Annotated in this window: 183 protein-coding genes and 1 pseudogene (2 of these 184 only partly in view); 76 read left to right on the top strand and 108 right to left on the bottom strand. The window is 64.6% G+C overall.

Annotated elements, in window-relative coordinates; all coding sequences use genetic code 11:
• Together EL249_RS02815 and EL249_RS02810 are read left to right on the top strand one after the other, a co-directional pair.
• Window positions 1-874: the 3' portion of a hypothetical protein gene (locus tag EL249_RS02815; protein WP_126348062.1), read on the top strand. It extends 86 nt beyond the left edge of the window; only the last 874 of its 960 coding nucleotides appear in the window; the start codon falls outside the window, past its left edge; the stop codon is at window positions 872-874.
• A 23-nt stretch (window positions 875-897) separates the two neighbouring features.
• A complete protein-coding gene (locus EL249_RS02810; RefSeq protein WP_005674476.1) occupies window positions 898-1,959 on the top strand; it encodes an NAD(P)-dependent alcohol dehydrogenase in 1,062 nt (353 codons plus the stop codon).
• Between the two features lie 4 nt (window positions 1,960-1,963).
• On the opposite strand, the gene EL249_RS02805 is transcribed toward EL249_RS02810, so the two are convergent.
• Window positions 1,964-2,152 carry a hypothetical protein gene (locus tag EL249_RS02805; RefSeq protein WP_197721598.1) on the bottom strand — a complete coding sequence of 63 codons (189 nt, stop codon included), beginning with the start codon at window positions 2,150-2,152 and terminating at the stop codon, window positions 1,964-1,966.
• 54 nt (window positions 2,153-2,206) lie between these two features.
• On the opposite strand from EL249_RS02805, the gene EL249_RS02800 reads away from it, so the two are divergent.
• Both EL249_RS02800 and EL249_RS02795 read left to right on the top strand, forming a co-directional pair.
• The gene (locus EL249_RS02800; protein WP_040531898.1) at window positions 2,207-2,443 is read left to right on the top strand and encodes an AbrB/MazE/SpoVT family DNA-binding domain-containing protein; all 237 of its coding nucleotides are present in this window, start codon (window positions 2,207-2,209) and stop codon (window positions 2,441-2,443) included.
• Window positions 2,444-2,448: 5 nt separating this feature from the next.
• Window positions 2,449-2,847, top strand: a complete 399-nt coding sequence (locus EL249_RS02795; protein WP_197721597.1) for a type II toxin-antitoxin system VapC family toxin — start codon at window positions 2,449-2,451, stop codon at window positions 2,845-2,847.
• A gap of 68 nt (window positions 2,848-2,915) precedes the next feature.
• Here the strand turns inward: EL249_RS02795 and EL249_RS02790 are convergent, their stop codons facing one another.
• Window positions 2,916-3,917: a zinc ribbon domain-containing protein gene (locus EL249_RS02790; RefSeq protein WP_232002031.1), complete on the bottom strand. Its 1,002-nt coding sequence runs from the start codon at window positions 3,915-3,917 to the stop codon at window positions 2,916-2,918.
• A 409-nt stretch (window positions 3,918-4,326) separates the two neighbouring features.
• A complete protein-coding gene (locus EL249_RS02785; RefSeq protein WP_083799546.1) occupies window positions 4,327-4,551 on the bottom strand; it encodes a helix-turn-helix domain-containing protein in 225 nt (74 codons plus the stop codon).
• Between the two features lie 87 nt (window positions 4,552-4,638).
• Here EL249_RS02785 and EL249_RS02780 point away from each other — a divergent pair, with 87 nt between their 5' ends.
• From EL249_RS02780 to nrdD, 3 genes are all read left to right on the top strand, one after another.
• Window positions 4,639-5,373 carry a type II toxin-antitoxin system HipA family toxin gene (locus EL249_RS02780; protein ID WP_005674481.1) on the top strand — a complete coding sequence of 245 codons (735 nt, stop codon included), beginning with the start codon at window positions 4,639-4,641 and terminating at the stop codon, window positions 5,371-5,373.
• 269 nt (window positions 5,374-5,642) lie between these two features.
• Window positions 5,643-6,170 carry an anaerobic ribonucleoside-triphosphate reductase activating protein gene (nrdG, locus tag EL249_RS02775; RefSeq protein ID WP_005674482.1) on the top strand — a complete coding sequence of 176 codons (528 nt, stop codon included), beginning with the start codon at window positions 5,643-5,645 and terminating at the stop codon, window positions 6,168-6,170.
• 118 nt (window positions 6,171-6,288) lie between these two features.
• Window positions 6,289-8,070, top strand: a complete 1,782-nt coding sequence (gene nrdD, locus EL249_RS02770; RefSeq protein WP_005674483.1) for an anaerobic ribonucleoside-triphosphate reductase — start codon at window positions 6,289-6,291, stop codon at window positions 8,068-8,070.
• A gap of 157 nt (window positions 8,071-8,227) precedes the next feature.
• On the opposite strand, the gene EL249_RS02765 is transcribed toward nrdD, so the two are convergent.
• The 9 genes from EL249_RS02765 to EL249_RS02725 form a co-directional block, all read right to left on the bottom strand.
• Complete coding sequence (locus tag EL249_RS02765) at window positions 8,228-9,511, bottom strand: TFIIB-type zinc ribbon-containing protein (protein ID WP_197721644.1); 1,284 nt, start codon at window positions 9,509-9,511, stop codon at window positions 8,228-8,230.
• On the bottom strand, window positions 9,504-10,712 hold the full coding sequence (locus EL249_RS02760) for an SPFH and helix-turn-helix domain-containing protein (RefSeq protein WP_005674486.1): 1,209 nt from the start codon (window positions 10,710-10,712) through the stop codon (window positions 9,504-9,506). The genes EL249_RS02765 and EL249_RS02760 overlap by 8 nt, the downstream gene beginning before the upstream one ends.
• A gap of 289 nt (window positions 10,713-11,001) precedes the next feature.
• Window positions 11,002-12,669, bottom strand: coding sequence for a DUF945 family protein (locus EL249_RS02755; protein WP_169311695.1), 1,668 nt, complete (start codon window positions 12,667-12,669; stop codon window positions 11,002-11,004).
• A 111-nt stretch (window positions 12,670-12,780) separates the two neighbouring features.
• The gene (locus EL249_RS02750) at window positions 12,781-14,187 is read right to left on the bottom strand and encodes a DUF945 family protein (RefSeq protein WP_005674488.1); all 1,407 of its coding nucleotides are present in this window, start codon (window positions 14,185-14,187) and stop codon (window positions 12,781-12,783) included.
• A 234-nt stretch (window positions 14,188-14,421) separates the two neighbouring features.
• Window positions 14,422-15,531 carry an MBL fold metallo-hydrolase gene (locus EL249_RS02745; protein WP_005674489.1) on the bottom strand — a complete coding sequence of 370 codons (1,110 nt, stop codon included), beginning with the start codon at window positions 15,529-15,531 and terminating at the stop codon, window positions 14,422-14,424.
• Between the two features lie 77 nt (window positions 15,532-15,608).
• Entirely contained in the window at window positions 15,609-16,466 is an 858-nt protein-coding gene (locus EL249_RS02740) for a helix-turn-helix transcriptional regulator (RefSeq protein ID WP_050781943.1), read from the bottom strand.
• A 72-nt stretch (window positions 16,467-16,538) separates the two neighbouring features.
• On the bottom strand, window positions 16,539-17,072 hold the full coding sequence (locus EL249_RS02735) for a DUF2726 domain-containing protein (protein WP_005674491.1): 534 nt from the start codon (window positions 17,070-17,072) through the stop codon (window positions 16,539-16,541).
• 11 nt (window positions 17,073-17,083) lie between these two features.
• Window positions 17,084-18,427, bottom strand: coding sequence for a metabolite/H+ symporter (locus EL249_RS02730; protein WP_005674492.1), 1,344 nt, complete (start codon window positions 18,425-18,427; stop codon window positions 17,084-17,086).
• Between the two features lie 149 nt (window positions 18,428-18,576).
• Window positions 18,577-19,971 carry a hypothetical protein gene (locus EL249_RS02725; protein WP_050781945.1) on the bottom strand — a complete coding sequence of 465 codons (1,395 nt, stop codon included), beginning with the start codon at window positions 19,969-19,971 and terminating at the stop codon, window positions 18,577-18,579.
• A 511-nt stretch (window positions 19,972-20,482) separates the two neighbouring features.
• Between EL249_RS02725 and EL249_RS02720 the strand changes: the two genes are divergently transcribed.
• The 3 genes from EL249_RS02720 to EL249_RS02710 all read left to right on the top strand — a co-directional run bounded on the left by EL249_RS02720 (window position 20,483) and on the right by EL249_RS02710 (window position 23,626).
• Window positions 20,483-21,667, top strand: coding sequence for an STY4528 family pathogenicity island replication protein (locus EL249_RS02720; RefSeq protein WP_050781947.1), 1,185 nt, complete (start codon window positions 20,483-20,485; stop codon window positions 21,665-21,667).
• A gap of 72 nt (window positions 21,668-21,739) precedes the next feature.
• Window positions 21,740-22,024, top strand: a complete 285-nt coding sequence (locus EL249_RS02715; protein WP_005674495.1) for a HigA family addiction module antitoxin — start codon at window positions 21,740-21,742, stop codon at window positions 22,022-22,024.
• A gap of 738 nt (window positions 22,025-22,762) precedes the next feature.
• Window positions 22,763-23,626, top strand: a complete 864-nt coding sequence (locus tag EL249_RS02710; RefSeq protein ID WP_005674500.1) for a phage integrase N-terminal domain-containing protein — start codon at window positions 22,763-22,765, stop codon at window positions 23,624-23,626.
• A 119-nt stretch (window positions 23,627-23,745) separates the two neighbouring features.
• On the opposite strand, the gene EL249_RS02705 is transcribed toward EL249_RS02710, so the two are convergent.
• The 15 genes from EL249_RS02705 to rpmH form a co-directional block, all read right to left on the bottom strand.
• Entirely contained in the window at window positions 23,746-25,422 is a 1,677-nt protein-coding gene (locus EL249_RS02705; RefSeq protein WP_005674502.1) for an RNA-binding domain-containing protein, read from the bottom strand.
• Between the two features lie 23 nt (window positions 25,423-25,445).
• Window positions 25,446-28,595 (bottom strand): type I restriction endonuclease subunit R, encoded by a 3,150-nt coding sequence (locus EL249_RS02700; RefSeq protein ID WP_040530109.1) that lies wholly within the window; start codon window positions 28,593-28,595, stop codon window positions 25,446-25,448.
• 23 nt (window positions 28,596-28,618) lie between these two features.
• A complete protein-coding gene (locus EL249_RS02695) occupies window positions 28,619-29,779 on the bottom strand; it encodes an SIR2 family protein (protein WP_005674505.1) in 1,161 nt (386 codons plus the stop codon).
• On the bottom strand, window positions 29,779-31,083 hold the full coding sequence (locus EL249_RS02690; RefSeq protein ID WP_232002030.1) for a restriction endonuclease subunit S: 1,305 nt from the start codon (window positions 31,081-31,083) through the stop codon (window positions 29,779-29,781). The genes EL249_RS02695 and EL249_RS02690 overlap by 1 nt, the downstream gene beginning before the upstream one ends.
• A gap of 28 nt (window positions 31,084-31,111) precedes the next feature.
• Window positions 31,112-32,827, bottom strand: a complete 1,716-nt coding sequence (locus EL249_RS02685) for a class I SAM-dependent DNA methyltransferase (protein WP_005674507.1) — start codon at window positions 32,825-32,827, stop codon at window positions 31,112-31,114.
• 41 nt (window positions 32,828-32,868) lie between these two features.
• Window positions 32,869-35,499 (bottom strand): S8 family peptidase, encoded by a 2,631-nt coding sequence (locus tag EL249_RS02680; protein WP_005674508.1) that lies wholly within the window; start codon window positions 35,497-35,499, stop codon window positions 32,869-32,871.
• 17 nt (window positions 35,500-35,516) lie between these two features.
• Window positions 35,517-36,530, bottom strand: coding sequence for an AAA family ATPase (locus EL249_RS02675; protein ID WP_040530111.1), 1,014 nt, complete (start codon window positions 36,528-36,530; stop codon window positions 35,517-35,519).
• A 94-nt stretch (window positions 36,531-36,624) separates the two neighbouring features.
• Window positions 36,625-37,617 carry a restriction endonuclease gene (locus EL249_RS02670; RefSeq protein WP_005674510.1) on the bottom strand — a complete coding sequence of 331 codons (993 nt, stop codon included), beginning with the start codon at window positions 37,615-37,617 and terminating at the stop codon, window positions 36,625-36,627.
• A 26-nt stretch (window positions 37,618-37,643) separates the two neighbouring features.
• On the bottom strand, window positions 37,644-37,961 hold the full coding sequence (locus EL249_RS02665) for an HVO_A0114 family putative DNA-binding protein (protein WP_035269521.1): 318 nt from the start codon (window positions 37,959-37,961) through the stop codon (window positions 37,644-37,646).
• A gap of 178 nt (window positions 37,962-38,139) precedes the next feature.
• Complete coding sequence (locus tag EL249_RS02660) at window positions 38,140-39,402, bottom strand: tyrosine-type recombinase/integrase (RefSeq protein ID WP_232002029.1); 1,263 nt, start codon at window positions 39,400-39,402, stop codon at window positions 38,140-38,142.
• The gene (mnmE, locus tag EL249_RS02655) at window positions 39,341-40,897 is read right to left on the bottom strand and encodes a tRNA uridine-5-carboxymethylaminomethyl(34) synthesis GTPase MnmE (RefSeq protein WP_005674513.1); all 1,557 of its coding nucleotides are present in this window, start codon (window positions 40,895-40,897) and stop codon (window positions 39,341-39,343) included. The genes EL249_RS02660 and mnmE overlap by 62 nt, the downstream gene beginning before the upstream one ends.
• Window positions 40,898-40,964: 67 nt before the next feature.
• Complete coding sequence (gene yidC / locus EL249_RS02650; protein WP_005674514.1) at window positions 40,965-42,650, bottom strand: membrane protein insertase YidC; 1,686 nt, start codon at window positions 42,648-42,650, stop codon at window positions 40,965-40,967.
• A 116-nt stretch (window positions 42,651-42,766) separates the two neighbouring features.
• Window positions 42,767-43,084 (bottom strand): membrane protein insertion efficiency factor YidD, encoded by a 318-nt coding sequence (yidD, locus tag EL249_RS02645; protein WP_005674515.1) that lies wholly within the window; start codon window positions 43,082-43,084, stop codon window positions 42,767-42,769.
• Window positions 43,081-43,518: a hypothetical protein gene (locus EL249_RS02640; protein ID WP_040530115.1), complete on the bottom strand. Its 438-nt coding sequence runs from the start codon at window positions 43,516-43,518 to the stop codon at window positions 43,081-43,083. Before EL249_RS02640 ends, yidD begins: the two co-directional genes overlap by 4 nt.
• Before the next feature lie 315 nt (window positions 43,519-43,833).
• Entirely contained in the window at window positions 43,834-43,968 is a 135-nt protein-coding gene (rpmH, locus tag EL249_RS02635) for a 50S ribosomal protein L34 (RefSeq protein ID WP_005674518.1), read from the bottom strand.
• 489 nt (window positions 43,969-44,457) lie between these two features.
• Here rpmH and dnaA point away from each other — a divergent pair, with 489 nt between their 5' ends.
• The 6 genes from dnaA (at window position 44,458) to fdhD (ending at window position 52,922) form a co-directional block, all read left to right on the top strand.
• A complete protein-coding gene (dnaA, locus tag EL249_RS02630) occupies window positions 44,458-46,236 on the top strand; it encodes a chromosomal replication initiator protein DnaA (RefSeq protein WP_005674520.1) in 1,779 nt (592 codons plus the stop codon).
• 667 nt (window positions 46,237-46,903) lie between these two features.
• Entirely contained in the window at window positions 46,904-48,058 is a 1,155-nt protein-coding gene (gene dnaN / locus EL249_RS02625; RefSeq protein WP_005674521.1) for a DNA polymerase III subunit beta, read from the top strand.
• Between the two features lie 244 nt (window positions 48,059-48,302).
• Window positions 48,303-50,831, top strand: a complete 2,529-nt coding sequence (gyrB, locus tag EL249_RS02620) for a DNA topoisomerase (ATP-hydrolyzing) subunit B (RefSeq protein WP_040531918.1) — start codon at window positions 48,303-48,305, stop codon at window positions 50,829-50,831.
• 42 nt (window positions 50,832-50,873) lie between these two features.
• Window positions 50,874-51,416 (top strand): YaeQ family protein, encoded by a 543-nt coding sequence (locus EL249_RS02615; protein WP_005674523.1) that lies wholly within the window; start codon window positions 50,874-50,876, stop codon window positions 51,414-51,416.
• A gap of 199 nt (window positions 51,417-51,615) precedes the next feature.
• Window positions 51,616-52,062 (top strand): azurin, encoded by a 447-nt coding sequence (azu, locus tag EL249_RS02610; RefSeq protein WP_005674524.1) that lies wholly within the window; start codon window positions 51,616-51,618, stop codon window positions 52,060-52,062.
• On the top strand, window positions 52,062-52,922 hold the full coding sequence (gene fdhD, locus EL249_RS02605) for a formate dehydrogenase accessory sulfurtransferase FdhD (RefSeq protein ID WP_005674525.1): 861 nt from the start codon (window positions 52,062-52,064) through the stop codon (window positions 52,920-52,922). The genes azu and fdhD overlap by 1 nt, the downstream gene beginning before the upstream one ends.
• A 36-nt stretch (window positions 52,923-52,958) precedes the next feature.
• Here the strand turns inward: fdhD and EL249_RS02600 are convergent, their stop codons facing one another.
• Window positions 52,959-53,153, bottom strand: a complete 195-nt coding sequence (locus EL249_RS02600) for a YqaE/Pmp3 family membrane protein (RefSeq protein WP_005674526.1) — start codon at window positions 53,151-53,153, stop codon at window positions 52,959-52,961.
• Window positions 53,154-53,368: 215 nt separating this feature from the next.
• On the opposite strand from EL249_RS02600, the gene EL249_RS02595 reads away from it, so the two are divergent.
• Window positions 53,369-54,799 carry an alanine/glycine:cation symporter family protein gene (locus EL249_RS02595; protein ID WP_005674527.1) on the top strand — a complete coding sequence of 477 codons (1,431 nt, stop codon included), beginning with the start codon at window positions 53,369-53,371 and terminating at the stop codon, window positions 54,797-54,799.
• Window positions 54,799-56,463, top strand: coding sequence for a class I SAM-dependent methyltransferase (locus EL249_RS02585; RefSeq protein ID WP_005674529.1), 1,665 nt, complete (start codon window positions 54,799-54,801; stop codon window positions 56,461-56,463). The genes EL249_RS02595 and EL249_RS02585 overlap by 1 nt, the downstream gene beginning before the upstream one ends.
• A gap of 6 nt (window positions 56,464-56,469) precedes the next feature.
• On the opposite strand, the gene EL249_RS02580 is transcribed toward EL249_RS02585, so the two are convergent.
• The 8 genes from EL249_RS02580 to EL249_RS02545 form a co-directional block, all read right to left on the bottom strand.
• Window positions 56,470-60,015, bottom strand: coding sequence for an ATP-binding protein (locus EL249_RS02580; protein WP_005674531.1), 3,546 nt, complete (start codon window positions 60,013-60,015; stop codon window positions 56,470-56,472).
• 16 nt (window positions 60,016-60,031) lie between these two features.
• On the bottom strand, window positions 60,032-61,330 hold the full coding sequence (locus EL249_RS02575) for a metallophosphoesterase family protein (RefSeq protein WP_005674533.1): 1,299 nt from the start codon (window positions 61,328-61,330) through the stop codon (window positions 60,032-60,034).
• Window positions 61,331-62,662 (bottom strand): argininosuccinate synthase, encoded by a 1,332-nt coding sequence (gene argG / locus EL249_RS02570; protein WP_005674534.1) that lies wholly within the window; start codon window positions 62,660-62,662, stop codon window positions 61,331-61,333.
• A 226-nt stretch (window positions 62,663-62,888) separates the two neighbouring features.
• Window positions 62,889-64,718 (bottom strand): carbohydrate-binding domain-containing protein, encoded by a 1,830-nt coding sequence (locus EL249_RS02565; protein WP_083799551.1) that lies wholly within the window; start codon window positions 64,716-64,718, stop codon window positions 62,889-62,891.
• A gap of 195 nt (window positions 64,719-64,913) precedes the next feature.
• On the bottom strand, window positions 64,914-65,594 hold the full coding sequence (locus tag EL249_RS02560; RefSeq protein ID WP_005674536.1) for a gamma-glutamylcyclotransferase: 681 nt from the start codon (window positions 65,592-65,594) through the stop codon (window positions 64,914-64,916).
• Window positions 65,591-68,356: a DNA topoisomerase III gene (locus EL249_RS02555; protein ID WP_005674537.1), complete on the bottom strand. Its 2,766-nt coding sequence runs from the start codon at window positions 68,354-68,356 to the stop codon at window positions 65,591-65,593. Before EL249_RS02555 ends, EL249_RS02560 begins: the two co-directional genes overlap by 4 nt.
• Before the next feature lie 71 nt (window positions 68,357-68,427).
• Window positions 68,428-69,702, bottom strand: coding sequence for a DNA-processing protein DprA (dprA, locus tag EL249_RS02550; protein WP_005674538.1), 1,275 nt, complete (start codon window positions 69,700-69,702; stop codon window positions 68,428-68,430).
• Between the two features lie 261 nt (window positions 69,703-69,963).
• Window positions 69,964-71,082, bottom strand: coding sequence for a LysM peptidoglycan-binding domain-containing protein (locus EL249_RS02545; protein WP_169311696.1), 1,119 nt, complete (start codon window positions 71,080-71,082; stop codon window positions 69,964-69,966).
• A gap of 143 nt (window positions 71,083-71,225) precedes the next feature.
• On the opposite strand from EL249_RS02545, the gene def reads away from it, so the two are divergent.
• The 10 genes from def to EL249_RS02495 all read left to right on the top strand — a co-directional run bounded on the left by def (window position 71,226) and on the right by EL249_RS02495 (window position 81,682).
• Window positions 71,226-71,738, top strand: coding sequence for a peptide deformylase (gene def, locus EL249_RS02540; protein ID WP_005674540.1), 513 nt, complete (start codon window positions 71,226-71,228; stop codon window positions 71,736-71,738).
• Window positions 71,739-71,842: 104 nt separating this feature from the next.
• Window positions 71,843-72,868 carry a methionyl-tRNA formyltransferase gene (gene fmt, locus EL249_RS02535; RefSeq protein WP_197721618.1) on the top strand — a complete coding sequence of 342 codons (1,026 nt, stop codon included), beginning with the start codon at window positions 71,843-71,845 and terminating at the stop codon, window positions 72,866-72,868.
• A gap of 332 nt (window positions 72,869-73,200) precedes the next feature.
• Complete coding sequence (htpX, locus tag EL249_RS02530; protein WP_005674542.1) at window positions 73,201-74,058, top strand: zinc metalloprotease HtpX; 858 nt, start codon at window positions 73,201-73,203, stop codon at window positions 74,056-74,058.
• A gap of 19 nt (window positions 74,059-74,077) precedes the next feature.
• Entirely contained in the window at window positions 74,078-75,553 is a 1,476-nt protein-coding gene (locus EL249_RS02525) for a transcription antitermination factor NusB (RefSeq protein ID WP_005674543.1), read from the top strand.
• Window positions 75,550-76,137, top strand: a complete 588-nt coding sequence (locus EL249_RS02520) for a DUF4390 domain-containing protein (RefSeq protein WP_005674544.1) — start codon at window positions 75,550-75,552, stop codon at window positions 76,135-76,137. The genes EL249_RS02525 and EL249_RS02520 overlap by 4 nt, the downstream gene beginning before the upstream one ends.
• The gene (locus EL249_RS02515; RefSeq protein WP_005674545.1) at window positions 76,086-78,425 is read left to right on the top strand and encodes a sensor histidine kinase; all 2,340 of its coding nucleotides are present in this window, start codon (window positions 76,086-76,088) and stop codon (window positions 78,423-78,425) included. Before EL249_RS02520 ends, EL249_RS02515 begins: the two co-directional genes overlap by 52 nt.
• Window positions 78,426-78,520: 95 nt before the next feature.
• Complete coding sequence (locus EL249_RS02510) at window positions 78,521-79,318, top strand: response regulator (protein ID WP_005674546.1); 798 nt, start codon at window positions 78,521-78,523, stop codon at window positions 79,316-79,318.
• 354 nt (window positions 79,319-79,672) lie between these two features.
• Window positions 79,673-79,969 (top strand): hypothetical protein, encoded by a 297-nt coding sequence (locus tag EL249_RS02505; protein ID WP_005674547.1) that lies wholly within the window; start codon window positions 79,673-79,675, stop codon window positions 79,967-79,969.
• 175 nt (window positions 79,970-80,144) lie between these two features.
• Entirely contained in the window at window positions 80,145-81,119 is a 975-nt protein-coding gene (locus EL249_RS02500; protein WP_005674548.1) for a hypothetical protein, read from the top strand.
• A 311-nt stretch (window positions 81,120-81,430) separates the two neighbouring features.
• The gene (locus EL249_RS02495) at window positions 81,431-81,682 is read left to right on the top strand and encodes a BTH_I0359 family protein (protein ID WP_005674549.1); all 252 of its coding nucleotides are present in this window, start codon (window positions 81,431-81,433) and stop codon (window positions 81,680-81,682) included.
• A gap of 132 nt (window positions 81,683-81,814) precedes the next feature.
• Here EL249_RS02495 and EL249_RS02490 read toward each other — a convergent pair whose 3' ends face one another.
• Window positions 81,815-83,209, bottom strand: coding sequence for a lyase family protein (locus EL249_RS02490; RefSeq protein WP_005674551.1), 1,395 nt, complete (start codon window positions 83,207-83,209; stop codon window positions 81,815-81,817).
• Between the two features lie 127 nt (window positions 83,210-83,336).
• Here EL249_RS02490 and EL249_RS02485 point away from each other — a divergent pair, with 127 nt between their 5' ends.
• Entirely contained in the window at window positions 83,337-84,752 is a 1,416-nt protein-coding gene (locus EL249_RS02485) for a sodium:proton antiporter (protein ID WP_005674552.1), read from the top strand.
• Window positions 84,753-84,945: 193 nt separating this feature from the next.
• Window positions 84,946-85,419: a hypothetical protein gene (locus EL249_RS02480; RefSeq protein ID WP_005674553.1), complete on the top strand. Its 474-nt coding sequence runs from the start codon at window positions 84,946-84,948 to the stop codon at window positions 85,417-85,419.
• Here EL249_RS02480 and EL249_RS02475 read toward each other — a convergent pair.
• From EL249_RS02475 to EL249_RS02455, 5 genes are all read right to left on the bottom strand, one after another.
• A complete protein-coding gene (locus EL249_RS02475; RefSeq protein WP_005674554.1) occupies window positions 85,406-86,416 on the bottom strand; it encodes a 2-keto-4-pentenoate hydratase in 1,011 nt (336 codons plus the stop codon). The genes EL249_RS02480 and EL249_RS02475 overlap by 14 nt on opposite strands.
• A gap of 260 nt (window positions 86,417-86,676) precedes the next feature.
• On the bottom strand, window positions 86,677-87,711 hold the full coding sequence (locus EL249_RS02470; RefSeq protein WP_169311697.1) for a DUF3299 domain-containing protein: 1,035 nt from the start codon (window positions 87,709-87,711) through the stop codon (window positions 86,677-86,679).
• A 220-nt stretch (window positions 87,712-87,931) separates the two neighbouring features.
• On the bottom strand, window positions 87,932-89,224 hold the full coding sequence (locus tag EL249_RS02465; protein WP_005674556.1) for an ABC transporter permease: 1,293 nt from the start codon (window positions 89,222-89,224) through the stop codon (window positions 87,932-87,934).
• 1 nt (window position 89,225) lies between these two features.
• On the bottom strand, window positions 89,226-89,960 hold the full coding sequence (locus EL249_RS02460; protein ID WP_005674557.1) for an ATP-binding cassette domain-containing protein: 735 nt from the start codon (window positions 89,958-89,960) through the stop codon (window positions 89,226-89,228).
• 108 nt (window positions 89,961-90,068) lie between these two features.
• On the bottom strand, window positions 90,069-90,833 hold the full coding sequence (locus EL249_RS02455) for a ZrgA family zinc uptake protein (protein ID WP_005674558.1): 765 nt from the start codon (window positions 90,831-90,833) through the stop codon (window positions 90,069-90,071).
• A gap of 403 nt (window positions 90,834-91,236) precedes the next feature.
• On the opposite strand from EL249_RS02455, the gene EL249_RS02450 reads away from it, so the two are divergent.
• From EL249_RS02450 to EL249_RS02440, 3 genes are read left to right on the top strand one after another with little or no spacing between them, the layout of a single operon-like run.
• Window positions 91,237-92,034 (top strand): metal ABC transporter ATP-binding protein, encoded by a 798-nt coding sequence (locus tag EL249_RS02450; protein WP_005674560.1) that lies wholly within the window; start codon window positions 91,237-91,239, stop codon window positions 92,032-92,034.
• Window positions 92,027-92,902, top strand: coding sequence for a metal ABC transporter permease (locus tag EL249_RS02445; RefSeq protein WP_005674561.1), 876 nt, complete (start codon window positions 92,027-92,029; stop codon window positions 92,900-92,902). The genes EL249_RS02450 and EL249_RS02445 overlap by 8 nt, the downstream gene beginning before the upstream one ends.
• Complete coding sequence (locus EL249_RS02440) at window positions 92,899-94,041, top strand: metal ABC transporter solute-binding protein, Zn/Mn family (RefSeq protein ID WP_005674562.1); 1,143 nt, start codon at window positions 92,899-92,901, stop codon at window positions 94,039-94,041. Before EL249_RS02445 ends, EL249_RS02440 begins: the two co-directional genes overlap by 4 nt.
• Before the next feature lie 143 nt (window positions 94,042-94,184).
• Here the strand turns inward: EL249_RS02440 and EL249_RS13705 are convergent, their stop codons facing one another.
• The 3 genes from EL249_RS13705 to EL249_RS02425 are packed head-to-tail and all read right to left on the bottom strand — an operon-like array spanning window position 94,185 to window position 96,291.
• Window positions 94,185-95,138 carry a uroporphyrinogen-III C-methyltransferase gene (locus tag EL249_RS13705; protein WP_005674563.1) on the bottom strand — a complete coding sequence of 318 codons (954 nt, stop codon included), beginning with the start codon at window positions 95,136-95,138 and terminating at the stop codon, window positions 94,185-94,187.
• Entirely contained in the window at window positions 95,138-95,554 is a 417-nt protein-coding gene (locus tag EL249_RS02430) for a rhodanese-like domain-containing protein (RefSeq protein WP_005674565.1), read from the bottom strand. Before EL249_RS02430 ends, EL249_RS13705 begins: the two co-directional genes overlap by 1 nt.
• 38 nt (window positions 95,555-95,592) lie before the next feature.
• Window positions 95,593-96,291, bottom strand: coding sequence for a fumarylacetoacetate hydrolase family protein (locus tag EL249_RS02425; RefSeq protein ID WP_005674566.1), 699 nt, complete (start codon window positions 96,289-96,291; stop codon window positions 95,593-95,595).
• A 285-nt stretch (window positions 96,292-96,576) separates the two neighbouring features.
• On the opposite strand from EL249_RS02425, the gene metH reads away from it, so the two are divergent.
• Complete coding sequence (gene metH / locus EL249_RS02420; protein ID WP_005674567.1) at window positions 96,577-100,359, top strand: methionine synthase; 3,783 nt, start codon at window positions 96,577-96,579, stop codon at window positions 100,357-100,359.
• A 63-nt stretch (window positions 100,360-100,422) separates the two neighbouring features.
• Here metH and EL249_RS02415 read toward each other — a convergent pair whose 3' ends face one another.
• Window positions 100,423-101,331, bottom strand: a complete 909-nt coding sequence (locus tag EL249_RS02415) for an EamA family transporter (RefSeq protein WP_050781955.1) — start codon at window positions 101,329-101,331, stop codon at window positions 100,423-100,425.
• Window positions 101,332-101,484: 153 nt separating this feature from the next.
• Between EL249_RS02415 and EL249_RS02410 the strand changes: the two genes are divergently transcribed.
• Window positions 101,485-102,039 carry a MarR family winged helix-turn-helix transcriptional regulator gene (locus EL249_RS02410; protein WP_126348056.1) on the top strand — a complete coding sequence of 185 codons (555 nt, stop codon included), beginning with the start codon at window positions 101,485-101,487 and terminating at the stop codon, window positions 102,037-102,039.
• A gap of 449 nt (window positions 102,040-102,488) precedes the next feature.
• On the opposite strand, the pseudogene EL249_RS13830 reads toward EL249_RS02410, so the two are convergent.
• Both EL249_RS13830 and EL249_RS02405 read right to left on the bottom strand, forming a co-directional pair.
• Window positions 102,489-102,687, bottom strand: a pseudogene (locus tag EL249_RS13830) (transposase); the annotation flags it as partial.
• Window positions 102,688-102,904: 217 nt separating this feature from the next.
• Window positions 102,905-103,495, bottom strand: a complete 591-nt coding sequence (locus EL249_RS02405; RefSeq protein WP_005674572.1) for an NAD(P)H-dependent oxidoreductase — start codon at window positions 103,493-103,495, stop codon at window positions 102,905-102,907.
• Window positions 103,496-103,597: 102 nt separating this feature from the next.
• Between EL249_RS02405 and EL249_RS02400 the strand changes: the two genes are divergently transcribed.
• On the top strand, window positions 103,598-104,497 hold the full coding sequence (locus tag EL249_RS02400) for a LysR family transcriptional regulator (protein ID WP_005674573.1): 900 nt from the start codon (window positions 103,598-103,600) through the stop codon (window positions 104,495-104,497).
• Between the two features lie 680 nt (window positions 104,498-105,177).
• On the opposite strand, the gene EL249_RS02390 is transcribed toward EL249_RS02400, so the two are convergent.
• The 6 genes from EL249_RS02390 to EL249_RS02365 all read right to left on the bottom strand — a co-directional run bounded on the left by EL249_RS02390 (window position 105,178) and on the right by EL249_RS02365 (window position 114,438).
• Entirely contained in the window at window positions 105,178-107,442 is a 2,265-nt protein-coding gene (locus tag EL249_RS02390; protein WP_126348055.1) for a hypothetical protein, read from the bottom strand.
• Between the two features lie 535 nt (window positions 107,443-107,977).
• Window positions 107,978-109,390: a D-arabinitol 4-dehydrogenase gene (gene dalD, locus EL249_RS02385; protein ID WP_005674577.1), complete on the bottom strand. Its 1,413-nt coding sequence runs from the start codon at window positions 109,388-109,390 to the stop codon at window positions 107,978-107,980.
• A 135-nt stretch (window positions 109,391-109,525) separates the two neighbouring features.
• The gene (locus EL249_RS02380) at window positions 109,526-109,798 is read right to left on the bottom strand and encodes a hypothetical protein (protein ID WP_005674578.1); all 273 of its coding nucleotides are present in this window, start codon (window positions 109,796-109,798) and stop codon (window positions 109,526-109,528) included.
• Between the two features lie 2 nt (window positions 109,799-109,800).
• On the bottom strand, window positions 109,801-111,252 hold the full coding sequence (locus EL249_RS02375; RefSeq protein ID WP_005674579.1) for a YeiH family protein: 1,452 nt from the start codon (window positions 111,250-111,252) through the stop codon (window positions 109,801-109,803).
• A gap of 117 nt (window positions 111,253-111,369) precedes the next feature.
• Complete coding sequence (locus tag EL249_RS02370) at window positions 111,370-112,689, bottom strand: MFS transporter (RefSeq protein WP_005674580.1); 1,320 nt, start codon at window positions 112,687-112,689, stop codon at window positions 111,370-111,372.
• A 105-nt stretch (window positions 112,690-112,794) separates the two neighbouring features.
• On the bottom strand, window positions 112,795-114,438 hold the full coding sequence (locus EL249_RS02365) for a lactate permease LctP family transporter (RefSeq protein ID WP_005674581.1): 1,644 nt from the start codon (window positions 114,436-114,438) through the stop codon (window positions 112,795-112,797).
• A gap of 363 nt (window positions 114,439-114,801) precedes the next feature.
• Between EL249_RS02365 and EL249_RS02360 the strand changes: the two genes are divergently transcribed.
• Window positions 114,802-115,617 carry a TlpA disulfide reductase family protein gene (locus tag EL249_RS02360; RefSeq protein WP_005674582.1) on the top strand — a complete coding sequence of 272 codons (816 nt, stop codon included), beginning with the start codon at window positions 114,802-114,804 and terminating at the stop codon, window positions 115,615-115,617.
• Between the two features lie 126 nt (window positions 115,618-115,743).
• Here the strand turns inward: EL249_RS02360 and tcyL are convergent, their stop codons facing one another.
• The 3 genes from tcyL to selD are packed head-to-tail and all read right to left on the bottom strand — an operon-like array spanning window position 115,744 to window position 118,333.
• A complete protein-coding gene (gene tcyL / locus EL249_RS02355) occupies window positions 115,744-116,418 on the bottom strand; it encodes a cystine ABC transporter permease (RefSeq protein WP_005674585.1) in 675 nt (224 codons plus the stop codon).
• A 13-nt stretch (window positions 116,419-116,431) separates the two neighbouring features.
• Window positions 116,432-117,244 carry a cystine ABC transporter substrate-binding protein gene (tcyJ, locus tag EL249_RS02350; RefSeq protein WP_005674586.1) on the bottom strand — a complete coding sequence of 271 codons (813 nt, stop codon included), beginning with the start codon at window positions 117,242-117,244 and terminating at the stop codon, window positions 116,432-116,434.
• Window positions 117,245-117,274: 30 nt separating this feature from the next.
• Window positions 117,275-118,333 (bottom strand): selenide, water dikinase SelD, encoded by a 1,059-nt coding sequence (selD, locus tag EL249_RS02345; protein WP_005674587.1) that lies wholly within the window; start codon window positions 118,331-118,333, stop codon window positions 117,275-117,277.
• 229 nt (window positions 118,334-118,562) lie between these two features.
• Here selD and EL249_RS02340 point away from each other — a divergent pair, with 229 nt between their 5' ends.
• Window positions 118,563-119,792: a peptidase associated/transthyretin-like domain-containing protein gene (locus EL249_RS02340; RefSeq protein WP_126348054.1), complete on the top strand. Its 1,230-nt coding sequence runs from the start codon at window positions 118,563-118,565 to the stop codon at window positions 119,790-119,792.
• Here the strand turns inward: EL249_RS02340 and EL249_RS02335 are convergent.
• The gene (locus EL249_RS02335; protein ID WP_040530137.1) at window positions 119,721-120,632 is read right to left on the bottom strand and encodes a bestrophin family protein; all 912 of its coding nucleotides are present in this window, start codon (window positions 120,630-120,632) and stop codon (window positions 119,721-119,723) included. The two genes, EL249_RS02340 and EL249_RS02335, sit on opposite strands and share 72 nt — an antisense overlap.
• 372 nt (window positions 120,633-121,004) lie before the next feature.
• On the opposite strand from EL249_RS02335, the gene EL249_RS13100 reads away from it, so the two are divergent.
• Window positions 121,005-121,460, top strand: a complete 456-nt coding sequence (locus EL249_RS13100) for a DUF302 domain-containing protein (protein WP_050781957.1) — start codon at window positions 121,005-121,007, stop codon at window positions 121,458-121,460.
• A gap of 225 nt (window positions 121,461-121,685) precedes the next feature.
• Here EL249_RS13100 and EL249_RS02325 read toward each other — a convergent pair whose 3' ends face one another.
• The 6 genes from EL249_RS02325 to EL249_RS02300 all read right to left on the bottom strand — a co-directional run bounded on the left by EL249_RS02325 (window position 121,686) and on the right by EL249_RS02300 (window position 130,251).
• Window positions 121,686-122,687, bottom strand: a complete 1,002-nt coding sequence (locus EL249_RS02325) for a calcium/sodium antiporter (RefSeq protein ID WP_005674591.1) — start codon at window positions 122,685-122,687, stop codon at window positions 121,686-121,688.
• Window positions 122,684-124,018 (bottom strand): MFS transporter, encoded by a 1,335-nt coding sequence (locus EL249_RS02320; protein ID WP_005674592.1) that lies wholly within the window; start codon window positions 124,016-124,018, stop codon window positions 122,684-122,686. Before EL249_RS02320 ends, EL249_RS02325 begins: the two co-directional genes overlap by 4 nt.
• A 270-nt stretch (window positions 124,019-124,288) precedes the next feature.
• Window positions 124,289-126,073 carry a PTS fructose transporter subunit IIC gene (locus EL249_RS02315; protein WP_005674593.1) on the bottom strand — a complete coding sequence of 595 codons (1,785 nt, stop codon included), beginning with the start codon at window positions 126,071-126,073 and terminating at the stop codon, window positions 124,289-124,291.
• A 32-nt stretch (window positions 126,074-126,105) separates the two neighbouring features.
• On the bottom strand, window positions 126,106-127,083 hold the full coding sequence (gene pfkB / locus EL249_RS02310; protein ID WP_005674594.1) for a 1-phosphofructokinase: 978 nt from the start codon (window positions 127,081-127,083) through the stop codon (window positions 126,106-126,108).
• Window positions 127,080-129,665 (bottom strand): phosphoenolpyruvate--protein phosphotransferase, encoded by a 2,586-nt coding sequence (ptsP, locus tag EL249_RS02305; protein ID WP_005674595.1) that lies wholly within the window; start codon window positions 129,663-129,665, stop codon window positions 127,080-127,082. Before ptsP (EL249_RS02305) ends, pfkB begins: the two co-directional genes overlap by 4 nt.
• 160 nt (window positions 129,666-129,825) lie before the next feature.
• Entirely contained in the window at window positions 129,826-130,251 is a 426-nt protein-coding gene (locus EL249_RS02300; protein ID WP_005674597.1) for a universal stress protein, read from the bottom strand.
• A gap of 613 nt (window positions 130,252-130,864) precedes the next feature.
• Between EL249_RS02300 and EL249_RS02295 the strand changes: the two genes are divergently transcribed.
• Entirely contained in the window at window positions 130,865-131,551 is a 687-nt protein-coding gene (locus EL249_RS02295) for a 3'-5' exonuclease (protein WP_005674598.1), read from the top strand.
• Here the strand turns inward: EL249_RS02295 and EL249_RS02290 are convergent.
• The 3 genes from EL249_RS02290 to EL249_RS02280 all read right to left on the bottom strand — a co-directional run bounded on the left by EL249_RS02290 (window position 131,466) and on the right by EL249_RS02280 (window position 133,656).
• Entirely contained in the window at window positions 131,466-131,789 is a 324-nt protein-coding gene (locus tag EL249_RS02290) for a DUF1840 domain-containing protein (protein WP_005674599.1), read from the bottom strand. The two genes, EL249_RS02295 and EL249_RS02290, sit on opposite strands and share 86 nt — an antisense overlap.
• Before the next feature lie 71 nt (window positions 131,790-131,860).
• Window positions 131,861-133,402: a YifB family Mg chelatase-like AAA ATPase gene (locus EL249_RS02285; protein WP_005674601.1), complete on the bottom strand. Its 1,542-nt coding sequence runs from the start codon at window positions 133,400-133,402 to the stop codon at window positions 131,861-131,863.
• Entirely contained in the window at window positions 133,402-133,656 is a 255-nt protein-coding gene (locus EL249_RS02280; protein ID WP_005674603.1) for an accessory factor UbiK family protein, read from the bottom strand. The genes EL249_RS02285 and EL249_RS02280 overlap by 1 nt, the downstream gene beginning before the upstream one ends.
• 250 nt (window positions 133,657-133,906) lie before the next feature.
• On the opposite strand from EL249_RS02280, the gene gshB reads away from it, so the two are divergent.
• From gshB to EL249_RS02245, 7 genes are all read left to right on the top strand, one after another.
• Window positions 133,907-134,872: a glutathione synthase gene (gshB, locus tag EL249_RS02275; RefSeq protein WP_005674604.1), complete on the top strand. Its 966-nt coding sequence runs from the start codon at window positions 133,907-133,909 to the stop codon at window positions 134,870-134,872.
• Window positions 134,873-134,884: 12 nt separating this feature from the next.
• Window positions 134,885-135,415, top strand: coding sequence for a PTS sugar transporter subunit IIA (locus EL249_RS02270; protein ID WP_005674605.1), 531 nt, complete (start codon window positions 134,885-134,887; stop codon window positions 135,413-135,415).
• A complete protein-coding gene (locus EL249_RS02265) occupies window positions 135,412-135,693 on the top strand; it encodes an HPr family phosphocarrier protein (protein ID WP_005674606.1) in 282 nt (93 codons plus the stop codon). The genes EL249_RS02270 and EL249_RS02265 overlap by 4 nt, the downstream gene beginning before the upstream one ends.
• The gene (gene ptsP / locus EL249_RS02260) at window positions 135,690-137,456 is read left to right on the top strand and encodes a phosphoenolpyruvate--protein phosphotransferase (RefSeq protein WP_005674607.1); all 1,767 of its coding nucleotides are present in this window, start codon (window positions 135,690-135,692) and stop codon (window positions 137,454-137,456) included. Before EL249_RS02265 ends, ptsP (EL249_RS02260) begins: the two co-directional genes overlap by 4 nt.
• Complete coding sequence (gene metX, locus EL249_RS02255; protein WP_005674608.1) at window positions 137,453-138,577, top strand: homoserine O-succinyltransferase MetX; 1,125 nt, start codon at window positions 137,453-137,455, stop codon at window positions 138,575-138,577. Before ptsP (EL249_RS02260) ends, metX begins: the two co-directional genes overlap by 4 nt.
• A complete protein-coding gene (metW, locus tag EL249_RS02250; RefSeq protein ID WP_005674609.1) occupies window positions 138,577-139,185 on the top strand; it encodes a methionine biosynthesis protein MetW in 609 nt (202 codons plus the stop codon). Before metX ends, metW begins: the two co-directional genes overlap by 1 nt.
• Window positions 139,186-139,654: 469 nt before the next feature.
• The gene (locus tag EL249_RS02245; protein WP_126348053.1) at window positions 139,655-140,083 is read left to right on the top strand and encodes a hypothetical protein; all 429 of its coding nucleotides are present in this window, start codon (window positions 139,655-139,657) and stop codon (window positions 140,081-140,083) included.
• Between the two features lie 138 nt (window positions 140,084-140,221).
• On the opposite strand, the gene EL249_RS02240 is transcribed toward EL249_RS02245, so the two are convergent.
• Entirely contained in the window at window positions 140,222-140,497 is a 276-nt protein-coding gene (locus EL249_RS02240) for a hypothetical protein (RefSeq protein WP_040530139.1), read from the bottom strand.
• A 481-nt stretch (window positions 140,498-140,978) separates the two neighbouring features.
• On the opposite strand from EL249_RS02240, the gene EL249_RS02235 reads away from it, so the two are divergent.
• From EL249_RS02235 to EL249_RS02225, 3 genes are all read left to right on the top strand, one after another.
• The gene (locus EL249_RS02235; RefSeq protein WP_005674613.1) at window positions 140,979-142,205 is read left to right on the top strand and encodes an NAD(P)/FAD-dependent oxidoreductase; all 1,227 of its coding nucleotides are present in this window, start codon (window positions 140,979-140,981) and stop codon (window positions 142,203-142,205) included.
• A gap of 7 nt (window positions 142,206-142,212) precedes the next feature.
• The gene (gene recQ / locus EL249_RS02230) at window positions 142,213-144,036 is read left to right on the top strand and encodes a DNA helicase RecQ (RefSeq protein WP_005674614.1); all 1,824 of its coding nucleotides are present in this window, start codon (window positions 142,213-142,215) and stop codon (window positions 144,034-144,036) included.
• A 125-nt stretch (window positions 144,037-144,161) separates the two neighbouring features.
• Entirely contained in the window at window positions 144,162-144,749 is a 588-nt protein-coding gene (locus EL249_RS02225) for a flavin reductase family protein (protein WP_005674615.1), read from the top strand.
• On the opposite strand, the gene EL249_RS02220 is transcribed toward EL249_RS02225, so the two are convergent.
• Together EL249_RS02220 and EL249_RS02215 are read right to left on the bottom strand one after the other, a co-directional pair.
• Entirely contained in the window at window positions 144,701-145,258 is a 558-nt protein-coding gene (locus tag EL249_RS02220) for a hypothetical protein (protein ID WP_005674616.1), read from the bottom strand. The genes EL249_RS02225 and EL249_RS02220 overlap by 49 nt on opposite strands.
• 9 nt (window positions 145,259-145,267) lie before the next feature.
• Window positions 145,268-147,697: an EAL domain-containing protein gene (locus tag EL249_RS02215; RefSeq protein ID WP_005674617.1), complete on the bottom strand. Its 2,430-nt coding sequence runs from the start codon at window positions 147,695-147,697 to the stop codon at window positions 145,268-145,270.
• A 305-nt stretch (window positions 147,698-148,002) separates the two neighbouring features.
• Between EL249_RS02215 and EL249_RS02210 the strand changes: the two genes are divergently transcribed.
• The 3 genes from EL249_RS02210 (at window position 148,003) to arsC (ending at window position 149,979) form a co-directional block, all read left to right on the top strand.
• On the top strand, window positions 148,003-148,455 hold the full coding sequence (locus tag EL249_RS02210) for a cupin domain-containing protein (RefSeq protein WP_005674618.1): 453 nt from the start codon (window positions 148,003-148,005) through the stop codon (window positions 148,453-148,455).
• 103 nt (window positions 148,456-148,558) lie between these two features.
• Window positions 148,559-149,464 carry an archaetidylserine decarboxylase gene (gene asd / locus EL249_RS02205; RefSeq protein WP_005674619.1) on the top strand — a complete coding sequence of 302 codons (906 nt, stop codon included), beginning with the start codon at window positions 148,559-148,561 and terminating at the stop codon, window positions 149,462-149,464.
• A 161-nt stretch (window positions 149,465-149,625) separates the two neighbouring features.
• On the top strand, window positions 149,626-149,979 hold the full coding sequence (arsC, locus tag EL249_RS02200; protein ID WP_040530141.1) for an arsenate reductase (glutaredoxin): 354 nt from the start codon (window positions 149,626-149,628) through the stop codon (window positions 149,977-149,979).
• Between the two features lie 116 nt (window positions 149,980-150,095).
• On the opposite strand, the gene EL249_RS02195 is transcribed toward arsC, so the two are convergent.
• From EL249_RS02195 to EL249_RS02180, 4 genes are read right to left on the bottom strand one after another with little or no spacing between them, the layout of a single operon-like run.
• Window positions 150,096-150,776: a 7-cyano-7-deazaguanine/7-aminomethyl-7-deazaguanine transporter gene (locus EL249_RS02195; RefSeq protein ID WP_005674622.1), complete on the bottom strand. Its 681-nt coding sequence runs from the start codon at window positions 150,774-150,776 to the stop codon at window positions 150,096-150,098.
• A 2-nt stretch (window positions 150,777-150,778) separates the two neighbouring features.
• Complete coding sequence (gene queF / locus EL249_RS02190) at window positions 150,779-151,249, bottom strand: preQ(1) synthase (protein WP_005674623.1); 471 nt, start codon at window positions 151,247-151,249, stop codon at window positions 150,779-150,781.
• 22 nt (window positions 151,250-151,271) lie between these two features.
• A complete protein-coding gene (locus EL249_RS02185) occupies window positions 151,272-151,637 on the bottom strand; it encodes a type II toxin-antitoxin system RelE/ParE family toxin (RefSeq protein WP_005674624.1) in 366 nt (121 codons plus the stop codon).
• Window positions 151,634-151,942: a type II toxin-antitoxin system ParD family antitoxin gene (locus tag EL249_RS02180; protein WP_040530147.1), complete on the bottom strand. Its 309-nt coding sequence runs from the start codon at window positions 151,940-151,942 to the stop codon at window positions 151,634-151,636. The genes EL249_RS02185 and EL249_RS02180 overlap by 4 nt, the downstream gene beginning before the upstream one ends.
• A gap of 186 nt (window positions 151,943-152,128) precedes the next feature.
• On the opposite strand from EL249_RS02180, the gene EL249_RS02175 reads away from it, so the two are divergent.
• Window positions 152,129-153,736: a peptide chain release factor 3 gene (locus EL249_RS02175; RefSeq protein ID WP_040530149.1), complete on the top strand. Its 1,608-nt coding sequence runs from the start codon at window positions 152,129-152,131 to the stop codon at window positions 153,734-153,736.
• Between the two features lie 263 nt (window positions 153,737-153,999).
• The gene (locus EL249_RS02170) at window positions 154,000-154,875 is read left to right on the top strand and encodes a GRP family sugar transporter (protein ID WP_005674626.1); all 876 of its coding nucleotides are present in this window, start codon (window positions 154,000-154,002) and stop codon (window positions 154,873-154,875) included.
• Here EL249_RS02170 and EL249_RS02165 read toward each other — a convergent pair.
• Both EL249_RS02165 and trxA read right to left on the bottom strand, forming a co-directional pair.
• On the bottom strand, window positions 154,853-155,749 hold the full coding sequence (locus EL249_RS02165) for a DMT family transporter (RefSeq protein ID WP_005674627.1): 897 nt from the start codon (window positions 155,747-155,749) through the stop codon (window positions 154,853-154,855). The genes EL249_RS02170 and EL249_RS02165 overlap by 23 nt on opposite strands.
• Before the next feature lie 44 nt (window positions 155,750-155,793).
• Entirely contained in the window at window positions 155,794-156,165 is a 372-nt protein-coding gene (gene trxA / locus EL249_RS02160) for a thioredoxin (RefSeq protein ID WP_005674628.1), read from the bottom strand.
• Between the two features lie 520 nt (window positions 156,166-156,685).
• Between trxA and EL249_RS02155 the strand changes: the two genes are divergently transcribed.
• Window positions 156,686-157,114: a hypothetical protein gene (locus EL249_RS02155; RefSeq protein WP_169311700.1), complete on the top strand. Its 429-nt coding sequence runs from the start codon at window positions 156,686-156,688 to the stop codon at window positions 157,112-157,114.
• A 144-nt stretch (window positions 157,115-157,258) separates the two neighbouring features.
• Entirely contained in the window at window positions 157,259-158,092 is an 834-nt protein-coding gene (locus tag EL249_RS02150) for a MipA/OmpV family protein (RefSeq protein WP_005674630.1), read from the top strand.
• 15 nt (window positions 158,093-158,107) lie between these two features.
• Here EL249_RS02150 and EL249_RS13095 read toward each other — a convergent pair whose 3' ends face one another.
• From EL249_RS13095 to EL249_RS02135, 3 genes are all read right to left on the bottom strand, one after another.
• Window positions 158,108-159,502 (bottom strand): hypothetical protein, encoded by a 1,395-nt coding sequence (locus tag EL249_RS13095; protein ID WP_040530153.1) that lies wholly within the window; start codon window positions 159,500-159,502, stop codon window positions 158,108-158,110.
• A gap of 384 nt (window positions 159,503-159,886) precedes the next feature.
• Complete coding sequence (locus tag EL249_RS02140; protein ID WP_005674633.1) at window positions 159,887-161,746, bottom strand: diguanylate cyclase; 1,860 nt, start codon at window positions 161,744-161,746, stop codon at window positions 159,887-159,889.
• Window positions 161,747-162,228: 482 nt separating this feature from the next.
• Window positions 162,229-163,251 carry an NAD-dependent epimerase/dehydratase family protein gene (locus tag EL249_RS02135; protein ID WP_005674634.1) on the bottom strand — a complete coding sequence of 341 codons (1,023 nt, stop codon included), beginning with the start codon at window positions 163,249-163,251 and terminating at the stop codon, window positions 162,229-162,231.
• A 267-nt stretch (window positions 163,252-163,518) separates the two neighbouring features.
• On the opposite strand from EL249_RS02135, the gene EL249_RS02130 reads away from it, so the two are divergent.
• The 6 genes from EL249_RS02130 (at window position 163,519) to EL249_RS02105 (ending at window position 170,461) form a co-directional block, all read left to right on the top strand.
• A complete protein-coding gene (locus EL249_RS02130; protein ID WP_005674635.1) occupies window positions 163,519-164,601 on the top strand; it encodes a hypothetical protein in 1,083 nt (360 codons plus the stop codon).
• Window positions 164,602-164,674: 73 nt separating this feature from the next.
• Window positions 164,675-166,015 (top strand): TIGR03013 family XrtA/PEP-CTERM system glycosyltransferase, encoded by a 1,341-nt coding sequence (locus EL249_RS02125; protein WP_005674636.1) that lies wholly within the window; start codon window positions 164,675-164,677, stop codon window positions 166,013-166,015.
• A gap of 21 nt (window positions 166,016-166,036) precedes the next feature.
• On the top strand, window positions 166,037-167,317 hold the full coding sequence (locus EL249_RS02120; RefSeq protein WP_040530157.1) for a nucleotide sugar dehydrogenase: 1,281 nt from the start codon (window positions 166,037-166,039) through the stop codon (window positions 167,315-167,317).
• A gap of 291 nt (window positions 167,318-167,608) precedes the next feature.
• On the top strand, window positions 167,609-168,451 hold the full coding sequence (locus EL249_RS02115; protein WP_126348050.1) for an alpha/beta hydrolase family protein: 843 nt from the start codon (window positions 167,609-167,611) through the stop codon (window positions 168,449-168,451).
• A complete protein-coding gene (locus EL249_RS02110; RefSeq protein ID WP_005674639.1) occupies window positions 168,444-169,331 on the top strand; it encodes an alpha/beta fold hydrolase in 888 nt (295 codons plus the stop codon). Before EL249_RS02115 ends, EL249_RS02110 begins: the two co-directional genes overlap by 8 nt.
• Window positions 169,332-169,474: 143 nt before the next feature.
• Entirely contained in the window at window positions 169,475-170,461 is a 987-nt protein-coding gene (locus EL249_RS02105) for a YdcF family protein (RefSeq protein WP_040530160.1), read from the top strand.
• A gap of 1 nt (window position 170,462) precedes the next feature.
• On the opposite strand, the gene EL249_RS02100 is transcribed toward EL249_RS02105, so the two are convergent.
• From EL249_RS02100 to EL249_RS02025, 16 genes are all read right to left on the bottom strand, one after another.
• The gene (locus EL249_RS02100; protein ID WP_126348049.1) at window positions 170,463-172,535 is read right to left on the bottom strand and encodes a hypothetical protein; all 2,073 of its coding nucleotides are present in this window, start codon (window positions 172,533-172,535) and stop codon (window positions 170,463-170,465) included.
• A 262-nt stretch (window positions 172,536-172,797) separates the two neighbouring features.
• Window positions 172,798-174,474 carry a TolB-like translocation protein gene (locus tag EL249_RS02095; protein ID WP_126348048.1) on the bottom strand — a complete coding sequence of 559 codons (1,677 nt, stop codon included), beginning with the start codon at window positions 174,472-174,474 and terminating at the stop codon, window positions 172,798-172,800.
• Window positions 174,475-174,672: 198 nt separating this feature from the next.
• Entirely contained in the window at window positions 174,673-177,363 is a 2,691-nt protein-coding gene (locus tag EL249_RS02090; protein WP_005674646.1) for a hypothetical protein, read from the bottom strand.
• 442 nt (window positions 177,364-177,805) lie between these two features.
• Window positions 177,806-179,206 carry an O-antigen ligase family protein gene (locus EL249_RS02085; RefSeq protein ID WP_005674647.1) on the bottom strand — a complete coding sequence of 467 codons (1,401 nt, stop codon included), beginning with the start codon at window positions 179,204-179,206 and terminating at the stop codon, window positions 177,806-177,808.
• Window positions 179,203-180,237 carry a polysaccharide deacetylase gene (locus EL249_RS02080; protein WP_005674648.1) on the bottom strand — a complete coding sequence of 345 codons (1,035 nt, stop codon included), beginning with the start codon at window positions 180,235-180,237 and terminating at the stop codon, window positions 179,203-179,205. Before EL249_RS02080 ends, EL249_RS02085 begins: the two co-directional genes overlap by 4 nt.
• Entirely contained in the window at window positions 180,237-182,135 is a 1,899-nt protein-coding gene (gene asnB / locus EL249_RS02075; protein WP_005674649.1) for an asparagine synthase (glutamine-hydrolyzing), read from the bottom strand. Before asnB ends, EL249_RS02080 begins: the two co-directional genes overlap by 1 nt.
• Before the next feature lie 3 nt (window positions 182,136-182,138).
• Complete coding sequence (locus EL249_RS02070) at window positions 182,139-183,368, bottom strand: glycosyltransferase family 4 protein (RefSeq protein ID WP_169311701.1); 1,230 nt, start codon at window positions 183,366-183,368, stop codon at window positions 182,139-182,141.
• Entirely contained in the window at window positions 183,352-185,211 is a 1,860-nt protein-coding gene (locus EL249_RS02065; RefSeq protein WP_040530162.1) for an asparagine synthetase B family protein, read from the bottom strand. Before EL249_RS02065 ends, EL249_RS02070 begins: the two co-directional genes overlap by 17 nt.
• Window positions 185,195-187,588: a glycosyltransferase family 4 protein gene (locus tag EL249_RS02060; protein WP_170169591.1), complete on the bottom strand. Its 2,394-nt coding sequence runs from the start codon at window positions 187,586-187,588 to the stop codon at window positions 185,195-185,197. The genes EL249_RS02065 and EL249_RS02060 overlap by 17 nt, the downstream gene beginning before the upstream one ends.
• A 112-nt stretch (window positions 187,589-187,700) precedes the next feature.
• Window positions 187,701-188,855, bottom strand: a complete 1,155-nt coding sequence (locus EL249_RS02055; protein ID WP_005674658.1) for a glycosyltransferase family 2 protein — start codon at window positions 188,853-188,855, stop codon at window positions 187,701-187,703.
• A gap of 10 nt (window positions 188,856-188,865) precedes the next feature.
• Window positions 188,866-189,873, bottom strand: coding sequence for a polysaccharide deacetylase family protein (locus EL249_RS02050; RefSeq protein WP_005674659.1), 1,008 nt, complete (start codon window positions 189,871-189,873; stop codon window positions 188,866-188,868).
• Window positions 189,870-191,354 carry an oligosaccharide flippase family protein gene (locus EL249_RS02045; protein ID WP_005674660.1) on the bottom strand — a complete coding sequence of 495 codons (1,485 nt, stop codon included), beginning with the start codon at window positions 191,352-191,354 and terminating at the stop codon, window positions 189,870-189,872. Before EL249_RS02045 ends, EL249_RS02050 begins: the two co-directional genes overlap by 4 nt.
• Window positions 191,355-191,376: 22 nt before the next feature.
• Window positions 191,377-192,348, bottom strand: coding sequence for an ExeA family protein (locus tag EL249_RS02040; protein ID WP_005674661.1), 972 nt, complete (start codon window positions 192,346-192,348; stop codon window positions 191,377-191,379).
• A 2-nt stretch (window positions 192,349-192,350) separates the two neighbouring features.
• Window positions 192,351-193,523, bottom strand: a complete 1,173-nt coding sequence (locus tag EL249_RS02035) for a P-loop NTPase family protein (RefSeq protein ID WP_005674662.1) — start codon at window positions 193,521-193,523, stop codon at window positions 192,351-192,353.
• Window positions 193,520-195,115 carry an XrtA system polysaccharide chain length determinant gene (locus tag EL249_RS02030; protein ID WP_005674663.1) on the bottom strand — a complete coding sequence of 532 codons (1,596 nt, stop codon included), beginning with the start codon at window positions 195,113-195,115 and terminating at the stop codon, window positions 193,520-193,522. The genes EL249_RS02035 and EL249_RS02030 overlap by 4 nt, the downstream gene beginning before the upstream one ends.
• A gap of 96 nt (window positions 195,116-195,211) precedes the next feature.
• Window positions 195,212-195,820: an XrtA/PEP-CTERM system exopolysaccharide export protein gene (locus EL249_RS02025; RefSeq protein ID WP_005674665.1), complete on the bottom strand. Its 609-nt coding sequence runs from the start codon at window positions 195,818-195,820 to the stop codon at window positions 195,212-195,214.
• Window positions 195,821-196,526: 706 nt separating this feature from the next.
• Between EL249_RS02025 and coaA the strand changes: the two genes are divergently transcribed.
• Window positions 196,527-197,531 carry a type I pantothenate kinase gene (coaA, locus tag EL249_RS02020; RefSeq protein ID WP_005674668.1) on the top strand — a complete coding sequence of 335 codons (1,005 nt, stop codon included), beginning with the start codon at window positions 196,527-196,529 and terminating at the stop codon, window positions 197,529-197,531.
• 89 nt (window positions 197,532-197,620) lie between these two features.
• Here the strand turns inward: coaA and EL249_RS02015 are convergent, their stop codons facing one another.
• Together EL249_RS02015 and aceK are read right to left on the bottom strand one after the other, a co-directional pair.
• Window positions 197,621-198,820 carry an acetyl-CoA C-acyltransferase gene (locus tag EL249_RS02015; protein WP_005674669.1) on the bottom strand — a complete coding sequence of 400 codons (1,200 nt, stop codon included), beginning with the start codon at window positions 198,818-198,820 and terminating at the stop codon, window positions 197,621-197,623.
• Between the two features lie 39 nt (window positions 198,821-198,859).
• Window positions 198,860-200,680 (bottom strand): bifunctional isocitrate dehydrogenase kinase/phosphatase, encoded by a 1,821-nt coding sequence (gene aceK, locus EL249_RS02010; RefSeq protein WP_005674670.1) that lies wholly within the window; start codon window positions 200,678-200,680, stop codon window positions 198,860-198,862.
• 219 nt (window positions 200,681-200,899) lie between these two features.
• Here aceK and EL249_RS02005 point away from each other — a divergent pair, with 219 nt between their 5' ends.
• The 9 genes from EL249_RS02005 to acnB all read left to right on the top strand — a co-directional run bounded on the left by EL249_RS02005 (window position 200,900) and on the right by acnB (window position 214,240).
• Window positions 200,900-201,871, top strand: a complete 972-nt coding sequence (locus tag EL249_RS02005; RefSeq protein ID WP_005674673.1) for a hypothetical protein — start codon at window positions 200,900-200,902, stop codon at window positions 201,869-201,871.
• A 461-nt stretch (window positions 201,872-202,332) separates the two neighbouring features.
• A complete protein-coding gene (locus tag EL249_RS02000) occupies window positions 202,333-202,905 on the top strand; it encodes a DUF2946 family protein (RefSeq protein ID WP_005674675.1) in 573 nt (190 codons plus the stop codon).
• A gap of 176 nt (window positions 202,906-203,081) precedes the next feature.
• Window positions 203,082-204,140, top strand: a complete 1,059-nt coding sequence (locus tag EL249_RS01995) for an MbnP family copper-binding protein (protein ID WP_050781964.1) — start codon at window positions 203,082-203,084, stop codon at window positions 204,138-204,140.
• Window positions 204,141-204,276: 136 nt separating this feature from the next.
• Complete coding sequence (locus EL249_RS01990; RefSeq protein WP_005674678.1) at window positions 204,277-205,578, top strand: methanobactin export MATE transporter MbnM; 1,302 nt, start codon at window positions 204,277-204,279, stop codon at window positions 205,576-205,578.
• Window positions 205,579-205,600: 22 nt separating this feature from the next.
• Window positions 205,601-207,928 carry a TonB-dependent receptor gene (locus EL249_RS01985; RefSeq protein ID WP_005674679.1) on the top strand — a complete coding sequence of 776 codons (2,328 nt, stop codon included), beginning with the start codon at window positions 205,601-205,603 and terminating at the stop codon, window positions 207,926-207,928.
• A gap of 144 nt (window positions 207,929-208,072) precedes the next feature.
• Entirely contained in the window at window positions 208,073-209,530 is a 1,458-nt protein-coding gene (locus tag EL249_RS01980) for a hypothetical protein (RefSeq protein WP_126348046.1), read from the top strand.
• 161 nt (window positions 209,531-209,691) lie between these two features.
• On the top strand, window positions 209,692-210,051 hold the full coding sequence (locus EL249_RS01975; protein WP_005674683.1) for a cupin domain-containing protein: 360 nt from the start codon (window positions 209,692-209,694) through the stop codon (window positions 210,049-210,051).
• 196 nt (window positions 210,052-210,247) lie between these two features.
• Window positions 210,248-210,865, top strand: coding sequence for a DUF1269 domain-containing protein (locus EL249_RS01970; protein WP_005674684.1), 618 nt, complete (start codon window positions 210,248-210,250; stop codon window positions 210,863-210,865).
• Between the two features lie 765 nt (window positions 210,866-211,630).
• Window positions 211,631-214,240 (top strand): bifunctional aconitate hydratase 2/2-methylisocitrate dehydratase, encoded by a 2,610-nt coding sequence (acnB, locus tag EL249_RS01965; protein ID WP_005674686.1) that lies wholly within the window; start codon window positions 211,631-211,633, stop codon window positions 214,238-214,240.
• A 264-nt stretch (window positions 214,241-214,504) separates the two neighbouring features.
• On the opposite strand, the gene EL249_RS01960 is transcribed toward acnB, so the two are convergent.
• The 6 genes from EL249_RS01960 to EL249_RS01935 all read right to left on the bottom strand — a co-directional run bounded on the left by EL249_RS01960 (window position 214,505) and on the right by EL249_RS01935 (window position 222,259).
• Window positions 214,505-215,248, bottom strand: a complete 744-nt coding sequence (locus EL249_RS01960; RefSeq protein ID WP_197721595.1) for a hypothetical protein — start codon at window positions 215,246-215,248, stop codon at window positions 214,505-214,507.
• A gap of 243 nt (window positions 215,249-215,491) precedes the next feature.
• On the bottom strand, window positions 215,492-217,708 hold the full coding sequence (locus tag EL249_RS01955; RefSeq protein ID WP_005674688.1) for a TonB-dependent siderophore receptor: 2,217 nt from the start codon (window positions 217,706-217,708) through the stop codon (window positions 215,492-215,494).
• Window positions 217,709-218,258: 550 nt separating this feature from the next.
• Window positions 218,259-219,374, bottom strand: a complete 1,116-nt coding sequence (locus EL249_RS01950) for an ABC transporter substrate-binding protein (RefSeq protein ID WP_005674690.1) — start codon at window positions 219,372-219,374, stop codon at window positions 218,259-218,261.
• A gap of 268 nt (window positions 219,375-219,642) precedes the next feature.
• The gene (locus EL249_RS01945) at window positions 219,643-220,572 is read right to left on the bottom strand and encodes a TIGR01777 family oxidoreductase (RefSeq protein WP_005674691.1); all 930 of its coding nucleotides are present in this window, start codon (window positions 220,570-220,572) and stop codon (window positions 219,643-219,645) included.
• A gap of 187 nt (window positions 220,573-220,759) precedes the next feature.
• A complete protein-coding gene (locus tag EL249_RS01940; RefSeq protein WP_005674692.1) occupies window positions 220,760-221,224 on the bottom strand; it encodes a DUF2214 family protein in 465 nt (154 codons plus the stop codon).
• A gap of 228 nt (window positions 221,225-221,452) precedes the next feature.
• Window positions 221,453-222,259, bottom strand: coding sequence for a uracil-DNA glycosylase family protein (locus tag EL249_RS01935; protein ID WP_005674693.1), 807 nt, complete (start codon window positions 222,257-222,259; stop codon window positions 221,453-221,455).
• Window positions 222,260-222,481: 222 nt separating this feature from the next.
• On the opposite strand from EL249_RS01935, the gene EL249_RS01930 reads away from it, so the two are divergent.
• Window positions 222,482-223,474 (top strand): NAD(P)H-quinone oxidoreductase, encoded by a 993-nt coding sequence (locus EL249_RS01930; RefSeq protein ID WP_005674694.1) that lies wholly within the window; start codon window positions 222,482-222,484, stop codon window positions 223,472-223,474.
• Window positions 223,475-223,773: 299 nt separating this feature from the next.
• Here EL249_RS01930 and rodA read toward each other — a convergent pair whose 3' ends face one another.
• From rodA to EL249_RS01905, 5 genes are read right to left on the bottom strand one after another with little or no spacing between them, the layout of a single operon-like run.
• Window positions 223,774-224,910: a rod shape-determining protein RodA gene (gene rodA / locus EL249_RS01925; RefSeq protein WP_005674695.1), complete on the bottom strand. Its 1,137-nt coding sequence runs from the start codon at window positions 224,908-224,910 to the stop codon at window positions 223,774-223,776.
• The gene (mrdA, locus tag EL249_RS01920; protein WP_040530170.1) at window positions 224,907-226,769 is read right to left on the bottom strand and encodes a penicillin-binding protein 2; all 1,863 of its coding nucleotides are present in this window, start codon (window positions 226,767-226,769) and stop codon (window positions 224,907-224,909) included. Before mrdA ends, rodA begins: the two co-directional genes overlap by 4 nt.
• A gap of 18 nt (window positions 226,770-226,787) precedes the next feature.
• Window positions 226,788-227,597 carry a rod shape-determining protein MreD gene (gene mreD, locus EL249_RS01915; RefSeq protein WP_083799566.1) on the bottom strand — a complete coding sequence of 270 codons (810 nt, stop codon included), beginning with the start codon at window positions 227,595-227,597 and terminating at the stop codon, window positions 226,788-226,790.
• The gene (gene mreC, locus EL249_RS01910; RefSeq protein ID WP_005674698.1) at window positions 227,594-228,601 is read right to left on the bottom strand and encodes a rod shape-determining protein MreC; all 1,008 of its coding nucleotides are present in this window, start codon (window positions 228,599-228,601) and stop codon (window positions 227,594-227,596) included. The genes mreD and mreC overlap by 4 nt, the downstream gene beginning before the upstream one ends.
• Entirely contained in the window at window positions 228,598-229,641 is a 1,044-nt protein-coding gene (locus EL249_RS01905) for a rod shape-determining protein (RefSeq protein WP_005674699.1), read from the bottom strand. The genes mreC and EL249_RS01905 overlap by 4 nt, the downstream gene beginning before the upstream one ends.
• 235 nt (window positions 229,642-229,876) lie before the next feature.
• Here EL249_RS01905 and gatC point away from each other — a divergent pair, with 235 nt between their 5' ends.
• Both gatC and gatA read left to right on the top strand, forming a co-directional pair.
• A complete protein-coding gene (gatC, locus tag EL249_RS01900) occupies window positions 229,877-230,164 on the top strand; it encodes an Asp-tRNA(Asn)/Glu-tRNA(Gln) amidotransferase subunit GatC (RefSeq protein WP_005674701.1) in 288 nt (95 codons plus the stop codon).
• A gap of 2 nt (window positions 230,165-230,166) precedes the next feature.
• Window positions 230,167-230,686, top strand: partial view of an Asp-tRNA(Asn)/Glu-tRNA(Gln) amidotransferase subunit GatA gene (gene gatA, locus EL249_RS01895; RefSeq protein WP_005674702.1) — the 5' portion only. The gene runs 992 nt beyond the window's last position; the window shows 520 of its 1,512 coding nt (coding positions 1-520); it begins with the start codon at window positions 230,167-230,169; its stop codon lies beyond the right edge, outside the window.

Raw genomic sequence — 230,686 nt, 5'->3', positions numbered from 1 at the left:
GTTGGCGGCCAGCAGCGTCCTTGCCCAGAGCATCATCTCCACGACGGATGGCCAGACAGCAACAGAACCCCCGGGCAACACCACAACGACCGGACAACCCCTGTCCGATCAGGGCATCAGCGGCGAACTGATGCACACCCTGCTGGGGCTCTCCATGCCGAATGCCAACGGCAACGTCCCTCTGCCGGAAGTCTCTGACGCATACCCCGCCTACATGACCACCTGGAAACGTCAGGAAAATCCGGACCCCGCCTGGCCGGTTATCTCCGCCTTTCAGGGCCACCAGACGGACAATGGCCAAAACACCGACCGGACACCGGATGGCCATTTCCTGCTGGCACGCAGCAACTTCCAGTACACCCTCCAATCCGACCTGCGGGGCTTTAACCCCAACCTGCCCGAGGGCCGCATCCCGGCCGGCTTCATGGGCAGCTATGCCTCCGTGCCCATCCAGGTGAACGATACCGGCATCGTCCTCGGCAACATGATGCATGTCGAGCAGGACACCCCCCTCAGGGGACCCAGGGAATACGAGCTCGAAGCCGCATCCGCCCGGCCCATAGCCCGCACGGATACCGTGCCATTCGATGCCGCCATACAGACCTATTACAGCAGTGACGGTCGCTACGAACTCAGCGTCAGGAAAGGCGAAGAGCCCCGACAGGTCAAGCTCTGCTGGGAAAACAAGGTCGCTTACGTCGACCGCACAATCTGCCAGGTCTGGCATGTCCCCGTCACCTGGGCCTTCGGCAAGGCCCTGAATTTCGACCGCGTCGAGATACAGGACGAACGCAGATACTACTCCCCGGTCGATCCGAGCGAAGGCGGTACCATGTTCTGGGTGTCGGGACCACAGACGTGGGAACGACTGTAGCCAACCCCCAGGAGAGAACGTCCATGACCCAGCACGTCCACGGCTATGCCGCCCACGCAGCCGACAAGCCCCTGGTCCCCTTCCGCTTCGAGCGACGCGATCCCCGGCCGGACGATGTCGTCATCGACATCCTCTACTCCGGCGTCTGCCACAGTGACCTGCACACCGCCCGCAACGACTGGGGCGGCACCACCTACCCCGTCGTGCCGGGCCACGAGATCGTCGGCCGCGTGCGCAGCGTCGGCAAGGATGTCACCCGCTTCAAGCCGGGTGATCTGGTCGGTGTGGGCTGCATGGTGGATTCGTGCCGCCAGTGCGAGCCCTGCCACCATGACCTGGAGCAGTACTGCGAGAACCGCCCCACCTTCACCTACGACAGCAAGGACCGCCACGACGGCATGCCCACCTACGGCGGCTACTCCAACAGCATCACCGTGAGCGATGCCTTCGTGCTGCGCGTACCCGAAAACCTCGACACGAAGGGCGTGCCGCCCATCCTGTGCGCCGGCATCACCACGTGGTCGCCACTGCGTCACTGGAACGTGGGCAAGGGCAGCAAGGTCGCCGTGGTGGGCCTGGGTGGTCTGGGCCACATGGCCATCAAGCTGGCCAAGGCCCTGGGAGCCGAAGTCACCCTGTTCTCGCGCTCGCCCGGCAAGAGCGACGATGCCCGCCGCCTGGGCGCGCACCACGTCATCATCTCCACCGATGCAGAGCAGATGAAAGGGGCGGGCTACCAGTTCGACCTGATCATCGACACGGTGCCGTACACCCACGACATCCAGCCCTACATCCCCACGCTCAAGCTGGATGGCACGCTGGTCTTCGTCGGCCTTCTGGGCAACCTGGAATCCATGATCAACACCGTTCCGCTGATCATGGGGCGACGCGCTGTGGCCGGCTCCGTCATCGGCGGCATCAAGGAAACCCAGGAACTGCTGGATTTCTGCGGTGAGCACAACATCACCGCCGACGTGGAGATCATCGACATGGCCAGCATCAACGACGCCTACGAGCGCATGCTCAGGAGCGACGTGAAGTACCGCTTCGTCATCGATATGGCCACGCTGGACAAGGCGGCCTGACCCTTCATCGATCCAGCATCGACAGCCCTGCGAGCACGGCCAGCACCAGCAACACCGCCAGTGCAATCTTCACCCAGCTCCAGGGCTGTTCACCCGACACCTTGCCGGTGTAGCCATTCACCAGCACCTGAAAATTTCGGGCGCCATAGTCATGGCGCACCAGCCAGACAGCCTGGTCAGTGTGCATTGACATGCGGTTCAGCGATCTGCTAGTTTATACATCATCAACTTGATGTATATACACGCCATGCTGACCAAGGTATTCCAGAGCGGAAACAGCCAGGCCGTCCGGATTCCAGTCGACTTCCGCCTTGACGGAGACACGGTGGAAATCATGAGGGCAGAGAACGGCGACCTCATCCTGCGCCCTGTCATTGACAAGGGAGAAGCTTTCCTGGACCTGTTCTCCGGCTTCGATGAGTCTTTCATCCAGGCGCTCGAAGACAGGGACATGACGCCGCCTCAGGACCGGGATCCACTATGATCTACATGCTGGATACCAACATCATCATCTATCTGATGAAGAACCGGCCAGAGAGCGTAGCCAGGAAAATCTCCTCTCTTGCTCCCCACGACAGGATCGTGATGAGTTTCGTCACCTATGGAGAGCTGCTCCAAGGTGCAGAAGGCAGTCGTGACAGGAAGAAATCCCACGACAACATACGCAGGATCACCCAGCGGATCCAGATCCTGTATCCAGATGAGAATACCTGCATCCACTATGGCCATTGGGCCGAAACACTGAAAAGGCAAGGCAGACCCATTGGCAACAACGATCTCTGGATTGCCTGTCATGCCCTGAGCGCCGGCGCAACACTGGTCACCCATAACAGCCGGGAGTTCGCCAGGATCGAAGACCTGAATTGGCAGGATTGGGTCGAGCCATGAGCATTCTCCCTGCCCCGCAGATTTGAGCCTACCCCACCCAAACGGCTATCGGCCCGAACAAGTCAGGTTCAGCGATCCAGCATCGACAGCCCTGCGAGCACAGCCAGCACCAGCAGCACCGCCAGTGCAATCTTCACCCAGCTCCAGGGCTGTTCACCCGACACCTTGCCGGTGTAGCCATTCACCAGCACCTGAAAATTTCGGGCGCCATAGTCGTAGCGCACCAGCCAGACCGGCACCAGCACATGCTTGAAGGTGCAGTCGTCAAAACGCGTCTCCACCCGCAGATTGCGATGGGTATCACCCGGCACCTCGCGGCTGCACAACGCTTCCATGCTCAGCTGCATCTGCTGCCGTCCCTGCGTGGTGGCCTCGCGCAGATCCACCTGATAGTGCTCCACCGTCCAGCCCCGCACATAGTCCGGTGAATAGGCCTTCAGATCGGTCGTCGTCGGAAAGGGCTCGATGCGCTTCAGAAGCTTTCCATGGATGCCCACCGTGCCTGGAACCAGTTCGTCATCAAACCAATGTTCCAGTTCACCGAAGGATGGTGTCCATTGAACATGCTGCACGCGACGCGTCTCCAGCCGGCCATCGGTTCCACGCACCGTTTCGGTGGTGTAGTAATAGCGCCCCGATTCTGCCTGCCAGCGTGAATGCGCCCGGGCATCGAAGGTCCAGTACGGCAGATAGATGCCCTTCAGCGTGTCGGTTGCAGCAGCCCGCTTCAAGCGGTTCGGTGCAAACCAGCGGGACCGATACCAGGTGCGCAGCACATCACGCACCTGGCTTTCGCTGATGCGAAACGGCAGCAGGCTCTGCGGCGTGATCGCATCACGCATTTCCTCATGCGTCACGATGGCCGGCGACCCGCAGAAATCACAGCGATCGGCCACCTTGCCATTCACGAAGACCGAGATGGCATGACAGTTCTGGCACTTCACCTCGTGCCGCGCCGCCCCCCAGTTGCGAAGGTTGGCAGGATTGCGCAGCGCTGCTTCCAGGTCCTGCTCGTACAGCGCATGATGGTCCGGCACCCCGCGACCAAACAACGCCTCGGCTTCCTGCACCAGCGACCTGTCCTGGGCTGAATGCCCAAAAGCGCCAGCGGCAGAGACCACCTCAACCCCAGATCCGGGTCCGGGCATGGTAACCGCAACACCCTCCCGGCGATCCGCCGTTCTTTTCTCGGTCGACATACCCGCCGCGCCCACATTCCCCGCAGCTTCCGTCGCACCCACAGCACGCGCGCCATCACCAACAGGAGTGGAACTTCCTCCCACCCTGTCACCACTGGCATCGCCTGCCCTGTCATCCCTCTTTCCATCCACCCGGCCCTGTCCGGAAACCGTCGCCATCACGGTGCCGCAGTAGGGACACGCGAGGGCCTGGCGGGCAGCACTCCATTCCAGGTGTCCACCACATTCCGGACAGGGCCGACCGTCGGCCGTGCCCGCCGGGGATGCCGATTGCGATGCCTCAGCCACGCAGGAACTCGTCCAGGGCCGACCGTGCAATGCGATAGGCCGTGCCGATGCGCCGCGCCTTCAGCTCACCCGACTGGATGCTGGCCAGCACATCCTCCACCGACACGCTCAGCAGCTGCGCCGCCTGCTCGGGCGTAAGCACTTCCAGCGCCGCCACCGATGCTGGATGGCCGGCTGCGCCAGACAAGCTACCCGATGCGCCCTGCACAGGCGCCATGCCCTGTCCGGACACCACACCCGGAACCGACGCCGTGCCGCTGGTCGCCCTAGCATCGGCGATACCCGTAGCGTTACCCGGGGTGAGGTGCTGGCCCTGAAACTGGCAGAAAAGGCCGGTATTCCTGCAGCGCCCGCCCGCATCGTCCTGCTGGGCGAAACCCCCATTGCCGTCATTCGCCGCTTTGACCGGGGCGCAGACGACACACGCATTCCCTACCAGTCTGCCGCCACCTTGCTGCAGACCTCGCGAGAAGAAGACCGCAGCTACACCGAACTGGTCGATGCCATGCATACCCATGCAAAGAACCCTACTGCCGACATTCAGCAGCTGTGGCGCCGGATTCTCTTCAACCTGCTGATCACCAACGTCGACGACCATCTGCAGAATCATGGCTTTCTGCACGTCGACAACGGCCACTGGCGCCTTGCTCCCGCCTTCGACATCAATCCATTTCCAGACCGGGAACGTGAATCAAAAACCTGGCTTTCCGAAGAAGACGACCCCATCACCGACATCCACATGCTGATGGCCCGTGCTGCCTGGTTCTCCCTGAATGAGCAACAGGCGCGCCAGATTCTGGGAGAGGTCCATCAGGCCGTCAGGCAGTGGAAAAGGTTGCGCTCAGTCCCGAAGTCGGCCTCAGGACTGCTGAGCTGGGTGATTTTTCTGCAGCATTCGAGCACGAGCAGATGGAAGCCGCCGCCACACTGCTGGGCTGACCCTACCGCTGCTGTCCCGCCTGCTGCGTATCCAGCCGGGCCTCGACCGACATCCCCGGCGAGAGGCGGGCCAATTCCTTCTGGTCCGGATCGAAGGTGATCTTGACCGCGATGCGCTGGGCAATCTTCACGAAATTTCCGGTACCGCTATCGGCCTCACAGCAGCAGCACGAAGGGCAGCACCGAATACGCATGCACGAGTGATGAGGCTAAAGCTCCACCGCAGGCCTGCATGGCCCGTACGGTCGTGCTCACGGATCAATAGTTTATTGCTATCATGACAATGGCGTTTATTCTACAAATAAAACACTATATCTAGTGTTATATGTTCTACTCACCACTACTGGTCGTGTCGACACGTGGTGAGTCATGCAGCAGCTTCGTTTTTCGGTGGAACAGATCGTCTGGCAGGAAGTGCCCAACGAGGTATCGCTGGCCTTTCTGTTCTCGGGCTGCCCGCTGCGCTGCCAGGGCTGCCACAGTGCCGACAGCTGGAAGGCCGGACAGGGCACGGTACTGACCGAAAGCCATCTGGCCGGGCGCCTGCAGCGCTATCGCGGGCTGATCAGCTGCGTGCTGTTTATGGGGGGAGAGTGGGTGCCCGGCGAGCTTCGGCGCATGCTGGAAGTGGTCGTTCGCGCCGGCCTCAGGACCTGCCTCTATACGGGGCTGGAACGTGAGGAGCTGGAAGCCGTATCGGGAGACATCATCCCGTATCTCACCTACCTGAAAACGGGCCGCTGGCGTGCAGAACTGGGGGGACTGGAAAGCCCCCGGACCAACCAGCGCTTCACCGACCTGCGCACGCAGAAGAACCTGAACCACCTGTTCGTCCACGACGAGAAACCGGCCCCCAGACGCATTCCGATCCATGCCGTTTCTGCGCTCGCCGCATGACCTGCCTCCCGGCATGACCCGTCTCCCATGACGGATGCCCCCTTTCGTCATGCCTTTTCGTCATGCCTCACGGGCAGCTGCGATAGCCCCTGTCACCACGCCTTCTGGAGAAACAACCATGATCCGCCTCTCTCCTCCTCAGCTCAACGGCAAGCTCCAGTTCATCCAGGACTATATCCGCGCCCACAATGCGGCCGACGGCTCCCGCCTGGATGCCAATGCCAATGTGACGCAAAAGAACATCGCCACGATGGAAACCGAGCTGATGAAGGATTTCGTCGTGCAGATCAACCGCACGCTGGTGTCACGCAAGATTGCCGAGGTCTTCGACCAGGAGACGGCAGATGAATATCTGCGCCAGATCGAGGCGCATGAAATCTACGTGCACGATGAAACCAGCCTCAAGCCCTACTGCGTCTCCGTCACGCTGTATCCCTTTCTGCTGGACGGGCTGACACGGCTGGGCGGTGAGTCGAAGGCACCCCAGCATCTGGCCTCGTTCTGTGGCTCGTTCATCAATCTGGTGTTTGCCATCAGTGCGCAGTTTGCCGGTGCGGTGGCGACCGTGGAATTTCTGACCTATTTCGATCACTTTGCCCGCAAGGATTTCGGCGACGACTATCTGGAGACCCACGCAGACGAGATCGCCAACCACCTGCAGCAGGTGGTCTACAGCATCAACCAGCCCGCCGCAGCCCGCGGCTACCAGAGTGCCTTCTGGAACATCTCGATCTATGACCAGTATTATTTCGATGCCATGTTCGGGGATTTCGTCTTTCCGGACTTCGACCGGCCCAACTGGCCGAGCGTGGCACGTCTGCAAACCTTCTTCCTGAAGTGGTTCAATGAGGAGCGCAGCCGCGCTATCCTCACCTTCCCCGTGGTGACGGTGGCCATGCTGACCGAAAACGGCACCTGCCGTGACGGTGCGTTTGCCGATGCCATGGCTGGCGAGCTGGCCGAGGGCAATTCCTTCTTCGTGTATCTGTCGGACAACCCGGATTCACTGGCATCGTGCTGCCGGCTGCGCAACGCCATCGAAGATCGTACCTTCTCGTACACACTGGGCGCAGGCGGGGTGGCCACCGGGTCGATCAATGTCATCACGATCAACATGAACCGGCTGGAGCAGGACGGCCGCGACCTGGCCACCGAGGTGGAGAAGATCCACAAATACCAGTTTGCCTACCGCAAGCTGATGGAAGACTACCAGGCTGCCGGCATGCTGCCGGTGTACGACGCGGGCTTCATTTCGCTGGACAAGCAGTTTCTCACCATCGGCATCAACGGCATGGCCGAAGCGGCCGAGTCCTGCGGCATTCGCGTGGGCTACAACGAGGATTACATCGCATTCGTGCAGGACCGGCTGAAGACGATTTTCGAGGCCAACAAGGTCGCCAGCCGGCATTATGGCGTGAAGTTCAATACCGAGTTCGTGCCCGCCGAGAACCTGGGCGTGAAGAATGCGCGGTGGGACCGTGCCGATGGCTATCGTGTGAACCGCGACTGCTACAACTCGTATTTCTACGTGGTGGAAGATGAAGAAATCAACGCGCTGGACAAGTTCCTGCTGCACGGGCGTGAGCTGGTGGACTGGCTCGATGGGGGCTCGGCACTGCACCTGAACCTCGATGAAGCCCTGCCCCGCGCTGGCTACCGGTCACTGCTGGACATTGCAGCCCGTACCGGCTGCAATTATTTCTGCATCAATGTGCGCATCACCATCTGCAACGAGTGCGGCCACATCGACAAGCGTACCCTGCACGCCTGCAGCCACTGCGGCTCAGATGACATCGATTACGGTACGCGCGTCATCGGTTATCTGAAACGGGTCTCGGCCTTCAGCACCGGACGACGCAGGGAGCATGCGCTGCGGCATTATCACCGAAAGGCGGCGTGAGTCAGCTGGAGCAACGGGGGCCTGTCCTGCAGTAATCTGTCTTGCAGGCATCCGGGAATCCACGCGTTCCATGGCAGATGGATCGCCATACCGGTCCGTACAGAGGGAATGCCGCTTCTTCATGCGGACATACCGATAGACCCGAAAGCCACACGCCCTACCTTCCCTGAAACAGCGCCAGCGCGGCCAGCAGCAGCACGACGGCCAGCACGGCGAAGGCGATCTTCATCCAGCTGTACGGCCGCTCACCGGCCACCCGGCCGGTGTAGCCATTGACCACCACCTGAAACACCCGGTGGCCATAGGTATAGCGCACCAGCCACACCGGCACCAGCACGTGCTTGAAGGTGCAGCCGGTGAACTGCGTGTCCACCATCAGGTTGCGATAGGTGTTGCCCGGCACCATCCGGGCACACATCGCCTCCATTTCATGCTGCATCTGGCGGCGCCCCTGTGTGGTGGCCTCCCGCAGGTCCACCTGGTAGCGCTCCACCGTCCATCCCCGCACGAAATCGGGCGAATAGGCTTTCAGGTCGGTGGTGGTGGGAAAGGGTTCGATGCGCCGCAGCAGCTTCGGATGGATGCCCACGGTACCGGGCACCAGCTCGTCATCGAAGAAATGTTCCAGCTCACCCATGGCCGGCACCCAGCGCACATGCTGTACCTGCCGGGTCTCGATGCGGCCATCGGTGCCGCGCACCTGTTCGGTGGTGTAGTAATAATGGCCTGCTTCGGCCTGCCATCGGGAAAACGCCCGGGCATCGAAGGTCCAGTAGGGCAGGTAGATACCCTTGAGGGTATCGGTGGCAGCCGCCTTTTTCAGGCGGCTGGGTGCAAACCAGCGTTTGCCGTACCAGGCACGCAGGATGTCCCGCACCTGGGTGTGGTCATGTTTGAACGGCAGCACGCTCTGGGGCGTGATGGCGTCGCGCATCGCCTCGTGGCTCACGATGGCCGGTGACCCACAGAAGCTGCAGCGGTCGGCCACCTGGGCATTCACAAAAACGGAAATGGCCTGGCAGCTCTGGCATTTCAGTTCGAAGCGTTCTGCACCCCAGTTGCGCAGGTTGGCCGGATCCCGCAGGGCGGCCTCCAGATCCTGCTCCTGCAGGGCATGATGGTCTATGTCCGCCTTCGGTCCGAACAGTGTCTCGGCCTCGCGGGCCAGCGCCCTGTCGTCTGCCGCGTGGCCGGGCACACCGGCAACGAATTCCCCCTGGAAGGATCCGTCCAGTGCAGGGCCGCTGGCAACGGATCCATCCGGCTCATGGACATGTCCGGCCGTATCCCGTGCAGCCGGACCCGTGTCCGGCTGGTGTCCACGTGGCGCTCCCACCACCGTGCCGCAGTACGGGCAGGCCAGCGCCTGCTTGCGCGCACTCCACTCCAGATACCCGCCACATTCGGGGCAGGGCCGCTTGTCTGCCAACCCCTCAGCCACGCAGGAACTCGTCCAGCGCCGAACGCGCGATCCGCCAGGCAGAGCCTATTTTTCGGGCCTTCAGGTCTCCGGCCTGGATGCTGGCCATCACATCCTCCTCCGGCACGCTCAGCAGCGCTGCCGCCTGCCCGGGTGTCAGAACGGTCAGCCCGTCCAGACCGGCCGCCTCACCTGCCACGGCCGCGCCCGAAAGCGTACCTGGCGCATCACCACGCCCCGGAACGACGTTCGGCCCCTGTTCCTCCATGCGGGTTGTGCCCTGACCAGACGGCATGACTCCCGACATTCCCTGTCCGGCTCCGCCTGCTGCCTGCGTGCCAAATGCATGGGCAGGGGCCATACCCCCCTGCATCCCGCGCATCATCTCCTGCGCCATCGCAAAGCCCATGGCCATCTGTGCGGGCATGGCCGCAGCCGCACCGCCTTCGCCCCCCTGCCCCATCGACAGGCCCATCTGGTACTTCACATAGTCGTTGAGGTTGCCAATGGCACGCATGCTGCTCTGCTTGTCGATGGCCTGCTCGACCTCGGCCGGCACCGACACGTTTTCCAGAATGAAACTGGAAATCTCCAGACCGTACTTCTCGCGCACGGTCGGGTTGATGATGGGCAGGAGCGCCTCACCCATCTCGGCATAGCGGCCGGCCACGTCCAGCACTGGCACGTGGGCACGCGCCAGCGCATCGGTGAACACGCTCACGATGCGCGAACGCATCGTGTCCTGGAATTCGTCCAGTCGGAAATGCTGGTCGGTCCCCGCCACTTCCTTCAGGAACAGCGGCGCATCGACGATGCGGAAATCATAGGTGCCAAAGGCCCGCAGTCGCACCACACCAAAATCCGGGTCCCGCATCATCACCGGATTGGCCGTGCCCCACTTGTTTCCCGTGAAGAGTCGCGTGTTCAGGTAGTAGACATCACACTTGAACGGCGACTGGAAACCGTATTTCCAGCCCAAGATGGTGGACAGGATCGGAATGTTCTCGGTGGTGAGCGTGTACTTGCCGGGGCCGAACAGATCGGCAAACTGCCCGGCCGCCACGAACTGCACCAGCTGCGATTCGCGGACGATCAGCTGTGCACCGTTCTTGATCTCCTTGTCCTCATCCGGCCAGCGAAACGACAGCGTGTCACGCGAGTCGTCCGTCCATTCGATGACATCGATGAACTGGTTGCGGATGATGTTGAACAGTCGGTCCATGCTCGTTCCCCGTCATGGGCAGGCCGAAGATGCCTGCGCCGCCATCACTGCTCCGGACGGTCCGGTACCGTCCGGAAGTACACACACCACACAGCAGCCGCCCCGGGGCCTTGGCAGCCCGGGTGCCTTGCGGCCAGCAGGCATCATGCCAGCAGCCGGCCTGCCATGCAATGAACGAAACCGTACCCTGTTCCCGACCCGGTGCACCACGCACCGCACATCCGTCCTTCACGCATGCGGTACAGGGGCCTAGCAGCGCCCCCTGTACCCGGCCCGGAGCACAGACCGATCAGAACAGCTGTTCGCCGTTCACCACCAGATGCTGGTCGTCATAGTGGGCATCCACCTCCCACGTGTCACCCTGACGGCGCACAAAGGGCAGGCTCTCCAGACGACAGGTCAGATCACAGTCGACATCCTCGTCCTTTTCAACCGTATCCAGCTTCTGTTGTGCCAGCGTCACCCAGGCCTGCGGAAGCTGTACCTTGGCTCGCGCCTTCAGCGACCGCATCACCCCCATCAGCGCTGGTTCTTGGTCGTTGGCCGGCAGAGGCTTGAGCGTCACGCCAATATCGGCACGGGCCACCTTCCCTTCCAGGCTGCCGTCCAGCTGCAGGTCAATCGTGGGCGATCCGGATGCCAGCGACCGCATCAGCGCCTCGGCGTCCCGCTCATTGGGCATGCCGACCAGCTGGCGCCCTTCCAGCACGTCCTTCTGCTGCTTCTGGAACGTCATGGCCAGATCCTGGACCTTGCGCAGACTGCCGGCATCGATGTTGGAGAGCCGCGCCCGGTAGCCCAGGCTGTCGAAGGTCGTTCCCAGCACGGTCAGTTTTCCGCGCATCTCGACCTCGTCGGACAGCAGCCCGCCGGAAGACGTGACCCGTCCACCCCCCTTCCAGTCACGCATGTCCAGCAGGACCTTCTGGAGCGAAGTGCTTCCCTCGTGCGGCAGCGTCTTCGCCTCCAGCCTCTCCAGGCTCATTTCATAGGTGCCCGGTATCATCAGCCAGTCATCGGCATGGTTGCGGTGATAGGCATACTTGCCGGCCAGCGCCTTCACCTCCAAGTAAAGACCCTCCCGATCCTTCGACTCCGAAGCCATGGCATTGTCCAGACCGGTTCCTGCCACCTTCCCGGCCGGAATGTGAAACACCAGGCCGGGCCAGTCGATCTCGCCGGACATCTGCTTGCGATCGGCACTCAGGCGGAAGTCATAGGTGAAGGACTTCCACTCCAGCTTGCCTTCCTCAGGGGCCGGCGGCATCACCCTGCCTGCCGGCATCAGGAAGCGCCCATCCACATCACCCATCAGCCCGGCCACGATGCGCAGCTCTGGCGACTTCACCTCATCCAGGCCCTTGCGCTCCTCATCGGCCAGACCTTCCACATGGTCAAGCCGCGTCTCGATCACGGAAGCTGCCAGGCGGCCATCCACAAAGGGCCCATGACGGATGTCCTGCACCAGGTGGATCTTCAAGGGAGGACGCGGAGCTTCCTCCACCTTGGGCGGGCGGACTTCCTCTACCTTGGGCGGGCTGACATCGGCCACCACCTTGCGGGCCGTCACCTCGTCCGAATCATCCGGCTCCGAATCATCCTCGACATCCTCGTCCGGGATATCCTCGTCGTCGAACAGTCCCTTCAGCGAATACTCGTCACTGTCTTCGCTGTCGTCACCGTTGTCGCTGTCCTCGTCATCCGAAGCATCCACTTCGTCATCCGCCCCGGATGCCGGACTTCTGCGTTCGAATGTCAGTACGGCCATCGTCCGGGAATGGAAGAGGCCCTTCTCGACCTCCACCATCTCCACCGAATCCGCCCCAAGCAGCCGGGCGACCCGCTCGAATTCCGTCTGATATTTCTGCTGCGCCACGTGTCCCAGCAACCAGCTGCTGCCCACGTAGGCCACACCCAGCGCCATCACGCTGCCTGCCACCACCGTCATCCTGCTCATTGTCACCATCCCCGCAACTGTGCCCACGCACGTGCGGCATATGGTGCAAAAGCAACAGCCGGTATCGTACCGGCTGCTGCCCGACGGCTGGAAAGCAACGCCCGAAGGCGTTCAGAAGATCCGCTGCCCGTTCAGCATCAATTGGCCACCGGCAAACTGCACCTTGGTCTCCCAGGCGTCAGCCTGTTCACGGGCAATGCCCTGCTGACGCAGCTGGCAGTCCAGGTTGCAGCCGTTCACGCCCTTGCCGAAGGACTGCTCCAGACGGCGGTTCACCTCGGCCGTGATGGCCTTGGGCAGATACACGTTCACATCGGCCTTCAGCGACTGCAGCAGCTGCGGCCCCAGCGGAACGGAGGCGTTGCCTTGCAGCGGATTCAGCACCACCCTGGAATCCACATAGGCCGTCTTGCCTTGCAGCGTGCCATCCAGCCGCATGCCCAGCGCCGGCGAACTGGCGGCCAGCGTGGTCACCACCGGGCGCAGCCTGGCCTCGTCGGGCATGGCTTCAGCGGGGTCCGTCGCCTTGCCCATCTCCTGCACGATGTCCTGCAACGGCACCAGCACCGCTTCATCAATGTTCGAGATCGACGCCGTGTAGCCCAGCTTCTCCAGCGGCACGTCCATCACCACGGCCTTGCCGGCACCATTTTCCTCGCTGGCCAGCAGCTTGCCGGAGGACGTGATCCTGCCCTGGCTTTCCCAGCCGTTCACCGAGAACAGCGTGGAGGACTGCTTGCCGTCGTTCGAGACCGCCTTCAGCTGGAAATCGTTCAGGCGCATCGTGTAATGGCCGGGCACCATCAGCCAGTGGTCGGGGTTCGTGCCCGTCTGCTGGATATTGGCCGACAAGCCCGACATCACCAGGTTCATGCCCGGCTTGTCCGGACCGAAGGCGCCCGGCGTGACCGACCACGTCAGCTCAGGCCATTGCAGCTGGGCCAGCACCTGCAGACGGTCGCCGCTCACCATGTAGTCATAGGTCAGCTGCTTCCAGATCATCCGGTTGTCCGGCTCGCTGCCGGGCGGCACCATCTCGCCAGCAGGCAGCACGGCCTGACCGTCCATCGAGCCATCGAAGCCCACCAGCGTGCTGGCCGTCGGTGCACTGGCCTTGGCCAGCGCCTGCTTCAGACCTTCAGGAATACCTTCCACCTTGTCCAGCCGTGTCTCGATCCTGGCCGCAGCCAGCCGACCGCCCACGAAGGGACCGTGCTTGATGGTCTGCACCAGATGCAGGCGCAGCGTGATGTCCTCGCCCGAATCGTCCTGATCGTCGTCACCCATGCCCTGCGGCGGGCGGGGCAGCACCAGCGTGAGGATGTCGGTGGCCTGGGACTCGAAGATCCCGCGGGTGTAACTGACCCGCTTCACCTCGTCAAAGCCCATCCGCTTCACGATCTTGTCGAAATCCGTCTGGTAGTGCTTCTCGGCCTGCTGGCCCAGCCACCAGCTGCTGCCCACATAGGCCAGCGCCAGCACCACCACACCCCCTGTCACCGATACCGCCTTGCCCATCGCAATGCTCCTGAAACGAAGAGTCGAGTGGACGGATTATCGCGTCGGGAGCGTCGCGATAGGAAGGAAAATTGTCATGTCTTCCGACAGAGGGGAACTGGAGCCCCGGGAAGGCGACGACCGGGCCTTCCGGGGACGTGAAAGGCCCGGTTCTTCCCCCGAACGGCATCCTCTGCCGGTCAGACAGGTGTGGACACCCACCTGACCAGAGCAGACTTCCGGGGATGCACGCGCTCAGGGCAGCGGGCTGAACTCGCCCCGCACCCAGTGGTAGCTTTTCTTGCCGTAGGGCACCACATGGCCCAGGCCCGGGAACGGCAGGTGTGCACCGCCCACCCACCAGTCATGGCGGGCGGCCTCGGCAAACAGGCGCTTGCGCGATGCAATGGCAGCCGGCGCATTGCTGTCAAAGACGAGGTAGACCTGCGGCCTGGCAAACTGCACCGCATGGAAGTGAACGATATCGCCCCACAGCAGCAGACGATCATCCATCAGCCAGCCAACATGGCCCGGCGTATGGCCGTTCGCCGCCACCATCCGGACGCCCGGCAGGACTTCCGTCGGCTTGCCACCGGCATGGCTGCCCTTCACCCGTTGCATGCGCCCATCCTTCACGTAAGGGGCCAGCGCTGCAGAGGCCTCGAAGAAGGCCTTCTTGAACTCTTCAGGAAGCGTTTCCGCGTTCCTGGCGTTCAGCCAGTAGGCCGCCTCGGCGTCCGGAATCCATACCGTGGCCTTCGGATAGGCCTCGGTACCATCCGGCCGTAACAGACCACAGACGTGATCCGGATGCGCGTGGGTCAGCAGCACATCCGTCACCGTGGCGGGATCGATACCCGCACTCTTCAGCGCATCCGTCAGCTTTCCGGTGGTCTGCCCAAAACAGGTTCCCGCCCCGGTATCCACCAGCATGCGCCGGTCACCCCGCTCCACCAGGAACACATTGACGGCCGTCTGGATGCCGTCCCCCATCCGGGGGACATGAGCCTGTCGCAGCGCGGCTTCCAGGGACTTGGCGTCGATGCCCTTGGCGGTGCCGAAAGGCAGCGGCAGGAATCCGTCCAGCAACGCCGTCACGCGCAGGTTGCCGATTCGCTGCCGATAGACCCCCGGCACCTGCATGAAAGCGCCATCGGCCTGGTGCGCCGCCGAAGCAGCCGTCGCACCCTGTGCAGCGGTGCCTTCATGCTGTCCGGCCGGATTCGTCTCTGTCTGCGCGGACGGGACACCGGCAGCACGATCAGGCAGCTGCGCCGCCTCCCGGGCCTGCACCGACGTCAGGGCCATGCCGAACCATGCGGCCGCAACCGCCATGGCAATATTCCGATATCGGGATTTCATCATCACACCTCCTGTTTTCAAGGCAGATGAAGATATCTCCGTTGCCGGGACCGATTCGCTCAGGATTCCGCCCGAAACGCTCAGACGTCGTCGCGGCCCAGCTGCGAGGGCTCCAGACCGTAGCGCGCCCGGAATGCGCGAACGAAGCCATCCGGGGATCGATAGCCGACACGGGCCGCCACCGTCTTCAGCGGCAGCTGCGTTCCGTACAGCAGGTTCAAGGCAATGCCCATGCGCACATCAACCAGCAGCTCGCGCAGCGAGGTGTCCTCAGCCGCCAGATGACGACGCAGTGTGGCCCCCGACATGCCCAGCAGCGCTTCCATGTCGCGCGATTGCCAGTCCCTGTCCGGAGCATCCATGACGTGCCGACGTATCCGCTGCGCGAGGGTTTCTGCAGGCGGAAAGAGCAGACGCGTCATGCCCTGCCGCGCCAGCCCGACGACCAGCGATACCAGCGCCACCCGTGCGCCTGCATGGTCGTCCCGCAGCAGCGCCTCCGACCAGGCTGCCATCTCCCCGGAAAAATCCTTCACTGCCACACAGCGAAGCATGGGGCCGGCCGCAGAACCGGCAACCGGTGTTCCCCACAGCAGGCGTGCTGCGGCCAGCACCTCCTCGCACAGCGGCACCAGCAGCGTCAGATAGCGGCCCGTGACCGGATCCGGCCGGCTCACCACGTCCATCCGGGTGCCTGCACACATCACGTTCAGAAGCCCCGGTCGCAGCACCCATTCCCCATCGGGGCAGCGGACGTCCTTCTCCCCCTCCAGCGGGACAGCCAGCCCGGTTCGCAGGATGTCCACCGAACGGATCCCATGCTCCACCCGTGCCTTGACCATGATGCAGTCCGCCAGCGACTCACTCTCCATCAGGCGCAGGAATCGGTCCCGCAGCGCCCCATCCAGTTCCTGGATTCCATCCTTGTTCCTGTCCATGACCTTATTCTGCCTGCACGCAGCGTTTTTCAACATCGCCAGCACGCTGCAATGTCAACCTCCTGCCAGGGATCAGTCCAGCAGACCCTCGCGCCAGAAGTCCTCGCGGATCTCTTCGGGCTCGGGCTTGTCGCGGCTGTCGTAGCGGATGGTCAGGTAGCCGGCCATGCCCGTCATGCGGTCGCGTTCGGCATCCCGGTCGGCATCGTGCGTGCTGTCATCCAGCTCCACCAGCGCCACGATCCGATACTCGTCATCGACAATCGCAAAATCCACCACCTTCTGGGCAAAGCGACCACGGATGGACAGGAAGCGCCCCGGCTCGGCATCGTCTTCCTCGTCCATGTCCGGCTCCAGAATGGCACCCATCGACACCTGCACCATCACCCGGAACTCGGGCAGTGCATCTTCCAGCCGATGACAGAATTCCAGCTCGTTCTCGGTCAGCAGCGGCCGCGACCGCACCCGCCAGGGCTTCTCGGGCTTGGGCCGCCCCAGCAGCACCAGGCCCACCACGAACAGCGCCAGGGTTCCCAGCACCCAGTAGCCCTCATGTGCCAGCAGCCAGGCGTGTGCAGCCTGCCAGTTCAGGGAAGGGATCGGCATGGATCACCCGATCAGGCCACCGGGTCTTCCAACAGGCTCTCGTCCTTGGTCTCGTGGATGCTGATGAGGGCCAGCAGCGACAGCACGCCGTTGAACGCCAGGTAGGCACCGACACCGATCAGCCCGTAGTAGGCATTCAGCTCGATGGCGACGATGGTGGCCAGCGAGGCGCCGACGATGGCCGCCAGGTTGTAGGCCAGCGAAGAACCCGAGTAGCGCACCTTGGTGGGGAACAGTTCAGGCAACAGCGCCGCCATGGGACCGAAGGTGCAGCCCATCAGCACCATGCCCACCAGCACGAAGGCCAGCACCGAGGTGGGCGTGCCGTTCAGCAGAAACTGCGGCATGAGCAGGCCGAAGGCAATGATGGCCACCGTGACCCAGATGAGCCAGCGGCGCCGTCCGATGCGATCGGCCACGATGCCCGAGAGGCTGGTGAAGATGCCAAAGACCACGGCACCGATCATCAGGAAGCCCGTGAAGGTATTGGCCGGAATGCCCAGGCCCATCGGGTGGCCCGCCGCCGACATCACTGCCGGGCTCTTGGAGAAGACCTGCACGAAGGCCGTCATCACGTAGAACAGCACATAGGTGGCCGTCATGATGAAGGTGCCCTGCACGATGGGCTTCCAGTAGTGCAGCACCACTTCCTTCACCGGGGCGCTCACCTTCTGGTTGCGCTGCTCGGCCTCACGGAAGACATGGCTTTCATGCAGGGTCAGCCGCATGTAGAGGCCCACCGCCACCATCACGATGGAAGCAACGAAAGGAATGCGCCAGGCCCATTCAACCAATGCTTCGGGGCCGAATGAGGAACTGACGGCAAAGAAGGCACCGTTGGCCAGCAGCAGTCCCAGGGGTGCGCCCAATTGCGGGAAGGTGCCGAACCAGGCACGCTTTCCATCCGGGGCATTCTCGGTGGCCACCAGCGCGGCACCTCCCCATTCACCGCCCAGCCCCAGACCCTGTCCGATGCGGAAGATGCACAGCAGCAGCGGCGCCCAGAGGCCAATGCTCTGATAGTTGGGCAGCAGGCCGATGGCAACGGTGGAAAGCCCCATCAGCAGCAGAGACGCCACCAGCGTCTTCTTGCGGCCAATGCGGTCACCAAAGTGTCCGAACAGCGCCGAACCGATGGGACGCGCCAGGAAGGCCAGCGCTAGCGTGGACAGCGACAGCAGCACCGCCACATGTTCATCGCTCTTGTCGAAGAACTGGGTATTGAAGACCAGCACTGCGGCAGCAGCGTAGATGTAGTAGTCGTAGAACTCGATGGCGGTTCCCACCATCGAGGCAATGGCAACCTTGTAGGGATTGTTTCGGAGATGAGGAACTTCTTGATGACTGTCGTTCATGGTCTGTGCCTGGAGGAATCGCGCCGACTATAGCGAATTCGATATGGACAGTCCATCGCCGACATGCCCCTGCGTTATACCTGTTTTCAGTAGACCATCTCACTGCAGCCGCCAGGCTTCGCCCTTCATGTCCGTGCCATGCGGTTCCCTCAGAAGCCGTTCCCCGGCGGATGCCGGATGAGGCCACCCACCAGCGAAGCCATGTTCTCCTGCATGCGCATCTGTGCCGCTGCCTGCTGACGCAGCGATTTCAGCCAGGCCCGCACGCCCTGTTCGGTTGCCAGCCGGGCCTTCAGCGCATCCAGCTGCTGCAGCTGGTGCTTTACCCCGGCACGCACCTCCCGCAGGATCCGCGCAAGATCGCGGGGGCGGATGGCCTTCTGGAAGCGGTTGAGCGGATAGCGCGCCCGCAGCCACATCTCGCGCTGCTGCAGCTCATGCGCCAGGTCTTCACTCTGCTGCTTCAGCACACGGATGTAGCTCTGCAGCTGTTCTTCACTCAGGCTGGTCATGTCGCCCATGTCTGCCTGGGCCACTTCCCGTTGAAGCTCCAGCAGGTCCACCAGCCGATGGGCGTGGTAGGCCAGCGTGACCCGCTGCATCAGCGCCGTCTTGCGCGCCCGCTCGGCCGGATCCGTCTCCCGGTCCGGATGCAGCACACTGGCCAGATGCCGGAAGACGGTCTGCACCGCGTGGCTGGCCTGCTGCTGTGCCATTTCCTCGGCCTGACGTCGCTTCTCGGCAGCCGCCGCGCGGCGACGCGCGTTTCTCTGTGCAGCCTTGTCCGCCGGATCTGTGGGTGTCCGGCGATCCGGAACATGAGCTGTCGCGGACGCAAGGTCGTGGGGGCCCTTCATGGACAGGCGTGTGACGTCTGACTCGACGCCAGCCGATACCGACGGCGACAACCCGTCACCGGAAGACTCGACATCAAAGGATGGCCAGACCACCTCATCCGGCCAGCCATGCGGCTGGGCCGGATGGGTGACATCCTGGTCACCCGCTTCCCAGTCCTGCTCTTCCAGCTTGCGCAGCACCTGTTCCAGCAGCGCGCCCGGATCATTCAGGTCGATGTCCTCGTCCCCCAGATCCAGCCCCACCTCATCCAGCACCTGTGCCTTGAAATCGGCCTCTTCCTCGGCATGGATGGCCTGCAGCGACACCCCGCTGTAATGGTCGAACAGGGCTTCCAGCCGCTGGCACTCGTCCTCGTCCAGCACGCCTTCTGCCAGCACCGTCTCCACCATGTCGCACAGCTCGGATTCAAGCGTGGCCAGGTCCAGCTCGGACAGCGCCTGTCGCGCAGCCAGCGCATCCAGCCGGTCGATGACCTCCACCACGCCAGCCGCCTGCCGGGCCCGGAAGGGCGCAACATGCCGGGCCCACCCCCGCGCAAAGACCGCCTCCTTCGTCTCCCATGCCTGCAGCTCGGCACGCTGCCGGTCGATCTTCTTCAGCAGGCTGCTGAAGCGCTTCTGCGCCCGGGACAGCGCCGGGTCAGAAGGCAGATCAAGGGGGATGAACCTGTGCAGTGAAGAGGACATGGCGAAGGATCCGGCGCGATGAACCATCCGGCGATGCGTGCCGCCAATTTCACCACATCGGATGCGGTGATCTCGCCGATTCTCCGGTACGGATGGGGGTCAAGCGCGCGATCCAAGCATCACTTCCCGATGCAGAAGGGTTGATTGAACTATATCTTATTGATTAGAAATAATATTTTTTGATGTTCTGGGCGTGCTTGGACCTATTCTTGGACCCAAAGCCGATATGTGTCTCTTGATGGACGTGCATGGCGCTGCTTGGACGAACCGTGCTCTGCCTACGCTGATGAAGTGCGCTGGCCGACGCCTCTTGTTTTGCCATCAACGCCTACTGACTGCTGTTGGGCTATTTTCCTACCTTCTGTCGCAGAACGCCAAGAATGCTTCGATCTGCCCCAGCCCAAACAATACGGGTAGCGCGCAGTTCGGATTGTTTGCGGCGGCAGCGGTAATGCTGGGGTGAGATGGCGGCTCCTTTGGCCATGTGGCCGATACCGACAGGAGCCTTGCCATGTCACATCAACCTTCAGACATCATCACCCCGAAAGCCTTGTTGCTGGATGAGAGGCTGACGCCGCTGGAGCGCAATGCCTGGCTGACTTTCCGTGCGCTTGCCAGCAGCGACGGCACCGTGGTCATCAGCTACGACGCGCTACGCAAATACCTGCCCAGCGCACCGGGCAGCAAGCAGGCGGCCCTTGAAACCGTATCCAGGGCCGTGCTGTGCCTGCGGCTGTCCACATGGATTGCCCTGGTCGAATACCGCCGTAACCCCATGACCGGCTTCTCCATGGCCAGCCGTTATGCCGTGCGCAATCAACCTCTGACCTTCGTCGAAGCATGCCTGGAAGACGACGATTACCTGCCGTTGCTCGAACGGGCACTCAACCATACCAGCGCGACGATTCGCCAGTTGGCCCAATCCATCCTTGACGAGGCCATGCGTCAGCCTGATGCGCTGGATAGGTTGCCTGCTGCAATGAGGGAACGCATCGAACAACTGGGGGGCAATGACAATGACCATGATCCAGGTGGCCCAAGTGGGTCAACGCCACCCGATGGTCGTGGTTCCATCACGAACAGGTCTGTCGAAGCCGGGGATGGCATTCCGAAGTCCGCACCGGCACCCACTGCAACAGTACGTACTGTAGAAAAAGAAGTATTAAAAGAAGTACATACGTACTTGCCACAGTCCGAAGTGCAAGTATCCGGGCCAGCTTTGCCAATCCGCTTCCAGAAACTGCCGCAGGACCAGCAGCAAATCCTCATGGCGCGTCTCAGGGGCTTGGCGCTGGAACAACGCCAGGCCGTACTGGCGGAATGGGACGCGCGCTGCGCCTCGGGAGGTGTGCATAACGCCATTGCCTACCTGTACGGGCTGATCAAGAAGGCGGTGAACGGGATGTTCAAGTTGTGGGCAGCGCGCAAGCCTGCTCCGCAGCAAGCGCCTGAAAAAGCAGCCAGTGGATCGCAGGTCTCGATGCCTGTTGCCTCTGCATCTCCTGATGTCCCAGTTGTCAAACCGGCCTCTCGCGAGGTGGTGGAGCAGTCTTTGGCGCAGATTCGGCACATCCTGCAGACGCCCGCAAAATCGGTTGGACAGATCATTGAGAGCATGGCAGGCAGTGGTGTGTTGCCTACTCGGCTCAAGAGGGCGCACGTTGCAGTAATGCCAGGATCGTTTGGCGCAACGTAAGGTATGACCTTACACTGTAAGCTTGGTTAAACCGTATTGTCGCTGGTCTCTATCACAGGGAGGTACCACGCCATGCCCATGCACAATCCACCGCATCCCGGCGAGTCCCTGCGCGAGGATGTATTGCCCGCTATTGGCCTGAGCATCACCACCCTGGCCGAGCACCTGGGTTACTCCCGTGGCCAACTCTCCACTGTGTTGAATGGCCGTGCCGCCATTAGCGCTGATCTGGCCTATCGGCTGGAACTGGCGGGCTTGGGCAGTGCGAGCCAGTATCTGAAGGAGCAGATCGTCTACGACCTGTGGCAGGCTCGGCAGCGGCCACATCCGCCGATCGAACGTCTGCAGACACAGTGAAAGCGGTTGATGAGATTGCGTCAGCCTTTGGTAACAGAGGCTTGCTGCAGTGCCTACTCCGACTATGGGGCCGTCACTGCCGGCCGCAGTGACGGCCCGGCGAATTGCAGCAACAATACGGGTTGGCGCGGTACCGCATTGATTGCTGCGCACATGATGATGCCCCGGCACACTGGCCTTGCAATGACCTGCCGGTGGGTATGAACACCGGAACCTTGGCGCGGGGCAGTAAGCGTCACATAGAGCATCGCCATGCTTCCTATGCCGTTCCCATACGGTTGCCTCGATAGCGCAGGTTCTTGCAAGCGCTGATCCGGTTTGCCGGATGGAACCATCCCAGGCACACCCCAGGCTCGTTCGGTGTGCCGCCCTACCCACGGGCAGAGCCTTCCTCATCTTCGGCGTGGTTCATCCCGCCAATCCTTGTCGTCCAGTGCCAGTTGGCGCTTTGCCATACACGGCGTGCATTGCCGGTCGCCCCGACATGGCACGACATGCCTGTGCCTTTTTTCCATCAATCCACAGGAGATATTCATCCCAGCACATCGCGTCGTCGTCCCTTGCAACTCCTCCGCCTGGCCTTCCTGCAGGAAGCGCGGCGGATGCCTCATTCGAGGCCACAGGTGAACTGAGCACCTGGCCCTTGCCCCTTCGGGGATCTCGCCTTGGCGAGTTGGCACAAACACTGACCCCTGTATCTCAGCCCCAATAACCGACAACCGATGGAGGGACTCTCCGATGGACGACCTGACCTATACCCTGCGACAACTCTGCCTGCGCAACCGCGACGGCAGCCATGCCACCCAGGCCGACCGGCAGCGCTCGCTGGGCCTGGCCGCTCATCAATTGCGCGAAGCAGGCTTCCGCCAGATGCGTGCCACTTCGTTGAAGGGCAAGCATGTCGAAGCCCTGCTGCAACGCTGGCAAGCCGAAGGCCTGTCGACCGGCACGCTGAAGAACCGTATGGCGCATCTGCGCTGGTGGGCCGAGAAGGTTGGCAAGGCTGGCATCTTGCCGGCAGACAACACCAAGCTGGGCATTGCCGAACGGCGCTATGTGACCAATGAAAGCAGGGCCAAGGAACTGGGCGACAGGTTGGACAGGGTCACTGATCCTCATGTCCGCATGAGTCTGCGCTTGCAGGCTGCCTTCGGTTTGCGGCGGGAAGAGTCCATCAAGTTTCAACCCCGCTATGCCGACCGTGGCGACCATATCGCCATCAAGGGATCGTGGGCAAAAGGCGGGCGCGATCGGACGGTACCGATCACGATGCCGGAACAGCGTGCGGTGTTGAATGAGGCCTACCGGCTGGCCGGGTTTGGCTCGCTGATCCCAGCGCACAAGACTTACATCCAGCAGCGGCATGTCTACGACGGGCAGTGCAAGGCGGCTGGGTTGAGCAACATGCACGGGCTGCGGCATCGGTATGCGCAGATGCGCTATGAGGTGTTGACGGAGAGGAAGGCACTGGCGGCGGGTGGACCTGGTAAGGCTCAGCTCAATAGCAGCCAGCGATTGAGTGACCAACACGCCCGGCAGCAGATCAGCCGTGAACTTGGGCATGAAAGGTTGAAAGTGACGTCGATCTATTTGGGGAGCTGAGATTGAGTGGGGAACCAACACCACTTCCAAACTCTCCGCAAAGACTCAGTTTCTGGACCTTTTTAGAGAGATAAGTCATTGATTTATATGTTTTTAAGTGGATTTCTCTCTGCAGATCTCTAATTTCTCTTTGCAATGCTCTCTGTCAGCCGCCAGCAAGGAGCCGTGTCTGAGCCAGTGTTGACTATCACCCCATGGCGGCGCTGTCTGGTCAACAGGTTGCTGATTTTGTTGTACTTCTGCTTGTCATCCAGAGCGTCGCTCAACTTGTCCAGCAGCAATTTGTTGATCTCGGCACGGTTCGCCTGGCCAAACTTCTCAAGATAGTCGGTCAGCAATTTGGCGTAGAACTCGTCATCTTGTGCACGAGTGCGGATGTAATCGGCCTTGTTTGCTGTTGCCTCGGCCACGGAGGCTGATACGTGGAAGTTGGGTTTGCGCCCTTCGATCAACTTGCTACGCCGCAAACGTGCGGCGGCTTCGTCCGGGATAGGCAATTTTTTCTGCACACGATCCAGTGCCAGTACATCCGCCAGCGGCAGATCGGTGTTCTGGATCAGCAGGCGACTGTAAGCTGGATCCACAACGCTGCCATAGATCGTCAGCTTAACGGCAGCGGACTCACTTAGATCGTAGTCCGGCAATGGGAAATAGCGTCTTGCCTGGCCTGTATAGATCGAATGGATGCCGTAGCCCATGGTGTCGATCATATTCAGTTCGACCATTGCCTGGGCCAAGGCGGGATTACGGTATCGGCGTGGGGTTTTGTCACCCTGAATGTATTCGTCGGGCTGCCCCTCGAAGAAACTGCCTTCATTCTCGAATACCAGCTTGTCCGGCAACTCTGTCACCACCACGCGCCCATTGCGAGTGTAGTCCTGGTGAGCAAGGCAATTATGCAGAGCCTCCAGAACGATTTTCTGGTCGTATTTAGATACCTCTATAGGCAACAACTCGTCTTGCGGCAGCAATCGAAACTGAATGTTGCGAATACGTTGGTAGAGTCGCGTTGTGCTCAGCAGAAATGGTGGGCCGAAGTGTTCATAGGCTCGCTCCTGGCCTTCCAGCTTCCAGGTCAGTTGGGCCGGATAGGGGGAAAGACGGTAGGAAGATTCCGCCTTGCCGAGTAAAAGCAGTGCGGTACGAGTGATTTGGCTGTTCTGCGTGACGCGGGCACGGTCAAGAAAGGTTGCCAGTGGCCAGCCTTCCACTTCACCAGGCTGGAAGCGGTTTGCGTATTTCTGTGCAAAAGACTCACGCGCTTTGCGTATAGCAGCTTCATCCAGATCATCCAGCGTGGCACCGGGAACCACTTGGACCGTCCAATCTTGAGCAAGCGTTTGGCGGCGGATTTCATCTTGCTTATCCAGACCCAGTGAAACTAGGCTTTCGCCAGCGCGAGCATAGTAGTGGCCCTTCCAGGCAATCGGGATACCCTGCGGCGCAGCAGGAATCTCAAACATCAACACGCGGCCATCGGCGTGTGCCAGTTCATGGATTTCACGGAAGGTGATGCGGGGTTCCGCATTCTCTGCGATCTGCATTTTCAGCGAGTGCAGGCGCTCGGATTGCGGACGATAGTCCGTGCCGACCACGCGGTGCGTCTTGTTGTTCACGCCGAACACCAGCCAGCCACCATCGGTTCCGCGTAGATTGGCTTCGTTTGCCAGCGCGGAGAAGTACTTACCGATATCGTCGGTACTGTAGTTGTTATCAGCTTGTTTGAACTCTGCTACCTCGTTCTCCCACGTGGCGATCAGGCTGTCCAGTCGCTGGCTCAGGTCTGGTTGGGTCATCGTTTCTCCTCTGCCTACGCTAATCACTTCGACCAAGCGTTCGACAGTGATTCCGCTTGCTTCAGCACCAGTTCGATCGCGGCATCCTCACCCACTGGCGGGTACTTCCACTTCTTCAGCGTGCGCCGCACCAGAATCCGTAGTTTGGCGCGCACGCTCTCGCGCACCTGCCAATCAACCGTGGTGCTGTTACGCAGTTTCTCGGTGATCTCGACAGCGATCTTCTTCAAGGTATCGTCGCCTAACTCGCGCGCCGCGCTTTCGTTGTTGGCCAGTGCATCGTAGAAGGCGATCTCGTCCGGGCTCAGTCCCAGCGCCGCTTCGCGCTCCAGCGCTGCCTGGAAGTCCTTGGCCATCTGGATCAATTCCTCGATGACCTGCGCAGTCTCCACCGCCCGGTTGTGGTACTTACGCAGGGTTTCCAGCAGGCGGTCGCCGTACTTCTTCTCCTGTACTACGTTGTTGCGCGCCCGCGCCTTGATCTCGTCGCGCAGCAGCTTTTCCAGCAGTTCCACCGCCAGGTTGCGGCTCTTCATCTGCCGCACGTCTTCCAGGAACTCGTCCGACAACAAGCCGATGTTGGGCTTGTCCAGGCCCGCCAGGGCGAAGATGTCCGCCACGCCGTCCGCCACGATGGCATTGTCCAGGATCTGTTTGAGCGCGCTGTTCTTGTCGGCGTCGGAACGCTTGCGATCCACGGTAGTGAACTTGACGATGGCGGCTTTGACGGCAGCGAAGAAGGCAATTTCGGTGCGCAGGGCGGCGGCATTATCCAGCGTGCTGCACAGGGAAAACGCCTTGCTCACCGCCAGCATGGCGTCGAGGAAACGCTGTTTGCCGTCCTTCAGCCCCAGGATGTGGTTGGCCACCGGCACCAGCAGCTTCATCGCGTCGGTCTCGAAGCCGCTGTAATCGAAGCCGTGCATCAGCCCACGCACTATGTCCAGCTTCTCCAGCAGCACGGCCAGGGCCTCGGCTGCGTTGTGCGCCGGGTCGCCCTTGCCCTTGGATTCAGTGTAGGTCTTGAGCGCCGCTTTCAGCTCGTTGGCGATGCCGATGTAATCCACCACCAATCCACCGGGCTTGTTGCGAAACACCCGGTTGACGCGGGCAATGGCCTGCATCAGGTTGTGGCCCTTCATGGGCTTATCCACGTACATGGTGTGGCAGCAGGGCGCGTCGAAGCCAGTCAGCCACATGTCGCGCACGATCACCAGTTTCAACGGGTCTGCGGGGTCCTTGAAGCGCTTTTCCAGGCGTTTCTTCACCAGCTGGCTGTACAGGTGCGGCTGCAGCAAGGGCTTGTCCGCTGCCGAGCCGGTCATCACTACCTTGATTGCACCTTTTTCCGGGTCGGCGTCGTGCCAATCCGGACGCAAGGCAATGATGGCGTTATACAGCTCGGCGCAGATGTCGCGGCTCATGCAAACGATCATCGCCTTGCCTTCCAGCGTGGCGGTGCGTGTCTCGAAATGCTGCACCAGGTCGGCAGCAACCTGTTCCAGACGCGGCTGCGCGCCCACCAGCTTGGTCAGTGCGGCCCAATCGCTCTTAGTCTTCTCGCGGGCGGTGAGGTCTTCCTCGTCCTCGATGACCTCATCCACCTTGGCGTTCAGTGCGTCGATCTCGGCCTGGTTCACATCCAGCTTGGCCAAGCGGCTTTCGTAGTAGATCGGCACCGTGGCGCCATCATCCACCGCATCCTGGATGTCGTAAATGCTGACGTAATCACCGAACACTGCCCGCGTGTCCTTGTCTTCCAGGGCGATGGGTGTGCCGGTGAAGCCAATGAAGGTGGCGCTGGCCAGCGCGTCGCGCATGTGCTTGGCATAGCCAAACACATACTTGCCGGTCTTGGTGTCCAGCCGCCCATTCATGCCGTACTGGCTGCGGTGTGCCTCGTCGGAAATCACCACGATATTGCTGCGGCCCGATAGCAGCGGGTGCTGCCCCTCGTCCTCCAGCAACGCGAACTTCTGCACCGTGGTGAAGATGATGCCGCCCGCCTCACGCGAGGCCAGCATTTCGCGCAGTTCTTCGCGGCTACCGGCCTGCACTGGCGTTTGCCGGAGCAGGTCTTCGGCGGCGCAGAAGGTGCCGTATAGCTGCCCGTCCAGGTCGTTGCGGTCGGTTACTACCACCAGCGTGGGGTTCTTCATCTCCGGCTGCTGCAACAGCTTGCCCGCATAGCAGGCCATGGTGATGCTCTTGCCCGAGCCTTGCGTATGCCACACCACGCCGGCCTTTCGGCTACCGGGCTGCACTTCCTTGCCGTAGGTGGCACGCGGTTCCTGCACTTCCAGCATGCCTTTGTTCGGACTGCTAGCGGCGATCATCGTGGCCTTCACCGCCTCGCGCACCGCATGGAACTGGTGGTAACCGGCGATCTTCTTGATGATCTGGTCGGCGTCCTGCTCGAACAGCACGAAGTGGCGCACATAGTCGAGAAACAGTGCCGGCTCGAAGAAACCGCGTACCAGCGTTTCCAGCTCGAACTCCAGCAGCGGCCGGTCGTCCTCATTAGCAATCGACCGCCAGGGCTGCATGCGTTCCTGATTGGCCGTGAGCGATCCTAGCCGCGCCGTGAAGCCGTCGCTGACCACCACCGCCACATTGGTGTTGAATAGGTCGCTGATCTCATCCTTGTAGGTCTGGATCTGGTTAAATGCATCCCAGATGTCAGTCTGCTCGTTGGCCGGGTTCTTCAGCTCGATCACCGCCAACGGCAGGCCGTTGACGAAAGCCACCAAGTCCGGTCGGCGCGGTTGCTTGGTACCGGTCACGGTGAACTGACTGACTAGCAGGAAATCGTTGTTGCGCGGCTCGGCAAAGTCGATCAGGTTGACCAGATCGGTGCGCTTTTCCTCGCCTTCGGAAAACTCGACCGGGATACCGGACAGCAGCAATCGATGCACATGACGGTTGCGGGTGATCAGCAGGGGTTCGCTCGCCGTCAGCAGTTCATGCGCAGCCTGTTCCAGAGCAGCGGTAGGGATGCTCGGATTGATGCGGGCCAACGCAAGCAGCAGGCGCTCGCGCAGCACCACTTGGCGATAATCGGTGCGGGCGGGCTGCTCTCCATCTGGAGCGAGATCGAGGCCGGATTCAAAACGCCAGCCGATTGCTTGAAACCACTCCAAACATAATTCTTCGAGCTGCTGTTCATTTACCATGGGAAAACCTATGTTTGAGTGACTTATTCAAATGCTACTTGCCGGCGCGACACAGCAATAGCAAGTCTCAAAATTTGTTCCAACAGACTGTGATCGTGGCTTCCATCATCAGCTACAGATGTTGAATACCATATCGGCCGAATCTTCAATTGTAGTAATCGAGCTTCTTTTTGAGTGCGCTCTTGCGGTGTAGCAGGCTCATTGAGTAGGGCGAAGTGATCAGGTATTTCGAATGCAGCCTCATCAACGACTGATTTGAACAGATCAAGCGTCTTGTCTTGCTCCAAACTGCAACCTAGGAACAAGAAGGAATGGCTGATGAAAATCTGGCGCAGTGCCCGTGGCAATTGATTTTGGAATGACAGGGGCTCGCCGTAGGCAATCCGGTATTGCTCTTGTGTAAATACATATGTGTTGTCTTGGCGCGCATCGCCATGCAGCTTTAAGATGCAGCGCTCACCACGAAGTAAGCGCTGAACAAAAGCATTGCCAGGCTGCATTCCATACATGTATCCATCCAACGCCTGGCCACGCTGTTGGAAAAGATCTTCGATCATTGAGTCAAAGTTGGTCGTGACGATACAACCTTGGGCCAAATCAGGCAGTAAAAGAACTGGCCCTGCAATTGCGCCTGCCCGCTGACGGAATTCCGTTTTTATGAAGTGTTTCACCTGATCTGCTGCTGCTTCGTATAGCAGCTGTGCAGCTTGCAGATAATCATATTTCGCCATCAAAGGCTCGATATCTTGCACTTCAATACCATTGAGCTTTAGCGTTATTTTGCGCAGGGCCTCGCCCCACATTGGGTAGCCACACGCTTTCGAGATGCCAGCTCCTACAAAAGGAGAAATTCGCCCTAAGCGAACGGCGTCTACCAGATCGAGGAACACTGCCACTTGATCAGACTGCTTAATGAAGCGGATTGCAGCGTCATGCTGACTGATCTGACAAATACCTTCCCACTGGTCAAGTTCGTCCAGATAGGCATCCCTATCTGTCCAGTACAACACCTCGCTGATTGGGTAGACGTATTGATGCTCGGGATCTTTCAAGCTTGTGAATGCAATCGGCTCCGCTTCATCCAGCACCGCATTGAAATCTCCGTTGGATGAGTACGCCGCCTGCAAAGCTTCCTCGACCTTGTCCACGATTAGTTTGTTCTCACGGAGCTTATTAATATCCATCAGATGGCTCCAGTGGTATCGACAAGCCCAGGTATTTTATCGATAGCCAGCTCCCCTGAAAGCAGTTTGGGGAGGAGGCTATCGCGGAGTTCGGCCAACGATCGACTTGCAATTGTATTTGCTCGCATTGCCTTCCTCGTCTGACCAATCAGACCATCGAAAGCACTTAAAACCGATATGGACGGCTTAACCAACTCAAGTCGGTACACGTTTTCGCGATTCAATCCGGGAACCGCTGCATCGGTATTCATTTTGTCCAATCCAAGTGTTTGCATAGCATAGAAGCAATAAGTCATCGGCAACACCTTGGGTTTCACGTAGAACGTAGTGTCGATTGGAAAAAACGGCCCATCTTCCCAGTACAAACTACCCACAGTTCCTTTGCGGCCAACAATGATTGCACCGTGTGGTACCAGTGCTTCGTTGTGATAGCCGGTGACGCCGCCAGACCCGTAAACAGGAACAGAGCCCTGTTTACGGTCGGTTGATTTGAGAGCTTTGCCGTATGCCAATTCAATCAGATCACCAACGCGCTTTACTTCCCACCCATTCGGAATATTCCCCAGCTTCGACTCTTCCATAGCGTCTGGAAACAGTTCGGCGGTAGCGGCGAGTTCGTCGTGGTGCTCACGGGGCATCTGATCTAGTTCAGCGTCGGTCTTGCCGCTGATGGCGCGCATGGCGGCGCGTAGCGGGTCTTGGCCTTGCTCGATGGCGGCAATCTTGGCCTTGACCGGGTCGAAATCGACAAACCAGGATTTGAAGATGGCTTGCACCATGGCTTCGAGGGTTTGGTTGATGCAGCGGTTGAGGATTATCTTGTCAGTGAGGGAGAACCTGACGTTTGCGATTCTCTCCTGCTCCTCTTTGGAGGGCAGATCAACTTCTAATTTTAATAGTTCAACTTGGCGAATACCTTGAACCGTTGATCCTGATGCTCGTGCTGTAATCTGCCGCTGCCCCTCCGAGGAGGCCAGCCAAGCTGCTAGGTATTTTGGGTTAATCAGCCTTGGATTAGGCCGCAGTCCAAACACTCGCTGCCCGAGCACGTATTTCTTGTCATCTTGAATGTAGAAGACTTCACCCATTGGGGCTTCAGAGGTCAAAATGATATCGCCCTCTTGCACCTCCACTGTCATCCACTTTTTATACATCTCAGTAGATGCATACCGCATTGACTGTACATCAACCAAGCCATCCGTCTTGACGTGCTTTGCAGATAGAACAGGTATACCACTTAGGAAGAAGTCATCGAATCCCATCTTGTTTGGGGTCTTACCGCGATGATCAATGATCAGTTCCAAGAGTTCAGAGAGCGGAAGCTTTGTCGGATTAGATGGCATAACCCAGCCCCGCCAAATTCTTCTTGATCTCCGCTTCCAGCTTCGCACTCTCCACAAACTGCTCCGCCAGTTGTGCCGTCAGCCGCTGCATCTTCTCGGCAAAGGGTTCGCCGTCGTCTTCCTGCTCCGCTGCGCCTACGTAGCGGCCCGGCGTCAGCACATGCTCATGCTTGCGGATTTCGTCCAGCTTGGCGGAATGGCAGAAGCCGGGCACATCCTCGTACCCCTCGCCCTGCTGCCAGGCATGGAAGGTATCGGCGATCTTCTGGATGTCTTCCACCGTGAAGTCACGCAACACGCGGTCTTTCATGTAGCCCATCTGGCGGGCGTCGATGAACAGGAATTTGCCGCGCCGGTCGCGCTTCTTCTTGTCCAGCGCGAAGCCGTTCTGCTTATCGCGGGTCAGGAACCAGATGCAGGCCGGAATCTGGGTGTTAGTGAACAACTGGCCGGGCAGTGCGACCATGCATTCCACATAGTCGTCCTCGACCAGCCGCTTGCGGATTTCGCCCTCGTTGTTGGTGTTGGAACTCATGGAGCCGTTGGCCAGCAGCAGCGCCATGCTGCCGGTGGGCGCTAGGTGCCAGAGCATGTGCTGTAACCAGGCGAAGTTGGCGTTGCCCTGCGGCGGCGTGCCGGCGATCCAGCGGGGGTCGGCGGCCAGCTTTTCGTTCCACCATTCCTTCATGTTGAAGGGCGGGTTGGCCATGACGAAATCGGCGCGCAGGTCCGGGTGCAGGTCGTTGAGCAGGGTGTCGGCCGGGCCGCTGCCGAAGTTGAAGTCGATGCCGCGGATGGCCATGTTCATGGCGGCCAGCCGCCAGGTGGTGGGGTTGCTTTCCTGCCCGTAGACGCTGATCTGCCCGCTCTTGCCGTTGGTGGCCTTGCCGCCGTGTTGTTCGATGAACTCCTCGCTTTGCACGAAAAAGCCGCCGGAGCCCATAGCCGGGTCGTAGACGCGGCCCTTGAACGGCTGGAGCATTTCCACGATCAGGGTGACGATGCTTTTGGGTGTGTAGTACTGGCCGCCCTTCTTGCCTTCGGCCAGTGCGAACTGGCCGAGGAAGTATTCGTAGACGTGGCCGAGGATGTCCTTGGATTTCAGGTCCAGCGGCTGGCCCTTGTACTCCTTCGCACTGAAGTCGGTATCCGAGAAGTGGCTGATCAGGCCGGCCAACTTGCTGGAGTCGAGCTGGACGCGGGCGAAGTCCTTGTTGAGCACGTTCTTCAGGCGGGCGTTCTCGCGCTCGACGGCCTCCATAGCGTTGTCGATCAACCAGCCGACCGAGCGCATTTCCTCTGGCTCGTCCTTGCCCGGCTTGTTCCACGGTAGCGCGGCCTTGGGCGGCAGTTGCGCGCAATCGCGCAGGGTTTGCCAACGCGCTTCCAGAGGCACCCAGAACACGTTCTTCTCGGTGTAGTAGTCGCGCACTTCCAGCTCGGTGGCGATGTTGTCTTCGTACTCCAGGGTACCTGCGCCGCCGTATTCGTCCGGATCCATGTAGTAGTCATGATCCGGGTTGGTGAACTGCTCGCGCAGTTCGCGCTGCCGTTCTTCGAAGGCATCGGAGACGTACTTGAGGAAGATCAGCCCGAGCACGATGTGCTTGTACACGGCTGCATCAAGGTTGGAGCGCAACTTGTCGGCGGCGGTCCAGAGCTTTTTTTCCAGGTCGTTGAAGAATTGTTGTTCTATGGGTTTCATGTACAAATGCCTTGTTCTATATGTTTCATACCGTTATGCGATCATCGCCCCACGCCCGGTGCAATACGCACCGGCTGCTTGATACGGGCGCGGACTTGCTGGTAGATCGGAATGTCTTCCTTCGCTTCCAAAGTCACAGCGAGCCCGTAGGGAATGACAGCATCAAGGCGTGCAGTTGCGTCCTTTTTGCAGGTGACGCGAATGCGCAAGGTCTCACCATCCTCGAAGGCCTGGATCTGCTTCTTGCCTTCCAGCACTTCATGCTGCACGGTGCCACGCTCCACCTGATTGTGGTCACCGTCTTGACGATCCAGTTTAAGGATCTGACTGGACCAATTTCCCCCGCCGGGTTCTAGCGTCAGCTTGGCTTCTCGAAGATTGCGGTGGTCCGGATTGATTGGTGTCAGCCAAGCTAAGGTCACTACCAGCCGCCGCCAAATCTTTTGGGAAGAGAAGCCGGGAGGGATCGGAAAGGCATACTCATGCACCTCGTTTTCCCGTATCTCTCCACAGCCTAGGACGGTTGCTCGCTGGGCAGTGCAGGTCAGCACACGCTCGATATCCACGGCTCCATAGCCAAGGTAGCGCGTGATTACCTGCTTGAACTGACGAGAGTTGCGCGCGTCTTTCAACACTTGTTCGATGTGTTGCTTGCCAGCTTCGTCTTGCTTAGCGCCATGTACCAGTAGCGCCTTCATCAGCACCGACATCAACGTCTCGGGAATATCCTCCCCCTCCTCGTTGCGTAGTCTGTTCAGCATGTCGTACAGCCGCACCGCACCTCGTGTGGCCAGCGCCGTCGCATTGCTGGTGCCACGCCAGAAGGCTTCGTTGTTCAAAACGCCTTGCTTTCTGCTGTCCAGCGCAACTTTTTGACCTGGTCCGACGATGGAGTTGTCGACGCTGTACAGGGTAGATCTAGCTAGTACAGGGGCGTTGTAGAGTTGCCGCCCTCCGGGCATGAGGATGTCAGGTTTTATGGAGCGTTTAAAACCAAAACCCAGACGGGTGGCAGGACTGAACAGAGTTTGCGAAGGCAGCACATCGACACGCTGGCCAAATTGCGGATATGCATCTCCAGAATCATCGGCGTGAGCAGCGCCTACCGTAATGGCGTTCATCGCTTCTGCCGGCGAAAGCAGCCGCCGGGAGGTAAGGCTATTTGATATCGCTTTTACGGTGGCGCTTATCTTCTCTCCATCAGAAAGATCGGCGAACTGCTGCTGATTGAGTCCGATATCAATCTCGTCGCAGTAGTTGCCCGCGCTGACGCAGAACAGCACGCGGTGGCGGTAGGCCAACCAGTCGAGTAACCGTGCCCAAGGACTTGGCGTATGGATAAACTCCCGCGCTGTATCACCAATGGAAAGATTGATGACCTTGACTGTAGGCGCTTGCGCGGGGACGTCGCCAGAGCCTTCAAACATGCGCCGAACAGCTATATGGATGCGGTCTTCAAAGAAAACCTCATCCGGCATATGTTCATCATGTTCGCGTGTCTGATGGTCAGGCTGCATCACCGGGATGCAATACAGTTTGTGCGGTAGCGGTTCGGAATCGGGATTGCTGCGATCCCCATGAAGAATCAAGGAAGCCATGGCAGTGCCATGCTTGCGCTCGCCAGGTTGATAAGTGGACTCCAAGCCAAAGGTGTCATCAACCAGCAGTCGATCTTTCAGCGCTTCATGCAATTGCAAGGGAGCGCCATCAAGGAGCGCTGCGACAGGAGGAAGGTCACTGACACTTTCGGGGAACGCAGCCGGCTCTCCCTCGCCCTCCTCAGAAACCGCCAGGCTTTGCCCGGTAGGGCGGAAATACATGATGCCGGCGAATTTGAACAGTTCGATGTCGATATCAGCTCCATCTGCAGCTACTTGATGGAGCAGCGACTGAATGGCGTGAGCAGGCAATTCGGCCTTGACCGCATGGAATGCGATCTGAGGCATATCAAGGAACGCCGAAAGCGTTTGGCCTCCGAGGCCTTCAAGCAATGAACGAATTGCTGCTTCATTATTTCGACGCTTCTCAACCCTCTTGCGGTAGAAAAGCTCAATCTGAAATCTGACCTTCTCTTCGGGGTCAAGAGATTCAAGCAGGTCCTTCCAGCGGTCGATCATTCCTGTTTCGACCAATGTCTCCTCAATGCCCCAGCGCCTCAGCACGTTCAATTGCTCGAAAACGGCTTTCCACTTTGTTTTTCCGTGGGGCAGGCTTCTATTGGCTTTCCATTGCTCCCAAAGCGTGAGAATCTCTTGCAAGCCAGCCATGTTGCTCATGGCCAGAAACATGCGACCGCTCAGCGGCTTAACCACAGGTTGACCGGCAGCATCTCGCTCATGGAAGCCTTCATCCTCAGCCTCCAAGTCGTCGATTTCCGTCTCCCCTAGCCACTCTAAGCCAGCCGCTTCAACGGCTTGTCGGAAGTCGTCCAGACGTCCAACGATCTCGATGACTAGGACCATTTCAGGTTCGAGCCCAGCCAGAGCACCAGTCAGGCTGGCCTGATAGCGTGCGAAGTCTTCTTCCAGATGTTCGATCTGTCTTCCAATACGGGCTACCTGGGCACCATGGCCGGGCAAATTCTGTTTTCCCGGAGGAAAACCGTTGCCCTTTTCTGGCTGGAGAATTCGCTTTTCAGGAAAAACCAGTAATGGCAAGTACTCATCAGGCATATCCCCCTCCTTGTGCCTTATTCGTCTGATACTTCTTTATTGGCAGGTTTCAACCGCTTCTTCCATTGTTCCAACCTGGAAGAGACGATGGTTCTGGCGTCATCCACCTTCTGATCTAGTACCGCTCTGCGGACTACTCCCAAGCAGAACTCTTCCACCTCTGAAAAACTGAGGCCTAAAAGTCTTTTTGCGACAGTCTCATTGGCCAAGCCAAAGTTGACCTTGCTGCGTTCACTGATAAAGGCGACGAACGCGGTCAACTGTGCGCGTGTAGGAAGAGGGAGTTCCAGTCGAACCTGAAAGCGCCGCCAAACGGCCCTATCCAAAAGTTCTGGGTGATTGCTAGCAGCAACGACAACGACATAATCTGGAAGATCGTCGAGTTGAAGCAGCAAAGAGCTAACGACACGCTTTATCTCCCCCGTTTCATGAGTGTCACCTCGCTCTTTGCCCAATGTTTCGAACTCGTCAAAGAACAACACGCAGCGCCGTGTTCGAGCGTAGTCAAGCAAGGCTTTCAAGCGGATAGAAGTTTCGCCCAGGTAGCTGCCAATCAACGACTCATAGCGCACAACGATCAGCGGCACCATCAACTCAAATGCCAACGCTTCAGCAACCGATGTTTTACCGTTCCCTGGCGCCCCAGCTAGTAGGATTCGATGCCTTGGGCTTAAGCCGTGAGCATGCAGCAACTCAGCGCGATGCTGTTCTTCGACAACTTCTCGTAACTGCCCGCGAATACTATCGTTAAGCACCAAACTTTCCAGCGAACGCTCTGGTGTCAACTCGGCAATCAGATCTTTCTGCGCGATGCCCCCAGTTTGGGCTGGTCGCGTCGCTGCTGCAGAAGGCTGGAATAAGGTCGGCTGATGGGCTGGCGCTCGTAATGCCTTTTCCAGTCGGTCGGCTAGGATTCGGTGCCCCTTGCCACGTTCTTCTTGAATCAAGGCTTCGGTCGACTTCCGAAAAGAAGGTTGGTCGCCGCTACTGGCTGCTTTTACCAGGGCGACCAAGGTATCAGCTTGTGCCATATGTGTTCACCTTGATGAAGGATTTAGGTGGCATTGTCGTACTCCGAATGGGCGTTTGTTCAGGGGCTGTCAAGCACATGTCTGCGTTGATAATTCAAGCAGGCCAGTACAACCGCTTCAACGGCACGATTCGTTTGGTTTCAGCGTCGGTGGCGTCGTAATGCTCGATCAGGGCGCGCACCACATGATCCAGCGTCCACATGGCCAGCGGAATGGACGCCCGGTCCGCTTCGTACTGCGCGTCCTTAGTGAAGCCGCCGGTACTGACGTATAGCCCGCGATCGTCCTTGTGGCGGCCACCGAGAAAGCTACGAATCTCCTGACTGCCCATTTGGCCCTTGCGGTGCTTGACCTCCACGACGATGCGCGGGTGTTCGAAGCCAAAGCCGTCTGGCGAGGCGACGATGTCCTTTCCCCGATCTGCTCCCGGGGGCGAGACCTGGGTCTTGTAGCCCATGGCTCGCAGGATGCCGGCGACCAACTGCTGCATGTCGTCCCAGTCGAGTTCGTTGACCCGGTCCTTGATGCGCTCCAGCGCCTGGGACTCGATGTCGGCCAGTGGATCAGCGATGACTTCCTCGGCTTCATCTTCCACGGCTGGAGCTGGTTTACCCTTCAGCGCCGCCAGCACTTCGGCTGCCGCGCTGGACGGCACCTCGAACAGGGTCAGGGTCGAACCCAGGCTGTTCTTTGTGCTGGTGCCCAAGCTGTCGCGTGGCAATTCCTGCGTTTGCCACTGTACCTTGCGCGCCAGTGGCATGCCTTGTTCGGCCCACTCAGGGTGGTGTTCGGCTGGCCCCGTGACCTTGCCGATCGAGTACAAGCGATTGGCTGGCGAATAGGTGACGATCCAATCACCATCCTGAATGTCGTTGACGAAGCGCCAGACCTGGGATGCGCCCGACACCACCGTGCCTTGCTTTACCTGGGGCTCGGCGGATCGGTACAGGGCGATCAACTGCTTGCGGCCGACACCGGGTTTAGCGTGGGCTGCCAATTGGTTCCAGCCTACAGCCGCCACACCACGCTCTCGAAAGGCGTCATACAAGCTTCCGCCTTCGCCTCGCACCATCCACATCCGTGCCATTGCATTCCCTCTCTTATTCGTAGCCATCAATCCAGCACCACCAGAAACTCAGTCGCCAGCGCTGTCGGCTGAACATCCCGAACATTGCGCTGCAGCGAAACCAGTCCGTAATCCGACATCATCCGCAGGGTGCGCGACAGGTTCGGCACCTTGCGTCCGCTGAGTTCGGCCAGTTCGGTCAGGGACTTGGGTTGTTTGTCGTGGATCAGGCGCAGCAGGCGGCGGTTGTCGTCCGACAGCACCGCTGCCAGTGATGCCAGAGACGGAAACCAAATGCTGGGCGTTTCGCTTCCCTTTGGTGGCGAGCCTTCTGGCTGTCGGATACCCACAATGCAGCGCTTCATGATCGCAAATCCAATGACACGTTGATTCAAAATTGTATCAGTGTCTGATAATCATCGTCGATCCTAAATGCCTGCCACAAGGGAAAAGGCAAGGGCAAGGGCAAGGGCAAGGGAAGGGTAATCAAGGGTCAACGGCCCTACCCAAAAAGGGAAAAGGCCACCAGCGCCCCAGTCGGACTCACACCACCAAATTGGTCGACGGTGCCAACCCGTCGATGTAGTCCGCCCACGCCTGCAGCATTTCCCGTCGCTGCTCGGCGTATTCCGCCCGGTTGTAGACACCGCGCACGCCGCCGATGGTGTGGTTCAGCGCCTTTTCCACTACATCCGAAGGCCAGCCCTGCTCATGCAGCAGAGTTGAAGCAGTCCGCCGCAGGTCGTGAATGGTGAAGGCAGGGATCTCCTGTCCCTGCAATGACACCTTCAGCGCCTGGTTCAGTGCATTGTTGGCGAAAGGCTTGGCCAGGGTGCCACGGCCGGGCAATACCCAGTCGCTGCTGCTGGCCAGCGGCTTGAGCTCCTTGAACAGCGTCTGCGCCTGGGTGGACAGGTAAACGATGTGCAGCTTGCCGGTCTTGGAGTTTTCCACCGGGATGTGCCATTCGCCTTCGTTCACATGCACGTCCTTCCACTGCGCCAGCATCAGCTCGGACTTGCGCACCAGGGTCATCAGGATCAACTGGAAGGCGATCTTGAACTGGCGGCGAATGTTGGAGGTCTGCATGGCGCGCAGGAACAGCTTGATTTCGTCCGGCGTCAGCGCTCGGTCGCGGGCGGCGGCGCGGTAGACGTGCCGCATTGGCAGGGCCATGACCGGGTTGGCCTGGATCAGGCCGCAGGTCAGCGCGTAGTCGAACATGCGCTTGAGCAGGCCGCGTACCTGGCCGGCGGCGGCATCGAAGCCTTGTTCCTTCTTGCGCCAGATGACGTTGCGCACGTCCTCGGCGGTAATGTCCCGGACTGGCTTGCTGCCGATGTGCGGCAGGATGTCCTTTTCCAGGTAGCGCCGGGGCATGGTCACGTCCTTGCGGTCGCGTGATTGGATATCCTTGAAGAAGCGTTCGGCAAAGTCGACCACAGTGGTGTTTTCTGCCCCAGACACTTTCTCCTGCTGCTTTTTCTTTGCCGGCGACTCTCCCATCGCCACTTGGTGAGCCGCCTCATCCCATTTCAGGCGAGCGTTCTTCAGCGTCAGCGCGGGGTATTTGCCCAGCGTCAGCTTCTCGCGTTTGCCATCCAGCCGGTAGCGATAACGCCAGACGATGCTGCCACTCGGCAGCACTTCTACGTACAGCCCGCGATCATCGCTGACGATGTAAGAGGCATCCTTTGGTTTGAGCGCCTTGAGTGCGGTATCTGTGAGAGACATGGACCCCACCTCACTTCCCGATGCAGAACCGGCTGAAGATGACCCCCAGCAGGTCGTCGGCGGTGACGGCACCCGTGATGCGGCCCAGAGCCTGATGGGCCAGGCGCAGTTCTTCGGCAAAGAGGTCCAGCGCCTGGTCGCCCAGGGACACATGCTGGCGGGCGTTCTGAAGGTGGGACAGCGCTTCGGACAGCGCCTGCAGGTGGCGCTCGCGGGCGATGAAGACACCTTCCTGCCCGGGCTGGAAGCCAGCGATATCCAGAAGCTTGCGGCGGAAGGCTTCGATGCCCTGCCCTGTGCGGGCGGATAGGCGCAGTATCTCGGTGGCTGACGATTGCGCGTGAGGCGCCCCATCCGACATCCCGGACGCAAGCTGCCCTTCCCCCTCCACCAGGTCGATCTTGTTGATGACGGTCAGGCGTCGAGCGCTGGCGGGTACGCGAGCCTCAATGGCAGCCTCCAGGCGACTGATGTCGAGCGGAGCGCTCCCGGTCTGCCCCTGTCCGGATCGTTGTTCAGGTGAAGAACCCGTCCCGGCGTCCGGAATGATGGCCGGAACGGCTTTCTTCCCGTTGCCCTGTCCTGTCTCGCCAGGTGTCTGATTCTCGTCCTCCCGCGCCAGCTCGTCAGCCGCGCGCAGGTGAACGACGACATCGGCCTTCTCGATCTCGGCCCAGGTGCGCTGGATGCCGATCTTCTCGACGGGGTCGTCGGTGTCGCGCAGACCGGCGGTGTCGATGAGGTTGATGGGCACGCCTTCGATGCTGATCTGCTCGATGACGCGGTCACGGGTGGTGCCGGCGATGGGGGTGACGATGGCAACTTCGGCGCCAGCCAGGGCGTTGAGCAGGCTGGACTTGCCGACGTTGGGAGCGCCGGTGAGCACGACGTTCAGACCCTGGCGCAGGCGGGCGCCGCTCTGGGCGGTGTCGAAGAGGCGTCGCAGGGTGTCGTCAATGCGCGCCAGGCGCCCGGCAGCGTCGGCTTTCTGCAGGAAGTCGATTTCCTCTTCGGGAAAGTCGAGGGTGGCCTCGACCAGCATGCGCAGGGTGAGCAGCTGTTCGGCCAGGTCGTCGATCTGCCGCGAGAAGACGCCCTGAAGTGATCGGGTGGCGGATCGCGCGGCCTGCTCGGTGCTGGCTTCAATGAGGTCGGCGACGGCTTCGGCCTGCACGAGGTCGAGCTTGTCGTTCAGGAAGGCGCGTTCGGTGAATTCGCCGGGCTCAGCCAGGCGGATGCCGAAGGCAGCGCCTACCTGCAGCACGCGGCGCAGCAGGATCTGCTGGACGACGGGGCCGCCGTGGCCCTGCAGCTCCAGGATGTGTTCGCCGGTGTAGGAATGGGGGGCAGGGAACCAGAGCGCCAGGCCGTAGTCGATGGGCTGGGCATCGGCCGCCAGGAACGGACCATAGGCGGCCTTGCGGGCGACGAGGCGGCGCTCCGGGCCCAGGATGTCGGCGGCCAGGGCGGTGATGATGTCAGGCTCGGGCGCCGAGACGCGCACGACACCGATGGCGCCCTGGCCAGGGGCGGTGGCAATGGCGCAGATGGGGCGTTTGTCCTGCACGGCGTCTATCCAAAAAAAATGGCCTGAACAGGGGTCCAGGCCAAGGGGTGAAACATGGAGCGGTTGATCAGGCGGCCCGGCCGAAGATGGGCTTGCCTTCGATCTGGCGGGTGATGACCCACTGCTGGGCGATGGAGAAGATGTTGCTCACCACCCAGTACAGCACCAGGCCCGACGGGAAGAAGAAGAACATGACCGAGAAGATGAGCGGCATGAAGGTCATCATCTTGGCCTGCACGGGATCCGCCGGCTTGGGATTGAGGTGCGTCTGCAGGAACATCGTGCCCGCCATCAGGATGGGCAGGATGTAGAGCGGATCGGGGCTGGACAGGTCATGGATCCAGCCGATCCACGGGGCGTTGCGGATCTCGACCGAGGCCAGCAGCACCCAGTACAGGGCGATGAAGACGGGGATCTGCACCAGGATGGGCAGGCAGCCGCCCAGCGGGTTGATCTTCTCGGTCTTGTACAGCTCCATCATGGCCTGATTGAGGTTCATGCGGTCATCGCCATAGCGTTCACGGATGGCGTTGAGGCGCGGCTGAACCTTGCGCATCTTGGCCATGGAACGGTAGCTGGCGGCCTGCAGCGGGAAGAAGGCCAGCTTGACCAGGATGGTGAGCGCCACGATGGCCCAGCCCCAGTTGCCGACGATGCCGTGCAGGAAGGTCAGCAGCCAGAAGAGCGGCTTGGCAATGGCGGTGAGCCAGCCATAGTCGACGACCAGGTCCAGCCCCGGGGCGACCTTGGCCAGCACGTCCTGGTCCTGGGGACCGATGAACAGGGTCTCGGAAGCATCGACGCTCTGGCCGGCCGAGATCTGGCCCAGCTGCTCGTAGGCACCTGCCGAATACGTGCTGGGACCGACGCGGCGCGTGTAGTACTCGCGCGGCTGACCCTGCTTGGGCACCCAGGCCGAGACGAAGTAGTGCTGGATGATGCCGACCCAGCCATCGTTGGCGCGGCCGGAGTGCTTGGCCTTGCCTTTCTCGATGTCGTCGAAGGAGACTTTCTGGAACTTGTCGGCGTCGGTGTAGATGGCCGGACCGACGTAGGTCTTGTAGTAGCCGGACTGGCCCGGGGCCTCGTGGGTATCGCGGGTCAGCTGCAGGTACAGCGACGGCGACAGCGGCTGCTCGCCGATGTTGGTGACGCGGTTGTCGACCTTGATCTCGTAGGAGCCGGGGCTGAGCTGGTAGGTGCGCTCGATGCGCAGGCCACCGCCTTCGGCCGCCAGCACGACACCGGTGACCTGTCCGTCGGTCTCGATGGTGCGCACCACGGTCATGGGCGTGGTGTGGTTGGGTGCGTCCTTGACGCCCACCAGGCCGGTCTGGCCCACGAAGAAGCTGCCCTTGCGGTCGGACTGGATGACCAGGTTGCCGCTGTCGGGGTTACGGGTGTCGTGGATGTGCTTGAGCAGCTTGCTGCTGACGATCTGGCCACCAACGGTGTCGATGCCCAGCTCGATGACGTCGTTCTTCAGCGTGATGGTCTGACCGGCCTTGGCCTGCTCGGCCTGGTCGGCGGGCACGCTGGCCGGGGCGTCATTGCCTGCCTGGCTGGGGGCACCCGGAATGCTGGTGTCCGCACCGTCTTGTGGGGCGGACGCGGTGTTCTGCTGTGCCGTCTGGGCCTGCTGACTACCGCCGAACATGGCGGGCTGGCCGTTGTACTGCTGCCAGTTGTTCCAGAGGAACAATAGCGAGAGGATGAAAACTACCCAGAGAACGGTCTTGTGGCTCTGCTGCATCGTGGGGGACAGGTTCTGCTGTTGGATGAAGTGGCGCCAAGAATAACCGAGCTTGCGCCAGGATGCTGGCCTGATCTTGATCGAAACCGGGTCAGGACCAAAAAAAACGTGAATCGTCAGGAAGTTCGATGGCGTGCGGCCTTCGAATCACCGGGCGAGGAGGCAGGCAGGGGCACGGGATCCACCCCATGTCCGCCCCAGGGGTGACACCGGCACAGGCGCCTGAGCGTGAGCCAGCTGCCCCGTGCCACACCATGCAGCTGCAGGGCTTCGATGGCGTATTCCGAGCAGCTGGGCCAGTAGCGACAGCTGGGTGGAAAGACACTGCTGAATCCGCGCTGGTAGCCCTTCACCACGGCCGTGAGCGCCCGCACGAGCGGACGCCGGGCCACGGACGGCTGAGCATCGGCGTTGCCGGACGGCGAGGCGCTCATGAGACGATGCCCGACGAGGAAGCCGGCGGTACTGCCCCTGCCGCATCGGCCCGCATGGTGCGCCCGACGGGTCGGCGATTCAGACGCTCGGCCGCATCGGCAAGCAATCGGTCCAGTTCTGCGCGCAGTTGCCGCTTGATGACCGCAAAGCCCGGAGAATCCGGAACACCCGATCCGGCTGAGTCTGGCTTTCGCCGCGCCTGAGCACGCATCTGGGCTCGGGCATGCTGGCTCTTCGCAGCCAGCGCCCCCATGGGGTGCGCCTTCAGCCGAAGCCGCCAGCTGCGTCCGCAGTCCAGCAGCGCGACAGGGGCCACGCGCCAGGCTTCGCGAGCGACACGCTTGACAGTGTTGCGTCGGACGGCCGCGCGCACCAGGCGCTTGGGAACACTGATCTGGAGGCAATCCAGGGCATCGGATGCCGAGGGGGTCACGGGAGCGCCAGGCTGGGCAGCCCGGGATGATCTGTCACCCGGGTTGGCCGGCGAGGTCGATGCGCCACCAGACGGACGCGGCAGGACACCGGTCAGCTCGAAGAAGTGTCCGGAGACACGGACGGGAGGCGGACCGGATCGGCCACGAGGGCCTTTGCGCGCCTGCGGGGAAGCAGTCCCGGGCTCCCGGGACGGGCTTCCTGCGGATGCCGGGCCCGCGGGTGGCCGGCTTTGCGGAAGTGTCATGACAGGCCCTCTACCCCGAGCCAGAAAGGGTCGGGGCCGGGACTGATCAGCAAAGAACGTCGTGAGGAATCAGACGGCCAGGCGCTTGCGGCCCTTGGCACGGCGGGCGCGCAGCACGGCACGACCACCCCGGCTTTTCTGGCGAACCAGGAAGCCATGAGTTCTTTTACGACGGCAGACGGAGGGTTGATAGGTGCGCTTCATGATGGCTACCAAAAGGGCCGCGGCGGATCACGGGTTTGCGAAGGCCGCAGGCGATTTTCCAGAAACCCGCTATTGGATAGGCAAAACGAGGGGTTTGTCAATGATTTCTGCGCTTCGGGGTGCCCCTATTCGCGCCTGCAACCGCCTACGCTCCGTCTCGGAGGCCGGCAGGCGCAGGCACGCCGAGCGAGCGGGCGGCGCCGGGACGGGCACGATCGGGGTCCGGGGACAAGCTTGTGGATAGCTGCGGACAACCTGTGGATAAGTTAGAATGAACGCCCTTCTTCGAGCGGCCTCACTCAGGGGCAGGCAGCAGTTTCTGCGCGGCGCAATCACGTCGAACCTCAGATTCCCCTGTCGACACGAAGTGGGCAAGATTGCCTATCCTGCATGAAATTTCATGCAAGATTCATGAACTGATCCGATTTTCTCAAATTACAAGAAACAGCCGCTGGCCTTCCCCAGGCTGGCGCGGAGCCTTCGACCGCCATGCAGGAACAATGGGACGCGTGCAGTGCCGCCATCGCGGCGCGCATGCCCGAACAGGCCTACAAGACGTGGATAAAACCGCTTGCCTTCCTGGAATTCAGCGCTGACGACTGCCTGATCCGGCTGGGTGCCGCCACCCAGATCAAGGCAGACATCGTGCGCAATCAGTACCAGAACCTCATTCAGGAAGTGCTGCGCGACGTGATCGACCCAGCCATGCGGGTGGAGATCGGGGTCGCGCCGCGCGCGGCTTCGGCTGCGCCCGTGGCGGGGGCTGGGGCAGGAGCGGCCACGCACGCGGGGCCCTCTTCATTTGCCAGCGCGGGTCCCACTCACCCGGGCTCCATGTCGCATGGCGTTCAGCCCCCTGCCCCACACGGGGGCGGGCAAGGCAATGTTCCTGCAGGCATGGGCAACGTCGCTGCGGGCGCAGGAAGCTATCAGGGAGGCATGGCCAGCCCGCACGGCGCAGGCGCATTCCAGCCGCAGGCGCATGTCCCGCAGCAGACCCACGAGCGACCGGGTCATGGCCCCGGTTACGGCGGATCCCAGGGCTGGAGCGATGGCGGTGCCGAACACGCGGGCCACCCGGGCTTCGAGGCACGGCACGCCCTGGAAGCGCCGGACGTGCTGGATGACGGCACGGGCGACTATCTGGATGACGGGTCCGACCCCGAAGGTCCGGGCGACGATGGGAGCACCAACGCGCCGGCCCGCAGCTTCGGCGGGCTGGGCGGGCAGATGCCCAACGAGCGCTCGCGCCTGAATCCGGGGCTGACCTTTGCGGCCTTCGTGAACGGCAAGGCCAACGACCTGGCGCGGGCCGCCGCCCTGCAGGTGGCCGACCGGCCCGGCAGCGCCTACAACCCGCTCTTCATTCACGGCGGCGTGGGCCTGGGCAAGACCCACCTGATGCAGGCAGTGGGCAACGCCATCCAGCAACGTGAATCGCGGGCGATCATCCGCTACATCTCGTCGAACCAGTTCGTGCAGGACCTGATCCAGGCCATCCGGCGCAACGCCATCGACCGCTTCAAGCACTATTACCAGTCGCTGGACGTGCTGCTGATCGACGACATCCAGTTCCTGTCGGACAAGCAGCGCTCGCAGGAAGAGTTCTTCCATGTGTTCGAGACGATGACGATCAACCAGCGGCAGATCGTCATCACCTGCGACACCTACCCGAAGGAGCTCAAGGGCATCGATGACCGGCTGATCTCGCGTCTGAACTCGGGCCTGATCGTGGCCATCGAGCCGCCGGAGCTGGAAATGCGGGTGGCCATTTTGCAGCGCAAGGCCGAGCAGGCGCGAATCCGCCTGCCCGACGATGTGGCCTATTTCATCGCCAAGAACATTCGCCGCAACGTGCGGGAACTGGAAGGCGCCCTGCAGCGCGCCATTCATTATGCATCATTCAGATCTTCACCCCTGACGCTGGAACTGGTGAAGGAAGCGCTGAAAGACCTCATCTCCTTCAATCGTGGGCAGATCTCCATCGATTTCATCCAGAAGACGGTGGCCGAGTACTACAAGATCAAGCAGGCCGACATGTACTCGAAGCGCAAGCCGGCCAAGATCGCCCTGCCCCGTCAGATTGCCATGTACCTGGCCAAGGAGCTGACCCAGAAGAGCCTGCCGGAGATCGGCGATGCCTTCGGGGGCAAGGATCACACCACTGTTCTGTATGCTGTACGCAAAATTACAGAATTACGAGCCCATGACGAGGACCTGAACAAGCAGATCCACGTGCTGGACCAGACCCTGCGGGAGTACCTCTAGAAACATTCCAGACAGGTTGCGCACGCCGGTGCGCTTCTTCTTCAAAAGAGAAGATTCCTGGTCCACGCGATCAGGACCCGGCTTCTGGAATGCCCACCTCCACCCATCTCTGGGCATCCATCTTCTTTCCTCTGTCAGCCTCTCGCGGCGCTTCGGCGTCGAAGGGGACGACAGTCCGTAGACCCCCTTTCATGAAGGACCCTGAACCCGTCTGACGACGGGTTAACATCGCAACTCGTCGCCGATTGTGGATAACCGGAAGATATCCCCAGACCGTCCGACAAGCGCATCGGAAGCGGCAGTGGTAGAGTTATCCACAATGTTGGACACCGGATGTCCGGATTTCGAACCATCGAATGCCTTGAATTTAGGCAAACATGCCTAAATAGCAGGCAACGGACGCGGGTTGTGCACAACCGGTCAGCAAGCAGGTAAGCCCATGACCGGCAAAATGTGGACAAACCGGGGTTTCAGGCAGGAGGCCGGAAATGTCCACAATCCGACGACTCGGCAATCCCGCCGTCCCCACATCGTTTCTCATCGTGAAGATCCAGTCTACAAGCGCCTCGCCAAGGTTATCCACAGGGCATCGACGCCTCTAAACAACAACAACATTAAAAGATATAGATAGATCTTCAGAAACGGAAAGACATCAGGAAAAGACGCCATGCAGATCATTCATGCCCCCCGGGACGCCGTCCTGAAACCCTTGCAGACTGTGGCAGGCATCATCGAGAAACGGCACACCCAGCCCATCCTGGCCAATGTGCTGATTCGTCAGCAAGGTGAAGCCGTGACGTTCACCGGTACCGACATGGAGATCCAGGTTCGGACACAGGCCAGCATCGGTGCCGGATCCGGCACCACGGCCACGACCGTGTCGGCCAAGAAGCTGATCGACATCCTGCGGGCCCTGCCGGACACGGACGTCACCATCGAGCTCAATGGCAACAAGCTGAACCTGAAGACGACCCGTTCACGCTTTGCGTTGCAGACACTGCCGTCCGAAGACTTTCCGGTGATGAAGGCAGGAGCCACCGACCAGGCTGGCCCAGGATCGGGTTCGGCAGGAGACGGAAGCACGGCCGATCTTCGCGCCGATGTGACGCTGTCCCAGAAGAAGCTTCGTCACCTTCTGCAGATGGTCCACTTCGCCATGGCCCAGCAGGACATCCGCTTCTATCTGAATGGTCTGCTGCTGGTGCTGAGTCCGGCCGGAATGCGCGCCGTGGCCACGGAAGGGCACCGACTGGCCTTCTGCGAGGATGTAGAGGTCCATGCCGCCGGCCAGGCGGACGCGATCCTGCCGCGCAAGTCGGTGCTGGAGCTGCTGCGGCTGCTGGGTGACAGCGACGAGCCGGTGCGGATGGAAATCATCGGTACCCAGGTGCGGCTGCGCTTTGGCGACATCGAGTTCATCAGCAAGCTGCTGGAAGGCAAGTTCCCCGACTACCAGCGGGTGATCCCGAAGGGCTACCAGAAGGTCATCGAGCTGGAACGCGAGACCCTGGCTCAGGCGCTTCAGCGGGCCTCCATTCTCAGCAACGAAAAGTTCCGCGGGGTGCGGCTGGGCCTGGCGCCGGGCCGCCTGGGCATCCAGAGCAGCAACACCGAGCAGGAAGAAGCCTCGGAAGAGATTGATATCGACTATGGTGGCGCGCCTCTCGATATCGGTTTCAACGTCTCCTATCTGCTGGATGTGCTGGGCACACTGAAGACGGACCGGGTGACGATGGCCTTCGGTGACGCCACCTCCAGTGCACTGCTGACGCTGCCGGGTGACGAGAGCTTCCGCTACGTGCTGATGCCGATGCGGATCTGAGCGCCGGATCGCCCTGCCCGCCTCATGGGTTCGTCATGAGGCTTCGGAGGCTCGCCGCCCGCCGGATCCGATGCCTGCGGGTGCCTCCGGGGCAACGTCCCTGTCGTGTTTCGGACCTTGCCGGGCGGTTTCAGGCCGGAAAGGGGGCGCCGGCCTGTTATGCTGTCGAATTGGCCGCCGTGTGCCTGCGGTCTGCCTATGCCTTCATGGATGATTCATGTCTGACACGATGGATACCGATGCGATGAACCCGGAACAGTCTTCCGGGGGCAAGCCCCAGGGCGACGGGCCCGGGTACGACTCCTCCTCGATCCAGATCCTGGAGGGGCTGGAAGCGGTGCGAAAGCGCCCGGGCATGTACATCGGCGATACATCCGACGGCACCGGTCTGCATCACCTGGTGTTCGAGACGGTCGACAACTCGGTGGACGAGGCGCTGGCCGGCTACTGCGACGAGATCCTGGTGACGATTCACGCCGACGAGTCCATCTCGGTGCGTGACAACGGCCGGGGCATTCCCACCGACGTGAAGTGGGACGACAAGCACGATCCCAAGCGCAGTGCGGCCGAGATCGTGATGACCGAGCTGCACGCCGGCGGCAAGTTCGACCAGAACAGCTACAAGGTCTCGGGCGGTCTGCACGGGGTGGGGGTTTCGTGCGTCAACGCGCTGTCACGCTGGCTCAAGCTCACCATCAACCGCAACGGCAAGACGCATTTCATCGAGTTCGAGCGCGGGGTTCCCAAGGACCGCGTCATCGAGGAAAAGGACGGCGTGGCCATCTCGCCCATCAAGGTGCTGGGCGACACCACCCGGCGCGGCACCGAGGTGCACTTCCTGGCCGACGACACGATCTTCTCCAAGGTCGAGTACCACTACGAGACGCTCTCCAAGCGGCTGCGCGAGCTGTCGTTCCTCAACAATGGCGTGCGCATCCGCCTGCAGGACCTGCGCAACAACAAGGAAGAGGATTTCGCCTTTGCGGGCGGCGTCTCGGGCTTTGTCGAGTACATCAACCGCGCCAAGAACGTGCTGCACCCCAACATCTTCCACATCCGGGGCGAGAAGGACGGGGTGACGGTGGAGGCCGCGCTGCAGTGGAACGACGGCTACAACGAGCAGGTGCTGTGCTTCACCAACAACATCCCGCAGCGTGACGGCGGCACCCACCTCACTGGCCTGCGCGCGGCCATGACGCGGGTCATCAACAAGTACATCGAAGAGAACGAGATCGCCCGCAAGGCCAAGGTCGACACCTCGGGCGATGACATGCGCGAGGGCCTGACCTGCGTGCTGTCGGTGAAGGTGCCCGAGCCCAAGTTCTCGTCGCAGACCAAGGACAAGCTGGTCTCCAGCGAGGTGCGGGCGCCCGTCGAGGACGTGATCGCACGCGGGCTGGAAACCTACCTGCTGGAAAAGCCCAACGACGCCAAGATCATCTGCAGCAAGATCGTCGAGGCGGCGCGGGCCCGCGAGGCGGCCCGCAAGGCGCGCGACATGACGCGCCGCAAGGGCGTGCTGGACGGCATCGGCCTGCCTGGCAAGCTGGCCGACTGCCAGGAACGCGATCCTGCGAAGAGCGAACTCTTCATCGTGGAGGGTGACTCGGCCGGTGGTTCGGCCAAGCAGGGGCGCGACCGCAAGTTCCAGGCCATCCTGCCGCTGCGCGGCAAGGTGCTCAACGTCGAGAAGGCCCGCTTCGACAAGCTGCTGGCCTCCGAGCAGGTGGCCACGCTGATCACCGTGCTGGGCACGGGCATCGGCTCCGGTCTGGGGTCCGACGACTTCAAGATCGAGAAGCTGCGCTATCACCGCGTCATCATCATGACCGACGCGGACGTGGACGGCAGTCACATCCGCACGCTGCTGCTCACGTTCTTCTATCGCCAGATGCCCGAGCTGATCGAGCGCGGCTACATCTACATCGCCCAGCCGCCGCTCTACAAGATCAAGCAGGGGCGCGAGGAGCGCTACCTGAAGGACGACTTCGAGCTGGACCAGTACATGCTGAACCTGTCGATGGTGCAGGCGGCGCTGGTGCCGGCCCGCGATGCCGAGCCCATCACCGGCGATGCGCTGGCTGCCATTGCACGCAAGTACGTGATGGCCGATGCTGTCGTCGAGCGTCTGAGCCGGCTGATGGATCACGACACGCTGCACGAGCTGATGGACGGGCTGGCGCTGAACCTGGATTCGGCCGACGAGGCCCATGCCTCGGCCGAGCGCCTGCAGGCGGCGCTGCTGAAGAACGTCCACCAGATCAGCCGTTCGCTGGCGCCGGCTGTCGAAGTGACAGCCCACGCCGACGAGAGCGGCGAGAAGTGGCACCTGCGCATCATCCGCCACCTGCATGGCAACCAGAAGGTCTCAATCATCACGCAGGATTTCCTGAAGTCGTCCGACTACAAGGTGCTCAGCGACGTGGCCCAGACGCTGCGTGGCCTGGTGGGCGAGGGAGCCGAGGTGCGGCGTGGCGAGGGCGACAAGGTCCGCAGCCAGCCGGTGGGGAGCTTCCGCGAGGCCATGCGCTGGCTGCTGGCCGATGCCGAGAAGGGCGTCTCGCGCCAGCGCTACAAGGGGCTGGGCGAGATGAACGCCGAGCAGCTGTGGGAGACCACGATGGACGTGAACGCCCGGCGGCTGCTGAAGGTGCAGATCGAGGACGCCATTGCGGCCGACCAGATCTTCACCACGCTGATGGGCGACAACGTCGAACCGCGCCGCGTGTTCATCGAGGAAAACGCCCTGGGCGCGCAGAACATTGATGTCTGAGGCCCCATGGCACATGGCCGGCCCTGACGGGAAGGGGGCCGGATGGCACTGAAATCGACGATCTTCCGGCTGACGCTGAACGTCTCGGACATGGACCGTGGCTACTACGGCGAGCATTCGCTGACCGTGGCCCGGCATCCTTCCGAGAACGACGAGCGCATGATGGTGCGGGTGCTGGCCTTCGCACTCTTTGCAGCCGATGACCTGCGCTTCGGCCGGGGGCTCTCCGCCGAGGACGAGGCCGACCTGCATGCTGAGGCCCCGGATGGCACGATCCGTCTATGGATCGACGTGGGCCTGCCCGATGACCGGCTGGTGAAGAAGGCTGCCGCCAGGGCCGACCGGGTGGTGGTGCTGGCCTATGGGCGCACGGCCCAGGCCTGGTGGCAGAAGGCCCGCGAGACGCTGGAGCGTCTTGCCAACCTGCAGGTCATGGCCCTGGAACCCGAAGACAGCAAGGGGCTGGCCGATCTTGCGCAGCGCGGGGCAGCCCTGCAGTGCATCGTGCAGGATGGCCAGATCTGGCTGGGAGACGGCGACCGGATGCTGCAGCCGGCCTGCCATGTGTTGAAAGATGTGAACTGACCCCTGCAGCACCACAACCTGCTTGTCTTATTCCCTGAATGAGAGAGGTTAATGATTGGACTGGGAGTACACTGTGCTGTACATTGATGAACGTCTAATTTGACGGTCGTGACTTGATGTTCGTTCAGTTATGACCAAAGTCGTTCCGATAGACTGAAACAGTCATTTCCTTTGTTCAATCGTTAAGCAGGAGAAATCCATGTTCACCAAAGGTATTCTGGTTGCTGCACTGATGCTGGGCTCTGCTTCCGTCATGGCCAAGACGTGCGAAGCCGAGGTCGATGCCACCGACGCCATGACCTTCAGCACGAAGGAGATCAAGGTCGCCGGTGACTGCACCGAGCTGAAGCTGACGCTCAAGCACGTCGGCAAGATGCCTGTCTCCGCCATGGGCCACAACCTGGTCCTGACCAAGACGGAAGACTTCAAGGCCGTTGCCAAGGCTGGCGGCAAGACCACCGCTGCCGACAACTATGTTCCCAAGGATGACGCCCGCGTGCTGGCCCACACCAAGCTGATCGGCGGCGGCGAGTCCGACACCATCACCATCCCGATGGACAAGTTCGAGAAAGGCGGCGACTATACCTTCTTCTGCTCCTTCCCCGGTCACTGGAGCGTGATGAAGGGCAAACTGATTTTCGGTTGATGGACGATTCGACAGCTTCTCCATTCCAGGCCTGGCGTTCACTGGAAACGCACCCCGAGTTCGGAGCCGATTCCCTGGAGGCTCGGGTCTGGAAGGATCATCAACAGGAGAAGGTGTCGGACTGGATCGCCCGGGAGACTCCCGTCGCGCTGGTCTTCAACGGCATCTCGCATGCCGTCATGATGACCTCACCGGGCGATCTGGAAGATTTTGCCCTCGGTTTCGGTATCACCGAGGGCTTGCTGGCCTCCCCCGACGAACTGTACGGGGTGGACGTGAACGAGGTCCGGCAGGGGGTGGAAGTCCACCTCGAAGTGGCTTCGGCCTGCGCGTGGCGACTGCGTGAACGTCGCCGGAACATGGCCGGGCGCACCGGCTGCGGCCTGTGCGGCACCGACAGCCTGGGACAGGTTCGGCGGGATCCCCCGGCACCGGCCCATCCCGTCCGTCTCACATCGACCGCCGTGCTGCGGGCTGAATCCAGCCTGAAATCTGCCCAGATGCTGCAGAAGCTCACCGGCGCCACCCATGCGGCTGCCTGGTGCAACCTTGAAGGCGAAGTGCAGCTGCTGCGCGAGGATGTGGGCCGTCACAATGCCCTGGACAAGCTCATCGGCGCGATGATCCGCGCCAACATAGCCGTGGATCAGGGTTTCATCGCCATCACCAGCCGGGCCAGCTTCGAGATGGTTCAGAAGGCGGCCATGATCCGCGCCGGTGCCCTGGTGGCGGTTTCGGCCCCCACCTCATTGGCCATTCAGACCGCCCACGAATGTGGCGTGGCGTTGGCTGGCCTGGTACGTGACGGCCGGCGGATGGTGGCCTACACCTTTGCCGATCGGCTCGGCTTCGAGGACTGACCCAACGTCCGACCGGCATCCGGTCGGGATGCCGTTTCAGCGCCGATCACCCAGCGCTTCCTGGATCCTCTTTTCGGTCTTGTACTGGCTGAGCGCGTAGGTGGCCCAGATGGCGGCCGGAATCCAGCCGATCAGCGTGATCATCAGCAGCAGGCAGATGATGCCGGCGATGGGGCGACCGATCGTGAAGAACACGACGGGGGGCAGGAAGATGGCAAGCAGAAGGCGCATTCGGTTCTCTCCATGAGCGCGTGAACATTGGCAGGTGCGGGCCCTGCCTTCGGCTATCATCGCACGCTTGGAATATGCGACAGTGCCAGCGGCATGCAGGGGCCGATGAGCGGCCTTTTCTGGGGCACTGTCTGTCACGTAACGTCTATCGGCCTGCCCGCAGGGCAAGTGGCCAGGAGTGAAAACATGGGTGTTGTACGGCAGGAGACTCTGTCATGGATGTGATCGCCAACGCCATGACCAATGCGATTGATGCGATCAACACGGTCGTCTGGGGCTACATTCTGATCTACGGCCTGCTGGCGGTAGGCATCTATTTCTCGATCCGTCTGCGCTTTCTGCAGATCTTCCGTTTTCGGGAATTCATCCGTGCGGTGACCCGTACGCCCGAGAAGGACAGCCAGGGCATCACCCCCATCCAGGCGCTGACCACCAGCCTGGCCTCGCGGGTGGGGACCGGCAACATCGCCGGTGTGGCCGTGGCGGTCTACACCGGCGGCCCCGGGGCGCTCTTCTGGATGTGGATCGTGGCCCTGCTGGGCATGGCCACGGCCTACGCGGAAAGTGCGCTGGCACAGCTCTACAAGGTCAACGACCATCATGGTCTCTATCGCGGCGGCCCGGCCTTCTACATCAGCCGTGGCCTGAAGTCGCCGTGGGCGGGCGCCGTGTTCTCGGTGGCGCTGCTGGTGGTGTTCGGTCTGGTGTTCAACGCCGTGCAGGCCAACGCCATTTCCGAGTCGTTCAGTGAATCCTTCGGCCTGGATCGCACCCAGGTGGGCGTGGCGCTGGCCGTGCTCTCGGGCATCGTGATCTTCGGCGGCATCCGCAACATCGCGCGTGTGGCCGAGGTGGTGGTGCCGTTCATGGCGGTGGCCTATCTGGGCGTGGCCCTGTGGGTGCTGGTGGCCAATGTCGACAAGATCCCGGACGTGCTCGTTCTGATCGTGCGCAGCGCTTTCGGTCTGGATCAGGCGGCAGGCGGCCTGGTGGGCGGCATGACGGCTGCCATGCTCAACGGCGTCAAGCGTGGCCTGTATTCCAACGAGGCCGGCATGGGTTCCGCACCGAACATCGCGGCCGTGGCCATCCCCAGCCCGCACCATCCGTCCTCGCAGGGCTTCGTGCAGGCCCTGGGCGTGTTCATCGACACCATCCTGATCTGTACCGCCACTGGCGTGATGATCCTGATGTCCGATGCGCTGCAGCCGGGCTCGGGTGTCACCGGCACGGTGCTGACCCAGCATGCGCTGGCCTACCACATCGGTGATCACGGCAAGGACTTCGTGGCGCTGGCCGTGTTCTTCTTCGCCTTCACCTCCATCATCGGCAACTATTCCTACGCCGAGGGGGCGCTCACCTACCTGAACATCAACAACAAGCCGTGCCTGTTCATCCTGCGCACGCTGGTGCTGGTGTTCATTGTCTGGGGGGCGCGCGAGGCCATCACCACAGTGTTCGATGCAGCCGATGCGGTGATGGGCATCATGGCCATCATCAACCTGGTGGGCATCACGCTGCTGTCCGGCCTGGTGGTCAAGCTCACGCGCGACTACTTCGAGCAGGCCAAGCATGGGGATCCGCGCTTCCGGCTCAGCGACTATCCTGAGCTGAAGGGTCAGATCGAAGAAGAGATCTGGAAGTGATGCCCGATCCACGCGAGCGCTTCCTGACGCTGCTTCGGGAAGCCCTCGCGGCGCGCACGCTGAAGCGGCTGGTGCTGTCGCGTCCGGCTCGGCCCATGTTTCCGCCGGGCTTCACGGATGAAGGTCCGATGCTTCAGCGGTTGCGCATCCAGCCGGTACGGATGCGCGATGGCGTGAAGCTGGCCTTTGCCTGGCAGTACGACACGCGCGACCAGACCGACAACCTGTCGGTGGACGAGGCGCTGGTGCGGATCGATGCGCTGTTGGGCGACATGCGCACGGCGCTTCTGGAAACCCGCGAGCTGACGGCCGAGCTGGGCTTCAGCAAGCGCGGACGGCCGCTGTTCCGGATGAAGCGGGTGACGGAGAACCCGTCCTTGCAGGATCGTCGGCCGGCAGCGGATGATCTGCCGAACCCGAACCCGAACCCGAACCCGAACCCGAACCCGAACCCGAACCCGAACCCGAACCCGAACCCGAACCCGAACCCGAACCCGAAAGAGGGCGTGCAGGCATCGGCCGGTGGTGCGGCGTCCTGGCAGCCGGGCGTGGGGGCGCTCACGCAACTGCGCAGGGTGGGAAGCGGACAGGCGGCAGCCCGTGCCGCGGGCGATGCCTTCTCACGTGCCCATGACACCCTGCCGGATGAGGATGGCTGGGGCGACCTGGCTGATCACAACCGGCAGCGACGCTATCCGGTGGACATCGGCCGGCCCTATCTGGTGGACCTGGGCATCGTGGGCAGGACGGGCGCGCTGGTGCCGGCCATGGCCCGCAAGTGGCGGCAGATCAACAAGTTCGTCGAGATCGTGGCCCAGGCCTGGCAGCACAACACGCTGGCCAACCAGGTGGGGCGGGCAGGGCAGCCGCCGCTGCGCATCCGTGACTATGGTGCGGGCAAGGGTTATCTCACCTTTGCGCTGTACGACCATCTGACGCATGCGCTGGGCCTGCAGGTGGAAATGGTGGGCATTGAGCGCCGTGCCGACCTGGTGGCACTTTGCAACCGACTGGCCCAGCGTCATGGCCTGTCGGGACTGCGCTTCGAGAAGGGCGACATCCTGCAGGCCTGTGAAGTGGCACAGGTCGCATCGGCTGCGGGCGGTACTGTCATCACGGGCATTGCCGATGGGCGTGCTGCAGCGGGTGTTGCAGGTGTCGGGGCAGATGCCGAGCAGAGCAGGGATTCGGGCGCCACGGCGTCCGACGGGGCTGCGGTCGACATCGTCATTGCACTACATGCCTGCGACACGGCCACGGACGATGCGCTCTTTCAGGGCATTCGTCAGCAGGCCGCCATGCTGGTGTGTTCGCCCTGCTGCCACCGTGAGCTGCGGCCGCAGCTGAAGGCGCCTGCCCCGCTGGATGCGCTGCTGCGTCATGGCATCCATCTGGGCCAGGAAGCCGAGATGCTGACGGACGGACTGCGGGCGCTGCTGCTGGAGACTCAGGGCTATGAGGCGCAGGTGTTCGAGTTCATCAGCCCCGAACACACGGGCAAGAACAAGATGATTCTGGGCAACCGCACCGGCCGGGCGCGGGATGCCGATGCGGTACGCGCCGAGATCGAGGCGCTGAAACGCTTCTATGGCATCCGCACGCAGCGGCTGGATGGGCTGCTGGGCGGCGGGATGGGCGCGGCCGGGAATCCCGACGGAAACTGACGCTGCCTACAGTTCGATCACGTTCAGCCCATCACCCAGCACCTGGCGGGCCAGCGGCACCAAGTGGTCGTGGTGCGTGAGCAGGATCACCTGCATGCGGCGTGAGACCTCACCCAGCACCTGCAGGCCGGCTTCTGTCCGGCGGTCGTCGAAGTTGATGAAGAGGTCGTCCGCAATCAGCGGCATGCGGCTGCCCTGGCTGGCCTGCTGGTCCAGGGCCGCCAGCCGCAGCGCCAGGTAGAGCTGGTCGCGCGTGCCTTCGCTGAGGCCGGGTACCTCCACCGGCTTGTTGCCATCAGTGCGGATGCTCACCAGCCGGGGACTGTCATGGCTGTCGGCATCCACCAGCAGACGGCTGAACGAGCCCAGCGTGAGCGCCTGGAAGATCTCCGAGGCGCGGGCCAGCATGGGGCCCTGGCGGGTCTGGCGAAAGCGCTCCATGGACCATTGCAGCAGCCGTGCGGCGGTCTTCAGGCGCAGATAGCGCTCGGCAGCCTCGGCCATGCCGGCCGCGGCCTCCTGCTGCCGGGCAGCGGCCCGGGCGGCGGCATCGCTGCCGGTCAGGGCATCGAACGCGGCCTTGAGCTGGCCGTGCCGGGCGCCCAGGCGACTGATGTCCTCCACGACCTGTCCGGCTTCCGTGCCCAGGCGGTTCAGCTCGACCTGCAGCTGGTCCGGTTCGATGCTGGCCGCCTCGGTGCGCAGGCTCTCGAGGGGCTGACCGTCGCCGGCTTCCCGCAGGGCCGTTTCGATGCGCTGGATCTCGTGCTCGATCTGGCGCCGCTCTTCCGAGTGGGTAATGGCGGGCCCCAGCAGGGCCATGTCGTCGATGCCGGCGGCAACCCTCAGCGGCTGCAGCAGGGCATCGACCTGGATCTGCTGCTGCCGAGCGGCTTCCAGGGCCTGACGGTTGCGGGCCTGTTGTTGCTGCAACCGGTGGTGCTCGGCCTCGTCCTGGCGGGCGGCCTTCAGTCGGCCGGCCAGTGTCAGCGCCATGTCCTGGACAGACATGTCTGCCGGCGCATCGGGCATCAGCTGATCGGCCAGGGTGCGGGCATGGCGCATCCAGCTGTCCAGGGCGTTCTGCAGGGGTTCGATCTCATCGGCACGCAGGCTGTCCATCTGCGCCAGCAGCGTCTGGATGTCCTGCATCTGGGCCAGGCGGGTTTCCAGTTGGTCGACGGGCAAGGTGTCTTCATGGCCGGCTTCAGCCAACGCCGCCTGCCAGGCCTGCTGCCACTCCTGCCATTGGCTTTCCGCCTGGGTCAGTGCCGTCTGCAGCGGGACCAGTCGCCGCTGTGCGTCCTGAATCTGGGCTTCCAGGGTGCTGCGCTGACCGGCAATTCGCTGCGCCGTTTCCAGCCGTTCGCGGGCCTGGCGCAGGGCATCGTCCAGGCCGGTCGTGGCAGGCAGCGCCAGCCGGTCCGTCAGGGCCTGCCGCAGGGCTTCCACGCGCTGGAGCAGGGTCTTAAGCTGGTGTTCGGCAGTCTGGCGCCTGGCCAGCAACTCCAGGGCGTCCTGATGGCGCTTCAGCCAGGTCAGCGCGGCATCCAGGGGCAGGTCGGGCAGACCGCAGGCCGCCGCTTGGGCCTTCCAGTCGGCCTGCCGCCGTGCCATCCGCGTCTCGATGGCCTGAATGTCGGATTCGATGCCGGTGCATTCCAGTTTCAGCTTTTCCAGCTGGTTGGCATAGGACTGCCGGTCCGCTTCGTGCTGCGCCCGTTCCAGGCGGGCATCGGCCAGGGTGTCGGCTTCGTGCATCCGCGCCTCGAATGCACCAGCCCGGTCGGGCAGGTTGGCCGGATCGGCCTTGATGGCCTGCCAGTCGTCATCGCGCTGTTGGCGGACCTGAGCCACGTCCTCGCGCGAGACGGGCTGATGATGGCGCACCAGCTGCAGCAGCGCCTGTTCCTGCTGCTGGATGTCCTGGAACTTCTTCTGGAGCGCTTCCTGCCGCGCCTGCAGCGCACGGGCGTCATCATGCTGCTGCACCCGCAGGGCATCGACCTGGCTGGCCTCGGGCACCAGCATCGCCTGCAGCCGATCGATGGGCTGGCGCCACGGACCCATGCCGGCCAGGGTGGCTTCCAGCGCGGCGTCCAGCCGTTGCCGTTCACGGGTCAGGGCATCCGACTGGGCATCAGGATCTCCCAGCCGCCGGGCCTGTTCCAGCAGGTCGGAGAGTGCCGGATCAATGCCGTCTGATGCCAGTGACTGCAGGTGAGCCTGCCACTGGCTGAGGTTCTGCGCCTGAGCATCCCGCTCGTGCCGGGCCTTCTCCACGGCGTGCTGCAGCGCCTGGTGCCGACGAATCAGCTCGGCCGTCCGTTCCCGCCAGGCAGGGGGCAGCAGCCGGTGGGCCACGGCCGCTTCGTCCTCGGCCGGCCAGCCCAGCTCGGCGGCCAGTGCCTTGACCCTGGCCTGGAGCGTCTGCAGCTTTTCCTGATGACGTTGCAGCCGGGCGGGATGGTCGTGGCACTGCACGCGCGCTTCGTCCAGGCGGGTGATCTCGTCGGCACGGGCCAGAACCGGGGTGTCGAGGGTGATGGCGGCCAGTGCCTGGTCGAGCTCGTTCAATGCGGTTTGCAGGCGCGTCATCTCGGCCTGCACCAGCGCACCCTGCCGGCTGGCCTGCTCGAAGATCTGTCGGGCGTCTTCCGGCAGCAGGGGGGGCATGCCCGAAGCCTGTAGTGCCTCCTGTCGCTGACGGACTGCTTCCGCGTCACGCAGCAGAGGCTGCACACGTCGGATCCGTTCCAGTCGATGGATGTGCTGCTGGATCTCGGCATGCTTGCTGCGGGCTTCCTCCAGCTGGTGCTGGACGTCCATCAGTGCATCATGGCTTTCCTTCCAGTCCCGCGTGCGCAACTGGGCCTGGCCCAGCGTGCGCCGGGCGTCCTCGTAGGCGTCCTGCTGCTGGTAGAAGACGCGGTTGCCGGACTTGCGGGGAGCCCAGAGCGAGTCGGCTTCCTGCTGCAGGGTCTTGAGCGCATCGCCCAGATGCTCGATGCCGGCGGCAGCCTGAAACAGCATGCGGCCAATGTCGTCGGAAGCCTGCAGGATGCTCTCGCTGCCTTCCACCAGCGTGGCATGGTCCAGCGCGTACATGCGCCTGAACTCATCGGTCTGCAGGCTGCCCAGCCATTCGTGCAGGGTGCTGTCGGGCAGCGGTTCATCAGCCGGTGTGCGCAGCGTGTTCTTCTGACCCTTGCGGCGCTCGAAGTTCAGGGACCTGATCTGCTCGTCGGAGGATGCCTTTGTTTTCGTGCTGCCGGTGGCGGTGTCCTGACCGGATGAGGGTTCTTCGCGGGAGGCCGGGTTGTCCTCGATGATGCCGCCCAGGCGAAGGTCCTGCATCGGGTGCAGGAAGTCCATGCCGGTGCTGCGCATCGGAAAGCCGAACAGCCAGTCGGACAGCGCGCGGCGCATCGTTGACTTGCCCGCTTCGTTGGCGCCCACGACGAGATGGATGTCCTGAGGGGCATGGGGCAGCGCCAGGAGCCGATCAGTGAATTTGCCGTAGCGGAGCAGCCGCAGTTCACGGATGCGCATGGGATTCTCCGGCAGGTCAGCGGGGGGATGCGGACTGCACCCGTTCGATGCGATCCACCAGAAGCGGCAGGGCCTGCTGAATGCGTGCGGCCAGCTGTGACATGGGATCCTGACGCAGTTCCTTCAGCTCGGGCGACAGGCGGCGTACATCGTCCGGCAGCTTTTCCAGGATGGCCTGCCAGTCGCTGATGAGGTCGTTGATGAATTCCGGGTCGTCCTGGGCAGAAAGCACCAGGGATTCCAGGTCTGCCAGCGCATCCGGCAGCCCCTGGGATGTCGAGGTTGCGGCCTGTGGTGGGCGCGTGGCCACCTTCACCTTCTCGATCCAGATGCGCTCGGCATCCTGGGCCACGGCCTGGGCGATGATTTCCTGCCGAAGCTGTTCGTCCTGCGCCAGCAGGGTTTCATGGGCCGGCGTGGTTCCGGTGAAGACGACACGCACGGCCAGTGGCAGATGGGCAGGGGTCTCCGCCAGAAGGTTCTCCAGGGAACGGCCAGCTGCCTGGAGGGCGGACGCCATGTCGTCATCCTGACCGAGTTCTACATCCAGCTGCTGCCAGCGCAGCACGTCGACTTCCATCAGCTGGATGTCGGTGATCTCGTCGGCTTGCGCCGTGACCAGCAGGGCGCCGCGTGCGCCCTGCTCGCGGATGTGCCGCCCCTGGAGGTTGCCGGGAAAGGCGATGACGGTCTGGCCTGCCTGACGATGTTCGGGAAGGATGCTGCGCTCATGCACATGGCCCAGCGCCCAGTACTGATAGCCCTTGGCTTCCAGTTCGGAAACGGTACAGGGCGCATACGTGGCGTGCTCGGCATTGCCTTCCAGGGCGGTATGCAGCACACCGATGTTCAGCCAGCCAGGTACAGGTTCCGGATAATTCGGAACCATATTTTCCGTGGTTGCCTTCTGCTTGAAGCTTCGGCCGTGAATCGCCACCTTCAGTGATTCGATAGTGAACGTTTCCGCCTTGCGCGAGGAAAAGACATGCACGTTGTCGGGCAGCGTGAGGCTGCGTGTCATGTCGCTTTCGGCGTCGTGGTTGCCGTAAAGCAGATAGACGGGAATGCCGGCCTGTCGCAGCCTTCCCATCTGCCGGATGAAGAAGAGTCCGGTGTTGAAGTCCTTCCAGTCGCCGTCGTAGATGTCGCCGGCAATGACCATGAAGTCGACGGCTTCATCCAGGGCGATGTCCACCAGCTTCACGAAGGCATCGCGCGTGGCAGTGCGCAACTGCTCGGCTGGTGCATCGGAATACGCGGACAGCCCGCGAAGCGGGCTGTCCAGGTGCAGGTCGGCGGCGTGAATGAACTTCACTCAGTCCTTCTTCAGCTGCGGCAGTTCATGGCCGGCACCCGCGCTCAGCAGGCCGACGCGGCTGTAGTTGGCCAGCTTGTCGCGCGTGTCGGTGATGTCGAGGTTGCGCATGGTGAGCTGGCCGATGCGGTCAGCCGGCGAGAAGACCGATTCGCCTTTCTCCATGGTCAGCCGCTCGGGGTGATAGGTGAGGTTGGGCGATTCAGTGTTCAGCAGCGAGTAGTCGTTGCCGCGGCGCAGCTCCAGCGTGACCTCGCCGGTGATGGCGCGTGCCACCCAGCGCTGGGCGGTCTCGCGCAGCATGATGGCCTGAGGGTCGAACCAGCGGCCCTGGTACAGCAGACGACCCAGACGCAGGCCGTTGATGCGGTACTGCTCGATGGTGTCCTCGTTGTGGATGCCGGTGACCAGACGCTCGTAGGCGATGTGGAGCAGCGCCATGCCCGGGGCTTCGTAGATGCCGCGGCTCTTGGCCTCGATGATGCGGTTCTCGATCTGGTCGCTCATGCCCAGTCCGTGACGGCCACCGATGCGGTTGGCTTCCAGCATCAGCTCGACCGGGCTGTCGAAGGTCTGGCCGTTGAGGGCGACCGGCTGGCCTTCCTCGAAGCGGATGGTGACTTCCTCGGGGCGGATCACCACGTCCTCGCGCCAGAAGGGCACGCCCATGATGGGCTGGACGATGCGGATGCCGCTGTTCAGGTATTCCAGATCCTTGGCCTCGTGGGTGGCGCCCAGCAGGTTGGAGTCGGTGGAATAGGCCTTCTCGGCCGACATCTTGTAGTCGAAGCCCGAGGCGGCCATGAAGGCCGACATTTCGGCACGGCCGCCTAGTTCGTCGATGAACTGCTGGTCCAGCCAGGGCTTGTAGATCTTGAGCGACGGGTTGGTGAGCAGGCCGTAGCGGTAGAAGCGCTCGATGTCGTTGCCCTTGTAGGTGCTGCCGTCACCCCAGATGTTGACGTCGTCTTCCTTCATGGCGGCCACCAGCATGGTGCCGGTCACGGCACGGCCGATGGGCGTGGTGTTGAAGTAGGTGACACCGGCGGTGGAGATGTGGAAGGCGCCGCACTGCAGGGCGGCAATGCCTTCGGCCACCAGCTGGCTGCGGCAGTCCACCAGGCGGGCGGCTTCGGCGCCGTAGCGCAGTGCCTTGCGGGGGATCTCGTCGTAGTCGTTCTCGTCGGGCTGGCCCAGGTTGGCGGTGTAGGCGTAGGGAACGGCCCCTTTCTTGCGCATCCAGTGCAGTGCGGCGCTGGTGTCCAGGCCGCCCGAGAAGGCGATGCCGACCTTCTGGCCGATCGGCAGGCTTTGCAGAATGGTGTTGCCCATGCGAATGCGCGCTCCGAGAAATCTGTTGTGACGGAAGCCGACATTCTAGGAGCTTGGACGGGAGAACGCACGCCGGCACAAACCCTTCCCCGCACCCGCATGGGCTTCCGGTCCTGTCGGATGGCCCCGGTGATGCGTGAGCAGGCTGGCGGTTCAGCGTTGTCGGCAGTCCGGCTTCGAAACGGAAGGGGCCTGTCAGCGGGTGCTGTGCCCGGGAGGTGCTTTTTTAGTCGTCCGGTCCCTTTTCCGGGCTGAACCAGTCGAATTCGGCAGCCCCCAGAGGGGTGAGGATCCGGGTGATGGTGAAGGTCTCGGCCGGTGTGCCCCCCGTCAGCGTGGTGGGGTGCAGGGCCAGGCCATGGAAGTCCTCGCCGACCGGCCCGAGCGTGCCGCCGCGCACCACGGTGTAGGTGGCGCCCCGGGCCAGCGCCGGGGTGCTGGCAATCATGTAGCCGGAACGGAAGGGCAGGTCATAGGAAAAGACGACGTTGCCGGCCGCGTCGCGCAGTGTCCACGGACCGGCTTCCACGTAGGTGGGAATGGTGATGACGTTCTGCGTGCAGGCGCTGTCGGTGGGGGTGCTGCTGTACGCGCCGATGCCGACGAAGGTGCCTCCCGTGATGGCGAACTGGTTGGAGTCGCTGTCCAGCGCGCCTTCGGGACGGGGGGCGTGGCTGATGGCCACCAGGACGCCACCGGCGATGGTCAGGGTGCCGTTGGAGTCCACGGCATCGTCATGACTGCTGTAGGCATACGTGCGGCCGCCGCTCAGCTCCAGGTGCATGCCGGCACTGATGCTGTCGTCGGTGGTGATCACCTTCAGGTTCCCGCCGCGCACACGGAGGACGGACTTGGCTTCGATGCCCTCGGGTGAGAGGCTGTTTTCGCTTTCGTCGTCCGTGTCTCTGGCCGGGGTGCCGGTGGTGGTGATGTCGATCGTGCCGCCGTTGATGGTGATGCGCGGATCGGGATCGTCATTCGTGTCGGGGGTGCGCGCGTCCCTCCAGGGCTTCCAGCCGGTGGTGATGCCCTTGTCGTGGCTGCGGATGGTGATGTGTCCGTCGTTGACGGCCACGAAACCCAGCGGCTGCACGGCACTTTCCTTGCCACTGACCTTGATGCCCTTGCCCGCCGGCGCATCGATGGTCAGCCGGCCGCCATCCATGATGAAGGCCTGGGTGGGGCGCAACCCGTCGCGGGTGTCCACCTTGAGCGTCAGGTTGCCACTGCTCAGACGCAGGTGGCCGGCGGTGGTCAGTGCATGGTGTGCCGTGGCATTGATGCTCAGCGTACCGTCGCCCCGGATCACCAGCGGGCCGGTGGCCGACAGGGCCCCGCGGGGCTTGACGGGTTCTCCCTGGGCATCGGTGCGGCGCGTGCGGACCGGGGCATCGGCCAAGGAACTGTGGCCCTGCAACTCGATGAAGGCGGCGGCCGGCGACTGCAGGTGCAGTGCGGGGCCGTCGGTACTGGTCAGATGGGCATCGACCAGCACCAGCCGGTAGGCGTTGTCGCTGTTCAGGGTGATCGGGGTGCTGCCGCTACCGGTCAGGACATAGGCCAGATGGGCGTCGCCCGGGGTGGCCCGGATCGTCAGACCAGGGGAAGTGCGCGTGAGGGTGACGACCGGCCTGCCGTCCAGCAGGACGGTGGTGATGTCATTGGCACCTGCCTGGACGGTCAGCCGGGGCGAGGCGGTGCGGACGGACAGCGTGTCCAGGTCGATGGTCAGCGGCAGCCACCCGGCAGTGTCCATCCGGTCAGGGGCGTATGCACCGGTGCTCAGATCCCAGGCAGCCTGGGCGCCAGGGACGGTGGTGTCAGGATGCGTGCCCGACGGGTCACGAGACGGCTCATCGGACTTGCGGGGAGTCGCAGCGCCCTGGGAGGCGCGACCCGGTGTGCCCGGGGCCGCCGTGTCATGGGACGGGTGGCCCGCGTCACCGGGGGGCGAAGCGGTGCGGCCGGACTGACTGTCGCAACCGGTCAGGCACAGCAGGGCGCCCAGCAGGGTGAGGGTCGCCCAAGGGGTCTGTCGAGAACGGTGTCTGGTCATGGCCTGCCCATTCTATGGATCCCATCACTGACGGGCATCATACAGGCCAATGACCGGAACGGGTAATGGCGGCAGGACATGGAACGGCGCTTTCCTGTCTTGCCGGCGTGCGGCAGTGAACGCTTTGTGCGGGTGCCGCGTGCCTTTCGTCGCGGGTGGGCGACAGAAGTCCGGGCGCTTCAGGCGCCCGGTGGTTCAGGCGTCCAGTTCGGCGATCAGCGCGTCCAGGGCCGGATCCTGGATGCCCCATTCACGCAGGGCGGCCTGGGTGTTGAGGGCGTATTCACGATTGCTGCCCCGGCAGCCGGTGCATTCGCGCAGCCGGCGCAGCACTTCGCTGCGCGGACCGGGCAGGTAGCCGTGCAGGTCCTCCTGGCAGGCGATGAAGGTGAGTGCCTGCACCTGGCGACCGTCGGGCAGCGGGATGTCCACCACCAGCGGCCGATAGACCTCGCTGACCATCTCGCGCTGGTAGATGCGGTCCATGATGTCGGCTTCCTGGCCGCGGCGAACGCGGTAGACGATGCCTTCGCACGAGCCGCCGCAATCCAGGCCCAGCACCACGCCTGGGGCATCGGGCGTGCCCCGGTAGGTGTGCGAATTGATGCAGAAGGCGCGGTGATAGCCCTCGATGCGCACCTTGTGCCGTTCGTCGAAGTCGAACTCCGGGTTCCAGATCAGCGAGCCGTAGGCAAAGACCCATTCCATCCGCTGGTAGACGGCGGGCGTGGGCGGTGCGGTGTAGGCGCGCTGGCGGGTGGAGGCCGTTGCGGCGGCCTGGGCAGCACCCTGCAGGGCCGAGGTCACGACGGGTGACGGCGTGGCCTGCGGGGTGGCGTGACTGGAACGGGAAACGGGAGTGGCGACAGACATCATTCGCTGGGGTCGGCTGGGTGGTCTCCCGTATTGTCGGTCTTGGCGCTGGCAGCGGTCCGGCGGGTCCGACCAGCGGTCGAGGCAGCCTTGGCACCGGCCTTGGGTGTGGCGCTTTCGCCCTCGGCAGCGGCCGGATCGTCGGCGGCCGCCTTGGTGGTGCGCCGCGTTGTGCTTGCCTTGGCCGCACTGGTCTTGCGGACGGTGGTGCTGGCCTTGGTGGCCGTGCCGGATTTGGCAGCGGTCGCGCGGGTGGTGCGCTTCCTGTCTTCGGCGCCTTCTTCGCCGTCCTTGCCATCGGCCTTGGTGGTCTTGCCCTTGGCGTTGTCGAACTCGAAGCCGATCTTGCCGCTGGGCTCGCGCACCAGGAAGGCCTTGAACTTGCGACGGGTGCGGGACGAGACGAAGCCGGTCAGCAGGTCGGTGCGGCCGTCGGCCAGCAGTTTCTGCATCTGGGCAGGCTCGATGGGTTGCTGCAGGATCTCGCGGCCCGAGCGGAAGTCACAGGTCTTGTTGGGACCCACGGCGTGGCTGCAGACGTAGTGCATGCCGTGGATGTATACCGGGCTCTGGCACTTGGGGCAGGGGCCCAGCGATTCCTGGCCGCTGAAGTCGACGGGTTCGGACTGTTCGTCCTGGGCGTCGCTTTGGCCGAAGTCGAATTCCAGCTTGTTTTCCGGGGTGATCTTGAGGATGGCCGAGAAGGGCCGGCCCATCTTGCTGCGGAAACCCGTCAGCGGGCCGATGACCTTGTCCTGCAGCAGCGTCTCGACCTCGGGCAGTTCGAACTGGCGGCCACCGGGGATCTTGGTGATGGAGAAGTCGCACTGGCTGCAGGCAAAGCGCTTGTAGTTCTCCTTGATGACGCCACCGCAGGCCGGGCAGGGGGTCTGCAGTACGGCATAGTCGCCGGGCACCGTGTCGGCCTCGAAGTTGCGGGCCTTCTCCACGATGTCGCGGGTCATGGCGGCAATGTCCGACATGAAGACCTGGCGGTCCATGCGGCCCTTCTCGAGCTGGCTGAGCTTGTATTCCCAGTCGCCGGTGAGTTCCGGCATGCTGAGCGCGGCCACGCCCAGGCCGCGCAGCAGCGTGAGCAGCTGGAAGGCCTTGGCGGTGGGGATGAGTTCGCGCCCTTCACGCAGCAGGTAGCGTTCGGTGATCAGCCCCTCGATGATGGCGGCCCGGGTGGCTGGCGTGCCCAGACCCTTGCCGGCCATGGCCTCGCGCAGCTCGTCGTCGTCGACCAGCTTGCCGGCGCCTTCCATGGCCGAGAGCAGCGTGGCTTCGGTATAGCGCGCCGGCGGCCGGGTCTGATTGGCCTGCAGGGCGATCTCGTCGGTCTGCACCGTTTCGTTGGGTTCGACGGGCACCAGGTTGCCGGGGCCGTCGCCACCGCTGGCGTCACGACCGTAGATGGCCAGCCAGCCGGGGTTGACCAGCACGCGCCCTTCGGTCTTGAAGGGATGGCCGGCCACGGTGGTGATGCGGGTGGTGACCAGGTATTCGGCCGCCGGGTAGAACACGGCCATGAAGCGGCGCACCACCAGGTCGTAGACCTTCTGTTCGGCATCCGACAGGTTCTTGGGCGCCTGCAGCGTGGGGATGATGGCGAAGTGGTCGGAGATCTTGCTGTTGTCGAAGACCCGCTTGTTGGGCTTGACCCAGTCCTTTTCCAGGATGGTGCGGGCAAACTCGCCGTGCACGCCGGATTCGGAGAGCTGGCCCAGCGTCTGGCGCACCGTGCCCAGGTAGTCCTCGGGCAGCGCCCGCGAATCGGTACGCGGGTAGGTGAGCACCTTGTGCTTCTCGTACAGCGCCTGGGCCAGTGCCAGGGTGGTCTTGGCCGAGAAGCCGAAGCGGCCGTTGGCCTCGCGCTGCAGCGTGGTCAGGTCAAAGAGCGCGGGAGCGATCTGGGTGGAAGGCTTGGATTCCTCGGTGACGGTGCCGGGCTTGCCCTCGCAGGCAGCCACGATGGCCTCGGCGTCCTCGCGGGTCCAGAAGCGGTCGGCCTTGTGCTCGGGATCGTCGCTCTTCTTGAAGTTGCGGTCGAACCACTTGCCTTCGTACTGGCCGGCCTTGGCGCCGAAGGTGGCCTTGACCTCGAAGTAGTCGCGCGGCACGAAGCGGCGGATCTTTTCTTCGCGTTCAACCACCACGGCCAGCGTGGGGGTCTGCACCCGACCGACGGTGGTCAGGTAGAAGCCGCCATCGCGCGAGTTGAAGGCTGTCATGGCGCGGGTGCCGTTGATGCCCACCAGCCAGTCGGCCTCGGCGCGGCTGCGCGCCGCGTCGGCCAGGCCGTTGAGCTCGTCGCCCTGGCGCAGCTTGGCAAAGCCTTCGCGGATGGCGTTGGGCGTCATCGACTGCAGCCACAGCCGCTGCATGGGCTGCTTGGCCTTGGCGTACTGCACGATCAGCCGGAAGATCAGTTCGCCCTCGCGGCCCGCGTCACAGGCGTTGATCAGCGAGGTGACATCCTTGCGCTTGATCAGCTTGGTGAGCTGCTTGAGGCGGTCGTGCGTCTTCTCGATCGGTTTCAGATCGAAATGCGGCGGGATGACCGGAAGGTGAGTGAACGACCACTTCCCTCTCTTGACATCGTATTGCTCGGGGGCAGCGATCTCCACCAGGTGGCCCACCGCCGAGCTGAGCACGTAGTCGTCATTTTCGAAGTAGTCGCCGTGACGGACGAAACCCCCCAGCGCCCGCGCGATGTCGGCGGCGACGGAAGGTTTCTCGGCAATGATCAAAGCTTTACTCATGGCGGCGCCATAGTAAGAGGACGATTGCGGATCAGGCAAGTCGTGGATTTCCGGAAAGGGCGTTCCCGGTTTCAGTCCAGTCGTTGCCAGCGGCCGTCGACGTGGCGTCCAATGTAGCCGCCAAGCTCCAGCAGCTGGATGGTAATCAGGATGCGGTCGATCGGCCAGCCCAGCCGGCTGGCGAGCGCCTCGGCCGACATGGGGCTGGCAGCCAGGATGGTGAACAGGTCGCGGCTGTCGTCGTCGGGCGGTTCCGGCCGGGAGGGAGCCTGTTCGACCGCCCCGCTTTCCTGGTCGGCGATGATCGACTGCCATTCGCGTCGTCCGCTGGCGCGCCGGGCGGTGTGCTGGCGGGCGCGGATCCGGCCGCCCCGGATGGTCGGATCCTGGTCCGAAGCGTCCTGCCCGGGGCTGACCATGCCCAGGGCCTGCAGGATGTCGTCGACGGTTTCGATGAGGGTGGCGCCGTCCCGGATCAGGTGGTGGCAGCCGTGGGAGAGCGGGTTGTGGATGGAACCGGGCACGGCCATCACCTCGCGGCCCAGCTCGGCCGCCTGCCGCGCGGTGATCAGCGAGCCGCTGCGCAGGGCGGCTTCCACCACCAGGGTGCCGCGCGAGAGGGCAGCGATCATCCGGTTGCGGCGCGGGAAGTTGGCACGCACCGGAGCGCTGCCCAGGGGCTGCTCGCTCAGCACGAGTCCGCCCTGTTCCAGCACACGCCGGGCCAGGGGCAGGTGATGGGCCGGGTAGATGCGGTCGATGCCGGCTCCGGTCACGGCGATGGTGCTCGCCTGACCTGCTGGGGCACCCTCCAGGGCCCCCTGGTGGGCCGCGGCATCGATGCCTTCGGCCAGACCGCTGGTGACAACGATGCCGCGCCGAGCCAGGGCTTCGGCCAGGGCCTGGGCGTTGCGCAGTCCTTCGTGGCTGGCGCGTCGGCTGCCCACGATGGCCACGGCAGCGGGTTGCAGGGCGGCCAGCGAGCCGCGAGCGTAGACCAGCAGGGGCGCATCCGGCAGATCCAGCAGCGCAGCCGGGTAGCGGGGATCGTCCAGGGCCAGGATATGGCGGTCATCGCCCGCGTGCAGCCAGGCCAGGGCCGCCTGGATGTCCTGCTCGCGCACCGGGTCATCGGCCAGCAGGGTGCGGGCCGTTTCGTCACTGCGCACCAGGGCGCGTACCGTGGCGTAGGAGGCCTGAAGGATGGCTTCCGGCGGGCCCAGACGGCGCAGCAGCAGCTGGCCGGTGACGGCGCCGATGCCCGGCGTGTGGACCAGCCGTAGCCAGGCGGCCAGGGATTCGTCGTCGGGGGAGGGGGTCTGGGGAACGTCCGGCGGGGTGCTCATCGGGGTACGGGCAAAGGGCGGTCGGAGCCGTCGATATTGCCAAAGTCCCCGGGTATCCGCATCAGCCGGATGGATGATGCAGCCGCCTCGCTCCACTCCACAAAGGTGGGTATCCGAAATGGAAACGGCCGCCCGGGTTGCCCTGGGCGGCCGTTGTCACGAAGTTCGACTTTGACGGATCAGCGATGGCTGACGACGGTCGCCTGCTGGCAGCCGTTGGCTGTCATGGCGCAGGCGGGTCGTTGATCCGTGGGTCGAGCCTTACGGATTCGTCACGATGTCGTTGACCGAGATCGGGGCGCTGGCGTTGACCACCAGGCCGTAGGCGATGTTGTCGAAGGTGCGGAACACCAGCAGCTGGCCCACGTCCTCGTTGGGCAGGCGAACCATTTCCTTGCTCACGCGGTCCTTGACCATGCGACCGGCATGCTCGATCTTCAGCACGTGGCCGTTGGCCAGGCCGTTGCGGCTGCCCATGTTGATGGCGACCACGCTGTTGCGGCCCACCATGGTCACGCCCCGGTAGATCGAGACGATACGGCCGTCCAGGTTCTCGACTTCGGGCGAACGGGGCACGAAGTTCACGTCCTGGTCGACGCCGGCCGGCACCAGACGGTCACCGTCGGTGATCTCTTCCACCACCTTGGTGATGGCCAGCCGGGCCGGATCGCCATGACGCTGCAGTTCGGCCGTGCCCAGGAAGGTGGCCTCATAGGCCAGCGTCTTGCGGGTCACCGGGTCGACAAGCGGCTTGGCCGGGCGATAGATGTGCCAGGTACGGACGCCGCTGTCGGCCTTGATGCCACGAGCGTAGATGCGATCGGCATTGCCGACGTTCACCCGGCCTTCCTGCTCGGGGGCGACGATGTAGGGCGAATCACTCAGGCCCTTTTCATCGACGATCAGCGGACGGTTGATGAAGGCCTGGATGCTCGAGAGCGAGATGCTGGGGATGGCGGCCTTGTCGGTCATGGTGGCGCGCACGGTGGGCTCCAGCTTGCTGATGCCGTTGCCGTTGCGGCCTTGAGCACCGGCGCCGTCGGAGCCGCCATACACATTGCGGCCCAGACGCAGACGCGGCGTGTCGCCCGAACGATCCAGATATACAATGTCGCCCGGATAGATCAGGTGCGGGTTCTTGATCTCGGCCTTGTTAAGTTGCCAGATCTCCGGCCAGCGCCAGGGTTCCTTCAGAAAAAGTCCGGCAATGCCCCACAGCGTGTCACCCTTGACCACCACATGGCGGTCCGGGGCGTCGGCGGCCAGCTGGATCTCATCTTGGCGGGTCTGGGCGATGCCCTGCAGCGGCATCACGGCGCCCGTTGCAAGGGCAATGCTCAGGCTCAGGGTGCTCAGGGCCCGGGTGCTAAACTTTTTCATCGACATGGTCGGTCCTTGGAGTCGTCTACGCACGCCCCACCAGGCTGATGGCAACTGCGTGCCGACTTGACGTGCAAGAGAAATTCTTTCTGACAGCATCCTGCCCGGCAATACGCGGCAGGTTCAGTGGTGGATAGTGTCCGATGGCTGTGCTAGACATACTCAAGTATCCTGACGCCCGGTTGCATACGGTTGCCGAGCGGGTCCCGGTTGTGGACGATCGAATCCGCAAGCTGGTGGCCGACATGGCCGAGACCATGTACGCGGCGCCCGGCATCGGGCTGGCGGCCACGCAGGTCAACGTGCACGAGCGCGTGGTGGTCATCGATATCACCGAGACCCATGACCAGCTGCAGGTCTTCATCAACCCCGAGATCACCTGGTCCAGCGACACGCTGCAGAGCTACGAGGAAGGGTGCCTGTCCATCCCCGGCATCTACGACAAGGTCGAGCGCCCCGACGCCGTCACCGTCACGGCGCTGGGTCTGGATGGCAAGCCCTTCACGCTGGAGGCCGATGGCCTGCTGGCCGTGTGCATCCAGCACGAGATCGACCACCTGAACGGCAAGCTCTTCACCCAGCACCTGTCGCGGCTCAAGCAGAACCGCATCCGCCAGAAGGTGCTGAAGATGGAGCGCGAGCGCAGCGCCGCCTGATGAGCGCTCCATCCGATCACGGCCCGACTCCGTCATCGTCGGCTTCCGCATCCCCCGCTGCATCCACGGTTTCCGGCCAGCCTGCCATCCAGGCAGGACGGCCGCTGCGCGTCGTCTATGCCGGCACGCCTGTCTTTGCCGCCCAGGCGCTCGATGCCCTCATCGGGTCGCGCCACGAGGTGGTGGCCGTGCTCAGCCAGCCGGACCGACCGGCCGGTCGTGGTCAGAAACTGCTGCCTTCTGCCGTCAAGCAACGTGCATTGGCAGCCAATCTTCCGGTTCTTCAGCCCGAGTCGCTGCGCATCCGCCCCGCGGCAGCCGATGAGACCGAAGAGCGTCGGGTCCGGCGTGAGGCCGCCAATCAGGGGGCCGAAGAAGCCCTGGCGGCCTTGCGCGCCCTGCAGCCGGACGTGATGGTGGTGGCCGCGTATGGCCTGTTGCTGCCGCAGTCGGTGCTGGATCTGCCCCGGCTGGGTTGCCTGAACATCCATGCCTCGCTGCTGCCGCGCTGGCGCGGTGCGGCCCCCATCCAGCGGGCCATCGAGGCTGGTGACGCCGAGACCGGCATCTGCATCATGCAGATGGAAGCGGGGCTGGACACGGGTCCGGTGGGTGCACGTCACGTGGTGCCCATCCTCGAGACCGATACCGCCAGCACTCTGCACGACCGTCTGGCCGACGTTGGGGCCCAGGCCATTGTGGCGGCGCTGGACGAGCTGTCCGCGGGCCGCTTGGTCTTCGAGCCGCAGGCGCAGGCCGGTGTCACCTACGCCGCCAAGGTCGACAAGAAAGAGCTGGGCATCGACTGGGCGCGCTCCGCAGTGGAAGTGAGTCGTCACATACGTGCCTTCGATCCGCCTGGGGCCATCACCTGGCTGGAAGGGCATCGGGATGAGCCGCCGCTGCGGGTCTTTCAATCGCAGGTGCTGCGAAACGACGGGAACGCCACCGATGCACCCGGCACCATCGTTGCAGCCGGCCCGGACGGTGTGGACGTGGCCTGCGGTCAGGGCAGCATCGTGCGTCTTGCCGCCCTGCAGCGAGCCGGTGGCCGGCGCCAGCCGGCAGACGCCTTCCTGCGCGGTCATCCGCTGTCGCCCGGCGTGCGTTTCATCTCTGCCGGCGCCTGAGCCTCCCATTGGGGGCCCCGGCCGGACGAGGCCGGCGCGCTCCGGTCTTCAGGTTCGGGGCATGTACGGTGGACAGGCCGGCATGGCCGGTTTCATTTCCCCTTGAAAAACAACGCATTGCCCCCCATCTGAGGAAACGTCGGGCCCCTCGGGAGCGCGGGCTGCCTGCAACCTGACCCGATCTGCTCGGCAAGCGCCACGTTCATGCAGGCACGTCCAGGCCGGATTCGTCCGGGCTGCCAGGGCCTTGCGGCGGCCTCATCTGCTGCCCGACCCGTTCCTGACCTTCCCCTTTCCCTTTTTTCCTCCAACACACTCCGACTGGAAACACCATGTTCAACTGGATCAAGACAGCTGCCCTGATGGCTGCCATCACCGCCCTGTTCGGTGTCATCGGCGCTTCCATCGGTGGCAAGAACGGCATGATCATGGCGCTGGGCTTCGCGGTGGTCTCCAATTTCTTCGCCTACTGGTTCTCGGACAAGATGGTGCTGAAGATGTATCGCGCCCGTGAGGTCGATGCGTCGTCCGCGCCGCAGTTCTACCAGACTGTGCAGGAGCTGGCCCAGCGGGCCGGCCTGCCCATGCCGCGCGTCTACCTCATCGACGAGGATGCGCCCAACGCCTTCGCCACGGGCCGCAACCCGCAGAACGCCGCCGTGGCAGCCACCACGGGCCTGCTGCGCATGCTCAATGCCCGCGAGGTGCGTGGCGTGATGGCGCACGAGTTGGCCCACGTGAAGCACCGCGACATCCTCATTTCCACCATCTCGGCCACCATGGCAGGTGCCATCTCGGCACTGGCCAACTTCGCCATGTTCTTCGGCGGCCGTGACGAGGAGGGGCGCCCCACCAACCCCATCGCCTCGATTGCCATGGCCATCCTGGCGCCGCTGGCCGCCTCGCTCATCCAGATGGCCATCTCGCGGGCGCGTGAATTCGAGGCCGACCGGCTGGGCGCCGAGATCGCAGGCGATCCGCGTTCGCTGGCCTCGGCGCTGGAGAAGATCCAGCACTATGCGTCCGGCATTCCGTTGCATACTACGGAGGCACATCCCGAGACTGCACAGATGATGATCATGAATCCGCTGACCGGCGGCAGCCTAGCCAACCTGTTCTCCACGCACCCCAGTACCGAGGAAAGGGTGCGCCGCCTGCTGGCGATGAACCCGAACGGGCAGGCGGCCTGAGGCCGTGGCCACCGAATCGATGAGGAGACATGCCGGGTCGCCCAGACCGCAGCCCGGCTCCGACGAGAAACCGCACGAGGCCGAAAGCCGGCCCTGCGGCTCGGTACTGCGCGCCGCCCTGGCCGATGAGCTGGTGGCGGCTGCGGTGTCCCTGCGTGACATGCTGGCCGGTGCCCATCTGGACGAGAGCATCGACCACCACACGCGTGAACTGCCCAGCGCGTCTGCCAAGGCGGTGCGCAACATGGCCTATGACGCCACCCGCCAGCAGGGCCTGCTGGCCTGGCTGGGCGAGCGCTTCAACCGTCGCCAGCCCCCCCCGCTGCTGGCAGCCCTGCAGGCGCTGGGCATGGCCCAGCTCATCGATGCCCGCCGACCGGTGCCGGTCATCATCGATCAGACCGTCCGGGCCGTCGGCAAGCTGCCCGAAGGGGCGGCGCATCCGGGCGCGGCCGGTTTCATCAACGCCACGCTGCGTCGCTTTGCACGCGAGCGTGCCAGCCTGATGGCCGAGCCCTTGCCCGATGAGGCCCGCTTCAACCATCCTGGCTGGTGGGTGGCCAAGGTGCGCAAGCTCTGGCCCGATCGCTGGCAGGAGATCCTCACGGCATCGCTGTCGCGTGCACCGCTCAGCCTGCGGGCCAACCGTCGTCAGGGCGGGCAGCTCGCCGCGGCTGCGCGGCTTCAGGAAGCCGGCATCGGCTTTCGTCTGATGGGCCAGGACGGGCTGGTGCTGGACCAGGCCCTGCCGGTGGATCGCATCCCGGGCTTTGCCGAGGGCCTGATGAGCGTGCAGGACATCGGGGCCCAGTGTGCGGCCCAGCTGCTCGATCCTCAGCCCGGCGAGCGGATCCTGGATGCCTGTGCGGCCCCGGGCGGAAAGACGGCCCATCTGCTCGAGATGGCTGATTGCGAGGTCTGGGCGCTCGACATCGACCCTGATCGTGCATCCATAATTACGAATAATCTTCAGCGTGCCCGTGTACCGCTGCTGTCGCAGGATGCCACCGAGGCTCCTGTTGCGGCTACACCCGCCTCTGAACAGGCCGCTGGAGCCGTCTGGGGTGCCCATGTACTGGCAGCCGATGCCGGAGACCCCGAAAGTTGGTGGGATGGCCGGCCCTTCGACCGGATCCTGCTGGATGCCCCCTGCAGCGCCTCGGGTATCGTGCGGCGCCATCCCGACGTGCTCTGGCATCGCCAGCGTCGTGATATTGCGACATTTTCCGCCACGCAGGCGCGGCTCCTGGAGAAGCTTTGGCCGCTGCTGCGTCCCGGTGGTACATTGCTTTATGCAACATGCTCCATCTTTCCCGAGGAGGGAGAGAAGGTCGTTTCGGCATTTGCATCAAGACAGGCGGATTGCCGGTGGCAGCGCGAGGTCCGTGTGCCTGGCTGGGCCGACTGGCCCCAAGGCGGACAGCTGTTGCCCCGTAGCGATGAGCTGCATGAACATGATGGATTTTTCTACGCGCTGTTGAGCAAGCATCAGTGAATAGGCGTCGTGCTCTGGTGACGCTGGCAGGTGCGGCGTTGCTGTTGCAAGGCATGCCCGCCCTGGCCGGCGAATCGATGCAGGTGAAGACCCTTCAACTCGATCTTTCACCTGACGATGGTGCTGTGCTGCTCTCGGCACAGTTCGCCGTCGACCTCAGCGCGGCCCTGAAGGACGCCGTCTCGCGCGGTCTGCCCCTGCATTTCATCACCGAGTTCGAGATCTACAGGCCGCGCCTGTTCTGGTTCAACAAGAAGGCGGCCAGCGGCCACATGGAGTGGCGTCTTTCCTATTACGCACTCACGCGGCAATACCGGCTCAATTCCGCCAGCGGCAGCGAATCCTACGCCACGCTGGATGAAGCCATCACCCAGATGACCGCCCTGCGCGACTGGCCGGTCACCACCATCGACCGGCTCGATGCCGGTGAAGAATACATCGTGCGCGTCCGGATGCGGCTGGACACCGCCCAGCTGCCCAAGCCGTTCCAGATCACCGCGCTGACCGACTCGGACTGGAATCCCCAATCGGAATGGAAAGGCCTCAGCTTCGTCGTACCGACCCAACCGACACCCGCTCCGTAAGCCGGGTCCTGCGACTGGCGCTGGTGCTGTCGGTGGCCTTTGCCGCCGTCCTGCTCTCGCTGCTGGCCCTGGCCAGCATCAACAACAGTCTTTTCCAGCAGCACTACGGCCTTCTACTGTGGCTCAACATCGGCGTGGCCGTGGCCCTGGCCGTGCTCGCCATCGAGCTGGCCCGGCGGCTGATGCAGCGCTTCCGGCAGAGGCTGTTCGGAACCCGGCTGATGGCCCGGCTGGCGCTGGCCTTCGTGCTGATGACCGTCATTCCGGTCCTGCTCATCTATCTCATTGCCGTCCAGTTCCTGGAGCGCTCCATCGAATCGTGGTTCGACGTGCCCATGGAGCGGGCGCTGGAGTCGGGTCTGAGCCTGGGCCGAGCCACCCTGGATTCCATGCTGCTGGACGTGGTGGCCAAGGGACGGCTGGCCGCGTCCGATCTCAACGGCCTGTCATTGCGCCATCAGTCCGAGAGCCTGGACCGTGTGCGCGAGCGCTTCGGCATTTCCGAGGCCGTGATCCTCACGAGCGGCGGGCGCATCATCCAGAGCAGCGGTGGCCGTTACGCCGCCCTGGTGCCCGATCTGCCCTCGCCCACCGCACTGCGCCAGGCCCGCCTGGCCCATCACTACGCGGCCATCGAAGGCAATGAGCTGCGCGAGGACAACCCCGACCAGAACTACCAGGCGCTGCGCATGCGGGTGATGGTGCCCATCATCTCCTCCGATGTGCGCGAGGAGCTGCGTTTCCTGCAGTTCGTGCAGCCCGTGCCCATGGCGCTGGCCCAGAATGCCGAGGCCGTGCAGGGGGGCTTCCGTGACTATCAGGAACTGTCGCTGTCACGACGAGGACTCAAGCGCATCTTCCGCGTCACGCTCACCGTCACCGTCCTGCTCACCATCTTCTCGGCCATTGCCGCCGCCTTCCTGCTGGCGGGCTGGATGACGGGACCCTTGTCGATGCTGGAAGCTGGCACCCGTGCCGTGGCCGAAGGCGATTTCCGACCGTTGAAGGATTACGTGGGGCGTGACGAACTGGGCGCTCTCACGCAATCCTTCAACGCCATGATGCGTCAGCTGGAAGAGGCGCGCAGCCAAGTGGTGCGAACCCGGCTGGGTCTGGAACAGGCCAACGCCCGACTGGCCAGCGTGCTGGCCAACCTCAGCGCCGGCGTCATCGTCTTTGACCGGGGCTTTCGGGTCACCATGGTCAACCACGGTGCCGAGAAGATCCTGGGCATGGAAGTGGGCAAGGCACTGGGTCAGCAGCTGGGTGCCATGGGAAGCCTGGGCGAATTCGAGGCCGAGATCGCCCGTGCGTTCGGCGATGCGCTCGACACGGAAAGTGGTACCTGGCAGCGACAGATCGTGATCGGCGCCGAGCCGGAATCCGGTCAGGTGGCGCGCGTGAAGCAGGGCAAGACGCTGCTGGTGCGGGGCGCCCTGCTGCCGGAGGTCGACGGAGACCATGTGTTGGTCATTGACGACATCACGGATGTGGTGTCGGCACAACGTGCCATCGCCTGGGGTGAAGTGGCCCGACGGCTGGCTCACGAGATCAAGAACCCCCTCACGCCCATCCGGCTGGCGGCCGAGCGCCTGCAGCTGAAGCTGGAAGGGGTGCTCTCGGGGGCCGAGCAGGAGCTGCTCATTCGCAACACCCGCAACATCGTCACCCAGGTCAATGCACTGAAGGTCATGGTCGACGAATTCCGGGACTACGCCCGCCTGCCGGCTGCCAAGCTGGAGCCGCTGGACCTGAACGAGCTGCTTTCCGAAGTGCTGGGCTTCTACACCGATCTGGATCCCACCCTGCGGGTCATTGCCCGATTGAACCCTGATATTCCGCAGATCATGGGAGATGCGGGGCAATTGCGGCAGGTTATCCACAATCTGCTGAAGAACTCTGGCGAAGCCACTGAAAAGCAGGACGTCCGGATGATTGAGGTCAGCACCGACTTGATCCACAATGCAGCAGGCCAGTGCAGCGGTGTCCGGCTGGGCGTCAGGGACAACGGGCCCGGTTTTCCGCCGGAATTGCTGGCCCGCGTGTTCGAGCCCTACGTCAGCCAGAAGGCCAAGGGAACGGGACTCGGACTGGCCATCGTGAAAAAGATCGTTCAGGAACATGGTGGAACGATCGAAGTCGGCAACCACCACGACACCGGGTTGTTGCATAATACATACACGGAAGAATCCGCTGTCGCCAGCACGGAACAAGTTGTTTCAGGTGCTTACACGTATATTGCTTTTGCGAAATTAGTAAAAAAGGCAGACAATTTTAGAGGTGCATGATCAACAGGACATCGGTCGGCCGGTCTGTACGCCGCGACGGCGGGCAGGCTCCTGTAAGCTCTCTGCTGACAGATGTTGGATTTGCTGGAAAAGAAATGGCTGAGATTCTGGTAGTCGACGATGAGATGGGCATCCGCGAGTTGCTCTCCGAGATCCTTGGTGACGAAGGGCATGTCGTCACGCTGGCTGAAAACGCGCAGCGTGCACGCGAGGCCATGGCGGCCACCCGGATGGACCTGGTGCTGCTGGACATCTGGATGCCGGACACCGATGGCGTCAGCCTGCTGAAGGAATGGGTCGCATCGGGCCAGCTCACCATGCCGGTCATCATGATGTCCGGCCATGCCACCATCGAGACCGCCGTCGAGGCCACCCGCATCGGCGCCATGGACTTCCTGGAAAAGCCCATCGCACTGCAGAAGCTGCTCAAGGCCGTCGAACAGGGTCTGGCCAAGGGCCGCCAGGGCATGGTGCAGGGGCGCGCCACGCCGGCTGCACCCGTGCATCCCAGCTATCCGGGCACTATCACGCCCTCCAGCAACACGCCGCTGGCCATGCTGCAGGTGCCGGGCTCCCAGAACGTGCAGCAGGTCATGCCGCTCAGCTCGCCCACCGCGCAGTTCATCGCGGCACCCGTCTCCGGGCTGCCCAGCATGAACCTGCACCCCTCCATCATGGTGCGCGATCTGCCGCTGAATGTGCCGCTGCGCGAAGCCCGTGAGGCCTTCGAGCGCGCCTACTTCGAGCACCACCTGCACCGCGAGCATGGCAGCATGACCCGCGTGGCGGAGCGCACCGGACTGGAGCGAACCCACCTGTACCGCAAGCTCAAGCAGCTGGGCATCGACCTGTCCAAGGGCAACTACCGCCGGGGCGTTTCCCAGTCGGTCTGATGCTTGCCTGAAAAGGCGTGCTGCCCCGTGGACATCATCCCTGGGGTAGTCCGCCAGCACAGCGGAAGCGCCTGCTTCCAGAAAGAGTCCTGAGGCCTGCCTGCCGCCTGGGCGGGCCTCGCGAAGACCCCTCCATTGCCGGTCGTCCGACTGGTGTGTCCCCTCCTGTTTCGTGCGTTAGTTCCGCAGCGCAATGTCGGTTTGTTGGCATCCCCGTTGCATGGGTCCAGGCCGTCCTTCGCGGTGTGAACAGTGACACGGCAACCTGGACACACCCCTTCTACACTTCCGTCCATGGCACTGATGCAACCCCGGATTCAGCACTTCTGAATCCCAGTCGAGGAACGGCACATCATGATTCAAGGCGGATCGACGGACTGGACCACCAAGCTCGACGCACTCGTCAAGAGCCCGGTCACCGAGATCGAGGACCAGGAAATCTTCATCCAGACCATGAAGGGCGCCCTGGCGTTGTCGCGAAGCAATGTCGAGCTGCCGGATCGGCTGCGCATGTTGCTGTTCCTGGTCAATGGCCGCCGTCAGGTCAGTGAATATCGTGACCTGCTGCCGCGCTATCGGGGGCTGACCGACGCCTTCGACATCCTGCTGAAGAAAGGCCTGATCAAGCGCCGCAACGATCCGGGCTACTGATCCGCACGCGGGCGCCCCGCATCTTTGCCGGGCGCTCGCCTATCATCGGTCTTTCGTCCAGGGCCTTGTGCTCCGGCATGGTCCTGGACAGTCCTCCCGTTCCCCGGGTGGTTTTTCGACAGACCCGCACGCACCACTGGCAGCGACGCATTCGCTGCCAGTGTCGTTTCCAGGCATGGCAGAACCCGGCATTCCCCTTCGTCGCACCGTCACCCTGATCAGCGGACCCGATGCCGCTGCCCGTAGCGCCTGCATCGCGCAGCTTCGTGCCCAGCGTCGGGGCTTGAATCCCGCCGGTGAGGACGACAGCCTGTGGTTGCAGGCGGGCGAGGTGCCATCCACGCCGCTGGCCGTGCAGTCGCTGTCGCCGGCAGCTTGTGCGACCGGTGCGCCTGATCAGACGCTGACGGCAGGCTGCATCTGCTGCCTGGGCGGCCCGGTGTTTCGCACCACCCTGGTGCGGCTGCTGCGCCAGCCCGCCTGGAAGCACCTCTATCTGGAGGTTTCCCGCGAAGGCGAGCATCTGCTGCGCGTCGTGGATCAGCTGCGCCAGCCGCCGTTTGATCAGCACCTGCGGCTGGTGTCGTTGGTGCGGGCCACGGGCTCAGGCCTTCGCGCTGACGAAGGACAGGCCCTGACGCTGCCGGCGGCCGTGCTCAGCGGCAGCCATGACCCCGCCACGGGCTGGGCCAGTTCGACCTGGCTTAATGGCCGGTGGTACCACCATGACCCCATGGCGCTGGATGAACAGGGCCTGTCAAGGAGCGCTTCCGTCACGAGCGGTCCGGTTCTCCGGCTGGTCCGCCGCTGGCTGCCCGAGGTGGGTGTTCCTACCCGGCAGGAGGCCCAGGAGGCACTGCAGGCGCTGCTGGAAACGCCGGGCGTGCAGTGGATGCAGGCCGTGTTGCAGACGGGGCGCAGCGGCTATGACTGGCGGTTTGCCGCGGGGGAAGCAACGGCGGGAAGTGTGTCTCAAGGATCGACGGATCCGGCGGAAATCGCACATTCCACGCCAAACTTGAGCGCCGCTCTTCGGTCACGGGAAACCGTCTGGCGTCTGGACAACCGATTGTGGCTCGGATTGGCGCAAGGTACGGACTTGGCTCGGCTGCAGCGGGATATCGACACCCTGCAGGCGCTCTGGTCCTGATCCCTTGTCCTGACTTTCCCCGACGACGATCAGGTTTGCCTGCCTTCTTTGCGGGCAGGTTTTCAGGACCGGATCCCGGGGCCGACAGGGAGACGACAACGTCAGGGATTGGCCACACAGGCCCGTCCCGGGAGAACGGACGGCGCCTTCCCGGACCGGCCGCCGTTTCGGCCACATGACCCCTGTGATCGGGGTTGGGCCCACGTGCACGCCTACGCTCATCGGAGGCGGTGGAACGATCATCGGGGGCTGCTGTGGCAAAGTGCCGCCATGCCCAAAACTGGCTTCCGTCGTTTGGGGAAGTCAACACGATGAACATGATCTACAACAGCCCGAATTACTGCATCGTCGAGTTCAACGGCGAGCAGCCCGACCGGATCTGCCGTGGTTATGAAATCATGGACAAGGCGGCTCGGCGGGAAATCTTCATAGGCGGCCTGATGGCCGACAAGTTCCGGCAGGATGTCTCGATGCTGATCGCCGCCGAGCCCAGCATCGAGGAAGTCGACCATTTCCTGTCCGGGTTCGAGGGCATCATGCACCAGCCGCTGCTGATGCATTGAGCAAAGGACAGCGCGGCCAGGCGGTCTCCAGACCCGCGATGTCTGAATATTGCATTCAACATTCAGAATCATGTTCACGGACTTCCCGGGGTGCTTCCCGGATGTGGGGTCCGGAGCTGGGCGTATCGGTCTTCAGCGCCCTGAACGCCAGGCCTCCACGATCTGGCTGACCATCGTCCCCGTGGCGCCGGGATTGCCGGCGGGGTCGAACAGTCTTTCCAGGTCGCCCAGATTCATGACCGACGAGATGCGTGCGTCCCGTCCCAGGGCCTGGCGCAATGACAGGCCGTTCTTGTGGGCGCTCTCGAGCAGCTCCGCCATCAGCGTCTGGGCTTCATCCTTGCCCAGCCTGGGGGCCAGTGCCTGCACCAGCGTGGCCGGCAGGCTCTGTTCGTGCTGACGGGCAATGTTGGCCTCCATCACCTCGTGATCGATCTGCAGCCGGCCCAGAAGTTCCTCGGCGGCAGCCAGGCTGCTGGCGGCGGCGCCAAACAGCTGTTGAAGCGTGTGCCAGCTGGATTGCCACTGACTCATCCCACCTTCGTGCTCGATGTCCATGGCCCCCAGCACGATGGCTGCCAGGCCCGGGGCACGCTGGGCCGCCTCGCGCATCAGCTGCGTGGTCACAGGCGTCTGCGGGCGCCACAGCAGGGCGGCCGGCCCTTGCCGACCCGCCTCGTCGTCGTGCAGCTCGCCGATCTCGGCCTGCGTGAGCAGTGCGATGTCCTGCCCGATCTTGCCCAGCGTCCCGCACAGCATGGCCAGCTCGGTGCCCAGCCGCACGAAGCGGTCGCGCGTCGTGTGCCACGAGGCGGCCGGCATCATCAGGCCCAGGGCGTCAGCCAGTCGCTGCGCCACCGCCAGGCTGCGTTCGGTCTGTGGTCCTTGCGAGGAGAGCGTGCCATCCGGCCCGCCAAACTGCAGCACGGCCACATCCAGCAGCGCAGCACGCAGGTGGCGTCGGCTGCGCTGCAGGGGATCCAGCCATCCGGCCAGCTTCCACGCCAGGTAGATGGGCGAGGCTGGCTGCAGCCGATGCCGGCTCATCAGCAGGGTGTCCTGGTTCTCCTCGATGAGTCGCACGATGGCCGCGCCCACCCGCTCCAGCATGTCCTGCAGGCGCCGCCCGGCCTCCTTGCACTGCATGGCCAGTGCCGAGTCCATCAGGTCCTGGTGGCTGGCGCCATGGTTGAGGTGACGCACCGCATCCGGCGAGCGTGTGCCGATCGATTCGGACAGTGCCTTCAGAAAGGGGATGGCCAGCGTGCCGGCCACGCGGGCAGCCGGGTATAGCCGCGCCGGGTCGAAGCGCCCCTGGGCAATGTCGTGGCTGGCACCATCGCTGGCGGCCGGGTCACCCAGTTCGTGGCAGGCCATGCCGATGGCGCGGGCAGCCTCGTCGGGAATCATGCCCACCGAGGCCTGGGCCTGCGCCAGGCCGTTCTCGAAGCGGGCCATGGCCGCCAGCATGGCGGTGTCCGAAAACAGGGAATCGATCGAGGCGGGGGCGAAGATGCGTTCGAACATGGGATGACGGAAGGGCCGGGAGGGCCCATGCAAAATACCATTGCTGCCCACGTCGGCAAACCGACAGTGTTGGCTTATGCCAAAGCAAAGTGTATTGTGTACCTCAACCGGGGTATGACCTTCACGCATGAAATCCTCCAGAAACAGTCTGCTGCTGTTACTTCTCCTCCTGTCCGCCTCACCTGCCTGGGCCTCTTCCGAGACGCTCGATGGCGCCAGCCTGTCCCTGTACTGGGGCATCCCCTTTGCCGGCATCCTGCTGTCCATCGCCCTGATGCCGCTGATCTCGCCCCTGTTCTGGCACCATCACTACGGCAAGGTCGCTGCGGGCTGGGCCCTGGCGTTCCTGGTGCCGTTTGCCTTCATCCATGGTTTCGGCGCCGCCCTGCATGGGCTCGTGCATGCCGCCGTGGGTGAATACATCCCCTTCATCCTGCTGCTCACGGCCCTCTTTACCTGCGCGGGCGGCATCCACATCAGTGGCACATTGCGTGGCCGCCCCATCCTCAATACCGGATTGCTGGCGCTGGGCACGTCCATCGCCAGCTTCATGGGCACCACGGGTGCCTCCATGCTGCTCATCCGGCCACTCATTCGCGCCAACGACAATCGCCGCCACCAGGCCCACGTCATCGTCTTCTTCATCTTCCTGGTGTCCAACATCGGCGGCCTGCTCACCCCGCTGGGCGATCCTCCGCTCTTTCTGGGCTTCCTGCAGGGGGTCGAGTTCAGCTGGACCATGCGCTACCTGTTCTGGGACATGCTGCTGGTGTCGGTGCTGCTGCTGGCCATGTTCTTCCTGCTCGACAGCTGGATGTACCGCAAGGAAGGTGTGCTGCCTCGCGAATCCGTGTCGGATGCGCAACCCCTGGGGCTGCAGGGCTGGGCCAATGTCCTGTTGCTGGGCGTGGTGGTTGGGCTGGTCCTGATGAGCGGGCTCTGGAAACCCGGGATCTCGTTCGATGTCTATGGCGCCGAAGTCACGCTGCCCGGCCTGCTGCGTGACCTGGGGCTGCTGGCGGTCATCATCGTCTCGCTGCGCATTACCCCGGCTTCCATCCACGCCGACAACCAGTTCTCCTGGGCGCCCATGGAGGAAGTGGCCAAGCTGTTCGCCGGCATCTTCCTGACCATCATCCCGGTCATTGCCATGCTCCAGGCGGGTACCGAGGGGGCATTTGCCAGCGTCGTGCATGCCGTCAACAACGCCGATGGCGAGCCCATCCCCATCATGTATTTCTGGGCCACCGGGCTGCTCAGCTCCTTCCTGGACAACGCGCCCACCTACCTGGTGTTCTTCAACACCGCCGGCGGCAACCCGCAGGTGCTGATGAACGAGATGGCTCCGGTGCTGATGGCCGTCTCGGCCGGTGCCGTGTTCATGGGGGCCAACACCTACATCGGCAACGCGCCCAACCTGATGGTCAAGGCCATCGCCGAAGATCGCGGCATTCGCATGCCGAGCTTCTTCGCCTACCTGTTCTGGTCGCTCACCTTCCTGCTGCCCATCTTCCTGCTGGTCTCGCTCATCAGCTTCCGCTGACACGATCTTGACCGGTCCGAGAAAAGCGGCACATCCCGTCGCGCACGCGGGCGCTAGACTCGGCGCATGCCGCCTGCGCGACGGCGTGTGCCCTGGCTGAACGGCTCCCTGCACGAACGGGGCCGGGCCTCCTCGGCCACCCCGGTCCATTCCGGACACGTCCCGCGGCGGATCCTTTCACCGTGGTGAGACCATGATCAAACGTGTCCTGCTTCTTTCCTCGCTGATGCTTTCCGTGCCGACCTGGGCTGCCACGCAGCCGGCTGCCGAGAGCGCACCTGTGGCCAAGGCTTCCAGTGCGGCCATGACCGCCACGACGGTTCAAGGCGCGACTACCCTGAAAGAGAGCGATGGCAGGGACATCATCGCGCGTGATCCCAAGCCCGACACCGGCAATGCCGAGCACGACGCCCTGCTGGTCGAGCGTCGCCAGCAGCAGCGCATGGTGCTGCACCTGCGTGCCAAGCGTGATTCGGAACTGAATCGCCTGTCACTGGCCCGCCTGGCCGCCTCGCGCGGCGGGGACCCCACGTTCAACGAGAAGAAGAATCAGGCCATGCTCGAGCAGATGCGTGGCCTGCAGGCGGACTACGACCGCCAGCTGGACAAGGCGCAGGCGGATCTGGATGCCATCGATGTCCGCCTGGCGAAGTTCAGCGGAAATTGACGATGACCGACGGGTTGCCCGGCAGGCCTTCGTAGCTCATCCGGTAGCTCTTGCCGGCTTCGGGCGTGAAGCGCTTGCCGAAGGCACCCAGTGACAGGATGTCGCCAGGGCGCAGGCGGATGCCGGCCTTTTCCAGGTCCTGGATCTGCCACAGCACGGCATTGAGCGGGTTGCCCTGCAGGCTGCTGCCCTTGACGGCTTCCAGCTCGTTGCCATCCTTGTCCGTCAGTCGCACCGTCATCTCGGCCAGCTGGTCCACCATCTCCTGATCCACGTTGATGGGGATGGGGGTGCCCAGCACGCCGAAGCGGGCGTTGGCATTGACCACCGTGGCGTCTGCCGCGTTCATCTGAGCGTAGTCCTGATAGGCCAGATCAGGCAGCTCGATGAACGGGATGATGGCCGACAGGCTGGCCAGTACCTCGCGCGGGGTCTGCGCGTCATGGATGGCGGCGCTGCGCACCACCACCACCATGTCGGCTTCCATGCGCGGCTGGGTGGCGTAGCGGCTGGCCGACAGTGCCACGCCGTTAGGCAGCAGCATCCGTTCCAGCAGGTTGCCGCGCACCGCCACCATCTTCTGCTGACCATCCTCGCCGATCATGGGCATCTGCTCGGACTTGTAGCCGACGATGCGTCCCGCTGACGGGATGATGCCCTTCAGGAAGGTGCGGCTGGCGCATCGCGCCTGCTCCATCGACAGCGCCCGCGGCGGCAGTGGCAAGGGCTGGCGCTTCAGGTAGAGATAGGCATATTCGGTCAGCTTGCGTTCATCGGCACAGAAATTGCCGGCAATCCGCATCTGGGCCACCTGGGTCTGATACTCCACGGCCTCGCGCTCGGCCTCGGCCTTCTCGCGTTCGGCTGCCGGGCTTGGCACGCTCATGCCTGCGGTCTGAGGCGGCTGCTGGACAGGTTCCGACAGGCTGGCGCAACCGGAAAGCATCAGGGCCAGCACACCCGGGATCAGGCAGAAGGAACGGCGGGAGGCAGACATCGGTGTTCTCCGTTGAGGGGAAGGTTCTGGATGCACGCAGCCGGATGAATGCCCACAGGCGCGGGTCCACGCCCGCCTGGCCGACGTGAGCGGCCTGCCGGGTGCCTGCTGATCCGGAAAGATGCACTTCTACCCTGAATGTTATCGGGTGTGTGATACGGAGGGTTTCGGTAAAGGTTACGGCCGTATCAAAGCTGGTACACCTGAAAGGCGGACGACACCGTGTCCGGCCCGTGCGGGCGGTGTCGAACCCCGGCCTGTCACGGATGGGCAGGTGAAGGGGCCTCTTCCGGATCCTCGTAGGGGGCCACCGTCTTTGCCTGCATCTCGTAGCCTGCACTGCCGTAGGGCGTGTCGATCCGGGAAGGGCTCAGATCCCCCGTCACCGTGACCGGATCCATCATCTGGAAGCCCTTCAGCGGCTGAGCGGGCACTACATGGATGACCTGGTTGGAAGGGGGCGGCGGCACGTGGATGCAGGCCCCGAAGTAGGGCACCAGCAGGAATTCCTCGATGGTGCTGGAATCGCTGCTGTCCAGCGGCACGATGAAGCCCGAGATGACGATCTTCTCGTTCTGGATGGCCGGATTGAGCGGTGCGTTCTTCCAGGCCTTCTGCAGCTTGCGCAGGGCGGCAATGGCGCGCGGGTCGCTGTCGGACATGCCGTTGAAGTTCAGCGACTTGAAATCGCGCAGGGGCTCCCAGTCCTTGGGAATCAGCACCTCCCAGTCCATTGGCCGATAGCCCTGGGCATCGGCACCACTGCTGCTGGCCTGGCCCTGATCCTTCCCGTCCTGAGCACGTCTTTCGCCATCCGCTGCGGGCTGCTTCTGGCCCGAACCGTCTCCTGCCGTGGTGCTGCCGGCCCCTGCCTGGTTGCGGGCCCGCGCCTTGGGCAGCTCCTCGCCCAGCACGAAGCGCCCTTGGCCCTGACTGTTCTGGATGTCGGTGCTGGCCTGGCTATCCGTGCCGCCGACACCCGTGTTACCCCCGCCGCTGCCTGGGCGGATGGCATCACTGTTTCCGGTATTGGAATCGGTCGTTGCGCTGGCCGACGGAGGCGTGGTCGTACCTTCAGCCGGCTGGCCGTCTGCGGCCCAGGCGCCCAGGGGCGCAACCATGGCGGCCAGCAGCAGTGCAGTCAGAGCAGGCCTTAAGCCTGCAGGTTTTCGGCAGCCCAGGGGAGCGGCATTGCCGCTCACGTCACCCTGGTTGTCCGGCGCCATCCGGGGGCGGGTCATCGCCTGCCGTATGGTTGCCGGCGTGGTTGCAGGATGAATGATGGACTGGGACATCGAATCGGCAGGCAGGTGCATGGCAGGTGAGCAGGGCGGGACAAAGACGGTCCAACGCTCGGACCCGTCTGTCAGCATACATGACCTGGGCGCTTGGGCAGGAAACGCGAAGTGGCGGACTGCCTTTGAAGCGGACGGCCTTTGAAGAAGGGGGCCCTTGAAAAAGACAGCCCGGATCTGGTTCCCACCCGAGAGCGGCGGCGCGTGATTCGCGCCCCCTTCAGAGCCGGGGCGTCAGCCCGTCGGCCAGCGCCCGCTGGCTGGCACGCCAGGCGGGCCACAGTGCCGTGATGGGGCCTGCCACCGCAACCAGCGCCAGCAGCCACAGCTCGTCGGCGGCAAAGCGGGTCACGGGCCAGACGATGCCCCACTGGTTCAGCAGCAGCGGCGCGGCCAGCAGCGAACCCACGGTCAGCAGCACGTGGCCCAGCAGCGCGCCGCCCACCGTCAGCAGCATGCCTTCCTGCACCAGCAGGAACAGCAGGTCCAGCGGGCGGGCACCCACGGCACGCAGGATGGCCAGCTCGCGCTGACGCTGCTCCAGGCTGGCCAGCAGCGCGGTGACCAGGTTGCACAGGCTCAGCACCAGCACCAGCGCCGACAGCGCCGACAGCGTGCGGGTCACGATGTCCAGCAGCCGCCAGAGCTGATTCAGCGCCACGGCCGGCAGCACGGCCAGCAGCGCCTCGTCCTCGTCGGCATTGATGTCGCGCTGCAGGTTGAAGACGCCCGCGCGGGACTTCAGGCCCACCAGGGCCGCCGTGATGAATTCAGGCTTCAGGTCGAAGGCCTTCACCTTGTCGGCCGGGATGTTGATGCCCGGAATGGGTGCGCCCGCCTGCCAGTTCAGGTGGATGGCCGTCATGGCGTCCAGGCTGATGTGCAGCGTACGGTCCACCGGTGTGCCCGTGGGCGCCAGGATGCCGCTTACCTGGAAGGGCTTGTCGGCGTGCTCGATGCCGGGTGCGTCACCCGTGCCATGCGTGAGCGTCAGGCGATCTCCCAGCCGGTAGCCCAGCCTGCGGGCCACCTCGGCGCCCAGCACCACGTCGAAGATCTGCTCGAAGGGCTTGCCCTGGGCCAGTTGCAGGCGTTCGCGTGCCCCGTAGCGGAAATGCTCGAAATAGGCGGCATCGGTGCCCAGCACTGGAAAGCCGCGGTGCGAATCCCCCAGCGCGATGGGAATCGTCCAGGCCACCAGGCGGTTGCGGCGCACCCGCTCATAGGCCTCCCAGCTGATCTCGTGGGTGGGGTCGCCCAGCCGGAAGACCGCATACAGCATCAGCTGCAGCGGGCTCGTGCGTGCCCCCACGATCAGGTCGGTGCCTGAAACAGCGCGGGTGAAGCTGTCGTGGATGGCCTGCTGGCCACGCTGCACCGTCAGCAGCAGGCAGGTGGACAGCGCGATCGACACCAGGGTCAGCCAGAAATTGACGCGCCGGTTGCCGGCGCTGCGAAAGGCCAGCCGCACCAGCGTGCCCAGTCGTGCCAGCGTGAAGGAAAGCGCAGACATGTCAGGCCGCCTCCGCCGTGTTGATGTCGTCCATCTGCAGGATGCGCCCGAAATACGGCCGCAGCTGCTCGTCATGGCTCACGACCAGCAAGGTTGCGCCGCTGCTTTCCAGCTGCGCCATCAGCAGCGACAGCAGCCGGTTGCGGTTCTGACTGTCCAGGGCCGAGGTCGGTTCATCGGCGATCAGCAGCTCGGGGCTGCCGATCAGGGCGCGCGCCACGGCGGCCCGCTGCTGCTGGCCTACCGACAGCCCCGTCACCGGCCGCGACCAGGCCGATTCGGGCAGCTCCAGCGCGGCCAGCAGCTGACGTGCCGTCTGGCGCGGTTGCGATCCGGCCCGTTTGCGGCGGATGGCCGAGAAGTGGCAGGGCAGCAGCACGTTGTCTTCCAGGCTCAGGTACGGCACCAGGTTGAACTGCTGGAAGATGAACCCGATGTGGTCGGCCCGCAGCCGGTCGCGCTCGGCCGCGCCACAGTCCGACAGACTGTGGCCCAGCAATCGGACCTGGCCCCGGGTGGGCTGCAGCACCCCGCCCAGCAGGCCCAGCAGCGTGCTCTTGCCGCCGCCGCTGGGACCCAGCAGCAGCACGTGCTCGCCGGCATTCAGTGCCAGGCGGTGGATGTCCAGGCAGGCCGTGGCGCTGCCCGGCCAGGTAAAGCTCAGGTCTTCGGCCAGCAGCACGGGCGTGGCCGCATTCGGTGCAGAGGTATCGTGCATGTCCGTCGTGAAAGGCATGGCGCATGCGAAAGCCGATGATGGTAGCCGCGATGCCGACCGGCTGGCCCGGTCGGGCAGCCGGCGCGTTGTCCGGGCTGCCGCGTCCGGGGCTGGATCAGGCCGGAATCAGGACGCCTTCCAGCGGATCACCGCCTCGCCGGCTTCCAGTCGCTGTGCCTGCTGGCCCTGGTCGTTCACCACGGCCGCATCAATGTGCTTGAGGCGTGGCCAGCTGCCGAAGGCCGTGACTTTCAGCGTGTCGATGGCGGCCGGCTGCTTGCAAGTGAACGTGTAGGTCACGGCCAGGTCGGCATGGTGGCCATGTGCATGTTCGTCCTTGTCTGCAGCGTGGTCGTGATCGTGGTCATGGTCGTCGCCGTCATGCCCGCCGTCGTGGTCGTCATGGTCGCCGGCATCGTGGTCGTGATCGTCGTGGTCATCCACCTCGTCATCGTCATCCAGCAGCGTGGGCGCGTTGATGACCGGGGGCTGCTGCGCACACTGGGCTGCTGCCGGGACCTGCACCACGCTGGCAGCGTCCTGCAGCTGGTCCAGCAGGGCCTTGGCCTGTGCGCGCTGCTGGTCGTTGGCCGGCTCGGTCTCGAAGCCGATCAGGCTGTCCAGCGGCGAGCGGAAGCTCACCGTCAGCGTCTCGCCCTGCTGGCTGATGTCCAGCGTGCCCAGGCCGTGCTGGTGCACATGGCCCTGCTTGTGTCCATGATGGTGGTGATGGTCGTCGTCGTGCCCGGGCGCATGGTGCGCACCGGCCGAGGCTGCCGCCGTCAGCAGGGCGCCAGCCACGGCCAGCCGCAGCGCGTGGCGTCCGGAAACTCCCGGTCGTCCGGCCTGGGCGGCCCGAAGGGGAAGGGAATGTTCCGAAGCATGTTTCATCAGGATCTCCTCATGGGGAATTTGCCTCGCTAATGATAAGTCATTAGCATTAAGTCATGGATTCCGGCCACCCCCACGCATATCCTGCGTCGACGCCACCGGCTGCGTCCGCTGGCACGGCAGCCTACCCTGCCGCCTTATCTCAAAATACCACGTCCCTGCCACGGCTGTCGGCCGTCTGGTGGGGCATCGGTGCACGGCTGCTGCTGGCCGTGGCCCTCACGGTCCTGCTGTGGCTGGTCATCCGGTGGGCGCTGCAATGAACCGGACCGATACCTGCCAGGCCAGGTCAGATGCCGGGGCGCACGCGCCGGCCCATGGGGCGGCTGGCCATGCTTCCGGGGAACCCGGCCACGCTGCCACCCCGTGTGCGCGGCCGGATGCCGCCAGCGAGGCAGCACCCGTGCTGGTCTCCCTGCAGAACGTCACCGTCGGCTATGACCGGCACCCGGCCATCCACCACCTGCAGCTGCAGATCTCGGCCGGCGACATGCTGGCTGTGGTTGGCCCCAACGGTGCCGGCAAGAGCACCTTTCTCAAGCTGCTCATCGGCGAGCAGCTCTCGCTGGAAGGGCAGGTGACGCTGCCCGATCCCGACCGGGTGCGCGTGGCCTGTCTGCCGCAGATCAACCAGACCGACCGGCAGTTCCCCATCACCGTGCAGGACATGGTGGCTTCGGGCCTGTGGCACCAGTGCGGCGCCTTTGGTCGCCTGGGCCGCCAGGGCGCGGCACGGGTGGCCCAGGCCCTGGAGATGGTGGGTCTGCGCGGCTATGCCGGCCGCGTGATCAGCGCGCTCTCGGGCGGCGAATTCCAGCGGGTGCGCTTTGCGCAGCTCATCCTGCAGGATGCCCAGCTGGTCGTGCTTGACGAACCCTTCGTGGGTATCGATGTCACCACCCAGCAGGTGCTGCTGGACCTGCTGGCCCGCTGGCACGCGCAGGGCGTCACCATCGTCGCTGCGCTGCATGAGCAGGACATCGTCCGCCAGTGGTTCCCGCACACCCTGCTGCTGGCGCGCGAGATGATCGCCGTCGGTCCCACGGCCGAGGTGCTCACGCCAGAGAACTGGCAGCGTGCCGTCGATCGTTCGGTGGCAGCCCGCCAGCCCAGCACGCGCTGGTGCGAGGGGCCCACCGCCATCCCGGCCGCTGCATCGGCCGTTCACCGAGGGGCGGACAACGCCATGCCACGTGTCTGAGTTGTGGGACGGGCTCATCGGCCCCTTCATCGAATTCGGCTTCATGCGCCGCGCCCTGGCCGGCTGTCTGGCCCTGTCGCTGGGCGCTGCACCGGTGGGGGTCTTCCTCATGCTGCGTCGCATGAGTCTCACCGGCGACGCCATGGCGCACGCCATCCTGCCCGGGGCGGCCATCGCCTACCTCATCGCCGGCCTGTCGCTGCCCGCCATGACCCTGGGCGGCATCATCAGCGGCCTGCTGGTGGCGGCAGCCTCCACCCTCGTCGCCCGCAGTGGCCGACAGTCCGAGGACAGCAGTCTGGCGGCCTTCTATCTCATGTCCCTGTCGCTGGGTGTGGTCATCGTCTCCACCTACGGCAACCAGGTCGACCTGCTGCACGTCCTGTTCGGGTCCGTGCTGGCGCTCGATGACGACACCCTGCTGCTGATCGGCGTCATTGCCAGCGTGAGCCTGCTGGGCCTGGCCGTGCTCTACCGCCCGCTGGTCTTCGAGTGCGTCGATGCCAACCTGCTGCCCCGAAAGAGTCCCTGGGGCAGCATTGCGCACTTCGGTTTCATGGGCCTGCTGGTCATCAACCTGGTGGCGGGCTTCCACGCCCTGGGCACGCTGATGTCCATCGGCCTGCTGGTGCTGCCGGCGGCCGCAGCCCGCTTCTGGGCCCGCACCGTCAACGGCCTGCTGGTCCTGGCGGCTGGGCTCGCCTTGCTGGCCGGCGTCAGTGGCCTGCTGGTTTCCTATCACTACGAATGGCCTACCGGTCCCACCATCGTGCTGACCCTGGGCCTGATGTACTGCCTGTCATTGCTGCTGGCGCCCACCGGCGTGCTACGCAGGAAGAATCGCCCACGGAGACACTACGAAACATGAACACCCGCATCCCCTCCTTCCTTTCCCGCCCGGTGGCGCTGGCTGCAGCCGCCCTGGCCACGGCGCTGCTGGCCGCCGGCCCTGCCCAGGCGGCCCATGGCGTTGCCGCCACCGCCGGCCAGACGGATGCCGCCCCGTCCTCCCGGCCACTGCCCGTCGTCGCCAGCTTCAGCATCCTGGCTGACCTGGTGAAGCAGGTCGGGGGTGATCGCGTGGCTGTCGAGAGCCTGGTCAAGGCCGGCGGTGACACTCACGTCTTCCAGCCGGGGCCTGCCCAGGTGCGCCAGCTGTCCGGCGCCAGCCTGGTCGTTGTCAACGGCCTGGGTTTCGAGGGCTGGATGCCCCGCCTGATCGGTTCCAGTGGCTACAAGGGGCCGGTCGTCGAGGCCGCTCGGGGCCTGCAGGCCATGAAGGCCACGGACGATCACCACCACCATGGTGATGATGCCGACGAAGATGATCATGACCACGATGGCCCGCATGGCCACGACCACGATCATGACGGCCCGCACGGTCATGACCATGACGAGGACGGCCCCCATGGCCACAGCCATGCCGACCATGACCACGACGAAGCATCGCATGGCCATCATCACCATCACCATGGCGGCCTGGATCCCCACGCCTGGCAGGACGCACTGAACGTTCGTCACTATGTGGCCAATATCGCCGAAGGCCTGTGCCAGGCCGCGCCGGCCGACTGCGCGGGCTTCCGAGAGCGTGCCCGCGCCTACGATCAGAAACTGCTGGAGCTGGACCAGGAGATCCATAAGGCTGTCGATGCCACGCCGACCGACCGCCGCCGCGTGATGGTCTCGCATGCGGCCTTCGGCTACTACGGCCGTGCCTATCACATTACCTTCATGGCCCCCGTGGGCATCTCGACCGAAGAGGAGCCGTCTGCCGCCGTGGTGGCCAACCTCATCCGCCAGGCACGCCAGCAGAACGTGCAGGCCTTCTTCTTCGAGAACAACAGCGACCCGCGCCTGCTCAAGCGCATGGCCTCCGAACTGAAGAATGTCACCATCGGCGAGCTGTATGCCGATTCGCTGTCGCCGGCCAACGGCCCGGCCGCCGACTACCTGAGCATGATGCGATACAACACCCGCGCCATCACCCAGGCCCTGTCGAAGAAGTAAGCACCTGCTTTCGTGATCCGGCCCGAGCGGTCGGCATCACGTCTACAGACCGAACCCGGACCCCGCGTGCCACGCGGGTGTCCCGGTCAGTCAGAAAACCGTCAGCACACCCCCATTCGGGCCCGTCGGCCAGGGTCCCTCGCTCAGGGCGCTTCGGTCCGGCGCACGTCAGGGGGCACCACGCCTACCAGCAGCAGCGCCGGCTTGCCCTTCAGGGCCGCCGGTGGCGGCTGCAGCGAGCCCAGCACGCCCGGCACCATGGCCTGGTCGGGCAGTGACACATCCACCATCCACAGCGTGGGCGTCTCGGGCGGCATGCCCAGCGCCAGCAGCGTGTCGCGCACCTGGTCCGAAACCGTGGCCGCCATGTACAGCGTACCGCTGCCGGCCGCCACGATGGCCTCGGCCCAGCGACGCAGCTCCGGATCCGCCACGATCTCGGCTGCAGACAGGACCTTCCGGCGCGAGGGCGGCACCGGAGCAGCCGCCTGGTGCAGATCCACCGGGGGCGGCGTCACGGGCAGCGGCAGTGCTGCCGTATTGCGCTGATCCGATGCATGCACCTGGGGCGTGGCCAGCACCAGCGCCCGTCGCCGCCCGCGCTCGGTCATCGGCATCGCCAGCGCCGCATGCGCCGCCTGCGCCGAGCTGATGCCCGGGACCACCTCCACCGGCACCCCGGCTGCGTGCAGCACATCCAGCTCTTCCTGGGCCCGTGCGAAGATCAGCGGATCTCCCCCCTTCAGACGCACCGTCAGACCGCCGCGCTGCGCACAGTCCAGCAGGATCTGGTTGATGGACGACTGCCGCGCACTGGGATTGCCGGCACGCTTGCCCACCGCGATGATCCGGGCCCGCCTGGCCAGCGCCAGCACCTCCGGCTGCACCAGCGCATCATGCACCAGCCAGTCGGCCTCGCCGATCAGCCGTGCCGCCTTGCAGGTCAGAAGCTCCACATCGCCCGGCCCCGCGCCCACCAGCACCACCCGGCCCGGCCCCAGGCCGGATGTCCTGTCACCGGACAGGCCAGTGCCCGTGTTGACAGAAGGATTGGGTGCCTGCACCGTTCCCCGGGAGACCGGAACGCCGTCGGCCATCAGCTCTGCTCCCACGGCAGGCCGGCAAACCGCCAGCCTTCCACGTGGTTGCGCTGCCGCTTCTCGTCCAGTCGCCCCTCGAAACCCCCCACGATGTTCCACAGGTTGGTGAACCCCGCCTGCGCTCCGGCCGTGGCCGCTGCCACACTGCGCACACCGCTGCGGCACAGCAGCACCACCTTCTGGTCGGGTTTGGCCACCTGGGCCAGCTGCGCCAGAAAGTCGGGGTTCTGCCGCTGACCGTTGTCGATCAGCCAGGGCACCGGAATGGCCCCGGGTACCCGACCCACCCATTTGTGCTCTTCGGGCGTGCGCACATCCACCAGCAGCGCCTCGCCCGCCTGCACCAGCGCCCAGGCATCGGCCGGGGAAATGTCACCGGCGTAGGCACCGGCCTGGGGGTTGGAACTCGTCATGTCCTGCTCCTGAAAAATGTCTGGCTGTTTCCGGCCGGTCAGACCAGCTCGACCTGGATCCCGTCCAGACCGTCGATCGATCCCTGCAGATGGTTGCCGCGCACCACCGCCCCCACACCGGCCGGCGTGCCGGTGAACACGATGTCCCCGGCCACCAGCGACCAGTGCCGCGACAGGTGACTGATGATTTCGTTCACGTTCCAGATCATCTGATCCAGATCGCCCGACTGGCGCTCCTCGCCATCCACCGACAGCCGGATGCCGCCGTGCACCAGCGTGCCCACCTGTTCGCGCGGCATGATGGCCCCCACCGGCCCCGAGGCCTCGAAGCCCTTGGCGATCTCCCAGGGGCGACCCTTCGCCTTCAGCGCCGTCTGCAGGTCGCGCCGCGTCAGGTCCAGACCCACCGCATAGCCGTAGATGAGTTCCTCGGCCCGGGCCGGATCGACATTCGAGCCGCAACGGCCCAGGGCCACCACCAGCTCCACTTCGTGGTGCAGCGACTGCGTGCCCGAGGGGTAGGGCACCGGCAGCACTGTCCCGGCGGCCACCGGCACCACCGAACTGGCGGGCTTCATGAAGAAGAAGGGGTCCTCGCGACCGCTGGACCCCATCTCCACGGCATGCTGCGCATAGTTCTGCGCCACGCAGAACACCCGATTGACCGGAAACCGCTGTGCAACCCCGTGCACCGGCAGGCTCACGGTGCGGGCAGGTGCAAAGACATACGACGACATGAGGCTTTTCCGAATGATGTATTGAAAACGGCCCTCATTATCCCAGAGCCGGCCCCGTGGTTGTCATCCACGAATCATGCCTTCATATGAGGAAAGCACCGCAGCCGGGCACGGCAGATCCGTGCCATGCATCAGGCGGCCACATCCGCTGCGCCGGCCGCCCTCGTGGCCCATGTGGCCATTCGCCCCTAGAATGCTGGGTTGACTCCTCAAAGTACGTTCCAAGCCATGAGCCAAGAAAACGCCCCTGCCGCCTCTGCCCCTGCCCGCCGGAACACGCCCGCCATGGGCCCGGTCGAGACCCGGCTGCGCGAACTGCTCAAGGAACGCATCCTGATCCTGGACGGTGCCATGGGCACCATGATCCAGCAGTACAAGCTGGGCGAGGACGACTACCGCGGCGAGCGCTTCCGCGACCATGCCCACGACGTGAAGGGCAACAACGAGCTGCTCTCGCTCACCCGGCCCGACATCATCCAGGAAATCCACGAGAAGTACCTGGAGGCCGGTGCCGACCTCATCGAGACCAACACCTTCGGCGCCACGGCCGTTGCCCAGGCCGACTACCACCTGCCGGAACTAGCCTACGAGATGAACGTCGCCTCGGCACGGCTGGCCCGGGCCGCGGCCGACAAGTACAGCACGCCCGAACGTCCCCGCTTCGTGGCCGGCGCCCTGGGCCCCCAGCCCAAGACCGCCTCCATCTCGCCGGACGTGAACGACCCGGCCGCGCGCAACATCACCTTCGAGGAACTGCGTGCCGCCTACCTGGAACAGGCCCGTGGCCTGGCCGAAGGCGGAGCCGACGTGTTCCTGGTCGAGACCATCTTCGACACCCTCAACGCCAAGGCTGCGCTGTTCGCGCTGGATGAACTGGCCGAAGAGCGCAGCGCCCAGGGCCTGCCGCGCATCCCGGTCATGATCTCCGGCACCGTCACCGACGCCTCCGGCCGCATCCTGTCGGGCCAGACCGTCGAGGCCTTCTGGAACTCGGTGCGCCATGCCAAGCCGCTCACCATCGGGCTGAACTGCGCCCTGGGGGCGGCGCTCATGCGGCCCTACATCGAGGAGCTGGCCCGCAAGGCCGACACCTTCGTCTGTGTCTACCCCAACGCCGGCCTACCCAACCCCATGGCCGAGACGGGCTTCGACGAGACCCCCGACATCACCTCCGCCCTGCTGAAGGAATTCGCGCAGGCCAACCTCGTCAACATCGCCGGTGGCTGCTGCGGCACCACGCCTGCCCACATCCGCGCCATTGCCGAGGCCGTGCGTCCGCTCACCCCGCGCGTGCCGCCCGTCATCCCCGTCGCTACCCGCCTTTCCGGCCTGGAGCCCTTCAACATCGACGAGGACTCGCTCTTCGTCAACGTTGGCGAGCGCACCAACGTCACCGGTTCCAAGGCGTTTGCGCGGATGATCCTCAACGAGCAGTACGACGAGGCCCTGCAGGTCGCCCGCCAGCAGGTCGAGAACGGCGCGCAGATCATCGACGTCAACATGGATGAAGCCATGCTGGACGCGATGAAGGCCATGCCGCGCTTCCTGAACCTCATCGCCAGCGAACCCGACATCGCCCGCGTGCCCATCATGATCGACAGCTCCAAGTGGGAGGTCATCGAGGCCGGTCTGCGCTGTGTGCAGGGCAAGGCGGTGGTCAACTCCATCTCGCTGAAGGAAGGCGAAGAAAAGTTCCTGCACCAGGCTCGCCTGGTGCGCCGCTATGGTGCGGCCGCCGTCGTCATGGCCTTTGACGAACAGGGCCAGGCCGACACCTTCCAGCGCAAGATCGAGATCTGCAAGCGCGCCTACGACCTGCTGGTGAACGAAGTGGGCTTCCCGCCCGAAGACATCATCTTCGATCCCAACATCTTCGCGGTCGCCACCGGCATCGAGGAGCACGACGAATACGGCAACGACTTCATCCGTGCCTGCCAGTGGATCCACGACAACCTGCCGCATGCCCGCATCTCGGGTGGCGTCTCCAACGTCTCCTTCTCGTTCCGCGGCAACAATCCCGCGCGTGAGGCCATCCACACGGTCTTCCTCTATCACGCCATCAAGGCCGGCCTCACCATGGGTATCGTCAACGCCGGCATGATGGGCGTCTACGACGAAGTGCCGCTGGAACTGCGCAACCGCATCGAGGACGTGGTGCTCAATCGCAAGCCCGTCTTCCCCGATGACCTGCCCGTCGATGCCCCCGAGCGTGAACTGACCGCCACCGAGCGGCTCATCGAGATCGCCCAGACCCTGAAGGACGACGGCGGCAAGAAGGAAGCCGATCAGGCCTGGCGCAAGGGCAGCGTGCAGGAACGCATCACGCACGCCATGGTGCATGGCATCACCCAGTACATCGTCGAGGACACCGAAGAGATCCGCCAGGAAATCGCCGCGCGTGGCGGCCGCCCCATCGAGGTCATCGAAGGTCCGCTGATGGCCGGCATGAACGTCGTCGGTGACCTGTTCGGCGAAGGCAAGATGTTCCTGCCGCAGGTGGTCAAGTCCGCCCGCGTCATGAAACAGGCCGTGGCCCACCTGCTGCCCTTCATCGAGGCCGAGAAGGCTGCCTTGGCGGCAGCCGGTGGCGACGTGCGCTCGCGCGGCAAGATCGTCATCGCCACCGTCAAGGGGGACGTGCACGACATCGGCAAGAACATCGTCTCCGTCGTGCTCGAATGCAACAACTTCGAGGTCGTCAACATGGGCGTGATGGTGCCCTGCGCCCAGATCCTCGAAAAGGCCCGCGAGACCGGCGCCGACCTCATCGGCCTGTCCGGCCTCATCACCCCGTCGCTGGAAGAAATGGCCTTCGTGGCCGGCGAGATGGAGCGTGACGAATACTTTCGTTCGCGCAAGATTCCGCTGCTGATCGGTGGCGCCACCACGTCGCGCGTGCACACTGCCGTCAAGATTGCCCCCAACTATTCCGGTCCGGTCGTCTACGTGCCCGATGCATCACGTTCCGTGCCCGTGGCCCAGGCGCTCGTGTCCGAAGAGCAGCGCGAAGGCTTCCTGGCCGACCTGCACAGCGAATACGACCGCGTGCGCAACCTGCACGGCAAGAAGAAAGGCCCCAACTTCATTCCGCTGGCCGATGCCCGCGCCAACCGCGAGCAGACCGACTGGAGCACCTACGTGCCGCCCCGGCCCAAGTTCATTGGTCGCCGAACCTTCAAGAACCAGGATCTGTCCAAGCTGGCCGAATACATCGACTGGGGCCCGTTCTTCCAGACCTGGGACCTGGCCGGCAAGTTCCCGGACATTCTCGACGACGCCGTGGTGGGTGAAGAGGCTCGCAAGGTCTACGCCGACGGCAAGGCCATGTTGAAGAAGATCATCGACAACCGCTGGCTCACCGCCAACGGCGTCGTGATGTTCCTGCCGGCCAACACCATCAACGACGACGACATCGAGATCTACACCGACGACTCGCGCACCCAGGTGGCCATGACCTGGCGCAACCTGCGTCAGCAGAACGCCAAGCGTGAAGGCATCCCCAACAAGTCCCTGGCCGACTACATCGCGCCCAAGTTCATCGACGGCAAGCCCAGCGGCATTCAGGACTACATCGGCATGTTTGCCGTCACGGCCGGCATCGGTGCCGACAAGAAGGAAGCCGAATACATGGCGGCGCTGGACGACTACAACGCCATCGCCTTCAAGAGCATCGCCGACCGCCTGGCCGAAGCCTTTGCCGAAGCCCTGCACGAGCGCGTGCGCAAGGACCTGTGGGGCTATGCTTCTGACGAGAAGTTCACCAACGACGAACTCATCGCCGAAGCCTATACCGGCATCCGTCCGGCACCCGGCTATCCGTCCTGCCCCGAGCACACCATCAAGAAAGAGATGTTCGAGCTGATGGACTGCCAGGAGATCGGCATGCACGTCACCGAGGCACTTGCCATGTGGCCGGCCGCCAGCGTCTCGGGCTTCTACTTCTCGCACCCGCATTCCGAATACTTCGGCATCGGCAACATCGACGAGGACCAGCTGCAGGACTTCATCCGCCGCTCGGGCCGCGACGAGGCCGAGGTGCGCAGGGCACTGGCACCGCTGCTGGGCTGAGCGTTCAGGACGGGGCGGCCGTATTTGGCCCCGTCGTTCGTCAGATCTTCGTGACCACGGAAATCAGCTGTCGTGGCGGGACAGGGATGTCGAGGTTGTTCCTGTCCTGGGCATCATCGCCCGCTGCACGCCGATGATGGACAGCAGCACCAGCACGAAGCCGGCCAGGGCACGGCCGCCCAGCTGCTCGTTCAGGAACACCCAGCCCAGCACGAAGGCACACACGGGGCTGAGGGGACCGAGCGACGACACGATGGCGGGCGGAAGCCGGCTGATGCCCCGGAAATACAGCACGTAGGCCAGCACCGCGCCCACCAGGCACAGGTACAGATAACCGCCCACGTTGGCTGCCGTGAAGTGCTCGGGCCAGGGTTCCAGAACCAGCACCACCGGCAGCAGGCATAGCCCACCCAGCAGCAGCTGCCAGCCGGTGTAGGCCAGGACCGACAGCCCGTGCTGAAAGCGTGCCGAGAAGAAGATGCCCGTAGCCATGGAGGCCGATCCGGCCAGGGCAGCGATGATGCCCAGCGTGTCGAAATGTGCCTTCGGCGAATACACCAGCAGCACGATGCCCAGCACCCCCAGTGCGGCCGAGGCCCATGCCATGATCGGTGGCTGCTTTCTGCCCACCCACCACGTCAGCACCAGGACCATCAGCGTCTGCGTGGAATTGAGGATGGCAGCCAGCCCGCCCGGCAACCGATAGGCCGACACGAACAGCATGGCCTGAAATAAGGCGATGTTCAGGATGGACAGCATCAGCAGCCACCCCATGTCCCGCCAGCGTGGCCATTCCCGTGTCCAGGCCAGCAGCAGCAATCCGGCCGGAAGCACGCGCAGCAGCGCGGCGGTGAAGGGGCGCCCAGGGGGCAGGAATTCGGTCGTGACCAGATAGGTGCTGCCCCAGATGAGCGGGGCCAGCGCCGTGGCCAGGATCACCATGATCGGACTTCCCTGGTGTGTGTCGTTCATGGTGGGCACGTGCAGATGGATGCTGTCAAAGGATGAACGACATCCTATGCTGCAAATTATCTTGATGTCAAGGTAAATGGCTGACCGGATCGGGATTAGTGTCCGATGGTCGCTATACTTTTCCGCTGCTTAGCAATGTCCAGGCTTTTCCTCATGTCCAACGCCAAGGTACAAGGCCAGTTTCAGGCGCCGCTCGCAGATCCTGCCCCCGATGCCGTGGATCACATCGTTGCCCAATGGCAGCGGGAAATGCCCGGACTCGAATCCGACAACATGATCCTGTTTGGCCGCCTGAAGCGCTGCACGGCACTGCTGCAGGCTCGGCTGGACACCGTATTTGCCGAGCATGGGCTGAACGCGGCCTCATTTGACGTGCTGGCCACGCTACGCCGGGCCGGCAAGCCCTACTACCTCACGCCCACGGCATTGTTCGAGTCGCTGATGGTCACGTCCGGCACCATGACCAACCGCCTGCAGCGCCTGGAAGAAAAGGGCCTGATTCAGCGCCTGTCCAACCCGGAGGACGCCCGCAGCCAGCTGGTGCAACTCACGCCCCGGGGCAAGGCGCTGATCGAGAAGGCCGTGCTGCCCCATGTCGAAAACGAAGGCATGATCCTGGATCAGCTGCCGCCACGTACCCGGCAGCAGCTGGAAGATGGGCTGAAGGTGCTGATGAAGGTATTGGAGGCGCGTTCTTCACCGACATGAAAGTACCGTGGATGCCCATGGCTTGCGCCCCGCTGCTACGCCCTGCCGAAAACCTTCTCCAGATGCGCTCGGCAATCGGTTTTCAGGATGCCATCCTCGTCGATGGCCAGAATTTGCGTATGCGTCATTGATGAACGGCGCGTCCGATACCGAATATGGGCGCTTCATCGAACGCCAGCTCATTGCCGGTGTCCGATGGACTCCCTGGTGATGATCAGTCTGTCGTGCTGTCGTTGAGCGCCCGGCTGTGCCGTCAGACTTCGGACCATTGTTCGATCGGACGGACATTTGCAGGCCCCATTTGAATTCCGAGCATTCGCTTTGTTCCGTGATGTTATTGAGGCCATCATGATGCTTGGCCCGGCTTGTAGCGATCGGAGCCATCGCATCAAAGGTCACACTGGATTGAGATGTACTGTCAACCGTAGACAACAGGGCACTTTGAGCCGGATTGTCCTCCTGTGCGGTACCCTCCTCAATGTATTGTCCAAGCCACAGAAGCGCTTTTGCAGCTCATCCTGCCGAGCAGCGGTACTCCATCTACTCGTCCGACAGGTTGTACAGTCGCTTCAGAACCCGTATCTGCACCATCGTCTCCGTCAGGTACTGCGGCCGACCTCCTTTCGTGCTGTCTGGCCTCGGTACACTTTCGTCCATCCTGTCGGCTTACGTTGCGAAATCGTCTGGCGCTCGATCTCCTGAAGCAGATCTCCACAGCTCACATCCTCGTGCGCATTCTCCGGCCGCCTTTCCACGCCCTGGTAGCGCGCATCACCCAGAGCCATCTCTTCCTGTCTGTGCAAAGCAGCCTGAACCTCCTCTTCCAAGGTTTTCAGGCTGCTTTTCCATTATTCCCGCCCCGCGGCTACGCCTTGCCGAACACCTTCTCCAGGTGCGCGCGATAGTCGGACAGGTAGCGCTCGACCTGCGGATTCTTCACCACATCGTTGCAGGTGAACGTGGGCAGCCGCGTGGTGCCGAGGAACTCGTTGGCCTTGTGGAAATGGAAGTGCACGCCGTCCACTCCTGCGCCCTCAAAGAAGTCGCCTTCTCGGGTGAACGCCTCGATCGGCGCATTCCAGGTGGATGAAATCATGTGCTTCTTGCCGTGCAGCAGTCCACCCGTCCCGTAACCCACCGTCGGGTTGACACGGTGGCGACCATCGTTGGCAACCAGCTTGTTTTCGCCAACACCTTCGCTGAACACTTCGTCAACATATTTTTTCACCGTCCACGGCTCGCCCATCCACCATCCCGGCATCTGCCAGACAACCGCATCCATCCACAGCCATTTCTCCACCTCGGCAACGGTGTCGTAGCCCTGCTCAATCACGGTTTCCTTCATCGTGTGGCCGAGTGCCGTCAGCGTCTCTCGGGCGGTCTGGTGCAGTGTGTGGTTCAGACGGCCTTCGGTGAAACGGAAGGCCTGTCCGCCATCAATCAACAGAATGTTCATGCGGATTCCTCAGAAGTCGTGTTGAAAACACGCCATTGTCCGTTTATCCTTCATGCAGGAAAATGGCAATAATCGCAAAACACTTTTCCAGTATCAGCAACAATGAAGAGCCATTCCGATGAGCTGGCCGTATTCGTGCAGGTGGTGGAAAGCGGCAGTTTCAGCCGTGCGGCAGAAAGTCTGGGCCTGGCCAACTCCGTCGTCAGCCGCACCGTGAAACGGCTGGAAGAGAAACTTTCCACCAATCTGCTCAACCGCACCACACGCCAGCTTCGGCTTACCGAAGAAGGCAGCCGTTTCTTCAGGCGCGCTCGGCAGATACTGCACGACATCGATGCCGCAGAAGCAGAACTCCTCTCCTCGGGCGGTACACCGCAGGGCATTCTTCGGGTGGATTCCGCCACGCCCACGCTGCTGCATCGCATTGCCCCGCTCGTGCGCCCGTTTCGTGAGCGTTATCCGAAGGTGTCGTTGCAGCTCACCTCGTCCGAAGGCTATATCGACCTCATCGAACGGCGCGTGGATATTGCCATCCGCGCAGGCAGCCTGCACGATTCTGCGTTGCGCGCCCGACACCTGTTTGACAGTCGTCTGAAGCTTGTTGCTGCGCCCGACTATCTGGCCCGATACGGCACGCCGGAAAGCGTTGCCGATCTGTCGCGGCACGTCCTCATCGGCTTCTCCGAACCCAGAACCCTGAACAACTGGCCGTTTGCTGACAGCGGTCATGCCCCTTATGCTGCCGCGCCCCAGCTGTCTGCCAACAGCGGAGAAACCATCCGTCAGCTCTGTCTATCCGGCAATGGCATCGCCTGCCTGTCGGACTTCGTCGTGGCCAGTGACATCGCCGCCGGCGACCTGCATGAACTCCTGCCGGACCGTGCCCTGAACGAAGCCAAACCGTTTCATGCGGTCTATTACGGTGACACTACGGTCAGCCCGAAAATCCGGGCGTTTGTGGACTTTCTAGCAGAGCACTGGAGGCCCGGTCGTCAGGTCTGAAATGTCGCAGATACTGCGCCATCAACAGATCTGCCGGATACATCTCAATGTGTACACCCATGTCAATCTGGCTGGTACCTTGAGAACTCCCACCGTCTACCGCGTACGGCGTCAGCCTTGCTCCACAAGATCGGGGCTTTGCTTCACGCGCCGTACTCCTCCCGCAGTATCTCCGTCATCCAGTCGAACACGGCCAGTACGCGCGGTGAGGTGACGGTGCGCTGGGGCCGATCGGGCTGGATAGGAGCGGATCCGATAGATGGCCCAGCTCGATCCGGCGCTGCTCTCTTCCGGGATGTGGCGAGGCGGGTGATGGGGGTGACGCTGCTGCCTATCGCCAGGCCGGCGGTTCCGTCATGAAGACGCAGTCGCCGACTGTGGACAGCGCCCAGTACGATGTCTATCGGTCCGATCCGGATGTGAATGGCGCCGTGCCTATGCAAAAGAACACGTCGGCCCAGGCCGCCGCCTCCGCGCGGCCGAATGCTTACGATGACTGATCGGAGAATTCCAGTCTGTACCGCTGTCGTGTCGTGCGCATGGGTTACAGCCTGTTTGGTGAAGGCAGCGCTGCATGCCAAGTTGATGACGTGGGGGAGTGCAGCAAGGGGGCGACCCGGTGGGGGCCAGCGGCTAAAGGCCCGCCCCCATGACCGGCGTTTTTGCCGTATGTAAATCACTTACTTCGCGGCCGGATTGCTGCGCCAGGTGCGTGTCACCGGCTGGCCGTTGTCGCCGGGGCGCGTATCCGTCACATAGCTACTCACGCGTTCCAGGGCCTGGCCATGCTGCCATCCGGAAGGCACCACGAAAGTCGAGCAGATATCGCGGTTCAGGTCACGGGTACGGCTGGGCAGGGCTGCCGTCCAGCAGCGAGTCACCTGATTGGCCTCGGGACCGGGTTTCAGGGACATCTTCACGGTCAGCGGTTTGCCATCCTTCTGGCCCTGCCAGGTCATCAATGTCCCGAAGGGAACCAGCGAGTCATGGTGGAAGCCCTTCTGACCGTCAACCGAGGCCAGCAAGCCCTCGATGCTATTGCTGGGGCTGTGGTCGTTGGGGTTGTCCGCGGGCGGGACATAGATGTCTGTCTTCAGTTCGTTGGGCAGGAAGACCACCTGCTTGCCGCTTTGCGTGCCGGCGCGTAGCTTCAGCGACATCTCCAGGTGCTCGAATGAGGGTGTCGCGTTGTACCAGTTATTAATGCCTGCTTTCAGTTCGTGATAATAGGTTCCTTCTGCGGGGACATAGTTGTCGGGGGCGGGACGGGGGCCGAAATTATCGGCCTGGCTGTTCTCCCAGAGCTTGAGGCTGTCCGGATCAGGGGCCTTCTCGATGAAGGCGCCGGTGGGGCTGCTGGCAGCCTTCAGACGACCATTGTCATCATTGAAGCCGAAGTCCTCGTCTGGCAGGGAGTCGAAGGAGGCAGACAGCAGTGCACCACTGATGCCTCGTTCGTTCATCGGTACATCCGTGGTTCCGTCGACAATCCCTTCGGCGCGGTAGTTGGCGGTGCTCCAGGTGTCGGTGCTGCTGGATGTGCCGGAAATGACGCCATCGCCGTTGTATGCCGGCTCGCGTGTTTCATGAACCACCTGCTCGCCCAGCTTGACGAGCGCATCGCCGGATTTCCAGTTTGCCGGAATGCGCCACGCGCTGCGGATCTCCATGGATTCCGAACCGCCTGCCTTGAAGACATTCAGCGTCAGCAGGAAGGTGTTCGGCCCATCAAGAAGACTCATGTCCAGTTCGGCGACATACGCCCGGTCTTCGGTCTCCCATGTCTTGAAACTTCCGTCGCGGTAGATCCGCTTCTCTGCCGACAGCTGCGTGACGGAGTTGTCCGGTTGACCCCCAGGGCTCACGGCACGGAACACGAGGGGTTTCCCCTCGTTGAGACCCGCCTGCGTGAATCGCAGGATATTGCCGATTGTCAGTGCCTGGCCGGCGGCAGCCTGGTCACTGGACAGGCCCAGCTCCCAGGTCACAGCGTTGAAAGCGGCCTTGCCGGTCTGGCCAGGCTGGGCTTCAGCATGTGCACGATAGGTGTACGGCTGCTGGAATGCACTGTCGGTCGACGGCTGAATGCCCACATCCAGCTTCAGCAGGGGCTGCGGGGCCTCGCCGGCCAGTTTGGGTTTCGTGAGTTCAATGCCACCCTTTTCCGTCGGAATCAGCTCGCGGGTCGCATCCGTGGCAGGGGCCTGGTCCTTGGTGGCTGCATGGTCCAGCAGGGCTGCCAGGACCACGTCCGAGCGAATTTCTCGGTCGTCGACCAGTTCGCCCAGTGCAGCGGCGGGCGCCGCAGCAGGTGTTGCAGCAGGTGTTGCCGCGGGTGTTGCGGCAGGTGTTGCAGCCGGTGTTGCAGCGGCTGGCGCTGCGTCCTGGGTGGCTGCTGCCGTGTCGTTTGCCGGCGTTGGGGTGGTTCCTGGGGCAGCGGTTGTAGCGCCAGCGGCAGTCTCGGTTGCCGTGGTGCTGGCCGATGGTGTGTTGGCACCCGTGGTCTCTGTCGCGGAGGTTTGGGTGGACGGCGTGCCGGCAGCGGGGGTTCCGATTGCAGCGGCGTTGGTCGATGGCGTGGCGGCAGTCACGGCCCCTGCTTCGGAGGCGATCGTGGTGGGCGTGCTGTTCGTCGAGGGATCGGCCGCGGGGGCGGCGTTGCCGGCAGCGTCACTAGCTGGGCGGGTGTTCTCGCTGCTTGAGGTATTGCTTCCCGGGCTGCTGGAAAGAACAGCCGTGTCGGCTTTCTGTGTCAGCTGGGCAGGCTGTCCGGCATCACCCGATCCGCTGCCGCCGCAGGCAGCCAGGGACAGCATCATCAGCAGCGCCAGAGGGCGACCGGGGTGACGGCGTGCAGGCGACGTGATGGGCGTGTGGAAGCATTCGTGAGGCGTACCGGGAGAAGCAGAGCTGGGCGAAGATGGAAGGAATGTGCGTATGGACATGAGTGATCCTTGGCGGCTGTTAACGATATGGAGCCTGGCGGAAGGTCGCCAGCGCCGAAGGTCACTGTAGAGCGATGCGTCCGGGCACTTCGTAGAACACGGAAAGGCTTGATGTATTTATCGGACAACGTTTTCATTCAGGCATGTGTGTGCACGCATACGTTCCGTGTGCGCGCTTGCACGAATGGGCCTGAATGTATTTCACATGTTCGAGAACCTGCATGATGTCTGCCTGGAGGACGGCAGATTGTTGGTCATGCCTTGCAACGATGGTTGCAAAGAATTGCATCCGGACATCGGCACTCCCCACGAAATTGGGTAGTACGCACAGACTTGACAGTGCTGCATGCAGCCGGTTCCTGTTGTCTGGAGCCATCTGTGGAAGCCTGGATGACGGCGTGCCGATAAAAAAACCGGCTCCCGGGAAATGACCGGGGCCGGTTTCTTCAGGCTTGCAAATCAGCAGACTGTCGAAAAGAAGGCAGTCTGTCGGCTGCGCGCCATGCGGCACACCATGGTGCGTTCTGTCTGGGTATCAGCCTGGAATCACATCCTTCTGGACACGTGCCAATGCCTTGCGCACGGCAGCTTCCAGGCGGGCGTCGCCGGCCAGTTCCTGCCACAGCACGCGGTCGGCACACAGGGCCTTCACCGGGTCTTCAGCCTGCACGATGGCGTGCGCCGCCTTCGGGTCCATGCTCTGGTCGTGGTACTGGAAGGGCAGTTTCTCTGCATGCCAGCGCTTCAGGAACTCCAGGAAGAGGGCGGGCAGCACCGCCACCGAATCGATGCTCTCGTTGCGGGCCAGCCGGTCGCGGATGGTGGGCAGGATGAAGCCCGGGATCTTCGAGAAGCTGTCGGCGGTGACGCGCTGGTTGGTGTCACGGATGGCATCGTTGCCGAAGCGCTCCAGCACCATGTCGCGGTAGGCCGGCAGATCGACGGGATTCTCGGGGCCCGACAGGCAGGGAATCACGTCGTCGGTGGCGTAGTCGTAGGCCAGCTTGCGCACCACCGCATCACGGGCCCCTTCATGGATGTACGCGTGCCCGCGCAGTGTTCCGCCCCAGGCAATGCAGCTGTGGGTGGCATTGAGCAGACGGATCTTCGCTTCCTCGTAGGGATCAACGGAGGCAACCAGTTCGGCGCCTACCTTTTCCCAGGCAGGGCGGCCGGCAGCGAAATTGTCCTCGATGACCCATTGCAGATAGCTCTCGGAGCCCAGCGCGGCGTTGTCGTCGCGTCCGGTGGCGGCCTTGACGCGTGCCTTCAGCTCGGCCGGCGGACGTGGCGTGATGCGGTCGACCATGGCGTTGGGGAAGCGCACGTTGGCATCGATCCAGGTCAGGATGTCGGTGTCACCGATCTTCTGGGCGAAGTCCCGCAGGCCACCCCGCACCCGATCACCGTTGTGGCGCAGGTTGTCGCAGTTCTGCAGCGTGATGGGGCCGCCACCGGCCTGCTTGCGGGCGCGCAGCAGCGTGATGAGGGCGCCGTACAGCGTCTGGCCCGGTTCGCCTTTCTTCACGCGCTCCAGGTCGGCCTTCAGGTCGGGGAAGCTGGTGTCCAGATCGCCGTTTTCCAGCAGGTAGTAGCCGGCTTCGGTGACGGTGAAGGAGATGATGCGGGTGATCGGATCGGTGGCCAGTTCGGTGATGGTCTTCAGGCTGGCATCGTAGGGAATCACCTGGTCGATGGCCGTGATCCAGTGGTATTCCACCTTGCCGTGCGGATCGATGGTTTCCAGCGTGAAATTGCCGTCCTGGGCGGCCAGGGCCTCCAGCAGCGGGTTGGCGTCGGGACGGATGTTGGTGCCGGCCAGCTGCCAGCCGGTCTCGCCCTGATCCTTCAGGCGCTGCAGGTAGACCACTTGGTGGGCGCGGTGGAAGTTGCTGAGCCCCAGGTGCAGGATGCGGCCGATGATGGGTCGGGAGGTGGATGCGGTCATGATGCGGCTCCTCGTTCAAGGCGATGGAATCTCGGACAGCAGCGTGTCAGGCAGCGCGATGCGTCGCGCCAGTTTAACCATATGACACGAATGGAACGGCCTATACCTGAGCCGCCGTCAAGGCCAATCTCAGCGTTACAGGCAGCCCCAGGCGCGCTGGAATTCCATCCGGATCTGGAACTCGTGGTCGGCAAAGCCCAGCTCCTGCAGATGGTGCTTGATGTCCTGGGCGTCGATGTCGTGCGAGGTGGCGCGCCAGCGGGGCTTCTGGCTGGCCTTGCGGCCGGTCTGCTCGGTGTCGATGGCAAACCCCTGGGCCAGCAGCGCGGCCTGCAGCAGCAGGTCGCGGTGGCCCTCATGAGTGGCGCTGTTGACGGTGGTGCGCAGGTTGACGAGCGTGGTGTTCATGATCAGAGCGCGTTCCAGAAGTCGGCAAACACGTGGACCGACAGGAAGTAGCCCACCGGCACGTTGATGGCCACGCCCACGGCAAAGGCCAGGAAGGGCTTGATGCCGACGGCTGTCAGTTCCCGGAAACGCGTGGTCAGGCCGATGGCCAGGAAGGTGAGGGTGAAGAACCAGCCGCGCAGCGACTTGAGCGTACCCAGCACATCCTTGCTGTAGGCGGTGGCCTGGGCGCCGTCCAGCAGCGTGAGTGCTGCCGTGGTCAGCAGTGAGGCCACGAAGAATCCCAGAATGAATTTCGGGAAGCGCCGCCAGATCTCGCGACGGTCGATGCGCTCGGCGCTGTCGCGTGACTGACGTTCCCACACCGTGACCGACAGGATGGCCACCAGGAAGGCCCAGACGCCCACGAACATGTCACGGCCCACCACCTTCATCAGCGTGAAGGCCTGCACGGCCGATTCGTGGCCGATGGCTTCGGCGGCGGCAAAGCCGGCAGCATCGGCGAATTCCGAGGTGCCGATCCAGGCGCCGGCGATGCCGGGTTCAAGACCCAGCACACGGGCCGCCGAGGGCAGGATGAAGATCATGGCCACGGCCCAGACGATGACGAGCGAGATGGCTACCGAGACGTGCTGGGGACGGGCACGGCAGGCGCCGCCGATGGCAATGGCGCCGGAGACGCCGCAGATAGATCCGCCGGCCGCCAGGGTGGCACCGAAACGGCGATCCAGCCCGAAGAGTCGGGTCGCGGCGAAATAGATGCTGCCGAAGGTGATGAAGGAGACGATGAGCGCCTGGCTGATGGCGGCCGGGCCGGCCTGCAGGATGATCGTGAAGGGCAGGGTGGCACCCATCAGCACGATGCCGGTCTTGACGAAGTATTCGGTGCGCAATGCCTCGTGCAGCCAGGCGGGAAGACGAACGGTGTTGCCGATGGCCAGGCCGACGAAGAGAGCCACCAGCGGGCCTTCCAGCTGGGCAGCCTTGAACCAGGTGTTGCTGGCCAGCAGCGTGACCAGCACGGCCAGCCCATACAGCGCCAGCAGGCCCTTGCCGAATTTCGTGACGTTGTAGCCGATGCGGGCGGCGCCGATGGACAGCGGTACCAGCAGCAGCGCGTACAGGTAGATGAGCGAGGGCAGCGCCTTGCCGAGGGCGGCCAGACCTTCGCCGGGCGTGCGCCAGCTGCCGAACTTCACGGTGACGAGCCTGAGCGCACCGGATTCGCCGGCCAGCAGCGCCAGACTGGCCAGCGCCACCATGCCCAGGCCGATGAAGATGGCCCAGCCGTCTTCCTGACGGTACCAGGGCGGACGCGCTGCCGGCGGCTGCGTGTCGGCGGGTGCCGGGTTGCGCTGGATGGGCGTATATGATTCGCGACCGAATCGTGTCTGGCTGCCCCGGGATCCCGGGGCGTCGATGGCCAGCGAAGAGGACAGGGTATGGGGTTGCATGATGTTGTCCCTGGGGGTGCGATGGCAGGGACGTTACCGGCGCGCCGTACCGGTATCAATGTGCGTTTTTGTAGTTAGGCGCTGCCCTCATGCCGTCATGCGCGGCATGCATGAGCGTCAGTCGCTGATGTCTTCCAGCGAGCGGCCGCGGGTCTCTTCGCCCAGCACCAGAATGGTCACGACCACGGCCAGCAGCACGGCGGTGAACATGCCGAAGATGTGGGCGAAGCCGTTGGCGCCGCCCACCAGTGCGGCCACCGCCAGTGGTGCCACGATGCCGCCGATGCGGCCGATCGCGCCTGCCCAGCCGGAGCCGAAGGCCCGGAATCGAACCGGGTACAGCTCGGGGGTGTAGGTGTACAGCACGCCCCAGGCCCCCAGATTGAAGAAGGACATGAGGGACCCCCACAGCAGGATGGCGGTGGGGGTGGTGGCCTGGCCGAAGAACCAGGCGCATGCGGCGCAGGCGAACAGGAACGAGGCCAGCGTGGCCTTGCGGCCGATCCGTTCCACGAGCACGGCCGCCGAGAAATAGCCGGGCAGCTGGGCCAGGATCATCACCAGCATGTACTCGAAGGTCTTGACCACGGTGTGTCCCTGCTCCACCAGCAGCTTGGGCAGCCAGGTGAAGATGCCGTAGTACGAGAACACGATGCCGAACCAGATCAGCCACAGCATGAGGGTGCGGCGGGCAAAGGGCGGCTTCCAGAGCTGTCCGAAACGGATGGGCTCATGGGTGGCGGTGGCGGCCACGACAGCTTCTGCCACGACGGGCAGGCCGGCCTGGGCTTCAAGGCGCGAGACCAGGGCGTGGGCCTCGTCCACCCGGCCCCGGGCCAGCAGGTAGGGCACGGATTCAGGCAGCTTTTTCCAGACCCAGAGGGCGTAGAAGATGGGCAGCGCACCGATCCAGAATGCACTGTGCCAGCCGAAGTGCGGAATGAAGCCCCACGAGGCCAGCGCGGCGGCCAGCCAGCCCAGGCCCCAGAAACTTTCCAGCAGCACGATCAGCCGGCCGCGCACTGCGGGGGGCGCAAATTCGCTGACCAGCGAGACGGCCACCGGCAGCTGGCCACCCAGTCCGAAGCCCACCCAGAATCGGCAGAACAGCAGGACGGGCAGGCTGGGCGAAAGCGCGCACAGGCCGGTGGCGATACTGTAGAGCACCATGGTGCCCACGAAGACATTGCGGCGGCCGAAGCGGTCAGCGGCCCAGCCGCTGGCCACGGCGCCTAGCGCCATGCCCACGAAGGCGACACTGACGATCCACCCCGACTGTGCCGGCGTGAGCTGCCACTGCTGACTGAGCGTGGGCAGCACGAAGGACACGAGGCCCGTGTCCATGGCGTCGAACAGCCAGCCGACGCCGATGAGCCCCAGAAGCGTGTAGTGAAAGCGCCCCGTGGGCAGGCGATACAGGCGGGTGAGGATATCCATGGGGCGGTCGAGGATGAGGGATGATGCAGTCTGATAGAGGATACAGCGACTGCATCATCCCTCATGGCCTCGGGGGCGTGTCAGGCTCCCCGAGGCGTGGGAGGGTCATTTCTGGAAGAAATGCAGGGACCAGGGCAGCACATACGCCTGCAGCACCGTGAGCAGACCCACGAAGACGCAGAAGATGAGGCTGTGCTTGACCGTGAAGCGGAACAGGTTGGATTCCTTGCCTTCCAGACCCACCGAGGCGCAGGCGATGGCGATGGACTGCGGCGAGATCATCTTGCCGGTGACGCCACCCGTGGTGTTGGCCGCCACGGTGAGTTCAGGCGTGACGCCGATCTGGTGTGCCGTGCTGGCCTGCAGCGAGCCGAACAGGGCGTTGGCCGAGGTGTCGGAGCCGGTGAGGAAGACGCCGATCCAGCCCAGGAAGGGCGAGAAGAACGGGAAGGCCGCACCGGTTCCGGCCAGCACCAGGGCCAGCGTGGACGACAGGCCCGAGTAGTTGGCCACGAAGGCAAAGCCCAGCACCAGGCCGATGGAGAGGATGGACAGGCGCAGTTCGAGCAGCGTCTCGAAGAAGGTCTTGATGACGTGCGGGATGCGCATGTGCAGCAGGGCGGCCGAGATGAGGGCGGCCAGCAGGATGGAGGTGCCGACGGCGCCGAGCAGGTTCAGCTTGAATTCTGCGGCGTAGGCCGTGGGCTCGGCCACGATCGGGGCAGCCTTCATGACCAGGTTGTGCAGGCCGGGCCACTGGATCTTGATGGTGGCTGCGTCGAGCACGTTCTGCAGGCCCTTCAGCGTCCAGAGACTGACGCAGACGGTGAGGATGGCGAACGGCGACCAGGCCTTCAGGATCTGGCCGGTGGTGTATTCGGCCTCATGGCGCTTCGTGGGTTTCTTCATGCCGTCGAAGGTGAAGATCTCCTCGGGCTGCCACTTCTTCAGGAACAGTGACAGGCAGACCAGGCTGACCAGCGCGGAGGTGACATCGGGCAGTTCGGGGCCGATGAAGTTGGCGGTGAGGAACTGGGTGACGGCAAACGAGACGCCTGCCACCAGCACGGCGGGCCAGGTCTGGCGGATGCCGCGCATGCCGTCCATCATGGCCACCAGCCAGAAGGGTACGATGATGGAGAGGATGGGCAGCTGACGACCGGCCACCTGACCGATGTGGTAGGGATCCAGCCCGGAAACCTTGCCGGCCACCAGGATGGGGATACCCATGGCGCCAAAGGCCACCGGAGCGGTATTGGCGATGAGGCACAGACCGGCGGCGTAGAGCGGGTTGAAGCCCAGGCCCACCAGCAGCGAGGCGGTGATGGCCACCGGCGCGCCAAAGCCTGCGGCGCCTTCCAGGAAGGCACCAAATGAAAAACCGACCAGCAGCATCTGCAGGCGCTGGTCTTCCGTGATGGAGATGACCGATGCGCGGATGATGTTGAACTGGCCGGTCTTGACGGTGATCTTGTAGAGGAATACCGCCGTGATGATGATCCAGGCAATGGGCCATAGACCGTAGGCAAAGCCGTAGAGTGCCGAGGAGATGGCCATGCCGGTGGGCATGCCAAAGGCGAAGATGGCCACGCCCAGCGCGATGAGCAGGGTGCAGAGGCCTGCCACGTAGCCTTTCATCTTCAGGACGGTGAGCGCGACAAAGAAGAAGATGATGGGTAGCAGCGCCACGGCGGCCGTCAGCATCAGGCTATCGCCGACGACCGAATAGTTCTGGATCCACGTTTCCATTGAAGGAATATCTCCGGGGTACGGGGTTGTGCGGCGTGGCGGGTGGGGCCGGTTGGGCCGTTTCCCGGGCCTGCGCCGTCAATGGGGCTGGAGTCGGAAACCTGCTGTCGGGCAGCGCATCCGGGCACGGGGATGGCTGCTCAGGCTGTCGTTCTCCCTGATTGGGGTGTCGCTAATTTACAGAAGCGATGGCAGGCGAGCAATGAAACCCGTTCATTCCCGATTCATGAAATTCCTTTATGAATCAATGGGTAAGATATTCCGTTCTGATGTTCAGGGTTATCCCTAGTCAGAAATCCGGGGCCTGCAGGAGCCGGGGCACGATGACTTCATGGATGGATCGCGCTGCTTCATAATCGCAGCATGCCTGCTGCTCTGAATCTCGGTCCCCTTTCGTTGCCACTCTCGGTCCTGGTGCCGATGGTGGCGGTCTTTCTTGGTCTCTGGCTGGGCAACCGCCAGGTGAAGCGACAGGGCACGGCGCCGGTGGAGCCGTTCTTCTGGCGCATCGTGTTCTGGGCGCTGGCGGTGGCGCGGCTGGCCTATGTGCTGCGCCACCATGAGGCCTACCTGGAAGATCCGTGGACGGCGCTGGACGTGCGCGATGGCGGCTTCGACCCATGGGCCGGGCTGGTGTGGGCCTGGTTGCTGGCCTGGCGATATGGCTGGCGGGGTTCGGCACCGCGTCGGCCGCTGCTGGCGGCCATGGTGGGCATGACGGTGATCGGCGTGGCGGGGCTTCTGGCGTTGCAGAACGCGGCGACGCGGGTGCAGCCGTTGCCGGCATTGCAGCTGCAGACGCTGGATGGGCAGGCAGTGCCGCTGCAGCGCTTCGGCAATGGGCGCCCGGCCATCGTGAACCTGTGGGCCACGTGGTGTCCGCACTGCGTGCGGGAAATGCCGGTGCTGGCCGAGGCACAGCGGCAGTATCCGGACCTGGACATCGTGTTCCTGGACCAGGGCGAGGACGGTGCGCGGGTGAGCCGCTTCCTGCAGCGGCGCGGGCTTGTGCTGGACAACGTGCTGCTGGATGCGAAAGGCGAGGTGGGCCGGCATTTCGGGCTGCGGGCGCTGCCGGCCACGCTGTTCTACGGCCGTGACGGGAGCCTGCAGGACATCCGCATCGGGGCGCTGTCCAAGGCGACGCTGCAGGAGCGCATCGAGCGGCTTCGGCGCTGAAGGTCGCAGCTCTGAAAGCGATAGGCACGGGCGCCATGCGCGCGCAGAGTGCCTGCAGCCCAAGGGGCACGCGGGCTGCGTCGTCTGTGTCAGTACGTTCTGTCTTCGTTTCGGTGGCTGGCCGTGTCAGCCGCCCGATTCCGGTGCTTCCGAGCGATTGGTGTGGCGCTCCAGCCGGGCCTGCAGGGCAGACAGGATGCTGGCGATGGCCCAGTAGATGAGGGCGGCGCTGATGTACATCGCAAACACCTCGAAGGTGCGGGCCGTGATGAGCTGGGACTGACGCAGCAGTTCCGGCACCTGGATGGTGGCGGCCAGCGAGGTGTCCTTGACCAGAGCGATGAAGCTGTTGCCCAGCGGGGGCAGGGCCGTGCGGGCGGCCTGGGGCACGATGATGCGGCGCAGGGTATGGCGGCGATTCATGCCCAGGCTGGCGGCGGCCTCCCACTGGCCGGCATCGATCTGGGCGATGGCGGCGCGCAGCGTCTCGCAGGTGTAGGCGGCCGTGTTGAGCGAGAACCCGATGATGGCGGCAGGCAGGGGATCGAGCTGCAGGCCGATCTCGGGCAGGCCGTAGTAGATGATGAAGAGCTGCACCAGCAGCGGCGTGCCACGAAAGAACGAGACGTAGAAGCGTACAAGCCACTGGATGGGACGGCGCGCATACAGCCGACCCAGGGCCAGCAGGAATCCCAGCAGCAGGCCGAAGAACATCCCGCCCAGGCTGAGCAGCACGGTGAAGCGCGCGCCGCTCAGCAGATCGGGCAGGGATTCGAGGACGAGAGACAGGGTTTCGGACATGCCGGGGGGCGGGTCAGCGTGCGTTGGTCACGTCGGTGTCGAACCACTTGTTGGACAGCTTGGTCAGGGTGCCGTCGGCACGCAGCTTCTCCAGCGCCTGGTCGATGGCCTGGTGCAGGCTTTCATCGGACTTGCGGGTGGGAATACCGGAGGTCTGGCGCGAGAAGGCCGGGCCGCCCAGGGCAAAGCGGTTCTTGCTCTGCTTGACCTGGTAGAGCGCGGCCAGCCGGTCCACCAGCACGGCATCCAGGCGGCCCACGGCCAGGTCCTGGTTCTTGGTGGGGTCGTCTTCGTAGGTGCGCACTTCAGCCGATGGCACGGTGCGACGGGCCCATTCCTCGTAGCTGGTGCCCAGACCCACGCCCACTTTCTTGCCGGCCAGCGCATTGGGGGATTGCAGCGTGTCAGCATCCTTCGTGCGGGTGACAGCCTGGATGCCCGAGACGGTGTAGGGCTGGCTGAAGCGGTATTTCTTCTGGCGTGCGTCGGTGATGGTGACCTGGTTGATGATCACGTCGATGCGGCCAGAGTCCAGGGCGGCCAGCAGGCCGTCCCACTTGGTGGGCTGGAACTGCGCCTTCACGCCCAGGGTCTCGGCCAGAGCATTGCCCAGGTCGATCTCGAAGCCGACGAACTGGCCTTTCTCGTCCTGGTAGTTGAAGGGCGGATAGGTGCCCTCGATGCCGATGCGCAGCGTGCCGCGTTGCTGGACGGCGTTCAGGGCGTCGTCGGCCGCATGGGCGGGTGTGGCGGCCAGCAGCGCACTGCTGGCCAGCAGGGTGGCGCCGACCGAAAGCAGACGGCGGCGCAGGGAGTCGGGTTTCATGATGAGGCCTACGGAAGGGATGGGGGGAAATCAGCGTACCTGCACGCGGCCCGGGCCGGCTTCCAGGTGTCCGATGGCGGTGGCCTGCTCGAAACCAAAGCGGTTGAAGCACTTCAGCACGTCGTTGGCGGCTTCGGGGGCACAGGCCACCAGCAGTCCGCCGGCCGTCTGCGGGTCGGTCAGCAGGTCCTGCAGGAAGGGCGGTGCATCGGGGGTCATGTCGACATCGGCGCCATAGGAAGCCCAGTTGCGGCCCGATGCACCCGTGCGAATGCCGGCCGATGCAAGCTCGATGACATCCTTCAGGAACGGCACGGCACGTCCGTTGATGCGGGCCGTCAGCCCTGAACCCCGGGCCATTTCCAGCGTGTGGCCCAGCAGGCCGAAGCCGGTGACATCGGTCATGGCATGCACACCGGGCAGCCGCGCCAGCTCGGGGCCGGGCCGGTTGAGCCGCGTGGTGGCGTCGATCATCGTGGCATAGTCGCTTTCGTCGAGCTGGCCTTTCTTGAGGGCGGCCGAATAGATGCCCACGCCCAGCGGCTTGCCGAGAATGAGGACGTCGCCTGCCTGGGCACCGCTGTTGCGCTTGAGATCCTTCGGATCGACCGTGCCGATGGCCACCAGGCCGTAGATGGGTTCCACCGAGTCGATGGAGTGGCCGCCCGCCAGGGGCACGCCGGCGTCACGGCAGACTGACTGACCGCCTTCCAGGATGCGGGCGATGACATCGTGCGGCAGCACGTTGATGGGCATGCCGACGACGGCCAGCGCCATGATGGGCTGCCCCCCCATGGCGTAGACATCAGACAGTGCGTTGGTGGCCGCAATCCGTCCGAAGTCGTAGGGGTCATCGACAATGGGCATGAAGAAATCGGTGGTGGCCACGATGGCCTGGTGCTCGTTGATGCGGTAGACGGCGGCATCATCGGCGGTCTCGGTGCCAACCAGCAGGTTGGGGAACAGCTGGGGCGGCACGCTGCTTCTGGCCAGCAGGTCAGTCAGCACGCCCGGGGCGATCTTGCAGCCGCAGCCGCCGCCGTGCGAGAGAGAGGTGAGGCGCGGGGTGTCGGGGGTGGAAGCGGTCATGGCATGTGTCCTGGTTGACAGGGGATATGCTCATTCTATAGCGGGTGCCTGGCGGAGGCGCGGGCCCCATCCGGATGTTCATGCGGACGGTCTGTCGGATGGGCGGGCACGGCCGTGACAGCGCTCTCTATTCTGGGTGTCTCTGGACTGTCCAGGCCTTCCGATCTGGTCATCAGACAGTCGTGAATGGATGTACCCCCTCAACTCCCGGACCGGGAAACGCCCAATCATGAAAGATATCCCTCATGTGCGATGTGTCGTTGCGGTGATGCTGGCCGCACTCTCGATGGCAGCCCATGGGAGTGACAGCAGCCAGGGGGCTGGCGCCAGGGCAAAAGAAAGGATGCACGCCTCAGGGCAGGCTCAGGCCGGGAGCGGTTCCTCCCCTGCGTCCCCGATCGAGATTGTCGATTCCCAAGGCGAAGAGACGCCTGATGGGGATCTGGAGCGGGAGTTTCTCCCGTCCGGTTATGCCCGGGTCGTGCGTGTGGATCCGTCGGATCTGGGGATGTCGGATGAGGATGCGGATGTGAGCAGGATCCGGATTCTGGAAGGGCAGGATCTGGTCGAGGATCTGGTGGCGCAGGGCGGAGAGATCCGGTTCATCACACCGGCGGATCCGGGGCAGACCCGAACGATCCGGATGCGAGCTGATGTGCCGGGGGTCAGGAAGGAGCTGAAGATTGAACTGGCCAGTCCGAGATTTCTGGGGGTGGCTGACATTACCGAGTTTGATGAAGCGGAGGGCAGGCCGGAGTATGTACCCTTGCTGGTGAAGGGGCTGGGGGCTGACAACAGTATTGGTACTGGGGATCTCGTTTTTGAGGTACCCGGAAGTATCAAGATCCACCCCGTGGCGTCAAATGCGCTTCTGGATGTCGATGGCCGGGGCACGATTGCTCTGAGAGGGCTCTGGACACCCCTTGAATCTGGGAGGGGATTCGTCCTCAGCCATGAGGCTCTGAAAGACGTGATTCAACGTCTGCCGGAAGGAGACATCAATCTCTCTGTCACTATCAATGGTGCAGGGAAAGACAGCGCCTTCAGCAGGCAATGGGCCTTCGTGGCCCATGTTCCGGTAGCCAGGATGGAAGGCCGGGTCATCGACACGAAGACGAAGGAGCCGGTGCGTGACCTGGTGGGCAGGAAGGTGGGCATTACCGGCATGGGCACGAACGGCACCCGGACGGTTGCGGTGGTCGATGGTGAGGGGCGCTTCTCCACCGACGGACTGTCGGCCGGGAACTACGTGGTGGAGCTGCTGGATAGCCGCGTGACCGGATTCACGAAGGCGGCCTTCACGGTGAAGCGTGACGATAAGAGCGTGCAGGTGGAGCTGCCCTATGTGGCGTCCGTGTACGCGCTTGCGAAAGCGCGCAGGACACGCTCAGATCAGAATGCTGTCGACGACTTCCGGCCGGGGGGTGCGGGGCGGTTCGTGGATCATCTCCAGCAGTGATGTTTCGACCTGATGGGAAAGCGCCTGCAGGGGCAGGTCGTTGGGGTCGCGGCCGAAGGGGTTTTCCAGTTCGGCGCCCAGGGCTTCCAGGGCCAGGAAGGTGTAGGCGATGAAGCAGACGATGACCGGGGTCATCAGGCCGATGCCGTCGAGCAGGCCGAAGGGCAGCCAGAAGCAGTACAGGTAGGCGCAGCGGTGGATGATGACCGAGTAGGGAAAGGGCAGCGGGGTGTCGGCGATGCGTTCGCAGCCGGACAGGGCGGTGCTCAGTTCATGCAGGTTGCGTTCGAAGGCGGTGGCGATGGGTGGGGTGACCTCCCCGGCCTTCAGGCGTTCGCCCAGCCATTCGCTGGCCAGCAGCAGGGCCATGGCGGGCCGGTGTTCGGCCTGCAGCACACGTCGGCTGTCGGCTTCGTCCAGGAACAGGTGGATGTCGGTGCTGGGGTCGGTGCGGGCCAGCTGGTGCTTCAGCAGGTGGGCGAAGGCGCACAGATGCAGGATCATCGGCCGGGCAAGCGGCCGGTTGCTGGACAGGGTGAGTGTCTGGCGGCCGAGTGATCGGGTGGCGGCCAGGACCTGTCCCCACAGGGTGCGGGCTTCCCAGTAGCGGGCGTAGCTGGTGCTGTTGCGAAAGCCCAGGAAGATGGCCAGCGACACGCCGATGAGGGAGAAGGGCACGAAGTTGAGCGAGACCTTCCAGTCCAGGATCTGGCCATGCAGTGCCGTGACCAGCGTGGCAAACAGCGTGATGATGATGAGCTGTGGGCTGATGGTGGGCAGGATGGAGCCGCGCAGCACGAAGAGCATGCGCAGCCAATGAGGGCGGGAGCGGACGATCATGGCGCAGGGGCAGGTCGGAGCAGGTCCGTGCTGGAGTCGTGTTCGCCTGGGGCGGTGGTCGCGCAGCGCTGCGCGGCGCTTGCCGGGGGCGAAGGGGAGGATTCTACGTGCCGCCGACAGGTGGCTGGGGCGTGGGCTGACGGAAGGCGACGCTGGCCGGCTTTCCCGTATGATTGTGGGATCACGGGCAAGGTGTTTGTGGGGTCTGACCGGTTGCGTGACCGCGGCTGGACGGTTTCCTGGCCTTGCCATCGGAGCATTCTTGGCCATTCTTTCGGAGGAGCGTCGATGAGACGGATGAGAAAGGCATGGGGGTACCGGTCGGTGCTGGCCGGGTTGGCTGTGGGCCTGATGATGACGGGAGGATCTGTGATGGCGGCCGATGAGGCAACGCCGGCGGCGGGACAGGCTGCCGGGCAGGGCGGGGCGGCGGCGCCGGCCCAGGTGGATGGGCTTCTGACGATCCGGAGCCGGTATTCGGTGTCGGATTCGATCAAGCGGGTGCAGGAAGCACTGCTGGCCAAGGGCCTGACGGTGTTCACCGTCATTGATCACCAGAAGGCGGCGCAGCAGCATTCGCTGGAGATGCCGGCCGCCAGCGTGATCGTTTTTGGCAATCCCAAGGTGGGCACGCCGATGATGGTGAAGTCGCCGACGCTGGCGATCGACCTGCCGTCGAAGGTGCTGGTGTGGGAAGACAGCCAGGGCAACGTGTATGCGTCGATGAACACGGCGGCCTGGATGGCGCAGCGTCATCATCTGTCGCCCGAGGTTCTGGCCCCGCTGGCCGGGCTGGAGAAGCTGATCCCGGCCACGCTGGGACAGTGAGGGCGTGACCCGCGGCGCCCCGTGAGCGGCCCCTCATCAGGCAATCATGGGGCCATCATGGGGCCGAGCAGGCACCCGGAAAAGAAAACCGGATCCGGCACGAGGTGTGCGCGGATCCGGCTCTGGGTGTGGCCTGAGTCAGGGGCCTGCATGGGCCGGGGTCTGCGCCCCTGGCTGTTCCGTGGCGGCCGCGGTAGCCGGGCCTTGCTGAAGGCAGAGGGTGGACTAAGCTGCCCCCCGGATGAAGGTGCTCTCGATGAGCCAGGCCGTGTAGCCGATGTAGCCGGCCAGCAGCAGGCATCCTTCCAGCCGGTTGATGCGCCCCGGGCGGGACTTGCCGAAGTTGTAACCCAGGACGAACAGCGCCAGGGTCAACACGCACATGACCGGGATGTCACGGCTCAGCAGTTGGGTTTCAACGGACATGGGCTGGATGACGACTGCCAGGCCAACGACGCCCAGGGTGTTGAAGAGGTTGGAGCCGATGACGTTGCCCAGCGCCAGGTCGTCCTCGCCCTTGCGGGCAGCCGCCACGGACGAAGCCAGCTCGGGCAGCGAGGTGCCGACCGCCACGATGGTCAGGCCGATGATCAGGTCGCTGACGCCGAAGCCGTGGGCGATTTCCACCGCCCCCCAGACCAGCACGCGCGAGCTGATGACCAGAAGCGCCAGGTCGATGATCAGCCAGAAGAGGATGGGGCGGATGGGCGCAGCGGCCTCATCGTCGAGGGAGGGGGCGGTGGCGCCTTCCTCTGTGGCGGAGGCCGCCGGCGCGTGGGCCTTGTGCTCGGCACGCACGGTCCAGCCCACCAGCGCGGCCAGCAGGACCAGCAGCACGATGGCATCGACCCGGGTCAGCTGGCCATCCCACAGCTGCCAGACGGCCAGGCCGGTGACGAGCGTGAGCACGAGCAGTTCCTTGCGCAGGACCTGCTGCAGGACAGTGATGGGGCTGATGAGGGCGGTGATGCCCAGGATGAGGGCGATGTTGGTGATGTTGGAGCCGTAGGCATTTCCCAGGGCGATGCCCGGGTTGTTCTGGATGGCCGAGAGTGCCGAGACCATCAGTTCCGGGGCGGAGGTGCCGAAACCGACGACCAGCATGCCGATCAGCATCGGGGGCACCTTGAAGTAGCTGGCCGTACGGGCGGCCCCGTCGACGAACCGGTCTGCGCTCCAGACCAGCATGACGAGGCCGCAGAGGACGGCAAGAGTTGCCAGGATCATGCTTTGATGACCTGCTCTTCGCGCTTGGCCAGGATCAGGTAGCCGATGGCGGCAAAGACCGACAGACCCGCCACCACGACATAGGACCAGAACCAGCCGAAGTTGTCAGCCAGGATGGGCATGACCCAGTTGGCGCCCATGTTGCCGATGAGGTAGGCGGTGACACCCACGAAGCCGATGGCGGTACCGGCGACGTTGAGCGGCACGAAGTTGATGGTCAGGATGTTGACGATGAGCTGCGGCCCGTAGATGAGGGCCCCGAGAATGCCGCAGACCACCAGCATGAGTGCGTAGTTGGGCGCACCCGATGCCGTGATGGCTTCATAGGCGAAGACGACGCCAGCCATGATGAACAGGCCGATGGCACCGATGCGGGCCATCTTGTTGGGGTACTTGGCGGCCAGCCAGGCAAACAGCAGCGAGCCGGGGATGGCGACCCATTCCAGCGTGGAAATGGCCATCTGGGCATGGGCGTCTTCCATCTTGGCCACTTCGTGCAGGTAGATGGGCATCCAGTCCTCGACGCCGAAGCGGATGAAGTAGAGCGCCACGTTGACGGAGGCCACCAGCAGCAGCGCCGGGTTGCAGAACACGTATTTCCAGATGAGCTGCCAGTAGGTGAGGTTGGTCTTCTCTTCCTCGCTGGCGACGTTGGATTCACCGGCTTCGCCGTACATGGTGCGCAGCGAGTCAAGGCCTTCGGCTTCGGGCTTGTCGCCACCATGCCTCCAGCAGAAGACGGCCACGGCCAGCACCACCACGGCGGGCACGACAAAGGCGTACAGCACGTCGCCCGTCTTGGGCATGATCCAGCCCAGCGTGGTCATGAAGGCGATCATCATGGGCAGCATGGCTGAGCCCAGGTTCTGCGAGATGTTCCAGCCTGCGATGGCCGCCCCGCGTGTACGGTTGGGGAAGTAGTTGGCGATCATGTTCTGCGAGGCGGGGGCCAGTGCGCCCTGCACGACGCCGCACAGTACCAGCAGCACGGCCAAGGCCGCGATGGAGGTGTGATAGAAGCCGATGATGATGCAGATGACTGCACTGGCGGCCAGGCAGGTGGCGAAGAGCTTGCGCAGGCTCATCTTGTCGCCCAGGGCGCCCATGTAGAACTTGGCCAGGCCGTAGGAGACGGTCAGGCATGACAGCAGCATGGCGATGTCGTCCTTGTTCCAGTCATTGGCCACCATGATGGACTTGGACATGAGCTTGAAGTTGTTGCGCACCAGATAGGCGCAGACATAGCCCAGGAAGGCGACGATGAAGACCATCCGTTGCCGTTTCAGAAAGGCCGTGAACTTCTCGGGTGGTGTCTTGTATTCGGTTTCCATGCTGTCGTTCTTGAGGAGGGGATGGCGGCCATTCCGGGCCGGGCCGCAGGCGGTTTTCCTGGCAGGGCCATGGCCTGAGGCCCTGGAGTGGACGTATCCATCCAGGGGGGCGGGCCCGGGTCTGCCGGGGAGCGGTGGGCCCCTGCTGCCGAGCCCGTTGCTGCGCTTCCTTATTATCTACCGCCGACAAAAAAGGCCAACCCGTAAAGGGTTGGCCTGGGGTGGGGAACGTGGCGGGTGACGTCGCGTTCCCGGTTCGGCTTTGGCAGCTTACGCCGTTGCGGCCTGCGCCTGGGCAGCCATGGGTTTCTTGAGGATGCCCAGACCCAGGGCCGTGACGACGGCACCGGCGGCAATGGCCGCGCAGTACATCGGAACGTTGCTGATGGCGCCGGGGATCAGCATCACGAACACGCCACCGTGGGGGGCGGCCAGTTCGATGTGCATCAGGCCCACCAGGGCACCGGTGGTGGCTGCACCGATCATGCAGGCCGGGATGACGCGCAGCGGGTCGCGGGCCACGAAGGGGATGGCCCCTTCGGTGATGAAGGCCAGACCCAGCACGGCGGCCGCCTTGGAGGCATCACGCTCTTCGTTGCTGAAGCGGTTGCGGAAGATCCAGCAGGCCACGGCGATGCCCAGTGGGGGCACCATGCCGGCTGCCATGACGGCGGCCATCGGGATCTTGATGTTGCTGGCCAGCAGCGTGGTGCCGAAGACGTAGGCGGCCTTGTTGACCGGTCCGCCCAGGTCGAAGGCCATCATGGCCCCGAGGATGGCACCGAGCAGCGCGATGTCCTGACCCTGCATGCCCTGCAGCCAGTGGGTCAGCCCTTCCATGGCGGCGACCATGGGCTTGCCCAGCACGCTCAGCATCAGCACGCCAATGATGCCGGTCGACAGCAGCGGCAGGATCAGCACGGGCTTGAGGCTTTCCAGGGTGCGCGGCAGCTTGATGGCCTTGGCCAGGAACTGCGTGAGGTAGCCGGCCAGGAAGCCGGCCAGGATGCCACCAAGGAAGCCGGCGCCGATGGCCGAGGAGATCATGCCGCCCACCATGCCAGGCGCCAGACCTGGACGGTCGGCAATGGAGAACGAGATGTAGCCGGCCAGGATGGGCACCATCAGCGCGAAGGCGTACTTGGCGCCGACCTGGAACAGGTACCAGCCCAGCGTGCCTTCCAGTTTGGGGTCCGACGGAACGTCCAGACCGCCAATGGCAAAGGCCAGCGCGATGAGCAGACCACCCGCGACGACGAAGGGCAGCATGAACGAGACACCCGTCATCAGGTGCTTGTAGGGGCCGCTGCGGCCTCCGCTGCTGCCCGCCTTGGCCTCTTCCTTGGCGCCTGCAGCGGCTGCCTTGCCATCACCCCAGGGGGTGGCTTCGGCCCAGGCGGCATCGAACACCTTGCCGGCGTCATGAATGGCGGCCTTGGTGCTGGTGCTGTAGAGCCGTTTGCCCACAAAGCGGGACTTGTCGACCTGGGTGTCGGCGGCGATCACCACCAGGTCGGCGGCGGCGATCTCCTCGGGGGTGAGGGTGTTCTGCGCGCCGACCGAGCCACGGGTCTCGACCTTGATGGTGTAGCCTGCGGTTTCGGCGCCTTCTTCCAGGGCCTCGGCGGCCATGAAGGTGTGGGCCACGCCCGTGGGGCACGAGGTGATGGCCACGACCTTCATGCCGGCCGGGGGTTTGCCCCCCGGCGCAGCGGTCTTGGCGGCAGGAGCAGCCTTGGCGGCTCCGCCACTGCCGGCCAGGGCCTGGCCGAGCACGCCATCGGCGTCATCGAAGACGGCCTGCGGGGTGCTCTCGAAGATGCGCAGTGTCTTGGGAAGGCTGGACAGGTCGACGGGACCATCGGCCACGACAATGGCCACGTCGGCCTTGGCCAGCTCGTCGTTCGAGAAACTGCCCTGCTCACCCAGATGGCTGATGACCTTCAGGCCGAGCGTATGTCCGGCCCGGGCGGCGGCAGACTTCAGGGCTTCGCCGACGATGAAGCTGTGGGCGGGCCCGGATTGGCTGGCGGAAATCGCCAAGATGCTTGCCACGGGGACTCTCCTCTAGGGGGTTCTTGGGAAGATCAGCGCGGGGTGACGTTGATCTGCTTGACCAGTGCCTCGACCTGCTGCACCGGCGGCAGCCCGAATTCGATCTGCTGAATGCGGGCGGCGGCGCAGGCCATGCCGAAGACAGCCGCATCGGGGAAGGGGCTGCCCTGCAGCAACCGGGCAATGGTGCCGGCCACCAGGGTATCGCCAGCGCCGACGGTGGTTGCGACCTGGACCTTGGGCGGGGTGGCCAGCCAGCGGCCCTCGGGGCCGATGATCAGCGCGCCTTCGGCACCCATCGAGACCACGACGCGCTGCACGCCGCCGGCGCGCAGTTCTTCCGCTGCCTTGATCACTTCGTTGTTGTCGTGCTTGAGCGGGCGGCCGACCAGCTCTTCCAGCTCAGGCCGGTTGGGCTTGATCATGACCGGTCCGACGGTGGAGGAGACTTCCTTGGGCCAGCGCTTCAGGATCTCGCCCAGCTGGGAGCCAGCCACGTCGATGACGATGTTGACGCCCTTTTTCACGAGCAGCTTGGCCAGACGCAGCCAGATGTCGACCGTGATGCCGGGGGGCAGGCTGCCGCCGAATTCGCACCAGTCGCCGGGCCGGGCCAAGGCTTCGATGCGGTCGGCCAGGATCAGCTCGTCCTTGGCCTGTTCACCGGCGTCCAGGCGGATGCCGGGCAGGTTCACGTCGGTGGATTCACCGGCCTCGTTGTCGACGATCTTGACGTTTGTGCGCGTGTTTCCGGGTAGTCGCACCATGGCATCCTTGATGCCGTTACGCTCGAAGGCCTGGACGAACAGGCTGTCGTTGTCGGCGCCAAGCCAGCCGGTGGCGGTGGTGCGCACACCCAGCGAGGCCAGGATGATGGAGACGCCGATGCCCTTGCCGCCCGGCGTGCTGCTGTGGCCGGTGGCGCGATGCACTTCGCCCGGGATCAGTTTCGGGACGGGAATGGTCTGATCGATGGCCGGGTTCAGAGTGATGGTCAGGACTTGGGTCATGCTGCATCTCCTGCAGTGGGGGAAGAAGCGGATTTGAGGGCGGCACCCAGCGCGCGGACTTCCTGGACGGTCTCGGCCTCCAGGGCCTTGCGGGCCAGCGCCTGCAGATCGCTGAGCGACTGGCGACGCAGCAGGGCCTTGATGGTGCCCAGGTCGCTGGCGCTCATGCTCAGTTCATCGACACCCAGGCCGACCAGCAGCGCAGCGCCCAGCGGGTCGCCGGCCAGGCCGCCGCAGACGCCCACGTGGCGCTTGTACGGGCGGGCACCGGCCACGGTCTGGGCGATCAGGCGCAGCACGGCAGGGTGCAGCGCGTCGGCCAGGCTGGCCAGTTCGGGGTGCTGGCGGTCGATGGCCAGCGCGTACTGGGTCAGGTCATTGGTGCCGATCGAGAAGAAGTCGACGTACTTGGCGAACTGGTCGGCCATGACGGCCGCGGACGGTACCTCGATCATGATGCCCAGTGGCACGTTCGGGGCATCCAGTTCGGTGCGGATGGCCTCCATTCGCTCGCGCAGCAGCTGCACTTCCTCGATGCTGCTGATCATGGGGAACATGATCGACAGCGGGCCGTGCTTGGCGGCACGGTACAGGGCGCGCATCTGGGGTACTAGCAGTTCCTCGCGGCGCAGCTGCAGGCGGGCGCCACGAACGCCCAGGAAGGGGTTGTCCTCGTGCGGCAGTGCCAGGTGCGGCACCTGCTTGTCGCCGCCGATGTCGAGCGTGCGCACGATCAGCGGCCGGCCGGCCAGCACGTTCACCATGGAACGGTAGACCTCGTACTGCTCGTCCTCGTCCGGCACGTGGTCACGCTCCAGGAAGAGGAACTCGGTCCGCATCAGGCCCACGCCCTCGGCGCCTGATTCCAGCGCACGGCGTGCCTGGTCGGCCCGGTTGGCATTGGCGCCGATCTCGACGCGGTGGCCGTCGGTGGTGGTGGCCGGCTGCATCCGGGTCTTGGTTTCTTCGGCCTGAAGCTGACCCAGGCGTGCGATGCGCTGCTGGGCCTCGGCCAGGGCGGCTTCGGTGGGAGCCACGTACAGCTTGCCCCGGTAGCCGTCCAGGATGGCCTTGGTACCGCCCTGGGACAGGGCCGGCACCAGCACGCCGGGGCCGGCAGCGACGACGGCAGGCATGCCCAGCGCGCGGGCCAGGATGGCGGTGTGTGCGGTGGGGCCGCCCTTGGCGGTGCAGAAGCCCTTCACGCGGGAGGTGTCGATCTGGGCCGTGACGGACGGCGCCAGGTCGTCGGCCAGCAGGATGGCGTCATCGGGCAGGCCCTGGGCGAAGTTGCTACCCTCGTTGCCCTTGCCCAGCAGGTGGCGCAGCACGCGCAGGCCCACATCTTCCAGGTCGGCCGAACGGGCGGCCAGGGTGGCGTCCTGCAGCTTGCGCTGGGCTTGGATGCGGTTGGTCAGGCAGTTCTTCCAGGCCCAGGCGGCGCCGTGACCGTCGACGATGCAGCGGGTGACGTCACCCAGCCAGCTTGGGTCGCGCAGCAGTTCCAGGTGGGCCTTGAAGATGTTGGCCTGTTCGGCCTGGCCCTGGCGCTCGGCGTTGGAGATGAGCGTGGCCAGCTGGCGCTGGGCATTGGCCAGGGCATGGTCCAGGTCGGCGGCCGCCTTGGCCACGCCGTCCGCGTTGTCCTCGACTTCCAGTTCCTGCGATTCGGCCAGCACCAGGGTGCCGATGACCAGGCCGGGAGCGGCTGCAATGCCACTGAAGGTGTTGCGGGCCTCGGGCTCCCAGGTGCCCAGCTCGCGGCCCAGGCCCTGGGCCTGCGCCTGCTTGTCGGCAGCCAGCCGGGCCTGACGGGTCTCCTCGTCACCCAGCAGCTTGATGGTGCCCAGCAGGGCGCTGATGGCGTCCTGGGCGTCATCGCCCTGGGCCGAGATGCGCAGGCGGGCATTGTTGCCGGCACCCAGGCTCAGCAGCGAGGCCACACTACGGGCATCGGCCACGATGTCGCCGCAGCGCACACGTACCTGCGACTTGAAGCGGCGGATGCTCTCGACCCACTGGCCGGCCGGGCGGGCGTGCAGGCCGTTGGGATAGCCCAGGGTGATTTCCTTGCCGACGGGGAAGTCGGTCATGGCCGGGGCGCTGGGGGAAGAGGCCGGGGCCTCGCCGGTCAGCGCCTCGACGAGTTCGGCGGCGTGGGTGGTGGTGAAGAGCTTCTTCAGGCGGGCGTCGTCACGCATCAGGCGGGTGAGACGACGCAGCACCTTGATGTGCTCGTCGGAAGCAGCCGCAATGCCCACGACCAGGTTGACGATCTGGGGCTTGCCTTCGGCGTCCTTGCCCCACACGACGCCGTTGGGGACCTGCAGCACGGCCAGACCGGTGCGCTTGACCAGGTGCTTGTCGTCGATCATGCCGTGGGGAATGGCGACGCCCTGTCCCAGGAAGGTGGTGGCGGTCTGCTCACGCTTGAGCAGGCTGTCGGTGAAGCCGTCAGCGGCAAAGCCGGCCTGGATCAGCAGACTGCCTGCAGCCCGCACGGCGTCGTCGCGATTCTGGGGCGCAGCCGCCAGCTGGACTTCGACAGGAGTGTTTTCCGGGGATTGCGTTGTCGTGTTCATGAAGGTTCTTCCAGCCTGAAAAGGGTCCAGCCGGCCCGAACGACCCGGCAGCGATGTCGGTGTGGTCAGCGATACTGTCCTCGCCACGCTCCTGTCATGTCCGGCCAGCACCGCGAACGGGGGCCGGGCAACAGGGGCTGCCTGTGGTCTGGGCAGGATTTCATTTGATCAGGGTGACCGGGATGTCCACCAGGTGCAGCACACCGGTAGCCACGGAACCGAGCAGCAGGCCGCTGACACGATTCAGACCCCGGGTGCCCATCACGATCTGGTCGAACCCGGCCTTCTTCGCGTGGTCGGCGATGACCATGGGGGCATGGCCCCGCTCGAAGGAGGATTCGTAGGGGATGTTGGCCTCGGTCAGCAGTTTCTGGGCGGGCGCCAGCTGCTCCTGGGCCTGTTCCGCCATGAAGGCGTCGAGGTCGGTCTTGGTGAAGTAGGCGCGGGCGTGGCCGGAGAGGATTTCCGGCTGCACGTTGAGGAGCGAGACCTGGTGGTTGACACCGGCACGAATCTGTTCGATGACCCATTGCACCGCACGCAATGCGGTCTCGGAACCGTCGATCGGGATGAGTATTCTGGCCATGGTTGGTCGCCTCTTGTCGGATTGGGCAGCACACATGTCCCCCGAGCCCCAGCGGGGACCGTGACACGGATGTTAACCATCTTGAACTCCGATGTTACTCGTTTGGTGCCGGCTGCGGGGCAGGGGTGGAGAAGGGGATGTGGGTAAGCAGCAATGCTGCGATGCGTCATGTGGGCCTTGGTTAGAATGCCCGTTTTTGCGCGGAGCACGGCCGTGAGGCCAATGCTGGCGCGCCCTGGCGGGTGAAGGCGTGGCTGATATCGCCGCCGGGCGATGGATTCCGGGAGTTACAGATGAGGCTTGCCGACCAATGACCCGGCAGATTGCATGGCTTCTCCGGCCGCCGCCGGTGGCCAAACCGGCGAGTGTGTCACCTGAACAGGGGCTGCCGGAGCGTGTTCCGGGCGGGCGTGCGCCGCTGCAGGATGTGCTGCCGGAGTGGGAAGCCCCCCAGACCAGGCCGGTGCAGGGGTCTGTTCCTGCGCAGGACGTCAGGCCCGTGCCGAAGAACGACCCGGTGTCCAGGGGCGCACCGGTGACAGAGCATGCCCTGGGGCGTCTTCCCCGGGGCCGACGGGGGGCTGGACCGCATCCCCTGCCGTCGCCTGAGGCCGTGCGGGCGCTGCCTCCCTTCGAGCGTCTGCCCGACGAGGCCATCGTGATGGTGGGGCCGCAGCTGGCGCAGCAGGCGGCTGACGAGATCGGGGCGCTGTCGGTGGTGGGCTTCGATACCGAGTCGAAACCGGTGTTCGTGCGGGGGCAGACGCAGGATGGCCCGCACCTGGTGCAGTTTGCCTCGGCAGAGCGCGCGTGGCTGTTCCCGTTGCAGGATCCGGCCTGTGCCCAGGCGGTGGCCGGGCTGCTGGCGCGGCCTGAGCTGCTGAAGGTGGGTTTCGGCCTGGCCGGTGATCGGGCCCAGCTGCTGGCGCGCTTTGGCGTGGCCCCGCAGGGGCTTGTGGATCTGGACCAGACCTATCGGGCGCTGGGCTATCGGGCCTCGCTGGGCATCCGCATGGCCATGGCTGTCACCTTCGGACGGTATTTCGAGAAATCCAAGTCCATCGGCACCTCGGACTGGTCGCGGCAGCCGCTGTCGGCTGCCCAGTGCCGCTATGCCGCCCATGATGCCTGGGGTGCCTTCCGGATCTACGAGGCGTTGTGCGCGCAGGGCATCGACGTGGTGCCCCCGCCTGCCGTGGCCAAGGGCGGGGCGCTCAGACGCCCCAGGTCACGTCCACGTCCGCAGCCTTCGCCTCTCGCATCAGCTCGATCAGCGGATAGACGCGCTGACGCAGGCTGACGAAGCGCTCGCGGGCGTCTTCCTGAAGGTTCTGGTCATCGGCGTCCTGTGGCTGATCGGCGGGCGGTTGCTCGCGTTCGGCTGCCTGTTCCAGGGCGGCAATGGCTGCCGGGATCTGGGCCACGGTGATGATGCCGGTGGCGTCCGGGCTCTTGCCGATGATTTTCAGCACCTGTTCGGCGGCCTTGCCGATCATGGTGACACTGCCGGTGGCACGGCTGCGGAATTCGTACAGCATGTCGTCTCTCCTCTCGGGATGCACCGTCGCCCACGCCGGGAGGGGCGTCGGGCGAGCAGGGCTCACGTCGATTATGCCGGGTTTGCCTCGGCGCTGACCAAATGGTCCAGCGGTCGGCGCAGGGCCATGGCCTCGGCCAGGTGAGCTGGTGTGACGGTGGCGCTGTCGGCCAGGTCGGCCACGGTACGTGCCACCCGCAGCACGCGGTGCTGGCTGCGCCATGACCAGCCGAATCGGTCGGCCGCCTGGGTCAGCAGGGCGCGGGCATCGGGTTGCAGTGCCAGGCAGTCATCGAAACGCCCGACGGGCAGATGGCCATTGGTGCAGGCCTGTCGGGCCAGTTGCCGCTGGCGGGCGGACTGCACGCGCCGGGCCACGGTGGCGCTGTCTTCCGGGGCCGGGGCCTTGTTGGACACGTCGTTGGCCGGTTCTCGCATCATCTCGATGCCCAGGTCGAAGCGTTCCAGCAAGGGGCCGGAGAGTCGGGCCTGGTAGCGGCGGATCTGCGCAGGCGTGCAGCGGCAGGCGCGCGCCGGATCACCCAGGTTGCCGCAGGGGCAGGGATTCATGGTGGCCACCAGCAGGAAGCGCGCCGGGAAGGTCTCGCTGTAGGGGCCGCGGCTGAGCGTGATGCGCCCGGTTTCCAGCGGCTCGCGCAGCGATTCGATGACGGTGCGCCGGAATTCGGTCAGCTCGTCCATCATCAGCACGCCATGGTGGGCCAGGCTGATGTTGCCGGGCCGTGGTGGCTGACCACCGCCCAGCAAGCCTGCCGGGCTGGTGCTGGCATGGCAGGACAGAAAGGGCGCGCGCCGCGAACGGGTGGCCGGCTGACCGCTGGCCGAGCGGATGGCGGCGACCTCCAGCGCCTCGGTTGACGTGAGTGGCGGCAGGATGCCGGGCAGGCGCGTAGCCAGCATGCTCTTGCCAGTGCCGGGTGATCCACACAGCAGCAGCGGGTGCAGGCCGGCTGCCGCGATCTCCAGCGCCCGGCGGGCCAGCGGCTGGCCACGTACATCGGCCAGATCAGGCGGTGCCTCGGTGTCGGGCTCGTCCGGAACGGAAGCGTTGTCCGTGGGGCGCGGCAGCAGCGTCTGACCGCGCAGGTGGGCGATGACCGCCGCCAGGTCGGGGGCGCCATGCAGGGTCTGCAGGCCACTCTGTCGGGCCTCGGCCAGGTTGTCACGGGGCAGGATGAGCGTGCGTCCCGGAGCGTCGGCTTTCACGCCGGCGGCCACGGCCAGGGCGGCGCGGATCGGTCGCAGTTCGCCCGACAGGGACAGTTCACCCACCAGCTCCAGGTCCTGCAGTGCCGCAAGCGGCACCAGACCCGCCGCCGCAGCGATGCCAATGGCGATGGGCAGGTCGAAGCGGCCGGATTCCTTGGGCAGGTCGGCCGGAGCCAGGTTGACGGTGATGCGGCGGTTGGGAAACTCGATACCGCTCTGCAGCAGCGCGGCGCGCACCCGTTCACGGCTTTCGCGCACCGAGGTCTCGGGCAGGCCCACGATGCTGAAGGCGGGCAGGCCGTTGGCCAGATGCACCTCGACGGAAACCGGAGGTGCCGACAGGCCCAGCAGGGCCCGCGCATGGACCACCGCCAGGGTGTTCATCAGGCGTTCGGCTGGCCGCCGTCCCGTTGGTCGGCCTGCTGGGCCAGGCGGGCTTCCAGGGCATCCACCCGGGCCTGCAGCGACTGCAGCAGGGCGGCCTGGATATCGAATTCCTCGCGGCTGACCAGTTCCAGCTTGTTGAAGGTCTGGCCCATCAGCGCCTTGATGTTGCGTTCGATGTCGGCGGCGGGGCTGGCCTTGATCAGGTCCATGACCTTCTGCTGAAAGTCCTGGAAGAAAGCCTGTTTTTCCATGAGATGGGAACTCCTGTCGGTAGGAAAGAATGTGAAGAGGGTTCAAGGCTTCCGATGGTACGCAATCCGCGTCTGATCATCACGATTCCTGTCCGAAAGGCTTAGGCCGAAAGCGGGAATCAAGAATTCATGATGCAGAATTCATTTAAGGATGGGTGGGCAGGCGGGGCAGGATGCTAAAACGGCGGACACGCTCTAGAATGGGCCGATTGACCGGCATCCGGCCGGCCTGTCCCTTTTCGGGTGGCGCATGGACATTCTTTTCATCCTCGATCCCTTCGATTCCCTCAAGCCCAAGAAAGAGACCAGCATCGCCATGATGCGGGCCGCTGTGGCGCGTGGCCACCGGGTCTTCGGTTGCCTGCAGGGTGACATCAGTCTGGATCAGGGCAAGGTCACGGCCCGGGTGACGCCGCTGGAGCTGACCGGCGAGCTCTCCCCCTGGTACAAGGCCGGCGAGGTGCGCACCGAGCCTCTGTCGGCTTTCGATGCCGTGCTGATGCGCAAGGATCCGCCCTTCGACATGGAATATGTCTATTCCACCTACATGCTGGAGCGGGCGGTCGAGCAGGGGGCACGGGTCTACAACAATCCCGCCGCCATCCGCGACCATAATGAGAAATTCTCCATTACGGCCTATCCGCAGCTGACCACCGACGTGATGGTCACGCGCGATCCGGCCCGGCTGCGCGAGTTTGTCGCCCGCCATGGCGAGGCGGTGCTGAAGCTGCTGGACGGCATGGGTGGGGCCTCCATCTTCCGGGCACGTCAGGATGATCCCAACCTGTCGGTCATTCTGGAAACCATGAACCGCTTCGGCACGCGCACCGTGATGGCGCAGCGCTACCTGCCGGCCATCGCGCAGGGCGACAAGCGCATCCTGCTCATCGACGGTGAGGTGGTGCCGCACGCGCTGGCGCGCATCCCGCAGGCCGGCGAGGCGCGGGGCAACATGGCGGCCGGCGGCAAGCCGGTGGCGCAGCCGCTGTCGGCGCGTGATGAAGAGATCGCCCGCTACCTGGGCCCGCGCCTGGCAGCCAAGGGACTTTTCCTGGTGGGTCTGGACGTGATTGGCGACAGCCTCACCGAGATCAACGTCACCAGCCCCACCGGTTTCATGGAAATCACGGCGCAGACCGGTTTCGATGTGCCCGATTTCTTCATTGCACAGCTGGAAAAGCGTGTGGCGGCCGATCGTTCCGCCGCCGGGGCCTGAGCGGGAACCTTCATGATCTCGGTGCTGATCATTGCGCATCAGCCCCTGGCCACAGCGCTCCTGGGGTGCTGCCGGCATGTCTATCGCGGCCTGCCGGTGCAGGCGGCTGCGCTGGACATCATTCCCGACGAGGATCCCGATCAGGCGCTGCGCGAGGCGCGGGCGCTGGCCAGCCGCATCAATGACGGCAGCGGCCAGGTGGTGCTGACCGATCTGTACGGTGCCACGCCGTCGCGCATTGCCATGCAGATGGCCGTGCCGGGTCGGGTCAGTGTCCTTTATGGCGTCAACCTGCCCATCCTGCTGAAAGTGTTCAACTATCGGGCGCGCCTGCCCCTGGTCGAGCTGGAGTCCCTGGTGCTGCGCGATGCGGCCGACGGCATCGGGCGGGTCGATACCGGATATCCCGGGCGTCGGCTGGACAGGGCACAGCAGTCCGACGACGCGGCTGATCCGGAAGCCCCCTCCACACCATCAACCTCTGTGCGAAACGACTGCTCCCCACTGTCCGACACCCCACCCTCCAACCCCTCACATTCATGAAAGAAGCCGAAGTCAGGATCGTCAACCGCCTCGGGATCCATGCCCGCCCGTCCGCTGCACTCACGCAGCTGGCCGGCAAGTTCCAGTCGGGCGTGTGGTTCACCAAGGGCGCGCGGCGCGTCAACGGCAAGAGCATCATGGGAGTGATGATGCTGGCGGCCGCCTGCGGCACCGTGCTCAAGATCGAGGTGGATGGCGAAGATGAGGACGCTGCGCTGAAGGCACTGGTCGATCTGATCGCTTCGGGCTTCGGTGAAGAACTCGGGGCCGGTGCATGATGCAGACGCTGGTCGGCGCGCCCATCGGTGGTGGCATCGTGCTGGGGCGGGCCTGTGTGCTGGATACCGCGCTCATCGATGTGCCGCGCTACTACATCACCTCCGGGGAGGTGGCGGGCGAATGGGCCAGACTGGGCGAAGGCTGTGCCGCGGTCGAGGCCGAGCTGCAGGGCGTGGCCGCCCAGTTGCCGGCTGATGCACCGACCGAGGCCCGGGCGCTCCTGGACGTGCAGTTGATGCTGCTGAACGATCCGGCGCTGATCGAAGGAGCCAAGTCCCGGGTCGAGAACGAGCGACTCAACATCGAATGGGCCATCTCCGAGACGGCCGAGGAATTGATGGCGCAGTTTCGTGCCATCGAGGATCCCTACCTGAAGGAACGCGGCCGTGACGTCGAACAGGTGGCCGACCGGCTGCTGAAGGCACTTTCGGGTGCCAGTCAGCTGGGCGTTGGCCGTAACGGTGGCGGGGAGCCGCTGATCTACGTGGCTCAGGACCTGCAGCCGGCCGACATGCTGCAGCTGCGCGGGGTGCTGGGCTTCGTGTTCGAGCAGGGCGGCATCCATTCACACACGGCCATTCTGGCGCGCAGCCTGCGTGTGGCGGCCGTCACGGGCGTGGACGACGCGACCGGGCGCATCCGCGATGGCGACTTTCTCATTCTGGACGGTGACGCCGGGAAGGTGATCGTCCGGCCCGACGAGGCGCTGCTGGAACAGTATCGCGAACGCCAGCGCGAGGCGGCCGAGCGGGAGCGCCTGCTGGCGCAGCTGGCCGATGTGGACTGTGTCACCCAGGATGGCTGCCGCGTCACCATGCTGGCCAACATCGAGCGGCCCGAGGAGGCCGAGGATGCCGTGCGCGCGGGGGCCGAGGGCATCGGGCTCTTCCGGTCCGAGTTTCTCTTCCTGAATCGCTGCCAGCTGCCGGACGAGGAAGAACAGTACCGCGCTTACCGCCAGGTGCTGGAGACGCTGCAGGGCCGGCCTGTCACCATCCGCACCATCGACGTGGGTGCTGACAAGATCCTGCCCGCCCAGGCGCTGATTCCCGGTGCCACGTCGGCCCTGGGGCGGCGTGCCATCCGCTACAGCCTGGCCGAGCCCGAGATGTTCCTGGTGCAGCTGCGGGCGCTTCTGCGGGCTTCCGTCCACGGCAACCTGCAGATCCTGCTGCCGATGCTGACGCAGCCCCATGAGGTGGACGAGGCCATGCTGCTGCTGGCCCAGGCCCGCCAGGAGCTGGCCAGCCGTGGCGAACCGGTGGCTGAACACATCCCGGTGGGCGGCATGATCGAGGTGCCGGCTGCGGCGCTGTCGGCCGGCATCTTCGCCAGCAAGCTGGATTTCCTGGCCATCGGCACCAACGACCTGGTGCAGTACACCCTGGCCATCGACCGTACCGACCAGCGCATCGCCCATCTCTACGACGAGCTGCATCCGGCCGTGCTGCGCCTGATTGCGCTGACCATCCGCGCTGCGCGCAAGGCCTCCAAACCCGTCTGTGTCTGCGGCGAGATGGCTGGCGAGCACAGGGTGGCACCGCTGCTGCTCGGCATGGGGCTAAGATCCTTTTCCATGCTTCCGTCGCGCCTTCTGCGCGTCAAGAGCGAAGTGCTCAAGGTCGATACTCGCCAGCTCACGCCGCTGGTGCGTCGCATGCTGGTGCAGGACGACCTGGGCAGCATCCGCCGCGGCCTGGCCTGTCTGGGCATCGAGGATGCCTCGGCCATGCCCTCATTTTCTGGAGCCGTCAACGCATGAGTCTGCTGGTCACGCCCGTCCGGCATCGCTTCGAGGAACCGCTGCCGCTGACCAGCGGCGGACAGTTCGGGCCGTATGAGCTGGTCTACGAGACCTACGGCACCCTCAACGCGCAGCGCAGCAATGCCGTCCTCATCTGCCATGCCCTCAACGCCTCGCACCACGTGGCTGGCCTCACGGCCGGCACGGCCGACGAGCATGGGTGGTGGTCCAACATGGTCGGCCCGGGCAAGCCGGTCGATACTGACCGCTTCTTCGTCATTGGCGTCAACAACCTGGGCAGCTGCTTCGGCTCCACGGGACCCAAGTCCACCGACCCGGCCACCGGCCGGCCCTATGGTCCGAGCTTCCCGGTCATCACCGTCGAGGACTGGGTGCACAGCCAGGCACGTCTGGCCGATGCGCTGGGCATCGAGCGCTTTGCCGCCGTCATGGGCGGCTCGCTGGGCGGCATGCAGGCCCTGGCCTGGAGTTACCTCTATCCCGAGCGCCTGGCTCACTGCGTGGCCATTGCCACGGCACCGCGCCTGTCGGCCCAGAACATCGCGTTCAACGAAGTGGCACGCCGCGCCATCGTCACCGATCCCGACTTCCACGGCGGACGCTACTACGACCACGACACCGTGCCTGCCCATGGCCTGCAGGTGGCGCGGATGATCGGCCACATCACCTACCTGTCCGACGACACCATGGCCGAGAAGTTCGGCCGGATGCTCAAGCACGGACACTACGGTTTTTCCTTTGACGTCGAATTCGAGATCGAGAGCTATCTTCGCTATCAGGGCGAAAAGTTCTCGCGCTATTTCGACGCCAACACCTATCTGCTGTTCACCCGCGCGCTGGACTACTTCGACCCGGCCCGTGCTACCGGCGGTGATCTGGCCAAGGCGCTCTCACCCGCGCAGTGTGCCTACCTGGTGGCGTCGTTCACCACCGACTGGCGCTTCTCACCGGCACGCAGCCATGAGATCGTCAAGGCGCTGCTGGCCAACCGAGCCCCCGTCACCTATGCCGAGATCGATGCGCCCCACGGCCACGACGCCTTCCTGCTGGACGACGCCCGCTACCACAGTCTGGTGCGCAGCTACTTTGACCGCATCCATTCGGGGGTAAACGCCTGATGTCTGCTGAAACCCCGGAACTGCGGGCCGACCTGGCCATCATCGCCGACTGGATCCGCCCCTATGCCAACGTGCTTGACCTGGGCTGCGGTGACGGTGCATTGCTGTCCTACCTCTCGCAGGTCAAGCATTGCCACGGCTACGGCGTCGAGATCGACGATGCCGAGGTGCTGGCCTGCGCCCGACGCGGCGTGGACGTGATCCAGCGCAACATCGAGGATGGCCTGGGCATGTTCCGCGGCGGCGACAAGTTCGACGTGGTGGTGCTGTCCATGGCCCTGCAGGCCACCAAGCGCACCGAGAAGGTCCTTGAGGACATGAGTCACGTGGCGCGCGAGGGCATCGTCTCGTTCCCCAACTTCGGCCACTGGTTCCACGTCTGGTCCATCCTGCGCGGGCGCATGCCCATCACGCGCGAGATGCCCTACGAGTGGTTCGACACGCCCAACCTGCACCTCACCACGCCCCATGATTTCGAGGATCTGGCCGAGCGGCTGGGCCTGGTGATCATGGAGCGCATCTTCCTGGCCGAAGGCCGGCCGGTACGCTGGTTCCCGGTCAAGCGGGCCACCCAGGCCATCTATCGCTTCCGCCGGCGCGGGGACTGAAATCAGACGGATCGGTGCCGGCCGGCAGACCGGGGCCGCCGGTTATTCCTGCTGCCCGGCAGGGGGAATGTCGTGCATTCACCACGGCCAGTTCCGAATGCGTTGCCGGCGTATGACAAAAGTTTGCTTTTGGACGGATTCCCGTAACGCAATACCGCTGCAAATGAATGCCAATGTTGCGTGAGATACCGTTTGTAATCCTTGTACGCAGAACGGCCAGATAATGCGTTAATTGCACCTGCGGCGTCTGAACGCGCTGAAGGGAAAAACCCCCTGAAAGCAGTCTCTGGCGCCGCACTCAACGCAACCAGCCAGGGATCGGTTCTGCCTCGTCTTTGCCATCCTTCCAGCCCGGATCGGCAAGTCCGGGCGTGCCGCCCGGACGCCCGTGGCGACGGGGCAGGCGGGAAGGCGTGCCTCGACAAGGTTTGGCAGAAGCGCCCCGGGCAACGGGATCAGGAGTGATTAGATGCCACAAGTCGACAGAAGCGCACGGTATTCCGAGTACCGGGTATGGGGATTGGGCCAACGCGGCACGCCGCTTGAAATCTATGATCCCGCCCGCTTCCCGTCCATCGCCCAGGTCATCGAGCACCTGGGGGGGCACTTGCTGGAAATCCGCGGCGAAGGCGAGCCCATCCAGATCGCCCTGGCCGAAGGCCGTCGCACCGATGATCCTGACGCCGTCAATCGTCGCTTCACCCCGTTCTTCTCGTCCCTCACCTCGCTGGACTTCTTCTGCAAGCTGAACCTGCAGACCTACCTGTCGGTCGATTCCGATACCGCACCGCGTCGCTGGTTCTGGCAGGAAGAGACCCAGGCCGGCTATCGCTCCTCGGGCGTCGGCTCCATCGTCAACGAGACCTCGGTCAGCATCGCCCGCAGCGCCGGACACTGAAGTCGTCCGGACGACCTCGTCATCCCGCCCGTCACGGGGCGGGATCGCTTCCCCGATGCCTGGTCATCGTGAGGCATCGCTTTTGCTTTCCCGAAAACGGAAAGGCGCCGGCAGAACGGCAAGGTACCGACCCGATCTTCAGTGCAGCTTGTGCAGCCGGATCTCGCTGTAGCCGAACGTGCTGCGCAGCGATTGCGCTGCATAGGCCTGGCACAGCTCACGGGCGGCGGTCTGCACGTCCTCAGGCACCGATTCGCACAGGATCACCCGCAGCAGGCCTTCCGCGATCAGATCGAAATCGGCGTGCCGCCCCTGGCTCGGGGCCTCGTTCATCAGCCGCCAGAGATCGGCCACTACCGTCGTGGGATGCTCCTCGACGAACAGTCGCAGTTCCGATGGATTGTCCTGGGACATCTGTGCGCTCATGAGAGAGAGAAAGGCGGCTACAAATCGTAGAGGCAAGAATGCTACGGTATTTGCCAATACCGCATTCGCAGCATAGTTATCTGCCGCAACACCACCGTCTGAACGGTTCCGAACGGGTCACGAACGGCGGTTGAAGGCTGAACTTTCCATCATCCCGTTTTCTCGCGGGCCGCGTAGCGGGTAATCCTTCTGCACATGGGGTTTTGGGAAATGAGAAGCGGAATGAATGCTGTCGATGGGGTGAACAGGATCCCGTGCGATGGGCTGAACGGGATCCCGTGTTTCGCAGCGCAGCGTTCCCGCGGGCAGGGGGTGCCCATGGCGCGTAAAATCCGGGGGCGAACCTGAAGCATTTCCGAGCCTGTCGCCTTTCGTTCCCGGCGCTTGGCCACGCGGGAGTCATTCCGGCCTCTCCTCACGCCATGGCCCGGCACGCATCCGGCGCCAGCCTCCATCGGGCACCACCATCATGTCAGATCAAGCAAACACCGCCGATGTGCTGGTCATCGGCATGGGGCCCGTGGGCCTCCATCAGATCTTCCAGCTGGGACTCCTGGGCCTGCGCGTGGCCGCCGTCGATTCGCTGCCGGAACCGGGTGGCCAGTGCCGTGCGCTCTATGCCGACAAGCTGATCCACGACATCCCGGGCCTGCCGATGGTCTCGGCGCAGCAGCTGTCCGACAACCTGTTCCAGCAGATCCAGCCCCTGTACCCCGACCTGCACTTCGGGCAGGTGGCGCAGGCGCTGCGTCCCTGGCAGGAGGACGGCGTGCGACGCGGCTTTGAGCTGACGACGCAGACGGGTCTGTGCCTGCATGCCCGGGCCGTGGTGCTGGCAGCGGGGGCAGGGGCCTATCAGCGCCGTCCGCTGGACCTGCCGGGGGCCGAACAGTGGCGCGGCACACAGATCTTCGAGGAGCCCATGCCGGCCGAGCGCTTTGCTGGCCAGCATGTGGCCGTGATGGGGGGCGGCAACGAGGCCATAGACCAGTGTCTGGCACTGGTGGCGGCCGGTGCGGCCAGCGTCAGTCTGGTGCATCGCCGTGCCCGTTTCAGCCGCTTCACCACGGATGCAGCGCGGGTGCAGGCCATTGAGGAACAGACCGCCGTTGGCCGTGTCCAGCTGGTGGTTGGCCAGCCGGTACGGCTGGTGGGTGAGACTGAGTCCGGCGCCACACTCCGGGACGAGTGCGATGCCGACGAGGGCGGGAAGAGTTCCGGCAGAACGGAAAAAGAAGGGGTGGGCGCTGGTGTCGCACAGGACGATGCTCCGGCCGGTCGTCTGCGCGCCCTGGTCGTGGCTGATGCCGACGATGGCCACGAGATCGAGGTGCCGCTGGATGCGCTGATCCTCTGCCAGGGCCTCAGCCCCACGCTGGCGCCGCTGGAGAGCTGGCAGTTGCCCATGGAAGGGCGCTACCTGCCGGTGGACCCGGCCACCATGGCCAGTGCCATTCCCGGCATTCATGCCGTGGGCGACATCTGCACCTATCCGGGCAAGCTCAAGCTCATCGTCAGCGGTTTTGCCGAGGCCGCCCGCGCCGCCCAGAGCGTGGCGCAGTTCATTGCCGGCAAGCCGCCGCTCTTCGAGTACACCGCCATCAGCCTGCGCCAGCAGCGCCGGCTGGGCGTGCTGACCGAAGAGACGCTGGCCACCCGGCTGCGACCGCACCTGCATTTCCCCGAAGGACTCTGAACACCGGATGCACGCCGAAGACATCCTGCACCAGGTGTTCGGCTACCCGGCGTTCCGGGGGCTGCAACACGACATCATCGAACATGTGGCCGGTGGCGGCAATGCGCTGGTGCTGATGCCCACCGGGGGTGGCAAGTCGCTGTGCTACCAGATCCCGGCACTGATGCGCGAGGGCGTGGGCATTGTCGTCTCGCCGCTGATCGCGCTGATGCAGGACCAGGTGGCAGCGCTGCGCGAGCTGGGGGTGGCAGCGGCCTACCTCAATTCATCGTTGTCGGCGGCCGAGGCAGCCGACATCGAGCGTCAGCTGCGCCAGGGGGAACTGAAGCTGCTGTACGTGGCCCCGGAGCGTCTGCTGACCGAGCGATGTCTGGCGCTGCTGCATCGCTGTCAGCTGGCCCTGATTGCCATTGACGAGGCGCACTGCGTCTCGCAGTGGGGACACGACTTTCGGCCCGAGTACATCGGTCTGGGCAGGCTGGCCGATGAGTTCCCGGCGGTGCCGCGCATTGCGCTCACCGCCACCGCCGACGATCTCACCCGCCGCGAGATCGTCAACCGGCTGGCCCTGCAGGATGCCGAGCCCTTTGTCACCAGCTTCGACCGCCCCAACATCCGCTACCGGATCATCGAGAAGCGCGACGGCAACCAGCAGCTGCTGCGCTTCATCCGTGATGGCCACGAGGGGGAATCGGGCATCGTCTACTGCGCGTCGCGCAACCGCACCGAGCAGGTGGCGGCCTTCCTGCAGGAGGAGGGCTTTCATGCCCGTGCCTACCATGCCGGCCTGGAGGCTGCCGAACGCAGCGACGTGCAGGCTGCCTTCCAGCGCGAGGACGGCATGATCGTTGTGGCCACCATCGCCTTCGGCATGGGCATCGACAAGCCGGATGTGCGCTTCGTGGCGCACGTGGACCTGCCGCGGTCCATCGAGGCCTATTACCAGGAAACCGGGCGAGCCGGCCGCGATGGCCTGCCTGCTGAAGTCTGGATGGCCTATGGCCTGCACGACGTGGTGCAGCAGCGGCGCTTCATCAAGGCGTCTGAAGCCAGCGAGGAATTCAAGCGGCTGCAGGGCAGCAAGCTGGATGCCATGCTGGCGCTGTGCGAAGCCACCGACTGCCGCCGCGTGCGTCTGCTGGCCTATTTCGGTGAGCACGCCGCGCCCTGCGGCAACTGCGACAACTGCCTGTCGCCCCCGAAGACCATCGACGGCACCGTGCTGGCGCAGAAGTTCCTGTCCTGCGTCTACCGCTGCACCCGGGCCAGCGGTCACCCCTTCGGTGCGCAGTACCTGATCGACGTGCTGCGCGGCCAGGCCAACGAGAAGGTCACGGCCAACGGCCATGACAGCCTGCCTGTCTTTGGTGTGGGCAGCGATCTGAGCCTGACACAGTGGCGATCGGTGGTTCGCCAGCTTTCCATTGCCGGCTATATCCACATCGATGCGGAACGCTTCCAGACCATCTCGCTGACGGAGGCCGCCCGTCCGGTGCTGAAGGGCGAAGAGACCGTGCGCCTGCGTGAGCCCGTCGAGCGCGAGCCGCGCAGCCGTTCACGCAAGCGCACGAGCAGCACCACGTCCACGCTGGAGCGTGACCTGGACGCGGCCGGGCGCGCCTGCTTTGACCGTCTGCGCAGCTGGCGCAGCCAGCAGGCCCGCGACAGCGGTGTGCCGGCCTATGTCATCTTCCACGATGCCACGCTGCACGAGATCGCCCAGCGCCGGCCCGCCACCCTGCACGCGCTGGCTGCTGTACCGGGCGTGGGCGAGAAGAAGCTGGAGACCTATGGCGAGGCGGTGCTGGAGGTGGTGGCAGACGAGGGGTGAGTGCTAGGGCAGGGTAAGTGCTGGGACCGCATGCGGCATGGCGGCTGGGGGCAGCTTCGGGGATTGCCCCTGAACGGGAGGTTCAGGGACTACCATGAAGCCCTCTGCATGAATTTCTGTCTGCCATGACTCAGCCTTTCGCCCCGGTTCCGCTCAGCAAGGCCTTCCGCCTCATCAACCACGGTCCTGCCGTTCTTGTCTCTGCCCGCCATCAGGGCGTTTCCAACGTCATGGCGGCAGCCTGGGCCTGCGCGCTGGACTATGCGCCGCCCAAGCTGACCGTTGTGCTGGACAAGGCGGCACGCACGCGGGAGCTGATCGAGAAGAGCGGATATTTCGTCATCCAGATTCCCACGGCTGCCCAGATCGAGCTGACCTATGAGGTGGGGCATCGCAGTCTGAACGACGACCCGGACAAGCTGGCGCATTGCGGTGTGACGCTGTTCGACATGGCCGGCCACGACCTGCCATTCGTGCGCGGCTGCAGCGCCTGGATGGCCTGCCGGCTGGTGCCCGAGCCGCACAACCAGCAGACCTATGATCTGTTCATCGGTGAAGTGGTGGGTGCATGGGCCGACACGCGCGTCTTTCGTGACGGCCACTGGCACTTCGAGACGGCCGATCCGTCACTGCGCAGCCTACACTACGTGGCCGGTGGTCATTTCTATGCCATTGGCGAGGCGCTGGACGTGGCCGAGGGCAAGGCAGGGTAAGCCCCTTCACGGCAGCGGGCCTTGATCGCGTCGGCAATGAGATCGTGCGGATTCACGTACCTGAAACCGGCTCCGTGCAGGTCCAGGCGATACAGGTCTTTCAGGATGAGCCTGTCCGGTACCCTGTCCGTTTCAGGGCGGCGGTACTCGATCACGACGCCCTGGCAGCCCCGGGTGTGAACCGGGTAGACCGAGCGAAGCCAGGTGTATGGCAGACGGCCCGCACCGACGCCTTCGATGCAGTACGACAGGTCGTCTTCATCCAGACGGATGAACTCCTGACCGTGGCGTGTGTTGCGCCACGATCTCCGCCAGGATTCAAACCCGAGGGCGCCGATGCTGCTGCACAGGGCCGACAGCAGGAAAAACAGCCAGCCCAGTGCCCCCGCCTGGGAAACTGCAAACCACACCAGCCAGGCACCGAGAGCAAACGGGATGGCAATCCACGCCAGAATGAAGGGTGAGCGTGGCCTGAAATGCCATTGCTGAATGTCGGGTGTGTTCGGCACGGTCAGCCCTCAAACCGGAATCATCACCCCCGCCGGCAGCAGTCCCTCGTCCTCGCGACCGGCCAGCACGTCACCCAGCGGGCGCACGGCGGCCAGGGCGCTACCCTGCACCAGGTCGATGCCCAGCTCTTTCAGTGGCCGCAGGTCCAGCGGATTGTTCACCTGATCCAGCAGGCATTCGATGCCCATCGACTCGCACAGTGTGCGGATGGCCGTGATCTCGCGCTGGGCGTGCGGGTTGGTGGCCAGATCGGCAAAGCGGCGGCCATCCAGGCGGATGTGGCGCACGGACAGCTGAGCCAGCATGTGGATCGGAATCTGGTTCGATTCCGAATCCGTCAGGTCGATGCCGGAATGGATCGACATCAGGCGCAGGTCCTTCAGGAAGGCCTGTGAACCTTCCGGATCGTAGATCAGCGACTGCGACGACAGTTCGATGCACAGCCGGCTGTTGATGGCGGCATTGCGCTCATCGGCCGCACCCAGCAGGCGGATCAGGTTGCCGGTGAAGCCCGGTTCGGCCAGCGACAGCGGACTGAGGCGGAAGATCACCACGCCGTCCTCGGGCAGGGTGTTGGGTTGCGTGTTCAGCGTGTGCAGGATCTGCGTGAGCAGCATCCGGTCCAGCATGCCGGAAGCACCCTGCTGGGCTGCAGCCTGCAGCAGGCGGTTGGGCAGTTGCAGTTGTCCGTTGCTGGTCAGCAGGCGAGGCAGTACCGTCAGCGACTGCACCGCGTCGCGGCGCAGTGAGGTGATGGCCTGGGCATGCAGGCGGATCTGGGCCTCGGGGAGCTTCTGACGAAGCTGGTGCCCGAACTGCCGCGAGGGATCAGCGTCGGCCAGGGCCGGACTGTCGGCCATCACCGCGTAGGGGTGCGGAGCGCCTTCCTGCCGCGACAGCTGGCAGGCCAGCCGGGCCGATTCGATCAGCTGTTCGGCATTCATGCCGCTCACGCATTCCACGGCCCCGATCGAGACCCGCAACGGTATCGACATGCCCCGGTATTCCACCGGTGTGCGCGAGAGCATCGTCAGCAGCAGCGTGGCCTGGGAGCGGGTCAGCGTCAGCTCGTTGCCGGGCAGAACCAGCAGGAACTGATCGTCCCGTACACGGCCAACCGCTGCCGGCGGCGAGATCTGCTTGCGCAGGTGTTCGCCTACGGCGCGCAGCACGGCATCGCCGGCATCCCGTCCGAAGACATGGTTGATGTCGCCGAACGCCAGGATGTCGACGTACACGCAGCTGAGTGGGCTGCTGGCGCGCAGCTGAGAAAGCTGCCGGCCCAGGATCCGTCGCAGTCCCACCAGGTTGGACAGGCCGGTCAGATCGTCGCGCTCGGCGATCTCCTGGAAGGTGGCAGCACGCCGTGCGTGGACCGTCACTTCCTGCATTCCGATCTCGAAGCCATCGCCTTCGCGGATGCTGGCTTCCAGCACCCACACGCGGTCCTGACCGGCACGGGAGATTGTCAGTTCGCTGTGGTACTGGCCGCTCTTTTTCAGGTCTGCCAGAAGTTGCTGGGTCACCGCCTCGCCCAGCAGGGCCTTGACGTGCGGGGTCGGATGGCGGGCCAGGTCACTCCCAAAGGCATCGGCAGCGCGCTGGTTCCAGCGTTGCAGCGTGCCGTCGTCATTGATGCTCAGCAGGGCCACGGGTGACGTGTTGTAGATGCGGTGCAGTGCGCGTGCCGCGGTGTCCATCTGAGCCAGGGTGGCCTTGATCCGGTTCTCGCGCTGGGCAGCCTGCCGGAAGAAACCGGCGATCCAGATCATCAGACCCGTGCCCATGATCACCTGGAGCCAGGATGTGTCCAGGATCGAATACGCCCAGGTACGCTGAATGAAGCCGACTTCCAGGACCAGCCCGCACAGGAAGGCACCGGTCACGCCCAGACGGCTTTCCAGACCCGGGTGCTTTCGAAGCGTGACGACGATCTCGACCATCAGCATCAGGAGAATCAGGCCCGCAATGGCAGTGGCCATCATGTTCGCCCAACGTTCCGGAAGGAATGGCAGCGAACAGCCTAGGACAATGGACAGTGGCGGCACATAGCGAAGGAGCCAGGTACGCTCGCGCTGCTGGGTGGCCACGTCCGCATGGGGGTTGATGAACATCCAGTGCAGCAGCCCGGTCACGGGCAGCAGTGCCAGTGACTGCAGCAGCAGGATGGCCGTGTTCATCATGCCGTCCTGCCGGGGGGGCACGCTGCTCTCGCGCAGGGCCAGTATCAGCAGCGCCAGCACGCAGAAGCTCCATGTGGTCAGCAGCGCGTGGCGGGACCACTGGGCCAGAGGTTTGAAGGTCAGGCCGGCGATTTGCACGGTAGAGAGGCTCGAAGGTTCAGAGAGGGATGAGCCAGCATGCGCCGGCGCTGCCCGATCGGCCAGCCATGCGATGCCGGCTGGCTGGCCATGGACGATGGCCGGTCGGGCCTGCATGTTTGCCAAGTGTCTGTTTTTTGCATCGTTTGGTTGTTTGTAAGCAAGGGAAACGTGGCGCGGGGCCGCACGGGCGGTAGTATCCGGCTGGATCGGGTGAGGGCAGCGCAAGTGCCGGCCGGCGGGCGGTGGCGTCCGTCTGGCGCCTCGCGGTGCTCTGGCCGCAGGGGCTGCCCGTGCCGGGGGAGGGCGTGTCCAGGCCGTCTTCCCCGGGGTTTCGTTTATTGTTCTGATCGTTTCACGGGCACTTCATTGCCGCCACGCTGGCGCGGGCCGGGAACTGTCACCGAGGAGAGGGGGTTCGCATGGCCCAGACTGATGCCGCCAATGTTCCACAACCGCTGATCCTGCGGGATGACCACCGTACCGAGACGGGTATCGAGCCGGGGTGCTTCCTGACGGACTGGCTCAATGATCCGGGTGATCCGGACCTGTCGATTGCCCGCATCCGCGTGGCGCCGGGGGCCGAGACCCGGCTGCGCCGTTTCGAGAACATCCAGGAACGCTACGTGGTGCTGGATGGCCAGGGGCGCATCGAGCTGGTGGGGCCCAATCGGGCTTTTGCCGAGGGTGACCACACACTTTCTGCCCTGGAGCCGGGCGATGTGGTGGTGATCCCGGCCGGCTATTCGCGCCGCATCACCAACATTGGCGACTTCGATCTGGTCTTTCTGGCCATCTGCACGCCGCGCTTCCGGCCTGCGGCGCTGCCGGATGCGCCGGCGCCCAGCGCCGCGCCGCCCAAGCCCGGTCCCTGAATCCGGGCTTGCGCACGGGCAACGAGAGCATCCACAACGCCTGTTCAGGCAGTAACATCGCCGGTTTTCCACTGCCGCCTGTTCTGTGACGGGTTGCCTGCCCATGCCCAATCTGCATACGCTCACCCAGTACCTGTTGCCCAAGCAGGCGCTTACCCGGCTGGCCGGGGCTGGCGCTCGCCTTGAAGGCGGTGCGCTCACCCAATGGGCCATCCGTCGCTTCATTCAGCAGTATCAGGTGAACATGCAGGAGGCCGCCGAGCCTGATCCCTCGGCCTATACCAGCTTCAATGCCTTCTTCACCCGGGCGCTGCGTCCGGACGCCAGGCCGCTGGCCGACAGCGATCTGGTCTGCCCGGTGGATGGTGCCGTCAGTCAGCTGGGGAACATCGACGCCGGTCGCATCTTCCAGGCCAAGGGGCACGAATACACGGCCACGGCCCTGCTGGCCGGTGACGGCAAGCTGGCCGAGCACTTTGTGGACGGCCAGTTCGCCACCATCTACCTGAGCCCGCGCGACTATCACCGCATCCACATGCCCTGCGCAGGCCACCTGCGCCAGATGGTCTACGTGCCGGGCGACCTGTTCTCGGTCAGCCCGGCCACCGCGGCTGCCATTCCCGGCCTCTTTGCCCGCAACGAACGGGTGGTCTGCGTCTTCGATGCGCCGTGGGGACCGTGGGTGCTGGTGCTGGTGGGCGCTGCCATCGTCGGCAGCATGGCCACCGTCTGGCACGGTACCGTCAATCCGCCCCGACCCGGGCACATCCAGCGCTGGGAGTATCCGGCGCACGAGGGTGGAGACAGCGCACAGGCCGCGGCTGCGCCGGCGGACGCCAATCGGAAGGCCACGGAAACCTCCATCTTTCTGGACCGTGGGGCCGAGATGGGGCGCTTCATGCTGGGTTCCACCGTGGTGATGCTCTTCCCCGCCGGGGCGCCCAGGCTCACCACGGCGTGGCAGCCTGGCCAGTCGGTACGCATGGGCGAGCCAATGTCACAGGCGTGAGGCTGGGGCCGATGGGGGTCTGGCGGCCGTTGGGGTGTTGCTTCCCGGGGTCCGGCATCCTGCACCAGTGATGCGGCGACAGGGCCCCCGGCGTTGGCCGCATGATCCGCTCCCGTGTGGTAGCTTGCAGGGATCAAATCACTCAGAGCAAGGACCCTGCCATGACGTCTGCGGACACCATCACCATCTACCACAACCCCCGCTGCAGCACTTCCCGCAAGGTGCTGGATGCCATCCGCGCCGCCGGCCATGAGCCGGTGGTGGTGGACTACCTGAAGACCGGCTGGCAGCGGCCACAGCTGACAGCGCTGCTCAAGGAAGCGGGCCTGACGCCCCGCCAGGCGCTGCGCACCAAGCAGGAAGAAGCCAAGGCACTGCTGGCCGAGGAGGCCTCCGACGAGCGAATTCTGGAGGCCATGCTGGAATTGCCCGTGCTGGTCGAGCGCCCCATCGTGCAGACGCCCAAGGGTGTGCGGCTGGTGCGTCCGCTGGAGAAGCTGGACGAGATTCTCTGAGCGCCTGGCGCTTTACGGGGCCTTGCCATGAACCCAAGCCGGGTCGACCGCGCCGCTGCAGGCCGGGTGTGTGCCCGGTGCGGCAGGCCGTCGATGCCGGCCTGAGCCTCAGTCGTTCACGGCTGGGGCTCGCCTGACCGCAGCGCCGTCAGCCGCCGCGTGAGCACGTTCAGCAGCACCCCATAGGCCGGCACGAACATCAGCGTGCAGATGGCCAGCTTGAACAGATAGTCCACCAGCGCAATGTGCGGCCAGTTCTCGGCCATGAACGGGTCGGAGCTGGCGTGGAACGCGATCGAGAAGAACAGCACCGTATCCAGGGCATTGCCGGCGAAGGTGGAGGCTGTGGGCGCCACCCACCATGCCTTCATCTGCCGCAGCCGGTTGAACACGAAGATGTCCATCACCTGCCCGAACGCATAGGCGGCGAAGCTGGCCAGTGCAATGCGAAAGACTAGGGGCTGGAAGTCGGCCAGGCTGCCCCAGCCGGTCCAGGTGCCGTCATGGAACAGCACCGAGATCACGTAGGACAGCAGCAGGGCCGGGAACATCACCCGGAAGATGATCCGGCGCGCCAGCCGCTGCCCGAAGATCCGCACCGTCAGGTCGGTGGCCAGGAAGATGAACGGAAAGCTCAGGGCCCCCCAGGTGGAGTGCACGGCAAAACCGTTGGGCAGCGTGATGGTGAACGGGAACTGCACCAGGTAGTTGCTGGAGGCGATGACGGCAATGTGAAAGAGGACCAGCCACCGCAAGGCCTTGTGCTGCTGGGCCGGGGTGAAGGAGAAGTCGTTCATGCTCAGGGGCGGTCGTAGGCAAACAGCCGCTCGCGTGCCAGCTGCTCGAAGGAGGTGCCCGGCTGGCCGTGGTTGGCAAACGGATGGATGGCAATGCCGCCACGTGGCGTGAACTCGCCGAAGACCTCGATGTACTTGGGCTGCATCAGCTTGATCAGGTCCTTCATGATGACGTTGACGCAGTCCTCATGGAAGTCGCCATGGTTGCGGAAGCTGAACAGATAGAGCTTGAGCGACTTGCTCTCCACCATCTTCTGGCCAGGGATGTAGCGGATGACGATGGTGGCGAAGTCCGGCTGGCCGGTGATGGGGCACAGGCTGGTGAACTCCGGGCAGACGAACTTCACGAAGTAGTCGTTGTCCGGGTGCTTGTTGTCGAAGGCTTCCAGCACTTCCGGGGCGTAGTCGGACCGGTACTGGGTTTTCTGGCTGCCCAGGTGGGTGATGCCTTGCAGGTCTTCTGGGGTTCTCATGATCTTCTCGTGGGCTTTCTGGTCATTGATGTTCGGTATTGCGCCTGATCAGAGCCGGCTCCATGGCGTCATGGACAACCCGAAGGATGACCAGCGGTGACGGGCCTGACACGTACAGCAGTGTGTGCCGGGGTGAGTGGACGGCTTCCGTGGGCGATGGAATGTGGTGGCGACTCAGGCGCAGGTGCCATGAGCGGATATCGGTGCCCAGTTCTGGTCGGGGCTGGCTGCCTGCACGGCAAGGGTCGGAGGCCACGTCGCGCAGTGCGGTGCTCAGCAGCAGCTGGTAGCGCTGGCGGGCAGCCAGGCCGAAATGCCGCTCGCTCCAGACCAACAGGTTGCGGATGTCAGCCTGGGCTGCGCGGGTCAGCCGGTATTGCGGCTTCAATGGCCTGTCCGTCTGGCTGCTGAGTCTTGCAGGCTTGCGGATGCCGCATCGCCCAGGTCGGCGATGAGGGCGTCAAGTCCTGCATCATCGACATCCGTGTAGTGGCCGGCTGCCAGGTCGTCCATGCCTTCCTGAACGGCGCGCTTCAGCGCTTCCAGCTTCAGGGCCTGTTCCTGTTCCTGTCGCTCCACCAGTCGCAGGCCTTCGCGCAGTACCTCGCTGGCATTCTGGTAACGGCCGGACTGCACCAGTTCTTCCACGAGGTGGTGGTGATGTTCGCTGAGAACGACGTTTCGGGTGGGCATGGGCGCAAGGGAAGTCCTGGGCGGAACAGGAAGGCATGCTACCAACATTGGCATAATATGCCAATGCGTGGGGTGCTGGTGTGTCTGCCCGTGTTGTTGATGCCCGGCCCGGCAGGCCCCGGTCCGTTTCCATGGGCCCATCGGAAACTGCGGGAACGGCCCCGTTTGCCGATAGAATCCACCCCCATGACCACACAGCAAGACGAGGTGCGCCGCCGCCGCACCTTTGCCATCATCTCCCACCCCGACGCGGGCAAGACCACACTTACCGAGAAGCTGCTGCTCTACGCAGGAGCCATCCAGATCGCGGGCAGCGTCAAGGCGCGCAAGGCGTCGCGCCATGCCACGTCCGACTGGATGGAGATCGAGAAGCAGCGCGGCATCTCGGTGGCCAGCTCGGTGATGCAGATGGAGTACCGCGACTGCGTCATCAACCTGCTGGACACCCCGGGCCACAAGGACTTCTCGGAAGACACCTATCGGGTGCTGACGGCCGTGGATGCCGCCCTGATGGTCATCGATGCCGCCAACGGTGTCGAGCCGCAGACGCTGCGCCTGCTGGAGGTGTGCCGGGCACGCAATACGCCCATCATCACCTTCATCAACAAGATGGACCGCGAGGTGCGCGAGCCGCTGGAGATCCTCGACGAGATCGAGAGCACGCTGGGCATGCCCACGGCGCCCTTCACCTGGCCGGTGGGCATGGGCAAGAACTTCGGCGGCGTCATCGACCTGAAGAAGGAACAGATGCGCGTCTTCCGCGCCGGGCAGGACCGCGCCGGCGCCGAGGACGACGAGATTCTGGCCGGCCTGGACAATGACGAGGCCCGCAAGCGCTTCGGCATGTATTACGAGCAGGCCCAGGGCGAGATCGAGCTGGTCAGTGGTGCCTCCGAGCCCTTCGACCGCGACGCCTTCCTGGCCGGCAAGCAGACGCCAGTGTTCTTCGGTTCGGCCATCAACAACTTCGGCGTGCGCGAGGTGCTGGACGCCCTGGTGGATCTGGCGCCGCCGCCGGGGGCCCGGCCGGCCCTGCAGCGCACGGTCGATCCGTCGGAAGAGAAGTTCTCGGGCGTGGTGTTCAAGATCCAGGCCAACATGGATCCGGCCCACCGCGATCGCATCGCCTTCCTGCGCGTCTCGTCCGGTCGCTTCGAGCGCGGCATGAAGCTGAAGGTGGTGCGCAGTGGCAAGGAGTTCCGAACCACCAACGTGATGTCCTTCCTGTCACAGCGCCGCGAGCTGGTGGAAGACGCCTGGCCGGGCGACATCATCGGTCTGCCCAACCACGGCGTGCTGCAGCTGGGCGACACGCTGACCGAAGGCGAGGAGCTGCAGTTCACCGGGCTGCCCTTCTTTGCGCCCGAGCTCTTCCAGATCGTCGAGCTGGCTGACCCGATGAAGAGCAAGCAGCTGCGCACCGGCCTCACCCAGCTGGGCGAGGAAGGCGCCATTCAGGTCTTCCGGCCGCATCTGGGCGGATCGCTGCTGCTGGGCGCCATCGGCCAGCTGCAGTTCGAGGTGGTGGCCCACCGGCTGAAGACCGAATATGGCGTGGAGACGCGCTTCCTGCCGGCCCGATACCAGATGGCCCGCTGGGTCACGTCCGAAGATCCGAATGAGCTGAAGAAGTTCATCGAGGCCAACGCGGCCCGCATTGCCTGGGATACGGTCGAAGCGCCCACCTTCATGGTGACCTACCGCAGCGACCTGACGGTGGCCGAGGAGCGCTGGAAGAAGATCCGCTTCCACGCCATGCGTGAGCACGCGGGGCTGGTGTTTCAGTCGGCGTGAGGGGCTGCGCAGTTGTGGCGCGGTCTGGAGAACTGCGCCACAACCACGCCTCAACGGTGCCAGCACAGCGCCAGAACCGTGTCCGTCGGTGCCACAACGGTGCCAACGGCTTTCATGGCGCGGAACCTGGCCGCGGCCGGCATGGCAGGTCTCCGTCTGCGCTCCGGGAGCAAGCACATGACAAGCTGCCGGTGGTATGCCTGAAAAAGCGGGCCTGACGCTCTATCCTTACGGCATGGCGAAGGCTGAGCATGGAGTGAACGATGGCTGAAGGCGGCGTGGGGCTGAACATCCTGATTGCACTGGCCCCGGCATTCTTCTGGGGCATTCTGCCGCTGGTGGTGTCGCGTGTGGGGGGCACGCCGGTGCAGCAGATCATCGGTACGACGGTCGGCACGCTGCTGGTGTCGATCGTGGTGGCGATGATCATGCCCCCCACGTTGAGTGGCCCGGTGTTCTGGTACAGCTTTGCGTCCGGGGCCTGCTGGGCCTTCGGGCAGATGAATCAGTACCGTTCGTTCGGCCAGATCGGGGTGTCCAATGCCATGCCCATTTCGACCGGCATGCAGCTGGTGTCCACCTCGCTGGTCGGGGTTCTGGTGTTTGGCGAGTGGCCGACGCTGGCAGACAAGGTGCTGGGTTTCTGTGCCATTGCGCTGATCGTGCTGGGCATCTATCTCACCACGCATCAGGAGGGTGAGGGGCATGAGGGCGTGGACATGCGCGCGGGTGTGATCACGCTGCTGATCTCGACGGTGGGCTACGTGGGGTATTCGTACTTTCCGCGAGCGGGGCACGTTGACGGGCAGGATGCCTTCCTGCCGCAGGCGGTGGGCATGGTGGCCATGTCGCTGGTGATGCCGCTGTTCTTCCGGGGCAGCAAGCCCTTCAACCGGAAGACGGTGCAGAACCTGCTGGGCGGCTTCATCTTTGCGGCGGCGGCGCTGGCCTATCTGCTGTCGGCCTATCGCAATGGCATTGCCACGGGGTTCACGCTGTCGCAGATGAACGTGGTGCTGGCCACGCTGGGCAGCATCTACATTCTGGGCGAGAAGAAGACCCGCAAGGAAATGCGCCACGTATTGACGGGGCTTGCGTTGGTGGTGGCAGGCGGCATCATGATCGGTCTGAACGCCTGAACAGCATCAGCCCCAGTCCGGAGGCCGACAGCATCATGGCCAGCCATTGCTGCCAGCCCAGCGGTTCGTTCAGGACGATGGCGCCCGAGACCATGGCCACCATGGGAATCATGATGGGCGAGAGCGAGACCAGCTGCGGCGGCAGCCACTGGATGAGCGAGAACCACAGCAGGTTGCCGAACAGCATGGGCACCAGCGTGATGTAGATGAAGGCGGCCAGCGAAGAGGCCGAGGGCATGAACCACTGGTGATCGCCCAGCAGCCATGCGCCGATGATGACGGGCACGGAAGCCAGCAGCAGTTGCCAGCCGGTGAGCACGGTGGTGGGCACGGGAATGGGCCGGTGCTTGAGCAGCACGGTGCTGAGGGCCCAGCCGGCGCCGGAGGCCAGCCCGTAGACAAGGCCCAAGGGGGCATGGGCGTAGCTGGCAAAGGCCGGAATCATCAGCACGATGACGCCCGCCGTGCCCAGCAGCAGCGCCAGCCACTGGCGGCCGTCCAGCGTGTGGCCGAACAGCAGCCATGACCAGAGTGCGGCCCACAGCGGCATGGTGAAGCCCAGCAGGGCGGCCTGGCCGGAGGGAATGTAGGTGAGGGCCAGCGTGGTGGCCACGTTCCAGAGTGCCAGGAAGGCCCATGCGGAGCACAGCAGCATGGGCCAGTGCTGGCGCGGAATGGCCAGCGGCAGTTTGCGGCGATGGGCCAGCAGCAGAAGCAGGATGCCGGCCACCGGCAGGGTGAGGGCGCGGAAGGTCCAGGCGGAGACTTCGCGCACGGCCAGTGCGATGACGGGCCAGTTGGTGCCCCAGATGAGGGTCAGGAGCGCCATCAGCCAGGGGGCGTGGCGCTTGAGTCGGGCGTCCTGGACGTCCATGCGTGGCGGGCCTGACCCTGTCGCTGCAGCGACGGGAGTCCGCTTTACTGATTGTCGGCGGAGTAGGGCTGGGCGCCGCGCTTGATCTCTTCCATGTCCAGATTGCGGATCTGGCGGATCAGGTCATCGAGGGCTCCCTTGGGCAGGGCACCGGCCTGCTGGAAGACGATGACGCGCTCACGGAAGACCATCAGCGTGGGGATGGAGCGGATGCCGAAGTGGCCAGCCAGGCTGGTTTCCTCGTCGGTGTTGATCTTGGCGAAGACGATGTCCGGGTGCTCTTTGGAGACGCTTTCGAAGACCGGGGCGAAGCTCTTGCAGGGCCCACACCACGGCGCCCAGAAGTCGAGGATCACGATGTCGTTGTTGCTGATCGTGGTGTCGAAGTCGGCAGTTTTGAGTTCTTTGACGGCCATGGGGATACCTGTTTGAGGAAAGGAAACGACCGGCTGCGGCTTCGGGCTTTCCATCGCTCCGGAACCTGAAGACGAGGTCATGCAGGTTGGCTGGACGCGGGGCCCGGAGCGGTTTTGCGCCGGTCGGTGTCATGTTCATTGTCGTGCATGCCCAGACGGTCGGCAAGGGCTGGGCGTTTCAGCGTGTTAGATCACGCGACGAAAGGGGGCTACTTATAATCGCCGTGCGTGTCACCGATGCCATGGCTTGTGATGATCACTACGGGCTTTGCGCTCCGGCGTGAGGGTATGGGTCCTTCTTCAGGGATCCGGGCAATGGCATGCGGCTGGACACAGCCGTGTTCCTTCGGCGAACGACGTCCAGACCGTCCGTCGGGTCTTTTTTCGGGGCGGGCATGCCGCCGCTATTCTCCCAACCGAACAGGAGGGATCCATGTCGCCTTTCTGCGGCCGACGCCGTTGCCTGGCTTTCATTCCTGCTGCCATGAGTGCCGCGATGCTGGGCGGATGGACATCGTCGGTGTCTGCATCCCCCGGTTTTCTGGGCAAATACGATTTTGCGCACCCGATGTTCCTGCAGGGCACGGTGGTGGGCATCGAGCCCACGCTGCCGCGCGCCCGGCTGACGGTGCGGGTGCCGCGCGCAGGCGGGCGTCCGCCCCGTGATCGGGAATGGATGCGGCCGCTGGAGGATGCGGAGGCGCGTCCGACGCTGACGATCCTGTCGCCGCTGAATCGCTCGGGGCAGCTGGTGCTGACGCTGGACTGGCGGCTGTCGCGGGCGGTTCTGGATGAGCCGGAGCTGCTGAAGGCGGGGGATCCTGTTTCTGCTGTCGTGTATTTCCGGTCGGCGCGTGATGAGTACCACGGCGAGCTGCTGGTGGTGCTGTTGCGCACGCCGGATGAACAGGTGCTGGTCAGCTCACGGCCGCCGGTGCCGCGCCCCTGATTTTTTTCTTTCATGTCCCTGTTTCCGATCCCTTCGCATCGTGCTGCCGTGACGCCTCGGCGCCGATGTGCAGCCCACACGTTCCCGATTGATCGCGCATCCGTTTCCCGGTGGGCATTGTGTCTGGCGCTGTCTGGTCTGGCTATGCCGGTCTGGGCGGCGGATACCGATACCACCAGAACTGATGGCCAGGCGCGTTCGTTCTCGCACCGGCACAGTCTGCCGGTCTGGGAGGTGGGTGCCGGGCTGTCGGGCATCACGCTGCCGGATTATCGGGGGTCGGCCCGGCAGCGGCAGTATCTGCTGCCCTTTCCGATGTTTGTCTATCGCTCGCCGCATCTGCGGGTGGATCGCAGCGGTATTCGGGCGGATCTGTGGGATTCCGACCGCGTCGAGCTGGATGTGAGTGTGGGACTGACGCCGCCGGTGCGTCGCACCACCACGGGCATCCGGGCGGGCATGCCGCGGCTCAAGTCGCTGTTCGAGATCGGGCCCCGGCTGCAGGTGCATCTGTGGTCCGATGCCAGCCGCAAGCAGGAGTTGCGGCTGGAGCTGCCCCTGCGCTACGCCATGCCGCTGGGTCGGCTGCAGAACCGGGGCTGGGTGTTCAGTCCCAGCCTGGGCTGGCGGGTGAGTGACGTGGTCGGTTTTTCCGGTTGGCAGTTCGGACTGTGGGGCGGACCGGTGTTCGCCACGCGCGCCTATCACCGTTACTACTACGAGATCGACCCGCAACATGCCCGCACGTGGCGTCCGGCCTATGCGGCCAAGGGGGGCTATGGCGGGCTGGAGCTGACGGCTGCGCTCAACAAGCGTTATCCGCAGACGTGGGTGGCGGGTTTCGTGCGGGCCACGCATCTGGGCGGAGCGGCCTTTGCCGATTCGCCGCTGGTGGAGCGCCGGACCAACGTCAGTGCCGGCATCGTGCTGGGATGGCTGTTTGCCCGTTCGAGTGAAGAGGTGCGGCAGACGGATTGATCCGTCCCGATGGCGTTACTGGGGGCCCGCGCCGCCCATCACGCCACTGTGCCGCCCCAGCGAGCGTGCCGCCTGGTTCAGGCGATCCCGCAGCAGCATCGAGAGCGGCGGGTGATCGTTGCCCGACCCCGTCCCGGGCGTCCGCGGAACGGCCGGGCCGTCGGGCGGGCGCACGTTCATCAGGTTGATGGCCTGTTGCTGGCGCAGCTGTTCGCGCAGCCGGGCCAGTTCGCTCTCGCTGGCGGCCCAGGAATGCCGCGTCTGCTTCAGGATGGTTTCCAGGGCGCGTATGGTGCTGGCCAGGCTGACGCAGCGTTCATGGGCCCGCTGGTGGGCCTGGTGCCAGTGTTCGGCATCCTGTTCGTACTGACGCATCAGGCGGGCCTTTTCCCGGTTGATGCGCAGCTCGTGCGCCAGCCGTTTCTTCAGCGCCTCCAGCTCGAAGCCGGCAATGGCCAGACTCATCTCGTTCTGGGCGGCGCGGGTGGCGTCGTACAGGGTGTAGCCGGCTTGGCTGACCCGGGCGGCATTGTGCAGCCGGCTGGCTCGGCTGGCCACGAGGGCGGCCTGGGTGGCCATGTCCACGCAGGTGCTGCCCGACGGCCGGGGCGCATCGGTGGGCACGTGGGCGGGCTGGATCTGGGGGGCAGCCGCGTGGGGCGTCTGGGCTGGAGCCGGTTGCGGGGCGGTGCGGGCGCGTTCGGCAGCCGCGGCGTGGATGGCCGAGGCTCGGGCGGCGGCCCGGCGGGCCAGCTCGGCCGTGGTGATCACGTTGCCGGTGCGTGTGTGTTGGAGGCGGACCGGTCGGGTGGTGGGCGCAGGCGAGGACATGGGGCGGGGTTCCGGTGCCGGATCGGGCTGCGTCGCAACCAGGGTGGTCTGCCGGGTCAGGGTCTGTGGCCGGGTTGGTGTCCCGGTCCGGGTTTGTGTCCGGGTCTGAGTTTGCGTCCGGGTCTGTGATGCCGTCCAGGTCTCGGCCTGATCAAGGATGAGCGTGGCCGGAAAGCGGACGCCCGTCGTTCCTTCGGCGGGCCGGGTGGCCGGGGCCGAAGCGGCGTGGGGGGCGGCAGGGGGCCTGGTGCCGGGTGTGACGGCCTCGCCCCGCTCACGCGCAATGTGGGTGGCCAGCCGTGCCTTCAGGTGGGCAATGCTGCGGGCCTGCTGGGCCAGTCGGCTGGCCTGCTCCTGGGCCAGGTCTTCGGCCAGCAGGCGGGATTCTTCCTGCTCGGCGCGTTCTTCCTGGATGTGGGTCTCGATGATCTGGCGCACGACACGCTGGCGCCGGCTGGCCTGGATGAGCCAGGCCAGCACGAAGCCTGCCGCCATGACCAGAACAAGCAGCGTGCCATAGGCGCCGCGCTCGGCAAGGTCAGGGAGGTTGCGCGCTAGATGAGCCAGGTAGTCTGACAAAGCCACTCCATCCAGAAGGGTCCGGGTCGGGGAAGCCCCTGGGTTATCCTGCATGCAAGGCAGCGAGGCTGCGGCAGGTCTGAGTCCCAGGTGGTGGGCATAGCCCTAGTGTGCCAAAGACTGACACCAAAACACGCTTTAATGTAACGCAAAGACGCATATTGCGTCATATGTGCAACGGCGCACCCCTGAAAAATGGCGCCTCATCGAGATAACTGGTAACAGCGTTGCTTCTTTTGGACGGTCCTGGCGCCTGGATGCAGCCAAGGTGGCTCCTCTCTTGTTCATTGCATGCTGAATGCAATATTCATGTCCTGATTCGTGTCCTTGTGTGGGCCTGTGGCCAGAGGGGCGGCGATGTGTCAGGGCTGGGTAAGATCAAGGCTACAGCACGGAGACCGCGACGGTGACGCGGTTGCGTCCTGCACCCTTGGAGGCATAGAGGGCCCGGTCGCTGACGTTGACCAGCCCTTCCGGGTCGGAGGCGTGCTCGGGGTAGGCGGCCACGCCGATGGAGACGCTGACGGGGGCGCCGCCGACGGTCTCGACCTTCTCCTGGACCTTGCGACGGATCTCGTCGGCGCGGCGCTTGGCGGAGGTGCCGTTGAGGCCGGGCATGAGGATCAGGAATTCCTCGCCGCCCCAGCGACAGACGATGTCGCCGGCGCGGGCATTCTGGACCAGCACTTCGGACACCTGCACCAGCACGCGGTCGCCGGCCTCGTGGCCGTAGCGGTCGTTGAGGCGCTTGAAGTGGTCGATGTCGACCGTCTGCAGGGCCAGCGGGGAGCGTGCACGGCTGGCGCGCTCGAACTCGATGGCCAGCTGCTCGTTGAAGTAGCGGCGGTTGAACAGGTTGGTGAGCGGGTCACGCAGCGAGGCTTGCTCCAGCGTCTGGCGCAGCGTGAGGTTGGCCAGGAACTGGGCCACGTTGCTGGCGAAGAGACGACGGATCTTCTGATTCGCAGCGGTGGTCTCGGCGTCGCTGCCCACGAAGGGCTGGTCGCTGCGCAGGCAGATCAGGCCGGTGGCCTGGCCGTTGGCGAACATCGGCATGCAGCAGCTGTGGCGGTTGGGGCCGATGCTGAGGTGGTGGCAGCGGATGCCGATCTGGTTCTCGTTGTGCGGATAGGCCTGGTTCTGGCGCAGGCCCCAGCAATCGTTGAGCTGCAGGGTCTCGGCCGTCTCGTTCTGCAGGCCCCACGATCCCAGGATCCGGAACTTGGCCTGACCGGGCTCGGCAATGTAGATGGAGCCGGAGTCGGCGTGGAAGAGCTTGGTGGCAAACTCGCCCGCCACCCGGGCGGCCTCGTTGGGCGTGGGGCAGGTCTGCAGCATGTCGTTCAGATCCTGCAGGATGCCGTAGGCCCGCGACTGGGCGCGGCTGGTCTCCAGCATGGCGGCCAGCTGGTTGGCGGTGTCACGGTAGGCCAGGGTGCGGCCATGCACCTGTTCCTGCAGGTCGGCGGCCACCTTGCGCAGCTCGTCCTGCACCTTCATCTGGTCGCTCAGGTCGGTGATGACCGAAAGGCTGCTGCCGGTGGCGGCGCCCTGGCTCATGGGCGTGCTGGAGATTTGCACGGCCACCAGGCGACCATCCGGGCGCAGCAGGTGGCACAGTGTGCGCACGGCCTCGCCCCGCTTCTGGCGCTGCAGCAGGTTGATGATGTCGGGACGTTCGGTCTCGGGCACCAGTTCCAGCAGGGCACGGCCCTTCATCTGCTCGGGGGTGGTGCCCAGCATGTTGGCCAGTCGAGGGTTGGCCAGACTGATGCGGCCCACGCGGTCCAGGATCCAGATGCCCTCGGCGGCCGTGTCCATCAGCAGGCGGTAGCGCGCCTCGGACAGGGCAATGACTTCGTTGGTGTGCTTGATGCGCTCGATCTCGGCCTGAAGCTGCTGGTTCCTCGTTTCCAGCTGGGTACGCGGTGGCAGCGAAATCAGCCGGCGTCCCCAGGGAGACAGCCAGGCCAGCAGGGCTGTGGTGCCCAGCAACAGGGCGGCCCGTGCCCAGCCCAGGCTTGCTGAGACTTCGGCCGGCAGGAAGGCCGACAGGACTTCCAGCAGGAAGGCGGCGGCCGTGAGGCCGGTGGCTGCACTGCATCCCCACATGGCACGGCGGCAGGAGGTCTGCCGTGGCGCATGGTGCAGCAGCAGGGCTGTGGCGACCACCAGGACAGTAGCAAGCAGCAGGCTGGGCGTGGTGGCCAGCAGGACGGTCAGGGGAGAGGACGAGGCAGGCATGCCGATACTCTATCGGAGAGCGGGCGGCCTGGATGCGGCGTGCCGTCCGTCTGCCGGATGATCGGTGGCTGATCATTGGCAAACGGCGTTTCTGGCGCCTTCGGCGGTTTAGGTAGCCGATGTTTCGTCGCTTTATCGCAACATGCAGGCGTCTTTCTGTCGTTTCCAGGCGTCGTTTGTTTGTTACAAACAGTGCTTATTTGTATCTGCGAATGAAATATCGGCAACCTGCCGATCCTGTCTGTTTTGGTGATATTTCTTTACATTGACCGGTGGCGCAGACAGCCGGGGACGACGGACGCCCATCGTCAGCCTCGACGAAGGGGGGGCTGCATGAGGGCGAAGAATGGCGGGGGATGCATGTTCCGGCGTGGAGAAACGCCGGAAGAGACTTCGCTCCGGGAGAGGGGCGGGCGCATGAGGCGCCCGGCAGGGAGCGAGGCACCCCTACCGAAAATGGTAGGGGTGGCGATGGAAGGCGGTCAGGCCGGGTTCTCGATGAACCACGGCAGCGCGATGCGCAGGCCGTCTTCCAGCAGGTGGCTGGGCTGGTAGCCCAGACGCTTCTGGCTGTGGCTGATGTCGGCCAGCGAGTGGCGCACGTCGCCCGGGCGGAAGTCGGCAAACACCGGGTCGGGCATCTGCAGGTCGGGCTTCACTTCCTGGATGAGCTTGCGCAGCAGCTCGGCCAGTTCCAGCAGTGTGGTGCGGCGCGAAGCGGCCACGTTGAAGACGTCGGCCGTGCCGGGTTCGTCATCGGCCAGCGTGAGGGCGGCGCGGATGTTGGCCTGCACCACGTTGTCGATGTAGCAGAAGTCGCGGCTGGTCTGGCCGTCGCCGTTGATCTGCACCGCTTCCTGGCGCAGCAGGGTGGCGATCCAGCGCGGGATGACGGCAGCATAGGCGCCGTTGGCGTCCTGACGGGCACCGAAGACGTTGAAATAGCGCATGCCGGCCACGCGCATGCCGTAGCAGCGCGCGTAGGTGCCCGCGAACAGTTCGTCGGCAGCCTTGGTGGCGGCGTAGGGCGAGAGCACGTTGCCGGTGACGCTTTCCACCTTGGGCAGGGCGGGATGGTCGCCGTAGACCGAGCTGGAGGAGGCGTAGACGAAGGACTTCACCTCGGCCTGGCGGGCGGCGTCGATGATCTCCATGAAGCCGGAGACGTTGGCCTGGAACGAGACCAGCGGGGTCTTCATCGAGCGGGGCACGGAGCCCAGGGCGGCCTGGTGCAGCACGTAGTCCACGCCCTCGACGACACGGTTGCAGAAGGCGCGGTCGCAGATGGTTCCTTCCTCGAACTGCAGGCCGTTCTGTCCTGCGGCTCGGGTGGAGGCCATGATGGCATCAATGTTGGCCTGCTTGCCGGTCGAGAAGTCGTCGATGGCGATCACCGACTGGCCGGCCAGTGCCAGCGATTCGGCCAGGTGAGAGCCGATGAAGCCTGCGGCGCCGGTCACGAGCCAGCGCGCCTTGCGCCCGGCGATCAGGGAGGAAACGTCCATGGGGGTTCTGGGATTTATTCTGGGTTTTGCGGAAAGGGTACCTGCGGCGCGTGCGCGCGTGCGCGCAAGGGGCCGGCGGGAACATGGCTGTACAAAGATAAGCGAGGTGAGGCAAAAGGGTCATCAATGCCCCTACGGCTATTCTAAATTGCTCGAAAAGTTTCAAATCGTTGCGGCCATCTGACATCCTCCCGGTCATACTTCTCACGTCTTTTTCGGCCGGTGCGATAAGCTGACGGTCAGTGTCTTGCCAGGGTCATCCGAGCCATGCCAACTTCTGCCTTCGCCTCCTTGCTGATTGCCTTTGTCGCGGCAGCGGGCGCCGTGCCGCTGCTGCGTGACATGCTCCGTGACCGGCCCACCGTGCGTTCGGCCGGTGCGGTGGCCATGGCCCTGGGCGTGGCGGTGGCTGCCTTCTATTCCGATCCCTGGCCGGCATCCGACCGGGGGCTGATCTTCGGCGCGGCGGCCTTGGTGCTGGCCGGGCTCGCGCTGGACGCACGGCTGGCCGGTGCCGGCGGTGCCACGGTCCGGCGCATCTTCGAGGTCGTGGGCACGCTGGTGGCCGGCGTCTTCCTGTTCACGTATCTGGAGCACGACCGGGTCACCTGGTCGGTGGGCTTCATGATGCTGGCCGCTGTCAGCCTGCTGCTGCCGATTGCCACGGCCGCCTTGGACCGGTTGCCTTCGGCCACGCCGTCGCTGCCGGCCGGCATGGTGCTGGTGCAGCTTCTGCTCTTGATGTTCTTCGGTGCGGCCAATGCCGATGGCGGCTCGCGCTATTCGCTGTACGCCGAGTTCGCCATCGTGGCGCTGCCCGTGATCGGTGCGCTGCTGGGCTGCCTGGTGTACCTGTCCAGCATGCCGTGGCGTACCCGCCCCGGCGTCGCCCTGGGCACGGGCGGGCTGCTGGCGCTGGGTTTCATGATCTCCTGGGGCGCGCTGCGGCTGGGCTCCATCACGGCCGAGGTCCGTGGCGGCACCACGGCGCTGCTGTGGCTGGTGGCCGTGCCGGTCTTCGAGTTCGTTCGTGAGTCGGTGGGGCGTCTGGCGGGCCGTATGGCGGCACAGCGCTGGCTGCAGCAGCCGGGTTCGGCAGGGCTGCGCCATCTGGTGCAGGCGGTCTGCCATGCCCACTATTCGCCGGCCGCGCTGCTGTCCATCCAGGCCGCACTGGGTCTGGCAGGCATCGGCCTGTGCAAGCTGAATACCTCGGGCTACTTCCTGACGCTGGCCCTACTGGCGCTGGGCGTGGCCTACATGCTGGTGCCGGTGTATCTCACCTGGCGCCGCCCGGCGGCCTCCTTGGGGCGAGCAGCGTATTCCCAGCACGGCGGCGACCGTGCCTGATATCCTGCTGGCCCGTTGATGGTTTCATCGGGGCTGGTGGCACCTCCGGGAGCTGCCGGCCACGCTTCGGTACATGCGCGCATTCATCCATTACCTCCGAGTTCGTTTTGCGGTCCTGCCGGTCATCGATGCCCTGGTGCTGGTGGCCGCGATGGTGCTCGGCTACCAGATCCGGTTGCTGAACGAGGACGGCCTGGTCTTCTCCACGCTGCGTGGCCTGGTGTTTGCCGCACTGATGATGCTGACGATGACGGCCTTCGGCCTGTACAGCCGTCAGCAGGACGAGCCCTTCCGGCTGGTGGTGCAGAAGGTGTTCGCGGCGTACCTGGTGACGCTGCTGGGCCAGCTGGCGCTCTTCTATGTCTTCCCTGAATCGGAAGTGGGGCGCGGCGTGTTCGCCATTGCCTCGGTGCTGGGACTGGTGGGCATCCTGGTGGTGCGCTACCTGGCATTTCGGCTGGGCTTCCTGCAGCGGCGTGGGCGCCGCGTGCTGGTGATGGGCGAGGGGGACGAGGCCGACATGGTGCTGGCCACGCTGGCCGACAGCGTGCATCAGCATGCGGCCCACCTGGTGGCCCAGGTGCCGGTGGACCTGAAGGGCGAGTCGCTGCTGGCGGTGGCCCGTCAGCACAAGGCCACCCACATCGTGGTGGCGGCCCATGAGCGGCGCGGTGGTCACATCCCGCTGGATCAGCTGCTGGCCTGCCGGCTGGCCGGCATCCAGGTGCTGGACCTGCTGAACTTCTACGAGCAGGAGCTGGGGCTGATCCGCCTGCAATACCTGCGTACCGGCTGGCTGGTGTATGGTGACGGCTTCACCCAGGGACCTACCCGGGCCATCATCAAGCGCCTGTTCGACGTGGCGGTGGCTTCGGCGCTGCTGCTGGTGGCCGCACCGGTGATGCTGGTGACGGCGGTGGTGATCCTGCTGGAGACCGGAAGGCCGATATTCTTCCGGCAGGAGCGGGTCTGCGCGCCGGGGCAGTCATTCGACATCCTGAAATTCCGCTCGATGGTGCAGGATGCCGAGAAGGATGGTCCGCGCTGGGCCAGCATCGGTGACGATCGCATCACGCGGGTGGGGCGCTTCATACGGGCCACCCGCATCGACGAATTGCCGCAGCTGATCAACGTGCTGCGCGGCGAGATGAGCTTCGTAGGCCCACGGCCGGAGAGGCCTTATTTTGTCGAGAAACTGAATCAACAGGTACCATTTTACGATATTCGGCATTACGTGAAGCCAGGCATCACTGGCTGGGCACAGGTGCGGATGGATTATGGCGCTTCAGTAGAAGAGGCCATGGAAAAGCTGGAATACGATCTTTTTTACGTCAAGAATCACTCGCTGTTTCTCGATTTCATGGTGCTTATCGAGACCATTCAGGTGGTTCTTCGTAAGAAAGGTGCTCGTTGACTTCACAGTTTGGAAGAAAATATGACAACGGTTGCAGTAGTTGGTTTGGGATACGTTGGCCTGCCCCTGGCCATCGAGTTTGGAAAACACTTCGATACGATCGGTTTCGACGTGTCGAAAGCAAAGGTTGCCCGTCTGCAACAGCATAACGACGTGACTGGCGAGGTCGAACGCGGTGATTTCGATCTGGCCAAGAAGCTGAAGATCACGGACGATCCGAAGCAGCTGGGTCAGGCCGATGTGATCGTCGTGGCCGTGCCCACTCCCATCGATTCGGCACGCCTGCCCGATTTCACGCCGCTGGTCTCGGCCAGCGAGATCGTCGGTGCCAACATGAAGCGTGGCGCGACGGTGGTCTATGAGTCGACCGTCTACCCGGGTGCCACCGAAGAGGTGTGCATCCCCGTGCTGGAGAAGCACTCCGGCATGAAGTGGAAGCAGGACTTCAACGTCGGCTACTCGCCCGAGCGGATCAACCCGGGTGACAAGCAGCACCGCCTGCCCACGATCGTCAAGGTGGTTTCGGGTGACAACCCCGAGACGCTGGAGAAACTGGCCAAGCTGTACGAAACCGTCATCACGGCCGGCGTGCATCGTGCCAGCAGCATCAAGGTGGCCGAGGCTGCCAAGGTGATCGAGAACACCCAGCGCGACCTGAACATCGCGCTGATGAACGAGCTGGCCATCGTCTTCGAGCGCCTGGGCATCGACACGCTGGAAGTGCTGAAGGCCGCTGGCTCCAAGTGGAACTTCCTGCCGTTCCGTCCGGGTCTGGTGGGTGGCCACTGCATCGGCGTGGATCCGTACTACCTCACGCACAAGGCGCAGATGGTGGGCTACCACCCCGAGGTGATCCTGGCCGGCCGCCGCATCAACGACGGCATGGGTCAGTTCATTGCCGAGCAGACGGTGAAGATGCTGGCTCGTCAGGGCCTGCATACCGCTGGCCAGACGGTGATCGTGCTGGGCCTGACCTTCAAGGAGGATGTGCCCGATCTGCGCAACTCCAAGGTCATCGACGTGGTGCGCGAGCTGGAAGCCTACGGCATCAACGTGGTGATCCACGATCCGATCGCCGACAAGGAAGAGGCTCACGAAGAGTACGGCGTGAACCTGGTGGACTGGGACAAGCTGCCCAAGGCCAACGCCATCGTGGCTGCCGTCTCGCACAAGGCATACCAGGAGCAGGGCCTGCCGGCGCTGCTCGACAAGCTGGTCGACAAGGGCGTCTTCATCGACGTGAAGAGCGCCTGGGATCCGGCCGAGATCGAGAAGGCTGGCAAGGCAGTCTGGCGCCTGTAAGCAGGACTGCGGGCCGGGCGGTACAGCCCGGCCGACTCGCCACAGTGGCCTGACAGCCATCGGGACAGATAGCTGTCGGGCCTTGGGGCAAAACCCGCGGGGAGCTGGCCGTATAGGCGATGCTTTCCCGAGGGCGGTCTTTCGGGACCAGGGAGCGCTGAATCTCGCATCACCGGATGGAGTGGCCAAGGTGGCCCGTCCGGATGAGGCGGTTCGGCGCTTTTTTTATTGGAATGGTGCGGTGGGTATTGGCTTGTTGAATCTGCAAGGGTAGGGCTGGCGATGGAAACCATGGACATTCCGGCTGGCAGTGGCCGCCGGCTGGCTGCGCTGTATCACCCGCCCACGGGCGCGGATCGTGGGCGCGGGGTGCTGATCCTCAATCCGCTGGGCCAGGAGGCCGTGCGGGCGCATCGGCTGCTTCGGGTGCTGGCCGACCGACTGGCCAGGCTGGGCGTGCATGTGTTGCGCTTCGATTTTCATGGTTGCGGCGATTCGTCAGGTGACGATCTGGATGGCGAGATGAAGGGCTGGCAGCTGGATGCGCTGGCGGCGCACCAGGCGTTGCGTCGGCGTTCCGGGGTCGATGCGATCGGCTGGCTGGGCATCCGTCTGGGGTTCGCCGTGGGCTGGCAGGCTGCGGCACGTTTTGTCGGTGGGCACGATGCGCGGTTGGCGCTGCTCACCGAAGGGCCGCCCCCTGATCGGCTGATTGGCTGGGATCCGGTGGTGCAGGGACAGGGCTATCTGGATGTGTTGTGGGAGGACCATCGGGCGGCGTTGCGCCGTGCCTTCAGTCTGCCCACGGTGCCGGATGCGCAACTGCGTCGGCAAAAGAACGAGGCCGATCTGTCCGAGGCCATGGGATTTGCGCTGTCGCCGCGGCTGGTGCGTCATATCCGGGCGCTGGATACCCAGGACTGGCAGACGGTGCCGGTGGCGCATCTGGCGGCCCTGCAGGCCAACGGCGCGCTGCCCTGGCCCGAGGCGAAGCGGCCGGCGTCGCTCACGCTCGTGCCGGTGGATGTGGATTTCGACTGGACATCGGAAGAGGCGCTGAACACGCCGCTAGTGCCGGATGCGGCCCTGAAACGTCTGTTGCCCTGGCTGTCGGAGGAGGTCTTTCATGCCTGAAGCAAGTCATGCCGCCACGCGCGGGGCGGATGCGTACCGGGAAAGCCTGGTGCAGCTGGGGGCCGAAGGGCATCTGGTGGGCACGCTGGTGCAGCCCACAGGGCCTTCTGCAGCGGTCGGCGTGCTGTTCGTGAATGCGGGGGTGATTCACCGCATCGGGCCGCACCGCATCCATGTGAAGCTTGGCAGGGCGCTGGCCCAGGACGGCGTGCCGTCGTTGCGGCTGGACCTGACGGGGCTGGGCGACAGTGGCCGTGCGGGCGGGACCGACGGCATGCTGGCGCAGGTGCGGCGCGACATCCGGGCCGCGCTTGATCTGCTGGCACAGAGAACGGGCCTGTCGCGCTTTGTCATCATCGGCATCTGTTCGGGCGCTGAGTATGGCTACCAGTATGCGCTGGATGATGAGCGGGTGGCCGGTCTGGTGATGGTCGACGGCTACAGTTTCGGCAATCGTCGCACCCGGATGCTGCGTTATCTGCTGCGTCTTCGCACGCTGACCTGGCCGGTATTGAAGAATGCCGTGTTGGGGCGGCTGGCACGCCTGCGTGCGGGCGGTGGCCAGCCCGAGACACCGGTGGACTACGGGTTGCCCGTGCTGACGGTGACGGATTTCGGCGAGGGGCTGGCCGAGCGCGCACGGCGGGGCTGCCCCTGCTACCTGGTGTTCACCGGCAGTGTGCTGCAGCGCTACAACCATGCCAGCCAGTTCGATGACGTGATGCGCGCGGCGCCCCTGTCGGCCGAGGACCGCAAGGCCATTGCACGGGATGTGCAGTGTGTCTTCCTGCCGGACATCGACCATACGATGACGACGCTGCATGGACAGCGCGTCTACACGCGCCATGTGCGCCAGTGGCTGGCCAAGCGGCTGGCATGACGCGACAGGATGTAAAACGTATAGAAAAAAGTGGCGTTTCGTCGGCGGAGTTTCCGTTGGTGGTATGTTCGACGGCTTTGGGATTCTCCAGGGTTTGGAGGATCCCTGACTGAAGGCGCGGGATGCGCGGGAGAAAGCCGTCGATGTTGTTTGCAGGGGATGCCTCGGAGTGGCTGTTGCCGATGCCGGTGACGCTGGTGGCGGTAATGCTGGTGTTCAGCCTGTGGCGACGGATCCTGCCGCGGCAGCGGCGTCTGCGCCGCAGTGTGGCGGCGGTGGTGGTGGTGGCCTTTGTGCTGACTTCCACGCCGGCCATCATCAATATCGGCGTGAAGGCGCTGGAAGGGACACCGCAGACGGTGGCAGAGCAGCTGGACGCGCTGGGCTTTCCGCCGGATTCCGGCGCGGATGCCCTGAATGCGCAGGCGGTGCTGACCGTGCGTGAGGGCAAGGCCGGCAGGAAGGCGCTCGCAGAGGGCGGACAAGCAGATCCGTCATTGCAGGCTGCCGGTGCGGGCCTGATGAAAGCGGGCCTGAATGGGCATGGGGCCGGTGAGCCCACAACGGGAACTGCTTCGGCGAAGCCACCGCGTGTGCGTGGCGTGATCGTGCCTTCCAGTGGGGCTGCGGCTCCCAATGGACCGCAGGCGCGGCTGGACCAGGGCGGCTACATGCGGCTGCGTGCCGGCATCGAGACCTGGCGGCGTACCGGTGGGTTGCTGGTGCTGATGGGGGGGCTGGGTGAGCAGCCGGAGTATTCGCTGGCCGCCGACATGCGGCGCCTGGCGATTGGACTGGGGGTTCCACCCGAGGCCATCCGCACGGTGCGCAGCAGCTGGACGACGTTCCAGGACATTTCCGGGGCGGCCAGGCTCATCCGTGAAGAAGGTGGCCAGGACGACAGCCGTCAGGCCGTGATTCTGGTGACGAGTGCGCTGCACATGCAACGTTCGCTGGCGGTGGCGCACCAGGCCGGACTGGACCCGATCCCGGTGCGCAGTGACTATCGGCAGCTGGCATCACCCACCTGGGCCGCCTGGTTTCCCAACAATGGCGCGCCCTGGAATGCACGCGCCATGCTGCACGAACTGATTGGCGTCTGGTACTACCGCCTGCGCGGCCGCGCCTGAATCAGGGCTTCGGCGTGTGCAGCGCAGGCACCGCGTCCGGCCGGATCTCCACCAGATAGGTGTCGAGGTCACGCAGGTTCACGCTGTCCCAGTTGGAGTTGAACAGCATCCGGGTGAAGCTGCGGTTGACGGTGCCGTGCGGACGCGGCCAGGTTTCATTCTTGCTGCCGTCCCACAGATGGTGCAGGTTGGCAATGGACAGCACCTTGGGCGGGTTCTCCAGGCTGAGAGCGAACATCTTGCGGTGGAACCACTTGCGGTTGGGGTCATTGGCCGCCAGGTTGTTGACGCCGTCCTTGCGTTCCCCGAATCCCGAGACCAGAATCCAGCCAGGCCGTTGCAGGGCACGTCCCGAGACCTGAACGCCGGTGTCGGTGTTGGCACCGAAGCTGGTGGTCAGCAGCGGGGTCTTCTCGCCGGTGGCCAGGTTCGTCATGAACAGCTGGTGTGGGTCGCTGAACACGTCAAAGCCCACATACATGTCCTGCCCCTGAGCGTTGCGGGCCACGTCGCCGTACTTCATGTAGGGCTGGTTCAGAAGCTTCAGACTGTTGCCGGAAACCTGTGCACTGTACGGAGCCGAGAAGTCACGCTTGTAGGCGAGCACGCCCGTGGGATAGGGGAACTGAGCCACACAGTGGCTGCCGCTGGGGCTGGTGGTGATGTATTCGGGTGCACCGGGCGGAAGGCTTTGCGTGCCGATGATCTTTCCGGTCTGCAGGTCCCAGGTGAACAGGCCCAGCGTATTCCAGCTGGCGCCTTCATTTCGTTCGGCTGTAAAGCACCAGGTGCGGCCGTCATCCGACGGCGTGCCGCCGCGGGTGCGGGCATGGGTGGCCGTGGGCCAGTGCTGGTGGATCTGCGTGCCCATGTCGGCCAGAAGTTCGGCCTTGTCCGTGCCGTTCGGTGAAAGATCGACGGTCAGACGGAAGATCTTCATGTCCTTGCCATCGACGTTCAGGTAGTACAGAACGTTCGGGTTCTTCGGATCCCATTGTGGCTCGGCATCACCGGCAATCCCGCCGAGTTTCCGGATGGCCTTTCCGCTCTTCGGATCGAAGATGTGCCATTCGCCATGGTCGGTGCGCAGCAGCACGGCGCTGTCGTCGGCGTTGAAGGCCTGTTGGGCCGCGTGCGGAGTGAAGACCGGGTGTGCCGGTTGCGTCTCGGCATGATTGGTCAGTCGAACCACACAGCTGTGCCAGGTGGGATCTTCGGTGGCCACGCCGGTCGCGGGTCGCGGTGTGGCGGGCATCTCTCCCACGGCGGTGCCGGCCGTCAGCGGCTGGGCTTTGGCCAGAATGGGAGCGCAAAGCGGGCTGGTTTCCTGGCTTCCGACAGGGGTGGGAGGCGTGTACGGAATGACCGGGGCAGCACCCTGTTGATTCGGTGGCGTTGCATGGTTGCCGGAATCCGCATTCGTACCTGTTCCTGCCTTGCCGTTGGCCGGCGAATCGGTCGGATTCGGTTGAGGAGCCGGCTGAACCGGGGGCGCCGCGACATTTCCGCCGGTGCCTGGCGTGACGGTTGCGCCACCCGTCGTTCCACCGCCGGCTGCGCCATTGTCGGGTTTGACGGCGGGCGGTTCGTTGTTCACGGGGGGCTGGGCGGCATGGGTGCCGCCATTACCCGGGGTTCCCGAGCTGCTGGCGTTGTTGGCGTTACCTGCGTTTCCGGCGTTGTTCGTGCTGCCGGACTGGCCAGGGGTTCCACTCGTGCTGGCACCACTGGAAGCCCCCGCGCTGCCGGCATTCGACCCGTTGCTTCCAGGCGACGGCTGTGAAGACGTGCTGCCGGGATTGTTGGCAGGCGTCTGGGGACGCACCGATGCGCTGTTCTCGCCCAGAGGGGGCTGACCGTTCAGGGGCTGTGGCGTGCTGACCCCGCCGGCGCTACCTGCCGGGTTGCTGGCATTGTTGCTGGCGTTGCCACTGCTGGTGCCCGTGGCGCCCGTGCCGTTGTTGGCGGCGTTGCCGGATTGGGACGTCTGTGCGTTGTCGGCCAGCAGATCATGGCCGGCGGCCGATCCGCCACCGCCGCCACCACAGGCGGTCAGGCAAAGCGTCATCAGCAAGGCACCCGCCGAGAAAAGGCGGGGCATGCCGGGGGTAGGGGCAACGGCAGTATGTCGAAGGGCGAACGGCGCAATTTTCATGGCGATGAACAGTGCCTGGAAAAGGCGGTGTTATATCGCAGAAAAGGTTAGCACCGTGTCGCTGGAAAGCCACGTCCGCGCGTCACCCGGTGTGGCCCGTCCGGACTGCCGGGGGGACGATGGGGGAGGTGGCTTCCGGTTCTGCTCTCCGGATGGTGATGGAGCAAGGTTGGGCGGGGGCTCAACGGGAGCCCAGGGCCTGGGCGGTGATGGCCGTCAGGAACACTTCCTGGTCGGCCATGCTGCTGCCGTTCCAGGTGGAATTGAACAGCATGCGGGTGAAGTTGCGATTGACGGTGGCCTGTGGTTCGGCTTCGTACTTGAATGCATCGCTGTTGATGTAAGCGATGGAGCGGATGTCCGGGTTTTCGGTCAGGCTGACGGCGAACATCTTGCGGTGCAGCCATTGCCGGCGTTCATCGTGCAGGCCCTGCACGCTGCTGTCGTCGGCCGGGTGCTCGGCATAGGTGGAGACCAGCACCCAGCCGGGTCTGTTGTACGCCTTGCCGGAAATGTGCAGGGCGGTTGCGGTGCGGCCCGGATAGGTGGAGAACAGGGGCGTGCGCTGACCGGTTTCCAGATTCAGCATGAACACGTCGCCCCCGTTGCTCTGGTAGTCCACCGAGACGTAGACATCACGTCCCTGGGGGTCGAGAGCGATGTCGGAGTGTTCGGATGTGGTGTGCAGTTGCAGCCAGGCATCAGGTGTGCTGGTGCCGTAGGGCGCCTGGAAGTCGCGTCGATAGGCACGGGTGCCCGGGCCGGTGGCGGTGGTGTGCGAGACCACGCAGTACTTGCCGCTGGGGCTCATGCTCACGTGGTCGGGCGTGCCGTCCTGGTTCAGGGTGCCGACGATGCGCTGTTCCTGCAGGTCCCAGGTGAAGACGCCACGCATGGGCCAGCTGCCGTTGTCCACCACGGCACGGGCCATGAAGCACCAGTAGCGCCCATCGGCCGAGGGTGAACCTTCGGAGCGCGTGGATGCGACGCTGGCATCGGGCCAGTGCTGCTGGATCTGCGGGCCCATGTCGGCCACGACGCTGACCTGGTTCGTCTTGAGATCAAGCAGGTAGATCTGCATGCCGATGCCGTCGCGCGGCAGGAAATACAGCAGGTCCGGATCGGTGGGATGCCATTGCGGCTCGGCATCACCTGCCAGGCGGTCGGTGGCGCCATTCAGGTTGTTCAGCACCCGGATGAAGCGGCCGGTGGTGGCATCGTGCAGGTGCCAGTGGCCGTCACTGGCGTCCAGCAGAAAGCGCGTGTCATTGGCGTTGAAGGCCTGCCGGCGGGAATAGTCGTTGCGCAGGGCAGGCGCCTCGGGGTGCGCGGCGTTGTCGGTCACGCGCACGATGCAGCTTCCATGGACGGGGTCCCGCGTGCTGCTCAGGAAGGGCGGGCGGGCATTGTCGGGCAGCGGAAGGCGTTCGGTACCGGCAGGCAGGGGTGACATGACGGCCAGTTCTGCCGCGCAGAGTGCTGTCGGGTTGAGGCTGGCCTTGTCCGGGGTTTTGCCGGGGGGCGTTGGCGCGGTTGGCGCAGGCGTGCGGCCTGTCGTGTCGGGTGTGGTGGGTGTATTGCCGGAAATGTTCGGGGCTTCTGGCCGGCGCGTGTCGGTGGCCGATGGGGGCGTTCCTGCATGCGGATCATGGCCGGATGCGGCCTGTCCGCCGCAGGCGACAAGGCCCAGGCCCAGCAGGCTGGCCATGGCCAGCTGGGCGGCGCGCGTGGCACCTGTCTGCCGGGGCGTGCGACGTGGTGTGCGAAGGGGCGTTCCCGGGGTGTGGTCCTGGGCAGTGCACAGCGCGGTGCGGGCGTGGACGGTGATGGACGAGGTGGGCCGGTCGGCGTTCTTCATCGGACGGTTTCTGCAGGAAAGGCCGGGCCGATGGTCGTTCTGTTGGCGGGGTGTGGCAGTGCGGAAAGTCGCAGGGAGGCGGTATTTGCGCTGAAGAAGGCTGGAAATGAATCGGGCAGGCGCTCTGGCCTGCCCGGGTTGGGTGGCGGGACCGCGCTGCGGCCCTCGCCGGTTGCTCAGATCATGTGGACAGCAGGTTTATTTGTCGAGGGCCCCCTTCGGCAGTGCCAGCATGTAGGTTTCCACGTCCTGGATGCGGCTGCTGTTGAGCGTGGAGTTGAAGAGCACGCGGGTGAAGTCGCTGTTGACGGTGGCCTGCGGTTCAGCCCAGTAGGCGTCGGAGCCCCAGCTGGATTTCGAGTCGCTGTCGGCGTGGGCCAGCGGGCGGATCTGCGGGTTCTCTTCCAGGCTCACCGCAAAGATCTTGCGGTGCATCCACTGCTGCATGGCGGTGTTGCGCAGGCTGCTGGCCTGGTTGCTGGCGTGGTATTCACCGTAGGTGGAGACCAGTGCCCAGCCGGGCTTGCCGTAGGCCTTGCCGGAGAAGTGGATGGCCGTGGCGGTGCCGGACAGGTAGGTCGGGAAGAGCGAGGTGCGCTTGCCAGTCTTCAGGTTCACCATGAAGACATCGCCCCGGTCGGCCTGGTAGTCGATGGCCACGTAGACGTCTTCACCCTGCTTGTTCAGCGCCAGGTCCGAGTGTTCGGACTGCTCGTGCAGCTTCACGTAGGGCTGGCGGGCGGCGGAGGCGGCGTGCGGGGTGGTGAAGTCACGGGTGTAGGCACGGGTGCCCAGTTCCCGGTTGTGTGCCCACGAGACGACGCAGTACTGGCCCGAGGGGCTCATGCTGACGTGGTCGGGGCGGGCGGGCAGGTTCATGCGACCCAGGATCCGGTCTTCCTTCATGTCCCAGGTGACGACGCCCACGCCCTGCCACTGGTTGTTGTCCACCATCAGGCACCAGTAGCGGCCGTCGGCCGAGGGGGCACCTTCGGACTTGGTCCAGGCGGTGGCGGCTGTGGGCCAGAAGCTCTTCAGGCGTGCACCCAGGTCACCCACCACGCGGCGCTGGTCGCTGGCGACGTTCAGCTCGGTGATGGTCATGCCCCAGCCGTTGTTGGGCACGTAGTACAGCACGTCGGGATTGGTGGGGTGCCATTGCGGTTCGGCATCGCCCGCCGGGCCCTGAAGCTGTTTCAGGTACTTGCCGGTGTGGCCGTCGTACAGGTGCCAGTAGCCGTTGGAGGCGTACATCAGGATGCGGCTGTTGTCGGCGTTGAAGGCCTGGCGGCGCGAGTAGTCGCTGCGATGGCTCTTCTCGTCGCCGACTTTCTGGCCGTTGTGGGTCAGGCGAACCTGGCAGGTGCCGTAGGTGGGTTCCTGCACGGCCACGCCGGTGGCGGGAATCTGGCGGTCCGGCACGCGAGCGCTTTCCTGGCCGCGCTGCAGCGGGTTATTGCGCAGCAGGATGTCGCGGCACACGTCGTTGGCGGCAATGCTGGCGTTGCTGGCCGGACGGGCGCCGGGCGTGGCGGGCGTGGCGGGCGTGTTCTGGCCGTTGCTGCCCAGGTTCAGGCCCGGCGTGGCAGAACCGTTGCCGCCGGCGACGGGTGTGGCGACCGGGGCCGCGGGCTGGGACGATGCACCAGGATTGGATGCGGAGGCGGCAGGCTTGGCGGCGACCACCTTGATGGCCGGAGCAGACAGCCAGACGACGTCGCCGCTGTCACCCTCGATCTCTTCGGTGTAGGCCAGCGTCTTGCCCAGATCGGCAGCGGTGACGGTGTAGCTGTCACCCTTGGCGGTCAGCGTGTTGTCCACCATCCAGAAGGCCTGGCGCACCCGGCCCCACTGGTAGACGCCCGAGGTGCCACGGACCATCTGGCCCACTTCGGCGGTCTGGGAGGCGACCGAGGTCCGGGGCATGGTGTGGATGGACGGGTAGTTGTCGGCCACCACGGAGACGGTGCCGGCCTGGACCTGGACCGGGTTGCTGCCGGCCGGGGTGCGCACGGTCTCGACGTAGCCCAGCTTCTTGCCTACGTCGGCCCGGGTGGGGGTGTAGGTCTCGGCCGTGGCGCCGGCGATGGGCTGGCCGTCACGCAGCCACTGGCGGCTGCTGATCTGACCGTTCTGGTAGACGCCGGCGATGGCGCTGACCGGGCGTCCGGCGCGGATGCGGGTGTTGCCACCGGCGATCAGCGGGGCGCGCAGCGAGACAGGCTTGCTCGCGCGGTTGTCCGTTGACGGGGTGTCGGCAGCCACGACGGTGACGGGGCTGCTGTAGGCGAAGATGTATTCGCCGGTGCGCTGGTTGATCACGCGCTCGCGGTAGACCAGGCGCTTGCCGATGTCGGCGGTGGTGGGGGTGTAGCTGGCCTGGCGGCCTTCGGGGATGTCACGGCCATCGCGGCTGCGGAAGCCGGCAACCGCGACGCCGTTGCGATAGACGCCGGTCACGCGGGTGATGGGCGTGCCCACGCGCACGGTCTGGCCGGCCGGGCCGAAGGCCGGGGCACGCACAATGACGGGCTGCGTGGCGGAGGCCTTGGTGGTGACGCCTTCCTTGGTGTCGGTGGCGGACTGGCCTTCGGGGTTGAAGGCGGCTTCATCCAGGAACCAGATGTCGTCTTCCGGCAGCGAGAAGGGGGCCGGGGTACCCTGATCCAGCGACAGGGGGTTGGCGTCGGCCAGGGCGCTGGCCGGGGTGCCCGAACCAGGTTGAGAGGCGGCTTCGGCATCGCCACCGCCGCCGCCACAGGCAGCCAGCAGGCTGGCGCTCAGGAACAGGGCCGTGAGGGTGGTGAAGGAGGGGGCGGAGCGGCGGGCAATGCGCTGCGCAGTCTCCGGGTGGGTAGGCGTCAGAGGGGCCAGGTGTTCAGGGGTCATGATCCAGCGGTTCGTCGTGAGGTGGGCCTTGCACGGCGAACCGGCCGGTGACAGGTCAGGGCCCCTGCCGGTCGGACGCCGGTGGGCACCGGTGTCTGAAAAAAGTCACACGAACTCTAGAGACTGGCGTTGCGTCTGGGAAACGCCGGCAGACGGGTGGGCGCTGCCTTTCGACCGGGGGAATGTGGCCTGGAAGATGGCGATTTATGTGGCCAGAATCGTCGAAGAAGCCTACGTTTTCGACGAAAAAGCGAGCCGACCAAAGGTGGTCGGCTGCCGATGGGCGGGGAGGGGTGGGAGGAGTGAACGGCCGCCCGGAAGGGGGGATGGACAGCCGGAGTTGCGGCCTGTGTCCGCGCCCGGTTCTGCGCCCGATGAGGGGCTGGCGGGCACGGAGGGGATCGGAAGGCTGGGTTGGCTCAGCCCGAAGGCTGAGGCCGGTTCAGCCCGCAGGGCGGATCAGACGGCCGTCAGCGTCACGCGGGGAGGGGCGATCCGGGCGGGTGGCCGGCCCCTGGATGGGGGGGCGGGGCTTGTCATCCGGGCCCTTGCCGTCGGGGGTTGTCGAGGCCTGGGTCGTATCGATCAGGGCGCCGGTCTCGTCACGGGTGCCGTTCTTCAGGAGCAGCCAGTAACGGGCCGACAGGCCGGCCAGGATCCAGTAGTTGCCGGTGACGGCACCATCCAGCAGGCGGCTGCCATACAGGTTGCCCAGCATGACGGCGATGGTGGCGCCGGCAAAGCCGGCCGCCATCGCCTGCTGGTCGGGCGTTCGGGCCAGTTTCCAGAAGCGCCACGCCAGGGTGCTCAGGGACGCATACAGGATCAGGGTCATGATGCCGCCGAACGGGCCGGCCTCGGTGGTGATCAGCACCAGGAAGTTGTGGGCGTCCAGACCAGCCAGCGACGGCTCTTCGGAGCCGATCTCGCGCTTGAAGTGGTTCAGTCCGATACCCCAGGGGCGCGACATCAGCAGTCGGCCTGCGCCCGCCCAGAGGATGAAGCGGCTCTCGGTACTTTCATCGAGCTGCTCCTCGCCGGTCTCTTCCGAGGTCTGTTCGGTCATGGCCAGACGGGTGACGACGCCTTCCGGCACCCAGGCCTGGTAGTTGACGACGGCCACGAGAATGAGGATGCCCAGCACCACGTTGCGCTTCAGGGTCATCAGCAGCAGCATGGCGGCCACGATCAGGTAGGCCTGGCGCGAGTAGGTGCAGAAGATGCCCAGCAGCAGGATGACGACGCCGGCAATGGCGCCCATGCGAACGGTGGGCCGCCCCTTCTGGTAGAGGGCCACGGCGGCAAACACCGGCATGAACATCGAGAAGAAGACGGCTGCCAGGTTGGAAGCCTTGTAGTTGGACCCGAAGGGGCCGGCCGCGCGCTTGGTCTCACCGTAGACGCCAAAGCCGTAGTCGATGCCTTCGCGGATGGCTTCTATGCCGGCCACGGCCGCCACGAACAGCACGACGTAGAAGAGGTGGCGAACGCTGGTCTCGTCACGCGCGCCATGGAAGAAGACGAAGTACAGGCACATGAAGAAGATGGAGTTCTTCATGGCCGTGAGGTCTTCCATCATCAGCGACCGGTCGGAGAGCTGGCCGGCCAGGAAGCCCCAGATGAGCATGCAGAAGTACGCGATGAAGACGCCCTTGAGAGGCGTGGCTTCGGAAGGGGGCAGCTTCTTGTTGCGCTGGTGGACGTAGTAGATGAGGGCCAGGAACAGCAGGTTGATGCTGTTGAGCCCCTTCACGCCGAGGTCGGCCGGCAGGTGCAGCTGGTTGGGCACCCACACGATCATGGCTGCCAGCAGGATGTTGAGGTACTGGGTTTGCTTCTTCAATGCGTCGCGTCGATGATGGTCAGGTTGCGGATCGCCCGCTTGAAGTCGCCGACCGGGGTGTCGGGCATGCCGACCCGTGCGATGGCAAAGCGGGCAGCCGGCGCCTGGTTGATGCCACGCCGGGTGTCGACCGCGTGGTGAAAGCCGAGTGTATCGAGAAGGTCAGGCATCCAGACCGAAGACCGGCCACCGGGATAGGCGAAGCTGTCGACGGGCTGCTGGCAGATGTCCTGCAGCTGGCGGCGCGAGGCCAGCAGGTCGGCACGCAGCTGTTCGCGGTTGAAGAGCTTCGGGTCGATGTGGCGGCTGGTGTGTGCACCGATCTGAAAGCCGCGCCGGGCCATCTCCTGGACCTGCTGGACATTCATGCGGGGCGCACGCAGGGCAGGCGGGATGGGGCCGGGACGCAGCACCTTGCGCATCTGCTCCAGGCACTGGGCGATGGCGGTGGGGTTGCGCTCCCACAGCGCGTTCAGGATGGTGATGCAGCTGGCCCGCCGGGCATGCCGATGCAGCGACAGCTCGTGCGGCAGTTCGGGCAGGCCCACGGCGCGCGGGTCCAGACTCTGGGCATTGGTCGTGGCCAGCATGGCAATGGCCTGGTCCCACCACATGGGGGTACCTTCTTCCAGCCCGCCGGTGATGATGTAGAAGGTGGCGGGCAGCCGGTATTTCTCCAGCAGCGGGGCGGCGCAGGTCAGGTTGTCCAGAAGCCCGTCATCGAAGGTGATGGCCACGGCATGGGGCGGCAGCGGCTCGTTGTCGAGCAGGCGTTGCACGGCCACGTTCAGCGGCAGCACCTGGGTATTGGCCGCCAGCCAGGCCAGCTGCTCCTCGAAATACTTCTGGCGCACGCACATGCCCAGCGCAAAGGGATCGGAAGCCAGATCATCGATGACGCGGTGATACATCAGCACCAGCAGCCGGTTGGTGGAGCCCAGCAGGCTCTCCACCTTGTGGTCGTACACGCCGGCCCGGTCGGCCAGGGGCGAGACGATCTGCTTGATGATTTGCTTTCCGATATCCAGCATCAGTGCATCGGCGAAGGAGAGGTCTGATCCGGGAGCGTTCGCATCCAGGTCTCCAGAACCATCACCATCCACAGCAGTTCGCCCCGGTCCTGCAGGCCCTGCTGATGCTCGTCCACCAGGCGCTGGATACCCGCCTGGTCGAAGATGCCGCGCTCCTTGAAGGCGCGGCTGCTGATGGTGTCGAGCAGCATGGGCCGGAGGTCGTTGCGGAACCACGTGGCCAGCGGGATGGCAAAGCCCTGTTTGCGCTTGGTCAGCACCTCGGCCGGCAGCAGCCGGGCGGCGACCTTCCGGAACAGATACTTGCCCTGCTCGCCGCGCAGCTTCAGGTCGAAGGGCAGGCGGGCGGCAAAGGCGATCAGGTTCTGGTCGAGCAGGGGCGCACGGGCCTCGAGCGAGTTGGCCATGGTGGTGCGATCCACCTTGACCAGGATGTCGTCGACGAGGTACGTGCCCATGTCACCGGACAATATCTGCTCCGCGTGGGAATCGATGTCGGACCTGACGAACCGTTGCCGGACGCTGCCGAACGGGTCGGCGTGTGCACGTTCGCCAAAGAGCAGACGCAGGTCGGCCGGGTTGGCCAGCGCCACCAGTGCCAGATAGTCGTCGGGCCAGGGCAGGCCCAGGCGTTGCCCGATGCCCGAAAGACGCCGGCCGCGCGCGCCGGGCAGCAGCGCGCCACCCAGTTTGGCCAGTCCGGGAGCCATGCCCAGCGTGGCGCGGCGGATGCGCTGCAGCGTGGCATAGCGCCGATAGCGTGAATAGCCGGCAAACAGCTCGTCGCCGCCATCGCCCGAGAGCACCATCTTCACGTGGCGAGCCGCCAGCTGCGACACCAGGAAGGTGGGAATGGCCGACGAGTCGCCAAAGGGCTCATCGAAGTGATGGACCAGCGTCTCCAGCAGATTGGCCGCGTCGGGGCGCACCACCATCTCGTGGTGCTCGGTACCCAGGTGCTGGGCCACGCGCCGCGCATCGGGCAGCTCGTCGAAGCCGGCCTCGTCAAAGCCGATGGAGAAGGTCTTGAGCGGCTGGGAGAGGTGGCGGGTCATCAGTGCGCAGACCACGCTGGAATCCAGCCCGCCGCTCAGGAAGGCGCCGAAGGGCACGTCCGAGACCAGTCGCACGCGCACGGCATCATCCAGCTCGGCAAAGAGCCGCTCCTGCAGCGTGTCCTCGTCGTCGGTCCACTTGGGCAGGAAGTCCACGTGGCTGTAGCGGGTCTGGACGATGTTGGGGGCGCCACCGTCCTGGCCGGGCTCGATGCTCATCCAGTGGCCGGGCGGCAGCTTGCCGATGCCCTCGAAGATGGTGTCGGGCGCCGGGATGTAGCCCAGGCTGAAGAAGTCCTGCACCGCGTCCATGGAAATGCGCGGCTGCCAGCCGGGGACGGCCAGCAGCGTCTTCAGCTCGGAGCCGAAGCCCAGCACGCCCGGCGACAGCTCGCCCAGGTAGAGCGGCTTCTTGCCGATGCGGTCGCGCGCCAGTACCAGCCGCCGCCTGTCCTGGTCGACGATGGCGATGGCGAACATGCCGCGCAGCATCGCGAAGCAGTCGGTGCCGTACTCGGCATAGGCGTGGGCGATGCACTCGGAGTCGGAGTGGCTCTGGAACACGTAGCCGCGTGCTTCCAGCGTCTGGCGCAGCTCGCGGAAGTTGTAGATCTCGCCGTTGAAGACCAGCTGGATGCGGCCGCCGGCGCTGGTGACCGGCTGATGGCCGCCCGCCACGTCGATGATGGACAGCCGGCGCATGCCGATGGCCGCCCAGTCGGTGTGGAAGGTACCCTGGTCATCGGGGCCGCGATGCACGATGGTCCTGCACATCGCGTCCAGCGTCTGCGGACCGGGCAGGGCCCGGCCATCAAGGGAGATCAGTCCGGCTATGCCACACATGGTTCAGTGCATCGAGTCGTGAGGAAAGGAATGCGGCTCAAGCTCGCTCAGGGCGGTGAGCGTCCAGGCGTCGCCTTCATAGATGGTGCGCAGCTGGTTGCCCACCGTGGGAATGGAGGCGTTGGCCTGCACGAAGGCCCGGGCGGCGCGACCCATTTCGGTCAGTCCGGGGCGGCCCAGACGGTAGGCCTGGCGCAGGCATCGGGCAAGCGCTTCCCGGTCGCCGGCCGGGAACAGCCACCCGGTGACATTGGGCTGGATGAAGTCCTCGTTGCCGCTGACCCGGGAGCCGATCATCGGCAGGCCTGACGCCATCGATTCCAGCAGCGTGTTGGACAGCCCCTCGGTATAGGAGGTGAGCACGCCCAGGTCTGCGCAGGCCAGCTGCTCGGCCACGTTGTCGCTGCGGCCCAGGAAGCGGATCTGCTCTTCACGTCCGTGAGTGCTTACTTTCTGCTTCAGCGTTTGCTCAAGCGACCCGCTGCCCACCAGCAGCAACCGGACATTCTGTTCGGGCGTGAAGGCGGCCATCCAGGCGTCCATCAGTACATCCAGCCCCTTCACCGCTTCCAGTCGGCCCACGTACAGCACCACGAGGTCGCAGTCGGGGCGGCCCTGGGCGCGCAGCGCCTGCATGTGGGGCTGCTGGGGATCGAAGCGGTCGAGGTCGACGGCGTTGGGAATGCGGTAGACCTGGGCGGGCGAGAAGCCCACGTCCAGCAGCCGGTTGCCCAGCGTGTGGCTGATGGCCTGGATCATCGTCCGCTTGAGAATGGTGCGCTTGATGCGCATCGACAGCGACGGGTTGGGATCCAGGATGCCACCATTGAGCTCGGTCATGCCGGTGAGCTTGACGATCAGCGGCTTGCGGAGTCTCTGGTTGATGATGGCGCTGGCAACAGCCATGTTCTGGGCAATGTGGCAGTGGATGGCCTTGATCTCTCGACGGCGACGACGCAGCAGCAGCATCAGCCGGGCCTGCAGCACCAGGCCGCCCACCAGGGGCAGGCGCGGGTAGCGCAGCCGGATGATTTCCACCAGACCATGCTGTTCATGGGCGACCTGGGGCCCCCAGGGCACCATCGGCACCACGATGGTGCTGGGTACGCCCTGTTCGGCCAGCCAGCCCGTCAGCGTGCCGACTTGAGATTCGGCGCCGCCCCCGCCCGGGGACGGATAGACGCTGTCCAGGACCATGAAGACCCGCCTGGTGGGTTCAGCTTTGCGTGTCATGGGCATGGCGCTGCAGCCAGAGTTCGAGGACCAGCAGCTGGTACAGCTCGCTGGCGTGATCCCACGCGCCACGCTGGTGGCGCTCCAGCAGGCCGCGCACCGTGTCCATGCGGACGAAGTCGTGCAGCCGTGCGTTCGGGGATTCGAGCGTGTCGTTGAGGAGTTGCCGGAACTGTCCGTTGCCACGCATCCACAGACTGACAGGCAGTCCAAAGCCCTGTTTCTTCTTGCGGCGGATCTCTTCCGGCAAGACCGACATCATCGCCTGTTTGAAGAGCGCACGTTTTTGCGTTCCGTGCAGTTTGTAATGCGCTGGTAAATGTGCCGTGTATTCGACAAGATGGCGGTCCAGGTACGGGAAGCGGACCGACACGCCGGCGCTGCGGCAGGCGCCCGTCACCTTGATGATGTCGTTGTCGGCAATCGCCATCGTCAGGTCCAGGTGCATCAGCCGGTGCAGCTCGCTGGGCGCGGTCAGCGACCGCCAGACGGCGCGCTGCAGGTCCAGCGACGCATCACGCGCCACCTTGGAACGGAAGTCGGCCGTCAGCAGCTCCTCATAGTGGTCCGAGGCGAACGAGTCATCGGTGTAGAAGCGGTCCGGGTTGGGGATGCTGCCGCGCTCGATGAAGTTGCGGATGCGGTTGGCCCAGCGCTGGTCGGTGTTCTTCAGGCTGTTGGCCAGCAGCGAGCCCAGGCCGCGCAGCGGTGAAGGCAGCCCGTAGTACAGGCTGAAGATGCGGTCCTTCAGGTACCGCTCATTGCCGCCGAAGATCTCGTCGCCGCCGTCGCCGGCCACCAGCAGGTCCTTGCCGGCATCGGCCGCCATGCGGGCGCAGTAGTAGGTGGGAATGGCCGAGGCGTTGCCGAAGGGCTCGTCGAAGGCGCGGATGAGCATCGGCAGCGCTTCGGCCGCCTCCTGTTCACTGACCCGGCGCTGGTGGGAATCCAGTCCGAAGGCCTTGCTGGCGATGTTGGCAAAGCCCAGCTCGTCGTAGCCTTCCTCGGTGAAGCCGATGGAGAAGCTCGATACCTTTTTGGGAGCTGCCGCCGCGGCCAGGATGCCGCAGATGCTGGAGCTGTCGGTGCCGCCGCTGAGGAATGCCCCCCAGTGCTGCTCGTCGCCCGGACGATAGCTGCGCACCGTCTCGATGATCCGTTCACGCAGCTCGATGGCAGCCAGCTCGCGCCCCGGATCGTGGTCTTCGGGGTAGCGCAGGTGCCACCAGTTGTCCTGCTGCAAGCGCCCGCCTTCCCAGCGCAGTCGCTGGCCGCCCGAGAGCTTGCGCACGGCCCGGTAGATGGCGCTGTGTGCCGGCACGTAGTAGAAGTTCAGGTAGTGGTAGAGCGCCTCGTCGGACAGCTTGTTGTCGAAGAGCCGGGTGGCCACCAGCAGCCGCATGTCGCTGGCGCAGGCCAGACGGTCCTGCTCATGGGCATAGCAGACCGGCCAGGTCTTGAAAGCGTCGGTGACGATGGTCACCAGACCCCGGGGCACGTCCCAGCACACCAGCACGAAGCGGCCCAGGCATCGTTCCACCGGGGTCTTGCGGTCCTGCATCCAGGCGTGCAGAACCGCACTCAGGTCATCGCCATGCGGGCCGTTGGACATGCCCATAGCCCCCACCTGCTCGTTGCCGATGTATTGCCACCCGGCGCCCTGCCATTGCAGGTCGAAGCGATGGCCGTCGGGCATTGTGCCCTGCAGGCGGTGGGCTGCACGCGAGTTCTCGGGACCAGGCCAGCCAGCGGTGACGGTAGGCAGGGCAGGTATCGGATGATCCGGCTGCTGATTGTCGGCCGGCGGCTGGATGACCAGCAGGAAATTACCGTTGACTGACACGCGAATACTCCTTGAGCATGGCGCTGACCATGGCGGGGGGACTGTATTGTTCAAGAACCTTCTGCCGACCGGCCTGGCCAATGGCCTGACGCCGGACGGGATCATCGATCAGTTGCAGCATGGCATGGGCCAGGGCCTGGGTGTCGGTGGGATCGACCAGCACCCCATGCCGGCCGTCCTCAATGACTTCTGGCGTGCCGCCCACCCGGGTGGCCAGGACCGGCAGGCCCAGCGCCATCGCTTCCAGGATCACGTTGGACATGCCCTCGCGCAGCGACGGGGCGACCAGCATGTCGGCGGCCTTCATCAGGGCGGCCACGTCCGAGCGTTCGCCCAGCAGCAGGGCACGCTCGTCCAGTTTCAGTTCGCGGATGCGTGCTGCCAGCGTGTCGTGCAGCGGGCCGCCACCTACCAGCAGCAGCCGCACATGCGGCCGTTCCGCGGCTACGCGGGCGAAGGCATCCAGCAGCCGTGGCAGGTTCTTGTGCTCCACCAGGCGGCCGACGAAGAGCAGCAGGGTCTCGAAGGGCGCGTCTGCCTGCCCGTCCGGGGGGGGCGCGGTGTATTCCTTCCGAAGGGCCGCCACGGCGTCAGCGGGGGGCTCCGGCACTTCCACGCCATTGTGGACGATGGAAAAGCGTGACATCGGCAGTCCCATCTGGCGTGCTGCGTATTCGGCCCCTTCACGGGAATTGGAGATGATGCCCTGCGAGCGCTGGCTGGCCCAGTGCTTCATCCGCCATTGATTGGCGCTGTACCACTCATAGGTGCCGCGCACCGAGGTGATGAGCGTGGGCCGCTCGGAAGCCGGCAACAGGCGGGTGGCAATGGCGCCCCACAGTTCAGCCGTGAACGAATAGCAGTGCAGAACGTTCGGTGCCCACTGCCGGATGGCCTGCCGCAGCTTCCAGACGAACTCGGGGTCCACACGCCGACGCTTGTCCACGCGCAGGGTCTGGATGCCGGCCGCGTGCAGTCGGTCCACCAGGAACGAGGGCTTGATGAAATACAGCACCACGCATTCGATGCCGCGCTCCTTCAGGCCCATCGCCAGCTGCACGATCTGCCGCTGGCTGCCACCCACTTCCATTTCGTCGGTCATCAGCATCACGCGCAGGGGCGACGATGCGGGCTTCCCGCCCTGCCAGCGGCCAGTGTCGGGCTGAACGGCCTGGATGCGACCCAGCAGCTTGGCGGCCTCGATGTCGGCATCGAAGTCGTGAATGATGGTTTTGCGGGCGGCTTGCGCCAGGCGGGTGCGCAGCGGCGCATCGGCCAGCAGTCTGGCCATGGCATCAGCCAGTTCCGTGGCCTGGCCAGGCGTCACCAGCAGGCCGTTCTCTTCATGGTGGATCAGTTCGGGGATGCCCGAGACCCGTGTGGAGATGGCGGTGGCTCCGCAGGCCATGGCTTCCATCAGCGCCACCGGAATGCCATCGGCATTGCCGTCAGCCAGCAAGACCGAGGGCAGCACGAACATCGTGGCACGATTGATTCGCTGGCGAACATCCTGCTGGGGCAGGGCGCCGGTCAGTCGCACCCGCTCCGACAGCCCGGCCTGGTTGATCGCCTGCTGCAGCTCGTCGCGCAGGGGGCCGTCGCCGATGATGTCACAACGGAAATCGATGCCGCGTTCCTGAAGCAGCGCGCAGGCCTTCACCAGATGGATGAAGCCCTTGATCGGGTCCAGCCGTCCCACGCCGACGATGTAGGCCGGCTCACGGCCTTCTGCCGTGAAAGGCAGGTCGGCCGGAAGCACGCCACAGTGGATGACGGCCAGCCGGTTGTGCAGTCCGTTCGGCAGACGGGCCGAGAGCTGCCGGCGGTTGTATTCGGAAATGGTGACGCTGAAGTCGGCCTGCGCCAGCTTGCCGGACAGGTCCTGGTCATGCACGAAGATGTCGTGCGCATGACCGGTGAAGCTCCAGGGGCGGCCGATGCGGCCAGCCAGGATGCGGGCGGCCGTGCTGGGGTAGGTGGCCCAGTGCGCGTGCAGGTGCTGCGGGGCAAAGCGCTGCACCTCGGCCATGACGGCCAGCGTGCGCCACCAGCTGATGACGGATTTGGCCAGTTCGGCCGGCCGGCGCCAGAGACTGCGAACCAGTGGCCACAGCTCGGCCATGCTTTTCAGCGGATGCTTCAGCACCTGGGGCAGTGCAGCGCGCAGGCTGCCGGCCAGGCTGCTGGGCGGGTAGATCACCCGGTCCAGCAACACCTTCGCATCGGGCTGCACCATTGGTTCGCTGTGCGGCTTGAGCGACACGATGCGGATGTCCACGCCCTGGCGTGCCAGCGCATGGATCTCGCGCACGATGAAGGTCTCGGACCAGCAGGGGAAGAGCGAGACCAGGTACAGGACCCGCAGGGGGGACTGCACGGGTTTGTCCTTGTCGTGCGCAGGCTGCCGTTCCGGGGCGTCGGACGGTTGCGGTACCGCGCCGGGTGCCGGATGGTTTCCTGTGGAGGGTGACGATTGCGGGCTCATCGGATCAGCCTCCCCAGCGATGCAGGTTGCGGTTTCGCAGGAACTCGAGAAAACCGTACACGATGAACAGGTGCATCTCGATGAAGGTGTTGGACAGTCGCACCGGCAGCCAGCGACGGGTACCAGGCACCCAGCGGGCCAGCAGCGACAGGCCGATGATCAGCAGGGCCCCCACCAGGCTGGCGCAGAAAAAGAGTGATACCGGGGCCAGCACCGCGCTGGCCAGCAGCATCACCAGCAGTGCCACCGGCGTGAGCAGCCGGCAGACCTTGTGCGAGAAGAACCCCAGGAAGGCCGGGTTGCGGCGCGGATCAATGAGTGCCGGGCACAGCTGGATGAGCTGGAAGTTGCCGGCCAGCGTGCGGATCTTGCGGCGCTTTTCCTGCTGCATCGAGGTCGACGGCAGGTCGTAGGCGATGGCGCGGGTATCGAAGCTGGCGCGGTATCCGTCCAGCACCGCCTGCATCGGGATCAGCACATCGTCTAGGATGGTCTCGGGCGGAATGGGACGGAAGGCCGCACGACGCAGCGCGTAGAGGGCACCCGTCATGCCGATGGTGGAAGCCACCTGGCCTTCGGTGCGGCGCAGCCATTTCTCGTAGCGCCAGTAGGCGTCCAGCCCCTGACCGACGAAGTCCCCTTCGGGCACCTCGAAACGCAGCTCGCCGCTGACGGCGGCCAGGGCGGGATCACGCTGCAGCGATTCCACGAGATGGGCGATGGCATCCGGATCCAGGCGTTGGCGGGCGTCGGTGAGGATCAGGATCTCCTGCGTGCATTGCGCGATGGCATCGTTCAGGCAGGCCGCCTTGCCGCGATGCTGGGCATGGCGCAGTACCGTCACGCGCGGATCCTGCAGGGCCTCGGCAGCACGTGCCGTGTCCTCGTCGTCACCGTCGATGGCCAGCAGCACGCGGATCCGGTCGGCCGGATAGTGGCTCTGCAGGCAGCTCCGGATCTTCGGCCCGATCAGGTGGGCAGCGTTGCGGGCCACGATGACCACGGCGATCTCGGGTTGCGCCGAGGCGTTCGGGCTGCTTGCCGTCTGATCGGGTCGCAGCTTCTTCAGTTGCCGGTGCAGCAGCCACGGATAGCCTGCATACGTGTACACCACCCACCCTGCAGCGGTGATGTAGGCCAGCAACCAGAAGGTGTTCATCGGGATTCCGTCAGTCGTTTTTGCCGGGTTCCGTCCTGGGGCTGCGCAGCAGCAGGGCGCGAAGCTTTTCGTGTCCGCCATTGCCCAGCAGTTGCTTGGAGAGCCGTAGTACGCGATAGCGTGTCTGCTGCTTCAGCATTTCCAGCGGCTGCTGCGTGATCCAGGCCAGAAAACGGGCCTCGCTGGTACCGCGCAGCATGGCCAGCCGCGGCAGCTCCAGCGCAGGTCCATTCGTCATTGCAGCAGAATTCGACACACTGTTGTGATTTCCCCCGATTCCGTTCGGCGAATCCGCAACATTCCCGGGATGCGATGCGCCGGAGAGGGGGGCAGTGGCCTGGATGTCGGCCGGGCCAGTCGTGCCAGACATGTCGGATGCAACATGCGTTGTCCGGGCCGAAGCCACGGGCGCCGGTGGTGACAGTGGCAAACCGTCGAGCGCACGCCAGACGCCCACCCGTGACGAGCAGACGGCGTGGTAGCCCAGGCTGCCGGCCAGTGACAGGAAGTTCTCGGGCATGCGGCCGCCGGCGGGCGCGTAGACCGTGACGGGGCTGCCGATGGCATCCTCGATGGCCGCCTTCGAGTCGGCCAGTTCGGCGCGCACTTCTGCCGGCGAGAGCTGATCCAGATAGCGATGGTTCATGCCGTGCGACTGGATCGCCATGCCCATGGCCGCCATTTCGCGCAGTGCCGGCCAGTCCAGAAAGCCCGGCTTGCCCACCATGGACGGATTCACGAAGAATTCCGCCCGGCCCTCTTCACGGGCGATGGCCTCGGCCGCCGCTGCATTGGTCAGGTGGCCGTCATCGAAGGTCAGGCATACAGGCCAAGGCTCGCCGCTGGCTGGCAGTCCTTCGTACAGCAGCTGGTGCACGCTGCAGATGCGCCGACCATGTGAGCGGATCAGTTGCAGCTGTCGGGCAAAGGTGGCGGGCGGCACACTGTAGTGGGAATCAGCCCCTTCCATCTCGCCATCGACGATGGCGTGGTACATCAATACGGTGACTGCTTTCATGCCTTGCCCCTGAACAGACCGAAACGGCCCAGCGCCTGCTGTGCCAGCGCGCGGGTCTCGCCATCGAGCAGCACGGTGCCCACGGCGTAGATGGCTGCGCCGGCCACCATGCGAACCAGCAACGTGGTGAGCTGCTGCGGGAACTGGATCTGCATCAGCACCCCGTACATCAGCGCCGCCATGGCCACGAACACGACGATGCGCCGGTATTCAGGCCGTACCGGCACGGTGCCGCGCCCCATCCAGGCGGCCAGGGCCGTCATCAGCCCGTAGGCCAGCAGGGTGGCAATGGCCGCGCCCTCGATGCCCAGCGACGGGATCAGCAGCAGGTTCAGCAGCACGTTCAGGCCGGCAGCCGACAGGATGGCCAGCAGGATGCGGCCCGAGCGTTTCTGGATCTGCAGCCCGGCCGATGCCACCGGGAACAGTCCCTGCAGGGCCACGCCACCAATCACCCAGGGGATGATGGCTGCGCCGGCGCGGTATTTCTCGGAAGCCACCAGCAGCAGCAGGGGTTCGGCCACGGCGGAGACGCCTGCCACCATCGGGATGGCAAACAGCAGGTACAGGTGAAAGACCCGCTGCAGGAAGTGCTGGGTGACGGCTTCGCCCTCGTCGGCCCAGAGCCGCAGCACCATCGGGGTGACGGCGCCGGTGAACGCCGTCACCAGCACGGCACCGATGTAGTCGCACAGGTTGTAAGGTGCCGAATAGACGCCCAGCCAGGCCGAGCCCAGCATGCGCTGGATCAGCACCCGGTCGCCCAGGCTCAGCATCACCGACGACAGCTCCATGGCCACCAGCGGCAGGCTGAAGCGCAGCAGCGTCTTCAGGAAGGGGGCGGAGAAATCGCGGACCGACCAGGGCTCGCGCCGGAAGAACCAGCGTGCCAGCACCACCAGGCACAGTGTCTCGGCCACGATCTGCGCGCCGTAGAAGCCCCACAGCGTGGTGGAAACGTAGAGCAGCGTCACCAGCATCAGGGCCAGACCCAGGTAGCGCTGGAGGACCGAATACAGGGACAGCACGCCGCTCAGCTCGCGGGCGCGCAGCTGGTTGACCACGGCGCTGGACAGGCACTGCAGCAGCGCCAGCGGTGCCACCAGGTACAGCAGGTTGCGACCCTGGGGACCGGAGGTGAAGAGGGAGTCGGGCAGCACGGTGATGCCCAGGCTCCAGAGGAGGGCAGCCAGCGTGCCGAAGCCCGCCAGCCCCACGTAGACGGTGGCCTCGTACTGCGGCAGCGTCCAGGCGGACTGGCCGGCGCGCACCTCGCTGTAGAAGCGCAGCGCTGCCTGTTGCAGGCCCAGCTTGCCCACGGCGGCGGTGGCGGTCACCAGCACGCCGATCAGGCTCATCATCCCGTAGTCGGCGACCGGGAAGATGCGCGTGAGAAACGGAAACGAGACGATGCTTGCCAGCGTGACGAGCAGGCTGGCAAGCGAGTAGCGCGAAAAGTGGGCAGCCAGCCGGCTCAGCATGGCCGGCACCCCATGTCCATCGTCATCCCTGCCGCAGTCCGTCCAGTCGTACCAGAATGGTGTTGGTCACCTGCGAGATTTGATCCAGCGAGGCGTCCAGCGAGGCCATCCGGCGTTCCATGTCCTGCAGCCGGGCGGATTTCGAGGCGCTGGGGTTGTCGGCCACGGTGACCGAGGTGCGCCATTCGTCTTCCATGTCCTGCAGCGTGTTGTCCACGTCGGTCAGGGTCACGCGCGTCTTCTCTTCCACGTAGGCCTGCGTCAGCAGCCGCTCGCACAGGATGTTCACCTGGCGGGGGTTGCCGTCGGTGGCCTGCTGGATGCGCTCGATCGCTTCGGCGTCGAACGGGGTGTCACCCTGCCAGCCGGCCTGCTGCATCCGTTTCTGGATGTACTGGGGCACTTCCTCGGGCGTCAGGCCGTCGATGTGATCGGTGACGAGGAAGCGCTGGCGCAGGGCATCCAGACGGGGCGTGGCCAGGCGTGCGCGCAGCACGGGCTGCGCCACCAGGAAGATCTGCAGCAGCAGGTTGCCGTTGAGCTGCATGTCCGAGAGCAGCCGCACCACCTCTAGCGCATCGTCCTCGAGGTTGTGGGCTTCGTCGATGACCAGCAGCAGCCGGCGGTTGGCCTGGACTTCACCCAGCAGGTATTTCTGCAGCGTGCGCAGCAGCTGCGCCGTGTCGGCGTCGGCCGGCACGTCCAGCCCCAGGGCGGCAAAGATCTGCAGCAGCAGCGAATGGCCGTTGGCACGGGGCGTGGCGATGGTGAAGACCTGGATGCCGGCGTCGGGCAGGCGGCGGCTGACGTTCTGCACCAGCATGGTCTTGCCGCAGCCCGGGGCGCCGGTCAGCAGCACCAGCCCCTCACGCTGATACAGCCCGTACTTCAGGGTGTTGACTGCGCGCTGGATGGCCTCGCTGTTGAAGAGGAAGCGCAGGTGCGGATTCAGTCGGAACGGCTTGGACTTCAATCCGAAAAATGATTTGTACATGCTCAGTATCCGTAGTAAGCGGGTGCTTTGGGCTGTACGGGGGCCTTGTTGAACAGCAGGCCGACAGCCTCGCAATTCTCAAGCTGAAGCAACGACTCGTTGACGGCACTGCGCGGCGTCTCGCCGGCAGCGACCACCAGCATCACCTGCCCCACCAGGGCCGACAGCGAGCGGGTCTCGGTGACGGGCAGCAGCGGGGGCGTATCGAAGATGATCACATGGTGCGGCAGCATGGTCTTGAGCCGCTCGACCAGCTGCGCCATGTTGTTCGAGGCCAGCAGATCCACCGGACGATGATTCAGGTGGCCGGCCGTCATCAGCGACAGCCCGGGCACGGAGGTCTCGTGCAGCAGCTCGCTGATGGGGATTGTGGGGTCTTCCAGGTAATCGGTCAGGCCGACTTCGTCGGGGATGTCCAGCTGCAGCGTGTTGGAGACGCTGGGACGTGCGATGTCGGCATCGATCAGCAGCACCGGGTGTTCACCCCCGATGGCGATGCTGATGGCCAGGTTGATGGCCGAGAAGGTCTTGCCCTCGCTGGGCAGCGAGCTGGTGACCATGATCAGCCGGCCGTTGCCCACCACGGGGCGCAGGCGGCCAAAGGCGTTGTCCAGCAGGCGCCGCTTCACCAGACGGAACTCCTGGTGAATCTTGGAGGTCTTGTCGTCCGGTACCAGAAAGCCACGTCCCTTCAGGTAATCGAAATCCAGCTGGATGACGGCGCGGCCGGACGAGGGGATGTGTCCGGTCGCGGAATGGGCATTGCTGCCGTGTGCTTCGCTCGCGGAGGACGCGCTGTTGGCCGCGCCGTCCTGCCGGTCTGCCGAGCCCTGGCCCTGTGCGGCCGGGAAGGAGGCGCCGGCCGAAGCCTGGGTGTCGATCCTGGCACCACCCGCTGCCGTGTCCAGCCGGCCGTTGACCTGCTCGCCGCGCTCGCGGGCCTGCCGCAGCGCTTCGGCACGGGCGATGTCGGCCCGGATGCCGGCGGCCATCGCCTCCTCGGCCTCGGCCGAGGAAGCCATCAGCGTGGCGCTGCCCTGACTCAGGGTCCGCGGCGTGGTCGTGCTGGGGGTGATGGTGGTGGTGGGCGTGATGGTGGTGTGCTGGTGCAGCGGCCGGGACGGATTCTGGTCCACCAGCTTCTGCATCGCCCGCTGAACGAGTCGCTTGTTCATGACATCACCTTCTGCTGGGTGTGTTGTGCGGTGGGTGCCGGTGCTGCTTCGCTGGATTGGCCTGCATCAATCACGTAGATGAGGATCAGCACCACGAACACCAGCGTGTAGCCGACGAGGGTGGCGGTGAAGCGGAACGATTGCTTGCGGGCCAGCTTCTGGGCGGCTTCATCACGATAGCGGGTGATGGCACCAAAGAGCGGCACCTTGGTGGCGGCCTTCAGGGCGTTGGGCTCGTAGAAGGCCGGGTTGGCCAGCTCGCGCACCAGTGCCACGGCCAGGCCCAGCACCAGCGACACCACGAAGAAGATGCCCAGCAGCAGCGGCCGGTTGGGCGAGACCGGGCGCGGGCTCACGCGCGGGGGATCGACCACGCGGAACTCGCGCGTGCCGGTGTTTTCCTCGATGCTGCCGGCCAGGCGGGCGGCATCACGGCGCTGCAGCAGCTTCTCGTAGTTCTGCTTGTTGGAGTCGTAGTCGCGGTTGAGCTGGATGTACTCGGCCTCGACCTTCGGGATGGCCAGCGCAATCTCGCGGGCTCGCTTGGCCTGCGCCTCGGCCTCGGCCACACGGGCGGCCAGTGAGGCGACCTTGGCGTCAGCCTCGGCCATGGCGATGGACATCTCCTGGTACAGCCGGTTGGGGATCTTGCCCCGACCCGGGCGCGAGTCCACCGGCCGCAGGGCTTCCTTCTGCAGCTGGACTTCCAGCTCGCGGATGGAGTGACGGGTGTTGATCACGTCCGGGTGTGCGTCGGTGTAGCGGGTGAGCAGGTCGTCCAGGCGCTTGCGGGCCGATTCCAGGCGGCGCTCGGTCTCGCTGCCGCCACCGTCGGCCTGGCCACCGCCCACCGGCACGTACTCGGGAACGGCCTCCAGGCGGGTGCGGATGGCGGTGCGCGAGTTGACGGCCTGACGATATTCGAGGCGGGCCGTCTGCAGTTCACGCTGGATGTCGGCCGAGCGGGCCACATAGTCCTGCGCGAGGTTGGGCATCACCTCGATGTGCTTGATCTTGAATTCCTTGAGCGCGGTCTCGGTCTGCAGCAGCAGGTCCCGGGCCTTGGCGATCTCCTGGTCGATGAACTGCACCGCTTGCTGCGTGTCGGCCGTCTTGCCCGTGCGGGTGGACTTGACGAACAGGTCCAGCAGCATCGTCACCACCTTCAGTGCCGTTTCCCGGGACTGATTGCGGTACTCGATGCTGTAGAAGTTGGTACCGCCCGCCGGCTTGAACTGGATGCTCTTCTCCAGCGTCTGCATCAGCGCCTCGCGCCCCTTCTGGGTCTGCACATCGTGGTCCATGCCGGTGGCCTGGACGATGGCTTCCAGGTTGGGGCGGCTGACCAGCGTGCGGGCCATCATCTGGATCTGGCCCTGCATGTCGGGCTGCACGGTCATGCCCTGCATGAGCGGCTGCAGGATCGACTTGGTGTCGACATAGGCACGTGCCGTGGCCTCGTAGTTGCCGGGCAGCACCACGGTGATGATGATGCCAAGCACGCCGGTGATGAGCATGGCCACCAGACCTGAGACCCGATACTTCCACAGGCCGGACAGGTAGGTTTTGTAGGACTTCAGGAGGTCAAGCATGGAATTCTGTGCAGAAGATGCTTCGTCGCGTCGGGCAGTATGCGCGTTCGGGGCGGCCGGGCGCCATGCGGGGGCTGCCCGGCGGCCAGCCGGACGTTACAGCAGGCTTTCCGGGATCATGATCGAGTCGCCCGGGGCGATCTCGACGTTGGCGCTGGGGTCGCCGCGCTTGAGCAGGTCTTCCAGCCGGACACGGTACTGCTTGTTGTTCTCGATGGCGCGGATCAGGATGGCCTGGTTGCCGGCCGCCTTGCGGGTGAGGCCGTTGGCCTTGGTCATCACGTCCAGCAGCGTGGTGCCGTTCTGATAGGGCACGGCGCCAGGGCTCTGCGCCTGGCCGATGACCCGGACCACCGACAGCGGGTCACCCACGATCTTGGTCACGACCACCGACACGCTGGGGTCGCGGATGTAGGTGGCCAGCTTGTCCTCGATCTCGCGGCCCAGCACCTGGGGCGTCTTGCCCACGGCCACGATGTCCTTGATCAGCGGCGCGGTGATCTTGCCGTCGGGGCGCACCGGGACCTTCACCGACAGGTCGGGGTTGCGCCAGACCTTCAGGTCCAGCTCGTCACCGGGGCCGATCTGGTAGACGTAGTTGTGCTTGGGCGCCTTGTCGGGTGCCGGCGGCAGGGAACTCATGTTGGCGCAGGCGGCCAGGAAGCTGGCCAGTACCAGGGCTGACAGGGAACGTATCGTGGTCATGGCGAAAAGGGCGGTTGTGTTACAGAAAACCTGTGCCGGTCTGGTGGGGTGCCTGGGGCCGCTGCCGGTCGAAGGGCCGGCCACGCATACGGAAAACGACGGCCAGGCTGTTACTCTAGCGTGGACCCGGGGCGCCATTCCATCAGAATGATCGGCTCAATGTGATCTATGGCCGTAACTTTTGATTCAAACTCGTATCCATTTGTGAATGAGTCGTCAGTCTCCTTGTCTGGCGACAGGTGCCACGTGGGCTGCAGGCCTGCGTCGACGCCTTACCGGCTATTGTGCAAGGAAATGTAGATTCGATTTACACGTGTCGTTGAATCGCATCACTGTCGATAATAATTACTAAAATGGCGGGCATCGTGGCCAAAAACGGCCCGGGAGATACCCGAATGGGCATTTCAGGGCCTGTTTCATGGCCATCGGCCCAGTATCATCAGCATCTTGCCGAAGGTTGGCCCTCCGCCTGGTCGCCAGCAGGCCGGCCCGGATCGTTGGGGCCCAACCCTGATGTTTCGGGTAGGTCGGGGCGTCGGTAACAAGGGGGCTGTTGCCGGCAGGTGTCGTTTTGTGCAGACAGTCGACAGGGCGCCCGTTCGGGCCGAGTGAAATCACCCGGGCCGTTGCCGGCAGGCTGCTGCTCCCTGGGGCCGATACCCAGGGACGGGCCAGACAGGGTGATCGAGGAGAGCATCGCGTGACCATGGACAGCATCGAGAAGCTCGCGGCGCAATTTCATGCCGTGGTGCCGGGGAAGGCCGGGGATGGCTTTTCCGCCTACCAGCGCTTCAGCCGTGCGGAATGGGCTGGCCTGCGCTCCAGCACGCCGCTGACATTGTCCGAGTCCGAGCTGATCGCCCTGCGCGGCGTCAACGACCAAGTCTCGTTGCCCGAGGTGGTGGAAATCTACCTGCCGCTTTCGCGGCTTCTGAACCTGCACTTCCGTTCGGCCAAGGCGCTCTCGGGCGTGTGCGACGACTTCCTGGGCCGACCGGTGGGGGCGCGCCCCTATGTGATCGGCATTGCAGGCAGCGTGGCGGTGGGCAAGAGCACCTTCGCGCGCGTGCTGCAGGCGCTGCTGGCCCGCTGGCCCGATCACCCCCGGGTGGCACTGGTCACCACGGACGGCTTCCTGCATCCCAACCGGGTGCTGCAGGCGCGCGGACTGATGAAGCGCAAGGGCTTCCCGGAGAGTTACGACCGCAAGCGGATGATCTCCTTCCTGGGGGCGCTGAAGGCCGGTGAGCCGGTGGTGGAAGCGCCGGTGTACTCCCACCAGGCCTATGACATCGTGCCCGGTGAGGTGCAGCGGGTCGAGCAGCCTGACATCCTCATCTTCGAGGGGCTGAACGTGCTGCAGACCTGGGGGGTAGAGCGCAGTGCCGGCACGCCCCAGGCCAGCGTGGTGGTGTCCGACTTCTTCGACTTCTCCATCTATGTGGATGCTGCCGAGGCCGACATCGAGCGCTGGTATCAGCATCGTTTCCTGTCGCTGCAGCAGACGGCATTCCGCCGGTCGGACTCCTATTTCCATCATTACCAGCACCTGTCGCAGGACGAGGCGATGAAGGTGGCCAGCGACATCTGGCGCGAGATCAATCTGCGCAACCTGCGCGAGAACATCGCCCCGACGCGGGGGCGGGCCAACCTGGTGGTGGGCAAGCAGGCCGACCACCGTGTCGGCGAGATCCTGTTGCGGATGATCTGATCCGGCTGCCACCAGGTGCCTGGCGGCAGCCAGGATGGCCCGGGCGTGAACGGCCCCGGCGGGCGTGATCCCCAAACGGGGGGCGGCGTTCAGGCCATCTCCACCGCGATGGCAGTGGCTTCGCCGCCGCCGATGCACAGCGAGGCAACGCCACGCCTGCCGCCCGTCTTCTTCAGGGCGCCCAGCAGCGTGACCAGCACGCGGGCGCCAGAGGCGCCGATGGGGTGCCCCAGGGCGACCGCACCGCCATGGATGTTGACCTTGTCGTGCGGGATGCCGTGTTCCTTCATGGCGGCCATCGTCACCACGGCGAAGGCTTCGTTGATCTCATAGAGGTCCACAGAAGCGGTCTGCCAGCCGGCTTTGGCCAGCACCTTCCCGATGGCGCCCACCGGCGCGAGGGTGAACCACTCGGGCTCACGCGAAAAGGTGGCATGGGCCACCAGAGTGGCGATGGGGCTGAGGCCGCGTTTTCGGGCTTCGCTCTGGCGCATCAGCACCAGTGCGGCCGCACCGTCGGAGATCGACGACGAGGTGGCGGCGGTGACGGTGCCGTCCTTCACGAAGGCCGGGCGCAGGGTAGGGATCTTCGACGGGTCGACCTTGAACGGGCTCTCGTCGCGTTCCACCACCACGTCGCCCTTGCGGCCAGGGATGGTGACGGGCACCGTTTCCCAGGCAAAGCTGCCGTCTTCATTGGCGGTGCGGGCACGGCGCGAGGACTCCAGGGCGTAGGCGTCCTGCGCTTCGCGGGTGAAGTGATACTTGCTGGCGCAGTCTTCGGCAAACAGGCCCATTGACTTGCCGCCGCCATTGGGCATCCTGCTGTAGGCGTCTTCCAGACCGTCGTAGGCCATGTGGTCCAGCAGCGTGCCGTGGCCATAGCGGTAGCCGGTGCGCCCCTTGGGGACCAGGTAAGGGGCGTTGGACATGCTTTCCATGCCGCCGGCCACCACCACGTCCTGGCTGCCAGCCTTGATCAGGTCATGGGCCAGCATCACGGCCTTCATGCCGGAGCCGCACACCTTGTTGAGCGTGGTGGCACCAGTGGATGGCGGAAGCCCCGCCTTCAGCGTGGCCTGCCGGGCCGGTGCCTGGCCCTGGCCGGCGGGCAGCACGCAGCCCATCAGCACTTCCTGCACCTGGTCGGGGGCGATGCCGGCGCGCTCGACCGCAGCCTTGATGACAGCAGCGCCCAGGTCGGTGGCCTCCAGTCCGGACAGGGCGCCCAGCATGGCACCGATGGGGGTTCGGACAGCGGATACGATGACGATCGGGTCGGAATCCATGGTGTGTTCTTGTCTCCTGTGTCGGGAGCCTGCGGATCTTCAGCGTCCGGGCTTCTGGGGCGATGAGGGCCGGCCGGGATCCTCGTCGGCCCGGGAAAAGCGCAGTCGCCGGGGATAGGGAAAGACATCGTCCAGGATGCCTTGCCGGATGCGGGCCTGCTGGTTCTGCCACCAGACGGGATCCAGCAGCTCGGCATGGTGCTTCAGGAAGGGCTTGCGTACCCGGGGGTTGCCCAGCAGGAAGGTGCCGAACTCTTCCGGAAACACGTCATTGGGTGCCACCGGATACCACGGCTCGGACGCCATCTCGTCCTCGGGGGTGCGCGGCTCGGGTACCTTGCGGAAGTTGCAGTCGGTGAGGTACTGCACTTCGTCGTAGTCGTAGAAGACCACCCGGTTCTGGCGGGTGACGCCGAAGTTCTTGTAGAGCATGTCCCCCGGGAAGATGTTGGCCGCCACCATGTCGCGGATGGCCATGCCGTACTGATAGACGGCGTAGTCGCGTGCAGCCTCGTCGGGCTGCTGCTCCAGGTAGAGATTCAGTGGCGTCATTCGCCGCTCGATGTACAGGTGACGGATGACGATGCAGTCGCCCTCGTCGACCAGCAGCGAGGGGGCGGTGGCTTGCAGCTCGGTCAGCAGCTCGGAGGAGAGCCGGCTCTTGGGGAAGGGCACGTCCGAGTATTCCCACGAGTCAGCCATCCGGCCGGCACGATCGTGGTTCTTCACCAGGTGGTAGCGGTCCTCGATGAACTCACGGCTGATGTCCTTGCGGCGCACGTCCTTGATGTACTTGAAGACATACGGGAACGAGGGCAGCGTGAACACGCCCATCACCAGACCCTTGATGCCGGGGGCCACGATGAAATGATCGGTGGATTCGTGCAGATGCTGAAGCAGGTCGCGGTAGAAGAGCGTCTTACCCTGCTTGTGCAGGCCCAGCATCGTGTAGAGCTCGGCTTGCGGCTTGGTGGGCATCAGCGATCGCAGGAAGCGCACGTAGGCTGACGGCACCGCCATGTCCACCATGAAGTAGGCCCTTGAGAAGTTGAAGAGCCCCTCGATGTGCTCGGGCGCGAACAGCACCGTGTCGATGAACACCCGGCCATGGCCGTTACGCAGCAGCGGTAGCGAGAAGGGCTGCACCTCGCCGTCATTGACGATGCGACCGATGAGGTAGGCGCCCTTGTTGCGGTAGAAGAGCGAGCGCAGCACGTGCACCTGGCAATCCATGGCCCGCGTTGCCTGCTCGCCGAACAGGGTGGGGGCGGCCTCGATCACCTTCTGCAGGTCATCCTCGATGTCCCGGTAGCCGCAGGCCAGCCCCATGTCGATGAGAACCTGGCGCAGGACCTCCTTCCAGGGCCTGTTCTCCGGGTAATAGACCCGGAAGGAGGGTGGCGTGCCGTCCAGGTGCTCGGTGGAGACAGCCGGCCGCACGAAGATGAAGTCGTTGTGGAGATACTGGCGCTGCAGCAGTCGGGTGCTGACGGTATTGAAAAAGGACTCGGCCAGCTCGGGTTGCTGGTGCTCGGCCAGCAGCAGCACGTAGTACTGCTTCACCTCGGCCCAGACGTCATCGGCCAGGCTGTCAGTGTTGAACTGGGCGCGCAGCTTCTCGACCGCCTCGTTCACGCGCTGGTCGTAGAAGGTGATGCGCTCGCTGGCCAGCCGTCGCATCCGGTGCCAGGCGGCATTCTCGAAACAGGTCTTGGCCTGCTGCGCGTTGTAGCGGAACAGACCGTAGTGCCGATTGAAGCCGGCCAGCATCGTGCGTGCCAGGGTGGCAGGCAGGCTGTCGCCATCCAGCATGCTGGATGGCGTGGCGGAAGGGGGGTGGGGGATGGCGTGCTTGGGCATTGGACAATCTTAACGGTGCTCTGCAGCACGGAGCGTGCCCTATCGGTGAAAACCCGGAGAGGGCGGGCCCTGGCGCTTGTGGCGGTGCACCATGCCGGGCCGCCGGTACGGACGGGGTGGCCGCATATCGGCCAGGAGCATTCAGCCTGCCCGAGAGGGAAGATACTGCCCAATTGGTGGTGCACGTTGCTGCACCGTGAGCAGAAGCAGGTTTTTCCCATGCGTACCGAACCCTACCGCCTGATTACCCGTTCCGACTTCGATGGTCTGGTCAGCGCCGCCATGCTGCGAGACATCGGCGTGGTCGATGCCGTCATGTTCGTGCATCCGAAGGATGTTCAGGACGGCAAGGTGCACGTGGACAAGGACGACATGCTGGTGAACCTGCCCTACGTGGCCACGGCCGGTCAGGTGTTCGACTACCAGGCGCCGGGGTCGCGGGTGCTGCCCAGGGTGGGCTACAGCAACCTGGTCATGGGGGTGGGCGAGGCCTCGGTCTCCCGCGTGATCTACGATCACTTCGGAGGCGAGAGTCGCTTCCCTCACTTCTCGCCGGCGCTGATGGCTGCCGTCGACAAGGCAGGCAGCGCCTCGTACACGCTGGCCGACGTGCTGCATCCGCGTGACTGGACGCTGCTCGGGTTCCTTGCCGACCCGCGTACCGGTCTGGGGCGCTTCCATGACTTCCGCATCTCCAACCTTCAGCTGATGATGATGCTGGTCGATGCCTGCCGCTCCATGGACATCGGTCGCATCCTGGCGCTGCCGGACGTGGCCGAACGCGTGCGCTGCTACCACGAGCATGAATCGAAGGCCATCGAACAGCTGCGCCGCTGCGCCCACGTGCAGGGCAGCACGGTGGTGCTGGACATGCGCAACGAGTCGATCATCTACGCGGCCAACCGCTTCCTGGTCTATGCGCTGTTCCCCAACTGCACGATGTCGCTGCATGTGATGTGGGGGCGCGAGAAGGCCAACACGGTGTTTGCCCTGGGCCGCTCCATCTTCAACACGGCCTCGACGATCGACATCGGCGACCTGTGCACGCGCTTCGGCGGTGGTGGTCACCAGTATGCCGGTACCTGCCAGATCGGCAATGAATGGGCCGAGCAGCGACTGGCCGAGGTGCTGGTCCGCATCGAGAGCGAGAACGCATCGCCCAGGACGTCGAAGGTGAGTCAGACGGCCTGATATCTTAATTTGCGCATTATCAATTTAAAAGGCGCAAAATCGATCGACAGCCGTGGAGGCAATCCGATGGCCCGTTCCGAAAAGGATCGGGCCTTGCTTTTTCTGGCTTACGCGTCCGTGATGGAATATGTCCGAACGGACGCTTCTATTTTGTATGCCTCTCTTCCGGGGATGGCGTTCAGGCCTGTCCTGCAAGGGGTTTTCGGATCCGAAGTCTAAGGGTTTACCCTGCCATTTATATCGACGGGGTGTCGCCCCGCTTTTCATTACCATAATTTTCGTGACATTCTTCGGGTGTTTTTCTGTTGCCTGGCCCGAAACGAATGTCATTATGGCTGCCGGGCTGGTGCAAGTTCATAAGCTGTATATAATCTTTCACATCAGAAGGCTGATATGTTGTATCCGGCTTTCGTCCAAGGAGGCTCATGAAAGCTGTCATGCCGCGTCAAGGGGCTTGACGCATGGCCATGTCACATGGCTTGGCAGGCAGTGCATCGTTCAGGTATTGCAGGCTGGCCGGGCGCCCCGCGTCCCGCGCCGTTTCCATCGGCATCATCGGCATGAACCGTCGCGGCTTTTGTCATCGTGGGCTGGTCTGGCTTACCCTGTGGGTCTTCGGGTTGGCCCTGCTCGCGCCTACGGTGTCGCGGGCACTGGCAGCCCATGAAGCCGGCCAGGGTCTGTCCCACCCGCATGCCGTGCAGGCCGCATGGATGGATCACTGCATGCCGCACGAAGCATCCGGGCAGCCTGCCGAACTCCCGGACGCTCCTTCTGATCATCGGGCAGTGCATGGCCCGGTAAAGCCCGTTTCCCAGGGGTCGCATGAGGACGGGCTGCATCTGGATCACTGCGCGCTGTGCGTGGTCCTGGTTCATCTTCTGGCGCCGCCCACGCCGGCGGCTGCCTTCGACGCTGTCACGGCGCCTGCCATGGTGCAGGTGCCTGTCGTCCGGGTGACGCTCGTCGCCCGTCAGATCGCGCCCGCGCACCCGCGTGGGCCTCCCGCCGGGCAGCCTGCTTCGGCTGCCTGAAGCATCTGCACCCTTTTCGGGGCATGAGCACCGCCCCGGGCGTGTCCTGATCGCTTGTCTGTCGTTTGGTCGGATTCCGTATTCGCAAGCGCGAAATGGATCATCCGCAGGCTGTTGCCATTCTCGCTCGCATTGCTTCCATCCATTCTCATCCTTCCAAGGAAAGGAGCTTCTTCATGAAACGCTTTGCCAAGACCCCCGTCTACGCCGGCTTGCTGCTGGCCTGCGCCGTCGGCCTGACTGCCTGCGGCGGCGATGACAACAACAACAGCACCGCCACCAGCAACAGCGGCACGACCGGCACCACCGGTACGACGGGCACCACCGGCACGACCGGTGGCGCCTGGCAGACCGGCACCACGGGTGACGTGAGCATCAAGTTTGCCGCCTACAACGGCGCCGAGAAGATCGATTGCAACAGCACGACGAAGCTGGGCACGAAGCAACGTGCCGTGCAGATCGAGGACTTCCGCTTCTACATCTCCAACGTCAGCCTGATCAAGGCCGATGGCACCCGCGAGCCCCTCAAGCTCAAGCAGGCCAACGACTACAACTACACCAGCAACGACGGCAAGAACACCGTCAGCCTGATCGACCTGGAGCAGAAGGGCGTGGGTGAGTGCGACGGTTCCGCCGCCACCAACGCCGCCATCGAAGGCACGGTGCCGGCAGGCAGCTACACCGGCGTGGAAATGACGCTGGGCGTGCCCTTCGAGCTGAACCACCTGAATGCGGCTGACGCAACCACGCCGCGCGTGCTGCAGAACGCCGTGCATCCGTCCATGTCCTGGAACTGGCGCGGTGGCCGCAAGTTCACCAACATCCAGTTTGACCAGAACGAGAACGTTGATCCCTCGGCTTGGGAATCGGCCGAGGTGAAGGACGGCAAGGCCGAAGAGGGTTCCGTGCGCCTGCACCTGGGTTCCACCGGCTGCGTGGGCAATCCGGCCGCAGGCACGCCGATCTCCAGCTGCAAGGCCCCCAACCGGGTCACCGTCACGCTGGCCGGCTTCAACCCCGCCAGCCAGGTCGTGGCTTTCGATGCCGGCGCGCTGTTCAACTATGACATCGCCAGCAAGGCCGAAGGTGCTGGCGGCTGCATGTCCGGTGCGACCGATGCCGGTTGCGCCAAGCCCTTCGATGCTCTGGCGCTGGACTGGAAGGCCGATGGCAGCGGCACCGGTGTGGCCGTGGCCGGCAAGACGCAGAAGGTGCTGAAGGCCGTCACGCCCTGAGCGTCGCTGTAACGTCATGCGGGCATGCTCACCCCGGTGGGGGCATGCTGCATGAGGGATGAGGGGAAGCGAAGGGCTCGCTTCCCCCTGTCCGGGCTGCCTGCGGGGTGGCCCGTGTCACTGAAGGAGGTCTCTCATGAATTCTCTGCCCGTCCATCTGCCCTTGCATGGCAGTCGCCGATGTCGGCGTGAGGTGTCCAGATGTGCAGCGGGTGCCATGCTGGTGCTGCTGCTGAGCTGTGGGGGATGTGGAGGAGGCTCTTCGGACAGCAGCCCGACACCGGATGCAGGTAGCAGCCAGGGGAAGGCCGCAGCGCCTACCGTGCTGGACTGGACCTATCCGGCCTACAGCCCGCCTGACGCCTGGGAATGGAAGCTTCCTTCGCACATGCCAGCCCCCCGCGTGCCGGCGAACAACCCCATGAATGCCGCCAAGGTGGCGCTGGGGCGCTACCTGTTCCATGAGCGGCGCCTCTCGGGTGACGGCACCATGTCGTGTGCCTCGTGTCATGAACAGGCGCGTGCCTTTGCCGACGGCAAGGACCGTCCGCGTGGCATCACCAATGTGCAGCATCCCCGCAATTCCATGGGGCTGGGCAACGTGGCCTGGCATGCCACACAGACGTGGTCCAATCCGGTGCTGATGTCGCTGGAGGCCCAGATCCCGAACCCTGTGTTTGGTACCGAACCCGTGGAGATGGGCGTGAACGACAGTTCCGTTCAGGAGGTGCTGAAGCGCCTGGCCAGTGCCAAGGATGTGGATTATCCGGTGCGCTTTCAGCAGGCGTTTCCCGATGCCAAGGGCGACCCGCTGACCTGGGAGAACATCTTCAAGGCCATCAGCGCCTTCGAGCGCACGATGGTCACAGCCGACAGCCGCTATGACCGCTACCTGCAGGGCAAGGTCACGCTGTCGGAGCAGGAATTGCGTGGCCGGCAGCTGTTCGAGAAGGCCGAATGCACGCAGTGCCATCAACCCCCGAATTTCGATGACCAGTTCGTCAGTGTCGAGACGACGACGCTGAAGGTCCGGTATCACAACATCGGACTCTATAACCTGAACGGTCGGGGCGACTACCCGAAAGAAAACACCGGCGTCGAGGAAATCACCGCCAACCCGGCCGACATGGGGGCCTTCCGGGTGCCCAGCCTGCGCAACGTGGCCGTGACCGAGCCCTACATGCACGATGGTTCGGTGGCTACGCTTGAAGAGGCGGTGGCCATCATGGCCGGTGGTGGACGCAATATCACCAGTGGTCCGCGGGCCGGTGATGGACGTGCCAACCCGCACAAGAGTCCGCTCGTTCGCGACCGGGGCCTGTCGGCGCAGGATCGCGCAGACATTGTGGCCTTCCTGAAAGCGCTGACGGATGAAACGTTCCTGAGCGATCCGGCATTTTCCGATCCTTTCCGGAGAGATGCCGCATCCCGCCCATGAAGGACAGACGAGGAATCGACCGATGACAATGAACAAGATGAAAGCCGCCAGACGCAGGGGCGATGCGGGCCACAGGTTTTCCGTGGCCCGGGTGCCTGCGCTGCTGGCCACGGCGCTGGGTGCACTCGCACTGCCGGCCTGGGCGCAGGATGCCGGGCAGATGGGTGACACGACCCAGGCCCAGGACGAAACCGTGCAGTTGCCGCAGGTGCGCGTTCGTGCGCTGCGTCTTTTCGAGGTGCAGCCCCCCAACATGTCGCTGCCTGGGTCGGGCGTGACGGATTCGGGCAAGATCTCGCGCCGTCGTGCCACCACGCCGGACACCACGGGCCTGCTGAAGGACATGCCCGGTGTGGACGTGCAGGGGGCAGGTGGCGTGTCGGGTCTGCCGGTGATTCATGGTCTGGCCGACGAGCGGCTGCGCCTGACGGTGGATGACATGGACCTGATGGCGGCCTGTGCCAACCATATGAACCCGGCGCTGTCCTACATCGACCCGGCCAAGGTGGAGAGCATCCGTGTCTACGCCGGCATCTCGCCCGTCAGCGCGGGCGGCGACAGCATCGGTGGCAGCATCCAGGTGGAGTCTGCACCGCCAAGCTTTGCCGATCCTGACGGCAAGCCCCTGCTGGGCGGCCACGTGGGCACCCATTACCGCAGCAACGGCCATGGGGTGGATGTGAGCCTGGGCACGCACTACGCCACGGAGCGGCTGCATCTGGAATATGAAGGCTCCTACGCGCGGGCACGCAACTACCGCGCCGGCAATGACTTCAAGCCGGCCGAGACCGGCCGCGAACAGGGGCGCGTGCTGCCGGGTGACGAGGTGGGCTCCAGCGGCTTCCGGGTGCAGAACCACCGGATGGCAGCGGCCTGGCGCAGCGGCATGCACCTGCTGGAGACCGATTTCAGCTGGCAGAACATGCCTTTCCAGGGGTTCCCGAACCAGCGCATGGACATGACGGAGAACCGCGCCACGCTGGCCGGTCTGCGCTATCGGGGGCAGTTCTCCTGGGGCGACCTGAAGGTGCGCCTGTGGAACCAGCGCATCCGCCACCGTATGGACATGGGTGAGGACCGCTACAGCTACGGTACCGGCATGCCCATGCGCACCCGCGCCAGTACCGATGGCGCCACGGCCCAGGCCAGCTGGATGCTGAACGAACGGGATACCGTGCGTCTGGGGCTGGAGGCCCTGTACTACCAGCTGTATGACTGGTGGCCGCCGGTCGGGGCCAGCGGTGGCATGGCGCCGAACGACTTCTGGAACATTGACGACGGGCGTCGCAACCGGCTGAGCGCCTATGCCGAATGGGAGCGCAGCTGGGATGCACGCTGGAGCAGCGTCATCGGGCTGCGGCACACGCAGGTGCGTACCGACGCCGGTCCGGTGCGGGGCTATAACGGCCTGCCCACCTGGTCGGATGATGCGTCGGCCTTCAATTCGATCAGTCGCCGGCGGCATGACCGTCACTGGGATTTCAGCGCGCTGGCCAGCTATGAACCGGCCAAGGGTCATCGCTACGAGATGGGCGTGGCTCGCAAGACCCGTTCGCCCAGCCTGTACGAGCGCTATCCATGGTCCACCAACACCATGGCCGCGGGCATGAACAACTTCCTGGGCGATGGCAACGGCTATCTGGGCAATCCGGACCTGAAGCCGGAAGTGGCTCACACGCTGAGTGTCAGCGGCAACTGGCATCATCCCGAGGATGAGCAACGCTGGGGGCTGACGGTGAGCGCGCACCTGACCCGCATCTCGGACTACGTGGATGCAGAGCGCTGCTCGGCCAGCCAGTGCCGCAGTGGCAACACCACGGCCGACAACGAGTTCGTGCTGCTGCGCTACGTGAACCAGGATGCGCGCCTGCTGGGTACCGACGTGTCCGGCCACTGGCTGCTGGCCCGGAGTCCGCATGCTGGCAGCCTCACGCTGAGCGGCAAGCTGGCCTGGCTGCATGGCAAGAACCTGGATACCGGTGGTGGCCTCTACAACACCATGCCGGCCAATCTTCGGATGGGGCTGGAGCATCGGCGCACCGTGGGTGAGGGCGAATGGAGCGGCACGCTGGAATGGGAAGGCGTGCGCTCCAAGACGCGGCGCTCTGCCGTGCGCAACGAGATCCGCACGGCCGGCTATGGCCTGCTGCATCTGCGCACGCGCTACGAGATCGGCCAGCTGGGCATCGATCTGGGCATCGAGAACCTGCTGGACCGCGGCTATGCGCTGCCGCTGGGTGGGGCCTACGTGGGCCAGGGCAGTTCGATGATGCTCAACACCGTGCCGTGGGGCGTGGCGGTGCCCGGACATGGGCGTTCCGTCTACGTCGGCTTCAACTACAAGTTCTGAGGGACAGACATGACGGATTCATATCGTTCCGGTGGTCGCATCCGGGCAGTGCATGACGATGGTGTCGGCGTGTCTTCGGGGGCGCGCTTGGCAAACCATGAAACCGGAAGTCGGCCGAATGGCTTCACGGTCGGCACGTTTTCCTTGGCCGGAGCTTCCGTGGTGATGCTGGCCGTTCTGGCAGCCTGCGGGGGTGCAGAAGGGCCTGGCGGAGAGCGGGGGCCGGTCATCGGCTCACGTCCGCAATCCTTGCAGTTTGCCGAAGCGCCTGCCCTGCAGCCTGGCGGCACGGCCAAGGTATCGGCCACGGCCAGCTCGGGTCTGGCCGTGCGCTACAACAGCTCGACCACCGGCGTCTGCACGGTGGATGCCGACAGCGGGGAGGTGACAGCACGTGCCGCAGGCAATTGCGTCATCGCGGCCAGCCAGGCGGGCGACACCACCTGGGCCTCTGCCAGCGCACAGCAGCAGATCACCGTGCAGTCTAATGTACAGTTCGGCGCCGTACCATCAATGACCGTGGGGGATAGTGCCACCGTCACGGTTTCGGCCAGCAGCGATCGGCCGATGCGGTACAGCAGCCTGACCGAAGCCGTGTGCCGTGCCGATGCCGACAGTGGCCTGGTGACGGCGCTGGCGGCTGGGACCTGTACCGTGGCAGCCGAGCCGCGTGATGCGGCCTCGGGGCAGACGGGGACGCGCCTGACGCAGAGCTTCGAGATTGCCGCAGCCGGTGCCGTGACGGTGCCGGTGGCACCGGAAAAGGTGACGGCCCGTCGGGGGACGCAGGACGGCACCGTGCTGGTGACGGCCGGTCATGTCCGGGGCGGTGGCGCGGCGGTGTCGGGCTATACCGTGACGTCGGTTCCGGCCGGCATCACGGTGCAGGCGCAGACCCTGCCGGTGACGGTTCCTTGTCCGGCCAGTGGCTGCACGGGACATGCCTTTGCGCTGTCCGTCACCAATGCGGCAGGCACGGGACCCGCTTCGGAGCCGGCTGATGTCATCAGTCGCTACACGGTGGTGGCGAAGTTCCGTGAACCCGACTATGCGCATGACATGACCGAGTTCCACGGCAGCTTCCGCTACAACGCCACCCGCATGACCGTGTCTGACCTGTCGGGTGAGCTGAGCGAGGTGATGGCCGGCAACAACCAGCCGAACCAGCCCTGGCCGGATGGCATGCCGCTGCTGTCGCTGCGGCATCAGCTCTCCAGCATCGCTGCACCGGCGGGTGATGGCCTGTTGGTGACCAGCTTCCTGCTGGAGCACACCAACACGCTGTCGGACGACCCGCGTGATGCCGGCACCGATGGCTGGACACCCGGCACCGGAGGCTGGAAGTACTGGGGCTACCACCACGGTGAGCGTCGAGCCAGCAACCCGGGCAACGCCTATGCCCGCATCTTCGTGAACACGAAGGATCCGCTGCTGCCGCTGACGCAGGCCCAGATCGACACGCTGGCCTACGCCGACTGCCATGCCGAGGGCATGATGGGCGACGACTGCATGACGGGCACCACGGTGGCCGGCTACGGCACGCGCGGCTCCATGCGCGGCTATCCGGTGTCGCAGGAAGTGAAGCTGGCCGATACGCCGTGACATCCGGTGCGCGGCAGGAGGCCTGCCGCGGTGCGTGATTGGATGAGGGGGCTGCATGCCATGACGCATGTGGCTGGGCGCATGGAGCCCCCGCGGCATTGTCGTGTGGCAAGATGCAGGTGGGGTGGTCACGACGCCGCCGTCCATGAAGGAGAACGACCATGAGCGCGACCGTTCAAGTCCCGCAGATCCTGAACATCAGCCAATACCTGAAGGAGCGGCCGACAGAGGCAGTCCGTACCGTGCTGCATCAGAGTACGGACATGAATCTCGTGCTGTGGCAGATTCCGCCGCAGGGCAGCCTTCCGCCGCATCGGCACCCGAGCGGTGAGGACATCTGGCTGGTGCTGCGCGGCGAGGCCGATCTGATAGATGATGCGGCTGGCAGTCGGCGCACCATCCATGCCGGTGAAAGCGTGGTGGTCGGCATTGAGCAGACGCACGGTGCCATCAATGTCGGCCATGAGGACTGCGTGCTGCTGTCGGTGATTCGTCCTTCGGCTGGTTTCCAGCCAGCCTGATGGTGCGGCTTCGGCCGCGCCTTCGGTGGCACGATTTATGACCGACCGGTCATAAAACCTGCAAGGCTGCAGGCCCTTGGCCATGGGCCGCTCACGGATGGGGTACCTTGGCAGGAAAGGCGCCAGCGATCCTGGTACCATCCGGCCTGCCTGCTGATGGGCAGGGACTATCATTCACACAAGAAGGAGCACGATTATGGAACACGTACTGGCAACCCTGTTCGAGGTACCCAGCGAGGCCTACCAGGCCTTCGTGGAGCTGAAGGCCTTCCCGCAGAATGACGACACGCGCATTGCCCAGGCGGCGCTGGTCAAGAACGAGAACGGTGTCATCACGCCGGTGGATGCCTTCGATCCGCTGAGGCAGGTGGATGACGACACCATCACCGGCACGCTGATCGGTTCGGTGCTGGGCATCCTGGGCGGCCCGCTGGGCATGCTTTTTGGCGCCAACGTGGGGGCCTGGGTGGGCAGCACGGGCAGTACCGACGAGGCGCTGGCACAGGCCACGCTGCTCGAGACGGTGGCGGCCAAGCTCAATGACGGCGATGTGGCGATCATTGCGCTGGTGCAGGAAAAGTCCGAGGCGCCGCTGGACCAGTTCTTTGGCAGGTTCAAGTCGCTGGTGGTGCGCTGGGACGCATCCACCATCCAGCAGCAGATGGAGGATGCGCTGGAGGTGCAGGCTGACCTGCATGCCCGTGCGGCCGCCGAGCTGAAGGCGCGGCACACCAAGGCGCGCAAGGAAAAGCTGGAAGAGTTCGCGCAGTCCATCCGGCAGAAGTTCGAGGAGCTGGCGCAGAAGTTCAAGTAAGCGGACTGCGTCTGCCGGGTCTGCCGGCGAGGCAGGGGCTGCTTTCGTTCAGGGGCTGTCTCATTCACCCAGGTGCGGGTGGGCGAGGCGGCCCTGTTCGTTTTTTGGGGGCCCCGCCCCTTGGCCACGGTCTACGCCTGTCAGGGGCCTGGAGACGTCGGCGTGAGGGCTGTTCAGGTATCACGGTGCTGTCCGTGGGCAGCGAGGGCTGTGCGGAGCCCTCGCATCGTCTTCCGTGGGCTCGTTCGGCGTGCTCGATTATCCGAGTCAATCCATTTCATAAAAGAATTAAATAATCATTCTCGTTACTGCTTTTCTTGGCATGCCGTTCAGGGGCGAATGGCTGCCGACTGGCGGATGGTGCGGGTTTTCAGGGGATATAGGGGAAAACCATTTGCTGTCCATGCTACGCCCTGGTGCGGTGCGGTGAGTACAATTTCAGCACTTGCAGAAATAACAGGGCTGCAGGCTGGTCCAGGCCTCGGGCGCTCCCGAGGCAGGGCGCAACCGCCCGGAAAGCCCCGGAGATGGCGCACGGCGCGCCATTCGGGCTCCCGGCGGGTGACGACTCCTGTCTGGTCGGGCCAGGGCGATTTCCTGCTGTACGGGGCCATCGTGCGCCCCGGTTCCGTCGACCGGGCGGACAGCAGTTGCCGCAGGTGGGGCGCTCTCCGTACCTGGACAGGGCGGAGCATGGCATCCCGGCTTGCGCGGAATCGTCCCCATATACCCGTTACGGATTGATGATGGCCTTAGGAGAAGTCCATGCTGAATGAGTATCGCCAACATGTTGCCGAGCGCGCGGCGCTGGGCATTCCTCCCCTGGCACTGGATGCCAAACAGACCGCCGAGCTGATCGAGCTGATCAAGAATCCGCCTGCCGGCGAAGAAGAGTTCCTGATGGATCTGCTCACCTACCGGGTGCCGCCGGGGGTGGACGATGCCGCCAAGGTCAAGGCCAGCTTCCTGGCTGCCGTCGCCCATGGTGACATCAAGGTCGGGCTGATCTCCAGGGCCAAGGCCACCGAGCTGCTGGGCACGATGCTCGGGGGCTACAACGTCCACCCGCTGATCGAGCTGCTGGACGATCCCGAAGTGGCCGGGGTGGCTGCCAACGCCCTGAAGAAGACGCTGCTGATGTTCGACTTCTTCAACGACGTGGCCGCCAAGGCCAAGGCCGGCAATGCCAAGGCCCAGGAAGTGATGCAGAGCTGGGCGGACGCCGAATGGTTCACCAGCCGTCCCAAGGTGCCCGAGAAGATCACCGTCACGGTCTTCAAGGTGCCCGGCGAGACCAACACCGACGACCTCTCGCCCGCGCCCGATGCCTGGAGCCGTCCGGACATCCCGTTGCACTACCTGGCCATGCTGAAGAACACCCGTCCCGACGCGGCCTTCAAGCCCGAGGAAGACGGCAAGCGCGGCCCCATCAAGTTCATCGAGGACCTGAAGAAGAAGGGCCACCTGGTGGCCTACGTGGGTGACGTGGTGGGGACCGGTTCCAGCCGCAAGTCGGCCACCAACAGCGTGATCTGGGCCACCGGCCAGGACATCCCCTACGTGCCCAACAAGCGCTTCGGTGGTGTCACGCTGGGCGGCAAGATCGCCCCCATCTTCTTCAACACGCAGGAAGACTCCGGGTCGCTGCCCATCGAGGTGGATGTCTCGAAGATGGAGATGGGCGACGTGCTCGACATCTTCCCCTACGAGGGCCGCATCGAGAAGAACGGCGAGAAGATTGCCGACTTCACCCTGAAGAGCCATGTGCTGCTGGACGAGGTGCAGGCTGGCGGCCGCATCAACCTGATCATCGGCCGCTCGCTCACGGCCAAGGCCCGCGAGGCGCTGGGCCTGCCGGCGTCCACCGCATTCCGCCTGCCCAAGGCACCGGTCGATACCGGCAAGGGCTTCACGCTGGCGCAGAAGATGGTCGGTCGTGCCTGTGGTCTGCCCGAGGGGCAGGGCATCCGTCCGGGCTCCTACTGCGAGCCGCGCATGACGACCGTGGGCAGCCAGGACACCACCGGCCCCATGACTCGCGATGAACTGAAGGACCTGGCCTGCCTGGGCTTCTCGGCCGACATGGTGATGCAGTCGTTCTGTCACACCGCCGCCTATCCCAAGCCGGTGGACGTGAAGACGCACCGCGAGCTGCCCGCCTTCATCAGCAACCGAGGTGGCGTGGCGCTGCGTCCGGGTGACGGCGTCATCCACTCGTGGCTCAACCGCCTGCTGCTGCCCGACACCGTGGGTACCGGCGGCGACAGCCACACGCGCTTCCCGATCGGCATCAGCTTCCCGGCAGGTTCGGGTCTGGTGGCCTTCGGCGCTGCCACCGGCGTGATGCCGCTGGACATGCCGGAAAGCGTGCTGGTGCGCTTCAAGGGCGAGCTGCAGCCCGGCGTCACGCTGCGTGACCTGGTGCATGCCATCCCGCTCTATGCCATCAAGGCGGGGCTGCTCACCGTGGCCAAGGCCGGCAAGAAGAACATCTTCTCGGGCCGTATCCTGGAGATCGAGGGTCTGCCCAAGCTGAAGGTCGAGCAGGCGTTCGAGCTGTCCGATGCCTCGGCCGAGCGCTCGGCGGCGGGCTGTACGATCAAGCTCGACAAGGAGCCGATCATCGAGTACCTCAAGTCGAACATCATTCTGATGAAGAACATGATCGCCGACGGGTACCAGGACGCCAAGACGCTTGCACGCCGAATCGAGAAGGTCGAGCAGTGGCTGGCCGACCCGCAGCTGCTGGAAGCGGATCCCGACGCCGAATACGCGGCCGTGATCGAGATCGACATGAACGAGATCAAGGAGCCCATCGTCTGCTGCCCGAACGACCCGGACGACGCCAAGCTGCTGTCCGACGTGGCTGGCACCAAGATCGACGAGGCCTTCATCGGTTCGTGCATGACCAACATCGGTCACTTCCGTGCGGCAGCCCGCCTGCTGGGTGGCCAGCGTGACATCCCCGTCAAGCTGTGGGTGGCACCGCCCACCAAGATGGACCAGAACGAGCTGATCAAGGAAGGTCACTACGCTGCCTTCGGTACCGCCGGCGCGCGTACCGAGATGCCGGGCTGCTCGCTGTGCATGGGCAACCAGGCCCAGGTGCGCGAAGGGGCCACCGTCATTTCCACCAGTACCCGCAACTTCCCCAACCGGCTGGGCAAGAACACCAACGTGTTCCTGGGTTCTGCCGAGCTGGCGGCCATTGCGTCGCGGCTGGGCAAGCTGCCCACCCCGCAGGAGTACCTGAAGGAAATGGGCGTGGTGGATTCCGACAAGGAGAGCATCTACCGCTACATGAACTTCGACCAGATTCCCGAGTACGTGGAAGTGGCCGAAGGTCAGAAGAACGCGCTGGAACAGCATCCCTGAGATGCCTGCCCGGTGCGCGGGCAGAGCCCCGGCGTCAGCCGGGGCCTGACGGCGAACCGGGCACCCTGCAGCTGTTGATGCAAGAAGAACGGCCTCCCTTGGGAGGCCGTTCTGCTGTTCAGGTACCCGCTTCAGGTACTGGCACCGCTTCTGGACCAAGGGTCAGGAGCCAGCGTTCAGAAGCCAGGGCTCAGGTGCCGGAGTTCAGGAGCGGTTCGGGCGCCTGGGGGCCGGATAGTTGGGCAGATGCCCAGAGGCAGGACATCACGCGGAGGACCAGGGCCGGATCTGCACCAGCTCGTCGTCATCGGCATGGTCGATGAGGATGGCGCGAACACGCTCCTGCCACACTTCCCCGAAGCGCTGCATTTCAGCCGGGGTGGCATAGCCGCTGACCGCCTTGGGCAGCAGTGCCTGCATGTCGGGGTGGAAGGGGATGATGCCGGCATTCAGCTCCACCTGAACGGCGGCGCCCGTGTCGCGGCGCTTCAGCACCAGCATGCCGTCGATGGAAGCGGCGCCGTACTGCAGCAAGTCCTGTCGCTTGAAGCGGTGCGCCGGGCCGATGCCATGGAAGCCGGTCTCGGCGGCGGCACCCGTCAGCAGCGTGGCGATGGAAGCAATCACGCCGGTGGTGCCTTCGTGGCGCTCGTCGCGCATCAACACGTCGATGTTGCCGCGCTCGGGAATGTCGTCACCATACAGGGCCTTCAGGCCACGGATGACCATCAGCCAGCTGCCGGCCACGGTGGGGCAGGAGTGGCCGGCCAGCCGCACGGCATCCAGATAGCGATAGGTGAGGATGCCGTCACGCGTGGCGCCCAGGAAGCGGGCCAGACCGTCCTGCACCGTCAGCGTGGGGGCCTGATCGAAGAAGGCCGGGTAGCCTGCCGCGTTGAAGGCCAGCGGGTTGGACGCCGGCGCCAGGTGGCCGTTGGTCTGGGAAGGCTGCCCCGGCCGGAAGGCGGGGGCATCAAGGGGAGCAGTCGGAGTCAGGGTAGCGGGCATCGTGTCATCTCTTGTAAGCAGGGCCGTCATGGGCTGCCTATAGAGATAACACGCAGTGCCGGACGCAGACTTGACAACCGGCAATTGGCGGGGCGGATGTTCCACTCATTCTTGACACCACTGCAGGTCTCCTTGCCCCCGTTGGGGGAAGGATGTCGTCCGTCACACGAAGCGGAAGTACAGGCCCCGCAGGGGCTGGAAGCCGGGCGGCAGGCCCCGCTTCCAGACAGCCGGACAGTGCCGTCAGAACGCCATCCGGAACGTGGCGCTGAAGAAGCGTGGCTGGCCATAGTTGGCGTAGTCCAGGTTGGCCCAGTATTTCTTGTCCAGGGCGTTCGTGACGGCCAGCGTGAGGCGGTAGGCCTCGGTGAAGTCCCAGCTGGCGTACAGATCCAGCAACGGCTTGCTCTTTTCGGTCACGTATACGCGGCCGCTGGGCGAGGGGACGTTGTACGCCTCAAGCTTGCTCTGCCAGGTCAGGAATCCGCCCAGCTGCAGCGGGCGCAGCTCGCCACTGAAACGGTAGTCGCTGCCCAGCTGCAGCTGCCAGGTGGGGAAGTTTGCCCACAGCCGGTCGCTTTCCTGACGGGTGACCTTGGCCCGGGTCAGCGCCGCCTTCAGGTTCCAGTCGGGCTGTACCTTGCCGATGAGTTCCACATCGAAACCCTTGCCCTTGGTGCCGTCGACCGTGCGGTAAGGGGTGGATCCGTCAGGCAGGCTGTTGGGCGCAGCGTCGGCATTGACCACAGCAAAATTGTCCTGCTTGGTCTCGAAGATCGCCAGGTTCAGGTCCAGTTCGTGGGCCAGTGCCATCTTCAGGCCCACTTCGCTGTTGCTGCCCACGGCGGGCTTGAGTGGAACGTTGTTCACGTCGCGGTGATTCTGCGGATTGAAGATGCGCGTGTGGCTGGCGTAGGCAGCGAGCGACGGCGTGATGTCGTAGACCACGCCCAGGTAGGGGGATACCTTGTGCTTCACTTCCTGCCGCGCCGAGACACCGGACAGTGCGCCGCGGGTGTCGTAGTTCTTCTGCTTGCTGGTCCAGCGCGTGACGCGAGCGCCGGTCAGCAGCGACAGTGGTTCGGTCAGCCGCCAGCGGGCTGAGGCATACAGGCCGGTCTGCTGCACCAGGGTGTCGTTGCGGGCGCCAGTCTTGCTGACGGCAGGCTTGGGAGCGGTGCCGTCCCAGGTATGGACGTTGGCAATGTCGTGGCGCCAGTTGGACATGCTGGCAAAGGCATCGCTCTTGCTGGTGGTGCGGGTGCTGCTTACGCCTACGGTCAGGTCGTGTTCCCGCCCGCCCAGATGCAGCTTGCCGGCCAGATAGGCGTCCAGACTGTTGCGGGTCTCGCGCTCTTCCCCGGGATAGGCATACAGGGTGACGCCGCTGCCGGTAGCCTTGTCGATGAAGGGCGCATCGGAAGGTGTGGCTCCATAGCCGTAGGTGATCAGGCTGTGGGTCTTGCCGGTGGTATGGTCCAGGTTGGCCTTGAACGTCCAGTCGTCATTGATCTGGTGGCTGATTGAAGCGAATGCCGTGCCCGAGCTGCGCTCCCATCGTGTCCAGGATGGCGAGAAGCTGGTGGAAACCGGCAGGTTGGCCAGCGTGCCGTCGGTATTGAAGCGGGGGATGGCCCCCCAGACGGGCGCCTTGGGCGCGTTCTTCTGGCGCTGGTAGCCCACGGAGACTTCGGTGGCTGGGCCCAGGTCGGCTTCCACCACGCCCAGGAAAGCCAGCTTGTTCTCTTCGTAGCGCTTGTAGAAGCTGTGCTTTTTCTGCGGCGCCAGCACGAAGCGGCTGCGCACCGAGCCATCTGCGGTGATGGGTACGTTCACGTCGGCCACTGCCCGGTAGTAGTCCCAGCGCCCGGCGCTCACGTCCACGGTGCCACCCAACTCGCGGGAGGGACGCTTGCGGATCAGGTTGACCGTGGCCGATGGCGTGCCCACCCCGGTGAGGATGCCGTTGGCGCCGCGTACCAGGTCCACCCGCTCGTAGAGCGCGGTGTCGTATTCCTGGTTGGTCTCGCCGCTGTAGCTGGGCATGCCGTCGACCTGGAAATCCTTGATCACGAAGCCTCGGGTGTAATAGAGCGGCCGCTGGGTGTCGTAGAGCGAGGTCATCACCCCCGTCATGTGCCGCATCACGGCATCCACGCTGGTCAACGATTCATCGTCCATCTGCTTGCGGGTGGTGACGCTGACCGACTGCGGCGTTTCCCGGGCCTTCAGCGGCAGCCGAACGCTGGCATTCTCGCGCGTGCCAGTGACGGTCAGGCTCTCCAGCGTGGCGTGGTATGAGGTGACAGTGCTTTTCTGTGGTGGTCGTGGCCGCGGGCTGCTCATGCCGTCGCTGGTGCTGTCGGTCTGCTGTGCCAGTGCGGGCATGACAAACAGACTGGCGACCATGATGGCCAGGCCGTGGCGGGCGAAGGGAAGGGGCAGGGTGAAGGAGGTCATGATGCATATCCCGCCCTGAGTGCGGGCGATGGAAGAAGCGCGATAAGGGTGTTGCGGGCAAAAAAAAGGGTGTCTTGCAACACCCTTGAAAAGTGAGTGTCCCCGCACCAGGGCGGACGACACGGACGGAGATTGATTGCGTGCCAGTCAGGAGCGGGCCCGTGGGACGGGACGGGGCTGCATGGTCCGGCAGGTGCCTTCAACGGGCGGAGGAGGCCTGTGTATCTGGATCATGAGCGGATGAAAGGGTGCTGCCGTGAAATCTTCCGGAGGTCTTTCGCCTGCAACGTCTGCGAAAACGTCCGGAGCGTCCGCCATTCCCGGATTGCTTCTGATCGGGTTGCATTGGTAAGTCTATCAATTGTGATAATCATTATCAATATGTGGATATGAAAAAGGCCTTCGTGGGAAGGCCTCCGGGTGACTCGCTGTTCAGGCGGATCCGGCAGAGTCTGCAGATCCGGCATGTCCGGCATGTCCTGCGCGGTCCGGGACATGCTCTCCGGCCGTGCCGAGGGGGCGCAAACGGCCGGAGACCTGGAATACAGGCTTAAGGCTTGGCGGCCGCCGTGGCGCCCAGTGCCTTGGTGGGCGTCATGCCCAGCACGCCCGTCGAGGACGGTCCCTGCACCTCGCCGACATAGAGCTGGATGCGGGCGCGGAAGCGTTCGACGGCGTCACGGTCAGCCATGAAGCGCTCGAAATTGCTGAGGTTGGCGCTGCTGTATTCCCAGATGGGCCGGTAGTCGGCCGGGGGCTGCACGTCATTGCGTACCGACCACATGTACCAGACGTTCTTCTGGGTGTCCTTGTCCAGTAGCCAGCTCAGGTACAGGCGGGCCGATTCGGGACGGCGTGTGCCCTTGATGATGGCGGCGCGCTGGGCCCAGGCCACGAAGCCGTCGTTGGTGGGGATGGAAAAGCGGACCGGGCTGTTGGCATCGTGCTTCAGGCTGCCGTCGGTCGTGAAGGTGACGGGGTATTTGCCGCTGGCGACGGCATCAGCGGGCGCCTGGGTGCCGCGCACGAAGTGCGGCTCCTGCTGCATGAACTTCTCCATCCATTCCCAGCCGTGGCGGTCGATGGTCTGCTTGTACCAGAAGAGCACGGCATCATCGTCGTTGGGATAGGTGGAGATGATCTTGCCCTTCAGGGCCGGGTCCAGGTAGTCGTGGGCGTTGCTGGGGGCCGGGATGCTGCCCAGGGCCTTGGTGTTTGCCAGGTTGCTGAAGGCATCCACGAAGACGCCGGTCCAGGCGCCGGTCTGATCCTTGAAGCTGCTGTAGATGTGATCCCAGCCGCGCGGCTTGTAGGCCAGCAGACGGCCTTCACGGCGCCAGCGCGGAAAGTCCTGCAGCGTCTGCAGCTGCACCACGTCGGCCACCACCTTGCCATAGGCAAACTGCTGGTCCAGCCGGGCGTTGTGCACCTTGCTGTAGTCCACCACCACCTCCAGGGTCATGCCCGGGAAGCGTTTCTCGAAGGCGGTCTTGATGCCGTCGAGCTGGTTGGGCGTATCGCCGCCCGCATAGACCACCAGCGTGCCGCCTTCCTTCAGGGCTTCCTTGTGGATCTGATCAAGCGATCGGCTTTCAATCTCGGCGGCGCGGACCGACTGGCCGAACAGGGCCAGCGTGACGGCGACGAGGGCAAGATATTTCTTCATGGGTGGGTATGGCTTACGGCCCGATCCCGGCATGTTGGCGGCACCGGCGGGGTCACGAGGTTGGGTACAGGGGCGGAATGGCCGGGTGCTGGGGGCGACGACAAGGACTGTCCAGCCACGCGGCAACTGCATCACGACGACCGTTTGGAACGGAATGATGCATTTCTGAAATTTTAGTCAGAACTGTAAGAAAATACCTACAAAACCTGTTGCATCTAGGTATTCCCGTCAGTTCTGCTGCCCAACTGCGTACCCCGCAGCCTGCCTGTCAGCCTTTGAGCAGGTTTTCCAGGGCTGCGTCCAGCGTGGGGTAGTGGAAGCTGTAGCCCTCGGCCAGCAGTCTGGCCGGTTCCACGTACTGGCCATCCAGCACCAGGTCGGCCTGTTCGCCCATGGCGGTGCGCATCAGACCGGCCGGCAGCGACAGCCACAGCTTGCGGTGCAGCAGCCGGGCGGCCGTCTGTGCAAAGTCCTGCTGGGTGGTGGCCTGTGGTGCCGTGAGGTTGAAGACGCGCCACGGCTGGTCGACCGGCTGCTGGGCGATGAACTGGATGGCGGCCACCACGTCGTCCATGTGGATCCAGCACACCGGTTGCTGACCACTGCCGATACGCCCGATGCCGAGGCGCACGGGCTTGAGCAGCTGGGGCAGGATGCCGCCCCCCTTGCCCAGTACCACGCCCAGTCGGCAGATGGCCACGGGCACGCCGCTTTCACGGTGCAGTTCCTGGGCGCTGGCCTCCCACAGCTGGCACAGTCGCGAGACGAAGACGTCCTGCGGTGCCGAGCTTTCGTTGCAGCGCGCCTGCCACTGCTGGCGGCTGCCGTTGCCGTAGAAGCCCACGGCCGAGGCCTGGATGATGAGGCGTGGCTTGTGCGCATGGCGCTTGAGCCACTGGGTGATCTGCTGGGTGGGACCCTGGCGGCTGGCCAGTAGCGTGCGCTTGCGGGCGGTGTTCCAGCGGCCTTCGCCCACCGAGGCGCCGGCCAGGTTGATGAGCAGGTCGGGCTGGACGCTGGGGTCGAGGTGGGCCAGTGCGGCCAGGGTCTCGATCCCGGGGCCGAGCTTGTCGCGGGTCTGGTCAGGGAAGCGGGTGACGACGATGACGCGCCAATTCTTCTGTGCGAAATCACGGGCCAGATGGCTGCCGATGAAACCGCTGCCGCCCAGAAGGATGACGACGGGCTTTTGTTCCATGAGAGCTTCCTTGCGTGGACAGATGGTCCGCTTCCCAGTATCAATGTGTCAATACTGTCACCAAATATGGTGGACGTCCAGCGCGAGGCGCGCCGTGCCGGCCGATGTCGGCCGGCCAGGCGGGCAGGGTGTGCGATTTGGCCTGTGAGCGGACCCGGGCTCTCGTGCCGGGTCCGGGCTTCGGGTGTCAGCCGGCGTCGGCTCCGAAGAGGCCGCGCGAGAGGAACACGGCGAACAGGGGAATGACCATGATGATGTGGGCCTCGATCATGATCCACTTGCGGATGCGGCGGATGTCCGCTTCGGCGGGCAGCGTGCCCTTTTCTTCCCAGGTCTGTAACCAGGACTGCAGGGCCATGGACACGCGCGCCGACATCACGCCGACGACGAGGAACAGGAGCACCTTGATGTGCAGCATGGGCTGGGCGATGTACCAGTCGGTGCCCTTGAAGCCCAGGATGATGCGGGTGATGCCGCTGGTGGCCACCATGGCGCCGCAGATCATGTAGATGATGTCCACGCGCTGCAGGCGCTTGAGCACGGCCTCGTTGAACCATTCGGGGCGGCAGAGTGCGCCTTCGCTGGTGAGGAAGACGACCATGGCCAGGATGCTGGCCAGATGGAAGTAGGAAAGGAGGGCTTCAGAAAGCATGTCGGTTTCTTGGGTTGCGGACTGCGCCCCGACGGGGGCGGCGGTGCGGGGGCGATTCTAGAGCGCGCGGCAGCCGGTTTTCTTGCCCTTGGTCATTTCCGTGGGGCCGCTGCACGACGGTCGGATGAACGGGGCTGGCCGGCATGTCGGGGGAAAGGGGCGACTGCTGGTGCCGGGGCTGACAGGCATGCCGGAGGTGAAGCGACGGCCGGGCCAGGGGGCTAAGGTCTACGTGGAGACGGGCAGCAGCCCGTATTCCTGCATCTGCCGGTCCACCACTTCGTCCCAGCCACGGTTGGCGGCAGGGCTGGCCGGGCTGGGATGCAGCACGTGCCCGATGTGCAGGCGGCGGGCCAGGGGGCGGTCGTCCAGCACCTCCGAGACCACGTGCTTGAGGCGCTTCTCGGCAAAGCCGCCGATGCCGATCAGCCACTGCGGCTGCAGCGCCTCGATGACGGCCGCCAGGTGACGGTCGCAGGGGGCTTCCAGCGCGCGCTGCTCGGCCGCCGGCAGCTGCACCGGGGTGCGGTTCTTGCCCGAGGCTTCCAGGAACACCAGCGGGCAGTAGTTGATGACGATGGCCTGGGCGAAGAAATCGTCGGCGTGGCCAAAGCGGCGACCGATCCATCCCCAAAGTCGGCGACCACTCACTTCCGAGCGAGTGCACGCAAAACCGTCAATCGGACGCTTGGGGTGCTGATGAGGCGGTGCCTGGACCGGGGCCTCGATGCCCATCCAGTCGCGCACGGCCGAGACCTCGCCGAAGGGCACGCCGGTCTGCATCATGCCGAAGGGGCCAGGGTTCATGCCCAGGAACATGATCTTCTTGTGTCCCTGGCCATAGCGGGTCAGATAGGCGGCGTGGGCCTCCCAGGCGTACTGCAGCGGGTTGTAGACGTGCGCCACCGGCGGGGCAAAGCGCAGCGCTTCCAGCTCGTCGCGCAGCCGGGCGGCCGCATCGATCAGGCGCTGGCTGGTGGCATCGGTGGGGTGGGAAGTGCTGGCGGGAGTGTCAGGTGTTTCAGCGTGGGACACGGGTCTGGATAAGGGTCTGGAATAAAGGGCAGTGGCAGCCATCCTACCCCAACTGCCCGATCGGGCGCATGTGCGGAGCGTGTGCCCCGGGGAGGCCCTGCATGAGGGGGGCAGTCGCCCGCTCGGTAGAATCGTGCCGATGATGAAAACCAGGTGCGTGTCCGGAGCGCCCCGAAGGACGGGTTGGCTTCCGGACCTGCCCAGTAACCAGGGATATCTTTCATGAAATACATCGATCACGGCCGGGGCGGCGATGCCGACGTGCTGCAGCTGGCCGAGCGCGACATGCCCGAAGTGGGGGCCGGCGAGGTGCTGATCCGCGTGGCCTATGCGGGCGTGAACCGCCCGGACGTGCTGCAGCGCATGGGCAGCTATCCGCCACCGCGCGGAGCATCGCCCTGGCTGGGCCTGGAAGTGTCCGGGGTGGTGGCCGCCGTGGGGCAGGGCGTGCCCGAGTGGAAGAAGGGCGACCGGGTATGCGCGCTGGTCGATGGTGGCGGCTATGCCGAATACGTGACGGCGCCGGCCGGGCAGGTGCTGCCGGTGCCGGCCGGGTTCTCCATGGCGCAGGCCGCCTCGCTGCCTGAGACCGCCTTCACGGTCTGGGCCAACGTGGTCGAGCGCGGCCGCCTGGCGGAGGGCGAGACGCTGCTGGTGCATGGCGGCACGTCGGGTATCGGCGTGATGGCCATCCAGGTGGCCAAGGCGCTGGGGGCGCGCGTGTTCTGCACCGTGGGCACGCCCGAGAAGGCCGAGGCCGCGCTGAAGCTGGGGGCCGATGCGGCCATCGACTACCGGCGGCGCGACTTCATGGTGGAGGTCTCGCGCCTGACCGAAGGCCAGGGCGTGGACGTGATCCTGGACATGGTGGGCGGCCCGTACATCGAGCGCAACCTGAAGAGCCTGGCCGTGGAGGGCCGGCTGGTGCAGATCGCCTTCCTGCAGGCCTCGAAGGTGGAGGTGGACTGGATGCGCCTGATGCTCAAGCGTCTGACCTTCACCGGCTCCACGCTGCGCGCCCGCTCGCCGGAAGAGAAGGAGCGGCTGTCACGGGCCCTGCAGGACAACCTCTGGCCGCTGCTGGAGGCCGGCAAGGTGAAGCCCATCATTGATCGGGCCTTCCCTCTGGAAAAGGCCGCCGAGGCCCATCGCCGCATGGAAAGCTCCGAGCACGTGGGCAAGATCCTGCTGGCGGTGAAGCCGGGTATTGAATAGGGGCAGGATGATGGGACTTGAGCAGTTCTTTGATGACGAGGATGGGTATCAGGGCTGGGTCAATACACACGACAAGGATGGCTATGTCGTGAATCTCTGCAAGGACCGTAAGCGCTTTCCGGACACCTATCCTATGCTCCACAAGGCATCGCATAAGTCCCTGTCTTCCAAAAAGATAGGTGACTTCACCACGGGACAGTACTTCAAGATTTGTTCGACAGACAGGGAGGAGCTTGAACGCTGGTCCCAGTCGGAATTCGGTAGGCCGCTATTCAGATGCAAGATATGCAACCCCTGGCCTACTGAAAGATGAACTGCCGCCCCGCCCGATGCCGCTGCATGGCATTCTCGTGGGCGATGCACATCAGCATGCCGCAGCCCACGCCCAGCGTCACCAGGGCGGTGCCTCCGTATGACATGAAGGGCAGCGGCACGCCCACCACGGGCAGGATGCCGATCACCATGCCGATGTTCACGAAGGCGTAGGTGAAGACGATCATCGTCATGGAGGCGGCCAGCAGGCGTGAGAACAGGCTCTGCGCCTGGCTGGCGATGATCAGGCCGCGGGCGATGAAGGCGGTGTAGAGCGCCAGCAGGATGCCGGTGCCCACCAGGCCGAATTCCTCGGCATAGACCGAGAAGATGAAGTCGGTGGTGCGTTCGGGCACGAAGTCCAGGTGGGCCTGGGTGCCCCGCAGCCAGCCCTTGCCCTGCATCCCGCCCGAGCCCACGGCAATGGTGGACTGGATGATGTGAAAGCCCTTGCCCAGCGGATCGTTGGTGGGATCGATCATCGTGAGCACGCGCTCTTTCTGGTAGGGCTTCATGTTCAGCCACAGCAGCGGCATGGCGGCCAGGCCCACCACCAGACTGCCCAGAATGACCCGCCAGCTCAGGCCCGCAAAATAGATGACGAAGGCGCCGGCCGACCCGATGAGGATGGCGGTGCCCAGGTCGGGCTGGCGACCCACCAGCGCCACCGGCAGCACCAGCAGCATGATGGCCATCAGGTGCACGTAGCGGCTGCGCAGCCGGTTCTGGCTGATGTGGAAGAACCAGGCCAGCATCAGCGGGATGGCGATCTTCATCAGCTCGGCCGGCTGGATGCGGGTGAAGCCCAGGTCCAGCCAGCGCTTGGCGCCCTTGGCCGTGATGCCCATCAGTTCGACACCGAACAACAGCGCCAGCCCCACCAGATAAATGGGAATGGCCACGGCCCGCAGGTGACGTGGGTCCAGACTGGCTACCAGCCAGGTGATCATCACTGCCATGCCCAGATTGCGGGCATGCACCACCAGACGTTCACTGCCGTCGCCGGCCGCCGAATACATGGTGACGAGGCTGATGAGCGAGATGGCCAGCAGCACCGTCGACAGCCAGGGGTCGAAGATGAAGACGCGATGACGCAGGAAGCGCCACAGGGCGGCAGCGTTCATGGGGTGGCCTCCACAGGGGCCGGGGGTGTCGGCGTGCGCTTGCCCAGCAGATAGAAGTCAAAGATCCTGCGGGCCATGGGGGCTGCCGTGCGGGCGCCGAAGCCGCCGTTCTCCACCACCAGCGCCAGCGCGATGCGCGGGTTCTGCGCGGGGGCGTAACCGATATAGAGCGAGTGGTCGCGGAAATGGTGCGCCACTTTCTTCTCGTCGTATTTCTCGTTCTGGCGGATGCCGATGACCTGGGCCGTGCCGGTCTTGCCGGCCGATTCGTATTCGGCCTCCAGGAAGGCGGTGCGCGCCGTGCCCTTGCGGGTGACATCGGTCATCGCGCGCTGCACCAGCTTCAGGTTCTGGGATGAGACGCGGATCGGCTTGCCGTCGGGGGCTTCGCCGTTGTCGGGCATGACGGAGCCGACGTGCGTGACCAGATGCGGGCGGTGCGCCACGGCATCGTTGGCCAGCGTGGCGGTGGCGTGTGCCAGCTGCAGGATGGTGAAGGCGTTGTAGCCCTGGCCGATGCCGACCGATGGCGTCTCGCCCGGGAACCACGGCTGCTTGAATCGCTGCTGCTTCCAGGCAGACGAGGGCAGCAGGCCGGGCTGCTCGTCCGGCAGGTCGATGCCGGTGAGACGGCCAAAGCCCCAGGGCGCCATGAAGTCGTGAATGCGGTCCACGCCCAGATCGTAGGCGGCGCCGTAGTAATAGGTGTCGGATGAGACCACGATGGATTTGTACAGATCCACGCGGCCATGTCCTTGCGGCTTGGAGTCGCGGAAGCGGTGCTTGCCCAGCATCCAGTAACCCGGGTCCTGGATTGTGTCCTCAGGTTTGCGGACCTTGTTTTCCAGCACGGCCAGCGCCATGAAGGGCTTGTAGGTGGAGCCGGGAGGATAGGTGCCGCGCAGCGGCCGGTTGAGCAGTGGCCGATCGGGATCGCCGTTCAGGGCCTGCCAGTTGCGGTGATCGATGCCATCGACAAACAGATTGGGGTCGAAGCTGGGCATCGACACGAAGGCCAGAATTTCACCGGTACGTGGCTCGATGGCCACCAGCGCACCCCGATAGCCGGCCAGCAACTCTTCGGCCAGCTGCTGCAGCGGAATGTCCAGCGCCAGCCGGATGTCCTGGCCGGGTGTGGCCGGCTGCCGCGACAGCGAGCGCACGGGCCGTCCGCTGGCGGTGATCTCCACTTCCTCCAGGCCCACCTTGCCGTGCAGCTGGGTCTCGTAGCTCTGCTCCAGCCCCAACTTGCCGATGTGGGTGCTGCCGGCATAGTCGGAGGTCCGCTCGGTCCGCGCCAGCATGTCGTTGTCGGCGTTGGAGATGCGCCCGATGTGGCCGATGACGTGTGCCGCCGTGGTGCCCAGCGGGTAGTGGCGGTGCGGCCGTGCCTTGATCTCCAGACCATCGAAGCGGAAGCGCACCGCGGCCAGGCGGGCAGCCTCCTCGTCGGTCAGGCGGGTCTTGAGCGGAATGGTGCCGTCGGTGTTCTTGTTGCCGGCGGCCAGTCGCTTGAAACGGCGCACTTCCAGCGGGCTGATCGGGACGATCTTCGAGAGCTGCTGCACCAGCCGGTCCACGTTGCGCGCCTGGCTGGTGGCGATTTCCAGGGCCGGCGTGTACACATCCTCGGCCAGCACGATGCCGTTGCGATCCAGGATGCGGCCCCGCTGCGGCGCCAGCGGCAGCATGGTGATGCGGTTGTCCTCGGCCAGCGCGTGGTACTTGTCGTAGCTGGCCACCTGCAGATTCCAGGCCTGGGCGGCCAGCAGCCCGAAGCCTGCCAGGCTGCCTGCCATGGCAATCAGCAGCCGGCGATTGAAGCGGGCCGGACTGGGGGGCTGGGGCGGACGACGCATGGCCACGATGCTCTGCGCTCAGTGGCCGTGGTCGTCTGGCGCGTAATGCCAGTAGGCCGGTCGCCGGCGCGCCGCGTGTTGAGGCTGGGGCTGGGGCGAGGCCGTACCCTGCATGACCAGCTCTTCCGGATCGATCCAGGTCGGCGAAGCGTTCTGGACCTGCGGTGTGGGCGCGGCCTGGGCGGCGTGGCTGTCGCGGGCTGCAACCGGCTCGTCGGCGTGTGCGTAGATCGGTACGCCAGTCGGTGTCGCAGCGTCCCTGCCGGTTTCTTCACCTGCCACCCGCTCCGGATCGACAAAGGGGGCGGTGCGCGGGCCGTAAGCCGCCGCACCGGTTGTCGTGCGGCGGGGGGCGTGGCGTGCCGGCAGCAGCAGGTCGGCCAGCGGCCACAGCAGGGCCGTGCCCAGCCAGGGCAGGAACTGCTCCGGCCCCAGGAAGGGCAGCCCCAGCAGGAAGCGGGCACCGGCCAGCACGGCCTGCGCCATCAGGAAGACACCCAGCATGTGCAGCATCTGCCCGCCCAGCCGGAACCAGGCAATGCGTCGCTGGAACTGCAGCGTCATCCAGACAATCAGGGTGTAGAGCAGCGCGTGTTCACCCAGCGTGCTTGCGGTGTGCGTGTCCATCAGCACGCCCAGCATGAAACCGGCGGCCAGCAGCCCGCGCTGCGGGCGATGCAGTGCCCACCAGGCCAGTACCAGCGCCAGCACGTCCGGAATGATCGGGCTCTGCCCCCAGGGGGCCAGCGCCACCAGCGTGGCCAGCAGCAGTGAAACGGTCATTCGGGGCCAGTCGGCCACACCGTGGAGCGATGGAGGGGCGTTCATGGCAGTGCAGCGCCTGGTGTGGATGCGGTGGGATCGGCATCGTTCTGCTCGGCAGCGTCCGCCGCATGGCTCGGTGCGTGCGACATCCCGGCAGACGTATCCGGGGAGGACATGTCCGGCGTTGGCGCTTGCGGCGTGTGCCGGGTGGGCGGGGCTGCTTCATCCTGGGCGGGAATGGCCGAGGTATCGGGTTGCAGCACCAGCACCAGGCGCGGGTCGGTCAGGTTGGCCAGCGGCCGCACTGTCACCTGCGCAAAGGGCTCATCGGCAGGCAGCGTCACGTCCTCCACCACGCCCACCGGAACACCGGGCGGATACAGGAAATCCAGACCCGAGGTCTGCAGCACGTCGCCAATCTGGATGTCGGCTTCCTTGCTCTGGAAGCGCAGCTCCATCAGCGCCGGGCTGGGGGTACCGAAGGCCAGCGCGTGCAGACCGTTGCGCCGAACGCTCACCGGCACGCTCATCACGGGATCGGTGATCAGCGTCATCTCGCTGCTGAACGGATAGACGCGCGTGATCTGACCGATGACGCCCCGGGCGTCGATGACCGGCTGTCCGGCGGCCACGCCATGGTGGCTGCCCCGGTCCAGCAGACGACGGCGCGTGCCCGCGTTGCGCGGCTGCATCACGGTCTCGGCCACGATGGCGGCCTGCGGGATCTGCAGCCGCAGTCCGGCCAGGTCACGCAGCGACTCATTCTCCTGGCGCAGCCGCTCGGTGGCGGCCAGCACGCCTGCCTGCTGGATGAGGACGGTGCGCAACAGTCTGTTGTCGTTGCGCAACGTCTCCATGTCGTCGAAGTAGCCCTCGAAGGACTCGACCTGCTGCATGGGCCAGGCCAGCGCCGCCTGCACCGGATACAGCGCACCGCCCAGGACCTGACGCACCGGCGCAAGCACTCCCAGCCGGGCGTCGGCAAACATCAGTGCCAGGGCCAGCAGCGAGAGGAGGATGGCGATGCCGGGCTTTGGAGCATCCGGCGCGTGGTAGCGGGCAGTCATTCGTGGGTGAAGATACCACCCAGTTCGTCCATGCGCTCCAGGGCCAGGCCGCAGCCGCGCACGACACAGGTGAGGGGTTCATCGGAAATCAGGGTGGGCAGCCCGGTCTCCTCGGCCAGCAGCCGGTCCAGACCGGGGATCATCGCACCACCCCCGGTCAGCATGATGCCGCGTTCCGAGATGTCGGCGCCAATTTCCGGCGGCACCTCTTCCAGCGCGATCTTCACCGCCGAGACGATATGGTTCAGCGGTGCGGTGAGTGCCTCGCGGATCTCGTTGGTGCTGATGCGGAAGGCGCGCGGAATGCCCTCGGACAGGTTGCGGCCCTTGACCTCGATTTCCTTGCTCTGTCCGTCAGGGAAGGCCGACGCCACTTCCTTCTTGATCTGTTCGGCCGTGCTTTCGCCGATCAGCATCCCGTAATTGCGGCGCACGTAGGTGATGATCGCCTCGTCGAAGCGGTCACCGGCCACGCGCAGCGAATTGGCGTGCACGATGCCGCCCAGGGAAATCACGCCAATTTCGGTGGTGCCGCCGCCGATGTCGATCACCATCGAGCCGGTGGCTTCGGAGACCGGCAGCCCTGCACCGATGGCAGCCGCCACGGGTTCTTCCAGCAGATACACCTCGGAAGCGCCTGCGCCCAGCGCCGATTCGCGGATGGCGCGCCGCTCCACCTGGGTGGAGCCACAGGGAACACAGATGACGATGCGCGGGTTGGGCGCGAACACCGTGCCCGGATGCGCCATGCGCACGAACTGCTTGAGCATCTGTTCGGTGACCGTGAAGTCGGCAATCACGCCGTCCTTCATCGGGCGGATGGCCTGCATGTTGCCGGGAACCTTGCCCAGCATCAGCTTGGCCTCGCGGCCCACGGCCGTGATGGTGCGCTTGCCGCCCGGGGCCGTGTCGGTCCGGATCGCCACCACCGAAGGCTCGTCCAGCACGATGCCCTTGCCCTTGGCATAGATCAGGGTGTTGGCCGTTCCCAGGTCGATGGCCAGGTCGTTCGAAAAGTATTTCTTGATGAAACCGAGCATGACGACACGTCGCTTTATGTTTCCGAAATGGCCGAAGGATCATACCGTTATACTTCTGCGCATGTCCGCCCATGGGTTCGGCCGGGGACTGCCGGTCGCTGGCCCGTGGTAAACGTTTCCTTTGCGTTGCAGGCATACCACCGCCTGGGCCCCCTGCGGGCTGCGGGCCTTTTCAAGTTTCTTGTACCGGAGCGGGGCGCCGCGCCGTCCGCCCGGTTCCGCCAGGGGATCCCCGATGTCACTCACGTCCGACGACATTTCACGTCTCGGCGAACTTGCCCGCATCCGGCTGGATGATGCGGAGCGCGCCCACATGCTGGCCCAGCTCGACGACATCTTCGGCATCATCGAGAAGCTGCGTGCCGTCGACACCACCGGCGTCGAGCCCATGACCCACGCCGGCCATGTCGGCCAGCGACTGCGTGACGATGTCGTCACCGAAAGCGATCATCGCGCCGAGAACCAGCGTTCCGCGCCGTCCGTGGCCGATGGCCTGTACCTCGTCCCGCGGGTGGTGGAGTAAGCATGAGCACAACCAAGACCCTGCTGGAAACCGGCAACCTCGGCGCCATCGGCGCCGCCCTGCAGGCCGGTGACGTCTCGGCCCGCGAACTGGCCGAACACTGCCTGGCGGCCGCTGCCGCCAGCGACATCAATGCCTTCGTGGACGTGCAGCCCGAGCTGACGCTGGCCCAGGCCGACGAGGCCGATGCCCGGCTGGCCGCTGCCCGCCAGTCCGGCGAGCGCGCAAGCCCGCTGCTGGGCGTGCCCATGGCCCACAAGGATGTCTTCGTCACCCGCGGCTGGAAGTCCACTGCCGGCTCGAAGATGCTGGCGGACTACCAGAGCCCCTTTGACGCCACCGTTGTGCGCAAGGTGCGCGAGGCCGGTGCCGTCTGCGTCGGCAAGCTCAACTGCGACGAATTCGCCATGGGGTCGGGCAACGAGAACTCGTTCTTCGGCCCGGTGAAGAACCCCTGGGATCCGTCCCGCGTGGCCGGTGGCTCGTCGGGTGGCTCGGCCGCTGCCGTGGCAGCTGGCCTGG

This window comes from Lautropia mirabilis, assembly GCF_900637555.1.
Lineage (GTDB): Bacteria > Pseudomonadota > Gammaproteobacteria > Burkholderiales > Burkholderiaceae_E > Lautropia > Lautropia mirabilis.
This window is presented reverse-complemented; position numbering and strand designations above follow the sequence as displayed.

What these genes read in the sequence shown, in the direction of transcription:
- acnB (WP_005674686.1), top strand. Translation starts at nt 211,631, where the DNA reads ATGCTGAATGAGTATCGCCAACATGTTGCCGAGCGCGCGGCGCTGGGC.
- EL249_RS02440 (WP_005674562.1), top strand. Translation starts at nt 92,899, where the DNA reads ATGAACACCCGCATCCCCTCCTTCCTTTCCCGCCCGGTGGCGCTGGCT.
- EL249_RS13100 (WP_050781957.1), top strand. Translation starts at nt 121,005, where the DNA reads ATGGCGGCCGATGAGGCAACGCCGGCGGCGGGACAGGCTGCCGGGCAG.
- EL249_RS02090 (WP_005674646.1), bottom strand. Translation starts at nt 177,363, where the DNA reads ATGACCCCTGAACACCTGGCCCCTCTGACGCCTACCCACCCGGAGACT.
- EL249_RS02455 (WP_005674558.1), bottom strand. Translation starts at nt 90,833, where the DNA reads ATGAAACATGCTTCGGAACATTCCCTTCCCCTTCGGGCCGCCCAGGCC.
- EL249_RS02580 (WP_005674531.1), bottom strand. Translation starts at nt 60,015, where the DNA reads ATGCGCATCCGTGAACTGCGGCTGCTCCGCTACGGCAAATTCACTGAT.
- selD (WP_005674587.1), bottom strand. Translation starts at nt 118,333, where the DNA reads ATGACCGCTTCCACCCCCGACACCCCGCGCCTCACCTCTCTCTCGCAC.
- EL249_RS02280 (WP_005674603.1), bottom strand. Translation starts at nt 133,656, where the DNA reads ATGGAAAAACAGGCTTTCTTCCAGGACTTTCAGCAGAAGGTCATGGAC.
- EL249_RS02180 (WP_040530147.1), bottom strand. Translation starts at nt 151,942, where the DNA reads ATGCCCACCCGAAACGTCGTTCTCAGCGAACATCACCACCACCTCGTG.
- EL249_RS02360 (WP_005674582.1), top strand. Translation starts at nt 114,802, where the DNA reads ATGCCTGCTGCTCTGAATCTCGGTCCCCTTTCGTTGCCACTCTCGGTC.
- ptsP (WP_005674595.1), bottom strand. Translation starts at nt 129,665, where the DNA reads ATGAACACGACAACGCAATCCCCGGAAAACACTCCTGTCGAAGTCCAG.
- aceK (WP_005674670.1), bottom strand. Translation starts at nt 200,680, where the DNA reads ATGCCCAAGCACGCCATCCCCCACCCCCCTTCCGCCACGCCATCCAGC.
- EL249_RS02565 (WP_083799551.1), bottom strand. Translation starts at nt 64,718, where the DNA reads ATGACCAGACACCGTTCTCGACAGACCCCTTGGGCGACCCTCACCCTG.
- EL249_RS02695 (WP_005674505.1), bottom strand. Translation starts at nt 29,779, where the DNA reads ATGGATATTAATAAGCTCCGTGAGAACAAACTAATCGTGGACAAGGTC.
- EL249_RS02755 (WP_169311695.1), bottom strand. Translation starts at nt 12,669, where the DNA reads ATGAGCAGGATGACGGTGGTGGCAGGCAGCGTGATGGCGCTGGGTGTG.
- EL249_RS02475 (WP_005674554.1), bottom strand. Translation starts at nt 86,416, where the DNA reads ATGTCTGCCTCCCGCCGTTCCTTCTGCCTGATCCCGGGTGTGCTGGCC.
- EL249_RS01990 (WP_005674678.1), top strand. Translation starts at nt 204,277, where the DNA reads ATGAATTCTCTGCCCGTCCATCTGCCCTTGCATGGCAGTCGCCGATGT.
- EL249_RS02035 (WP_005674662.1), bottom strand. Translation starts at nt 193,523, where the DNA reads ATGAACAAGCGACTCGTTCAGCGGGCGATGCAGAAGCTGGTGGACCAG.
- rpmH (WP_005674518.1), bottom strand. Translation starts at nt 43,968, where the DNA reads ATGAAGCGCACCTATCAACCCTCCGTCTGCCGTCGTAAAAGAACTCAT.
- EL249_RS02125 (WP_005674636.1), top strand. Translation starts at nt 164,675, where the DNA reads ATGCGCGCATTCATCCATTACCTCCGAGTTCGTTTTGCGGTCCTGCCG.
- EL249_RS02705 (WP_005674502.1), bottom strand. Translation starts at nt 25,422, where the DNA reads ATGACCCAACCAGACCTGAGCCAGCGACTGGACAGCCTGATCGCCACG.
- EL249_RS02120 (WP_040530157.1), top strand. Translation starts at nt 166,037, where the DNA reads ATGACAACGGTTGCAGTAGTTGGTTTGGGATACGTTGGCCTGCCCCTG.
- EL249_RS02500 (WP_005674548.1), top strand. Translation starts at nt 80,145, where the DNA reads ATGGCAGAACCCGGCATTCCCCTTCGTCGCACCGTCACCCTGATCAGC.
- EL249_RS02425 (WP_005674566.1), bottom strand. Translation starts at nt 96,291, where the DNA reads ATGTCGTCGTATGTCTTTGCACCTGCCCGCACCGTGAGCCTGCCGGTG.
- EL249_RS02070 (WP_169311701.1), bottom strand. Translation starts at nt 183,368, where the DNA reads ATGACACGCAAAGCTGAACCCACCAGGCGGGTCTTCATGGTCCTGGAC.
- EL249_RS02105 (WP_040530160.1), top strand. Translation starts at nt 169,475, where the DNA reads ATGTTGTTTGCAGGGGATGCCTCGGAGTGGCTGTTGCCGATGCCGGTG.
- EL249_RS02685 (WP_005674507.1), bottom strand. Translation starts at nt 32,827, where the DNA reads ATGAAACCCATAGAACAACAATTCTTCAACGACCTGGAAAAAAAGCTC.
- EL249_RS02810 (WP_005674476.1), top strand. Translation starts at nt 898, where the DNA reads ATGACCCAGCACGTCCACGGCTATGCCGCCCACGCAGCCGACAAGCCC.
- dnaN (WP_005674521.1), top strand. Translation starts at nt 46,904, where the DNA reads ATGCAGATCATTCATGCCCCCCGGGACGCCGTCCTGAAACCCTTGCAG.
- EL249_RS02140 (WP_005674633.1), bottom strand. Translation starts at nt 161,746, where the DNA reads ATGCCTGCCTCGTCCTCTCCCCTGACCGTCCTGCTGGCCACCACGCCC.
- EL249_RS02005 (WP_005674673.1), top strand. Translation starts at nt 200,900, where the DNA reads ATGCGTACCGAACCCTACCGCCTGATTACCCGTTCCGACTTCGATGGT.
- EL249_RS02735 (WP_005674491.1), bottom strand. Translation starts at nt 17,072, where the DNA reads ATGCCGATCCCTTCCCTGAACTGGCAGGCTGCACACGCCTGGCTGCTG.
- recQ (WP_005674614.1), top strand. Translation starts at nt 142,213, where the DNA reads ATGCACGCCGAAGACATCCTGCACCAGGTGTTCGGCTACCCGGCGTTC.
- EL249_RS02285 (WP_005674601.1), bottom strand. Translation starts at nt 133,402, where the DNA reads ATGAACACCCTGGCGGTGGTCCATGCGCGGGCCCTGCTGGGCCTGTCG.
- EL249_RS02805 (WP_197721598.1), bottom strand. Translation starts at nt 2,152, where the DNA reads ATGTCAATGCACACTGACCAGGCTGTCTGGCTGGTGCGCCATGACTAT.
- asd (WP_005674619.1), top strand. Translation starts at nt 148,559, where the DNA reads ATGCCCAATCTGCATACGCTCACCCAGTACCTGTTGCCCAAGCAGGCG.
- EL249_RS02720 (WP_050781947.1), top strand. Translation starts at nt 20,483, where the DNA reads ATGTCACATCAACCTTCAGACATCATCACCCCGAAAGCCTTGTTGCTG.
- EL249_RS02490 (WP_005674551.1), bottom strand. Translation starts at nt 83,209, where the DNA reads ATGTTCGAACGCATCTTCGCCCCCGCCTCGATCGATTCCCTGTTTTCG.
- EL249_RS02740 (WP_050781943.1), bottom strand. Translation starts at nt 16,466, where the DNA reads ATGGACAGGAACAAGGATGGAATCCAGGAACTGGATGGGGCGCTGCGG.
- EL249_RS02460 (WP_005674557.1), bottom strand. Translation starts at nt 89,960, where the DNA reads ATGCCTTTCACGACGGACATGCACGATACCTCTGCACCGAATGCGGCC.
- EL249_RS02135 (WP_005674634.1), bottom strand. Translation starts at nt 163,251, where the DNA reads ATGGACGTTTCCTCCCTGATCGCCGGGCGCAAGGCGCGCTGGCTCGTG.
- EL249_RS02615 (WP_005674523.1), top strand. Translation starts at nt 50,874, where the DNA reads ATGGCACTGAAATCGACGATCTTCCGGCTGACGCTGAACGTCTCGGAC.
- EL249_RS02600 (WP_005674526.1), bottom strand. Translation starts at nt 53,153, where the DNA reads ATGCGCCTTCTGCTTGCCATCTTCCTGCCCCCCGTCGTGTTCTTCACG.
- rodA (WP_005674695.1), bottom strand. Translation starts at nt 224,910, where the DNA reads ATGAACGCTGCCGCCCTGTGGCGCTTCCTGCGTCATCGCGTCTTCATC.
- EL249_RS01930 (WP_005674694.1), top strand. Translation starts at nt 222,482, where the DNA reads ATGAAATACATCGATCACGGCCGGGGCGGCGATGCCGACGTGCTGCAG.
- EL249_RS02400 (WP_005674573.1), top strand. Translation starts at nt 103,598, where the DNA reads ATGAAGAGCCATTCCGATGAGCTGGCCGTATTCGTGCAGGTGGTGGAA.
- EL249_RS02700 (WP_040530109.1), bottom strand. Translation starts at nt 28,595, where the DNA reads ATGGTAAATGAACAGCAGCTCGAAGAATTATGTTTGGAGTGGTTTCAA.
- EL249_RS02485 (WP_005674552.1), top strand. Translation starts at nt 83,337, where the DNA reads ATGAAATCCTCCAGAAACAGTCTGCTGCTGTTACTTCTCCTCCTGTCC.
- gyrB (WP_040531918.1), top strand. Translation starts at nt 48,303, where the DNA reads ATGAACCCGGAACAGTCTTCCGGGGGCAAGCCCCAGGGCGACGGGCCC.
- EL249_RS02225 (WP_005674615.1), top strand. Translation starts at nt 144,162, where the DNA reads ATGACTCAGCCTTTCGCCCCGGTTCCGCTCAGCAAGGCCTTCCGCCTC.
- tcyL (WP_005674585.1), bottom strand. Translation starts at nt 116,418, where the DNA reads ATGTCCGAAACCCTGTCTCTCGTCCTCGAATCCCTGCCCGATCTGCTG.
- EL249_RS02210 (WP_005674618.1), top strand. Translation starts at nt 148,003, where the DNA reads ATGGCCCAGACTGATGCCGCCAATGTTCCACAACCGCTGATCCTGCGG.
- EL249_RS02495 (WP_005674549.1), top strand. Translation starts at nt 81,431, where the DNA reads ATGAACATGATCTACAACAGCCCGAATTACTGCATCGTCGAGTTCAAC.
- asnB (WP_005674649.1), bottom strand. Translation starts at nt 182,135, where the DNA reads ATGTGTGGCATAGCCGGACTGATCTCCCTTGATGGCCGGGCCCTGCCC.
- EL249_RS01955 (WP_005674688.1), bottom strand. Translation starts at nt 217,708, where the DNA reads ATGACCTCCTTCACCCTGCCCCTTCCCTTCGCCCGCCACGGCCTGGCC.
- EL249_RS02150 (WP_005674630.1), top strand. Translation starts at nt 157,259, where the DNA reads ATGCCGGTCTGGGCGGCGGATACCGATACCACCAGAACTGATGGCCAG.
- EL249_RS02320 (WP_005674592.1), bottom strand. Translation starts at nt 124,018, where the DNA reads ATGGAAACCGAATACAAGACACCACCCGAGAAGTTCACGGCCTTTCTG.
- EL249_RS02730 (WP_005674492.1), bottom strand. Translation starts at nt 18,427, where the DNA reads ATGAACGACAGTCATCAAGAAGTTCCTCATCTCCGAAACAATCCCTAC.
- EL249_RS01995 (WP_050781964.1), top strand. Translation starts at nt 203,082, where the DNA reads ATGAAACGCTTTGCCAAGACCCCCGTCTACGCCGGCTTGCTGCTGGCC.
- yidD (WP_005674515.1), bottom strand. Translation starts at nt 43,084, where the DNA reads ATGAGCGCCTCGCCGTCCGGCAACGCCGATGCTCAGCCGTCCGTGGCC.
- EL249_RS02055 (WP_005674658.1), bottom strand. Translation starts at nt 188,855, where the DNA reads ATGAACACCTTCTGGTTGCTGGCCTACATCACCGCTGCAGGGTGGGTG.
- EL249_RS02545 (WP_169311696.1), bottom strand. Translation starts at nt 71,082, where the DNA reads ATGAAAAAGTTTAGCACCCGGGCCCTGAGCACCCTGAGCCTGAGCATT.
- EL249_RS02165 (WP_005674627.1), bottom strand. Translation starts at nt 155,749, where the DNA reads ATGGACGTCCAGGACGCCCGACTCAAGCGCCACGCCCCCTGGCTGATG.
- EL249_RS02585 (WP_005674529.1), top strand. Translation starts at nt 54,799, where the DNA reads ATGCCCGATCCACGCGAGCGCTTCCTGACGCTGCTTCGGGAAGCCCTC.
- EL249_RS02050 (WP_005674659.1), bottom strand. Translation starts at nt 189,873, where the DNA reads ATGAAAGCAGTCACCGTATTGATGTACCACGCCATCGTCGATGGCGAG.
- metX (WP_005674608.1), top strand. Translation starts at nt 137,453, where the DNA reads ATGAGTCTGCTGGTCACGCCCGTCCGGCATCGCTTCGAGGAACCGCTG.
- dalD (WP_005674577.1), bottom strand. Translation starts at nt 109,390, where the DNA reads ATGACCGCATCCACCTCCCGACCCATCATCGGCCGCATCCTGCACCTG.
- EL249_RS02130 (WP_005674635.1), top strand. Translation starts at nt 163,519, where the DNA reads ATGCCAACTTCTGCCTTCGCCTCCTTGCTGATTGCCTTTGTCGCGGCA.
- EL249_RS02430 (WP_005674565.1), bottom strand. Translation starts at nt 95,554, where the DNA reads ATGACGAGTTCCAACCCCCAGGCCGGTGCCTACGCCGGTGACATTTCC.
- arsC (WP_040530141.1), top strand. Translation starts at nt 149,626, where the DNA reads ATGACGTCTGCGGACACCATCACCATCTACCACAACCCCCGCTGCAGC.
- coaA (WP_005674668.1), top strand. Translation starts at nt 196,527, where the DNA reads ATGGACAGCATCGAGAAGCTCGCGGCGCAATTTCATGCCGTGGTGCCG.
- mreC (WP_005674698.1), bottom strand. Translation starts at nt 228,601, where the DNA reads ATGACTGCCCGCTACCACGCGCCGGATGCTCCAAAGCCCGGCATCGCC.
- EL249_RS02470 (WP_169311697.1), bottom strand. Translation starts at nt 87,711, where the DNA reads ATGTCCCAGTCCATCATTCATCCTGCAACCACGCCGGCAACCATACGG.
- EL249_RS02555 (WP_005674537.1), bottom strand. Translation starts at nt 68,356, where the DNA reads ATGAGTAAAGCTTTGATCATTGCCGAGAAACCTTCCGTCGCCGCCGAC.
- EL249_RS01940 (WP_005674692.1), bottom strand. Translation starts at nt 221,224, where the DNA reads ATGCTTTCTGAAGCCCTCCTTTCCTACTTCCATCTGGCCAGCATCCTG.
- gatC (WP_005674701.1), top strand. Translation starts at nt 229,877, where the DNA reads ATGTCACTCACGTCCGACGACATTTCACGTCTCGGCGAACTTGCCCGC.
- EL249_RS02515 (WP_005674545.1), top strand. Translation starts at nt 76,086, where the DNA reads ATGGAAAGGCCTCAGCTTCGTCGTACCGACCCAACCGACACCCGCTCC.
- EL249_RS01975 (WP_005674683.1), top strand. Translation starts at nt 209,692, where the DNA reads ATGAGCGCGACCGTTCAAGTCCCGCAGATCCTGAACATCAGCCAATAC.
- dprA (WP_005674538.1), bottom strand. Translation starts at nt 69,702, where the DNA reads ATGAGCACCCCGCCGGACGTTCCCCAGACCCCCTCCCCCGACGACGAA.
- EL249_RS02405 (WP_005674572.1), bottom strand. Translation starts at nt 103,495, where the DNA reads ATGAACATTCTGTTGATTGATGGCGGACAGGCCTTCCGTTTCACCGAA.
- mreD (WP_083799566.1), bottom strand. Translation starts at nt 227,597, where the DNA reads ATGAACGCCCCTCCATCGCTCCACGGTGTGGCCGACTGGCCCCGAATG.
- EL249_RS02245 (WP_126348053.1), top strand. Translation starts at nt 139,655, where the DNA reads ATGCCACAAGTCGACAGAAGCGCACGGTATTCCGAGTACCGGGTATGG.
- EL249_RS02095 (WP_126348048.1), bottom strand. Translation starts at nt 174,474, where the DNA reads ATGAAGAACGCCGACCGGCCCACCTCGTCCATCACCGTCCACGCCCGC.
- EL249_RS02000 (WP_005674675.1), top strand. Translation starts at nt 202,333, where the DNA reads ATGGCCATGTCACATGGCTTGGCAGGCAGTGCATCGTTCAGGTATTGC.
- def (WP_005674540.1), top strand. Translation starts at nt 71,226, where the DNA reads ATGGCTGTGCTAGACATACTCAAGTATCCTGACGCCCGGTTGCATACG.
- EL249_RS02335 (WP_040530137.1), bottom strand. Translation starts at nt 120,632, where the DNA reads ATGATCGTCCGCTCCCGCCCTCATTGGCTGCGCATGCTCTTCGTGCTG.
- EL249_RS01950 (WP_005674690.1), bottom strand. Translation starts at nt 219,374, where the DNA reads ATGAAGAAATATCTTGCCCTCGTCGCCGTCACGCTGGCCCTGTTCGGC.
- gshB (WP_005674604.1), top strand. Translation starts at nt 133,907, where the DNA reads ATGGACATTCTTTTCATCCTCGATCCCTTCGATTCCCTCAAGCCCAAG.
- EL249_RS02340 (WP_126348054.1), top strand. Translation starts at nt 118,563, where the DNA reads ATGAAAGATATCCCTCATGTGCGATGTGTCGTTGCGGTGATGCTGGCC.
- fdhD (WP_005674525.1), top strand. Translation starts at nt 52,062, where the DNA reads ATGGACGATTCGACAGCTTCTCCATTCCAGGCCTGGCGTTCACTGGAA.
- EL249_RS02080 (WP_005674648.1), bottom strand. Translation starts at nt 180,237, where the DNA reads ATGCTGGATATCGGAAAGCAAATCATCAAGCAGATCGTCTCGCCCCTG.
- nrdG (WP_005674482.1), top strand. Translation starts at nt 5,643, where the DNA reads ATGCAGCAGCTTCGTTTTTCGGTGGAACAGATCGTCTGGCAGGAAGTG.
- EL249_RS02380 (WP_005674578.1), bottom strand. Translation starts at nt 109,798, where the DNA reads ATGAACACCACGCTCGTCAACCTGCGCACCACCGTCAACAGCGCCACT.
- EL249_RS02045 (WP_005674660.1), bottom strand. Translation starts at nt 191,354, where the DNA reads ATGCTGAGCCGGCTGGCTGCCCACTTTTCGCGCTACTCGCTTGCCAGC.
- EL249_RS02115 (WP_126348050.1), top strand. Translation starts at nt 167,609, where the DNA reads ATGGACATTCCGGCTGGCAGTGGCCGCCGGCTGGCTGCGCTGTATCAC.
- EL249_RS02215 (WP_005674617.1), bottom strand. Translation starts at nt 147,697, where the DNA reads ATGCAGGCCCGACCGGCCATCGTCCATGGCCAGCCAGCCGGCATCGCA.
- EL249_RS02290 (WP_005674599.1), bottom strand. Translation starts at nt 131,789, where the DNA reads ATGCTGTACGAATTCCGCAGCCGTGCCACCGGCAGTGTCACCATGATC.
- dnaA (WP_005674520.1), top strand. Translation starts at nt 44,458, where the DNA reads ATGCAGGAACAATGGGACGCGTGCAGTGCCGCCATCGCGGCGCGCATG.
- EL249_RS02675 (WP_040530111.1), bottom strand. Translation starts at nt 36,530, where the DNA reads ATGGCACAAGCTGATACCTTGGTCGCCCTGGTAAAAGCAGCCAGTAGC.
- EL249_RS02505 (WP_005674547.1), top strand. Translation starts at nt 79,673, where the DNA reads ATGATTCAAGGCGGATCGACGGACTGGACCACCAAGCTCGACGCACTC.
- EL249_RS02465 (WP_005674556.1), bottom strand. Translation starts at nt 89,224, where the DNA reads ATGTCTGCGCTTTCCTTCACGCTGGCACGACTGGGCACGCTGGTGCGG.
- EL249_RS02800 (WP_040531898.1), top strand. Translation starts at nt 2,207, where the DNA reads ATGCTGACCAAGGTATTCCAGAGCGGAAACAGCCAGGCCGTCCGGATT.
- EL249_RS01905 (WP_005674699.1), bottom strand. Translation starts at nt 229,641, where the DNA reads ATGCTCGGTTTCATCAAGAAATACTTTTCGAACGACCTGGCCATCGAC.
- EL249_RS02670 (WP_005674510.1), bottom strand. Translation starts at nt 37,617, where the DNA reads ATGGCACGGATGTGGATGGTGCGAGGCGAAGGCGGAAGCTTGTATGAC.
- EL249_RS02040 (WP_005674661.1), bottom strand. Translation starts at nt 192,348, where the DNA reads ATGTACAAATCATTTTTCGGATTGAAGTCCAAGCCGTTCCGACTGAAT.
- htpX (WP_005674542.1), top strand. Translation starts at nt 73,201, where the DNA reads ATGTTCAACTGGATCAAGACAGCTGCCCTGATGGCTGCCATCACCGCC.
- EL249_RS02510 (WP_005674546.1), top strand. Translation starts at nt 78,521, where the DNA reads ATGGCTGAGATTCTGGTAGTCGACGATGAGATGGGCATCCGCGAGTTG.
- EL249_RS02195 (WP_005674622.1), bottom strand. Translation starts at nt 150,776, where the DNA reads ATGAACGACTTCTCCTTCACCCCGGCCCAGCAGCACAAGGCCTTGCGG.
- EL249_RS02300 (WP_005674597.1), bottom strand. Translation starts at nt 130,251, where the DNA reads ATGGCCAGAATACTCATCCCGATCGACGGTTCCGAGACCGCATTGCGT.
- mrdA (WP_040530170.1), bottom strand. Translation starts at nt 226,769, where the DNA reads ATGCGTCGTCCGCCCCAGCCCCCCAGTCCGGCCCGCTTCAATCGCCGG.
- queF (WP_005674623.1), bottom strand. Translation starts at nt 151,249, where the DNA reads ATGAGAACCCCAGAAGACCTGCAAGGCATCACCCACCTGGGCAGCCAG.
- EL249_RS02265 (WP_005674606.1), top strand. Translation starts at nt 135,412, where the DNA reads ATGAAAGAAGCCGAAGTCAGGATCGTCAACCGCCTCGGGATCCATGCC.
- EL249_RS02710 (WP_005674500.1), top strand. Translation starts at nt 22,763, where the DNA reads ATGGACGACCTGACCTATACCCTGCGACAACTCTGCCTGCGCAACCGC.
- EL249_RS02375 (WP_005674579.1), bottom strand. Translation starts at nt 111,252, where the DNA reads ATGCAACCCCATACCCTGTCCTCTTCGCTGGCCATCGACGCCCCGGGA.
- EL249_RS02025 (WP_005674665.1), bottom strand. Translation starts at nt 195,820, where the DNA reads ATGACCACGATACGTTCCCTGTCAGCCCTGGTACTGGCCAGCTTCCTG.
- EL249_RS02235 (WP_005674613.1), top strand. Translation starts at nt 140,979, where the DNA reads ATGTCAGATCAAGCAAACACCGCCGATGTGCTGGTCATCGGCATGGGG.
- metH (WP_005674567.1), top strand. Translation starts at nt 96,577, where the DNA reads ATGGGCCCGGTCGAGACCCGGCTGCGCGAACTGCTCAAGGAACGCATC.
- EL249_RS02560 (WP_005674536.1), bottom strand. Translation starts at nt 65,594, where the DNA reads ATGATGTCTGTCGCCACTCCCGTTTCCCGTTCCAGTCACGCCACCCCG.
- azu (WP_005674524.1), top strand. Translation starts at nt 51,616, where the DNA reads ATGTTCACCAAAGGTATTCTGGTTGCTGCACTGATGCTGGGCTCTGCT.
- EL249_RS02750 (WP_005674488.1), bottom strand. Translation starts at nt 14,187, where the DNA reads ATGGGCAAGGCGGTATCGGTGACAGGGGGTGTGGTGGTGCTGGCGCTG.
- EL249_RS02785 (WP_083799546.1), bottom strand. Translation starts at nt 4,551, where the DNA reads ATGGCGCCTGTGCAGGGCGCATCGGGTAGCTTGTCTGGCGCAGCCGGC.
- EL249_RS02415 (WP_050781955.1), bottom strand. Translation starts at nt 101,331, where the DNA reads ATGAACGACACACACCAGGGAAGTCCGATCATGGTGATCCTGGCCACG.
- EL249_RS02795 (WP_197721597.1), top strand. Translation starts at nt 2,449, where the DNA reads ATGCTGGATACCAACATCATCATCTATCTGATGAAGAACCGGCCAGAG.
- EL249_RS02270 (WP_005674605.1), top strand. Translation starts at nt 134,885, where the DNA reads ATGATCTCGGTGCTGATCATTGCGCATCAGCCCCTGGCCACAGCGCTC.
- EL249_RS02365 (WP_005674581.1), bottom strand. Translation starts at nt 114,438, where the DNA reads ATGGAAACGTGGATCCAGAACTATTCGGTCGTCGGCGATAGCCTGATG.
- EL249_RS02110 (WP_005674639.1), top strand. Translation starts at nt 168,444, where the DNA reads ATGCCTGAAGCAAGTCATGCCGCCACGCGCGGGGCGGATGCGTACCGG.
- EL249_RS02240 (WP_040530139.1), bottom strand. Translation starts at nt 140,497, where the DNA reads ATGTCCCAGGACAATCCATCGGAACTGCGACTGTTCGTCGAGGAGCAT.
- tcyJ (WP_005674586.1), bottom strand. Translation starts at nt 117,244, where the DNA reads ATGAAACCCGACTCCCTGCGCCGCCGTCTGCTTTCGGTCGGCGCCACC.
- EL249_RS02370 (WP_005674580.1), bottom strand. Translation starts at nt 112,689, where the DNA reads ATGGATATCCTCACCCGCCTGTATCGCCTGCCCACGGGGCGCTTTCAC.
- EL249_RS02410 (WP_126348056.1), top strand. Translation starts at nt 101,485, where the DNA reads ATGTCCAACGCCAAGGTACAAGGCCAGTTTCAGGCGCCGCTCGCAGAT.
- ptsP (WP_005674607.1), top strand. Translation starts at nt 135,690, where the DNA reads ATGATGCAGACGCTGGTCGGCGCGCCCATCGGTGGTGGCATCGTGCTG.
- EL249_RS02015 (WP_005674669.1), bottom strand. Translation starts at nt 198,820, where the DNA reads ATGGATTCCGACCCGATCGTCATCGTATCCGCTGTCCGAACCCCCATC.
- EL249_RS01985 (WP_005674679.1), top strand. Translation starts at nt 205,601, where the DNA reads ATGACAATGAACAAGATGAAAGCCGCCAGACGCAGGGGCGATGCGGGC.
- argG (WP_005674534.1), bottom strand. Translation starts at nt 62,662, where the DNA reads ATGGGCAACACCATTCTGCAAAGCCTGCCGATCGGCCAGAAGGTCGGC.
- EL249_RS02480 (WP_005674553.1), top strand. Translation starts at nt 84,946, where the DNA reads ATGATCAAACGTGTCCTGCTTCTTTCCTCGCTGATGCTTTCCGTGCCG.
- nrdD (WP_005674483.1), top strand. Translation starts at nt 6,289, where the DNA reads ATGATCCGCCTCTCTCCTCCTCAGCTCAACGGCAAGCTCCAGTTCATC.
- trxA (WP_005674628.1), bottom strand. Translation starts at nt 156,165, where the DNA reads ATGGCCGTCAAAGAACTCAAAACTGCCGACTTCGACACCACGATCAGC.
- EL249_RS01970 (WP_005674684.1), top strand. Translation starts at nt 210,248, where the DNA reads ATGGAACACGTACTGGCAACCCTGTTCGAGGTACCCAGCGAGGCCTAC.
- EL249_RS02175 (WP_040530149.1), top strand. Translation starts at nt 152,129, where the DNA reads ATGACCACACAGCAAGACGAGGTGCGCCGCCGCCGCACCTTTGCCATC.
- EL249_RS01960 (WP_197721595.1), bottom strand. Translation starts at nt 215,248, where the DNA reads ATGCCCGCTACCCTGACTCCGACTGCTCCCCTTGATGCCCCCGCCTTC.
- EL249_RS02325 (WP_005674591.1), bottom strand. Translation starts at nt 122,687, where the DNA reads ATGATCCTGGCAACTCTTGCCGTCCTCTGCGGCCTCGTCATGCTGGTC.
- EL249_RS01945 (WP_005674691.1), bottom strand. Translation starts at nt 220,572, where the DNA reads ATGGAACAAAAGCCCGTCGTCATCCTTCTGGGCGGCAGCGGTTTCATC.
- EL249_RS02595 (WP_005674527.1), top strand. Translation starts at nt 53,369, where the DNA reads ATGGATGTGATCGCCAACGCCATGACCAATGCGATTGATGCGATCAAC.
- EL249_RS02725 (WP_050781945.1), bottom strand. Translation starts at nt 19,971, where the DNA reads ATGTCCTCTTCACTGCACAGGTTCATCCCCCTTGATCTGCCTTCTGAC.
- EL249_RS02525 (WP_005674543.1), top strand. Translation starts at nt 74,078, where the DNA reads ATGAGGAGACATGCCGGGTCGCCCAGACCGCAGCCCGGCTCCGACGAG.
- pfkB (WP_005674594.1), bottom strand. Translation starts at nt 127,083, where the DNA reads ATGACCCAAGTCCTGACCATCACTCTGAACCCGGCCATCGATCAGACC.
- EL249_RS02390 (WP_126348055.1), bottom strand. Translation starts at nt 107,442, where the DNA reads ATGTCCATACGCACATTCCTTCCATCTTCGCCCAGCTCTGCTTCTCCC.
- EL249_RS02680 (WP_005674508.1), bottom strand. Translation starts at nt 35,499, where the DNA reads ATGCCTGATGAGTACTTGCCATTACTGGTTTTTCCTGAAAAGCGAATT.
- EL249_RS02030 (WP_005674663.1), bottom strand. Translation starts at nt 195,115, where the DNA reads ATGCTTGACCTCCTGAAGTCCTACAAAACCTACCTGTCCGGCCTGTGG.
- EL249_RS02715 (WP_005674495.1), top strand. Translation starts at nt 21,740, where the DNA reads ATGCCCATGCACAATCCACCGCATCCCGGCGAGTCCCTGCGCGAGGAT.
- metW (WP_005674609.1), top strand. Translation starts at nt 138,577, where the DNA reads ATGTCTGCTGAAACCCCGGAACTGCGGGCCGACCTGGCCATCATCGCC.
- EL249_RS13705 (WP_005674563.1), bottom strand. Translation starts at nt 95,138, where the DNA reads ATGGCCGACGGCGTTCCGGTCTCCCGGGGAACGGTGCAGGCACCCAAT.
- EL249_RS02745 (WP_005674489.1), bottom strand. Translation starts at nt 15,531, where the DNA reads ATGATGAAATCCCGATATCGGAATATTGCCATGGCGGTTGCGGCCGCA.
- EL249_RS02170 (WP_005674626.1), top strand. Translation starts at nt 154,000, where the DNA reads ATGGCTGAAGGCGGCGTGGGGCTGAACATCCTGATTGCACTGGCCCCG.
- yidC (WP_005674514.1), bottom strand. Translation starts at nt 42,650, where the DNA reads ATGCAGCAGAGCCACAAGACCGTTCTCTGGGTAGTTTTCATCCTCTCG.
- EL249_RS02665 (WP_035269521.1), bottom strand. Translation starts at nt 37,961, where the DNA reads ATGAAGCGCTGCATTGTGGGTATCCGACAGCCAGAAGGCTCGCCACCA.
- EL249_RS02760 (WP_005674486.1), bottom strand. Translation starts at nt 10,712, where the DNA reads ATGGACCGACTGTTCAACATCATCCGCAACCAGTTCATCGATGTCATC.